Below are 230,686 nucleotides of genomic sequence, written 5' to 3' on the forward strand. Positions count from 1 at the left end.
TCCTGATACGGGTTCATCGAGCAGAAGGATAATGGGTTGATGGATAATGGTACGGGCAAGGCTAAGGCGTTGTTTCATGCCCCTGGAAAGGGTGGCAATGGGGCTATTTCTTTTGTTTTCGAGGTTAACGGTTTCTAATACTTCTTGTAGTCTTTGTTTTCTGAGGGGTTTTGATAGTTTGTAAAGTCTGGCGAAGTAATCGAGGTAGTCAATGACGTTAAGGTCATCATAAAGGGGATAGTCGTCGGGAAGGTAGCCTAGGTACTGTTTTAGGTGGGGGTTGGTATTATCTCGCAAAAGGCGATCGCCATTTAGATATATTTCCCCCTTGGTAGGCTCTTCGGCGGTGGCTAACATACGGATGAGGCTAGTTTTTCCGGCCCCATTGGGGCCAATTAAACCATAAACTTCCCCTTGTTTAATTTGTAAATCTACTTCATTAACGGCGATGTTTTTGTCATAGATTTTGGTTAATCCGTAAGTGGCGATCGCAATTTGTTCTTGATTATCGTTAATTAACATTGTTATAAAAGGGGAATGGGCAATAGTAATAATATTTCAAACATCGAATGTTGATTATTATTTGATAATATTTCATACCATCATTAAGAAGCAATGCCAAATAATCAAAATGAATTGATGCTCAATTTTCCATTGCTAGTTGTTCATCTTCTATGGTTAATTGATCTAACATGGTTAATTGATCTAATTCCTGCCAAATGGTTTGTAAAAGGCGATCGCACCCTGCCCCAGTCACTGCCGAAATCAAGAAAATTTGATCATTCGTAACGGCCCGAAACTGCTCTATCAAATACTGTTGGGTTTCCTCATCAATAGAATCAATCTTATTAAGAGCCAAAATCTGGACACGCTCAGGCAAACCACGGCCATAAGCATTCAACTCCTCCTGAATAATTTTATAATCTTCGAGAGGATCTTCTGCATTAACATCCACTAAATGTAATAGTAACCTGGTGCGCTCGATGTGCCGTAAAAAATCATGCCCTAAACCAATACCATCCGAAGCCCCTTCAATTAACCCCGGAATATCTGCAAAAACTGTTCCATCCCCCGTCGGCTTTCTTACCACCCCCAAATTAGGTACAAGGGTAGTAAAAGGATAATCAGCAATTTTTGGTTTAGCAGAAGACACCGCCGAAATAAAAGTCGATTTTCCTGCATTGGGTAAGCCAATAATACCCACCTCTGCTAACAGTTTCAACTCTAAACGAACTTGTTTTATTTCCCCCTCCAAACCAGGTAAAGCATACTCAGGGGCGCGGTTACTGTTACTCAAAAAATGTTGATTTCCTAAACCTCCCTTACCCCCTTTTGCCACCACAAAAGTCTCATTTTCCTTCACCAAATCATAAATTAACTGCTCCGTCTCTATGTCATAAACCATCGTGCCACAGGGTACCTCTAAAATGCGATCCTTACCCCCTGCCCCCGTACGATTGTTCGGGCCTCCTCTCTTACCATCTTCCGCCTTAAATTGACGAGCGTAGCGAAAATCCAAAAGGGTTTGTAAATTAGTAACAGCCTTCAAAATTACCGAGCCTCCTCTACCTCCATTACCCCCCGAAGGCCCTCCCGCAGGGACATATTTTTCTCGACGGAAAGCAACTAAGCCATCTCCGCCATTTCCAGCTATTACTTCTATTTCTACCTGATCTATAAATTGCATCGATTTTTATTAGTGGATAACGAATATTGGCACTTCCCAAGGGCAATTTTCATATATACCCTTTTTACTTCTTCTTATGAACTTGTAGAGCCATCATTATTTTACCTTATTTTGTTTCAGTTCCCAGAATATTTGATCAGTTAGAGCAGGAAATGGTGAAAAAAATTAACAATCTACAATACAATTAATGATACATCCTTAAACCTTTAATTTTAAGTATTTTTTTAATGTAACTCAGCTTGTTTTGAGTGGATTATCATTAACTAAAATTATTTAAAAAATTTGAAAAATATAAATTACTTTTTTGTTAAAATTATTTAAGATCTAATTTATAATATTCTTTAAAAAAAAGAGGATATTATATCTCTGATTAAAATAAAACTTGTTGCTAAAGTTAAACACCTTATGGGTGTAAAAGTCTTAGGTGAGACTTTCATTTTGGTGGTAAAAAGGGTTATAGTTTTTGATGTTATTTAAAACAATATTTTTATATTTACAACGTTTATGACAGAACATATTTTATTAGTAGATGATGAGCCTGGTATTAGGGAGTCTTTACAAGCATATTTAGGAGATAATGAAGACTGGCAAGTAGATGTTGCTAGTAATGCCAGAGAAGCATGGACAATGTTACAAAACGAAGTTCCTGACATTATCATCTCAGATATTATGATGCCCGAAGTTAATGGACTGCAATTTTTGGCTCAACTAAAAGAGGATATTCGTTTCCAGAGTATTCCTGTAGTATTTTTGACAGCCAAAGGGATGACAACCGATCGCATCGAGGGATATACTGCTGGTTGTGATGCTTATTTACCTAAACCTTTTGATCCTGATGAGCTAGAAGCTATTATTAAAAATTTACTGGAAAAAAGTAAGGTTAGACAGGAAAGTAACCCCCAAAGCACTCAGTTGGATGAGTTGGTAAAAGATGTTAAGGACATTAAAGATAAATTAGACAATCCTAATAAGTTGAATGTAACAGAGTCTCCTATCAAAATTGATTTAACCCCTCGAGAACAAAGTGTATTAGACTTAGTGGCAAAGGGTTTGATGAATAAGGAGATAGCCAAGACGCTACAAACTAGCGTTAGAAATGTGGAAAAATACGTTAGTCGTCTATTTAGTAAAACAGGTACTAACAGTCGCACAGAATTGGTACGTTTTGCCCTCACCCATGGTTTGACGGATTAGTTTATCGAATCATAAACTAGCCCACCCTCATGATTCCATTTTTTTAGGCACAGCCTACATATTTCTTTGTCTAAGGCGATAATCACAAAATAGTAATGTACCTCCAGACACACAGAGGGGTACAACAACTAAGTTTAGGAGGGGAATACTAATAAGACTCAAACAAATTAGACCAAATCCTGCACTACTGGGAAAACGGGCAAATACAAACTGTATTTTGTGTCTAAATTTTAGTCTTCTTCTTTCGAGGGGGGCATCAAAAAAATCTAGGCAGATTATTAAAATGGTTAGGGATAATCCTCCGATACCTGAGATTAAATTACCAAAGGCGGGGATAAAGTTGAGTAAAAATAAGGGAATAGTTCCTAAGATAATTAGGATGATTTTTTTTAGCTCAAATAACAAGGCTCTCAATATATCTTGGAAGATATTAACTTCTACTAATTCAAGATTTCCTAGTTTGATTATTTCTATGTGTTCGGATAGTTTTCCATACCATGGAGAGCCTAAAACACTACCAAATTGAACGATAATAAAACCAACTATTACAAATAATAGAACAGTTAATACAGTCCTAATTATTACAACAAAAATTGAAGTTATGGGCAATAAAAACCCAAGGGCTTCAGGTAGTCTATTAAAATAGCTAAGGGCGATCGCACTTATATCATTCTCCAGAATGTCAAAAAATAATAAACTAGGCTGTAATAAAAGAAGATAAACACCTATCCCAACTACTATATTAATAAAAATAGGAACTACTAAATACTGCAACAATTTTTTATTTTTAATAATTAATTGTAAGGCTTTAAAAGGATATAATAAGCCATCAATAAATCCAAAACCAGTAAAAATATTTCTAAACATATCAAAAAATAATGGTGATATATAGCGTATCAAATATCAGCATAATGTCAACTACAAAAATAGCTAACTCTTACATAAATTAATTTAATCACCTATAATTTAACTTACCAATAATTTTTCCTAAGTAGTATTGATAAAACAAAAGTGATGTTAATAATAATCTATTCAAAATAAACACTACACTATAACTTTTCAAACATAAAAATTCTAACATAACCCCTAAAAACTACCACCTTCCCAAAGCTATGCGCCTGTCTCGTCTTGTAACCATTGTTATCGGCTTAAGTATAATTTTCGGCTTAATGCTGTGGTTAGTTAGTGCGTTATCTCGATTGTATAGCGAAATTTCTTGGACAAGTCCACTACTCGCAAATTTTTTAGTCTTTGTCCTAATTTTATTATTAATATTTTTCATTGGTATCTTCCTTTATTATTTTGGCATTATTCCCAACGATAAAACCAGTCAAACCTCCAGAGGAAAAGGAAAAAGAAGGCGCCCCTTACCTGCCCTTCCAGCCCAAAAAAACGAGATTGCCTCAGAAACTATTAGGGCAGTAAAAAAACAAGTTGCCCAGATTCAAGATGAAGTCAGCCAAAAAGCCTTATTAGAAAAATCGCAACAAATTGAGGCAGACTTTACCACAGGAAAATTAAAAGTAGCCGTATTTGGCACGGGTAGTGCGGGAAAAACATCCCTTGTAAATGCTTTAATCGGGGAAATGGTGGGGGAAATTCAAGCCAGTATTGGCACTACCACCGAAGGAGTAACCCATTCTCTCAAGTTGCCTTCTGCTAACCGAGAAATATTGATTACTGATACCCCCGGTATTTTGGAAATGGGCGCCCCGGGAGAAATTCGAGAGCAATTGGCGAGGCAATTAGCCACGGAGGCGGATTTGTTACTGTTTGTTTGTGACAACGATTTGAGGGCCTCGGAGTTTAAACCTTTGGAGGCTTTGGCAACCATCGGCAAAAGGTCGTTATTAGTTTTCAATAAAATTGATTTATATTCAGAAGAAGAACAAGGAATTATTTTAAGTAGTCTTCAGCAGAGGGTGGCAAGGTTTATTCCTAGTAATGATGTTATCCAAGCCTGCGCTAATCCTCAGCCTGTGCAATTTTCGGCGGATGAAATGATTCAGCCTGATGTGGAGGTGGATAATGTGATTAAACGGTTGGCGGCTATCTGTCGGGCGGAGGGGGATGATTTGTTGGCGGATAATATTTTGTTGCAGTCGCAAAGGTTGGGGGAGGAGGCAAGAAAGTTGATTGCCCAGCAACGTAGCCGAGAAGCGGATAAGATTATCACTCGTTATCAGTGGATTGGGGCGGGGGTGGTGGCTTGTACTCCTGTGCCTGTGGTGGATATGTTGGCAGCAGCGGCGGTAAATGCTCAGATGGTGGTAGAAATAGGACAGGTTTATGGTTGTGAAATTAATAGCGATCGCGGCCGAGATTTAGCGGTATCCTTAGGTAAAACTTTGGTTAGTTTGGGGGTGGTAAAGGGCGCTGTGGAGTTGGTGGCAAGGGCTTTGCAGTTAACCCTTGCGACTTATGTGGTGGGAAAAGCTATTCAGGGGGTGAGTGCGGCTTATCTGACTCGTATTGCTGGTAAGAGTTTTGTAGAATATTTTAGCCATGATCAAGATTGGGGTGACGGTGGTATTACAGAAGTAGTGCAAAGACAGTTTAAACTTAGTCGCAAGGACGAATTTATTAAGGCTTTTGTCCAAGATGCGATCGCACGAGTAATTGAGCCGATTAAGGATACCTTAGAGGAAAGTTTTGATAATAATGATTATCCTGAGCAAAGTAATGATGTTTATTTTGATGATGATGGCTGGGGAAATGGCAATCTTAAAAAGGATGATTGGTGGTAGAAATAATTGATAATTGATAATTGATAATAAAAATTAAATGTTTCAGCTTACTAAAGTCTTTAATTTATTAATCTTATTTCTCTTTAATTCTAACTCTGAAACCTTAGTTATTTATCCAGTTTGCAAAGTATTTTAAATTGTTTATGTGTTCCTGATTTAAGCTATTTTTATTAATTAAAAACCAGTAAGAAGTAAGCAAAGGATAGGTAAAATTGTCAGAATTACTATAATTTATATTTTCTTTACTTAAACGGTTAGTATTACCAATAAAATGAGAGACATTCGGAGTAATAAAGTTACCAAAATCATTTTCTAATTTAGCAATATTTAGTTCATTTTCCCTTGCAATGGGACATTCTACATAGCTAATTGCCCCATCTATTTGTTTTAGGGTAGAAACTATAGCCTCACTGCCCCTTGCACTTATTCCCATTTCCCATGGAATAGTTTTTGTTTCTCCTATGTTTTGTTTCCATTCATCGCTAATGGAACTTAAATATTTACTAAAATATAAATTTGTCCCGCTATTATTGCCATGAAAAATCACTTTTATTTTTTTGCTTTCCGTTGCTCCTAATTCTTGCCAATCGGTTATTTTACCAGTAAAAATATTAGCTAATTGTTCTTTTGTTAGTTGTAAATTATCGATTTGTTGATGATTATAAATAAGGGCGATCGCACTTAATCCCATAGGAAATGATAAAATATTATTATCAAATAATTTCAACTCTTGTTCATTAAAACTAATATCAGTAATAGCAAAATCAATAGAGCCTTTTTTTAATTTATCAAGAAGAATATCACTACTATAAATAGAATCATATTTTATATGCAAATCAGGATTTATCTGTTTGTATTCACCAAACCACTGATTCATAAGAGTATCTGAAAAGTTTTCCCCCATGCCATAAATCTGTGTCGATTGTAATTGAGAATAAAAACCCTGAGACTGACTACCCAGAAAACTGCCACAAAAACCTGTTAAAGCACCCATAAAACTTCTGCGTCCTAATCTAAAATTATTCATCTAAATAAAATCTAATTATTTTTCAATTTATTGTGGCGTATAGCTTTTTTGTAGCCATAGACTAGGTACATATTAGAAGAAGATGAGATAATATAAATTAAGAAATAGTTAAAAGCAGTTTAATTTTTTATTAACTTTATTTTTTAGTTAGCAAACTCTATATTCATTTTATAAAAATATATTTTACTCCTCGAACAAAATTTAATTAATAATTATCAAAAAAATAAAAATATGGATTATTTAAATATATTAGAATCTGCTGTCACAAGCAAAAATAAAAAGCCAAATGGTGAATTAGTGTATGAGGCATTATTAAGTGCTGAAAAAGAAAATCGGAAAGAAAGTATTAAATATAATTTTGAACAACTCTGGGGAGAATGGCGCCTAACTTTCATAACAGGGACAAAAAGCAGTCAAAAAAAGATGGGAGGATTACTAGGAAAAGGCTTTTATCTTCCTCCATTAGCAAAAATAACCATATCCTACAATGCTGACTCAGATAACCCAAAATCTTTACAAGGTAGGGTGGCAAATAAAGTAAATGTTGGTTTAGTTACTTTTATTATTTCTGGCCCTATTAAATATGTAGAAAAAAGAAATATTATGGCTTTTGATTTTAATCATTTATCCATGTCTATTTTAGGAAATAAATTGTATGAACAAGATGTAAGAGGTGGAGTAAAAAGTGAACATGAATTTTATATAAATAGTATTAGTAAACAAGCCTTTTTTAGCTATTTTTTAGTAACAGAAAATTTTATTGCTGCCAGAGGTAGGGGGGGAGGTTTAGCTTTGTGGAAAAAGGAGAGGTAATCATTAAACCATAGGGCAACAACCTTAAACGGTGGTCAAAAATCTTAAAAAGTCTTAATAAATGTTATAATTTGCGACTGGGTAGTTACATAAATTCTAAGTATAATGAGCAAAAAGCGTATTTTATCAGGGGTACAACCTACAGGAAATTTACACATCGGTAATTATTTAGGGGCAATTCGTAACTGGGTAGAGATGCAACCCCAGTATGACAACTTTTTTTGTGTAGTAGATCTTCATGCTATCACTGTACCCCATGATCCGAAGGTTTTAGCCCAAGATACTTACAACATTGCTGCGTTGTATTTAGCCTGTGGTATTGATTTAAGTTACTCTACTATTTTTGTCCAATCCCATGTAACTGCCCATAGTGAGTTGGCATGGTTACTCAATTGTGTTACTCCTCTAAATTGGTTGGAGAGGATGATTCAGTTTAAAGAAAAAGCCATTAAACAGGGAGAAAACGTTAGTGTTGGTTTACTGGACTATCCTATTCTGATGGCGGCGGATATTTTGTTGTATGATGCTGATCAAGTACCTGTGGGAGAAGATCAAAAACAGCATTTAGAGTTAACCCGTGACATTGCCATTCGTTTTAATGATCGTTATGGCACAGAAGAATCTCCTGTGTTAAAAGTGCCAGAGCCTTTGATTCGTAAGGAGGGGGCGAGGGTAATGAGTTTGGCGGATGGTACGAAAAAGATGTCGAAGTCTGATCCTTCTGAGTTGAGTCGTATTAGTCTTTTGGATTCTCCTGATGTGATCAAGAAAAAGATTAAAAAGTGTAAAACTGATCCTACCATGGGCTTGGCTTTTGATCCCGATCGCCCTGAGTGTAATAATTTACTTGGTTTATATACGATTTTTTCTGGAAAAACAAAAGAAGAAGTAGCCCTTGAGTGTGCAGACATGGGTTGGGGTAAGTTTAAACCGTTGTTGACTGAGGCAACCATTGAGGCTTTGTCTCCTATCCAGACTAAGTATGCGGAAATTGTGGCGGAAAAGGGTTATCTGGACTCTGTGTTGAGGGATGGTAAGGAAAGGGCTGATGAGGTGGCAGGTGCTACTCTCAAAAGGGTTAAAGAGTCTCTTGGTTTTTTGATTGGTTAATTGATATTTTTGACCTTTTGCCATATAAACTTTATCTTATTTCTATAAATTTGATCCCCCCTAGCCCCCCTTAATAAGGGGGGGAAATTATTTAAAATTTTCTATAAATAATTTAGAAATTAGATCTTCAAAAAAAATAACTCTCTAAATTTCCTCAAAATTAGTAAATTTTTAATTGTTGAATATACCATCACTTTTTGCACTTTACATATTTTTAAATATTATGAAAAACTTATTTATCTTCATTATTAAAAGTTTATAAAAATGGGAAATAATTTGTCAAAATTACAAAAGGCGATCGCCCTTAAACAATTTTTAATTACCGCAGAAATTACTCCTCCGAAGGGTGGTAATCCAGAACGTATGTTGGAGGTGGCAAAGGTACTTAAAAATCGAGTCCATGGGGTAAATATTACCGATGGTAGTAGGGCTGTATTAAGGATGTCATCGGTGGCTGCGTCAGCGTTACTACTAAGGGAAAGTATTGAGCCTATTTGTCAGGTGACAGGGCGCGATCGCAATTCTATCGGTTTACAAGCCGACTTGATGGGGGCTTATGGTTTAGGAATTAGAAATATTTTAGCCCTAACTGGTGACCCCATTAAAGCAGGAGATCATCCCCAAGCCAAAGCAGTTTTTGAGTTGGAATCTATCCGTTTACTAAACTTAATTGACAAATTAAATCAAGGTTTTGATATTAATAATAAAGCCTTATCTGATGGTAAATTAGAACTATTTGCAGGGGCAGCCGTTGATCCTCAGTCTAAAAGTTGGTCTGGTTTACAAAGACGTTTTGAAAAGAAAATAGAAGCAGGGGCACAGTTTTTTCAAAGTCAATTAATTACTGATTTTGAAAAGCTAGATAAATTTATGACCCAAATTGCCATTAAGGGCGATCGCCCTATTTTAGCAGGAATATTCCTCTTAAAAAGTGCTAAAAACGCTTTATTTATTAATAAATATGTTCCTGGGGTAGAAATTCCAGAGCATATCATTAAACGCTTAGAAAAAGCCCAAAATCCTCTCCAAGAAGGAATAAAAATTGCTGCTGAACAAGTAAAAATGGCTCAAGATATATGTCAAGGAGTTCATTTAATGGCGGTTAAAAAAGAAGAATTAATTCCCGAAATTTTAGATTTAGCAGGAATAAAACCCTTACAATAAACCGAATATTTATTGATAAAAACTAGAACAAAAATTAACCCACCACATCAGGAAAAGAAAAAGCAGGGCTATGGGGAGTATTCTTCAACGCCACCATCAAAGCATCATGGATTTTTCCATTAGTAGCGAGGATACGCCCTGTTTCAATGTCAAACTCTGAGCCATCATAGGCGGTAATATACCCTCCCGCTTCTCTCACGATAACAACTCCAGCGAGTAAATCCCAAGGACTTAAACCCCTTTCCCAATAACCGTCTAATCTTCCCCCTGCCATCTCACACAAATCGAGGGAAGCACTTCCAGCCCTTCTTACCCCTTGGGTTAGGTGGGTGAGATAACAAAATTCGGCGTAATTATTATCGTCAGTTTCTCGTCTATCGTAGGCGAAACCTGTCACCAGTAAACTATCTTTTAATTCTTCGGTGTTGGATACCCTGATAGGGTTACCGTTGAGGGTTGCTCCTAATCCTTTTCCAGCGCACCATAATTCTTCTTTCATAGGGTTATAAACCACACCAACCGAGGGGATGCCGTCAATATTTAGACCGATGGAAACAGCCGCTTGAGGGTAGCCATGGGCATAGTTGGTAGTGCCGTCTAGGGGGTCAATTACCCATTGATATTTATGGTTTTGATTGCCACTTTTACCTGATTCTTCGGCAAAAATAGCGTGATTGGGGCAGTGTCTTTGTATGACTTTTATTACTTGCGCTTCGGATTCTTTATCTACTTGGGTAACTAGATCACCTGATCTACCTTTTTGGGCGATCGCCAATTGTTTCCCCCAATAGTGACTGAGTACAGCACCCCCAGCCCTTGCGGCTAATAGGGCAATATCGAGATAAATAGAAATAGATTCTTTAGCAGTCATTTTGTTAATTGATAATGGACAATTGAGAATTGATAATAAAACAAAGATTTAAAGATTATTATTTTTGCCTTAATCAGTTGATACTATATTCTCTTTTCACATAGTCTAATAAACCTTCACAGGAATCAAGTAACAAATCAATCACATAATCAAAACCCGATTCTCCACCATAATAGGGATCTGGTACTTCTGTATCAGTATGATGGGAAGCAAAATCACACATTAACTTAATTTTGTCTCTATATTTTCCCTTCAAATCCAAAGATAAAATATCATGATAATTAGCCTTATCCATAGCTAAAATTAAATCAAAATATTCTAGGTCAAAATCTTCAATTTGTCTTGCTTTTCCCACTAATTTAATGTTTCTTTTTTTCCCTGCCTCCCTCATTCTGCTATCAGGAGGAGAGCCAATATGATAACGGGAAGTTCCAGCCGAATCACAGGTTATTTTATCTTGTAAACCCTCTTTTTCTATCAAATGAATCATAATATTTTCCGCTGAGGGCGATCGGCAAATATTACCTAAACATACAAATAATAACTTAACCATCACAAAAAAATATAACCTAATTAAACAAAAAAAATCAAGGGCTGAAGATGTTCCAGCCCCTCAAATAACTCTTACCTACATTCCAGGAAGTCCAAAACTACCAGTTAACTCTTCCATTCTCTCACGCATAGTCTCAGTGGATTTTTGATAGGCATCTTTATAAGCAGCGGTAACACTTGCAGATAAAGCCTCTGAACCATTAGCCAAAGCTTCATCCTTAATTTCTACCTTCAAAGGCTCTTGATTTCCGCTCATGGTGACAATAACTAAACCATCTTCGCTTTGTCCCTGAATTTCCATGGTTTCTAGTTCTTGTTGAAGCTGTTTTGCTCCCTCTTGCACTTGTTGGGCTTTTTTGAAGGCTTCCGCAAGTTCCTTCATTTTACCTAAGCCTAGTCCAAATCCTTTTCCTTGTGCCATATTTATATACTCTTTTTACATTAACAATAGAATAACAAACAAATTTTAACACTACCTTACCCCTGTTCGATGCTTATATTGTCTTTTAGGATAGGAAATTGAGAAAACAATAGAGAATAAATAATTGCAATTAAGGTAATAAAACATCAATAAATTATCAATTATTTACCCTTTTTTTACAAACTAAATATGTTGTTAAACAAAAAACAGACGGCAAATATAAACAGCACTAAAAATGCCAACCACATCAGCGATTAACCCTGCAAAGAGGGCATGGCGTACTCTCTTGATGCCCACGGAGCCAAAATACACTGCTAAGATGTAAAAAGTTGTTTCAGTAGAGCCATACATGGTGGCGGCAATTTTACTGATGAGGGACTCTGGCCCGTAGGTTTCTACTAAGTCACTGAGTAACCCAAATGAGCCTCCCCCAGAAAGAGGGCGCATGATAGCGAGGAGCAGATTTTCGGGGGGAAAACCTAGCATGGACAACACGGGGGATAGAATATTAAGCATGATGTCTAATGCTCCACTAGCCCTAAACATTCCGATGGCAACGAGAATGGCTACGAGGTAGGGAATGATTTGAATGGCAATGGTGAAACCATCTTTTGCGCCTTCGGTGAATACTTCATAAACTTTGACTTTTTTAAACACGAGGGCATAAAAGGGAATGCCCATTAAAAGAAGGGGAATAATATATTTAGCGCTGGTGTTAAATATGTCGGCAATGGATTCAATCATTATTTTGGTGTTATTAAATTGGCTTTAATTTAGGTTATTGTCAACAATAGGCTTAAGCCCATTGCCCATTATCTAGTTTTCAAAGTGTTGAGAAATTTTATCTCCAATTCAGATTAATTACTCATGGAAGTCTGATTCTTCTATTTCTTTTTTAGGTTCAGGAATGGCAAACTGAGGTAATTTTGAAAGGAATTTGACGGCGGTGACTCCTGCAATGGTGGAGCAGGATGTGGCGAGAATGGTGGGAATGAATAAGCTACTAGATTCAACTCCCATGAGGGCTACTACGGTGGCGGGGAGAATTAATTGCACACTGGAGGTGTTGATAGTCAAAAAGGTACACATGGCATTGGTGGCAGTTTCGGGATGGGGATTAAGTTTTTCTAGTTCTTGCATAGCTTTTAAACCCAAGGGGGTGGCAGCATTGCCTAAACCCAACATATTAGCGGACATATTCAGTACCATGGCACTCATGGCGGGATGATCTGGGGGAACTTCTGGAAATAGCCAAACGGTGATAGGACGGACGATACGGGCGATCGCACTTATTAACCCAGCCTCCTCCGCAATCTTCATAATTCCTAACCAAAGAGCCATGATACCGATTAAACCAATGGCTAGGGTAACAGCGGCTTCAGCACTACTGATGGCAGCTTCGGTGACAGCATCAATATTGCCATTGATTGTACCAACAATAACTGAAATCCCTATCAATGCAAACCAGACATAATTAAGCATAATAATTTATTTGAGCAGAAAAATTAACATTCATTTTGACACAGCATCACAAAGAAATATTAATTTTGACAACAAAAAATGTAAAGTAATATCAAGATTTATTACTACACGTCCCCTAAAATTAAAGTCTGATCATAATCTATAGACTATTGTAATTTTTAGCAAATGAGGTCATCAGTATATGCCATATACCACCGAAGACGGCGGCAGAATTAATAATTTTGCCCATGAACCCAAAGTTTACAAAGCTCAAGCTCCCACAGAAACCGAAAAAAGAAATAATATCATCTTAATTATCTTTTCTACCATCCTTGTGGCTGGGGGAATTGCGATCGCCTTTTACGCATCCACCAACCCTCCCATATCTTAAAAAAAATAAAAGTCTCCGTTGCTCCAGAAAAGCAGAAACAGAACCATAGACGATAAGATGAAATAAGACCGTAATAATTCTTTACCATCATTAACAAAACTATGTTTTTATTTGGACTCGGAGACAAAAAACTAAGCCTACCCAAACCAGAAGAAGCCCTCAAAGGTAGAGACAAAAAAATGCCCCTACCCTCCAAACATTTCGTTAACGGCAACTCCTTCAAAACCGAATATCCAGCCAACATGGAAAAAGCCGTATTTGGCATGGGTTGTTTTTGGGGCGCTGAAAGAAAATTTTGGCAACTAGAAACAGGAATTTATCTCACCGCCGTAGGCTACGCCGCAGGTTATACCCCCAACCCCACCTATGAAGAAGTATGTAGCGGTTTAACAGGTCATAACGAAGTCGTATTAGTAGTTTATGACCCTCAGATTATCAGTTACGAAACCCTTTTAAAAGTATTTTGGGAAAACCATAACCCCACCCAAGGAATGCGCCAAGGTAACGACAGAGGCACTCAATATCGCTCAGGGATTTACACTTATTCTGCCCAACAAAAAGAATTAGCCCAAAAATCCAAACAACTTTATCAACAAGAATTAAATAAAGCAGGATTAGAAGAAATTACCACCGAAATCCTTGACGCACCAGAATTTTACTTCGCTGAAGGCTACCATCAACAATACCTCGCCAAAAATCCCAACGGTTATTGTGGTTTAGGCGGTACTAAAGTTTCTTTTCCCGAAATTTCTTCCGTCAAAAACTAAAAATATCAACAAATGTGAACCTTCCATAAGAAGGAGATATTTTTAAGTTAACCTGATAATAAACAGTTCTTTTTCTTTAAATTAACTTTGAGGTCGTATGTCTGATCTAAACCGTGGCATCATGAAATTTGAAGGCGCTGACAAACCTATTATTGTGGGTATTTCCGCTTTTGTTATTCTCGGTGCTATTACCGCATTAATTATCTGGGCGTTAAATTCTGCCTATGCCGTAATCTAATTACTATCAATGGTCGTCCCCTCAGTCTTATGGGGGGATAACTTGCTTAGTGGATAATTCTCCATTGCCCACACCCATCACAATAAAATTTCAGTAAAATCTAAATAATTAGTGATTAAAAAAGAACAAAAGTGAGTTTTTTTAAACCTAGTGAAATAGTTTGTTTAGATAATCAAAACAGGTCATTATATTGTGAAATTATTGATGTTATAACGCAACAAAATAAATGCTGGGTTCGGCCTCTGATGTTGGTTAACTTCATACAACAAGATGAATATGAAAAGGCGGTAAAAAATATTGATGATTTGCGCTACACTTCAGATTTATTATGGAGTACAAACTGTTTCCGACCTGTTTTTGATACCGAATATATAACCTTTTGTGGTCAATTGCCTGAATTTGAATTTGATGATAAAAAAATATTAACCGCAAAAAAAACCCTAAGACATTTCATTCAAGATCTTTGGTTATTTAATGGTAACTGATGTTACGCAAAAATATAATTAATTTAAGATGGTAAAAACGTTGGATGTTCATATTGTGTTTGTACACGTGCTGGGCAGGGAGCTAGGAGTTGGGCTAGGAGCTAGGAGTTGCGCAAGGGGCTAGGAGTTGGGCAAGGGGCTTAAGCCCCTTGTTAAAATTTACAGATAAAACTTAACTCATAAATGAGTATGTAACGTCAGATAGTAAATAAAATATCATATTTAAGCTATAGGAAGACCAAATAATTTTCCACTTATTTACGCAAGAAAACGAAAAAAAAATTATCTTTAAATCCCATAAAAACAGTTAATCAAAGATAACTTAGAATTACCACACAAAAAAGAATAACTTTTTATTATCCCCCATCTCTTCAGTCAGTGGCGTAACTTGTTTATATAACGTAACGCTATGATATAATCAACTATAATATTTCAAAACCTTGAAAACTAGATATAGATGTAAAGTAATGGTCTCGCCAAGGCTAAAAACTAATGTCTAGGATCATCTAAAATCAAGACTATGAATAATGTTGCTACTAGCTTAGTCCGCAACAAAATTTTAACTCAACTACCTAAAAAAGAAAATAAAATTAGGTTACAACACAGAAACTGTATATATATAGATAAATTATGAAAGATCTCGCTCGATATAGAAATATTGGGATTTTTGCCCACGTTGACGCTGGAAAAACAACCACTACAGAAAGAATCCTAAAATTAACTGGTAAAATTCATAAACTTGGCGAAGTACATGACGGTGCCGCTACTACCGACTTTATGGAACAAGAGCAGGAGCGAGGAATTACCATTCAATCCGCCGCTACAAGCTGTTTTTGGAAAGATCATCAATTCAATATTATTGATACCCCCGGACACGTTGACTTCACCATCGAAGTATATCGTTCTTTAAAAGTTCTTGATGGTGGTATTGGGGTATTTTGTGCGTCTGGTGGGGTTGAACCTCAATCTGAAACCAACTGGCGTTATGCTAACGATTCTAAGGTTGCTCGTGTAATTTACGTTAACAAATTAGATCGTACTGGTGCTGATTTTTACAGCGTTGTTAAACAAGTAAAAGAAATTTTAGCTGCTACTCCTTTGGTAATGGTATTACCTATCGGTCTTGAAACCGAATTTAAAGGAGTTGTGGATTTATTAACCCGTAAGGCTTGGGTTTGGGATGACTCTGGAGATCCTTTAAACTACACCATCGAAGAAGTTCCTGCGGACATGGTGGACGATGTAGAAATTTACCGTGAGCAGTTAATCGAAACTGCGGTAGAACAGGATGAAGTGTTGATGGAAAAATACCTCGAAGGAGAGGAAATTTCTGTTGATGATATTAAGCGTTGTATCCGTAAAGGTACTCGTGATTTGGCTTTCTTCCCTACCTATTGCGGTTCTTCTTTCAAAAATAAAGGGGTTCAGCTAGTTTTAGATGCGGTAGTTGACTATTTACCTGCCCCTGATGAAGTTAATCCTCAGCCTATTGTGGATTTAGAAGGTAACGAAACTGGAACGTTTGCTAAAGTTGACCCTGAAGAGCCTTTCAGAGCTTTGGCATTTAAGATTATGGACGATCGCTACGGCGCCCTAACCTTTACCCGGGTTTACTCTGGTAAGTTAGAAAAAGGTATGACCGTATTAAACACCGCCACTGGTAAAACTGAGCGTGTGGGTAGAATCGTAGAAATGCACGCCAATGATCGTATTGAGGTGGACTCTGCCCAAGCAGGAGACATTGTGGCTATTGTAGGGATGAAAAACATCCAAACTGGTCACACCATCTGTGATCCTAATCACCCTGCTACCCTTGAGCCTATGGTCTTCCCTGAGCCTGTAATCTCCATTGCTATCAAACCTACCCAAAAAGGTGGTAACGAGAAAATGGGTATGGCTCTTAGTAAAATGGTTCAAGAAGATCCTTCTTTCTATGTGGAAACTGACCAAGAAAGCGGTGAAACCATCATTAAAGGAATGGGTGAGTTACACCTTGATATTAAGGTGGACATCCTCAAACGTACCCACGGTGTGGAAGTAGAAGTTGGTAAACCTCAGGTTGCTTATCGTGAGTCTATCACCAAGGTAATTAATGACAGTTATACCCACAAGAAACAGTCTGGTGGTTCTGGACAGTTTGGACGTATTGACTACACCATCGAGCCTGGTGAAACTGGTAGTGGATTCTTGTTTGAGTCTAAGGTTACTGGTGGTAATGTTCCCCGTGAATTTTGGCCTGCGGTTAATAAAGGTTTTGAATCTAGTATTGATAAAGGTGTGTTGGCTGGTTATCCCTGTGTAGATCTCAAGGTGACTTTGACTGATGGTGCTTTCCACCCTGTGGATTCTAGTGCGATCGCCTTTGAAATTGCTGCCAGAGCAGGTTATCGTCAATCCATTCCTAAAGCAGGGCCTCAAATTCTTGAGCCTATTATGAATGTAGATGTATTTACCCCTGAAGATCACATCGGAGACGTAATTGGTGACATTAACCGTCGTCGTGGCATGATCAAATCCCAAAACACTACCCCCATGGGTGTCAGAATCAAAGCTGAAGCTCCTTTGAGTGAAATGTTTGGTTATATCGGTGATTTACGTACCATGACTTCTGGACGTGGTCAATTCTCTATGGAATTCTCTCATTATGCTCCTTGTCCTAGAAATATTGCTGAGGATGTAATTAAGGAAGCTAAAGAGCGCGAATTAGCACTGGCTAAATAATCAAAATCATTAATCATTAAATAGGTTTTGTGGGTGGGCATTGCCCACCTTTTTTTATGGGGAAAAATGCTACGCAAAAAAAAGCCCCCCACCCAGTAGGTGAGAGGTTTAAAGTGAGGGCAAACAAATAGATGGAGAAGAGATTATAATCCCATGGTGTTGTTTTTTATCTGCGCCAAGATACCTTGGGTAAGATTTGTTCTAAATTAGCTCTATCTTTGTACTTAGTCGCAAAGTTAAGTAAAGAATCGAGCAAGGAGTCAGAGAGATAGTGAGGTTGTAAACCTAGATCTAATAATTTGGTGTTTTTAGCGTTGAAGTAATGTTCTTCTAATTCAACTCTAGGGTTATCAATCTTGTTAACTTTCACTTTTAAGCCGATGGTTTGTCCGGCTTTTTGAACCATGGTAGCCAAGTCATTGATACTAAATCTTTCGGTAAATTGGTTAAATACTCTGAATTTTCCAGCTTCCGCAGGGTTGGCGATCGCCAACTCCATACATCGTACAGTATCACGAATATCCAATAAAGCTCTGGTTTGCTGTCCGCTACCATATACCGTCAAAGGATGTCCTAAAGCGGCCTGAATACAAAAACGGTTGAGAGCAGTACCAAATACGCCATCATAGTCAAGACGGTTAACCAACATCTCATCCATGCCAGTTTCCTCAGTCAAGACACCATAAACAATACCTTGGTTTAAATCTGTGGCACGAATACCCCATACTTTACAAGCAAAGTGGATATTATGGCTATCATGTACCTTACTCAAGTGATAGAAGCTACCAGGCTGTTTAGGATAAGGTAATACATCCTTACGACCATTATGTTCAATTTCGATATAACCTTCTTCAATATCAATATTAGGAGTACCATATTCGCCCATAGTACCCAATTTAACTAAGTGAGTATCAGGAAACTCCTCTTTGAGAGCATAGAGAATATTAAGAGTACCTACCACGTTATTGACCTGGGTAAATACAGCGTGTTCTCTATCAATCATAGAATAGGGTGCGCTGCGTTGTTCCCCAAAATGCACCACAGACTCAGGCTCAAATTTACGAAAAGCCTTGATTAAGAAATCGTAGTTAGTAATATCACCGATAAATAACTCAATTTTTTTACCAGTTAACTCATACCATCGCTGAATACGCTTCTGAATAGGAGCGATGGGGGTTAGGGTTTGTGAGCCTAATTTATCATCCCAGTGACGACGGGCTAAACTGTCGAGAATTGCTACTTCATATCCTTTGTTGGAGAGGTGCAGGGCTGTTGCCCATCCACAGTAACCATCTCCACCTATTACTAATGCTTTCATCTTACTATTTGTATTTTAATATCAATATTTAGGTTAATTTACCAATTATTGGTACTCAAAAGATCATTAAATATGATTTTTTTGCTTAAAATCCAATTTATCACTAAATTTTCGTTTCTATAGAGTCTATGTGTTGAAGAATACAATAAAATCATGGCTAAGTACTTACTAGATCGATCATTGATGGTTAGGGGTTAACTAGATTTTGCTCCAAAAGTCCAAAACTTAGCTATGGGTTATGAGGGCGATCGCACATAACTAAAATCTTTCGAAGTCTGACAATTTGGGGTTTGAGTAGCAACTGATACTGCTGATGAACTTAACAAAAAGCAGGTTGAAGAAAAAAATCACTAGTCTAGCTAACCTGGAGCTAACTTAGCAAAGGAAGAAACACGAGTTTGAGATAAAGGCACTCCCTCAAACCACGCGAACAGACGAAACACGTTCATTGCCGTTGCTGTAAAGATGTGTTGTAAATGCACTTTCTCCAAACCAACATAACGACAGTTCCGTAACCCTAAGGCACGTACGCCCTGAGAAATTGTCCCCTCTACTCCCGCACGGCGGTTATACTGCTTCGACCATTTTTTAGTCTGTTGCTGTTGGCGTCTTTTGAGAATTGCTAAATACTCTTGCTGCGGACGGATAGTTAGCTCTCTGGGTTCAGTCCGAGAACGGGTACATAAGTGACGGAACTGACACTCTCGACAAGCTTGGCGAGGAAATTTAATCCCGATGACCGTATTATCCCATTGGTCTTGATGAACCGTCCATTTCTTGGTACTTTTAACCCCCTGAGGACACGTGGCTTGTTGAGTTTTCCAGTTGATTTTAAATCGACTCAGATCATAGGCATCAGGCTCTTTTGACTGCCAACTTACGTTTTCTCGGACTGGACCCACTAGGTCAAGCCCATATTGTTGTTTGCTCTCAACCAACAGAGTTCCATCCACATAACCCGTATCTACCAAATGTTCTTTGGGTAATAATTCCTTTTGCGCTAAGGATTGATGAATTGATTCAATTTGGTCGACATCAGCCAAATGTGCCTCCGTGGTTTTTACGTTGGTAATCAGATGCACTTGATTCTTTTCACAGGTTTCGCTCAGATGAACTTTGTAACCGAGCCAAGTTGTATGACGCTTTTTGCTATAACGAGCCTCTGGGTCGTAGGGAGAATTTGAGCGCATCCCAGCGGGAGGTAGATCTTGGTGAGAACGCCAATGAAGTTGACCATTATTGACCCAATATTGATGAACCCAAGTCATTCGCAAAGTTTCGACAGCGGGAACCTCCCGCAACCATCGGGGTGAATCTGGATGGTCATAGAGCTCTTCGAGAATTTTCAGGCCATCACGTCCAATGGTTTCAGCCATAAGATTACGAGCTTCTGTCCCTTTTGGCAGTCGAGAATCTTCGACGGGTTTACTGTAGCGCTCAAACCAATCGTCTTCAATGACTGAAGATAACCAATCTGGAGCCACAACAGCTAAAGCGTTTAAGGCAGCTCTGAGGGTTTCTCCTACGCATTCAAGTCGATTCAGATTCCGAATTGACGCTAATATATGGGTCGAATCAGTTCGAGCTTGACCTCGGGCTTTGATCAGATTGAGCTGTTGACAACGTTCTAAAAGCTTATCTAAAACCAGTTTTTCTTTTCCTCCCTTCAGGAGTCGAGAACGAAATAAGCTCAAAACTGAAGCATCAAAACCTGAATCGCTCAATTCTAATCCTAGAGCGTATTTCCAGTCGATGCGAGCAGCCACAGCCGCTACGGCTCCTCGGTCGGATAAGTCAGACATGTACTGCATGACACAGACAAGAACTAACCGCCAAGGACGCAGAGCAGGTTGACCTTCTGTGGCATAGAGTTCAGCAAAATCCAAGTCATTGTAAAATATTCCGAGTTCATCTCTCAAGGTCATGTAGGGATTACCTTGGGGAAAGGCTTGGTGAGCAACTTCTCGGGTCAGAGGTGGTATGGGTTGGATGGACTGAGGATGCAGACTCATAATGATTCACTACTCCCAGAATTAATTTTGTTATCTTAATATCATAAATCTAGATCTAATAAAGGCAGATCGTTATCTCGCTTTCTAGATCTCTACGTCTAAAAAATATCTGCCTTTTGTTAAGTTTATCAGCAGTATCAGTTGCTACTCAAACCCTTTCTCATTTCTCTTTGAGCTAGGTTATATATCAATAAGCTCAAGGACATTAACCATAATATCCCTTCCAACCTCTCCACCTTTTTTACATAAAAACTCTCGGTAAAAAATAAGGGATTCTTTAAAAATCTAAATCCTCTTTCTACTTTTTGTTGTTGTTTATATTCCCATAGTATTTCCCATGGTTTTAATCTTTCTTCCTCCATTACATTGGTTGCTAAGATAAATCTTCCTGCTTGATTTTTCTTTTTTCTATTTCTTCTTCCTTCTCTCTTACCACTACACTTACTTCATATTTTCCTTTCTCTTGCTTTCTAATGTCTTCTATCTCTAACTCATAATATTTAAACCTTTTATTCTTTTTCTTTATTTCTCGTTCACATTCTTTGTTATCGCACCACAATTTTCTAGATATTTTCTTTTTCTCTTTTTCTACTTCCTCTTTTTCTAGGGGAATTGCTTTTTTTATTTTTTTTAGATCGCTTTCTTTTCTTTTTTTATTTTCTACTACTAACCATCTCTGGTTTATTCCCCCATAGTTTTCCTTGATTACTTTCCATTCATAACCTCTTTCTTTCAATTCTTGTTCTTGCTCATTTTCTATCTCTGTCCATAATATTTCTTCGTTTTCTACTAATTCTCTCCCTTTTTTTACTGTTAATGGCACTCTTGTTATCCATTTCATTTCCCCTAGTAATTGGATATTCTCTTGACTATATAAGGCACTATCACATACTGTTATACTCTCTGTTTCTATACTTTTCTTATACTCTTTTACTATCTTGACAAATTCTTTTTTATCACTTTGATTTCCCTGTCCTGATTTCATCCATAATGGTATTTCTCCGTCCCCTGATACTATTAAATTTAATACACATTGTTTTAAATCTGGACGATTATCTCTTGAATACCCATGACATATTTTGATGGTTTTTCTATTTTCTTCTTCCTCATTTTCATATTTACCATCCACATGAAATGATGTGGAGTCTAAGTGGTGATAATTACTTTTTATTTGATATTTTTTTATTACTTCTATGACTATTTCTATGAACAAATTACTTAGTCCATATTCGTATAGTTCATCTAAACTTCTCCCTAATTTGTCATCATTTAAGTATTCTTTTTTTACTTCTTTTCCTAGTAATTTTTCTATTGCTTTGTCGTTAAAAAACTCTGAAAATAGGTACAATGGCTGAGACACAAAACCCAAGGCATTGAGAATCATTGCCTTGACTACTAATCCTTTACTAATTTTTTCTGTAGCATAGGATGGTAGTTTTTGGTTTACAATCTCTACAATGCCTACCTCGTCTACTATTCCAGCTATTATACCTAAATGATCAATATTTTCTATTTCAATGTTTATTGATTCATACATTTTCCTAGACTTATCATTACTCTATTAAAACTAATTTACTCTATTCCACTTCATCTTTTTTATCACTTTTTTTGTAGTATTCTTGCTTTTTCTTGAACTATGCGGAAGGTCGGTTTACGGTTTTGTGAAGCCAAAAACAGGAGAAACATATGGTATTTAATACCGAGAGTAAATACACAATGGTTAAATTTAGTCTATGAAGCATTTGCCAAGGATGCTCTGGTGGACAACAAAAAAATCTTGTTGGTAGAAGATAATGCTGGTTGGCATCGGAGTAAATCATCAAAAGTGCCCCAAGGAATTGAAATAGAGTATTTACCACCATATTCTCCAGAACTACAACCAGCCGAAAGATTATGGAGTTTAGTAGATGAACCTTTAGTTAACCAATATTTTGAAAGTATAGAAGAAATCGAAGACATTCTGATCCAACGCTGTAATTTTCTTCGGCAAGAAATGCAGGAAGAAATTAGAAAGTTAACTAACTATCACTGGCTTAATTTTTCTTTCTAAATAAGTACACTATCTAAACAGGATTTGGTATAATGCGGGGGTAGAGAGTAGAGGATTCTGTGGTTATAAACTCACCAATGGTATAATACCAAATCCTAAACTAAAAGTAAACTAATAACTACTATCAACCCCAGTGATTTCGAGTGAATAGACATACTATCTAAACAGGATTTGGTATAAAAAGACATTTAGCAGTAGACAGTCTTGGCTTTCCCTTTTTCACTTATTGTACAAAGGCAAGTATTTCCGATGATCGAGGATTAATCATGATGTTGAGTGAGAACATAGATTATTTTCGTGCCAAACCCATGAATGTTCATAAAATTACAATCCTCGTGGATTCGGGTTATCATCCTGATTTTATCATGAGGGAATTAGAAAAAGTTTATCCACAAATTGGAAAGAAAATTCGTATCGAAAAATCAAGCAAAATCTCTTCTGAACAAAAAAATCAGAAGGAAAAAAGGATTTGTGGTAGTCAAAGCAAGATGGATCATTGAAAGATAATGGTGTTTGGATGGAAAGATGTAAAAATTTGGTCAAAAACTTTGAAAGAACCTTATTCAACTCCACCCAAAAAGTCAACTTATGTTTTATTCGATTACTTTTAAAAAGACTCACTGCTTCCTGAGATACCAAATGGGTTCTATAGGGGGGGATTCAAAATTACTTGATATTAATGATGAGCAAAAAAAAGCCCCTCTCCTATGGAGAGGGGGTGGGGTGAGGGTAAATTAAACTTCTTTTAATACTTCTGCCGCCGCGTTGATAGTGGCTTCAATGTCTTCTTCCGTGTGAGCCAAAGAAGTGAAACCAGCTTCAAATTGAGAAGGAGCTAAATAAACACCTTTTTCGAGCATTCCTCGGTGGAAACGTCCAAATTTAGCTGTATCTGCCTTTTTAGCATCATTATAATTATGCACAGGAGTATCGGAAAAGAACATTCCAAACATACCGCTGATATTACCACCATTTACCTGATGTCCTGCTTTACGGGCGACATCTAACAAACCAGTAATTAATTGATGGGTAATTTTTTCTAAATACTCATAAGTACCAGGTTTTTGTAATAATTCGAGGGTTTTAATCCCTGCCATCATTGCCAAAGGATTACCAGATAAAGTTCCAGCCTGATACATAGGGCCTGCGGGGGCTACCATGGACATGATTTCTTTTTTACCACCATAGGCACCCACGGGTAAACCACCGCCGATGACTTTACCAAGGGTAGTTAAATCAGGGGTAACGCCAAATTTTTCTTGTACTCCACCATAGGCAATACGGAAACCAGTCATTACTTCATCGAAGACCAAAAGAGCATCATTTTCTTCGGTTATTACTCTCAACCCTTCGAGGAATCCAGCATCAGGAGGTACAAATCCAGCATTACCTACCACCGCCTCAAGGATTACCCCAGCAATTTCTCCTTTGTTGTCTTCAAATAGTTTTTTAACGGCTTCTAGGTCATTATAGGGGGCTGTGAGGGTGTCGGAAGTAACACTTTTGGGAACTCCCGGAGAATCAGGCAAACCAAGGGTAGCAACCCCTGAACCTGCTTGAACTAGGAACATATCTCCATGACCATGATAACAGCCTTCAAATTTAATAATTTTGTTTCTCTTGGTATAAGCGCGCATCAAGCGTAATACGGATAAACAGGCTTCAGTACCAGAGTTTACAAACCTCACCATTTCAATGCTGGGTACGGCTTCAATGACCATTTCAGCGAGGACGTTTTCGAGCAAACAAGGGGCGCCAAAACTGGTGCCTTTTTCTAATACTTCTTTGAGGGCACTCAATACTTCGGGATGGGCATGACCACAAATGGCAGGGCCCCAACTGCCGACATAATCAATATATTTATTATTATCTACGTCCCAAATATAAGCTCCGTTTACTCTATCGAATACAATGGGTTGTCCACCCACGGATTTAAATGCTCTTACTGGGGAGTTTACACCCCCTGGCATCAGTTTTTGAGCTTGAGCAAAGATTTCTTCTGATTTTGTGGTTATAAATGATGTTGTGGTAACCAATGTTATCTCCTGGGCTTTTCTGTTTTAATTTTTTATAATCAATCTATTTTACCGAAATATTGGCTTCTAAGTTGTGGATCTGGCTTTACCATGGGTTATGAGTTATATTTTCATCTTTTAATTTTTCGTTGAGTTTATCGTAAATACCAGTAAATTGTAAGGAGTGTAGTTTGGCATAATATCCTTTTTTGGCTATTAACTCTTGATGGTTGCCAACTTCTTTAATGGTGCCTTTTTCGAGGGCTACAATTTGATCGGCATCATGGATGGTGGACAGTCGATGGGCAATAACAAGGGTAGTTCTATTTTTGGATAATCTATTCAGGGCATCTTGAACTATTTTTTCGGATACAGTGTCGAGCGCACTGGTGGCCTCGTCTAGGAGTAGGATTTGTGGATCTCTTAATAAGGCTCGGGCGATCGCAATTCTTTGTTTTTGTCCCCCTGAAAGTAGTACGCCGCGATCGCCTATTTCCGTTTCCAATTGCTCGGATAAATCCATCACAAAATCATAGGCATTAGCCTGTTTTAAGGCATTAAGCAAATCTTCCTCACTCACATTATCCATACCATAACAGACGTTGTAACGCACCGTGTTATTGAACAGGAAAGTATCCTGACTCACAATGGCCATTTTATCCCTAACACTTTTAAGATTGTATTCCCGATAATCTATACCATCAATCAAAATCTCACCCTGAGAAGGATCATAAAATCTTACAAATAAATCCCCCAAAGTTGATTTTCCAGAACCAGAAGAACCCACTAAAGCCGTCACCTTACCTTGAGGAATTATTAAATTAATATCCTTCAAAACTAGGGTATCATGACCTGGATAATGGAAACTGAGATTCTTAAGTTCAAAACCCTTTTGCAAAGAAGAAAATTCTATATCTCCTTCGGGTAAAAATGGCTTATCAGACTTATCCAAAAAAGCATGGATAACTTCCACACTACTCGATTGATTCGCAAAAGCATTTCTCTTATTATCAATTTGAGCAACCAAAGGCACAGCCCTAAATAGTAATATTAAATAAGTTAAAAGAAGAGGAACTAAAGTGCTAGCATCTTCCTGAAAAATTAATTTTCCGATGATAACAATCCCCAAAATAATACATATACCTCCAATTTCATTAAGAGGTTGAATAAAAACGCTGTTATATTCTACTTTCAGAGCAGCTTCTTCTCGCTCATGGATTAAATCAACTAAATTTTGATACTCATTATCCTCTTGACTAACCGATTTGACTAATCTAATGCCTCCCAAAGTTTCTACTAATTTTTGGGTATATGTCCTTGAAATTCTTCTTTGTTCACGACCTAACGCCTGCGACCTCTTCACAAAAACTTGATTACTACGACTCAAAAGAAATAGCAAAAAGCCAGTGATTAAGGTCAATTGCCAAGAAAGAGTCATTAGTATGGCACTAAAAGTTAGTAAGTTAAAAGAAATACTTAACATTCCAATGGCCGTATTAATAGACGATGCTGTTCTACTGCATTCGGTCTCTAAATAACTCATTAAAGTACCCGTTTTTGTCCGTTGAAAAAAATCTAAATCCACAGACATGACAATTTTGAATAAATCATCTCGAATACTATTTGCCAATCTTTTAGTGAGCCATGAGCTAGACAAACTATTTAACATATTATTAACATTTTTCAAGATAATGATAAAGACAATAGTTGCTAACATTAATGCTATTTTTAAATTACCTGAAAAACTGTCAAAAATAGAAAATGGTTTACTAAGAATAGGGGGGAAACTACTAATATCTAATAAGCTAGGATCAAGAATAGCAAGAACTATGGGCATAATTAAAGTTATGCCTATACTATTAAATAAAGCTCCAGAAAAACCGAAAAAAAGACTTAGTAGAATCCACCAGCGAAAACGGAGGGCATATTCCAGTAATAATTTATTTTGATTCATTTTTATAATTAATATACTGTGGATTTACAAAGAAAATATTATTATTTTATCGGTAAAGAAGTAATGATTTTATCGAGCATGAACATCATTTGTTCTAGGCTATAGTACCGAAAATAACGCTCCCTTGCTCTCAATCCCATTTCTATAGCTGTATCATAATCATTAAAAATGGTTTTGAGTCCTTGAGCTAAATCTTCAGGAGATTGAGGCTCAACTAGATAACCTGTCTCTTGAAGTACTTCGGGAATATCACCTACCCTTGTCGCTAAAATTGGTTTTGCCATGGCCATAGCATCAGTGAGCTTTAGGGGAAATTGGGCTATGGTTTCGGGGGTTTGTCTTTGGGGAATTACCATTACGTCCGCACAGGATATAATTTCAGGCATTTGCTCAAAGGGTTGGGGTTCCATGGAAATAATCCATTTTGACCATTTTTGTTGCAAATATTGATCGTAATCGTCATAGGGGCTACCCCCAACTATTACTAATCTGAGATCTTCCCACTGTAATATATCCATGGCTTCGAGTAGGTCTTCTAATCCTTTATAGGGACGAGGGGCACCAGGAAACATTAAGACTCGATATTTTTCTAGTCCATATTTTGTTTTACAGGTCAGGGGGTCAAATTTAGCAGGATTAAAAAGTTCTAGGTCTTTTCCTTGGGGTATATATGTTCCACCGAATCTTTTTTGTAAAAATGTATTGTGGGTGGTGACGGCATCGGCATAGGAGATGAATTTTTCGAGCCAACGAAGGTAAAGAGGATGATCTGGATACCTCAACGCTCCATCTTCTTTGATTATTTCTTTGATAAATTTGATCGGTTTAAAACCAAATCTCCAATTATCCCCCCCATGCCAACTCATTTCCCAGTCATCTATGTCTAAGATAAGAGGACGACCAGAAGTTAGTTTTTTGATAATAGCTAAACCATAGCTGGTGGTTTTAGGTTTTATGGCGTAGAGAATATCTCCATCAATTTGATTTAGTAATTCTTTACTGGCACTAATTATTCCTGAATGATATTCACAGGGTACATAGACGATGGGAATGTCGGTGGAAAATTTAGGTGTTTGTGATCCAAATCCTAAGCCAAATATTTTTACTTGGTATCCTATTCTTTGTAGGGCTTTACCCAAAAGAAAGGGGCGTACGGCACCACCCCAGCGGCCTGAGCCACTGGTGGACAAATCACTAACTATTATGGATATTTTTAGGGGATGTTTGTTGGTATTCAAAACAATCTTAGTAGTGGGTTAATGAGTTCACGAGTATAATGGCAAGTTAAGTTTTATTTCGTAATGTTATTTTATCTATAGATTTTAGTCAATTTTTTATTATGAATATTATTAGAATTCCCGTTTTATCGGACAATTATATCTTTGTTTTACACGATCGCACTTTAAATCAAGCAGCAGTGGTAGATCCAGCGGAGGCTCAACCCGTTTTAGACTGTTTGGAGAGCTTAGGAGCCGAGTTAGTGGCTATTTTTAACACTCACCATCACCTAGACCATGTGGGAGGTAACAAAGAGTTATTAGAGGCATTTCCCGATGCCGTTGTTTATGGTGGAGAGCAAGATAGGGGTAGGATTCCTCGTCAAAAGTTTTTCCTTAAGGAAGGAGATACGGTGGAATTTGCTGGTGAAAAAGGAAAAGTGTTTTTTGTCCCTGGTCACACCAAAGCCCACATTGCCTACTATTTTGCCCCTACCGATGAAAATGAGGTAGGAGAGCTATTTTGTGGAGATACCCTCTTTGCTGGGGGCTGTGGACGTTTGTTTGAGGGTACTCCTGCCCAGATGGTTAATTCCTTAAGCAAGTTTCGTGCTTTGCCCGACAACACAAGGGTATGGTGCGCCCATGAATACACCTTGAGTAACTTAAAATTTGCTATTACAGTGGATGGTAACAATTTAGACCTTATGAATCGTTATCAAGAGGTTACAATGGCACGGGAAAATGATCAGCCCACTATTCCTACCCTTATTGGTTTAGAAAAAAAGACTAATCCTTTTATGCGTTGGGATAGTGATCAGATGAAATCTGCCATGGGTTTTGAGGAACCAAGTCGGGTATTCGGTCGTTTACGGGGTATGAAAGATAATTTTTAGGAAATTACTACTCATTTTGTGGTCTAATTGCCTATTATTTAAGAGGTTATCTTTTACTATGTGATTAATTTTTATTGATCATATTCGTTAACCAAAATAAAAATACATCGTTGGGTCCTTTGGCTAAGTTATTTTTTACATTTTTTGTGGGGAGTTTTAATGTCTGTAAGTAAAGTAAATTATCGTCCCAAGAAAGGGGGACCTAAAAAAGTACAACCCCCCAAGAAGGGGTCTGGGGTGAATTGGCTTTTAATGGGATTTGGTTTAAGTGCGATCGCCTCTTTGTCCACCGCCATAGGTGCTTTACTCGCCCTTTCTTTTACTCAAACTCCCCTCAATCAAGTTCGCCTAAGTCCGGACGAAGAAGCGGTTTTTAATCAAGAAGAAACTTTAAGTTACAGTAGCTTGAATGTTCCTGAACTGCGCAGACCCATTAACATCCTTGTATTAGGCATTAAATCTTTAAGTACCGACATCCCCGACTATCCAGAAACCAATTTAGGTTATCATCCCCTTGTCAACTCCTTCCAAGGGAGATCGGATAGCATGATGTTACTAAGACTAGATCCCCGAAAAAATGAGGTGGTTGTGTTATCCATTCCCCGTGACACCAGAACCAGTGTGGAGGGCGTTGGCATAACCAAAATCAACGATGCCAATGCCTATGGAGGAGCATCCCTCGCTACCGAATCCGTTAGTAATCTTCTTAACGGTGTGGAAATTGACCGTTATGTGCGCATCAATGTCCAAGGAGTTGAAAAACTCATCGATGCCCTTGGGGGGGTAGATTTCTATGTTCCCAAAGACATGAAATATACGGATCATAGTCAGCGCCTTTATATTGACCTTCAGGAAGGACAACAACAGTTAGATGGTCAAAAAGCATTACAACTTTTACGATTCCGTTACGATGCCCTTGGGGATGTGGGTAGGGTACAACGACAACAAGCTCTGATCAGAGCCTTAACAGAACAGGCTTTAAGTCCTAAAACAGTCTTACGTATTCCTGAAATTTTAGGTATTGTTCGCTCCCATATCGACACTAACCTAGGTACAAATGAATTAATTGCCATGGCAGCTTTCATGGGGCAGAAAAGCAGATCCGATTTTCAGATGGTGATGTTGCCAGGAGATTTTAACCAGCCAGAAGAAGGACAGCCCAGTTATTGGTTACCTAGTCAAAGGGGTATTACAAGGGTTGCTCAGGACATTTTTGGAGTTCAACCTGATTATTTTTATGCCAATGACAATAGTGATAGTATAGAAGCGCGCCGCGAGGCTGATCCCTACGGGATCGCCCCTAGCCGTGTGAGAGTTGCCATACAAACCCGTGATAGTGACAAAGAAATTGCCCAAAGTGTTGCGAATCAGCTAATAGAATCAGGTTACAACCGAGTTTTCATCAGCACTATTCCCTACAATGAGCCTACTACCAAAACCAGGATTGTCGCCCAAGGGGGAGATCCTTCCATAGCGGCAAGAGTAAGAGTAGCATTGGGTTTAGGGGAAGTATTAGTAGAAAGCACAGGGATTTTAGGTACCGATGTCACCATTCAGGTAGGTAGAGACTGGACTATGGACAATGAGCCATCGACCATTGATAATTAATAAAAAAACTTTCTTCTTTTAACCTAGAAAATGAAGAAGGTTACATATAAATCATCAATTATTCATGCGTATTTACGGTAACAGAGAAATTAAGACTCTTTCGGGGCAAGATACCCGCCCCACTACCTCCAAGGTGAGGGAAGCCATTTTTAATATTTGGCAAAACAAAATTTATGGCTCTCGATGGCTCGATTTGTGTGCAGGAAATGGCACCATGGGAGCCGAAGCCCTTTGTCGTGGTGCAAGTAAAGCCGTTGCGATCGAAAAATCTCCCCGTGCCTGTCAAATTATCAGAGACAACTGGCAAAAAATAGCCAAAGAAAATCAAGAAATTATAGTTTTAAAAGGAGATCTTTTAAAAAGATTAAAAAGTTTACAAGGACATGAGTTTGACCTTATTTACCTCGATCCTCCCTATCATTTAAACCTTTATAATCCTACTTTAAAAGCTATTTTTGATTATAATTTATTATCTTCTCAAGGAGAAATAGCCACAGAATTTGACCCAAAAAAATCTCCTGCAATGATTACCGACGGATGGCAACTATTACAGGAGAAATCTTATGGTAACACGGATGTTAATTTCTATGGAAAATTGTCTTAATTTACAAAGTGAAATAACAAAAATTCGCTATCTTCTTGGTTACTCTTAATAGTTAGTAAATCTTCTTCTTTAATGGCAACTCCATCACCAGCATTAATGGTCTGATTATTTAGTTCTAATTCCCCTTTTACCAGTTGAATCCAGGCATAATCATTATTAGCCAAAGAATGAGCTATTTTTTCATTTTCTCCTAGAATAGCAGACCAAACATTGACATTTTGATGAATTTTTAAAGAATTATTTTTCCCTTCTGGAGAAACTAATAAACATAATTTTCCTTTCTTTTCCTCCTCAGAAAAAATTTTTTGTTCATAACTAGGCTCTAAATTTTTTTGAGCAGGTACAATCCAAATTTGTAATAAATGGACTTCCTTTTGACTAGAGTGATTAAATTCACTATGACGAATACCCGTCCCGGCACTCATCCTTTGTACTTCTCCCCTCGAGATAGTTTCACCGTTACCGATACTGTCTTTATGCTCTAGTTCTCCCTCAATGACATAGGTAACAATTTCCATGTCTTGGTGTCCATGGGTGCCAAAACCTTTTCCAGGGGCAATTTTATCCTCATTAATAACCAAAAGATCACCAAATCCCATATATTTAGGATCATAATAACTTCCGAAAGAAAAAGTATGTTTTGTGTTTAACCAGTCAAACTTAACGTGTCCTCTTTCAGCGGATGGGCGTATTGTAATCATTATTTTTTGTCCTAAAGTTAATCTGATTTATTTTGAATAAATATCTCCGTTAGCAATTGTTAATAATTGATAAAAGAGTAATCCTGAGTTATGTTAATAATAAAAAATATGGCATGACTCCATACTTTTAAAGATTCCACAAATGGAATGGGAATAGAAGTATGAATACTACTCAGGATAAAATCAAGTATAGCACTAGCAAAGTTACAAGTATTGTTCGTTAATTCCCACTCAAATACTGTAGATAACCACAATAATTATTGTTGAATATTACGCTAACTTTAGACAAAATAACAGATAAATATAAGTTAATAACAATTTATTGGTGCTCTGAAATTATTTGATAAATAGGAATGAAATTTTCCCACGGTAATAAAATTGGTTGCTTATTAAAAATTAACTGCCCATGATAGGTTTTTTTGTCAATGGCAACCCCAATAGGCTGAGAATCAAGAGTTACATGAAATTTGCAATATGTTTCGTAAATTTCTTTGGCGGCTCTTAACATAGTAGGGTCTAATATTTGAGGAATACTATTTAAAACTTTCTGGGAGAGATGATTTTTGTTAATGACTGGCATAGTTTTTAAAAATATATATATAAATAGTTGGGACGCTAGCACTAAAATATATTCTACTTATATCTGAGGTAAAGAGATCTTTTTATATTATCAGTATTAAATTTTTATTAGTGATATTAAACTCATGGTGAAATAGCTTATAAAAATGCTCGAAAACATTACTTGAGAAACATTGTAAGTGTTCTGTCTAAAAATTTTTGCGATCTATATTTATCTGACTTCTTAGCTTTTATTTGGAAGAAGTCTATTATCCCTTTGTCCATGGCATCCTACTTATGACGTAGATAATCATAAAGTCTTACATATTGTTTTCCAGGATTATTCCATGAGTAGTCATATTCCATACCTTGTTTTTGGAGTAGTTCAAAGTCTTTGGGGTAATGGTGCCACAGGGAAATTGCTCTTTCTAATCCCGACTCTAGGGCGTTATGGTCATTTTCATAAAATACAAATCCATTGCGTTTATCTGGGCTATGGTGCTGGTCATAATCTTTATCAAAGACTGTATCCATTAAACCCCCAACTCCTCTAACTACGGGGACTGTACCATATTTTAGACCAATCATCTGGGTTAGTCCACAGGGTTCGTAAACACTAGGCACAACGATAATATCAGACCCCGCATAGATAAGATGGGCTAATTCTTCGTTAAATCCTAGTTCTAAATGACAGTCTGGGTTGTCGTTGAGAAAACCTTTTTCGTGGGTAAACCAATTATTAATACTCGGTTCGGTGGCTGATCCTAGCAAAACAAATTGGGCGTTATTATGGATAGAGTGGTAAATACTATGGTGAACTAGGTCAACCCCTTTTTGACCGTCTAAACGACCCACAAAAGCAACGATGGGCTTATGTTCATCCCTCAGTAGTAGTCTTTCTCGAAGGGCTTTCCTATTTTTAGCTTTTCCTTCAAATATATCGATGGTGTATTTGTGGGGAATGAGGGTATCTATTTCAGGATTCCAGATATTGTAGTCAATGCCGTTGAGGATGCCATCAAATTTGTAGTGATGTAGTTCTAGGGTATGCCCTAAGCCATAGCTGACATCGCTGTATCTGGCTTCCCAAGCGTGGTGAGGGGATACGGTGTTGATGTGGTTAGAATAGACTATGCCCCCTTTCATCAGGTTGAGGGCAAAGGGGTTAAAGTTGTCCCTGAGGCGATCGTAATCATAATAATATTTTTCGTTATTTAAACCTGTGGCTTCGAGAATTTCTGTTCCTGTGATGCCTTGGTGTTTAAAGTTATGGACGGTAAAACATACTCTTTGATTTGCCATACCATGCCATTTATACATTTCGTACAACATGACTGGTACTAATGCTGTTTGCCAATCATGGCAGTGGATAATGTCGGGGCGTTTGTTGCTGATAAATAAAAATTCTAAAGCTGCTTTACTAAAAAAGGCAAAGCGCATGGTGTCGTCGTTACAGCCGTAATAACAACTTCGATCAAAGAATTGATCTTGGGAATGGGGTTTGATGAAAAAACAAAGGCGCCCATGAACCCATCCACAATATACGGAACAATGAACGGTGCCATCGTACCAAGGTACATATAAATCTTTGTAGGCATCATGGAGTCCCCAGATATGATCATAACGCATACAATCATACATAGGCAGGATAATTTCTACGGTGTTACCTCTGTTTTCTACTTCTCGGCTTAAACCATAGATAACGTCTCCTAACCCTCCTGCTTTGATGACAGGTGCGCACTCTGAAGCAATATGAACAATATACATAGAGAGCTTTTTCCCCTTAGTTTTTGCTATTTTCCGTTTAAATTTCTTAAGTTATATCAAATCTTCGGGTTTTTGTAAATCTGCTTAAAGGGCGATCGCATTTTAGGTTCAGGGAATAAGGTCATAATATGCTTTGGTTTTTAATAATCAAAGAAATGTAGTGTATTTGACAAAAAACCATAGGATAAGAGTGTTAGAAAATAACAGGAAAATTGTATAAGCTATAGATTAAGCTATATAAGTAAATAATTTTGAAGAGGAGTTATTAAGTTGAAAAAAATTGAAGCTATTATTCGCCCATTTAAGCTAGATGAGGTCAAAATTGCCCTTGTTAATGCTGGTATTGTTGGCATGACGGTTTCGGAAGTTCGTGGTTTTGGTCGTCAAAAGGGACAAACTGAACGTTATCGTGGTTCTGAGTACACTGTAGAGTTTTTACAGAAGCTCAAAATTGAGATTGTTGTGGATGATGATCAAGTTGATATGGTGGTGGAGAAGGTTGTTCAGGCATCTCGTACTGGAGAAATCGGAGATGGTAAAATCTTTATCTCTCCTGTGGATCAAACCATTCGTATTAGAACTGGGGAGAAAAATTTAGAGGCGATCTAAGTTTACAGTTATTTCTCATGGTGGGCAATGCCCACCTCTTTTTTTTGTTTAACGGAGTTTTATCTGACTCAGTATGTAGTCAAGGCGAGATGGTTTATTTATGTATAAATATCCTAGGAGAGTTTCAAACCCTGTGGCTTGTTGATATATTCCGGGGGCAAGTTTGCGGGGAGATTTTTTGACGGAGTTTCTTCCTCTTTTTACCCATATTCTTTCTTCTTCATCTAGTAATGGGTAAATACTTTGTAGGTGTTTTGCTTGACTTTCCGCTCTTACTTGGTGGACAACTTTGTGGTGATGGTCTGCTATTTTTAGGCAGGGTACTAGGTAATGAGTCCTGACGTGGAGTTCATAGATAGCGTCACCGATGTAGGCAAGGGATATGGGGGAAATTTGTTTGAGAGATGATTGAGGTATTGTTGCAAGAGGGGTTTTTTCTCTCACATTGACTACCTCATGGTCATCATTTTCTCTCAAGGAGGACTTAGGTGGCGATCCCAAAGGGATCTGCCTTGCAGGGCGCAAATCAATGTCGTTCTGGGTCACAATAACACCGTTATTTTTTTGATTATGATATGTCCGCTAAGGCTTCATCGAGAGAGTTTCTTAGATTAAGGAATTTTTCTAATCGCACCATCTTAACGGTTTGAGTAACCCTCGGATTAGTAACAATTTGCATTTTTCCTTTGATGGGTTCGATCGCCTTTACGATACGAACTAATGCACCTAAACCAGAACTATCAATGAAATCGATTTGAGATAAATCGAGAATAATTTGACTAGCTCCTTCTTTTACATAACTCAGGATAACTTTCTGAAATGTGGGTTCAGAAAAGGCATCTAACTGACCTAGTAGGTGGAAAATCTGGCAATTTTTTTTGACTTCACGAGTCCCTCTAAGGCTCACTGTCAAGTTGAGTTGTTCGGAAATAGCTACCTCCTTGCTTTTTATGTAGCTCAAGATATTGATAGTTATAGATTATATAACTAAATATCTAGTTAATCACATTTTTACTCCTTAACTCTCATCTTTTTGGTCATTTTCTCAGTTTTCTCTGGGAAATTTTTTTTAATCTCGCTAAGATGCAAGTATGTTCTGGAGTTTTGTTTGTAAAGTGAAGGTAAAATGAATGGGTTAATTATTTTTTGGTTTTTGTGGGGGATGCTACATTAGTAGTTATGGTAGTTAACTTTTCTTTGGTTACTTTTCGTGACAGACTGACTTTTTTTTCTAGTTTGCTGATATTCTTTTTAGGGTTTTCATGGCAAGGAGTGAAGGCTTTACCGCCCCCAGAGGAGATTCCAGAGGAGGTATTGCGCACGGAAATTATTGTGGAAGGGCGATCGCCTTTAGATAATCAACCCCTTTCGGCTCAGGAATACGCCCAATTGCAACAGTCTTTAAGGGAATCAAAATATTCTCCTGCTCTCAGTGAAGATGTAAGGCACACTGTTTTTTTATTACAATTGCTAAAAATGTTTAGAACTTTTAATCCTTTATAAAAGAAGTATCTTTTTTGCGGAATTATTAAACAGCAATGTCACAATATAATATGATCTATAAAAATATAAGTCTTCCATAATACTTCAATAAAGGGAAAATTTGACCGAAGAAATTAGACACACTATTTTTGAAAATTATACATGATAATTATATAAAAACTGGGAGAATTATTTTCTCAAAAAATATAGAAAAAGAAATATATTTGATGTTTTTCTAATAATTTGTTTTTCAAACAATGATTTAGGTCTGCCATATCTAGTTATAGTCAGTAAAATATTAATACAATTAACTGTTCATTATTAATTATTCATTAGTTTGTCATGGATAACCTATCAGATAAAGATATATCCCTTGAATCAGAAGCTACCGCAGGAGAATATAAATCTAATAATTTTTCCGTGGGTATTATCTCTTTAATCATTGGGATAATTTTCACGATAGGGGGGGGATTAGCTTTTTATTTTACCCGTCCTTGTGCCGTGGGGGAATGTTCTTTAATTCCTGAAGCTCAAGAAAGTGTTGATAATTCCTTGCTCAGTATCAATGAGGATATGAGTAAGATTGAGTTGGAGGAATTACAGCTAAATTTGATTGCTGTCAATTTAAGGTTAGGTAATATTCCATCATGGTCAAAAAGTTATGATCAAGCCCAAACTTTAATTATTGAAAATCAACTTATAATTGATGATTTAGAGACAATTTTACAGTCTTTACAGTTAAGAGAAAATGCTCAAAATATGAGTGCAGAATTACCTTTATCTATGGATGAATGGACAAGGGTGGAAAATTTTTGGATAGAGGCGATCGCCCTTATTGAATCTATTAATAATCCATTTTTAACACCATGGATAGAGAATAAATTAGAAGAATATAATGATAATTTAATAGTAGCAAAAGATAGTTTTGAGCAGGAACAAATGGGGGAGCAATTACTATCAGAAGTAAAACAAATTGCTCAACAAAATGACGAATTAAATGATAATATATCTTCCCTAGAAGAACTAAAAATCGTTGAAAGTAATTGGCAAAGGGCGATCGAAAAAGTAAGAGAAATTCCCCTGCTCACCACCGCCGAAACAGAAAAAGAAAACCTCCTCGAAGAATATAACCAATATTTAACCCAAATAAGAGCCACCATTAGACAAGAAGAAATCGCCAATAATCTTTATGGACAAATACAAAATAAAATTATCCAAGCCCAAAACGCCCAAACCAACAACCAATGGACAAACGCTGTTAACCATTGGCAAGAAATTAATAACCTGATTTCCCAATTTCCAGAGGACACATTAAAACAACCACAACTCGAAAGCCTAAAACAAAGCGCCCCTGAAAATTTATCCCAAGCCCAAGAAGAATTGAAACAGGCCATAAATAGAAATAATGCCAGAGAAGAATTGGCAAAAATATGTGAGGGTAGTGGCAAAATTTGTGACTACTCAGTAGAAACCAACCGCATCAAAGTTACTTTAACCAGTGATTATCTCAGAAACATCGCCAGAATTACGGAACAATCAACCAATGGAGTAAACAACGAAACGGATGTTTTAATTAATCATATTAATCAAGTAGAAAAAAACTATCGTTATCTTAGTTCTAAATATGAAATGCCCTTGGAGGTTTATAACCCACAACAAAAGCTCATAGTTAGATATGATTAAAGAATAAGAAAACTGAACAAAATAACATTATTACAATTCATGTTTTGTAGTGGATGATGCTATAATTACTTGCCTTAAAGCATAGAATATTTAAGTTATTTGAGAAATAAAAATAGAATGTTCAGACTTCAGACAACAAAAAAGAAAATAAAAAGAATTGCGCAAAAAATAAATTTCTCTCCCAGTTGGCAAGGATGTATAGTATTAAGTGTATTTTTATTGCTTTCCTGTGTTACCTCCGTTTCCGCCCAAGAAACCCTTGCAGAATTAACAGATGCCAGTAAAGAGTTAAAAGTAGGTTTAGATACCTTTTGGGTTGTATTCGCTTCAATTTTAGTAATTTTTATGAATGCCGGTTTTGCCATGTTGGAAACTGGTTTATGTCGGCGAAAAAATGCCGTAAATATGCTCTCTAAAAACTTGATTGTATTTGCTATTTCCACCATTGCTTATTGGGCTGTGGGCTTTGCCCTCATGTTTGGGGATGGTACAGACTTTTTTGGTTTTAGTGGATTTTTTCTGTCTGGGGCGGACAATAGCCCTGCCATTAGTGGGGATTACATAGGGGTTTATAGCTCTTTGGGTTCGGTAAATATTCCTTTAGCAGCCAAGTTTTTGTTTCAAGTGGCCTTTGCTGGAACCGCTGCCACCATTGTTTCTGGGGCGGTAGCCGAAAGAATTAAGTTTATTGATTTTATTTTATTCAGTGTGTTTTTAGTGGCGATCGCCTATCCCCTTGTAGGAAACTGGATTTGGGGAGGTGGATGGTTATCTAAACTAGGATTCCAAGACTTTGCTGGTTCTACGGTCGTCCACTCTGTGGGGGGATGGGGAGCCTTAACGGGTTCAATTTTATTGGGAGCGAGAAAAGGAAAATACAAACCATCGGGCGGAATTATGCCACTACCAGGTCATAATTTAAGTTTGGCAACCCTAGGTTGTTTCATCCTCTGGATTGGTTGGTTTGGTTTTAATGCCGGTTCAACCCTAGAACTATCCCAAGATATTAGTTATATCGCCCTTACCACCAATCTTGCCGCAGCCTCTGGAGCTATTTCTGCCACCATTATCAGTTGGGTATTAGCAGGAAAACCAGACTTATCTCTCATCATTAATGGAGTTTTATCTGGACTAGTAGCCATCACTGCAGGTTGTGCTTTTGTCAGTTATGGTGACGCTATCATTATCGGTATCATTGGCGGAGCGTTGGTTGTAGTATTTGTTTATTACTTAGATAGCATTAAAATTGACGACCCCGTGGGGGCAGTTTCTGTTCACCTAGTTAATGGTATTTGGGGTACTATTGCGGTGGGTTTGTTTGCCAGTCCTATTGTTTCAGGAGACCCTAATATCAAAGGTTTATTTACCACTGGTAGCATATCTCTATTAGGGGTTCAACTATTGGGAGTCCTTGCGGTGGGAGCGTTTATGGTGATATATAGTTTTATTATTTGGTCTATCCTCAAGGCTTTATTAGGGTTGAGAGTGTCTGAAGAAGAAGAATATTTTGGTTTGGATATTGGAGAGCATGGTATGGAAGCCTACAATGGTTTTTCGGAAGATGTTAATGAGATTTAAATGATTTTTTTACCTTTCTTTTGATGAAGGGTTCTTTTCGTGGGGGCAAATCAATTTTGCCCTTCCTGACAATTCTTACTTGGGGTAGAAATAGAAAAGTATATCTAGGGGATGGTGAAAAATTCTTTAGGTTTGGGTTAGGCTTCAGGTGTTTAGTGGCGATTCACAATTTTTATATTTTAAGGCTAATACCAAAGTATTTATTTTGAATCAATCACTCTTTACCTGAGTTACCGTTATTGGTAAAAGGTCTGTTTTGCAGGGTTATGATTTATTCAGCTCACCTTATCTAGTCTTCATTGCCTTGGGGATATTGAACTAAATTAAACCAAAAATTTTCAATTAATTCTACTTGTTGTTTAAAATCTTTCATACTAATAGGCTTAGTTAAATAACAATTTGCCTGTCCTTGATAGCAATCTAAAATATCTCTTTCATCATCAGATGTGCTGAGAATAATTATAGGAATAGTTTTCAAATTATCATCGGCTTTCACTTCTGCTAAAACTTCTTTTCCGTTTTTCCTTGGTAAATTGAGATCTAACAAAATTAAGTTTGGTCGTGGTACATCTTCGTAACCCTCTTCTTTCCGTAAAAATGCGATCGCCTCTATGCCATCCTTAACCACATAAAGATTATTGGGCGTCTTAGCCATGGATAACATCTTTCTCATCAAAATAACATCCGTGTGAGAATCTTCCACCAATAAAATATTAATTGCTTCGTCAAATAATTTCATGGATTATATAATTGTCCTAACTTGAGATAAGATTTTTGGGCATAGTAAAATAAAAAGTAGATCCTTTATCCAATTCAGATTTTACCCATATTTTACCACCATGACGAGAAATTATTTTTTGACATAAAGCTAAACCAATTCCAGTACCTTCATATTCATCCTGACAATGTAATCTTTGGAAGATGGTAAAAATCTTTTCTTGATACTCTAAACTAATACCAATACCATTGTCTTTTATGTAAAATAACCAATTACTCTCTTGATTTTCAACTCCTATTTTAATTTCTATTTGTTCATTATTATTAAACTTAAGAGCGTTACTAATTAAATTTAACCATAGGTGTATTAATTGAACTCGATCACCCTTAATTTCTGGCAATGTTTGCACATCTAATTTTATGTTAATATCTTGATAGGATGGAATTACTAAATCGATACTTTCTTGAACTATTTCGTTAACATCTACTGTAGTAAATTGTCTGCGTTGTTGACTAACTTTTGATAACCTTAAAAGGTCTTTAATTAAAATCTTCATTTTCTGAGATGATGAAGCAATGTAGGTCAAATATTCCCTTGCCGTCTCCTCAAATTGAGCAGAATATTCCTCTATTAAAATTTCTGCAAAACTGGTAATAGTTCTTAAAGGCTCTTGCAAATCATGGGATGCCACATAGGCAAATTGTTCTAATTCTTCATTAGAGCGTTTTAAATCTCGATTGGAGGTAATGAGTTTCGCTTCTATTTTTTTACGCTCTTTAATCTCATTTTCTAGTTGGATATTGATTTTATTTAATTTCTCTGGACTAGGAAGGGCAAGGGCAAGGGGGATGACAGAAGATAGTTCAAAGGCAGTAAGTAAAGATATTATGGCGCAGAAAATTTTGATAATTCCCGATAACCAGTACAAAGGATACCAAAGAGTAACAATAGCCACTAGATGGGTAATACCGCAACTAACAATAAACAAACTAAATAAGATAAATATTCTTGAAAAGGGTACATCTTCTCGTTTTTGAACAAAATAAAGTAGGGTAATAGGTATAGAAAAATAGGCGATCGCAATGAGAAGATCTGCCATAACATGAAAAGAGACTAATTCTGGTTGCCACAAATAACAGTGTCCATGGGGGACATAACCATTACCAGAAAATATTTTTTCCATAAGACTTTGCATAGTAATAAATAGTTAAGGAGTGGTCATAGTCTATTTTCGTTAGATGATCTAGGGAGAGGAATATAATATCGTCATTTAATAGTACAAGAATCGAAATAAATAAAATAGCTCTAAAGATACAAAATATAAATCAGTATTTGTAACTATAAAAAAAGAGTTTTTTAAAATTTTATTAAAGTTTTGTTAACAGGTTTTGGTCACTAAACCTTAGTTTTACTAAACTATAGCGAAAATAATTATTAATTTGCTTGGGCAAAAATACGTAATAACCTTATCAGTACATTTATGGAGTAATATCGCAAATTTTTATAAAAAAAAACCTCACCACTAAGTGAGGTAAAAAATCAAAATATAAAAATAATGGTTAGGGAGCGCTGAATTAGTAAAGAGAGAAAAGGCAGAAGGAAGTGAATTATTATTAATAAATTTTGATCATCCCATTGTGCCAAAACTCTACTTTTTCAGCATCTCCTCCTTATTTGCTCTCTAAATCAGTAACAGCGCCCAGACTGCTAGAAGATACTAATTTGGCATATTTCCCAAGGATACCTCTACGGTAACGAGGTTCGGGGGGTTGCCAATGCTGACGGCGATTATTTAATTCTTCTTCAGGGACGTTTATTTGTAATAGTTTTTGTTTGGCATCGATGGTGATGCTGTCTCCTTCCTTGACGAGGGCAATGTTTCCACCCACCGCAGCTTCTGGGGCAACGTGTCCCACGACTAAACCATAAGTACCACCAGAAAAGCGTCCATCGGTGATTAAGCCTACTTTGTCGCCTAATCCAGCACCGATAATGGCGGAGGTGGGAGCTAACATTTCTCGCATACCAGGGCCGCCCACGGGGCCTTCATTACGAACAATTATTACATCTCCGGCAACGATTTTTCCTGCGAGGATGGCATCAAGACATTCTTCTTCCGATTCAAATACCCTAGCAGGGCCAGTGATAACGGGGTTTTTTACACCGCTAATTTTGGCCACAGAGCCTTCATAGGCAAGGTTTCCTTTGAGAATAGCGAGGTGTCCTTCTTTATACAAAGGATTTTCCCATGGACGAATTACGTCTTGGTTGGTGGGGGGAGTGTCGGGAATGTCTGCTAAAACTTCGGCAATGGTTTGTCCGCTGATGGTGAGGGCATCCCCATGGAGTAGGCCATTAGCTAGTAGCATTTTCATTACTTGAGGGATTCCCCCTGCTTTGTGTAAATCCACAGTGACATAACGTCCTGATGGTTTTAAGTCACAAATGACGGGTACTTTTTGACGGATGGCTTCAAAGTCATCGAGGGTTAATTCTACGCCAATGGTATTGGCGATCGCCAATAAATGTAGTACAGAATTAGTAGATCCCCCCACCGCCATAATAACGGCGATCGCATTTTCAAAAGCCTTACGGGTGAGTAAATCCTTCGGTAAAATTTGTTTACGGATAGCATTAACCAAAGCCTCCCCAGACTTTCTAGTGCTTTCCACCTTCTCATAATCTTCCGCCGCCATGGTAGAAGAATAAGGCAAACTCATGCCCATGGCCTCAAAAGCAGAAGACATAGTATTAGCCGTAAACATACCACCACAAGAGCCAGCACCTGGACAAGCATTTTTTTCGACTGCTGTCAACTGGGCTTCATCTATTTTTCCAGCGCTATACTGTCCTACCGCCTCAAAAGCACTCACAACGGTTAAATCTTCCCCATTGAGACGACCAGGTTTAATAGTACCACCATAGACAAAAATAGCAGGAATATTCATTCTTGCCATGGCAATCATCGCCCCCGGCATATTTTTATCACAACCACCGATGGCAATTACCCCATCCAGACTTTGTCCTTTGCATACCGTCTCGATAGAATCCGCAATCACATCCCTCGACACAAGAGAATATTTCATCCCCTCAGTACCCATAGAAATACCATCACTAATGGTAATGGTACCAAACATCTGAGGCATTCCTCCCGCCTCCTTGATACTCTTTTGAGCCTCTATGGCAAGATCATTTAAACCCATATTACAAGGGGTAATAGTGCTATAACCATTAGCAACCCCCACAATAGGCTTAGTAAAATCATTATCACCAAATCCTACCGCCCTGAGCATCGCTCTATTAGGCGCCCTTTGTACTCCCTTCGTAATTGATTGACTTTTAAGATTCTCTGTCATTATCTCTAAAAATGTTAGATTGAATACTATTATTTTCTCATGTTCTGAAATACAGTCGCTATTTTAGCGGCAATATCTTTTAAGACTCTACTTTTGTCTGTCTTAACCGTTGATGAACTTTAGCCAAATACCACATATAATCATCAATTTCACATTTTATCGCTTCGTTGATATGAAAACGGGATTTTTCTATGTTACTAGCAATAGTTTTACCCACTTCAAGCATAGGAATTTCTCCCCGATAGGCTTCATAAAACAACCCTAGGTATAGATGGGTATAAAGATTATCCCGCAAGGTATTTGTTTTTTCTGAGAGTAACAAGTTTTCGGGGGAATAATGACCAGCAAACACCTGATATATTTTTCTCATCACGGGACGAGGATCATATTTTACTGGTAAAAGACATTGTTGGGCTTCTTTTATTCCTTCTAATTGGGCAATACAAAGAAAATGCCAAATAGTTTCTTCCACATCCTGAGAGTTAACGCTTAAGTCTATTTCAAACTGTCTTGCCCCTTGGGCATATTTTCCTAAATAATAATAAGATAAACCCCTTTGCCAGAGATAGGGGGTTAGTTGAGGGTTTAATTCTTCGGCCTTGTTGTAGTCTCTGAGAGATTCCACCATCCTACCTAGTTTAAAGTAGGTCATACCACGGTGAATATAATTACGAGCATCGAAGGGGTAAATACGTAATTTTTTATTCTGGCGAATTAATTCCTTTTCTAATTCATAGTTGTTATTCATTCAAGTACCTATTTTATAAGGCTTTAGCTTTATCTTTTTTTACTTTTTAAGGGGTAAATATTTACTATAAAAAACACTTTTGACGATCGCACTCTACTTTTTTGAAAAGAGTTAAAAAGAAGGTAAAAAATACAATCTAACCGTTAAAGAGTCTTTTTTAACAATTTAATTAATGATACCGATAAAAATATTGAGAAGATTTACATAAATCAGTATATCATTATAAGCAAAATTATTAATATCAACTAGTGTAGTGTTGAGGAGAGCGAAAAAGTGAATACCATAGATCTAAACGGCAAACCATTTCATTTTATCGGCGTTGGTGGTATCGGTATGTCTGCCCTCGCCCATGTGTTGGCAAAAAGAGGTATTCCGATTTCAGGCTCAGATCTCAAATCTACTCATATTACTGAGCGTTTACAGTCCATGGGAGCAAAGGTTTTCTTCACCCAAGAAGCCAGTAACTTAGATAAACTGTATCATCTTCATGGAGCAAAAGTACACAAAAATCTTCAGGTAGTATGTTCTACTGCAATAAATGAGAATAATTCAGAATATCAAGGGGTAATAGAAAAAGGTTATCCTGTGTTTCATCGCTCTGATTTATTAGCCGCCCTCATCAAAGATTATCAGAGCATTGCGGTGGCTGGAACCCATGGAAAAACTACCACCAGCAGTATGATTGGTTATATGTTACTCAAGTGTAAATTAGATCCTACGGTCATTGTGGGCGGTGAAGTAAGTGCTTGGGGAGGTAATGCCAGGTTAGGGGATAGTGATTTATTGGTGGCGGAAGCTGATGAGTCTGATGGCTCTTTGGTGAAACATTCTCCCGCCATGGGTATTATTACTAATATTGAATTGGATCATCCTGATCATTACAAAGATTTAAGTCAGTTAGTAGATATTTTTAATCAATTTAGTTCTCAGTCAGATATTACCATCGCTTGTATTGATTGTCCTGTGGTGAAGGAGAATATTGAAGCTGACATTACTTATAGTATTAACCCAGACTCTGGCGCAAATTATATCGCCACTAATATTGTTCATAAGCCCGAAGGTTCTCAGGCTCAAGTATGGGAAAATGGGGAATTATTAGGGGATGTATCTTTGTTATTATCGGGAAATCACAATATTAGTAATGCCCTAAGTGCGATCGCCATTGGACGTAAACTAGGAGTTGATTTTGCTACCATTGCCGAAGCCCTATCCAGTTTTGACGGGGCAAAAAGACGCTTTGAATATAGGGGGAAATTTCAGGGGGCTACCCTCATCGATGACTATGCCCACCACCCTAGCGAAATCCGTTGTACCCTTGAGGCGGCGCGTACCCGACTACCTCAATATGATGCCAGTCGTGTGGTGGCTATTTTTCAGCCCCATCGGTATAGTCGCACCGAGACATTTTTAGATGAGTTTGCCCAATGTTTTAAGTCTGCAGATGTAGTCATCTTGACAGATGTTTACAGTGCGGGAGAGAAAAATGAAACAGGCATTACTGGACAGACACTGGCACAAACCATGGAAAAATACCATAATAAGGTGTTGTATCATCCCGAATTGTCCTCTTTGAAAGATTTTCTGACAGATTTTCTTCAACCCCAAGATTTAACCCTATTCCTAGGGGCAGGAAACCTTAACCAAGTAATACCTCAACTCTTACCCGTTGAGGAAGAATCATTATTGGTGGCCTAACTCTTCCCTTGCCCTTATGGGGCTTTTATCTTCTCCTTTTTTGTAATTTAGCTTAATAATTGTTGTGTAAAATGGCGATCGCACTTAATCAACCCATCTCCGACTCCCTTACCAATCCCATCACCCTCCCTCATACAGACTGTGTGATTCATCAAAAAGTTCACCTTGCCCCCTATACATCCTATCGAGTGGGGGGAAAAGCTCAATGGTATGCCGAACCCAAGGTATGGCAAGACATTCAAGAAGTGTTTCATTGGGTTGACAAACAGCAAATTCCTTTTACCTGCCTTGGTAAAGGTTCAAATTTACTCATTTGTGATGGTGGTATAGAAGGATTAGTCCTCAACACCCGTCACCTCAATCAATACACCGTGGATGAAACCAACCAAACCATTACCGTAGGGGCTGGTTATTCTCTGCCCAAACTAGCTTGGCAAGTAGCCAAAAAAGGCTGGGAAGGACTAGAGTGGGCGGTGGGTATTCCAGGCACCCTTGGGGGCGCTGTGGTTATGAATGCCGGGGCGCATAAGGGCTGTATAGCTGATGTTTTGGTAAAGGCGATCGTTGCTTACTCTGATGGTACTATCAAAGAATTATCAGGCAAAGAATTACAATATTCCTATCGCACCTCCAGACTACAAAAAGAGTCTGCCCTTGTTTTGAGTGCCACCCTCAAATTAAGTGCTACTTCCACCAGAGAAAGTGTCATGGAAATCACAGGTAACAATTTTAAGCACCGTAAACAAACTCAACCCTACGACAAGCCCAGTTGTGGTAGTGTTTTTCGTAATCCTCAACCCCAAGCGGCGGGATGGTTAATTGAACAAATTGGCTTAAAAGGCTACCAAATTGGAGGGGCGCAAGTGGCCCATCGCCATGCTAATTTTATTCTTAATGCAGGAAATGCCACGGCAGGGGATATTTATAATTTAATTAGCCATGTCCAAGAGCAAGTTCAAAATAGCTGGTCAATTTTGCTTCATCCTGAAGTTAGAATGTTAGGGGAATTTTAGTTGATTTTTCAGCGCACCCTAAATATTAATAGTCTTTTTTTCCTTACTAGCTTTTTCTAATAAAGAATCAGCGAAGGCGAGGGCTTCGGTGGCAGAATGTCCTCCTGTAAGTTCGGCTAATTCATCACGACGGGCATTTTGTTCGTGAAGGGGGGTAATTTTAACGATAGTGCGAATATCTTTGACATCTTTATCCCCTTTGGTGAGGTGTTTTGATACCCTAAAATGATTGTCTGCCATGGCAGCGACGAGGGGTTGATGGGTGACACAGATTACTTGATGTTGTAGGCTTAATTTATGTAGTTTATGGGCGATCGCCTGTGCTACTTTTCCTGATACCCCTGCATCAATTTCATCGAAAATAAGGGTTTTGGGATCAACTTGAGTACCCGAAAAACAAGACTTGAGAGCCAAAAGAAAACGACTCATTTCCCCTCCTGATGCAGTCATGGCTAGGGGTTGTAAATCTTCCCCTGGGTTGGGGCTAAAATAATATTCTATTTGATCACAGCCTGTTATGGTGGGTTTGGTGGGGGTTAAACGACACTCGAATTGTACTTTTTCCATGCCCAAAGGTTTTAACTCTGAGGTGAGTTGTTTTTCTAGTTTAGAAGCTGCTGCGGTGCGCAATGCGGTTAATTTTTGGCACAAATCGAGGGTTTTGGTGTTGATTTGCTCATATTCTGCCTCTAACTCCTCAATGGAGCGCTCATTGCTTTCTAGTTGTACTAATTCTTCTTTTAATCCTTGGTGATATTTAATCACTTCTCCCAAACTAGGGCCATATTTGCGACAAATACGCTTAAGAGTCCTAATTCTTTCCTCTACCTCCTCCAATCTATCGGGATCTCCTTCTAACGAAGAACCATAGCTATGGATTTGATGTCCAGCTTCCACGATTTGATTGAGCGCCCCTTGTACCATTTCCAAAATACTGGTTAACTCTTTATCGTAGTTAGCCATATCAATTAATACGGCTTCGGCTTTGCCCAGAATATCAGCGGTGGCATTTTCTTCAGTTTCACTCTGATATAAAAGGTTATAGGCTTGGTAACTTAACTGTTGTAATTCTACCACGTGGGTAAGGCGATCGCTCTCTATTTCCAATTGTTCCAACTCATCGGCATCCCGTAGGTGAATACTATTCAACTCCTTAATCTGATGCTTTAGTAAGTCTAACCTTTGCAGTCGTTGTTGTTCCGATTGACGACGGGCGATGAGGGCTTGATGGGCGTTATCCATCTCCACAAAGGCTTCTGTTACCAGTTTTCTTTGAGATAATAGCTTTTTACCCCCATAGGCATCTAATAAATCTCTTTGGGTGGCTGTGGCAAATAATTCCCCCGTTTCCCCTTGCACCGTAATTTCTAAGAGGCGATCGCGCAAAGCTGTGATAACCTGTTTATTAACTATTACTCCATTGACTCGGCTACGGGAGCGAAAATTACCTTTTTTAAACGTCAAATCCCGACTACATATCACCGTGCCATCATGGAAAGAATCTAACTCTTGCTCATCCAACCATGCTTCTAAATTAGAATTGCTGTGAAAAGTCGCTTCTACTATGGCTTTTGTTTCCCCATTGCGAATCATGCGATTACTTGCCTTGCCCCCCAACACCACATCAATGGCATCTAAAATAATCGATTTTCCTGCACCAGTTTCCCCCGTCAAAACACTTAATCCTTGTCCTAACTCTAAATCTAAATGATCAACTAAGGCAAAATTATCAATACGAATGGAAATTAACATTAAATTAGATCTACTATTCTATATACATCATAAGGGCGATCGGCAATTTCATGATTTTACTCTCACCACCAAGAAAATTCCATATCCAGTTGACGAAACATCGCCCGTATAAGATGATCAAGGAATATTGCAACAAAAATTAACAATGACCAAAAAGTATAACGTATATGGCATGGGTAACGCTCTGGTGGACATGGAGTTTGAAGTCACCCCAGAATTACTCAGCCAACTAAAAATCGATAAAGGTGTTATGACCTTAATGGACGAAACCCAACAAAAACACATAATAGAACAACTACCACCCCCTTGTAAACAAGCCTGTGGAGGTTCGGCGGCTAATACCTTAGTTGCCATCAGTCAACTAGGGGCAAAAGGTTTCTACTCTTGCAAAGTAGCCCATGACGATAGCGGTGCATTCTATCTCCAAGACTTACTAGATTGTGGTTTAGATACCAACCTTCGTCAAGATAACCGCCCAGAAGGCATTACAGGGAAATGTCTTGTATTAGTAACCCCCGATGCCGATCGCACCATGAACACATTTTTGGGCATTACAGGGGATTTAAGCCAGAATGAATTAAACAAAGAAGCCATCAAAGATTCCCAATATCTCTACATCGAAGGATATTTAGTATCATCCCCCACCGCATTACAAAGCGCCATAGAAGCAAAAAAAATAGCCCAAGAAGCAGGGGTAAAAGTAGCCTTTTCTATCTCCGATGCCAACATGGTTAATTTTTTCCGTGAAGGGGTTGACAAAGTTATCGGGGAAGGAGTTGATTTACTTTTCGCCAACCAAGATGAAGCGTTTAAAATGGCTAATACTGAAGATTTAACCGTAGCCGTTGATTACTTCAAAACCATCGCCAAAACCTTCGCCATTACCCTCGGCAAAAAAGGCTCATTAATATTTGACGGAGAAAAACTCATGGAAATTCCTGCCAATCCCGTCACCGCTGTAGATACCGTAGGCGCGGGGGATATGTATGCAGGGTGTATTCTCTATGGCATCACCAATGGCTTGGACTGGCAAACGGCAGGCAAACTCGCTTCCCTCGCCTCCGCCAAATTAGTCACCAGTTTTGGCCCTAGATTAGCTAATGAGGAATTACAAGCAATTTTAGAAGAAGTTAGAAAATAATTACAATTTTATCTTAAATATCTTTTAACAAGGGGTTTAAACCCCTTGCCTCTATTTTGACGTTAAACCATCACAGTTTTTGACAAATCCACCTGAGATAAATTTGCCCATCTTAAATCAGCATTATTTAGGGTTGCATTGTCTAAATTAGCACTGACTAAATAAGCCTTAGTTAAATGGGTATTAATCAATTGAGCATGACTAAGATTTGTTTTATAAAGATAAGCCCCCATAAGTTCGGTTTCATAAAGATTTGCATAGCTTAGATTCGACTCATTTAGAGTACAACCAATCATATTTGCCTCACTTAAATTGGCTCTATTTAAATTTGCTTGGATTATATAAGATTCTCTTAAATTAGCTAGTCTTAAATTAACTCCAATTAGATTACATTGACTTAAAACTGTTCCTCTCAAATCGGCAAAACGAAGACTACTACCAATAAGATTGGCATTACTTAAATTACAATTGCTTAAGTTTACTTTCTCCAGATTCATGTTACTCAGGTTTACTCCTGAAAGATCAATTTTTTGATTATTTTCTGGGTTTAATTGTCTTAATTGATTCCATTTATCTATGTCTCTTTTTAAAAGTTTCCAGTTAACTTCTTTACTCATACTAAAAGTAATAATTGATGGTGGATAATTAATAGTTAAAAATTACTTGACAGTTTATTTAGGGTCAATATTTTTGTACTCTTTAAGTAAGTGGGCATAATTAAATCGATTTAGGCAAGGGGTTTAAACCCCTTGTTCATAAGAGTCTTAATAAAATAAGAGCTATAATTAATTTCGCCAACCTACTTAAACACAATAACCTATCTATTATTCTTCGATGCCCTTCAAACTTCCTCTACCCCCAATAGACTCAATGGCAGTAAGGGCAGCCGCAGCGCCTGCTTTTATATCTCTTTCTGCCCCCCCTAGATAGAGTCTGCCAAAACTACCCACTGCTTGGACATTTAAAATATTAATTAAGGCCGCTTTTTCTGCTTCGTTGGCCGCAAGGGCTGCATAAGCCGCTGGTTGCACTTCTAATACATATAGGGTTTCTCCCGCCAAAAGCATTTGCCCCCTACGGTTACGGTTAATAATTTGTGCCTGATAAGGATCAATATTACGAATAATTTGACTAGAGACAACTTTAGGTTTAAGAGAGTCTTCCCTTTTTACCCCCAAAGCATCTAAAATTGCTCTACCAGCGGCTTTGGTTTCCCCTTGATTGGTGGCATGGATTTCTAATAAACCATATAATCTTTCTACAAATTGAACTCCGGGGCGCACGACAGCTGACTTGAGGGCAACATCAGTAATGCGGTTAATTTCGATGCCGGGGGATATTTCAATCCACAAAGAAGCGTCTCCTGGTAGGGGTAAAAATCCGAGGGCTACTGTGCCAATATACGCAGCGTGTTGGGGTTGTAATCGATCTAAATATACATAACTACGTAATTCGACGCCCATTTTTTCCTTCTACTTCTGTGCAAGTCAACAGTGATAAATTATACAGGAGTTTGAGACTCTCTGGGTAAATGGTTGGGGTTGCCTGTGGAGATGGGTAAGTTTGATTTTTTTTTGATTAATTGTTCATGATAAGCAAATTGTGGATGAACTATTTTGTTACTCTCATGGGGTAGTTGATATATGATGTACTAACTTGTGTAGATAGTTTGAAAGGCTACATCAAAAAGGCAGTTAATCTGTAAAACAAACCCTAAGGTATTTATCGGCAAACATGATCTCTAATTCTAACTCTGGTCAAAAATTTTACCCCACCATCAGACCTCTCGTTGCTACTTCTCTTGATGGTATGGCTTTTAAAAATGATAGTCTATATGCGATCGATTCTCGCAATGGTTATCTATTACATATCAATCCAGAAACCAGTGTTTCTAAAATTATCAATAGTAATTACTGGCGAGATTTTATTGGGGCAAGAGGCTTATGTATTACCGATACAGAAATATGGTTTGTGACTCAAAGCAGTGTTTATTATACTCTCATTGAATGGGAGGAGGGGGAGTTAAAGATTATTTCTGCCCCTAAATATTTTTTTAGTCTTTCTTATCCTTGTAATGGCATTGCCCTACAGGAAAAAACTATTTATATCACCTGCCAAAAAACTGGCACTATCGGGGTTTATAGTAAGGATGATGGTACGGAGATTACTAGGTTTTATGCTCCTGGCATCGGTGATGAAAATATTACTATCTATGATGAGGAAATATGGTTGTGTGATAATCTTGAGCAGACGGTTTATTGTCTTGATAGGGCGACGGGAAAGACTAAATACACGATTCTGACTCCGTTTGAGTATCCTAGTGGGCTGAGTTTTTATGAGGATAAAGAAACGGGGGAAAAGGTTTTATATATCGCTTATACTGATCAAGAACCTTATATCAGAGATAATCCAAACGCTGAACCTAATCACGAACTATTATATCGCGATCGCACTTTTATTCATCCTTTATATTTTAAATATGACCCAGAAAATAAGTGTACCCTTTCTAATGGGTTTCTCATTGAAATGAGTTATCTGGAGGAAGTTTCTCCTTTGGATGAAATCAAGTTAAAGGATTTGGAGTGGCGCATTGCTTTACCCACAGAAAGCCCCCGTCAAAAAATACAAAGCATTGAAGCGGTAGGATTACCCTACACGGAGGAGGATTATGATGGGCAAAGGGTAGCTTTATTCAAGTTTCCTGAGTTTAATTCTAATGAGCGTTATGTTTTTGGTTGGCGTGCGGTGTTAGAAGTTTGGAGTATCAAACATCAAATTACCCCCAAGGATTGCGAAAGTTTACCCCCCCTCACCCCTGAATTTGAAACAAAGTATTTGATTGATGATGATGATTTGTCCATGAATACGGAGATTATTTTGAGGGCATCGGAGGAGGCTAGGGGTAGCGAAACTAATCCCCTCAGAAAAATGTATAGTATCCGTAATTACGTTTACGATCGCCTTTCCTATGGTATAAAACCTCATATTGATACCCCTGATATTGTCTTAAAACGGGGGGTAGGCTCCTGCGGTGAGTATTTAGGCTTACTCCTTGCCCTTGCCCGTCTTAATGGCATCGCTTCTCGTACGGTAGGGCGTTATAAATGTCCTATGAAGGTACTACATTTTAATATTCCCCTCGTACCCGATTTTAACCATGTGTGGATGGAGTTTTATTTGCCCAATATCGGTTGGTTGCCCATGGAGTCAAACCCCGATGATTTGGATGATGGGGGCCCTTATCCCACCAGATTTTTTATGGGTTTATCATGGTATCACGTGGAAATGGCGAAGGATATGCCCTTTGAGACTCTCATCAGTGAAGGTTTACCTGTAAGCAAGGAAAAGACTTCCATTGGGCAGTTGGCTATTAACCATGTTTCCTTTACTATTCTCCACGAGTTACAGCCCTAACCCTGATTATAGTTGATGATGGTGTGGGCGATCGCCCTCGAAGCCCCCGCCGAGCCAATTCTTTCCAAACCATTTTCCCGACAATCAATCAAATACTGCTCATCCTCAACAATTTCCATTATTTCCCTTGCCCCCTGACTAAACATCAAATCCAAATCTTGAAACTCAGTCACCGTGCGCACATTGGGGCCTAAATAACGCATTTGAGCCTCCGCAAAACGATAGGTAAATTGAGGCCCTGCCCCAACAATTTGTACCACAGGCTTTCCCAAGCCAACCCCTTGCTCTACAGCCGTTCCAGCCATTCCTAATACCACATCACTTTTTATTAAAATCTCGGCAAAAGTATTATAAAATAACTCAATTACTATATTTTTATCCTTAATCTTCTTTGTTAAAATTAACTTTTCTGGCTTTTTTCGCAGAGAAATATAATCATTTTTTTCTACCTTTTTCAACTCATTAGAAAAATAAAAGCTCCAACCCAAATTCTTAGCAATCACTGCCACATCATTGTGAAGAATATCATTAACTAAAGCCCCGCAAAAACGCCATGATTCGGAAGATAAATAAACCAACCTTTCACAAACTTGAATTTGTAACTCAAGATTATTAACCGCTTCAGGAACTCTACTACCTGGTAAAAGAGCCACCATAAAAGCATTGTAACTATCGTCTAAAGGATTACCTAGATAGTCAAAACTTAACCTATCAGAATCATATTTTAGAGCGTCCATGATGGGGTAGCCATGGCAACTAACTCTTTTAATACCTTGTTTTTTAAAATCCTTCGCCGTGAAATTATCCTTAGTAAATACCCCTAAACACAAAGAAGAATTTAACAAAAAACGACTAAATAAAGGTAAACCCAACTTACCTTTGTCACTATAATAACTCGTATATGCCACTAAGAAAATATAAAATTGTTTTCTTAATAAAAAACAAAATAATAAAGGTAAAATATCACCTATGCCAACAAAAATATCATACTGATTCTTAATCTTAAATAATGTTACTATTTGACGAAAAGTAAGACCTAATAATCCTGCCCATAAATCTTTAATAAAATTTAAAATATTAAGATAGAACATTCCTCCCGAAGGCATAGTTAAGGTAGGTGCTACCACTTTAAAACCTTTATTAATATAGCTTTTTCCCTGACCCACCACAGGAAAAGCATCCACCGTCAAACTAGGCTCAATATTTTTTATTGCTTCCGCAATTAAACTACCATTTAAATCTTCTCCATGACCATTACTAATCAATAAAATCTTTTTCATAAATCACAATTTAGGGCAACTTCTTCTCAAAACCAATTATCAAAAATAACTAACTAATAATCACTAAATTATCTCTGTGAATGACCGTTTCTGCCCCCTCGTAACCAAGAATTTTGTTAATATTCTGAGATTTTTTCCCTTTAATTAACTGCAACTCGTGGCTAGTATAATTAACAATACCCCGTGCTATTTTTAAATCATTCAAAGAATATAAATCTACTGCATCAGTACTATTAAAATCTCCCTCCACCCTGACAATTCCCGCCGACAACAATGATTTTCCTTGCTCACAAATAGCCTTAAGCGCCCCATCATCAAGATATATTTTACCTGTGGAGAGTAAACCATTGGCAATCCAACGCTTACGGGCATTTTCTGGCCTTGGTTGCGGTTCAAAACGAGTACCGATCGCCCTTCCTGCTAAAATATCAATGATATTAGTAGGATGTTTACCATTGGTAATTACGGTGGTTACCCCTGCCCGCGTAGCAATACGCGCTGCGGTGATTTTTGTCATCATCCCCCCTGTACCCCAACTTGTACCACTACCCCCCACACTAATATCTAAATTAGATAACTCATCACTAGCGACCAAATCAATGGGAGTAGCAGAAGGTACTAAACGAGGGTCAGCAGAATATAGTTTATCAACATCGGTCAACAAAAACAACCAATCAGCGCCCACCAAACTAGCCACCAAAGCCGAGAGGGTGTCATTATCCCCAAACTTTAACTCATCGGTTGCCACGGTATCATTTTCATTTACAACGGGAATAACTCCTAAATCTAACAAAGCCTGAAAGGTGTTATTTGCATTTACATAACTACTTCTTTCCTTCAAGTCGTGGCGAGTAAGAAGAATTTGGGCGATGGGTTGTCCTAAATTGTTAAATAAATCATCATAGATACGGATTAGGCGCCCTTGCCCTACCGCTGCAATAGCTTGTTTTTGGTTCAAATTTTGAGGACGTTTGCTAATGCCTAACCTAGCACAACCAACTCCCACCGCCCCAGATGACACCAAAATAACTTGATATCCTTGTTGTCTTAAATTTGTCAGAGTTTCTACGAGGGTGGCAATGGTGGATAGGGCAAGGCTTCCTGTGTCGGGAACTGTTAAGCTAGAAGTACCTATTTTAATAACTATAATTTGACTCATTAATAACCGAAGTGGGGTGCTATGGTGAAGATTAAGTAACTACATCATAATCCTACACGAATTATTGTCTATCTTCTTATTTATTAGCTCTGTGGTCTGAAAAGTAGCTAAAAAGAATATTAAACTCTTGATTTACCTTAAAGAACCCATTTGGTATCTCAGGAAGCAGTGAGTCTTTTTAAAAGTAATCGAATAAAACATAAGTTGACTTTTTGGGTGGAGTTGAATAAGGTTCTTTCAAAGTTTTTGACCAAATTTTTACATCTTTCCATCCAAGCACCATTATCTTTCAATGATCCATCTTGCTTTGACTACCACAAATCCTTTTTTTCCTTCTGATTTTTTTTTTGTTCAGAAGAGATTTTGCTTGATTTTTCGATACGAATTTTCTTTCCCATTTGTGGATAAACTTTTTTTAATTCCCTCATGATAAAATCAGGATGATAACACGAATCCACGAGGATTGTAATTTTATGAACATTCATGGATTTGGCGCGAAAATAATCTATGTTCTCGCTCAACATCATGATTAATCCTCGATCATCGGAAATACTTGCCTTTGTACAATAAGTGAAAAAGGGAAAGCCAAGACTGTCTACTGCTAAATGTCTTTTTATACCATTAGTGAGTTTATAACCACAGAATCCTCTACTCTCTACCCCCGCATTACAAGTATTTTTCACTGCTTGAGAATCGATGATAATTAATCGAGTCCAAAAAGTTAACTAACACTCAAAAACCATTCCCCACCCTAATTTCGAGGACGGTAAAACAAACCTAATCCATTGTGTACTCGAGCGGCGGTAACAGGAGAACGATCAATTATTTCTCCTCCCAGATAAATTTGGGTAGAACTACCACCATCAAGGTTGAGGGCGTCTTTTGCCCCTAACTGGAGCAGAATTTGAGCAAATTCTTGTAAGCTAGGCCCCGGGCCACCGATTCTTTGATGGGCTGCCACAAACATAATGTTGCCTTGGTTATCAATGGCTACTCCGCTACGGGATGCCCTCTGTTGATTAAAGGCGTTTGTAAAGCCCTCTGCTTCGCCGTTAAGGACGATTTGACGGTTATTTATTAAGACGGGCCCTGCCCCTAGCATATGGGGGAAATTTGCCATGGTGGGGGGGGTTGTGCTGCTGGTAATTTGTAGTTGTTGCCCTTGATTAAAGTTGCTGACAAGTTGGGGGGAGTTGCGCACTACGATTAAATAGCCATTGGCGGGGATGGTAATGGGATTTGCCCCTGCTTGGGCGATGTTTACTTTGTCCCTGATACGATCGCCCTCTACCACTATAATAGTCTCATTGTTACTCAGGCTAGTGTAGCTGTTGCCCCAACTACGGGTATAACGGGATACCCCTGTTTGCACATAGCCACTGTTTATATAGTCGGACACAAGGCGATCGCCCGTACTATTTATAATGGTTTCCTGGAGACGAAGACGACTGATTTGAAAATTTCCTGCATCATTCCAAGCCAATACTCCCCGATTGAGAATGGGCGCACTTTGCCAATTTTGGTTGTTTCTAATAGCCCCCAGAGGTAATTGATTATTACGGTTAAAAAAGCCCCCGTTAATAGCGGCGATCGCCCCTTGCCCTTGTGCCATAGTTCTTAGGGGGGCTGTGCCAATCATGGTACTATTATTGGTGACGATGGGACGTAAACTAAGCTCTGACCTTTGTAAATTAGCTTTTAACATAGACACAAAGAAAGTCTCCCCATTACTCAATCTTACGTATGTATCCTGCCAACTAAGATCATTAGACCAAGAAATATTTTTTTGTACCTTCGCAGTAGGGCTTAATTCCGCAAAAAGTATATTCGGCGCCGAAGAATTCACCTTCAGATTATGCCCCGCAGGAATATTGATATGCACAAGGGTGGCATTATTATTCGTTTCCACCCGAAATAAAGCACCGGAAACAGGATTTTGTGCCCCCCTGACTCTATCCCCCTCATCCTCTAACGCACCGGTATTATTATAAGGATTAATGGAGCTATCATCACTTTCTCCCGAAACCCCAAAAGTTGGTTGCCCTTCAATGATAATTACCCCTTCATCCCTTGCCTGACTGACACGGAAAAAAGTAGGTCTTTCTAACTCAATTACCACCCTTTTTTGTTGACTTTGATTAATATCATATACTCGATTTACTCGACTATTGGGGGTATTAATAATTAAAGTATCTTCCTGTCTTTCTATTACAATATCAGTATTTTCTAATAGTTTTCTTGTATCTAAATAACGATAAGGATTTACAAAACGAGCGGGTAAATTATGATAGGAATTAAACCATTGAATAGGTTGCTCATTGGGATTGTTACTATTTAATAATTCTACTCCTAGGGTATTTTGTAAGGCAATATCACTAATACCAATATAGGTTTGATTTCCTTCTCGCCATTCTATCCACGGCAAATTTATCTCTCGTTGGTTGATAATAGTTTTAGTTCCTTGCTGTACAAATCCTTGGGAATTATTTTGAGCAAAAACTGGTTGTCCGATTCCTTTATTAAAACTGAAATTAAAACCGTTTAATAAAAGTGAACAAATGAAGGAAATAATAATTAAGTTGAGCCAAAAAAACTTCTTTTTTTTCATATATTTTCAATAAAGATATTTAAATAAACCTATAACAAGGGGCTTAAGCCCCTTGCCCAGAATTGTGGATTCTTGCCCAAACTTGTGCATCCTTATCCAAACTTGTGGATCAATAAAGAATTAATCAGTTTTACGACTGTTCGCAACTTCACAAAAAAACTTACAATATTGTTGATGTCCTTGGGGAAAAACCATATTTAATTTTAAAGGTTCTTCTTTATCTAAAATATCCCCTGGCCCTTCTAAAACAATAGTTTTTTCACCATCTTTACCTAGTTTTATAGGTTTTCTATTTTTGATTTCTCCTCCCGAACTATCGATATAAACCACAGCATTATCTATATTAAATTTATCACCAATATTTTGAATTAATTGTAAGAAGTTGCGATCGCTTCCTCCCCTACGGACGATTGTTTTGCCATTTTGTTCCATCACCGTACTATTAACAGTATCACCTACACCTACGATAAAAGGCATCTTTTTGGGGTCAAAATTATTCACTACTAAACTTAATAATTCTTCCTGAGTATGGGGAGCTTTTCTCACATTAAAATCTTCTCCTAAAGGATATTCTCCTGTGTGTAAATAATAGTAATAATTAAGTAAAAATAAAACCCCTGCTTCCTTAATTCCCCCTCTCACCATAAATTGAAAATCCGTAGTACCCGAATCAGTTTCCGTGGCAGGACGTAATATTTCCAAACCATCATCATCTCTCCCTAAATTAGGGGCATAATGGACAAAAAAGGAATTTTCTAAACCATCTTTTTCTGCTTGATTTAGTAATTCATCCATTAATAGTTTGACTTGATCTTGTAATTTTATATAAATATCACTATGGGAGCTTAATTTTTCATAAAAGGTATTAATATTAACTGTGGGAGAAACAAAGTTATCAAGAATTACTGCATCAATGATATTATTGATTTCTTTTGGGCTTAGAAAGTTACATTCTTTTATGCAAAAATCAGTTAATTTTTCCCTAACAATGTGAGGAACACTAGCTAAAAAGTTTAGTTCTTTATCACTTATCCCAGGGTGTTCTACATTACCAAAACAGTCTTGCCATTGCACTCCTCCCCCTGCCAAACCAGGTAAATAATAGCCTTTTTCTTTGACTTCTTGAGCAGAAGAAGCTGATTTTTCAACAATGTTATTTACTCCCCTTTTCCCAATATGTTCGCCGTTAGTAAGTACAAAAAAATGATCCTTCATTTTCTTTACTGACTGCACATAATCCCATTTTATAATTCTATTTAATGGATCTTTTACTAAGCCCATACACACCCCATCTAAGTCTTGAATAATCAAGCTATTAGGAGTGTTAATTAGTTTTTCTTTTAATAAGTTATGCTCTAAAGATAAATGTAAATTTTTAATGTTAGTCATTATTCTCTTTATAAAGATTAATTACCCTAACATATTAACAGTATATAAGATTTTAGCAAAATTTATAAGTATTTAAAACTACTATTATTTATTAATAATTTATTTGTTTTTTATATATTCGTAATAGTTTTCAACTAAAGTGCGATCGGCATTTTGTAGTAAAATTTCGTCATAATTACCATCTGCGGGATAAGATGCGTTGCCTATGCTAAAACTTATTTGTATTTCTTCCTCTTGTACTAAAAATGGTTGTTGGGCAATTTGTAATATTTCATATTTAATTTTGTCCAAATATTCCACAGTATTTTGAGCTAAAAGAAAAGCAAATTCATCATCACGCCAATGGTATAGTATATCTTGAGCGGAGATTAGTTTTTTGAATTTTTTAGATACTTTCTTTAAAATTAGTTCTGCTACTTCATAGTTGTAGTTGTAACCAATTTCTTTCCATTCATTGATTTTTACTAATACTAAGGCAATATTACCTTCTTCGTTACTATGATAGTTCGCTAAGACAGAAAATAAATGTTCTTTAAACAGTTTATAATTAGGAAGATTAGTAATTAAATCATGATAGCTTCGATAACGTAATAATTCTTCTAGTTTTCTTTCTTCTGCTATGTCTAAAATAGATATACAAATCAAATTTCTTTCTCCTTGAGAAACAGCCCTTACTTTTACTTGAACAGGTAAAAACTCATTCTCTTTTTGCTTAATCGCAGAGTGTCTTAAAACACTTTCATATTTATCACTGATTAATAGTTTAATATCATCTTCTAAAATCTCTTTGTCAATGGTAAAAATATTTTCAAGACTAAGTTTGATAATGTCTTCTTTTTTTTCGTAATCAAGCATTTTAATAAAAGATTGATTACAGTCTATTATTTTGGAGGTATGAATATCAATAAATATAATTCCTTCAATTAATTCAGCAATGCTATCGGTACAATAGTTATTTTCTGTTTCGATATGCTTTAGTTCTTGATAATCACTATCTTCCGAGTTTTCAGTTAACATGTCACTATGGAAAATCTCTTTTTCAGTGGTGATGAAAGAGGTTACATTTTGGGGATTTTCTTTATGAATGACACTTAAAAATTCCTTAGAATCGATGTTTAGAATATCATATTTCCCTTTTATCTCTATGCCCCCTAAAATGATAATATCTCCAGGGGATAATTTGTATATGTCAACCTTTTTTGTATTAACAAATAGTCCATTTCTACTTTTATTACCCTTAAAATCACCATCTAAAATCCAAAAAGCTATATCAAATTTATCCTCTTTTTCATCTTGATAAATAACTTTAATAATACTGCCATGATGACGAGAGGTTACTCGGTGGTTAATAATAATAGAATTACTAGAACTTCTACCCAAGGAATGGATATTTTTTTCTAATAAAAATGTCTTTTTCCCTGTGCTTAATTCAAGGGATAGTATATGTTTTAAGGAGGTATTATTAACCATTTAACATTTGCAATTTTTAAGATTTTGATTCAAAGATAACATAAGTTTTGATAATAAACAATTTTAGTTTTGATGTTACAGACTGAGTCCATCAAAATATTTTGTGGATGATTACAGTCATAGCCCACAATTATTGTTTTCTTATAATGAAGCCCCACCTAAATAAAAATGATGGGGATTGTTGGACTTAGGAGTTATCGATAATAATTTCTGTTTTTTTGAAATTAGATTGAATGGCATCAGTAATTATATGAGATAAAAAGCCCATAGGTCCTGCAAATAAGCATAATATTAGAGAGTGAATAGTCCAAATATTTTTCTCTTGCCCTTGCCAATAAATATGTCTGCCGAGGAATAAGTCGAGGACAAGGAAATGAGTCCACGCAGCAAAGGTTACGATAGGATTACTAAATACTTGGGCTAATTCTGGTAATTGAGGATTGGATAAGGTTTGGGCTGATTCTGCGTCTAGGCTAGTCACAAATAGGTAGATATAGAGCAAAATCAGGGGAATAAATATCAGGTAAGATTTCATTATCTTTTGGGTAATTGACCATTTGGGCAGGGCAATCATTAATATCCAAAAGGGTAAGACAAAAAGATTCGAGAGGTTAAATAGTAGATTTAAATCCATTGTTAGTTTTACAGACGACATTTTTCTATTATATGTCCGAATAACTAACTGTAGTTTAGACTAAATGTAGAGAGGAATAAGAAAGGGAAACACATAAAAGGAAAATAGAGAGAAAATATAAATAAGCAAAAATAAAATCTCCTGTGTATCAACTAATATAGCAGACCAGAAAGTTTTCGTCATGATACCTATGAAATGTTAGTCAAAGGTGAGGTTATAACGTTTTTGAGCTAATCTTTGTTAGCTTACTTATTCTCTTTGAATGTTTTCTTAGTTTAAACTACAGTTATTAACAACAATATTTTTTGAATTAATTTAAAATATAATATGTAACAACAACATAAATTAATCATCCGAGGTTGAAGTTAATACTGTTTTAGTTTTCTTTTCTTCACTCCCTTCTAACTCATAGGATATATTACCCAACAACATTTGTCTTTGATAAATATTATAATTTATCCAACGCCAAGGAGTGGTAATTAAAGAGCGAAATAATAGATAAATAGTCTTCCATTCAGAAGCAGTATTTAAACTTGTCCATGGGTTATTATCAAGACAATATATTTTAGTAATTAATTGACAATAACGCTCAATATTTGTGGTATCAAAAACTATATTTAACTTATTATTATTTATTCCTTCAATAACTTCTAATACTTCACCCTTAAGATATAAATTTTGACCAATTATTTCTACGTTTTCAGACTTGACAGGTAACTGATTTTGACTAACTAATACTTTAAACTCATGATTAATACTTTTGAGAGAAGAATAGTCCAACTCCACGAGCGCCCCTACATCGGAAATTTGAGTAATTATACCTTGATAAATATGCTCATCAATTACAACCCTAATTTCTTCAAAAATGTTAAACCATTCATAATTATTGGGCTTTGGTATATCCAACATTGCCCAGAGAGAAAGGGAAATAATCATCAAATTGTAAATATTCCAAAAAAGAATTAAACTTATTCCCCCCACAGAATTTAATTCCCCCAAAGAATCTGTTTGAATCAAGCCGATAATGCTAATTAAATTAACCACATTAACTGCCAAAACGAAACATAAAGGAGAAGCTAAATTCCAATTAAAATAATAGCGATCGCACTTAGTTCCCTTTGGTGTAACCTTAAATATAGAACCAAAAGGAGTAATCAAAGTTTGGATTACCTCCCAAGCCACAGGAAAAGTAGTAACAATATTATAAACCTCCGAAATCATCGCCGAACGACTACGAAAATTTAACCATGCAAAAGTGCCAACCTGCACACAATAATAAGGCACTACAAAATAAACAATTTCTTGCAAACTAGCCTCAATGGGCAAAATACCAGCGGTATAAGCCAAAGGCAAAAAGAAAATTGCAATCCGTAAAGGGCTAGTAAACCATTGAATAATACCCTCAAAATGGGCTAACCTCTGCCAAAAACTTAACCCCTTGATAGTTAAAGGATTTTCAGCAATAAACAAAGATTGAATTGTGCCTCTAGCCCATCTCTGCCTTTGTCTAATATGCCCAAAAATGTTTTCCGCCGATAATCCTGCACTCAAACTCTCATTGAGATATGCCACCTCATACCCCTGCGCCGATAACTTAACCCCCGTGTGATAGTCTTCACTGAGAGAATTTTGACAAAAACCCCCAATCTCTAATAAGTGCGATCGTCTCACTAAAAAAGAACTACCATAACATAAAGCACTCTGCCAACTATCCCTAATTACTTGATAATGACGGGAAAAAATTTCTACATCAGGAGGGAAATTCTTTTCTAAACCTAAATTACGAGTAACAGGATCGGGAGAATAAAAACTCTGATAGGTTTGTAGTAGGGCTAATTTTTGTTTTTGAAAAAAGCCTACCGTGCGAGTTAAAAAATTTTGCTGAGGAATAAAATCAGCATCAAACACCGTAATCAATTCTCCATCGGTATGTTTTAAAGCATTATTTAAATTACCAGCCTTAGCATAAAAATTATCAGGACGAGTAATATAATTACATCCTAATTCGTAAGCTAATTGAGCAATTTCTTTTCTCTCTCCATCATCTAATAAATATACTTTTTTTCTTTGATAGTTTATTCCTTGACAAGCAACAATGGTTTTTTTGATAATATCGTAGGGTTCATTATAAGTAGGAATAAAAACATCTACTGTCGGCTGATAACTTCCATCAATAACCGTTTGACTTAATCTATCAGCCTCTCTGTTTCTAAACTTTAGCCCCAACATGAGTAGATTTTGTAATAGAGGACTAAAAATAAAAAATAATTCAATGCCTAATAAAACTATACTAAACAGTCCTGTAGTCTTATCACTAAAATTTAGACTAGCTAAACTACGCCACAAAATATAACGCACCATTAAAAAACTAAAAATAGTAATAGTTATCAAACGAGTCAATTTATTTTGCCTAGGGAATAATTTATTAACTAAAATACAAAAGATAATAGATAAAATTGCAGGAATATATAAGTAATAATAGGACTCAAAATCAGGTACTTGTAACCACCGAGGAGGATTATTTTGAATCATCGCAATACCCTCAAAAACATTATTCACAGCTTGGTTTCCTGCTAACCATGTCATTGCAAAAATTACAGAGAGGGTAATAAAACTCAAAATAACAATAGTGGCAGGATAAATTCGAGAATTTTTTAACATCTTTTTCTATATATGTTCAAAATAGTTACGTTGTGATTTTTCTATTTCAATGTGAAGGAGTTATCCATATACCATGAGAAAAATTTAATCATCATCACAAATACGAATCACCCACCTATTTAGATTCGGTTTACCTCGTAAAAGGTTTAATTATTTTTAACTTTTTTCTGTTGCTTACTTTTTTTAACTTATGTCTTGAGAGAGGATAGTTTTGTTCTACGTTAACTTATGTTACGAAAAATTGTTTGATTGTATGGGTAATTATCACGGATGAAGAGATAAGGTGATAAAACGTACTAAAGTTTAATTGTTCAATCCTGATCTGATGTACAATTAGATTTTAATGGCATTATTGTAAAGAAATATTAAGCACTATGAGCGCAAAAGTAGAAATTTATACTTGGAGTACCTGTCCTTTTTGTATTCGTGCTAAGGGATTATTAGAGCAAAAAAATGTCGATTTTATTGAATATTGTATAGATGGCGATCGCACCGCAAGACAAAAAATGTCTGAAAGAGCCAATGGAAGAACAAGTGTTCCTCAAATTTTTATAGATGATGAACATATAGGGGGTTGCGATGATATTTATGCCTTAGAAAGAGCAGGAAAATTAGAGGGTTTATTAAATAGTTAAGCAGGTTGGCGAAATTAATTATAGCTCTTATTTTATGAAGACTTTTATGAACAAGGGGTTTAACTTGAGTTTAGACTAAATCTAATTTTAAACGCTGAAACCCTTATATGACGTATATTTTATATTTTTTACATTAAACGGATAAGAATAGTCAAAATTCTTGCTATATAAGGATCATAGCTTCTTACAGTTCAAATTAGTCTAAAGTACAGGTTTAAACCCCTTGCCTAAATCGATTTAATTATGCCTACTTACTTAAATAAACCATATTTTAAAAATAAGTTAACTATCAAAACACTAACTGACGTTACGCACTCATTTATAAGTTAAGTTTTATCTGTAAGTTTTAACAAGGGGCTTAAGCCCCTTGCCCAACTCCTAGCCCCTTACCCAACTCCTAGCCCCCTACCCAACTCCTAGCCCTCTACCCAGCACGTGTACAAACACAATATGAACATCCAACGTTTTTACCATCTTAAACTAATTATATTTTTGCGTAACATCAGTTACTAATAACTATCATTTATCAACTAATTAATTACCAGCACAATAACTCATGAAATTTGCATTTATAATCGATCCAATTTCAAAATTAGATCCTACCCATGATAGTAGTGTAGCTATGATGGAATCAGCACAAATTCTCGGTCATGAAATTTGGATTACTTATGTACCTCAATTGAGTATTGTGCATGGTAAAGCTTATGGGCATTTACAACTAGTTACCCTTCAGCCCGTTGAATTGGTGGATAATCATTGGATAAGTTCGGATAATTGGTATAGTCTCCAAGAATCACAATTTTTACCTCTAGAATCTTTTGATGGAGTCTTCATGCGTAAAGATCCTCCTGTAACTATCAGTTATCTTTATGCTACCTACATATTAGACCTCATTAACCCCTCCACCACAAAAGTTATTAACACTCCTCAAGGCATCCGTTGTGCTAACGAAAAGATATATGCCCTCAATTTCCCTTCCGTAATACCCGATACCATCGTTACTCAAAGTAAGTCCGTAATAGCCGATTTTCTCGAAGAAAAAGGGGAAGCTGTCATCAAACCCCTGGGCGGTAAAGCAGGAGAAGGTATCTTATTTTTGCAAAAGGGCGATCGCAATTTTAACTCCCTTATCGAAATTAGCACAAAACAGGGACAAGAACCTGTGATGGTACAACAATATCTCCCCGCTGCCAAGGAAGGAGATAAAAGGATAATTTTAGTAAATGGTAAACCCCTTGGGGCAGTGAATCGCATTCCCACAGGCAAGGAATTTCGAGGAAATATGGCCGTGGGAGGTAGAGTTGCCAAAACGGAAATTACAGCCCAAGACTTGAAAATTTGTGACACCGTCGCCCCCAAATTAATTGCCGATGGTTTAACTTTTGTGGGTATTGATGTGATTGGGGGTTATTTAACAGAAGTAAACGTAACTAGCCCCACAGGTATCCGAGAAATTGATCGTCTCAATGGGGTAAGTTTAGGTAAGGAAACCATTAATTCTTTGTTTGGATAACTAATAAAATCTACTAATTGAAAACAATCGAAGGATTATGGCGTTGCACGGGTTATGGTATGAAATATTATTAAATTACAACAAATATCCTATATTACTACCATTGCCCATTCCCCGCCTAAAGTAAAAATCATATCTAAATTCAGCAATAACAGAATTATTTACTCAAGCCCTAATTCCTAAAGTAGTAAAATTCTCAAACCGAGGAAAATAAGGATAATACCACCAATCATTTCCGCTTGTTTGTCAAAGAGATGTCCGAATTTGCCCCCTAAAATCACCCCAGCAAAAGAGAGAGAAAAGGTAATAATCCCCACGGCAATTAAAAGATTAACAATGCCCGATTCAACCAAGGAAAAACTTAAGCCCACTGCCAAAGAATCAACGCTAGTGGCGATCGCCAAGCCAAACAAACTATAAAGATTACGGGGGTTTTTATCCAATTTTTCCTCCCCATCTTCCATGGCTTCCATGATCATTTTTATACCGATAAAACCAAGTAAAATAAAAGCAATCCAATCATCAAAACTAGGAAGAAAATCACGAAATATTAAACCAAAAAACCAGCCAATAATGGGCATTAAAACCTGGAAACTGCCAAAAAAAGTCGCTATTAATAAAGCATCTTTAAATTGAACTTTTTTGATAGTTAGGCCACTACATACAGACACAGCAAAAGCATCCATTGCTAGGCCAAAAGAGGTTAATAAAATAGTAACTAAATTCACGATTAATAATAAGAATAAAAATAAATAACCATTCATATTGTAATGCTTTTTCTCCATTACCAGCTTTTGAAATTCTGTTTTAAAATAGAAAATATATTTTGATAAAATTATGAAAAAAAGATGAGAGAAAGATGAAACTAATTGACACTCTAAAAATGGCTACCACCACCCTAATGGCCAACAAAATGCGTAGTAGTCTCACTATGCTTGGTATCGTCATTGGTAACGCTTCTGTTATTGGCATGATTGGCATTGGACAAGGGGCGCAACAATTAGCCTCCGAACAATTTGAATCTTTAGGGGCTAACGTTTTATTTGTCATTCCGGGTAACAGACAAAGTCGGCGTACCACCTTTGAAACTCCTAATACTCTTGTACTAAGTGATGCAGAGGCGATCGCATCTCAGGTGCCTAGTGTGGAAAATGTATCACCCCAAATCAATGGTCGTTTTCTTGTCACCGCAGGAAGTAGAAATAATAATGTTTTAGTCACGGGTGTCACCCCCGAATTTTTACCTGTGCGTACTTTCGTGGTGGAAAAAGGACGCTTTTTTGATGATACCGAAGTAAGTCGCAGTGTCAGAGTAGCAGTCATTGGACCGGAAATTGCCACTCAGTTTTTTCCCAACCAAAATCCCATCGGGCAGACCGTCAAAGTGAGAAACGTTAATTTTGAGGTAATCGGTGTAATGGAGGCAAAAGGCTCGTTTCTAGGCACTAATCAGGATGAAACTGTGTATATACCCCTAACCACCATGGCAAATCAATTGGTGGGGCGTACATCTCAATTTGGGACGCAGGTAAACGTCATTAACGTGTCTGCAAAGGATTCTAACAGCATTGAAGCCGCTAGATTTCAAATCGAAAATTTACTCCGACTCCGTCATAAAATTGTGGGGGAAGATGATTTTGTGGTAGAAACCCAAAAGGATGTTTTAAGCATCGTTGATACTGTTACAGGGGGTTTAACCATCATGTTGGCGGCCATTTCGGCTATCTCCCTTTTGGTGGGGGGCATCGGGGTAATGAATATTATGCTCGTTTCTGTCACCGAAAGGACTCAGGAAATCGGACTTCGTAAGGCCATTGGGGCAACGGAAGAAAATATCCTCTTACAATTTCTCATCGAAGCGGTGATTATTTCTGCGGCGGGGGGTGTGGTTGGTACAGCCATTGGGGTGGGTGGTTTAACCTTGGTGGGTTTACTTTCTCCTTTACCCACTACGGCTTCTCCTGTGGCGGTTGCCCTTGCGGTAAGCGTTTCTGGGGGCATAGGGCTATTTTTTGGCGTCGTACCCGCCAGACAGGCGGCAAAATTAGATCCCATTGTGGCGTTACGCAGTGCTTAAATAATTGAAAATTGACAATGGATAATGGATAATTACAGGGATTGATATTATCGGCTCTATGTTATAAAACAAGAGTTGATTATGGATTATTTATTAGAACAAAATAAAAATGACGGCAATAAAGGTAGGACTCTTATTTGGTGGACGTTCTGGAGAACATCAGGTTTCCATTAAATCGGCACGGGCGATCGCAAAAGCCCTAGAAACAGGAGAGAATAAGGAAAAATATCAGGTAATTCCCTTTTATATCAATCAAAATGGAGTATGGTTAGAGCCTGAAAAATCAGCGCAAATCTTAGCATCAGGCATCGCTGACGACACCGATTATCAAGGCTCAAAATGGCAATTTCCAGCCCCATGTCAAGAAATACAAGTGTGGTTTCCCATCCTACATGGACCTAACGGAGAAGATGGCACAGTACAAGGATTATTAACCCTGATGGATGTACCCTTTGTGGGAAGTGGTGTTTTGGGTTCGGCTTTGGGTATGGATAAGATTGCCATGAAAAATGCCTTTGCCCAAGCCCAACTGCCTCAAGTTGCCTATGTTGCCGTTACCAGAGATGAAGTTTTGTCTGGCCCCTGTGTGTTTCCGAAAATGTGCGATCGCATAGATGAAACCCTTGGCTATCCCTGCTTTGTAAAACCTGCTAACCTAGGCTCATCTGTGGGTATTGCCAAAGCCAACACCCGTCAAGAATTAGAAGAAGCCCTCGACATGGCAGCCCAATATGATACCCGTATCATCGTTGAAGCGGGAGTAAAAGCCAGAGAAGTAGAGTGCGCTGTATTGGGCAACGCCCAAGCCAAAGCCTCCGTGGTGGGCGAAATTACCTATGATGCCGATTTTTATGACTACGAAACTAAATATACCGACGGTAAAGCCCAGTTAATCATCCCCTCCCAACTACCTCAAAATATCGTTAACCAAATTCAAGAAATGTCCCTCAACGCATTCCATGCCCTCAATTGTCAAGGGTTATCAAGGGTGGACTTTTTCTATGTGGAAGAAACAGGGGAAGTGTTAATCAACGAAATCAATACCCTACCCGGATTTACTGCCCTCAGTATGTATCCTCAATTGTGGGAAGCATCAGGGGTGAAATTTGCTGATTTGGTGGACAAATTAATTGATTTTGCCCTCAATCCATAGTCAAACGAAATGTTAAGGATTACTTCGATTTTTTTGTCCCCCCTTGCAAGGGCAGGGGGATTTTCTACACAATCGATTAATAACACTTGATCTAAATTATGGTTTACCAAACATTAATATTATGCTGAAATCATAAAATAACAAGCATTTTAACCTAACACCTAATCCCTAAAACTTAAACAACGGTAGTTGATACCATAGCTGCCACCAATGGCTCAGGTTTTACAACGAAAGGCAGACGATGAATATCAGACTTTGGTTGACAGGCAATTTGGGCACAGTGGCGTAATTCCTCAAGGGTAATTTTATCTAAACCCAAATCCTCAAGGGTGCAAGGTAAACCAAGGGTTTGATAAAACTTGATTAACTGTTGCCTTGAAGTAGCCGCCAATTTATTATTATCTAGCATTTCCTCCAGTCTCAGTTGCACGAGGATGCCGTAAGATACCTTTGCCCCGTGGAGGTTGTGATGACTATGGGGTAAATGGGTAAGGGCATTATGCACCGCATGGGCAGCCACCGTGCGACAATTTGCACCCCCCAAACCACCGCTTACCCCTGCTAGTAATACCGTGGCATCTACCACCTCTTTCCAATCTTCGCTGAGGGGATGGGAAATAGCACTTTCTGCCTTTTGAAATAAAATATCCCTTAACACCCTAGCCTGTTGTACCGCTGCAATGGTCAATGTAGCGCTCGAATTGCCACTACTAATAGAAGCCTCGTACCACTTGGCGATCGCATCTCCAATCCCTGCTATGAGAGTGTGAGGGGGGGCAGAGGCAATCAAACCATAATCCAAAATCAACAAATCAGGACAACTTCTCAAACTCACATCGTACAAAAAAGCCCCCTCCTGAGAATAAATATTACTCAAAGCAGTCCACCCCGCACAAGTCGCCCCAGAAGTGGGAATAGTAACCACAGGCAACCCAGCCTTAAAAGCCACTAACTTAGCCATATCCAAAGCCTTACCACCTCCAACACCGATGACAAAATCTGCCTCATGGGATTTTACCAACCCCTCCAACCTTGTCAAAGAAACCTCGCAACAATCAGGGGCATAACTTCCACTACCAGCCGTTAAACCATACTCCTCAAAAATAGGCGCCAAATAACCATCAATTACCCTCAAAGTATTATCACCACCCACCACCATAGGGCGTTTACCCAGTTGAGCAATTTCACCCCCAGCATTTTTTAAACAATTATCCCCCTTCACTATCCTAGCGGGGGCAATCTGTAAACTAAAAACTTCCGTCGCCTTACTCACTACCGATTTTGTTTTACTCATAGATAAACTTAAATCTAAAAACTTCAAATTGAATAACTTAAACCATTACCCCTAATCATTATTAGCCAGTAACTGATAACTCAGAGGCTCGCAAAAACCATCAATACCCTGCCTAAGTGCATAAATAATAACAGGAGTAACCAACAAAGGAGGACAAATTTTACGCTCTAATAAATATTTTACGGCAGGTTCAATGTAATTGTCCTGTAAATCTTGCCTCAAATCTTGATGACAAATAGCAACTCGACATCTTTTTGCCATACCCTCAAGCCAGTCTATTCTATCAGGACTTTGCCCAATAGACAGAGCGATATTAGTAGCAGAATCTACCAAATCACCCTCACAATCCTCAATAATTTCTAAAGCCCTCAGAGCAATCTCACAATCTTCTAATTGCTCTCGATAATAACTAATTTCTTCCCTACTTAGTTCCATTTATTCCTGCACCAATGTAATTACCACTGTTAAAATTATAGCTGCACCTTATCAATATTATTTTTCAAGGAGATAAAAAATACTTTGTCAATGAACAAAAAAAATGGTATCTTATATATTTATTATGGGTGCGTAGCTCAGGGGATAGAGCACCAGATTCCGGTTCTGGGTGTCGGGGGTTCGAATCCCTCCGTACTCGTTGTTTTAACTATTTCATAGCCATAGTCATAGACTTTTGAGCGGTCATAATTTTGTTAATATTTTTTCCCTGCAGATTTAGCTATTTAGTTTGTTTATGGGTTAAAAAAATAAATGATTTTCTGTGATTTAGAAAAAGTTCTATACTATGAATCATGAAGGAACAATCCTTTTAAAATAAAAACCTACTGACGTTTGCCATGTCTTCTAACCAAGAATCATCCGCTCGCTACAAAAGTAGATTACTTAATTTTTTCAATCGTCAGTACTTAAAAATTAATTCATCTTTGGGCATATCGGTAAGGCAATTTACTCAAACCGTCAACACAGGAATCGCCACAATTCTTTATCCTCTTTATGTACTATTAAAAAATACAAAGAAAATAGGTAATATCTTTACAGGTACTTCAGAAAATACTCCTAAAAAACAACTAAATAAAACTTCCGAACAAGTATCCTCAGACTATATCTTAGAACAAGTATCAGAGCAAATAATTGATATTCCTGAAATACCCAAACTAAAGAGAAAATCAGTCAAAGGTTTAGCCAGTTTAATTGATAATCATAATATCGTTATCGCTAAACCTAAAAATCAAATAAAAATAGTTTTTCCTCCTCGTCATCAAGAAGAGATTAAAACGATAATTGATACCGTTATTACTGAATATAAAACGGAGAAAGGATTACTAACTACAGAAAACTCCAATGATAAAAAGCAACTTAAACCTTCCTTTAATTTAATTAATCCCTTTAAACTTTTTTCTCGAAATCGTAAAATAAGCCAAGATTTAGAACAACTAAAAAAATCTGATTTAATCTCAACTCAGCCCCCAGAAGAAACATCATTAAATAGTCAAAATATTGAGCCAGATTCTAATAAAGTTATTCTTTTTATTGATAAACTATTTTTCAAAATTGAGAAGGGAGCTTTAACAGTATTAAAAAAAGAAGAGAGTATAGTTAAATCTCAAGAAAATAATTCGCAGTCATTGGATAATGTTAATAAACAGGAAAAAACTTATTTTGTAGCATTAATAGAGGCTGTAATTAATTACTTTTTTAGTTCAAAAGATATAGATAATAAAGATATTGAGAATGATAAATCTGGTAATTATACTTTAAAAGAAAGACATCATCTATCAAAAACTAATAAAGAAATTACCCAACAAATTCAGGGAATAGTTACTCAAAGCCAAGAAATTTTACCAGTAATACAAGCTAAAACAGAAAAGCTGATGGTTAAAGGTTTAAATCAGGCTTCTGTGATAAAAAGTAAATTTGATAATGTAATTACCCATGATGATAATCCCCTTAATATTCAAGCCTTGATATGGGCTGCGATCGATTATTTTTTCAATATTAAACTTGATAAAGATAAACCCCTAACCTTCTCTCAAAGCACAAAGGAATTATTTCTAATTGATGGACAAGTCAGCGATCCTTGGTTATCGTGGGAAGACTTGTATGTAGAGAAAAACCCTCTTCAGTTTCAAGATAACCAAGACAAAAATATTGACCATAAAAGCGTTGTCCATACTCCTCTAAAAAAAAATTTGTCCGTATCAAAAAAAAAGGTAGATACTCACAAAGATTTGATAGCCAAAGTAACATCAGAAAGTAAAACTATTACCTTGGTAGATGAACAAAAATCTAATGATGTACAAAAACATCCCTCCGAAGGTGAAATAGAAGCCAAGGTTATTACCATGGGTTATGAAAAACACTTTTTAGAAATTATCCTCGAAAAATTAGATGTTTTAATATTAACGATGGAAAACTTTATTTTAAATATAGTTAATTTTTTTAAATCATTAATCCAAAGATTTTTTTAAAAAACTAATTCTTACTAACAATTTGTGGATTAGCTTAGTGAAATTAACGATAAGTTTAGTTATAAGAATAGTCCCACCTTAAAAAAAATACTTGGTATTTTCTTTTAAATTTATTTAATGATTTTCACTTATTACCATAGTCTAAATAAAATAGTTTTATCTTTCTTATTAGATTATATATTATATAAGTATTCTTGAAAATATTTTAGGTTTAAATAAAGCCCGATCGCCCTTTATTTAAAGATAGAAATAATGGTATAATTTAGAGTGATAATAAGGAGATAAAATAAAAATGGAAGTATTATTTAGAGAAATTAACCCTTTTGATTTATGGGTATGGATCGAGTTTGAAACAGTACCGAAAGAAATGGAAAGACAATATATTGAAGAGTTATTTAATTCTTGGTTTTTTCTCGGTAAATTAGGAGGATATAATGCGGAAAACTTACAAGTTCAAGAGGTAGGAATTGACATCAGTTATATGAACTATGACACTGATTATGCAGAAAATTCGATGATGTCTTTGATGCACAATATGGGGGAATTTGAGTTTCTGGGTAACTGGGGTAGATGTTGGTTAGATCTTGGCACCAGTGACCTAGTTTCCATTGATATTTTAATCAATTCCTTGAGAGAACTTTCCAAGGATTATGTAACCATTAATCAGTTAATTATCGGCGGCGAAAATTCCGATTGGCCTGTGGAAACTAACCCCGAAGATAAGTTTATGGAAGAGTAACTTTTAGGACCCGAATTTTTCGTTCCATTTTTTTATTAACCAACTAGAAAAAGCACCCAAAAATAAAATTCCGATGGCTGGGTTGAATACGGGTTGCCATAGTTTGTACCAAATCTCCCAACCCAGTGTAATACCCATGGATTTACCCACAAGGGCGATCGCAAACCAACCAAAACTGATGATGACTAAAAAAACATCAGCCATCAAAAAACGATCCAACCAAATCAAAAACTTTTCTCGCATTAATCAAAAAAACCGATAGAGTTAACAAAAATCAATAATAGAGTTTGAAAAACTAAGTATAAGTCAAATTCAGTTATAATTAACAACAAGTTGATCTCTATCATAAAGGCAAGAGTGTCACAAAGTATAGTTAATTTTCTACTATGCTTATGTTTTTGCTGTTTTCGAGGGTAAAAAAAGAGAAATCCCACTCATAGCAATACAACCAAAAACCATCATATTGATTAAAGAATGTCTAAAGTTATTGTAATAGTCAATGCCCAAGTCGAGCAGGGAAAAATATCTCCCTCAGCGCCCATCGCCCAAAAAATGGCAACGGCATTAATCAAGGGAATAATCACCACCGCCCCTGATACCGAAGTAAAAATTATGGGAGCGGCAGATTTATGGTCAAAATCGATTACTTTAGCCAATCCAAGTTCAGAATTAATTTATTGTCCCCTAACCATTAAACTACCAGAATGGTTTAACTTCAAAGCCTACAACGTTTATAAAGCCTGTTACGAGGTTGACAAAAGACGAAAATGGGTCGAACAAAACTTTAACTATCGTACCAGTACGGATCATCTTTGGTTAGGAGATTTATGGCTACCTATTATATGTACCGCCAAAGGATTAGTATATGGAGAAGTTATCGGCGAAGGAGGAATTCCCAACTCCTACGAACAACCCTACGACTTAAAAGATAGCTTACGGCAACCTCTCTATGGTCTTGCCCACGACTTATTAGAATCTATCAACGCTACCCCCGCAGTGTATCTCATGCAGTTTCGTATGGTAGATGAAACCATTATTTTCGATCGCCTTTGGCCCTTTCCTGCTACCCCTGCCATCGCCTCTATCAAAGTACAACAACCAGATTTATACACCTGCCATTGGCATTGCCTAAGCAACCAGCCCTTTACAGATATAAAAATTCCCCCATCTCCAGAACTAATTCTCAGCTAAATTCTATCATGGGGGACTATTTAATTTTGGCTAAAAGCCATTAGACGAAAGGGGTTTAAACCCCTTATTAAATTGAGTGAAATGGAAACTAACGACCCAAAACTTGGATAGTAACAGGCCCTACTCCTCTACCCTTCAAGCCGATAGCCTGAGCAGCACCCGCAGCCAAATCAATGACACGACCACCAGTAAAAGGTCCACGGTCATTAATTCTAACCACCACAGAGCGACCGTTGTTCACATTAGTAACTCTTACTTTAGTACCAAAAGGCAAAGTACGGTGAGCCGCAGTCAAAGCATTTTGGTTAAACCTTTCCCCATTAGCCGTTCTACGACCATGGAAACCAGGTCCATACCAAGAAGCAATACCCCGAATTACTCTACCAGTAGAACTCTTTACCGCAGTGGTACTTGCCAATTGTGTTTCTGGCTGATTAATAATAGTACTGATAGGCTCTGCATTTCCCAACAATCTGCGTAGGCGATTAGCCGCTTGTAAAGCATCTACTTGCGCATTGGCTGTCGAATCTGGCAAAATATTGTTATCATTGATAGCAACGAGATCTTGCTCATCGTATTGAATAAGATATTCCGCTTTTTGGTCATCCCAACGTACAGCAATTTTATTGGCATCAGCCTGTTGTTGATGAAGTTGGTCAAGGCGAGAGGCTAAATCCTTCGCTCTAGTGCTAGTTTCTACTTCATTTTCGCCTACGAAGGTAAGTAGGGGAATATTTTGGAAGTGTAAAGTGGCGGCCTGTTTCGATTGCCAGTTATGGGAATAAATTCTGCTAGTTAAAAATTCTTCTGCGACATTGTCTAGTTGTACAGCAACAGGATTGTGTGCCTGAGAAGTACCTGCTGTATTTTGATCCGAGAAATTCGCTGTATTAGCTCTTACATTAGGGGCGATGGTTAAACCCGATACTCCTAAAATAATGGTGATGGCTGACTTAACAGCGTTGTTCCAAGTGTTTGTAAGCATAGTTTTTTCTTTATTGAATGAGATCAAAACCCCGAATACGGGTTTATTCTGTTTCTTACTCCTAGATAATGGAATGTTTACATTCGTTAATAAATTTTGACTCTACCTAAGTTAACACGTCATTTTTGCTTGGGGGGTAATAAATACTTATTCAAAAAAGATAAAACTTCAGTATTCCTTATTTGGGTTGAAAACCCAAGAGTAACCCACTATATTAGTAGGTTTATTTACTTTTTTTTTCGGTGTTTTAGTTAAAGAAAACTAATCAATGGGGTGATAATTTATAGTTTTTTATCGTTGATGGAATCTAAAAATAGAGTCAAAGTAAAAAATAAAGACGAGAAAACCCCTTGAAGGTTAGCCACAATCAGAAAAATTGCCAGATTACGCCCAGATTTACTGCAAAATATCTAATTATTCCCCAATCACTTTTTAAAACTGATTCCATCAAAACCATAAAAAATCCAGTTAATAATGGTATGATTTCCCCTAGTAAAGTGATAGTAATTTGATCACAAAACGAGATAAGAATAAATGATCATATTAGCTAACATGATTACTGTCATAATTTATTGTTATTTAAAAACCTAGAAAATATGGATTATAAACAGGCTGGAGTTGATATTGAAGCAGGAAGAGAATTTGTTAATAAAATTGGTTCAGCGGTAGAAAGCACTTATCGTCAGGGCGTTTTAGGAGGTTTAGGTGGTTTTGGTGGTTGTTTTGAAATTCCTTCTGGCTACAAACAACCTGTTTTAATTTCCGGCACCGATGGAGTAGGTACAAAGTTAAAAATAGCCCATCAACTAAATCGTCATGACACCGTGGGTATAGATTTAGTTGCCATGTGTGTCAATGATATTTTGACATCAGGCGCCGAGCCATTATTTTTCCTTGATTATTTAGCCACAGGTAAATTAAATCCCAGTCAATTAGAAGAAGTGGTAGTAGGCATTGCCCAAGGATGTAAAGAAAGTGGTTGTGCCTTACTCGGTGGAGAAACCGCAGAGATGCCAGGTTTTTATCAGGTAGGGGAATATGATTTGGCTGGTTTTTGTGTGGGAATTGTGGAAAAAGCATCTATTTTAGACGGAAAAGATGTACAAATAGGAGATCAGGCGATCGCCCTTAGCAGCAGCGGCATTCATAGTAACGGCTTCTCCCTAGTACGCAAAATCATCGAAATAAGCGGACTAAACTGGGAAGACAAGCCAGAAGAATTAAGAGGATTAAGCCTCGGAGAAACCTGCCTTACCCCCACCCGCATCTATGTAAAACCAATCCTCAAAGCCCTTGAAAACAACCTCGGCATCAAAGCCATGGCACACATCACAGGAGGAGGCATCCCCGAAAACTTACCCCGTTGCCTCCCCGACAACCTCTCCATCGAAGTAAATCTCAATAGTTGGGAAACTCCCCCCATTTTTCAATGGTTAGCCAAAACAGGCAAAGTTAATCAACAAGATATGCTTGATACTTTTAACATGGGAGTAGGCTTTGTAGTGATTGTGCCACCCCACAAGGTAAAAGAAACCCTTGCATTTTTTGAAGCCGAAAATATTTCCTCCTACCATATCGGCAAAGTTATCGAAGGAAAAAAAGACATCCAATTTGTTTGTTAAACCATTTAAAGGTATCAGGTATGATCGAGGCAAGGGGTTTAAACCCCTTGTTAAAAATTTAGCTTTTCTCCCCGTAGGGTGGGCAACGCCCACCAAAAAACGAAATTATATATTATTTATAAGCCTTAACGCATTCTTGCACTAAAGGAGCAACTTGATCAACATCCTTCCAACCTAAAATTTTGGTTTCCTTTTTCTCTAAATTTTTATAAGAGCGGAAAAACTCAGCAATTTCTTCAAGACGATGGGGGGCAATATCCTTTAAAGACTTAACATGATCATAGCGAGGATCTTCGGCAGGAACACAAAGAATTTTCTCATCTCTATCTCCCCCGTCAATCATTTCCAACATTGCCACAGGGCGCGCCGCAATGACACAACCAGCAAAAGTAGGCTCATCCATCATTACCATACCATCCAAAGGATCACCATCATCGGCCAAAGTATTGGGTACAAAACCATAATCGTAGGGATATTTAACAGAGGAAAATAATACTCTATCTAAAATAAAAGCATTCATATCCTTGTCAAACTCATACTTATTTTTGCTTCCCCCAGGGATTTCCACTAAAACATTGATTAAACCAGCCTTGGGTTGTGCGGGAATACGAGACAAATCCATGTAAAAATTCTCCTTCATAAAACTTATTCATACGCCTATTTATTTAATCACAGATCCGACTCATGGAGTTTTTTTAACAAGCAAAAAAGAATAAAACAACAAAAATGTTGCTAAAGTACCTTAGAATAGATCCACAGAAGAAAATATATAAAAATTAGTAACGCTCACCAGTATTAAATAACTTATTATGACTGAAACCATATTATCTGTTCGTAACCTCAGCACCTCCGTAGATGGCACCCCTATTCTGAAGGGAGTAAATTTAGAAATAAAAGCAGGGGAAGTACACGCTATTATGGGGCGAAATGGCTCTGGAAAAAGTACCCTTTCCAAAGTTTTAACGGGGCATCCTGAATATGAAGTAACAGGGGGAGAAGTAATCTATAAAGGGGAAAACTTATTAGATAAAGAGCCTGATGAGAGGGCTTTGGCTGGTATTTTCTTGGCTTTTCAATATCCTTTAGAAATCCCTGGGGTAAGTAATTTAGACTTTTTGAGGGTGGCTTATAATGCCCGTTGTAAATTTTTAGGTTTAGAAGAAATCGACGCTTTTGATTTTGAAGATTTAATTGAGGAAAAATTGGGCATTGTCAAAATGGATTCTGCTTTCCTTAGTCGCAGCTTAAATGAGGGTTTTTCTGGGGGAGAGAAAAAGCGTAATGAAATCTTACAAATGGCTTTATTAGAACCTACTTTGGGCATTTTAGATGAAATTGATTCTGGATTAGATATTGATGCTTTACGCATTGTTTCTGAGGGGGTAAATCAGTTACAAAAACCTGATAATGCTTTCTTATTAATTACCCATTATCAAAGATTGTTGGACTATATTAAGCCTGATTTTATTCATGTAATGTCCCAAGGAAAAATTGTCTTAAGTGGTGATAAGAGTTTGGCTCTTGAGTTGGAAGAAAGGGGTTATGATTTCTTGGAAGATGAGCAATTAGTAGAGGTTTAATTTATTAATTCACCAAGAATATTACGTCAATGAAATTTATTTTGATGACGAGGTATCAAAACTTGGTGATAAGGGGAAAAATTCTCTGGCAAGGGGAAAATTTTTTTGCAAGGGGAAGATTTCTCTGGCAAGGGGCTTAAGCCCCTTGTTAAAGGAAGTGTGTTTTTAAGTGTTAGGTTTATTATTTTTTGTTGTAAATTTTATAATATATTTTTATGTCTGATTCAGTGGCTACTTTAAATCCTAATAACTTTCAAGTCAATAATGATGCTTATTTAGGTGGTTTATTACAGGTAGGAGAAAGTAACAAAACTAATTTTGATGGTCATTTAGGCAGTTTTATTGAACAGGTAAGACAAAAATCTGCTAATGAGGTGGTGAAGTCAAATATTCCTACGAGTAAGGATGAAGCATGGCGTTTTACTGATTTAACTGCTTTACAAAATATAGATTTTCATGCCCCTACTAAACAAAATTTATCTGAGGTTATTTTAGATGGTTTTAAGTTAGAGGAAGCCCCTAATTCTAGGCTAGTTTTTGTCAACGGTTTTTATGATGCAAAGTTATCTGATGTATCAGCATTACCTGATGGAATATATGTGGGTAATTTAGCTAATTTAGATGAGGATAAAAAAGAAAATGTTAGTAGTTTTTTAACTAAAAATCAACCTGAAAATGAGGTTTTTTCTGCTCTAAATACGGCAGGAATTAATGATGCTTTTGTGGTATGGGTAGATAAAAATATAGAAGTTGATACTCCCATTCATTTACTGCACATTGTCGCAAAGGAGGATTTACCCATTCTGGTGCAACCTCGTATTTTGATAGTGGGAGAGGTTAATTCTCGTTTTAATGTAGTGGAATATTATGGGGCAACGGCTTTTGGTTGTTCCGATTCTGTCCGTGGGCAGTATTATTTTACTAATACGGCGACAGAGATTCATTTACAGGAAAATGCTTCTTTAACTCACTCTCGTATTCAACGGGAATCGGGGGATGGTTTTCATATTGGCTTAAGTGCGATCGCCCAGCACCGTAACAGTAGTTATACTATAAATGAAATCAGTTTAGGTGGAAAATTGTACCGTCACAACCTAGACATTCTCCAAAAAGGTGAACAAACCCACACTAACCTCCATGGTTTATCCATGGTACAAGGAAAACAGATTGCTGATACCCATAGCCATGTGAGCTTAAATCATCCCTATGGTACCGTAAATCAACTTCATAAATACATCTTAGATGACTCTGGACACGGTATTTTTAACGGCAGGGTAAATGTGCCAAAACTAGCCCAAGAAACCAATGCTACCCAGTTAAATCGCAATTTATTGTTATCTCCCAAAGCAAGAATTAACACCAAACCAGAGTTACAGATTACTGCGGATAACGTGAAATGCGCCCATGGGGCAACCGTCAGTCAATTAGAAGCAGACGAAATTTTTTATCTTCGCAGCCGTGGTTTAAATGAAAATGATGCCCGTCATCTTTTACTTGATGCTTTTGCCGCTGAGATTATCGATAAAATTCCTTATAAATCCCTCATTCAACGGTTAACTCAGTGTGTCGCCTGTCGCACCATTGATTAACAATACTCTCACCCTCAACCCCTCTCCCAAAGGCGAGGGGCATAATTTTTTAAAGTTGGGTTTATTACCCCACAAAAGCAGATGATGAGCTATTAGTCATTATCACTACTAATTAATTTATTATTTTATTACCATTGCCCATTCCCTGTTCCCCATTCCCTAAAATATTGCTATAACATAGTTAAAAATCTTTTATTGTTAAGTGAGGGGTAAAGTTTGATGAAATTACGTCAATTATTGTCCAATTTAGAACAAATTAACTCTATTCCTGAGCATCCTGCTTTGGATTTTGAAGTTAAAGGAATTGTGACTAACTCTCAGTTGGTGTCATCAGGGGATGTCTTTATCGGGATGCCAGGCACAAGGGTTGATGGAGGAGAATTTTGGCAAAGTGCTTTGGCACAAGGGGCGATCGCCTCTATAATAAGTAAACAAGCCTATGATAGACACCCCCCCACAAAATCTGATTGCGTCATCGTAGCCAACGATATGAATGATGTTTGTGCGCAAATAGCCAGTAAGTTTTATGGTTATCCTAGCCAAAAAATAACCATGGTAGGGGTTACAGGCACCAATGGGAAAACTACCACCACTCATTTAATCGAATTTTTCTTACAACAAGCCCATAAAAAAACCGCCCTCTTTGGCACCCTTTACGCCCGTTGGCAAGACTATCAAAAAACCGCCAGTCATACTACCCCCTTCGCCATAGATTTACAAGGACAGTTATCAGAAGCCCTAAACGCTGGAAACCAATATGCCATAATGGAAGTAAGCTCCCATGCCCTCGCCCAAAAAAGAATAAAAGGGTGTCATTTTGATGTGGCTGTATTTACCAATTTAACCCAAGATCACCTCGATTATCACAAAGATATGGAGGATTATTTTCAAGCCAAAGCCCTTCTATTCAACAAAGAATATCTCCAAGGTAAAGCCATTATTAACTATGATGACCCCTATGGACAAAGATTGATCAAATCGGTGGAAAATGTCTGGAGTTATAGTGTTACCAATACGGAAGCGGATTTGTACACCAGCGATTTAGTATATCAAGCCAATGGAGTGGAAGGAATTTTGCACACCCCCCAAGGGCAAATTAAATTTTCTTCTCCCCTTGTTGGGCAGTTTAACCTAGCAAATCTTTTGGCAGGGGTGGGGGCAGTATTGCAACTGGGTATTGATTTAGATACCATTGCCCAAGGTTTACCACAGTTTAAAGGGGTGCCGGGGCGCATGGAAAGGGTGGAGGCGAAACCTAATCAGGATGTTACTGTTATTGTGGATTATGCCCATACCCCCGATAGTTTGGAAAATTTACTCAAAGCATCCCGTCCTTTTATTAAGGGTAAAATGATATGTGTGTTTGGTTGTGGGGGCGATCGCGATCGCACCAAACGCCCTATAATGGGTAAAATAGCGGCGGATTTAGCCGATGTGGTGGTGGTAACTTCCGATAACCCTCGCACAGAAAACCCCACTCAAATCCTTGAAGATATTTTGACGGGTATTCCTAATCATATCAAACCTATTGTACAGGGCGATCGCTCCTTAGCTATTCAAACCGCCATCAAAACCGCCCAAGCAGGTGACGGAGTCTTAATTGCAGGAAAAGGCCATGAAGACTATCAAATTTTAGGCACCGAAAAAATTCATTTTGATGACAGAGAAGAAGCCCAAAAAGCCCTCATAAATAATTGAGAATTAATAATTGATAATGGAGAATTAAATCTGAGTTTAATTATTCCATTAAAGTTTCCCTTTCTCCCCTCAAAAGGGGAGATGCCGAAGGCAGAGAGGTAGGGCATTTAGAGACAAAGCAACAATTTTTTTTGACAGTCCATCACTCAAACCAAATTTTAACAAAGGGTTTCAACCCCTTACCCCTCAACTGAATTTAACATCATAATGAAAAATAATAGTCCTGGTAGTGAAGCCATTGCCATGTTAATTGACTTAGCCCAAAAAGGGGAAATTAATCCTTGGGATGTAAAAGTCATAGAAATAATAGATCGTTTTTTAGCAGAATTAAACTTAAAAGAAAGTCATACCATAGATATTTTAGACCAAGACTTATCCCACTCAGGGCAAGTAATGTTATGGGCATCAATGCTCGTTTTATTAAAAGCAGATACCCTCGAAAAACTAGGTCAAAAAGAAATAGAAAATGAAGATATTTATATAGAAGAAGATCTTGAAAATACTATCAGAAAAAGACATCTACAATCAAACTTAGAACAACAAATAAAAAGAAGAACCTCAGCCCTTCCTCCTCGCAAAAGAAGAGTTACATTATCAGAATTTATTACTCAACTGCAAGACATTGAAAAAGAGTTAAAGAAAGCTAGTAACCTTCATGGACTAAATTTAAATAAAAAAAGAAAATATACCAAGAAACAGGCTTTAAAAACTATTACTGAGTTAGCCCATGACGAAAACTTAACTCAACTAGCCCAAGATTTAAACATATTTTTAACTAAAAATTTATCTCGTATATCTGAAACCCGAGAGCAAATAAAACTAGAACAATTAGTAACCTCTTGGAGTCAATATCAAGAAACTCCTAAAAAAGATAAAGTAGGAGTATTTTGGGCATTATTACTACTATCATCCCAGTCAAAAGTAGAACTATCTCAAGAAGAATTTTATCAAGACATTGATATACAAATTTTAATAGATAATGAATAAATTATTGAGTTTATAATTCATAGAAAAATAAATATTTTATAATAACATAAATATTACAAACTCAAGAAGTAAAAAAATAAAAGTGAATAAATACTTTTTTATTAATAACTAAATCTTAATTAAGTAGGTTGGCGAAATTAATTATAGCTCTTATTTTATTAAGACTCTTATGAACAAGGGGTTTAAACCCCTTGCCTAAATCGATTTAATTATGCCTACTTACTTAGCGTAAATTCACCAATAATTTTAAATATTTCGGTACATTGGTATATACATAAATTAAAATATTACACGCACCGTTACTTTCTATTTTTGTGTCTTCCCGAGAAAAACATCAAATATTTATCAAAAAAAATATCCTCACAGTAAAATAAAACCTAGAAAATACTATAAATTGGTAATAGTAGCAACAAAAATATGCCCATGGGGAGTGATATTCACGATGTATCCATCAGACAGTGATTTAATTTTTGGCGAAGATAAGGGTAAAAGTATAGAACAAACAAAAAAATCTCTTCAACTATTATTATTTGTTGATAATCGTCATAGTTCGCAGAAAAATATTCTAGAAATAAAAACTTATCTTCAAAGTCTAACCCGTGATTATCAATTTCAGTTAGAAGTATTAGAAATTAGTAAATATCCCCATCTGGTAGAACATTTTAAACTGGTTGCTACTCCATCCCTCGTGAAAGTTAATCCAGCCCCCCAACAAACCCTTGCAGGAAGTGATTTAACTGCTCAGTTGCAGAAATGGTGGGATAAGTGGCAACACTCTTTGACTCAAAATTTCGATACAGAAACAGGTGCAAAAGATTCTATTTTAGAAACTTGTTTACCTTCTTCTGAGTTGATTCGTTTGAGTGATGATATTTTTCAGCTGAGGCAAGAAGTGGAAAATTTGCAACAACAATTGGATTTTAAAGATCAAATGTTGGCGATGTTGGTACATGATTTACGTAATCCTTTAACTGCTGCATCTATTGCGGTAGAAACCATTGAATTGGCTATGAATGAAGTTGATCAAGAGAAGTTATTTCAGCTACAAAAGAAACTTTGTAAACAGGCTAAAAAGCAGTTTAAAGTGATGAATAAAATGATTACTGATTTATTAGAAACATCGAAAAAGACCAATCATCAACTCAATATTATACCTATTAAAGTTAATTTACCTAGTTTATGTAATGATTTACTTAATAGCTTTAGTGAAAAAATTAAGATTAAAAATCAATATTTGGTCAAAGATATTCCCCAAGATTTACCTGCAGTATATGCTGATCCAGAATTGATTTATCAAGTGTTGGTTAATTTGATTGAAAATGCTATTAAATATACTCCCAATCAAGGAAAAATTACCGTTGCTATTCTTCATAAAACTACTCAAAAAATAGAAGTTAGTGTCATTGATACAGGTTCGGGTATCCCCCCAGAAAAAAAAGAGCTTATTTTTGATGGTCATTTTCGTTTAGAAAGGGATATAAAACAAGAAGGGTATGGTATTGGATTGGCTCTTTGTCGTCAGGTAATTAATGCTCATTACGGTCAAATTTGGGTTGATGATAATGGAAATCAGGGCAGCTGTTTTCGCTTTACCCTACCTGTGTATCTTTAATTATTTGTTATTATAGAAGTATAGCAATTAATAAAGATCAAGTTAGTAGAAATACTTTTTATAGTCTTTGATAAATAAGAGTTATAAACTAATCATCCTATTATTTAACTATTAAGGCAATCATTAATTTATATTAATTTGATTAATTATAAATGCTTAATTTTAATGTTGAGTCTTATTTATCTTTAAAAGCTAGTTTATTACTTTTTATGACTAGATAGATAAAACTAATTGCTTTGTAAAATCCTTGTAATATTAATAGATATATTAGGAAAATAAAGATAAAATACCATATATAGATAGGGGGAAAAATTTATGAAAAATTTATTAACTGTTGTGGCAGTACCCTGTGCGATCGCCCTTAGTGTTATGGTAAGCCCTGAAGCGATCGCCCAAAATGCTGACCATGTAAAACAACTGATAGAAACAAACCAATGTATGGGCTGTGACTTAAGGAATGCAGACTTACAAGAAACTCATCTTATCGGTGCAGACTTGAGAAACGCAGACTTAAGAGGAGCAAATCTACGTTACGCCAACCTAGAAGGCGCAGACTTAGACGGTGCAAACCTTGCTTATGCTGACCTTCATCGGGCATTTTTAACCAATGCAACCATGAACTATGCAAACCTAAACAATGCGAACCTAGCCTATGCTACTCTGTTTGATACTCATGTTGATAATGCCTTTATACACAACCTCAACATTGAAGAAGCAACCATTTACAATACAAATATCGGTGTAGGCGGACAATATCCTGATTAAAAAACTATGATTAAAATTTACCTAAAGCAGAGCCTCTTTCATTAGTGAAAAGGGGCTGTTTTTTTTGTTACTTTATTAATTGGATAGGGTAAGCTATAAAGCAATATTAATGCAAAATAACAATTAAACAACTTAACCCAACGACGATATTTTTCCCAACAACTAAAATAAATAAATGAAAGCAATTATGGTTGTGGGTACCACATCCCACGCAGGAAAATCGACCCTTGTGGCTGCGCTATGTCGTCTTTTTTGGCGTAAAGGATGGTTAGTAACTCCATTTAAAGGAGAAAATATGGCGTCCGATGGCTACCTCACCAGCAGTGGGGGAGAAATCGGCTATCCTCAAGCCTTTCAAGCATGGGCGGCTAAAACAACTCCCAGGGTAGAGATGAATCCTGTACTCCTAAAACCCCATGGAGAAATGACATCCCAAGTGCTTTTTCAAGGTCATTTGGTAGGAGTAGCCCATGCCCAAGAATATTATCAAAAATACTTTGAGCAAGGTTGGGAAATTATCAAAGAGTCTTTATCAACCCTCGGACAAGAATTTAATCTTGTTATTTGTGAAGGGGTAGGTAGCCCCGCAGAAATTAACCTGAAACATCAGGATTTAGCTAACATGAAGATTGCAACCCATCTTAATGCCGATACTGTTTTGGTGGCAGACATAGAAAGAGGGGGAGTTTTTGCCCACATAGTAGGAACTTTAGCACTCCTCGAACCCCAAGAAAGAGCTTTAGTTAAAGGAATTGTGATTAATAAGTTTCGGGGAGATAAGTCTATCCTCAATTCTGGCATTGAATGGCTAGAGGAATATACGGGCATACCAATTTTGGGGGTAGTGCCTTGGTTTGATACGGAGTCTCTTTCTCAAGACTCTTTCCAATTATTAAAACGCACCCATGGTAAAGGTCATCACTATTTACACATAAAAATTATCAAGTTACCGAAAATTTACAATTTTACTGATTTTGATCCCCTCGAAGCAGAAGATCATGTTTTAATAGAGTACATAGAACCCCATGAGGACATAGGGTTTCCCGATGCGGTAATAATTCCAGGTACTCAAGCCACCATTGCTGATTTGATGGTATTAGAAAAAACGGGAATGAAACAAAGAATTCTGGAATATGAAAAAACAGGAGGCACAGTATTTGGCATTTGTGGTGGTTATCAAATGCTAGGACATCGAATTTTAGATCCTGAAAATTTTGAGAGTATTTCTCCCGAAACAGAAGGTATTGACTTGTTACCCATTGAAACTACCCTCAAACCTGAAAAAATTACCCGTCAACGGGAAATATCAGCCAATTATCCTCAAGGTGGTTTTCCTGTGGATGGTTATGAAATTCATCAGGGTTATACAGAGTTGGTTACTCCTTTGGTGAAAAAACGTAAAATCAAATGTATGTCTTTATTTGATGATCCTAGTTTAGGGCTGGTTAATGAAAGTTTGTCGGTGTGGGGTTGTTATCTCCATGGTATTTTTGATAATGGTGCCTGGAGGCGCTCGTGGTTAAATCATCTGCGCCATAAGCGAGGTTTACCATCTTTGCCCACGGGAATATCTAATTATCGTCAGCATAGGGAGGAGTTAATTGATACGTTGGCGGATTATATGGAGAAGTATTTAGATTTGAGTAGTTTTTATTAATTATCCATATCCATGCTGGGCTAAAAAATCTAGGGTGATGTCTGCTTGTATGGGTTGTTTTCCAAGACGATGACTAATTAGTCTGTCAACATATTTACCGAGAATGTCGCTTTCTAGGTTTACCCAATCACCTATTTTTAATTGAGCGAGGTTTGTATCAGCATAGGTAACTGGTATTACTGCCACTTTAAAGCAACTACCATCGCTATCACACTCGGCAATGGTAAGGCTGATACCGTTAACCGCAATACTAGCTTTTGACACGATATAGGGGGCGAGATATTTTTCCCACTCAACTTTAAGGGTGGGGGGGCTAGAAAAGGTCATTTCCCACGCTTGTTGGGTTTGCTTTGATTCTGTTAGGCAGCCAATACCGTCCACATGACCACTAACAAAATGCCCTCCGATTTTACTGCCCACTCTCAAGGAGGTTTCTAGGTTTACGGGGCTTTGATTTTGGGTACTTCTGGCTAGGGTTGTCCTTTGGAGGGTTTCGGGGGAGGCGGTGGCAACAAAGCCATCTTTAGTAATTTTTTCGACGGTGAGACAAACTCCGTCCACGGCTATACTGTCTCCTAATTCTAAGTCGTGGGTGATTTTTTTGCTATGGTTTTGGTTAATGGCGATCGCATATAAATCATTACCTAAAGATTTAACTTTCCCTGTACCTTGTATTAATCCTGTAAACACTCTTAAATTAGTTTATGCGAAATAGCTGGTTATTTTCCCTAACTGTATCACAAAAAAAGAAGGGCAAATCTTACCACTTGGCGTACTGCGGAGCAGATCCCTGCGGGATCGCCCCTCTAACTAAATTAAAACTAAGTTTTTTGATTATCAGACTTAAACCGAGTCACCAGAAAATCTCTTTTCTTGAGATGCTTTGTTTTCCTACCAGAAACCCGTTTGCGCCACATCCTAAAACTAGAACTTTTCATTTCCTTTCTCATCAAAGCAATCACCTGCTTTTCCGACAAACCAAACTGTAACTCAATGGCATCAAAAGTAGTTCTATCCTCCCATGCCATCTCCACCACCCTATCAATGTCCTCCTGACTAAGTTTTGGTAATTTCATCACAACTCCTTAACTAACTTGTAGCTCATCAAGGGTAGCCAAAACCTCCTGACTGTGAATCACAGGACGCACCCCCAAAAACTTGGCAACCAAAACCCCTTCAGGATTTATAATATAAGTATGGCGTAAAGAACGACCAGTTAACCAAGAGCCATAGGCCTTACTAACCTTACCATCGGTATCCGCCAACAAAGGAAACTTTAAACCCTCAGAATCACAAAAATCCTCGTGGGATTGCACATCATCCACGCTAATACCCACAATTTGAGTATTTCTTTTCTCATATTCGGCTAAATCTCGTTGAAATCTTTGCGCCTCAAGGGTACAACCGGGGGTAAAGTCTTGGGGATAAAAATAAACCACTACCCACTTACCCCGAAAATCATTTAAAGAAACCTCTATATCTTCACCATTGCTAGGGAGAGAGAATTCTGGGGCGGGCTCATTTAAAGTGGGTTGGATTCCTCCCAAAGCTAGAGCAGGACTAGAAAACCCCAACCATAAACACACCGAAAAAATTAAAGCAACAATTACATTGCTCTTCAAAATGGATTTCCACATGATCAAAAATAAACTTAAAATATAATGACAAGGAATAGACTCCTTCAACACCATCGATCATAACTTGAAAAGGAAATCTCGAGGACACAAAACAAATCTATGACTGATATATTCACTTATTTTTTTATTACCATTGGTATATTTTTCTGGTTTTGGGGTACATCATCCTTACTATCATCAAGGACAGTATTATATAAAATCCACAATCTCACGGTTTCTGATAGTTTAGGCTCAATTTTAATTATTGTAGGATTACTATTTCAGATTCCCCGAGAATTTCCCTTGCTCATTCTCGCTATTATCTCTATCGCCATCTGGAATACAATGTTGAGTTACGTTTATGCCTATTGTTCTACCGCCGAAGAAGAACAAACAACAATTACCGTGGAAAACGAATCAACGACATAAAAAAAAGGGCAAGGAATAAACCTTTGCCCCTGAAGAAACCCTTTTTACCAACTAGATTTAACAACCCCAGGCAATAAACCTTTGTGAGCCCATTCTCTGAGAACATTACGAGATAAACCAAAGTCACTGTAATAGCCTCTAGGTCTTCCAGTAACCCAACAACGGTTGCGTTGACGTACGGGGGAACTGTTGAGGGGTAATTGTTGTAATTGACGCTGAAGTTCTAATTTTTCTAAGGGATCTTGAGCTTGTTTGAATTGCTCTTTTAGTTCAGCCCTTTTGTCAGCATATTTTGCAATTAGTTTTGCACGTTTTGCTTCCCGTGCAATCATAGATTTTTTAGCCATTTAAATTATTTTTTCGTATAAACACAGCAAATTATATCATAACCGATTTTACCGTCCTCTGTCAGTGGCAGGGGTGATTCATTGTAAAATTGCTTCATTAGGGCGGGAACAGAGAATAGTTTGTCATGGAAAAGAATATTAAGCATGGAGGAATTATTGGTGGGCAATGCCCACCCTACTTTGGTTCTTTACAGTCTAGCGACTCCTGCTTCACGGGCGGCTTGTTGGACGGCGGCGGCGACGGTGGGAACGATACGTTCGTCAAACACGGAAGGAATGATGTGTTCTTTATCTAATACCGTAGGGGGTACTAAAGAGGCGATCGCCTTTGCGGCCTGTAAATACATCTCAGTGGTGAGGGTTTTGGCACGACAATCTAAGGCACCACGGAAAAGCCCAGGGAATGCCAACACGTTGTTAATCTGGTTAGGATAATCACTTCTGCCAGTGGCAATTACCGCCGCATCATCTTGGATTAATTCGGGTTGAATTTCGGGAATGGGGTTAGCCATGGCGAACACAATGGGGTCTTTTGCCATACTACGAATCATATCCCTAGTAACCACTTTGGGCGCACTTACCCCAATAAATACATCGGCACCCACGAGGGCATCTTTGAGATTTCCTTTTTGTTCCACTGCCAATGACTGTTTTTCAGGGGTCAAATTTTCCCTATCTTTACTGATAATACCCTTCGAGTCACAAAGGATGATGCCATGACATTCTGCTTTTTGCAGTAAACGGGCGATGGCAATTCCTGCTGCCCCTGCACCGTTAATAACTACTTTTATATCACTGATTTCCTTCTTAACCAATTTGAGGGCGTTAATGAGCGCCGCAATGCTGACAATGGCGGTACCATGTTGATCATCATGGAAGATGGGAAAATCTAACTCCTCCTGTAATCTTCTTTCAATTTCAAAACAACGGGGTGCGGCGATGTCTTCGAGGTTTACTCCCCCAAATACGGGCATCATATTTTTAACGGTTTGGATGATTTCTTCCACATCTTGGGTGTTGAGACACACAGGAAAAGCATCGATGTTGGCAAATTCTTTAAATAGCATGGCTTTCCCTTCCATCACTGGCAGAGCCGCCTCGGGACCCAAGTTTCCTAACCCCAAAACTGCCGAACCATCGGTAACAATGGCAATGGAGTTGCTTTTAATGGTCAAAGAGAAAACATTTTCAGGGTTATCGGCGATCGCCCGACAAATGCGCCCTACACCAGGAGTATAAGCCATGGCTAAGTCGGAGGAGGAGGAAATATGGATGCGGTTTTGAATATGGATTTTACCGCCCCGATGGATGTCGAAGGTGCGATCGCTAATATGTAATACTTTTATTTCAGGGATACTTTTAATCGCTTGAACAATTCTCTCAGCGTGTTCGGTACTTGAAGCGTCAATGTGTAATTCTCTCTTGGTAATCTTCAAACTACGCTCAATTAATAATACTTCTCCCAAACTACCACCCACATCTGCGATTGCTTGGGTAACTTTTGCTAAAGTACCAGCCCTGTTTAATAATTCTAACTTGACCGTCAAACTAAAACTAGGGTTAGGGGTTAATTCTGCCATTCCTTTTTAATACCAATAATTATAATAGTCTTTAGAATTGTAGCTCACAGAAATTTTTTAGGAAAGCCATAATCATAAGAGAAGGTAAGGAAATCAAAATATAATCAATGCCCTACTCCGTGAGTTTTACCCATATTTACCGCACTTATTGAAGAATCAATAACCAAAAAGCAATCCCAAGGCTAAGACTAGATAAGTGTTGAGGTAATAAAAGTTTGAAGGATTGACGGGCTATTTTTTGACTTAAAATAACGGTTAATAGTACCCCAAAAATAATAGTTATTCCTTGTAAAAATGCAATCACCGCGGGATGGGCTACCCAAATGGGTAAACCACTGCCATCTAAGCCAAAAGTAGTGGCAACAAGAGGTAACACCTGCCCTGCTTCTCCTAAGCCCATTTGTAAATAGTAAGCTAAACTGACGGTTAAAACTAAAGGTAAGTAACCGTAAGCAAGTTCGATAAAACTACGGGATTGGATTTGATTTAGTTTACAAACTAAACGAATTATACCGTGAGCCATTAAAGGAATTATAACTGGAATGGTGACAAGGGCGATCGCACTTAAACCGTGAATCCAAAAATTATCCAAATCCAAACCTAAATTAAAATAATCATTAATTTGCGGAGTCAGATGTAAAAACACCGCATTGAGGAGCAAAAACAACAACGCCACCTCATAACTGCGGGGTTGATGAGTCGTCCACAACTCCACCGCAGGAGGACGTAAATTGAAAGTAACCGAACGATGGGGACAAGCCTTTAAACAAGTCATACACAAGACACAGTCTCGGTTATCCTGCATTTGGGCAGGGTGAGAATATAAAGGACATCCATTGGTTTCTTGCCCCTCTCCTTTCTCTGGGCCCCCCTTATAACATTGATAAGTATTACATTCCGCCGAACAAGTACCCTGCTGCGCTCGTAATTCCGTCATCGCCAACTTAGCAAACATCCCATTCATACCACCAATAGGGCAAAGATAACGACACCAAAAACGCCTTTCAAATATGGCCGAGCAAATCATCGCTCCCGCCGTGATTAATAATAATAAATAAGAGGAAAGATAAGCCGTATTAGGCAAATCCCAAAGTTCTTCCCATAATAAAATTAGAGCAAACCCACTAAATAAAAACCAACCGCCCCATTTTTCCGCCGTTTTTCTTGGCCATTTTTTTAGTTCATAATTGGGGAATAAAATTTGGGTCAATTTCTGGGCAACTTCCCCATAAATCATGAATGGACATACAGAACACCACAAACGACCTACAAAAGGAAAAGAAAGTAAAATCAAAGGCCACCACCAAGCCCAAAATAAATTGAGAGCAAAGTTTTGATCCCTGGTTTGAGGCCCTACAAATAAAATGATTACTACTAAAGCAAAAACTGTTAAAGTAAAGCCATAATTGATTCGATCTGGCCACCATGGGCTACGCAAAAAATTACGAAAACGAGGATAAGCGGTTAAAAGATTAAAACGAAACTGTCGTTTTTTACCTTGAGACGGCCAGATAATTTCTTCGGTTAGTTCATTTGTTCCTGATATTTGCACGATCGCCCTTTCAACCAAATTTTGCAACTCTCGTAAATTGTTAGGAAAATCGTAACTTTGTAAACGTTGTAAGGCTTCGGGACTAATTTGAGGTTTATTAATTTTTTTGTTGCGGGAAACTAAACTGATATAGTAGTTAACTTGATCCTCGATGTCGCTTTTTCTTACCCTCAAAGGGGGTACTTTTATGTTATGGGTAATCAGTTTTTTAATTTCAGGAATAACCTTTTCAGCAATGATAATCAAACGGGCTGAACATTCTTTTTTGTTATTAGCTATATTCTCCCCTCGACTAATAGGGGTATAGGTTTTAGTATCCAATAATTTGACAATGGAAGGTAATAATTCTGAGGGTAAATCTTGAATATTATTAAAAATTAAAGTGCCTTTCTCTACCGCCTCAATTAACCCTGGTTTACCCCCTGCCCGTCCAAAAATTTCGGCGCCACTAGCCTGAAGTTTAGCACAATCTACCTTAATAACAGGCTCACGGCGATCGCCCGAACCATAGTGAATTAGGGCGGCTAAGTTATCTTTTTCTAATCCTTGCTCTCCAAAAATCAACACCGATTCATGATCTTTCGATGCAGTCTTCACATTCTGCCGTAATCTGACTGCATAACGGCTTTTGCCGATAATTCCCCTTTTTGCTTTGTTTACCAAGTAGGGGCGCAATGCCTCTCTTCTTTCTTGCTCAAAATCTAATTGGGAAGAAAGGTTGGCAATTTCTTGGGCTAGTTGTTGAGAAAAGGCTTGACTAATTTCGGGATATTGTTTGATCAACTGGGTAAATTTTTCCGCAGGAATTGCCCATAATTTAGCCTCTGTGATGGTGGTAATGGTATTTTGGGCAGATTGTTCCAAAATCAACTCTCGCAGGTTTATCAAGCTCCCAGTGAGTAAACAGGAGGTTTGTTTTGTGCCTTTTATTTCTACCTGCCCTTGTTGGAGGATATATACATTTTTGATGGGTTGACTGGCTTCGATGATGGTTTCATTTTTTGCCCAAGAAGTTAAAGTAAGGTTAGGGGCGATCGCCTTTAACACCTCATCAGGTAAAATATTCATAGCAGTGCGCTCTTGTAACCATGTCATCAACTCAGCGGTTTCCATACCATTACCCACAATCTATTAAACTATTTTTATTCTAGGACTAATTGGGGTTTTATTAGGTTTTGGCAAGAAGGAGAGACGAGGGAATAAAAGTTTCAGCGTTACTGATTTTAGATATAATTTTTCATGGAGACGACCAATGAACAATAGTGATAATATGTTAGTCTCTCAATTTTTAGCATAATTCCAGTACCTTGATTAAGGAACACTAAAGTTTCATTATCAATTCTCAATTATTCTTTTTTGGATAACCATACCTCAACATCAAAGGTAAACATAATCCCGTCACCTTGCAATAATTCCACTTCTATAAATCTGTCTTCCACTGCTCATCCGAGTTTAAAGCGTCATGTATTTAATCGTCGCAAAATTAGTGACAGAATTCGAGATGAGTTTGGTTTGTATCCACTACCTCGATAAGTTCAATCATCGTTATATGCTATGGTATCAGGTAGGTTTAAGCAATTATTCTTATAAATTTTCTATTCATTTTTGTTATTGATTATGTCCAAAGTACAAACGATCGCCCTTAACACCAAAGAAAAAGCAGAAAAGTTAAATATCAAAAAATATGACATTTACGGCTCTACCATCGAACAAACCAGCGTACAAGTGTTTCAGGGTGAGCCAAAACAAGTAAAAGCCTCTCAAAAATCCAGTGTCATCGTGCGAGTTTGGAATGATGATAATCAAATTGGGGTGACATCCACCACGGATGTGGATGCTAAAGGCATTGAAGCCGCCCTCAAAACCGCCTATGAAGCCAGTCATTTTGGCGTAAAGGAAAACATCCCTGACTTTAGTAGCGAAGCAAAATCTCCCCTTCCCGAAGTTAAAGTAGAATTAGGAGAGCAAACCCCTCCTGCTGAGTTGATCGGGAAACTATTAAAAGTAGAAGATGATTTATTAAACGCCCACAGTGCGATCGCCTCTGTACCCTATAATGGAATCTCAGAACAAGAAATAGAGAGATTTTACCTCAACAGCGAAGGAGCATTAAGAGAAGAAAATCGGACTTATGCCACCATTTACCTATATGCCACCACCGAACAAGAAGGCAGAAAACCCCGTAGCGGAGGAGCATTCAAAATCGCCCCTAGCCTACCCAAACTAGACATTGACGGCTGTTTCCAAGAAACCGTCACCAAAACCATCAGCCACCTAGACTATCAACCCATCAAATCAGGAAAATACACCATAGTTTTTTCTCCCGAAGCCTTCCTCAGTTTATTAGGTGCATTTAGCAACCTTTACAATGCCCAAAGCATCCTCGATAAACAAAGCCTTTCCACCCCCGAATCCCTCGGCGAAAAAATAGCATCCCCCCTTCTATCCGTATCCGATAACGCCCTTCACCCCGCCAACATCAGCGGAGAAACCTTTGACGGCGAAGGCACCCCCACCCAAAATCTTCCCCTTATCGTTGAAGGAGTATTAACCAACTTCCTCCACAGTAGCGTTACCGCCAAGAGAATGAATGCCCAACCCACAGGCAACGCCAACATCGGAGCAAAAGTAAGTATTAGTCCCAACTTTTTCCACGTCTTCCGAGGGCAACAACCCACCCAAAAATATAACCTTGATGAAGCCGAAAACGTAATCTTAATTGATGATGTTCAAGCCCTCCATGCAGGGGTAAACTCATTACAAGGCTCATTCTCCCTCCCCTTTGACGGTTGGTTAATTAACAAAGGAGAAAAAACTAGCATTGAGGCCGCCACCGTAGCAGGAGACTTTCTTGATTTATTAAAATCTATTATCTTTGTGGAAGAAGAAGCGGAAACAACCCCCAGTGGTGTATGCCCTCGGATTTGGGTTGATAGTCTTTCCATCACAGGACAATAAATTCTCAGTTTTTAATCTTTAACATCCAAAAAGGCTCTCATTTTCTCAGATTGAGAGCTAACTTTTTTTTGTGAATACTTCCCCATAGTGTCCTCATCTCCCTAGTAGCAAACCATCAACAGAATATTTTCATACAATAACCAAATCAAGAATTTTCCTATCCTTTAAAGACCTCATGCCACCAACTTACAAGCATTTCAGCCCATGGAAAAAAGATTTATTAAAATCCTTGACAAAACTTTACTTGGTGTAGTACTATATTTACAGAGTGATAAATTCACTTGATTATTGTACCTCGAAAACATCATAAAGAAATCATAAAAGATGACTACCACTTTACAACAACAACAGTCTTCCGCATGGGAGCAGTTTTGTCAGTGGATCACCTCTACCAATAACCGCCTCTATGTAGGTTGGTTCGGTGTGTTAATGATCCCTTGTTTACTAACTGCAACCACTTGTTTCCTAATCGCTTTCGTAGCTGCCCCCCCTGTGGACATCGACGGAATCCGTGAGCCTGTAGCAGGTTCTTTATTATACGGAAACAACATCATCTCTGGTGCCGTAGTACCTAGCTCCAACGCTATCGGTCTACACTTCTACCCTATTTGGGAAGCAGCATCTTTAGATGAGTGGTTGTACAATGGTGGCCCTTACCAATTAGTAGTATTCCATTTCTTAATCGGAATCTTCTGCTACATGGGTCGTCAGTGGGAATTATCCTACCGTCTAGGAATGCGTCCTTGGATCTGTGTTGCATACTCTGCACCTGTATCCGCTGCTACTGCAGTATTCTTAGTATATCCTATCGGTCAAGGATCTTTCTCTGATGGTATGCCTTTGGGAATCTCTGGAACCTTTAACTTCATGTTCGTGTTCCAAGCAGAGCATAACATCTTAATGCACCCCTTCCACATGTTAGGTGTAGCTGGTGTATTTGGTGGATCTTTATTCTCCGCAATGCACGGTTCTCTCGTAACCTCTTCTTTGGTACGTGAAACCACCGAAACCGAGTCTTTAAACTACGGTTACAAATTCGGTCAAGAAGAAGAAACCTACAACATCGTAGCTGCTCACGGATACTTTGGTCGTTTGATCTTCCAATATGCATCCTTCAACAACAGCCGCGCGTTACACTTCCTCTTAGGTGCATGGCCTGTAATTGGTATTTGGTTCACCGCAATGGGTGTATCTACCATGGCATTCAACTTAAATGGTTTCAACTTCAACCAGTCTATCTTAGATAGCCAAGGTCACGTAATTGGAACTTGGGCAGACGTATTAAACCGTGCCAACATCGGTATCGAAGTAATGCACGAACGTAATGCTCACAACTTCCCCTTAGACTTAGCCTCTGCTGAAGCAGTATCTGCTCCTGTAATCAACGGTTAATATCTAACGGAAGTTAGTTTAACAACTAAATAATAACTAAAAAGCACTCTCCTTTATTGGAGGGTGCTTTTTGCGTAGGTGTTAAAAATTAGATTGACAAAGACTCAAGGAAAGAACTACGTCAATTTAGTCCTTTCCCAACAAAAAGCTAAAAATCTAGTATTTCCAGAATCTTAAAAAGAAGGAGGAGACTCGGGTACAGGAGGTAAAGGCACAGGGGAAGAAGGCATATTTTCACCTTCGCCACCGCCATTATTATTTGGTAGGATATTATTACTGTCAGGGTTGAGATAAGGATTTATCCCTGGGGTCGGAGTTTGATTTTCCGTGGGAATTTGGGAGTTACCCGCCAGAGTAGCTAAAGCCACGCGATCGCCCCCTACCTCTTTCAACATATCCAAAACTTCCACCACCTGACTGTAACGCACCTCTTCAGAGGCGTGAAGCACCATCAATCCAGAAGGATTAATCGTATTATAATTTTTTATGGCACTATAAAGTTGAACTTGGCTTACTGGTTGTTTTTCCAAATAAAGCTGCCCTTGATTATCAAGGGCTACCACCAACATCTCCCGCATCTGTGCTGTGCCAGTAGTTGCCCTTGGTAAATTCAAATTAATCGCCTGTTGCCGAGAAAAGCCCACCGCCGCCAAAATGAAAAACGTCAAAATACAAAAAATGACATCAATCATCGGCACAATCTCAATTCTAACCTCCTGCTGAGTATTCATATCACCCCATAACTTGAGAGGGCGAGGGGCATATTTTTGAGAAGAATTACTCTTGTTTCTCTTTGGTACGGGTATCTGTGTCATAAATATATAGACTAAAATAAAAACTTTATTTTTGATTAAGCGAATTCAAATATCAGTGTCTAGCTACCCATAGATTAGCAATTATCAACACTGATAAAATAAACGATCCACTTTAAATTAATTACTCACTAAATTATAAACCATCAAAATTTAATTCTTGTGAACCTCAACTTCTACTCATCCACATTCCATTTTTGACGATAAATCAACTCCAAATCACTTCCAGCCTTCCGAAAAATTCTGACCTGATTAGCCCAAAAAGCCTGAAAAAGACGATAAAAAACCACTGCAATAATCGCCACTACTAAACCCACCGCCGTAGAAATCAAAGACTCACCAATACCAAGAGTTACCCCCGTAGTCGAAGCTGTACCTAAATCACTAAGGGAAATAGAACCCAAAGAGCGAATTAAACCCAATACCGTACCCAATAAACCCAACAGAGGAGATAAAGCAATTACCCCTTCGAGAATTTTATCCCCCTTACGCATTTGAGAAAGCTCATCATCGGCTCCAGTTTCAAGGGCAAGATGGAATACTTCAGGATCTGGATTATCCAACTGTAAAGGAGTATTAAGATATTTTCCTAAAGGATGATTGCGATAACGAGAAGCAATCTCTCCAGCCTTCCCCCAGTTTGTTGTCGCCGCATCCATAATCGAATTTAAAATTTGTTCCTCCTTCACCAGAACCTTTGACCAAAACCAAATGCGCTCGACAATAGTTCCTAGAGCGAGAATCGATAAGAATAACAAAGGCCAAATGGAAAATCCACCCTTTTCTATTAGTTCTGCTAGTGTCACCGTTAATATAGTTCCTTTTTTAACAATTAAGATACATCACTAAATTATTAATGATTTATTATCGATTATCAATGATCACACAGAATTTTAAAAAATGGGGAAATTTTAACCACATCAAAAGAAATTTCTCAAAAATTTTGAATCAAAAACTCTCTTACTTCTATTTCTTGGTTTTACCATTACCCATACCAACGAACACTTTTATTCTGCATCAACCCTTCCCCGTCTTCTTCCCAATAAAAATCTAATAAATAATAAAGTTTAATTATTTCTGCCGATGTAATCTCCGCATTCTGTATCTTGTTCAAAAAACTTTCCATAAACTCAACAATTAAAGATAACTCTTCTTTAGGAATATTCTCATCAAATTTAGTCAATGTTTTTCTCGCATCAGAAATAATATCTTCTCTCTCACTAGATAAAGGAGTTGACTTTCTGAGAGGATCTCGCTCAACTGCCGCAAATCCCTGAATTACAGCCTGATGTATTTCCTTTTTATATTTAATAATTGCTCTTCTTTTTTGTTTTTGAATTCCCTCTGTGGAAGAAGCATATAAGCTAGGCAAACGATTAAGAGCAAAAGTTGCCACTTCAATAGGATTTATATAATCTCTTAGGTTAGGATTAATTGTTTTATTGTGAACTAATTGATATTCTATTTCTTCATCAACCAATATTTCCATTACATTTTTATAAGTTTTTTTTTCGTTTGTCATGGTTTGAGTCAGTTATTTTAATCTTGGAATCCTTTAGATTTCTTGGATTTGATAGATAGAACTTAGTTTATTTTTGAATAAACAATAAATTAATATCAGAACCGAGCAACATATTTCAGGAAATGTGATTCGCTTTAGTCCACTAATAAATTATACTTCAAACTCATCGTAAATAGAGGGCTGAAACTCTTTTATGACCTTTGGACAGAGTAGCTATTTTTCTAAGTAAGTGGGCATAATTAAATCGATTTAGGCAAGGGGTTTAAACCCCTTGTTCATAAGAGTCTTAATAAAATAAGAGCCATAATTAATTTCACCAACCTACTCAATATTCAAGACTTTTGCAATTGTTATTTTATTTGATAATGGTTATCATTTTAATAATTAAAGATTTATGAACAAAATACCATGACATTCACTGAATCCTCGATGATGAAAGCAACGGTGAAAGAAAAACAACTACCTTCTCTTGCTACGGAGTCTAAGCCTCAAGTAACGCAGGAAGAAATGATTCAAGCGGTGAGAACGTTACTGATAGGTTTGGGGGAAAATCCAGAACGGGAAGGATTGAAAGATACTCCAAAAAGAGTGGTTAAAGCTCTTAAGTTTCTTACCTCGGGTTATGATCAATCCTTAGATGAATTACTTAATGGGGCAGTATTTCATGAGAAATCCAATGAAATGGTTTTGGTCAGAGATATTGATTTGTTTAGCTCTTGTGAACACCATATTTTGCCAATTCTTGGACGAGCGCACGTTGCTTATATTCCTAATGGTAAGGTTATTGGATTATCAAAAATTGCTCGAATTTGTGAAATGTATGCTAGAAGATTACAGGTACAAGAACGTTTGACATCTCAAATTGCTGATGCGTTACAGGGTTTATTGCAACCCCAAGGGGTGGCTGTAGTCGTGGAAGCGAGTCATATGTGTATGGTTATGCGTGGGGTACAGAAACCAGGCTCTTGGACTTCTACCAGCGCTTTGAGAGGTGTTTTTTCGGAGGATGCAAAAACCCGCCAAGAGTTTATGAATTTGATTCAGCATCGCCCTACTTTTAATAATTGAGATTAATCATTAGAATATTACTAAATTTTTTGTAAAATCCCAAAAAGGTGGTAATAAATCTGATCAACGGACAAAGCAAGGGGTTAAAACCCCTTGATCAACAACTTATAATAGGTTGTTATAAATAATATTTTTATTTTTTTATGGACAATTTAATGTTACCTAAGAGAGGAATGCCCGTTACTATTATTACGGGGTTTTTGGGGAGTGGAAAAACAACTCTTTTAAATCATATTTTGAGCAATAACCATAACTTAAAAGTTGCGGTTTTAGTTAATGAGTTTGGGGATATTGATATTGACAGTCAATTGTTGGTATCGGTAGAAGAAAATATGCTTAGTTTAAGCAATGGATGTATTTGTTGCACTATTAATGATGATTTATTGGATACTGTTTATCAGGTATTAGAAAGTGAGCAAAAAGTTGATTATTTAATTGTGGAAACAACGGGAGTTGCTGATCCTTTACCTATTATTTTAACTTTTTTAAGTCCTGAATTAAGGGATTTAGTTCGTCTTGATTCTGTGCTAACTTTAATCGATGCGGAGAATTTTACTCCATCACATTTTGAGAGTGATGCCGCACTTCAACAAATTATTTATGGTGATATTATATTACTAAATAAAATTGATTTAGTGACAGAAGAAAAGGTTAAGGAATTAGAAACCAGTATTTCTACTATTAAGCAAGGGGCTAGTATTTTACGTTGTGAAAATGCAAAGATACCTTTACCTCTTATATTAGATATACAACGAAGTAATGTTAATAATTATCCCCAAAATGAGCTAGAATCATCTCATGATCATCACCATGAACACGACCACCATCATGATCACTCCCATCATTTAGAGATAGATGGTTTTGTATCGGTTTCTTTTGAGTGCGATCGCCCTTTCAACGTAGATAAATTCCAAAACTTTATCACAGATAATATCATGGCGAAAGTATATCGAGCCAAAGGAATTTTATGGTTTGCAGAAAGTGAATTAAAACATATTTTCCAACTCAGTGGGAAACGCTATGATTTGAACACAGAAGAATGGCAAACGCCCCAGAAAAATCAGTTAGTGATGATAGGCAAAGACATATCAGCAGATAACTTAAGGGCAAAACTACAAGAGTGTATCTATCGTTAATTAAATAAAATAAATGGGTTTAAATCAGTACCTTTGACTCACATTTCATAGGTACCATGACGAAAATTTTCTGGTCTGCTATATTAGTTCATAGAGAGAAGATTTTATTTTTGCTTATTTATATTTTCTCTCTATTTTTCTTTTATGTGTTTCCCTTTCTCATTTCTCTCTAGATTTAGTCTAGACTAGAGAATTAGGGTGGGCATTACCCACCAAAATATCTTTTATCAACTCACTTTTGTTTGAATATCCTGTAATATCTATTTTTTAAATATTAAAAACAAATATTTGCAGTTATTTAGTAATCTATTTTATGTTCATTTTAAAGGGTAGAATTGTGTAAATACGGTTAGGTTTATTAATAATATCTACTAACTCTAATTCTGAATTTAAGTTCCAAATTGTATTCGTAAGGGCTACCTTATCAAGATTACTTGCTTTGAAGTTTGCTCCTCCTAATGCCGTTAATAGTTCGCTTTCCCAATTTCGTCTTTGAGGAAATTCTTGGATTTTATATTGTTCATTAAGTTCTAAAACAGTGTTAAGATACTCGATCGCACTGTCTAACCCACCAATTTCGTCCACCAAACCAATTTCTTGGGCAATACTGCCTAACCAAACTCTACCTTGGGCAATTTCATCTACTTCGGAGGTAGATAAACTTCTGGATTGGGCTACCTTTTCGAGGAAGAGAGTATAAATCTGGTCAACGTTACTTTGATATATGTTAATCTCTTGCTCTGTTTTGGTCTTAAAAGTGTTGCCAATATCGGCGAGTTCGTTGGTTTTGATGACATCGGCATTGATACCAATATTGTCGGCAATGTCTTCGAGGTTAAACAGTAAACCAAAAACCCCTATGGAGCCTGTGATGGTGCTTTCGTTGGCAAATATCTTTTCCCCTGCGGTGGCTATCCAATAACCCCCAGAGGCGGCCACATCCCCCATGGAGATAACGATGGGTTTTTCTTGGGCGGTGAGTTCTAATTCTCTGGCGATGAGTTCAGATGCGATCGCACTTCCCCCTGGACTATTAATCCTTACTACTACCCCCTTTATATTATCATCGTCTCTAATTTTTTCGATTTCTTGTGCCATGCGATCGCCCCCTACTTCCCCCACTCTACCCATACCATCAACGATGTTACCGTCAATATGAAGAATAGCAATGGTATATTTTACATTTTGAGTATTATTTCTATTGGTAATTGCCACATATTCTCCAATATCAATAGTAGGAACAGAATCACTGTTTTCATTATTAGAAATAATCTTTAAATTATCATTAACTTCATCAGGATAACCAAGGGTATCAACTAATTCTAATTCTTGAGCTTCCTCTGCTTTTAATAAACCTATATTATCAGCAATATTATTAATACTACTAGGAGTTAAAGTTGGAGATTCAGTTATTTTATCAGTGTATATATCCCATAAATTAGTCAGTAATTCTTCCGTCTGTAACTGACTTTCTGGACTAAAATCATTTCTAGTAAAAGGCTCTACCGCTGATTTATATTGACCTACCCGAATTACCTGTACTCCGATACCATATTTTTCCAGAGCATCTGCGAAAAATAATTGGGCAGAACTTAAACCATTCATTTCCACCGTACCCAAAGGATTAAGATAAATTTCATCGGCAAGGGATGTTAAGAAATAATCTTTTTCACCTAACGAAACATTATAAGAAATGATTTTTTTGCCACTATTTTTAAAGTTTTCTAAAGCAGTTCTAATCTCCGTTAAACTACCATATCCTGTGTTAATATTCCCTTTACTACCATCCAAAAATAGTGCCGTAATGCGTTCATCTTCCGCGGCCCGATTAATAGCCGTGGTGATTTGTCTTAGGGAGAGAATATCGGGGCTTTCTTCTCCTAAAACCACCGTTAAAGGGCGATCGCCTGTACTGTCAGTAATTTGACTATTAAGGTTAAAAACCAATACCGATTGATTATCTACTTGGGGGGTGTTACTATTCATCAACACAGCCATGAAAAAGAAAAATAAACCCCCCGCACTGAGAGCAAAAAAGAAAAATAAACCGGCTAAACTACCGATAAAACTAGCGAAAGTTTGTTGTAAAAATTTTTTCATGGTACTATTTCAATTTTATCCCGTTGTTTAAGGGCGAATCATTCAATATATCTAATATAGGAGAATAATTGATAATTGATAATTAGGGATGAGCAAAAAGTGTCATCATCAGGGCAGGGAATAGGCAATGGGCAAAGGTTATCCCCATAAGCAAAGAATGGACTAATAGCAACTATGGTAAGCTATTGTTTGATCGTATTAGTATTTTTATAGTAAATTAATGACAGGTTTAGCTTTATTAAGCGTCTCAGATAAAACAGGTATTGTAGAGTTAGCACAAACATTAGTTAACGAATTTGGCTTTGACATCGTCAGTAGTGGCGGTACAGCCAAAACCCTACAATCCGCAGGAATTAAAGTAACCAAAGTAAGTGACTACACAGGCTCACCCGAAATTTTGGGCGGTAGGGTAAAAACCTTACACCCTCGTATCCATGGGGGTATCCTTGCCCGTGATACCGAAGAAGATTTGGCAGATTTAAAAGCCAACGACATTAGGGCTTTTGATGCAGTGGTAGTGAACTTATATCCCTTTGAACAAACCATTGCTGATCCTAATTGTACCTTAGCAGAGGCGATCGAAAAAATCGATATTGGTGGCCCTGCCATGGTGAGGGCGACGGCAAAAAATTATCACCATGTGGCGGTATTAACTAACCCTGCCATGTATAATCAATATATCGAAGAATTAAGAGCCAATGGCGGTAAAACTACCCTCGAATTTCGTCAAGCTCGTTCGGCGGAAGCCTTTGCCATGACAGCAAGTTATGATCAGGCCATTTGTCGTTATTTCGGTGAAGTTGCCCCAGATACCCAGGGTTACTATGGCATCGGTGGACAAAAAATTGCTACTTTGCGTTATGGAGAAAACCCCCATCAACAGGCGAGTTGGTATCAAAGCGGTAGTCAACAAACTGGTTGGGTAGGGGCGCAACAGTTACAAGGTAAGGAGTTAAGTTATAACAATTTGGTGGATTTAGAGGCCACTAGAAGAATAATAGCGGAATTTCCTAACGATGAACCAGCGGCGGTGATTGTCAAGCATACTAACCCCTGTGGGGTGGCTGTGGGTTCTAGTGTGATAGATGCTTATAATAAGGCTTATCAGGCGGATTCTATGTCGGCTTTTGGGGGTATTGTCGCCCTAAATCGCCCCATTGATGCCCCTACGGCGACGGCTATGAGTAAGATTTTCCTAGAGTGTATCGTGGCGCCTGATTGCACTGAGGAAGCACAACAAATCTTAGCCAAAAAGCCTAATTTAAGGGTGTTGATTCTCTCGGATTTATATGCTGGTAGTCAGGATAATATAAAGGCGATCGCCGGGGGCTTTTTAGTGCAAGATAATGATATACAAATGGAAAGCCCTGCCCAATGGGAAATTGTCACCGAGAAAAAACCCACCGAAGAACAATTAAAAGAGTTATTCTTTGCTTGGAAAATTGTTAAACACGTAAAATCAAATGCGATCGCCATTAGCAAAAATCGCACTACTCTTGGTATCGGTGCAGGGCAAATGAATCGGGTAGGCTCGGTGAAAATCGCCCTAGAAGAAGCAGGAAATCAAGCCCAAGGGGCTTATTTAGCCAGTGATGCTTTTTTTCCCTTTGATGATTCCGTCCGCACTGCCGCTGCTGCAGGTATCACAGCGATAATTCAACCAGGAGGCTCAATCAAGGATAAAGACTCTATCAAAGCAGCCGATGAGTTGGGCTTGGTGATGGTATTTACTGGGGTAAGGCATTTCTTACACTAACAAGATTAAAATTGAGTTAGGCAATGGGCTTAAGCCCATTGTGAATAAAAAAAAATAGCCCATTGTGAATAAAATAAAAGATAGACCATTGTTAATAAAAGAAAAGGTAGCCCGTGGTTATACTATAAGTATCCGAAGATAAAATTATGGGTGTCATCTGGTGAAAAGTAGTAATTATCGAATGTTAAGCCTTGCAGGGGAAGGGCAATTTGGTAAAGTGTATAGTGCGATTCATCGACAAACAGGGGAATTATTTGCCCTAAAACAGTTAGATTCCCAAAAGTTTTCTACAAAAAAGTTTTTACGAGAAACTAGAATTTTATTAAGTTTAGACCATCAAAATATTATTCGTTGTCAGGGTTTAGAGCATAGCAAAAAGCATCGTTTCTTGGTGACGGAATATTGTGATAGTGGAACCTTAAGAGATTTTATTGATAGTTCTATTTCCTTAAATATTGAACAAAAATTAAAGATAATTATTGATATTTTATCAGGTTTATCTAGTGTTCATTTAAAAGGAATTATCCACCGAGATTTAAAGCCCGAAAATATTTTATTAACAGTTTCTCCTAATGGTTGGGTTGCCAAAATATCAGATTTTGGAGTAGCAAAAATTGAATCAGAAGACAAGGGTAATGATACTAACAGTTTAGGTGATACTGGTTCCCCTGCCTATATGGCTCCTGAGCAATTTTATGGTAAATATTCCTATAGTTCAGATATTTACGGCATGGGGATAGTTTTATACGAGTTGTTGACAGGAAAACGTCCTTTTTCGGGTAGCCCAAAGGATATTATGATAGGGCATCTCAACCATTTACCTGATATTCCTTCTGATTTACCTCCTTTGTTACAAGACACTCTAAAAATGGCTTTGGCGAAGTTACCTCAGCATCGTTTTCGCACTGCCAAGGAAATGAAAGCCCAAATTTTACGATGTTTGTTGGCATTGGAGACGGTTACTACGGAGAAGAATCCTTTTTTTGATGGCTATGTCAAGGATGTTTCTGGTAATTTTGATTCGGATACTATTGATATTTTAGATGATTATTTTCCTCTATTTGTGATCAATAAATCTTGTTTTTATTTTGCCAATAGGAATACACTTTTAGTAAAACAATATCAAATAATAGATGATAAGTTAACAATAGAATCTAGTAATACTTATCAAATTGATGGTACTATTTTTGATCTAAAACCTTTTGATAATGGTTGTTTTATTATTACAAAAGATATTAATAATATTCGTTGTTATAGTATCAATCTATTCTCTGATGAAATTACTTTTATTTATTCCTTTTGTGCTGATAATTTTCTAAGTGCGATCGCCCCTAATGGTAATTGGTTAACCTTAGCAATCAATGATAAACTAGACAAAAATTTTCAACTAATAAAATTAGATGATTTAACTTGTTTGATGCCCGAAATAGAAGATTTTTTCCCCAAAGAAATTATTATCCTTGATCAAGGGCATGGATTAGTAAGTTTTGAACAAAAAGAAATTAATAAAAACTATTCATTTTGGAAATTTTTTACCAGGAAAGGAGATTGGTATAATAACTATTGCCTCGATTTACCACTAGAAAATATCAAAGTTAATCAAAAAAATAAAAATTACTTTTTAGCCAGAGAAAAGTTTACTGATTATGTGGTTCTGATTAACCTTAAGCCTTTTCAAGTAAAAAGAATCCCCTTAAAATTTTCTCCTGAATTTATCTTATCTTTTGATAAATATTTTATCTGTGCTAACTCTTTAGGAAAAGTATTATGTTTAGATTTGAAAGGAAATTTAGTTAATAGTTTTGATTTGGAAAAAACAATTATTAAACTAAATAATCTAAATAATCAAATGCTTGTAGCCTCTGTATTAGTAAATGATAAATGTCATATTATTTCTCTGAAAAATTTTATCCCATTTTCTAAAAACTAAAATGATTAATTAGGTTGGTAAAATTAACTATAGCTCTTATTTTATTAAAACTCTTATAAGGGGCTAAGTCTTTTGTTATTTCTTATCTAAATTGATTTAATTATGGCTAGTTATATTGAATCCATAATATATTTCTTTTTAACAAGAGGTTTAAACCCCTTGCCTCTAAATCAAATCGAATAGCATTAGTTTTTGCAATTAGTATTACTTAATTTTTTATGAGATACTAAATTATCAAACATTTTTAGATAAATATCATTATTATTTTCTCAAAGGACAAATTTTGATACAGTAATAAATAAAACCATTTAATAAATAATATATGAATATAAAGCGATCGCTCTTAGCTATAATTACAGTTGTATCCTTACTCAGCGTATTTTTTGCCCTTGGGCAAAGTTTAGCAGAACCCCAAGTACAATCGCAGCTAGAATTATATCAAACTAATCTCATTCTCAACGTTGCCGAATTAGAAGCATCAGACAACGAAAACCTAAACCAACTTGCCCCCAGCTTAGTAGGAAATAATCCCTATCAAGTAGCAGAAAAACAATATCAAAACGTACTAGATGCCGCCCTTAAACAAGCGGAAGAAAAAGAAGAAGAATTTATCGCCTTATCAGAAAGCCCTAGGCAACAAATTAAACAAAGTTTTAATAAAAATCAAGAATTAATCGAGCAATTAAAAATAAAATTAGGACTTATTAACGCCTCTCAAAATAAAGTAGAAGAAGCCTCTCAATATTGGCAACAAATACCGAATAATTCAGTGGCATCAACCCTCAATAATCTTTGGCAATCTCAAGGTAACATAGAAGCAAATTCGGAAACCATTATCAGAGAAAACTTAGATGATTGGTTTGCCTTAACTGCCTTAGAAAAATATTATCAAGTTGACAATAATCAAGATAAATTATTAGAAGTAAAATCACAACAACAAACCTTAGCAGAAAAAGCCACTGTTAGATTAGTTATCCTTAGTATTATTCCTTTTTTTGGAGGAGTTATTGGCACAGGTTTAATCGTCTTTTTACTAATTCAATGGTTACTGAAAAAAGAATCATCCATTATTGCTGTTAATGGTAATTTATCATGGGAATTAAAATGGGATTGGGAAACTATTTTACAAGTATTAATCATTGGTTTTTTCTTCGTTTCTCAAATACTATTACCAATTTTGTTTAGTGCTAGTGGTTTTAATCCTGTGGGTTTAAGCATTAGAGGCAAGGCTTTATATGTATTAGTTAGTTACTTTTTGATGGCAGGTAGCGGTTTATTGGTGTTGTATTTATCCGTAAAGCCCTTTTTTCCTCTGCCTGAAGGTTGGTTTAAATTGACCAATAAAAATTGGCTTTGGTGGGGTTTAGGGGGTTATTTAACTGCCATTCCCCTCGTGTTTTTGGTATCTTTCCTTAACCAACAAATTTGGGATGGGCAGGGGGGTAGTAATCCTTTATTGATGTTGGCGTTGGAATCCCAAGATAAAGTAGCCTTGTTTATTTTCTTTGTGACTGCTTCGGTAGCCGCCCCCATTTTTGAAGAGATTGTATTTCGTGGCTTTTTGTTACCCTCTCTTACCCGTTATATGCCAGTATGGGGGGCTATTATACTTAGTGGGGTTATCTTTGCGATCGCCCATCTTAGCTTATCAGAAATCTTACCCTTAGCAACCCTAGGAATTTTATTAGGGTTTGTCTATAGTCGCTCTCGCAGTTTACTATCCTCTATCATGGTACATAGTTTATGGAATAGTGGCACCCTATTTAGTTTATTTTTATTAGGTAGTAAAATAAATTAATTTTGTGAATAAAAACCCTATTCACCACAGAAGAAGAAGATATCGGAAATACTTGCCTTTGTACAATAAGTGAAAATGGGAAAGCCAAGACTGTCTACTGCTAAATGTCTTTTTATACCATTGGTGAGTTTATAACCACAGAATCCTCTACTCTCTACCCCCGCATTACAAGTATTTTTCACTGCTTGAGAATCGATGATAATTAATCGAGTCCAAGTGGATTTTTTTACTTTTTCTCTTAATTGCTTGTGAAGTTCACACATCACTGTTTCAAAGACACCTTCTTTTTTCCAGTTTTTATAATGCCAATAAACGGTAGAATAAGGAGGTAAATCCTTTGGTAAATCAGACCAATTACAGCCATTTTTGAGTTGATAAAAGATACCATCCCAAATTTGTCTTTTAGACCACTTTGGTGGACAAGTTCTTTTTTTCTTTGGTAATAGAGGTTTAATTATTTCCCATTCTTGATCACTTAGACTGCTAGAGTAAGCCATTATTCCATTTATCAATTTGTTCCTCTCAATATTCTACTAGATACCAAATGGGTTTTATACGGTATTAAACCAATGATTATTGCTGTAATTGTTCAAGCCCTGTGGAAGTTGGGTAAAAAAGCTGTAAAGAATAACTTGACAGGATTAGGGGCGATCGCAGCAGTGATTGGTTATTTTATCGGTTGGGATGAAATAATCATTTTGCTAGGAGTAGGATTAGGAGTAATGATCATTCAACTGCGAGGAAAAGTGATAGGAGGTTGGTTTTCCTTATCCCCTCTGGTCGCTCAAACTGTGGTGGGTGATAATATTACTTCTCCTTCCCCTCTTAATGTTTTTTTGTTTTTCCTTAAAGTCGGTTGTTTTTTATATGGTAGTGGTTATGTATTATTGGCGTTTTTGGAAAGAACATTAGTTGAGCAAAATCAATGGTTAACCTCTCAGGAATTGTTAGATGCGATCGCCATTGGACAATTTACCCCTGGCCCAATTTTGACCACCGCCACTTTTATCGGTTATCTTTTAGCTGGTAATTTAGGAGCCATTACTGCGACTTTTGGTCTTTTTCTACCTAGTTTTATCCTTGTCTTAATCATTAATCCTTGGGTGGACAAATTAAGAAAATCTCCTGTCACCAGCGCCCTTCTCGATGGCATCAATGCTGCCTCCGTTGGTTTAATGGTAGGTGTGGCTTTTATTTTAGCCAGAGAAGCATTAATTGATCCTATTACCGTTGTGATGGGGATAGGGGCGCTGATTCTCATTTTACGTTATCAAATAAATTCTATCTGGTTAATAGTTGGGGGAGGAATGCTAGGTTTAGTATTATCAACTATTTCATAGTTTTGAATGAAAATTATAGTTTTTGCATGCAATACGGCTTAAGTATAATATACTCAACCTTGACGATTAATAATGTTTAATAAAACGAATGTGTCAACTCTTAGGCATGAATTGCAACGTACCAACGGACATTTGTTTTTCTTTTGAAGGCTTTTGTGCAAGAGGTGGAAAAACCGATGAACATATTGATGGTTGGGGTATTGCCTTTTTTGAGCATTTGGGTTGTCGTGTTTTTTTAGATGACAATCCTTCAATCAAATCCCCCATCGCGCAATTAGTTAAACACTATCCCATTAAATCTAAAAATGTTATTGCACATATCCGCAAAGCAACCTACGGCAAAGTAGGACTAGAAAATTGTCATCCTTTTCAGCGGGAATTGTGGGGAAACTACTGGGTTTTTGCCCATAATGGTGATTTGCACAATTTTGAGCCTCCATTGCATGGAAGTTATCAACCCGTTGGCACTACAGACAGCGAAAAGGCTTTTTGCTATATTTTAGAAACTCTCCGGCACAGTTTTCCCCAAGAAAAACCTTTGTTAAATGAACTTTACCCTGTATTAAAATCTATTACTAAAACTATTTCAGAGTATGGTATTTTTAACTATTTGCTTTCTAATGGAGAATATCTTTTTACTCATTCCACAACCAATTTATATTATTTTATTCGTCAAGCCCCTTTTGCTACCGCCCATCTCATAGATGAAGATATTACCGTAGATTTTCGCTCCGTGACTGATGATTCTGACCGAGTTGCTGTCATTGCTACCATGCCATTAACGGATAATGAACAATGGGTAAAAGTCCCCACAGGTCAATTATTAGTATTTAAAAATGGCGATGTAATCAATTTTAGTCCATAAAAAAACTTCCCAGAATATCCTCTATAGTATTAGTCTAGCTTTCATGGCGCCAATAATGATCAGCATAACGAAATGCTAAATCTAACAAATAACTGATCGCACCGATGACAAAAATATTGTTTTTTTCATTGCAGCCTAAACTTTGTTTATTAAGTATTTGTGTTCTAATACCAAATCCTAAACTAAAAGTAAACTAATAAATACTATCAACCCCAGTGATTTCGAGTAAATAGACATACTATCTAAACAGGATTTGGTATAATGCAAGATCTCAGTACAATCTTTTCTTTTCCCTTTGTCTTCCGTCATGAATGTATCACAACACATCTTGATAACAAAGGCAATTGTATTCTATAATCCTTAACCTAGTCTTAACCTTTAATGGAGATGATTAACTATGGAATGGACAGATTTTACTGTCAGAATAACTGTTGCATTTTTACTCGGCTCTGTTTTAGGATTTGAACGTCAATGGCGACAACGAATGGCAGGATTACGAACCAGCACCTTAGTCGCTACAGGCTCAGCTCTTTTTGTTACTCTTTCTCAACTAACTCCTAATGATGCAAGTCCTACCCGTATAGCGGCGCAGGTAGTCTCTGGTATTGGATTTTTGGCTGGAGGCGTTATCCTAAAAGAAGGTTTAACGGTTAAAGGATTAAACACCGCTGCAACCATTTGGTGTTCGGCAGCAATAGGATCTTTAGCTGGTGGTGGTTTTCTTTATCAAGCATTTTTTGGAGCAGTAGCCGTGTTACTTTCTAATACGATTTTAAGACCCATCGCCCATCGTATTAACAAGCAATCTTTGCAAGGCACAGAAATACAATTAGCCTATCAATTTTCCTTAGTTTGTCAACGAAAACAAGAAATTCATGTGAGAGCATTGTTATTACAATCTCTTACTTCTAGCAATATTACCTTGCGTTCCTTGCAAAGAGATGATTTTAACGAGACTTCCGATAAAGTAAAAGTAGAAGCAGAAATGTTAACTCAAATTAGAAATGACCAACTTTTAGAACAAATCGCTAGTAGATTAAGTTTACAAAGAGGAGTTGTTTCTGTTAGTTGGCGACTTCTTGAAGAAGAATTTTGTGAATAAAAATAAAAAATGCAGGACGTTTGTTACAGCCTTGATTTTTAATTTCGGCGCACCCTATTTACTTATCATGGCGCCAATAATGATCAGCATAACGAAATGCTAAATCTAACAAATAACCGATCGCACCGATAATCAAAATAACGGCTAATAATTCGGAGTAAGAAAGGCGATCGCGCGTATCAAGAATATAATAACCTAACCCAGCTCGAACTCCCAGCATTTCAGCAGGTACTAAAACAATCCAGATAATACCGATAGCTAGACGCAATCCCGTAAATAAATGAGAGAGGATAGCTGGAAAAATAATTTTTGTCAAAGTTTCCCAACGATTGGCACATAAACTACGAGATAACAACAACCAACGTTTATCTACCGAAGCCACCCCAGCCGAAGTATTGAGCATTAAAGGCCAAACAGCAGCCACCGTCAAGAGAAAATAAACAGGAAAATCACCAATTCCAAAAATCATTACGGCTACGGGCATCCAGGATAAAGGAGAAATCATCCGTAAAAATTGGAATAATACCGAGGTTGCCTTATCTAATAATTTGGAAACCCCCACTAGAATACCCAAAGGAATACCGATAACCGATGCCAAAATCAAACCCACAAAAACCCTGCGTAAACTATCCACGATATGGGGGAAAATCTTACCCGATGTAAATAACTTGATAACAGTGATAAAAGTAGCTTCTGGGGAAAAATCACGGAGAATTTGGTCACCATGAAATAAAGGAGAGGTAAAAAGCCACCATATCCCCACAGTGATGATGAATCCCCATAAAGAGATTGGTACTTTTCTGATTAAGGCAATTAATGGATTAAAACCTGATTTTGGTCTTATTTGTGCTGTCATTTTCTATTTTCACTATCTGTAAGATTTACTAATTTATTCGTAAGCTAATACCCATTTAACTTACATTTTTATAATTTTGAAAAGCTGTTAGGCTCTCAATTATTCCCTATGGAATCTTTACAAGCCATAAAATAGCAATTTAAATCACACATCACATCATCTCTAAATGTATTTTAATTTATTTTGACAACAAATAGAGTTTAATTGCAGTATAATTTAAAAAACTCTTTTATGTGAAATGTAGAGAATAATGGAACAACGTACATTTTTCAATCAATCCCTTTCATGGAACCCAACAACATGGCTAGGGAATAAGCTGATTCGTCTTGTAGTTATATTTTTTGGTGCTTTTTTAAGTATTTTTTGGTTATCCCTATCGCCCATTGGTGCGAATACATCTGCAAATATTCAATTTGTTTCGCCAAGTTGGGTAGAGGAAAATGCTGACTGGAAAGTCTTAGACGTGCGAATTAATCCCTTGCAGTATATTGAGGGACATATCCCCAATGCCGTAAACGTTGCCGATAATATTTTTAGAGGACCTGATGGTTTTTTACCTGTTCAATATTGGGATTCTGAAAAAATTGTGGATCTTTTTGCTAAGGCGGGAATTAGCAATGATGATAAAGTTATAGTTTATTCAGATGACGTTAATATTTTAGGTGCTACCATGGTGGCCTATCTATCAGAACGTTCAGGAGTTGAAGATATTGCCGTTGTCGATGGCGGTTATAAAGGTTATGTAAATGACAATAAAACTGTTACCAAAGAATTTCTCAGTTATGAACTGGGCAGATTTTCACTCAGAGATAATACTTCTGTTAGGGTAGATTTAAACGAATTGCAAACTTTAATAGGTAAACAGGGAGTTGTAATCATCGATCCCCGACCAGCAGATCTTTTTGAAGGAAAAATTAATCTTTGGGTTAGAAACGGTCATATTCCGGGGGCAAAAAATATTCCTTGGCAAACTTTTACCGAAGCAAATAATGCTGATGAGACATTAAAAAATCCTCATAAATTGAAGTCTCTGGATGATATTAAAGAGATTTTGGCAAGTCGCAATATTCAACCCACGGATAATATCATTGTTTCTTGCAGCACAGGAAGAGAAGCAACTTTGCAATATGTTGTTTTAAAACATTTACTAGGTTATCCTAATGTCAGAATTTATGAAGGTTCATGGACTGAGTATAGTTCAACAAATCTTCCGATAGAAACTGGCCCAGAAAAAACCATTTAGGTATTAAACATCTGCAAAAATTTGTGTAGGGGCTTAAGATTGTAAGCCCCTACAGTTTTTTTAAAGTCCGAAAATTTAACCTTAGATTCTAAAAATACTTTTAAACACTAAAGTTTTCTTGCCTAGTCAAAGATTCAGGAATACCAAAGACTTGAGCCCCTCCAGCTTCAACGATCGCCCTTTTGACAAAAGTATCATCAACTAAATCTGTCGCTACAAATTTCGGATCTAAATCTTGTAAAAAGTTTGTCTCCCCTTCTACTTGAGTCTCTTTTAACAGAGTAATTAGATTTTCTGTGTAAGAAGGAAAAGGGTAGGGTTGAAAATCAATGCGCTGACTTTCCCAATTTAGATGTTTGACAGCTCCTTTCTGAGCATAAAATTGGGGATCAAATCCCGTTAAAACTTTTTGTAATACGGCTTCGGGATGAGGGGTATATTTTCCATTTTCTGTGGATAAAATTTGAGCAACTTCTCCTCGATTTTGACGCATCCATGACTGACTTTTAACGATCGCACTTACCACTCCTTGAGTCCACTCAGGACGATTATTAATGTCATCCTCTTGGAGAAATACCACACAACAAGCATGGTTTTGCCACACATCCCCAGTCAGACGCAACAGTTTACCCGTGTTGTTTGTCTCGGAAGCAGCGTTAAAAGGTTCTGCCACAATATTATACCCCGCAATGCTTTTATTCGCCAAAGCTGATACCATTTCAGGAGGAGGCATAACCACCAGCCCCACCTCATCATCCTGAAGGGTAACATTCCCCGATGTGGTGATAACCTTTAAACCGCCTTGTTTAAGCATTTGTTGTAAAACAAGATTATGGATAGAATACCAGAAAGGAACAGCAATAGTTTTCCCTCCTAGGTCTTGTACCGTGTTAATTTCAGGTAATACCAAATCCTAAACTAAAAGTAAACTAATAACTACTATCAACCCCAGTGATTTCGAGTAAATAGACATACTATCTAAACAGGATTTGGTATAATACCGTTAAAGCTGAGCCGTCCGTGTGATTCCACGCCACAATTTTCCCTGGAAAATTTCTGCCGTAGCGTAGCCAAACAGTAATAGGACTCAATAAATGTACTACATTAATTTGTTTTGCTAAAAATGCTTCCACAATAGCCGCCCAAGAGCGAAATAAAACAGGTTCTTAGGTGGTCAATCCCTGAGCTTCGTACTCCCCCCTTGCATGGGCTATTAAAAGAGGGGATGCGTCTAAAATGGGTAAATAACCTATTTTTACGGGTTGGTTCAACTCCGCTCCTGTAGTATTAGTAGTATTACTAGAAGTTGATTGAGGATTGGTACAGCCATTCATGGCAAGACTTAATCCTGCTGAAGCGGTAAAAAGAGAAGATAGCTTGAGAAAGTCTCGGCGGTTTATGCCACAGCAGTTACAAATTTGATGGATCATATTATTAACAATTTCTTTATGTTAGTCGGCAGATTAGAAATGACAATGGTTATAGTTATTAGTAGGAGTCGCCCATCACCTGGGCAAGGGTTTCCATAATTTCTGATCGCACTTCAATTAAGTTATGAATCTGATTAATTCTTGGTTGAGGACTATTAATAATCCATTCTCGATAAAGTCTGCCGGGGTGACGACTCATGAGCAAAATGCGATCGCCCAATAGTAAGGCTTCATCAATATCGTGGGTGACAATCAGCGCAGTACATTCCTCCTGAGCAATGATATTGAGTAAAAGTTGTTGCATTTCCAAGCGGGTAATCGCATCTAGGGCGCTGAAAGGCTCATCCATAAGTAATAGTTGAGGAGAACGAGCAATGGTACGGGCGATCGCCACTCTTTGAGCCATTCCTCCCGATAATTGATGGGGATAAGAGCGATGAAAGTTATCTAAACCTACCTCTGTGAGAACATGATTTACCCTTTGATTTAACTGTGTGGCAGAAAGAGAAGCCATAGATTGAAGTTTTAAACCCCATTCCACATTCTGCCTTACTGTTAACCATGGAAGTAGAGATGCTTGTTGAAACATCAAACCAATTTTAGGACTAGGTTGGAGAATTTTTTCCCCATGAAGATAAATGGCACCTCGATCAGGTTTTTGTAAACCTGCCACTGTATTTAACAAAGAGGATTTACCACAACCGCTCGCCCCTAACAAACAAATAATCTCCCGTTGTTTAATCTCTATATTGATGTCAGCAAAAACCGTCATTGAGCCACCACGACTATGATATTGTTTGCTCAGATTATCAATTTCGAGGACAATACTATCTCTGACATGGGTAGAGGAAGGAAAAAAATCCGTTTGAGTATTCATGATTGATTTATTTTTGATAAATGTTGCCCCTAAATTCCCGAATATTGAAGACTTTTTGTCAGCAAAGAAAGAGGGCTAGGGGGTGAAATCGTGCAGAATTTTTTTTAGATGTTTTAAGGCAGGAGTAACGATAGCAACAAAATAAGACTCCCGTAAACGTCTATCCAAATCACTACCCTGCAAGTAACCCCTCGCACCAGCATATAAAATGGCGGATTGGGATGAGCGTAGAGCTAATTCTGAGGCTTGAATACGGCATTTGACCACCTTCTTAAAAAAATCAATGTCATCAGGAGTCTTTTGATAATTCAATTTGTTCGCAAGAGCATAACTTTTTAAACGCAGTAGCTCTAAATCTTCTTCGATAAATTCCACAGTGTCATCAAGAAAACCATTAACATGACCATATCTGACATTAGATTTTTTCATGGCATTGACACTGGCCTGTGTCACCCCTAAACCCATACCTACTTGGGCTAGTACAAATCCTGCTTTAATCTCTTGAATGTAATCAGCACAAGGGGAAGCGAGGATATATTGATCAGGTACAAACACTTCTCGAAATTGACAACTGAAAGTTTGGCTACCCTCTAGGGCGATAAAATGAGCGGTGGATTTGAGATTTAAACCGGGAAAATCATCAGAAACGATCGCCATTAGATAGTCATTGGTATCAACAATTTTGGCTACAATGGCAAAATAATGACCTTGTCCTAAATTCGATACCCAAGGCAATAAACCATCGATGATATAACCACCCTCACAGGGTTTTGCTGTCAGGGCAATTTTTTCTATATCGGCAAAATGCTTCATAGGATTAGATAAACCTGTACCAGCCAATACTTGTCCAGTGGCAATCTGGGGTAATATCTTTTGTCTGAGGTAGTTATTCTTGCTTTTTTGTATGTACCAAACACAGGCAATGTGACACCAAGTCATAAACCCTGTACATAAACAGGTTTGGGAAACAGCTTCAATGACTTGTAAGGCACTTTTAAATCCTTTGCCATTACCACCAAAAGCGGCAGTTACGCTCTGCTCAAAACCTCCTATTTCTCCTAATTGATGGAGGAATTCACGGGGATAATAACCCTCTCTATCGATTTTGTTTACTTGGGGAGATAAACTAAGGGCGATCGCATTTTTTACATCCCTAGAAAAATCAACATTTTTCCTTTCCAGTGGATATCCTACGGTAAATTGCATACAATTAAATTATTATTAACATTTTGTTTCCCCTCAATACCTCCGAGTGGAGGTACTTTAGGGTTTTTTTGACCTCTCCAACAAATATTTTTTATTCGCTGTTCATAAAGATTTACATCCTTACTTTTGCTAAAAATTATTGGAGAAGCCCACTACATTAAGAACAAAAGAACAAGTAATGAAAAATATATTTCACAATTTTAGTGACTTTTTTGCTTCAGTTAGTTTCCTCCTTGGTTTAAGGCAACGTCAATATTGACAGGAAGACGAAGGGTATTGGCTACGGGAGACCAGTTGTTGGAGTGATTAATTAAATCTTGCAACTCTTCTCTACTAGCATCTCCTTCCATATCTACTTTGACGCGAATATCAGTAAAACCCAGTCTTTTTTCTGACAAATCACCAATTCCCCACACCCCAGTAATATTAATGTCTCCTTCCAAGTTCAATTCCAACTTGTTTAGATTAATACCTCTGGTAATGGCGTTGGCATGGATACCCACAGATAGGCATGAACCTAAGGCTGCCAGTATCGCTTCCGAGGGATTAGGTGCAGTGTCTTCTCCCAAAAGGGTGGGAGGTTCGTCAATTACGTGAGCAGGTAAATCTCTCACATAATTTAAGTTACGGAACTTCCTTTCTAACACTGTCTTTGCCTTTACAGTGGCGATCGCCTCAGGATTTCCTTGGGCTTTCTTTGCCAACTGCTCCAATCCCTCTTTATTGATGGGGGTGATTGCTTGGTTTAATGTTTGAGACATAAACTTGCCGACTAATTATAATCGATGTGTATTTCAATTATATCTCATTTCTTTTAAAAAACAAGTGCAATTTATTTCCTTTGTCTTATTTGTCTTATGATCATCAAAAATTCATCTCAACCTCTGAGGAAGTAACTGACCGCAAATCAAGGATGGGGCAATATTTAAAGTAAAATTAAAAGATGAAGTACTTTGTGCAGAATTATTTTTGCCTCAACAGAAAATAATCTCCCCTGAAACAAAGCCGCTGATTGACAAGCTCCTGCTCGAAAAGCTCTCTTTAGCTGGTATTGCTCGAGTCTGTGATGTTTCTGAGCTTTGGCTACAAAACTATGTCAATCAGAAACATGACGCTATACCCCAGCACGTGCATATTTCCTCAAAAAAAAGGGCGATTAACAATTCAATGCGATGAGATGTGGTCTTTTGTGGGAAATAAACAGCAAAAATGTTGGATTTGGTTAGCTTTGGATGTCGATACCCGTGAGATTGTGGGACTTTATGTCGGAAAGGGTTCTTGACAAATACAAAGTAAATTAGAGGTAAAACAAAGAGTTAAAGTCTTCAGGGCAAACGCATACTCAAAATTTATGAGAAAGTAATATGGTATATATCATAGAGGGAATTAATTGCCGTGAATTCTCAAACTTGTCAGAAATCATACCTGTGGAAATATTTTGAAAATATTGAAGACCCGCGAACCACTTATTTGATTGAACATAAATTAGTTGATATGGTGGCATTAACAATTCTAGCAGTCATTTGTGGTGCCGACTCTTGGGTAGAAATTGAAGAATATGGAAAAAGTAAACTATCTTGGCTAAAAACGTTTCTCGAACTTCCCAATGGTATTCCTTCTCATGATACGATTTCTAAATTATTTGCTCGTCTATGTCCAAAGCAATTACAATCAGCTTTCTTGGATTGGATTAATCATATTGCTCAAGTGACACAAGGAGAGATAATAGCCATCGATGGTAAAACATTACGACAGTCTTATGATTCGAGTCAAAATCAAAGTGCCATTCACATGGTAAGTGCTTGGGCTAGCAATAATAACTTGGTTTTGGGACAGTTAAAAGTAGAAGATAAATCCAATGAAATTACGGCAATTCCGAAATTATTGGCAGTTTTAGAACTCAATGGTTGTATTGTGACCATTGATGCAATGGGGTGTCAAAAGGACATAGCTAAAAGGATTATAAAAAAAGGGGGAGACTATATTCTGAGCCTCAAAGGCAATCAAGGTAATTTATTTGAGGATGTAAAACAATTATCTGATTGGGCATGGAAAAATAATTATCAAGAAATCCTTGGCGGAAAAATATGAAACCATAGAAAAGAATCATGGTCGAATTGAAAAACGTCGTTACTGGTTGATGAATTCGGTGGCAGATTTTATCGATAGTGAAAAATGGGTGGGGTTAAAAACTATCGGAATAGTGGAATCAGAAAGAAAAATTTTAGGGCAAAAAGCCACATTGGAAAGAAGTTACTACTTAACGAGTTTAGATCATGGAGTAGAAACTTTCGCCCGAGGAATAAGAAGTCATTGGGGAATAGAGAATGAATTACATTGGTGTTTAGATGTGGGGTTTAGGGAGGATGAAAGTAGAATCAGAAAAGGAAACAGTAGTGAAAATATGGCAGTAATCAGACATATCGCCTTAAATTTGTTAAATCAGGAAAAAAGTTGTTCTCGAGGTAAAAAGGCAGGATGGGACAATGATTATTTACTTAAGATTTTGTCTGGTTGAGTATGCGTTTGCCCTGCTGTCCTGACTTCATCCATAATGGTATTTCTCCGTCCCCTGATACTATTAAATTTAATACACATTGTTTTAAATCTGGACGATTATCTCTTGAATACCCATGACATATTTTGATGGTTTTTCTATTTTCTTCTTCCTCATTTTCATATTTACCATCCACATGAAATGATGTGGAGTCTAATCGGATAGGATGCTAGTTTTTGGTTTACAATCTCTACAATGCCTACCTCGTCTACTATTCCAGCTATTATACCTAAATGATCAATATTTTCTATTTCAATGTTTATTGATTCATACATTTTTCTAGACTTATCATTACTTTATTAAAACTAATTTACTCTATTCCACTTCATCTTTTTTATCATTTCTTTTGTAGTATTCTTGCTTTTTCTTGAACTATGCGGAAGGTGGGAAGTAATGTAAAGTTATAATAAATAGTAGCAAATTAATCAAAAGATAGGAATAATAATTATGGCTCTTAGCGTAGGCACAAAAGCCCCTGACTTTACCACCAAAGATGATCAAGGAAATACCGTCTCCCTAAAGGATTTTGCCGGAAAAATCGTGGTAATGTACTTCTATCCTAAAGATGATACCCCTGGTTGTACCAAACAAGCCCAAAGTTTCCGTGACAACTACGAAGAATATCAAAACAAAGACATGGTAGTTTTGGGTGTGAGTGTGGATGATGAAGCATCCCACAAAGCCTTTAAGGAAAAATATGGCTTACCTTTCCAACTTTTAGTAGATAGCGATAAAGCTATTACCAAAGCCTATGACGTTGATGGCGGTGGTTATGCCAAACGTGTTACCTACATTATCAACGGTGAAGGTGTTATCACCCATGTAGATAGCAGTGTACAAACCAGCACCCATGCCCAAGATGTTTTAAAAACCATTGGTTAATATCCTCGGTATAGAGACACTATAACGATCTTTAATGGGCAATAATAGGCGGTGGGAGATGGCTTAGATGACTGGTATCAGCTTTTAATTCCCATTGCCATTTATCGTCAATATACCTAAGTTTACTTAGGCTACACAGGGGAATAGTGATGGGTTGATATTCATTTTCTAATAAAGCCTTAATCATCCCTTGGATAGCAACACTATGCCCTACTATTAAGGGGTTATGGTAGTTCGTTAATATTTTAGTGGTTTGAGCGGTGCGTTGATATATTTCCTCTAAAGTTTCAGGATATGGAGGGTATATCTGAGGTTGATAATCCAAGTTAATTACATCGAGGTATTTTTTTTCGAGGTTGTCAGGATATTGAGTAAGGGGTTTTGTTTCCATCCAATCGTTGTTGTGCCATTCTCCTAGCCCTGATTCAATTTTAATCGGTAAATTAAGGGCGATCGCAATGGGGTAAGCAGTTTCTATGGCTCGTAAAAAAGGAGAACAAAAAATATGTTTAATAGGCTCCTTTTCTAATCTTTTAGCCACTGCTTTAGCTTGAATTATGCCATCTTCTGATAACGGAGGATCATATTTCTTTTCAGCATAATTAAACCATTCAGGATAAACAAAATCATGTCTATTACCATGTCTCACAATCCACATATATTTTTAGGTGTCAGGTTGCAGGTTGAATGTCTCTCAACTACAATCATCACTCAAAGGAAATATCATCATTCTTCATTGTAGATTATCAATGTTTTTTCTTGCTTCCAAGATTACTTCACTCAGGGGAATTTGTAACTTTTTAGCTATTAAAACACAATCATCATATTCAGGTTGAATATTAACAACTTCCGAACCATATTGAGCAACTTTTACCCTAATATCACCATATTTTGTATTAACAGTTTTCATGTGACGACTCAAAACAGAGCGAGATTGTATCTGCTTTCTAATACCTAAAGTAGAAGTTTCTCTAAAAATAAACCTTTCACAAATACCTACTTTATCCAAATCACAAATTACCGTTAATAACACCCCGGGGCGGTTTTTCTTCATGGCTACAGATTGAGTAAAAACATCCCTAGCCCCCAATTGCAATAACTCATCCATCACATAACCAAAAATTTGGGGTGATAAATCATCAATTTGGGTTTCTAATACCGCCACAGTTTCCTCGTCAATGGCTTCTTCCTTTTCCCCCACCCACAGACGGAGAATATTAGGCATGGTTAAATCTTGATTTCCTGCCCCCAAACCAATTTTATGTAAATTCATGGTGGGGGGTTGACCAAATTTTTGAGCCAAAGTAGTGACAATGGCGGCACCTGTGGGAGTAACTAATTCTTTATCGATACCGTTACTATACAAAGGCACTTTTCCCATCTGACACAATTCTAACACCGCTGGTACAGGGACAGATAAACGCCCGTGGGCTGCTTTGATAGTGCCTCCCCCTGTGGGTAATGGGGAACATTCCAAGGTGTTAATATCAAGGTAATCTAAGCCGATACAAGTGCCAATAATGTCGATGAGGGCATCCGTTGCCCCTACTTCATGGAAGTGAACTTTTTCGGGAGGAATGCCGTGAACTTTTCCCTCTGCGATCGCCAGTTGCCTAAAAATTGCTAAACTATTATTAGTAACAGTTTCAGCTAAATTAGCTTGAGTAATAATTTTCTCAATCTCAGGTAAATGCCTATGGTGATGGTGATGACTATGTTTTAGACTCACATCAACTTTTGTTGCCCTTTGCCCCTGTTTTTGTACATCTTCCTCTGTTAAGGTATATTCGTCGTCCAAATCAAGACTTTTTAACCTATCAATGAGATACTTAAGGGGCATTCCTGCATCCACTAAAGCACCAAGAAACATATCTCCTGCAATTCCTGTGGGGCATTGTACATAAGCAATTTTAGACATTTTACCAACCTTTTTTAATAATTATTTTTAGTAAAGATTAATTACACATTCTATGGCTACTATATATCAATTAAACTCTGAAAATCCCCAAGGGCGATCAATTGACCAAATTACCGACGCTCTCAAACAAGGCGCTATTATGCTTTATCCCACAGATACAGTATATGCTATTGGTTGCGATTTAAATGTTAAATCAGCCGTGCAAAAAGTAAGACAAATCAAACAGTTATCCAGTGATAAACCCCTTACTTTTTTATGTTCTTCTTTATCTCATATTTCTGAATATGCGGTAGTAAGTGATGAGGCATATCGTATCATGAAAAGACTTATTCCAGGACCTTATACTTTTATTTTACCTACTACTAAACTAGTGCCAAAATTGGTGATGTCTCCTAAGCGTAAAACCACAGGAATTAGAGTACCAGATAATAATATTTGTCATAGTTTATTAGAGTCTTTAGATAATCCAATTATTTCGACTTCTGCCCATTTACCTGACGAAGATGGAGAATATCCTTCCTATAATTGGGAAAAAGCTAGGTTATTTGATCATTTAGAAAAGTTAGTTGATATTATTATAGATAATGATGATGATCCTAGTTTAAAAGTTTCTACTATTCTTGATTTAAGTACCTCGGAACCAACGGTAATTAGAAAGGGTTTGGGATGGGAAACTTTAGACAATTTATTTAGTTTTTCTAGTTGATCATATTAGCTTTAAATTGTTAAAAAAATAATATATTTTATGGCTAAACAAAGAAAAAAATCTGATTTGCCCACAAAAATTTGCCCCGTGTGTGGTTTATCTTTTACGTGGCGTAAAAAATGGGAAAAATCTTGGGATGAGGTGAAATATTGTTCGGAAAGATGCCGAAGGCACAAAAATTCTTGATTGATATTTCACTTGTAAAACAACAAAGTAGGTGGGTAACACCCCTGTTATGGTCCTGTTATTTTTTATAATCAAATAACTACAAAAGTATAGGAGTAGAAAGTGAAGCCAGATTATAGAACTATTTTAATTAATCCTAATTATGCTAATTACGGTTGTCTTTTGTTGTTATTGATAATGACGGTGATTGTGGCGATTGTGGGCTGGGATTGGGTTATTAATGGGGTGTTAATTTTCCTTGCTTTTTTGATTATTGCCCCTATTGTTGGGGCGGTGGCTTTTCGTTGGTGGCTAAAAACCAATGTGATGGAGGATAGTTGCCCTGTGTGTGATTATACTTTTGCCGGATTTAATAATAAGCAGTGTCGTTGCCCTAGTTGTGGTGAGACTTTGATTGCTAATCATGGACATTTTGAAAGGGTGACTCCTGAAGGTACTATTGATGTAAATGCGGTGGATGTTTCGGTCAAAAAAATAGATGATTTGCCGAATAATTAATGGTTTGGTGAGTGGATAACTTGACTCTAAATGATTTAGGTTTGCTTAATTTTTGAATAAGTATCTTTTCATCGCCGACAATGAATTAAAATAGCATAAATAGTTTTAATAATTAATTTTGGTATTTTTTTATGTATATGACCCCTAAGAGTGGTATTTTACTGCTGGTTTCTTGTGTAAGTGCGATCGCCGTTGTAGGCTGTATTTTTGAATTAACTTCGGGTAATCCAGAATTAGGACAAAATGTCACCAGTTTAATATTAGGTTTTAGCATTCCTTTAAGTATTGTGGCTTTTGTTTTTGCCGTTAAGGATGCCCGCGCAAATTCTCAGTAACAATTAACTATTGCCCATGGTCTATTTCCCCTTCTGGTAATAAATCGGGGCGTTTTTTGCGAGTCGCCTCCAATTGTTGTTGATGGCGCCAATGGGCGATCGCACCGTGGTTTCCAGAACGTAATACCTCTGGCACTTCCCAACCCCGAAACACAGGGGGACGAGTATAGTGAGGATAATCCAATAAACCATCCTCAAAACTATCCTGCTCCAAAGAAGCCTTTTTGCCCACCGTACCGGGTAAAAGACGTATCACCCCATCCATAAGAGTAAGAGCAGGAATTTCCCCCCCCGTCAACACAAAATCTCCCAAAGAAACCTCTCTAGTTACCAAGTGTTGTACCCGCTCATCAATACCCTCATAATGACCACAAATGAGGATTAACTGTCGATAATTAGTAGATAAATCCTTAAACAAATTTTGATCCATTCTTTGCCCTTGGGGAGTTAACATAATCACCTCCCGAGGAGCCATATTAGGCACAGACTCCACCGCCGCAAAAATCGGCTCAGGCTTCAAAACCATCCCCACTCCCCCCCCATAGGGTACATCATCCACCGTACGATGTTTATCCGTAGTAAAGTCCCGAGGATTGATCAAATTAACCGTCGCAATTTGCTTTTTTAAAGCCCTACCCAATAAACTCGCATGGAGTGCAGAGGTAAAAAAATCGGGAAAAAGGGTAATAACGTTTATTTCCACTGTTGATATTATTTGATAAAGTGAGCTTTGAGCATATAAATAACGAGTTTTTGCTCAAACTGTTAATTATTGGATATGTTACAAATTTAACCATAAAATAGTGTAGGAGATCATAAGATAAACGTTTTTGGGAGCCGAAAGTGTCTATCTGTTGGCGTAATTTTAGAAAAAGAATCAAGTAGGAATTAACATGAAGCAATATCAAAGAAGTTCAGTGCTAGTAATTGGAGGTGCCGAGGACAAAGTACATGGACGAGAAATATTACAAACCTTTTGGCGTTGTGCAGGGGGCGCGGATGCCATCATCGCCATTATACCCTCCGCTTCGCGAGAACCTACTATTATTGGCGATCGCTATCTAACCATTTTCCGTGATATGGGAGTAAAAGACTTAAAAGTGTTGGACGTGCGCGATCGCATCCAGGGAGAAGATAAATATTATCAAGAATATGTAGAACAATGTACCGCCGTATTTATGACAGGGGGCGACCAACTTAGACTGTGCGGTTTACTCTCCGATACCCCCCTTATGGAAAGGATTCGCCAAAGGGTAAAACTAGGAGAAATCACCCTCGGAGGCACCAGTGCAGGGGCAGCCGTCATGGGACATCATATGATTGCCGGGGGTAGTAGTGGAGAATCCCCCAACCGTGCCTTGGTAGATATGGCCATGGGCTTAGGTTTTATTCCCGAAATCATAGTCGATCAACACTTCCACAACCGTAACCGTATGGCAAGATTACTCAGCGCCCTTTCCAACCATCCCGAAAGAATTGGTATCGGCATTGACGAAGACACCTGCGCCCTATTTAGCGCCGACAATCACTTAGAAGTAGTCGGCAAAGGAACTGTTACCATCATCGATGCCCAAGCCATGAGTTACACCAATCAGGGGAAAGTCAGCGCCGAATCACCCCTTGCCCTTCATAACCTAAGAATTCATATACTGTGCCATGGCGATCGTTACAATCGAAAAACCCATCAACCCACCGCCGCCAGTGACGATTAATATTATATTTAATGAATAAAATATTAATTATCCCCAAAAAATAAAAGAATGTTCACCCTGAACAGTAAAAAGTCAAGCAAAAACGAGACACTTAAAAATGGCTCTCAAACCCAGTAGCGTCTAAAATCAGAAACAGCATGAAAATCCTCAAAACACAAACCTTAAGGGGTCCAAATTATTGGAGCATTCGCAGACAAAAGCTCATCCAGATGCGTCTCGACTTAGAAAACATAGCCGAAAAACCATCCAATGAAATCCCCGGCTTTTATGAAGGATTAGTGGAAACCCTCCCTAGTTTGATCGAACACTTTTGTTCCCGAGATCATCGTGGAGGCTTCCTCGAACGAGTTAAAGAAGGTACCTATATGGGGCATATCATCGAACACATTGCCCTCGAATTACAAGAATTAGCAGGGATGCCTGTCGGTTTTGGACGCACCAGAGAAACCAGCACCCCCGGAGTTTATAACGTAGTCTTTGAATATGTCTATGAAGAAGCTGGTCGTTATGCGGGTAGAGCCGCCGTCCGACTTTGTAACGCCATCATCGAAAATGGCAGTTATCCCCCCCAAGAGTTAGCCCAAGATATAGCTGATTTAAATGATTTAAGGGCAACCTCCGCCCTTGGTCCTTCTACCGAAACCATTATCAAAGAAGCCGAAACCCGTTCTATTCCTTGGATGATGTTGAGCGCCCGTTCCATGGTACAACTAGGATATGGAGTTAATCAAAGACGCATTCAAGCCACCCTCACCGAAAATTCTAATATTTTAGGGGTAGAACTTGCCTGTGATAAAGAAGGCACAAAAACCATCCTCCGAGATGCAGGAATTCCCGTGCCTAGGGGTACAGTAATTTACTATTTAGACGAACTAGCCGATGCCGTCCATGATGTAGGGGGTTATCCCATCGTTATCAAACCCCTTGATGGCAACCATGGTAGGGGAATCACCATTGATATAAATAGCCGTGAAGATGCTGAAGATGCCTATGATTTAGCAGCGGCAGCCTCCAAAACCCGCTCGGTAATTGTCGAAAAATACTACCAAGGTAACGATCACCGTGTTCTGGTTATCAATGGCAAATTAATTGCTGTGTCCGAAAGGGTTCCAGCCCATGTCATGGGGGATGGACAGTCCACCATTGAAGAATTGATCGAACAGACTAACCTAGATCCTAATCGAGGAGATGGTCACGACAATATCCTAACCCGTATTAGTGTCGATCGCACCTCCCTCAGTGTTCTCAAAAGACAGGGTTTTGAAATGGATACTGTTTTAAAACAAGGGGAAAGAGCCTACCTCAGAGCCACTGCCAACCTCAGTACAGGAGGCATAGCTATTGATCGCACCGATGACATTCACCCCAAAAATATTTGGATAGCTGAACGTGCAGCCAAAATTATCGGCTTGGACATTGCAGGTATAGACATAGTTACCCCCGACATTACCAAACCCCTTGACGAAGTAGATGGCGTAATTGTCGAAATTAATGCGGCTCCCGGATTTAGAATGCACGTAGCCCCCTCCCAAGGCTTACCTCGCAACGTGGCTGGCCCTGTGCTAGAAATGCTCTATCCCAATAATCACTCCAGCAGAATACCCATTCTGGCGGTCACAGGTACCAATGGTAAAACCACCACCACCCGACTACTGGCTCATCTTTATCGACAAACAGGAAAAGTTGTGGGCTACACCAGCACCGATGGTATTTACTTAGGGGATTATATGGTGGAAAGAGGTGATAATACTGGTCCCTTGAGTGCGGGAGTAATTTTGAAAGATCCCACCGTGGAAGTAGCAGTTTTAGAATGCGCTAGGGGGGGAATGCTCCGCTCTGGTTTAGCTTTTGATAGCTGTGATGTGGGAGTAGTTTTGAATGTGGCAGCGGATCACCTCGGCTTGGGGGATATTGACACCATCGAGCAGATGGCCAAAGTAAAAGGAATCATTGCTGAAACCGTTAACCCCGATGGTTATGCGGTATTGAATGCCGATGATCCTCTTGTGGCAGAAATGGCAAAAAATGTTAAGGGTAAAGTAGCCTATTTTTCCATGGATCAACATAACCCCATCATTGTGGATCATCTCCGTCGGGATGGTATAGCCGCTATCTATGAAAACGGTTATCTATCTATTTTTGAAGGGGAATGGACTCTGCGCATCGAAAAGGCAGAAAATATCCCTGTGACCATGAAGGGCATGGCACCGTTTATGATTGCCAATGCTTTGGCAGCTAGTTTGGCAGCCTTTGTCAATGGGGTGGATATTGAGTTGATTCGCCAAGGAGTACGTACTTTCAACCCAGGGGCGGCTCAAACCCCCGGCAGGATGAATTTATTTGAATTAAAAGATCATTCTGTGTTGGTGGACTATGCCCACAATCCCGCTGGTTATGAGGCTGTAGGGGCTTTTGTTAAAAATTGGCAGGGCGATCGCCTCGGGGTCATTGGCGGTCCTGGAGACAGACGGGACGAGGATTTGATGTTACTCGGTAAAATCGCCGCCCAAACCTTTGACCATATCATTGTCAAGGAAGATAATGACAAACGGGGTCGGGAAAATGGAGAAGTTGCCGATTTAATAGTTAAAGGTATCCTCAGCGAAAATCCTGAAGCTAGTTATAACGTCATCATTGACGAAATGGAAGCCCTCGAAACAGGTTTGGATAAAGTAAAAGCCGATGGTTTGGTGGTCATTTTCCCTGAAAGTGTTCCCCGTGCGATCGAATTTATCGAGAAACTGAAAGAGGAAAGTTAAGGTAATAAATAATGGACAATTCACCTTCATTTAAGGGGTAGTTGTTCATTGTTAATCCTTTCATTCAAACAAAAATTAGTAGGGTGATAAATACACACCCCACCATTAATATTTACCCTGCTAGGAATTTTATAACTTAATTATCAGCGCCCTCGATGGGTGCAAAACCTTGTCTTTGGATATTTTCAGTGACTACCCGAGGTTCTAAAAATTGAAGTAAATAATCAGGGCCTCCAGCCTTTGAGCCTACCCCCGAAAGTTTAAAACCGCCGAAGGGTTGACGGGCAACGATCGCCCCTGTAATCCCCCTGTTAATATAAAGATTACCCACCTCAAACTCTTTATAAGCCCTGTCAATGTGGGCAGGAGTACGGGAATATAAACCCCCCGTCAGGGCGTAATCAGTGCCATTAGCAATGTTGAGAGCATGATCAAAATTATCCGCCCTTATCACCGCCAACACAGGCCCAAAAATTTCCTCCTGAGCAATTACCGCATCCTCTGTAATATCAGTGAAAACAGTGGGAGGGACAAAATAACCATGGTCAGGGGCTTCTACCTGTATCGCCAAAGTACCTTGCTCTTTTCCCTTCTCGATATATTCCAAAATACGAGCTTGGGCAGAAGCATCAACCACAGGCCCTATCTTCGTACTAGGGTTTTTAGCATCCCCCACATTAAGGGATTTTACCGCCTCTACCAAACGCTCCACAAAAGCATCATAGACAGTATTTAACACAATTACCCGACTACACGCCGAACACTTTTGCCCACTAAAACCAAAAGCCGACTGAACAACTCCCGCCACCCCTTGATCTAAATCGGCGCTTTCATCGATGATAATGGCATTTTTGCCCCCCATCTCAGCGATAACTTTTTTGAGGTGTTTTTGCTTCGGTTGCAATATGGCGGCATCGGCATAAATTTTACAACCCACTTCCCTTGAACCCGTAAAAGCGATTAAATGTATGTCAGGATGTTTTACTAAATAATCTCCTACCACCGAACCTTTACCCGGGATATATTGAAATACTCCCTTGGGAATCCCTGCCTCGATCAAAATCTCCGCAATTTTTGCCCCAATTACTGTACTAGTAGCCGCAGGTTTGAGTAAGGCACAGTTACCCGCTGCCAACGCCGCCACCGTCATGCCCGTAGCAATAGCAAAAGGGAAATTCCAAGGGGAAATAATCAGGGCGATGCCTTTGGGTTGATAAAAATAACGGTCATTTTCCCCTGCCACATCATAGTTATAACCTTGCTCTAATCGTTCCATTTCCGAGGCATAGTAGCGGCAAAAATCGATTGCCTCTGACACTTCAGGATCACCTTCTTTAACGATTTTACCCACCTCAAAACACATCCAAGCGGTTAATTCATGGCGTTTTTGTTCCATAATATCAGCGGCTTTGCGTAGAATCTCCGCTCTTTCCGTGGCGCTGGTTTTGCTCCAAGTTTTAAAGGCTTCCTTGGCACTCTTCATGGCTTCATCGGCTTGGGAAACGGACATTAGGCCAATTTTACCGACAATTTGGGAGGGATTGCAGGGGTTAACGGAATCTATATATTCCTCGGTTTCCGCATATTTCCCGTCGATAAGGGGCAGGTAGGTTTTACCCAGTTGGTTGTTAACCACCGTGAGGGCTTGTCTGGCTTTTACAAGGTTGCTTTCTCTACCGTAGTCGGTGTCGGGGGCAGGGTTAAAGCCCCCCTTATTAAGGGGGGTTGGGGGGATCTCTTTTTCCCCTTCTATAGGGGAAACTTCCTCTTTTGCTTCAAGATGATGGGCAGGGGGTGCGATTAATTCATCGATGGGTTTTTCCTCTGAATTTTGGCGTAAAAAGGAGCTATTGGCGGTATTTTCGAGCAGACGGCGAATGAGGTAAGCCATACCGGGTAATAATTTTCCGTAGGGGGCATATACCCTGACTCGATAACCTTTTTTTACGATAGCTTTGGCGAGATTTTCTCCCATGCCGTAGAGTATCTGGCATTCAAATCTGCGCTTAGGAATTTTTAGAGTTTCAGCAATGGCGATCGCATTTGCTTGGGTTCTAACATTGTGAGAGGCGATCGCACTATACACATATTGATGATTTTCGAGGAGAATACGAATAAGATTCTCGTAGTTAACATCCGTTTCTGGTTTTTGGTTAAATACGGGTTGTTGCCAATGATTTTGCTGAGATTTGATGGTTTCTTGATCCCAATAAGCCCCTTTTACTAACCTGATAGTGATGGGATTACCTCGTTTTTTTGCCCACTCAATCCAGCCTTTTAAATCTGCTTCTGAATCCCGTAAATAACCCTGAATTGTCACCCCAATATCAGTACGAGATCGAAATTCCTCCTCCATCAACAATTCTTGTAAGATAGATATGGTAACGTCCTTATAGGCATATTGTTCCATATCAAAGTGTACCGCTGCACCTTTTTCCTTGGCGTGTCTGAGAAGGGTACGAATGCGATCGCACACCCTAACTTTACTACCTTCTGGGTCAATAGGATCAAACTGAGAATAAAAGGCCGTCAACTTAACTGATACCTGCACCTTTGCCAAATCTTCCCCATCCGCAGTGTCAATTTCAGGAATGGTTGACCATTTTTGAGCCTGATTGCTTAACTGGGTAATCAACTCAAGATAACTCTGTAAATATGATTCTGCTTCAGTTTCGGTTATTACCGCTTCCCCTAACAAATCGATGGTAAAGCCCATTTTTTCCTTACGCATCTTTTCTACCGCCCGAATTACCTCCTTAATGGTTTCCCCCGAAATATACTTATAAGCAAGGGTTTCCACCGCCTTGGTAATAGTTGCCGAGGCAATTTGGGCAGGAGGTGAATTAGGATCACTAAAATTAAGAATGCCCTTAAGAGCATCAGGTAATTCTACCTCTTCTGTGGTTAAATACTGTTGAAAATGTCGAGCAACTTCTGGCTTACTTTGTAATGCAGGTAACGCATCAATGAAGCGAAATAACTGAACCCTTAAACCAGGGTTACTCATGGTCCATCCCATTAATTTATCGTCAAATTGTACCTGCTCTTTTAACTTACTAAAGATGTTTCCTTTTTGTCTCGTGGCTTGGATCAAATCCCTTGCAATGGTTTGTGTCGTTTCTTCGTAAGATGAGATCTGACTGTTTATAGCTACCATAAAACTCCCCTAATAAATATAATAAAATAACTCTAATTTTTCTTGGCAACTTAAAGTTTGCTATGCTAATATCGCATAATAATATTTTGTTTCACATTATAATATTATCACTAAAATTATTAGATTGAGTATTTTGTTACCGTTTAATGTAATCCCTTTTTCAAAATAATTAAGTATTTATCCTTACTAAGATAAAAAAAGGTTATTCGTATTAATAAAAATAAAAAATAAATCATGAAAAAAAAGCAATTATTTATTTGTGTCTTATTAGAAATATTGGGAGTCTCTATCGTTGCGATCGCCCTTTTAAACATAAAAATTAACTATGCACAGCGAAAGTATATTAACCAAGCCGATACATTTTTTAACAACTTTAATGCAGAAAATTCTAATAATAACCATATAGTTTTAGATTCTTATTTACAACAAATTGGACTAGGCAAAGTGAATAAAAGTAATGATATTGGGGAAAATAGTCCTTCCCCTGAAATAGAGACAACTTTAGTATCATTAAATGTTTTTTTTGAAAAACAAAGACAAATTAATAGTAATTATATAGAACCAATTCCAGAAGAATTACAATTGTTTTTAAGAGGAAAAGAACAAGAAATTATTGATCTACGGGACTATATTTTAAGTATTGACTCTCTCCATTGGGAATATAATCTTAATAATAATTTTAGAGATCCGTTAAGCTATGAAATTCCTTACTTTATTAATATAGTAGCAGCTCAAAAAATTTTAATGTTATATAGTTTGTCAGAGTATTTTCAAGGAAACAAAGAAGAAGTTAACAAAACATTAGAGGCTTCTTTTCACTTAAACAAATTCATTCAATCTCAACCCTATTTAATAGCTCAACTAGTAGCTTTAATTAATACGCAAGACCAAATAAGATTGTTAAGACAAACATTACCATTAACTGTTTATTGGAGAGAAAACTTAAACAACTATTACTATGATTATTCCCAAGGAATATTTAATGCACTTAAAATAGAAGCATATTTTATAGGTAGTCCTTTTATATTTTCTGAAAATTTGAGTAATAAACCCATTGCTAAATTCATTCAAAAACCCTATTTTCAATTTATGAGTCAAGATTTAGGTAATCGTCTGTTAAAAAGATTTTCTAATCTTGAAAACAAAAGTATTTGCCCGTTAGATATCGCTTCAGGAGAATCGCTTTCTGATAACATTCCATGGTGGAATTATTTAGGACAAATAGCAACACCTAACTTTGGGGAACAATGGTTAAGGGCAAATTTATTAATGTTAGATTGGGAGTTGACAAAAAATATATTAGAAGTAGAAGATATTCGACAAAAAGAAGGAAATTTTCCCAATAATTTAAACAGCTTAAATTCTACTGTGTGTGAGGGTAAAAATTGGGATTATAGACTTGCTAATAATCAAGCTTTTCTCAATTTTGAACAAAATTATCCAGAAGATAGTTTGATACTTAATAGTAATACGGTTTTTTTACCTTTAAATTTTACCTTGAAGTAAAAATTCATATGCCTTTATACTTGACTTGTATTAATTGATGGACAACGGGCAAAAGATCAGAAAGAATAAACAAGAACATATATACGAGTATAAAAATGAAAATTGCGATCTTATCCCAAGATAGTAACCTTTATTCCACCAGAAGATTAAGGGAGGCAGCAGAAAAAAGAGGACATCAAGTTAGGGTGGTAAATTTCCTCCGTTGTTATATGAATATTACTTCTCATAACCCTTCCGTGGTTTATGGGGGGAAAACTTTGGAAAATTTTGATGCGATTATTCCTCGCATTGGGGCTTCTAAAACTTTTTATGGTTTGTCGGTAGTCAGACAGTTTGAAGTGATGGGGGTTTTTAGTGCTAATGAGTCTCAGGCAATTTCTCGCTCTAGGGATAAGTTGCGCTGTGTACAAATTTTGGCGAGGGAGGGTATTGGTTTACCTGTCACGGGGTTTGCCCATGATACGGAAGATATTGATGGATTAATTGAGACTGTGGGCGGTGCGCCATTGGTGATTAAGTTATTGGAAGGTACTCAGGGCATTGGGGTAGTTTTGGCGGAAACTAATCAGGCTGCAAAGTCGGTAATTCAAGCATTTCGAGGTTTGAACGCCAATATTTTGGTGCAGGAGTTTATCAAGGAAGCAAAGGGCGCTGATATTCGTTGCTTTGTGGTTGGTAATAAGGTGGTGGCAGCTATGAAAAGACAGGGGCCAGAGGGAGATTTCCGTTCTAATTTACATCGGGGAGGTAAGGCGGAAAAAATTAAGCTGACTCCTGAGGAAAGAAGCACGGCGATTCGCTCGGCAAAGGCTATGGGTTTAAGGGTTGCAGGGGTGGATTTGTTGCGTTCAAATCATGGCCCTGTGGTGATGGAGGTTAATTCTTCTCCTGGGTTAGAGGGTATTGAGAAGGCGACGGGGGTTGATGTGGCAGATAAAATTATTGATTTTATTGAGAAAAATGTGGATATAAAAACGCGCGATCGCATTCAGGTGTAAGTTAATGGAGAATAGATAATTGATAATAAAACTTTTATGACCCTATCTCTGTATCCCCCATGCCTTGTTATTCTATTATTTGTACCGTTGAACATATATCAATAAAATGAAAGTAAAAGCTGCGATCGCCCTTAATGCCAAAGAACCTTTAGTAATTGACACCGTGGAGTTAGAAGGCCCCAAGGCAGGGGAAGTACTGGTGGAAATCAAAGCCACGGGGGTATGCCATACCGATGCTTATACTCTCTCTGGCATGGATCCTGAAGGCTTATTCCCCACCATTCTCGGTCATGAAGGGGCGGGGGTTGTGGTAGAAGTGGGAGAGGGTGTCAAGAGCCTTAAACCAGGGGATCACGTCATTCCTTTATATGTGCCAGAATGTCGTCAATGTGATTATTGTCTCAGTTTCAAAACTAACCTTTGTCAAGCCATTCGCATTACCCAAGGACAAGGTTTGATGCCTGACGGTACAAGCCGATTTTCGTTAAATGGCAAAAAGTTACACCACTATATGGGTACTTCCACCTTTGCTAACTATACCGTAGTACCCGAAATTTCCCTCGCCAAAATTCGCCCTGATGCTCCCTTCGAGAAAGTCTGTTATATCGGTTGTGGGGTGACTACGGGAGTAGGGGCGGTGATTAATACCGCCAAGGTTGAACCTGGCTCTAACGTGGTAGTATTCGGCTTAGGAGGTATTGGTTTAAACGTCATCCAAGCCTGTCGTATGGTGGGGGCGAATATGATTGTGGGAGTTGATATAAATCCCGAAAAAAGGGCGATCGCCGAAAAATTTGGCATGACACACTTTGTTAACCCCAAAGAAGTAGAAGGGGATTTAGTACCCTACCTCATAGATTTAACCAAAGGAGGGGCGGACTATAGTTTTGAGTGCATCGGTAACACAAAAGTAATGCGTCAAGCCCTTGAATGTTGTCATAAAGGTTGGGGAGTATCTGTGGTGATAGGTGTAGCAGGGGCAGGGCAAGAAATCAGCACTCGCCCATTTCAACTGGTGACAGGGAGAGTGTGGAAAGGTTCGGCTTTTGGTGGTGCTAGAGGACGTACGGATGTACCTAAAATCGTTGATTGGTACATGGAAGGAAAAATTAACATCGATGATTTAATTACCCATGTGATGCCCATAGAGGAAATTAATAAAGCCTTTGACTTGATGCACCAAGGGGAATCTATCCGCAGTGTGGTTACTTTTTAGTTTTTGTTGAAAGTGCAGGGGAAATCTCTGCACTCAAATTTATAACGAAAGCATTACTCCATTGAGAAAATTACCCTGAAAACTAGATTAAAATGAGTATATCAAGCTAAATTTAGTCATCCTAACCATAACAAATTTTCATCATGGCAAAAATTACCCTAGAAGTTCCAGACGAACTATCAGAACAATTATTACGAATAGGAGATCGACTTCCTGACCTTTTAGCACTAAGTTTACAACAGCCATTGCTTCCGACCAAGATTTATCACGATATTCTCGATTTCCTGACAAGTAAACCGACACCAGAACAAATTATCGCTTTCCGTCCTACCGCACAAATGCAGGAGCGTCTCAACACGCTATTGATAAAGAGTGAAACTGGTGAACTTACTGGCACAGAAAAACAAGAACTTGATGAATATGAACGCATTGAACACTTAATTATTATGCTCAAAGCAGGAAGTCTTCCTTATTTAGAACGTTGATTTATGAGTACCACTTATATTCCTACCCCATTACGTCGTTTGGTTGAACAAAGAGCTAAATATCAATGTGAATATTGTTTACTTCCTGCTAATTTATCTTTTTTTTCCCATGAAATTGATCACATTATTGCAGAAAAACATGGAGGCAGAACAGAGGCCAATAATTTAGCTCATGCTTGTTGGCGTTGTAACCGATACAAAGGAACGGATTTAGGCTCATTTGACCCAAAAACAGGGGATTTTTGTTTTCTTTTTAATCCTCGTACTCAGAAATGGGCTGAACATTTTCAAGTCAATGATTTTCTGATATTGGGATTGACACCGATCGCACGAACGACGGTAAAATTACTTCAATGGAATAATAATGAACGCATAGCAGAAAGAAAGAGATTACAACAAATTTAGCCTTCTTCTCTTGACCAATTTTTTTCACGTGATAGGATGAGCGAGTATTTATTTCCATCACTATCAAAGACATTACATTGATTTTTTTTACAACAGATTGATCACACAGAAAAATAAACCGCCAAAAAAAATATGGAATAAACTGGAAGGTTAAGGGTTAAAAGCCCACAAACCATCATCGAAGGAGTTTAACCATGGCATTATACGCCGACTTACATCGTCATTTAGGGGGTTCAGTGGTACCCCGCATTCTCTGGCGTTATTTCCAACGTCATAACCCAGATTTGGCTCAAAAGTATCCTCAATATAAAGAATTTGAAAATTTTTACACGAGAGAAAGAAACACCCTTGAGGAATATTTAGAATTACATACCCTTGTGGAGAGTGTCCAAAATATTGATACTCTCCCTTATTTTATTTATCGTCTCATTCGTGGGGCTTATATTTTTGAAAATTTAGCCTATTTAGAAATTCGTTACACTCCCTATTTACGCACTAACCCTACATTGCCTGAAACCGAAAGAATAGAGCAAATGAGAGCCATTGTGGAGGTGGTGGATAAGGCATCGAAGGTGAATGAATATCCTATCGTCACCAGCCAAATTTTGTGTATGCACACTAGGTTATCCTATGAGATAAATAGGGCTATTGTGGATTTAGCCGCTGATAATAAACATCAAATATGTGCCATCGATGTGGCTGGGGGAGATAAACTATATGGAGAAAAAATGGATGAGTTTGTCAAACTATATAAATACGCCCGTAGTAGGGGCATAAAAACCACTGGACATTTATATGAAACGCCCCACGGTTGTTATCCCGAATTATTACCATATCTTATGCGTATTGGTCATGGTATTCAAATTCCCCTTCAATATCCTGAACTATTACCAGAGGTAGCTTCCCTTAATCAATGTTTAGAAGTATGTCCGACTACCTATGTTAAAACAGGAACCCTTGATGAGTTAAAGCAATTAAAAACAGTTTTTGATCGTTGTTTTGAGGCGGGGGTTGACATTGCCATTTGTACTGATAATGCGGGATTGCATAATGTGCGTCTTCCTTTTGAGTACGAAAATCTTTTAACCCTAGATATAATCGATTTTAAACAACTCCAAGCCTGTCAGGATGCGTCCTTTCGTCATGCCTTTGCATGGCCCTATACTCAACCCCCTAGTGCTTTACTGGTGGGGCTAATGGGCGATCGCACTACCCCTGTAGCAAAAAAAGAAAAAACCCTCCTGAGGTAGTCAATCAAAAAATAAAACACCAAAAATCAGGAACTCAGGTGATCAAAACGTAGTCAAATGAGATAACTTTGAATAGAGAAAAAATTACTAAATTTGACAAATTTTAAATCAATTATGCTTAAATCCTCACTACCCATAAAACTTGCTACCCTTGCTTTAACCTCCATTTTAGGTTTGATTCCCATGGATTTCGCTAAAGCTGGAATTTTTGAAGAGATGGAAGTTGACCAACAAAACTTTATCGCCGTAGCTCAACCTTTTGGCGAAGATAACAGATTAAATTTGATTGTGGTTGAGCAAATTCCGGGGCAAAATACTTGCTGGAGTGAAAATGGTTCTAATCCTACCAACGTAGATTTATTATTAATCAACTTTGACTTTAGCGGACATTGTCGCCGTGCCACCGATGCCAATGGTTATTCTATTCGCTATGAAGGGCAAGATTTAGGGCTAGACTATCTTTTAACTTTTGTCAAAAGAGAAGGGCAATTACATCTAATTGGTTTCAATATGCGCGAAAATAAACGCATTAATGTTGGTACTGTAGGAGAATACAACGATCAAGCCATGCGCGTTAACCTCAATCCAGGTTGGCAATTTTCCAGAAGAAGTTATCAAGGTAATGCTTTAGGTCACGTTTATTTCAGTTATACTGCCCCCGAAGAAACCGTAGAGCAAAATATGACCGAACCTGAGCCTGAAATGAACCAAACTCCCACCGAAGGACAAATTAGAGACATTGTCGCTCCCTCCGAGGAAAACCAATCCATCAGAAATACATATTCTCAACCCCAAGCCCAATTAAATCCATCTTCTCGCTTCTCTATGCAGTCTCGCTTTAGTAGATAGAAATTTAGAAGTGTTTTCTTTGTAATATTTAATTGTCAATTACCCTTTCTTTAGCTATTGTTTGATCAGTATCTTGTTGATGTATCCTGATTGAGCAATAGCTTTTTCATTTAATATTAAACCACACTAGAAATGCTAAAAAAAATTTTGTCTTTCGGTTTCTCTTTTTCAATTCTTTCGGCCCTGACTCCCCATGTATGGGCTGGAAACGTTATGGAACAAATTAAGGAAACAGGGGTAATTAGAGCGGGTTATCGTCCTGATACCGTCCCCTTTGCCTTTGTGGATGATGACGGAAAACCCATAGGATACGCCATCGAATTATTGGAGTTGATTAAGGAAGAAACCGAAGCTAGATTAGGTAAACCCATCGAGTTAGAGTTAATCGAAATTACCCCTAGTAATAGATTTGAACAAATAACAGAGGGAATTATCGACATCGAATGTGGTTCGACTACTATCACTTGGGAAAGAAACAAATATGTAGATTTTTCTGCTAGTTATTTTGCTAGCGGTACTCAAATGATTGTTAATCGGGGTAGTCAGTGGGCTAATGCGGAATCCCTCGCAGGTGCTAAAATTGCGGTAATTCCTAATACTACCAATGAAACGGCCATTCGTAATTTTGCCCCTGATGCAGAGTTTATCTTTGTTGATAGCGAGGAGGAAGGATGGCAAATGGTTCAGGATGATGAGGTGGTAGGTTTTGCTGGGGATGGCATTTTGTTACAAGCACTCAAGGGGGAAGTTTCTGATTCTGCTGATTATGAAATTGTGCCTGAGTTTCCTTATATGATTGAATCCTATGCTTGTACTTTACCTTTAAATGAGTCTGAGTGGCGCAATGTTGTTAATTATAGTTTGGTGCAATATATGCAAGGGGTTGTGGTGGGTGTACCCGAATCTCAGGCTTTATATTCCCGTTGGTTTGGGGTGAATGGGGTTACACCTTACCCCATTGAAACCATGGCAGACTATTTTCAAGGTATCGTCAATGGTTATCAGTGGATTCCTATTGAGGGAAGGTATTAAGGAATTAATGAATTAAGAATCTGATGTTACGCAAAAATATAATTAGTTTAAGATGGTAAAAACGTTGGATGTTCATATTGTGTTTGTACACGTGCTGGTTAGGGGGCTAGGAGTTGGGCAAGGGGCTTAAGCCCCTTGTTAAAACTTAACTTATAAATGAGTGCGTAACGTCAGTTAAGAATGAAGGATTAATATTTGTTGCAAGTTATTTTACTTATTCTTAGTAATATTGTATCAATAGATAGCTAAGTAGGTAGGCATTATTAAATCGATTTAGGCAAGGGGTTGAAACCCCTTGTTCATAAGAGTCTTAATAAAATAAGAGCTATAGTTAATTTCGCCAACCTACTTAAGGGGTGTTTAGCCTCTTCTTAATGGAAATTTTAGTTAGATAAAGTTGATCATTGATTTTGTAGATCTATTTATTAAAATACAAATATCAGTAAATATATAATGAATAATCAATTATTTTATGGGGATAATTTAGAGGTTTTAAGAAGACATATTAAAGATGAGTCGGTAGATTTATGTTATATTGATCCCCCTTTTAATTCTAAGCGCAATTATAATCAAATTTATAATAATATAGGAAAAGAAGATCGCGCCCAAGCTCAGGCTTTTATTGATACTTGGACATGGGATGATTTGGCTAATATTGGTTTGGCGGAAATTAAGGAAAATTATTATGGTAAATTTACAGCGCAAGTTATTGCTTTAATTTCTGGTTTGGAAGTGGTTTTGGGTAAGGGAAGTTTGTTTGCTTATCTGGTTAATATGACTCTACGTATCACGGAAATTCATCGAGTTTTAAAACCTACAGGCAGTTTTTATCTTCATTGTGATCCCTCTGCTAGTCATTATTTAAAGTTAGTTTTAGATGCTATTTTTTGCTCTCAAGGGGGTGATTTTTTAAATGAAATTATTTGGAAAAGAACAACATCTCATAGTGACGCAAAAAAAAAATTTGGTAAAAATAGTGATACTATTCTTTTTTATGCCAAAAATGCTAACAACTATACTTGGAATCCTCAATACGGAAATTTATCAGATAAGAGAGTTAAAAATTATAATTATCAAGATGATGATGGTAGATTATGGGCTAGTGGAGATTTAACAGCAAAAGGATTAAGCGGAGGAGGATATGATTATGAATACAAAGGAATTATAGGTTTTTGGCGTTGTCCATTAGAAACGATGAAACAATTAGATGCTGAAAATAGATTATATTTCACTTCAAGAGGAGGTATTAGAATCAAGCGTTATTTAGATGAAAATAAAGGGCAATTAATACAACAAATTTTCGATGATATTCCCCCTATTTCTTCACAAGCCAAAGAAAGATTAGGTTATCCCACTCAAAAACCAGAAGCATTGCTACAAAGAATAATCAAAGCCAGTAGCAATGAAGGAGACATAATATTAGATGCTTTTTGTGGATGTGGTACAACCATCGCCGTAGCCGAGAGACTCAATCGCCCATGGATAGGCATTGACATCACTTATCAAAGTGTTAGTTTAATGTTAAAGCGCCTTGAGGATAGCTTCGGAAAGGGGGTTTTAGATAAGATTACCCTGAATGGCATTCCCAAAGATATGGAGTCAGCCACGGCTTTAGCACTGAAAAAAGACGATCGCACCAGAAAAGAATTTGAAAAATGGGCGGTTTTAACCTACACCAATAACCGTGCAACTATTAATGATAAAAAAGGAGCTGATAAGGGTATTGATGGCATCGCATTTTTTGATGGGGGAGAAGATAAACCAGAAAAAATTATTATTCAAGTAAAGTCGGGTAATGTAAAATCGGGCGATATTCGAGATTTACAAGGAACAATGAGTTTAAATGAAGCTAGTTTAGGAATATTTATTACTCTTAAAAAACCCACAAAAGCGATGATTACAACAGCAAAAGAAGCGGGAATTTATCAAAGTAAATTCATGAATAAGCCTGTGGATAAAATTAGTATTGTAACTATAAAAGAAATTATTGAAGAACAAAAACGTCTTGACATCAGATTAGTGTTAGAGGTTTTGAAGTCTGCTGAAAAACAAAAAGAAACTCTTGATAATCAAGTCAAGATTAATTTTGATAATTAAAAAAATATTGTGTGTGCGGATTACCCTAATACTTTACACTTGTCAAGGGATTGTTATTGATTGTTACATAAGTTAATATAGAAGATGTAGTCAAGCAAAGGAGCTTGAAAAAAATGGCAATTTTAACTTTATTATTAATGGCGATCATGATATGGTACTGTGCGATCGCACTTTTAACTGTATCCTCAACTAACGGGGAAGGTTTAAAAGGATTGGTGCAATCATGGCAACCTCAAGACACGGATTATACCTTAGTGCCTATCCCCGTAGAAACAAGAAACAGAGCAAATTTTAACCAACGTAGGTAAAAATTTAAGGTGCGCTGGATATTACAGCCTTAGAGTGATGGGAAGATAAAAGTTTTATTATCAATTATCCATTCTCAATTATGCCTCTGGATGACGTACAAAAGGTAATGAAACCACTTCCCCTTCCACCTCATTCACCATCACTTTTAAGCCCTCTCCCCCCGCTTTAGTGCGAATATAACCGAGGGCAAATATTCCTTCTGGGGTGTCGCAATGGCTGGTAATAGTACCAACTTTCTCTCCGTTTAGGTTTATCAACTTATTTTCGCTCAAATTTACAGGGGAAGCGAATTTGATACCCCATAATCTTTGTTTTACTCCCTTATAGGTATTTAACCTAGCAATGGTTTCTTGCCCAATATAACAACCTTTATCAAAAGAGATGGCATCCCATAACCCAGCTTCAAGGGGATTATAGTCGGTGGTTAATTCATGGTTAGGTTTAGGTTTACCCTGCATAATTCTTAGTTTTTCATAGGCTTCATTGCCAATGGGGCTAACTTTTTTTTGGCTAAGTTTTTCCCATACCGTAGGGGCGTTGTCTTGGGGAATGATGAGGGTATAGCCTTTTATTTTTAAACTACTACTATTTACTAAGGTTAACTCAGTGTCGTCAATGTTAATATCATGATGGCTAAATTCGGGGCCATGGAGTTGAGATTCTGTCGCCCATTCTGCCAAAATTTCGGGGCTTTTTTCTCCTATGAGGGTAAAAATTGCATATTTTCCTGTCAAGTCTTCTAATTCGACTTTGTCGAAGGGAAAAATATATCTATCCATCCACTGCATCAATGGTTGATTTTGTTGAGGAGATGTTAATATTGATAATTCTTTTTCTTTTACTATAACGGTTACTAAATCGATGGTTCTTCCTGTCGAATTGACGAAAACACTTATTGCCCCTTCTCCATTTTTGAGAGATTGAATCTTATTTGTGGTTTGATTATGAATAAATGAAAATCTATCTTCTCCTGATACTTTTATTAAACCACCACAAGTGCGATCGCACAGTGCCACTCCGTGTTCGCACAGTGCCACTTCTTGAAATGCTTGATTAACTATCGTGGAATCATTATTAAAAGTTGAGGGAGTAGAGTCCGATTCAGAAAAAATTGCTCCCTGAGCCTTTTGTAAATCTTGTAAACTTGTCATAGTGTATCATAAAGAATTAATCTACAGCCATTATAACAATAATGAGCTATCAAGAATATCTAAAAATAATAAAAAGTCAGCTTTTATAACTTAGAAAAAACAACCTTATTATTAGCTATTATATATAATAATTATGATTACAATAAAAAACTTAATAATACCAATAATTTATTATTAAATACTTGAAATTACTTGATAGGTAGGTTGGCAAAATTAAATATAGCTCTTATTTGATTAAGACTCTTATGAACAAGGGGTTTAAACCTCTTGCCTAAATCGATTTAATTATGCCTACTTACTTAATCAACGATGATTCACAAAAAAAGTAATACTAAAAACCATGATAACTGAACTTATGAAATCCAAATTATATTTCTAATAACATAGATAATCAAATACTATTTTTTATTTGTAAGAATATATTACATCACTCAAAACTGCTTGAATAAAACTAACTTGAAACATATACTATTTATTCTTCCTTATCTTAGCCTAGGGGGTACTGAAAAACAGGCTTTTAGCTTAATAGAAAAATTAATTGATAAACATGAAATTTCTTTATTAGCTCCCGAAGGAGAAGGTAAACTAACCTTTATGACACTTCCCATCAAACAAAAAGAATTTACCCGTTGGGATTATAATTTTTTCAAAGGATTTTGGGAACTCTTTAGAGCAGTAAAGCAACTGAATAATCAAAAAAAAATTGACCTTATTCATATTCATGGAGCCCATGAATTAATGATTCCCATTCGCCTAATTTTAGGCAAAATTCCCATGGTTTTTACTGTTCATGGTTATCATGGTTATAATGCAAATATTAGTTATCGATTAAGTTGTTTGCTAAGTAATATTTTAGCTAATAATGTGATAAGTGTTTGTGAAGCGGAGTTTAATATTTTGAAAGAATTAGGGTTAAATGAGAAGAAGTTAAATTTAATTTATAATGGTGTAAATAAACCAGTTTTAAACTCAGAAATATCCCTCACCTATATTGATAAATTTTCTTTGAATCCAGAAAAAGAAATAATAATTGGTACGGCGGCGCGTCTTAATGAAGTAAAAGGATTAACTTATTTATTACAAGGATTTGCCATAGTAAATAAACATTTATTATCAAACAATGATGGATTAAATAACAACTTAAAATTAGTCATTGCAGGTACAGGAAAATTAGAAACTGCTTTAAAAAAACAAGCAAAAGAGTTAAAAATTGCTCATCGAGTGGTTTTCGCTGGTTATATTAATGATTTGCCCAATTTGATGTCCTTATTTGATGTATTTGTATTACCATCTTTGCAGGAAGCGGCTAGTTTAGCTTGTATAGAAGCCATGTCTTTAGCAAAACCCATTATTGGCACTTCTGTGGGCGGTATTCCTGAGCAGGTGTATGATAATGTTAATGGTTTTATTGTTGAGCCTCGAAATCCTCAGCAGATTGCGGATAGTTTAATTAAATTAATTGAAAATCCTTCCCTGCGAGAAAAGTTTGCTAAAAATAGTTACTTACGTTATCGGGAATATTTTGACAGTGAGGTGATGGTTCAAAAAACTGTGGAGTTGTACGAAAAAACTATTAATTTATGATTATTTTGTTGACATAATATTCAAATTATTGCATATGAGGCGATCGCCCTTACTAACATACGATAGAGGTACATTAATATTACATCCCCCCCCAAAAGGAAAAGCATGGATAGACTTTGCCACTTGGGATGATAGGGTTGAGAAATTTCGTATTCCAGCCCATCAATATCGCTCATTGATAGAAAGCCTTGAAGAAAACCAAATTAACTTCATTGATGATGCCAAAGAATTTAGCACCCTTGACATCGAAGCCAATCTCACCCTAACCCCTTACGCCCATCAACAAGAAGCCCTTGAAGCATGGAAAAAAGCCCAAAGACAAGGGGTTGTCGTCTTGCCCACCGCCGCAGGGAAAACATACTTGGCACAAATGGCGATCGCCTGTACTCCTCGTACTACCCTGATATTAGTACCCACCCTCGACTTGATGCACCAATGGTATGCCCAGATGGAAAACGCCTTTCCTAACATTGAAGTAGGCTTACTGGGGGGAGGAAGCCATGACAGTAGCCCTATTTTAATCGCCACCTATCACAGCGCCGCCATCCATGCCAAACACCTCGGCAACCAATACGCCCTGCAAATATTTGACGAATGCCACCATTTACCCACCGACTTTTTTAAAGTAATCGCCGAAGAATCTATTGCCCCCTACCGCCTTGGTTTAACCGCCACCCCCGAAAGAGGAGACGGAAGCCATAGTAAATTAGATACCCTTATCGGAAAAGTAATCTATCGCAAAACCCCCGAAGAATTATCAAAAATTGCCCTGTGTGAATACGAAATTATCCCCATCAAAGTTACTCTCACCCCCGAAGAAAGAAAACAATATCAAGAAGCTATCCAAACTCGCAACGACTTTCTAAGAGAATCCCATATCTATCTTTCCAGCCTTGAAGGGTGGCAACAATTTGTGATGGCTAGTGCCAAATCTGCCCAAGGGAGAAGGGCGATGATAGCCCACCGACAGGCAAAGGAAATCGCTTCAGGCACCAATGGTAAACTGAAAGTATTAACGGAGTTAATTAGTGAGCATTATCCCGATAGAATGCTAATATTTACCAACGATAACGCCACGGTTTATCGCATTTCCCAACAATTTTTAATCCCTGCCATCACCCATCAAACTCCCGTAAAAGAGCGCCACAAAATCTTAACAAAATACAAAGAAGGAGACTATCGAATTATTGTAGCTTCCCATGTACTTAATGAAGGGGTTGATGTGCCTGATGCCAAGATTGCCATAATTTTATCAGGTACAGGATCAACTAGGGAATATATTCAACGATTAGGGCGTATTTTGCGCAAAGCCAATCAGCAAGAAAAGTTAGCGAAGTTATACGAAGTGGTGGCAGAAAACACCAGCGAGGAAAAAACCTCTAATCGCCGTCAAGAAAAAATGAAAAAACCAAACAAGCAAGGGGAAGTGATACCCCTATCCTATGGCAAAACTAAAAATAAGACTCATTTTAAGGCAGCGGAAAAAAAAGATAATCCCATGGATGATAAATAACTGTACTTTAGACTAATTTGAACTGTAAGAAGCTATGATCCTTATACAGCAAGAATTTTGACTATTCTTATCCGTTTAATGTAAAAAATATAAAACATACGTCATATAAGGGTTTCAGCGTTTAAAATTAGATTTAGTCTAAACTCAAGAAATAAGGCTATGCCATAAAGCCTAACGTAGAGTCAGAGGACGAATGTTATTACGATACTCCCCTTGATTTAAACCCATACCTTGATTCGCACTATTACTGGGAATTTGTTGATTGAGGGCGACAACTCTTTCTCCTGCACCAGGGTGAGTACTTAGAATATTTGCCCTTCCGCCCCTATCAAGTTTTTGCATAAAATCAGGCATTGCCCTTGGGGCATAACCAGTTTCAGTAATTATTCTTAAACCGAGGGTATCGGCTTCTAATTCATCTTGACGACTATTGGGTAAACTGACGGCGGCGGCAACTCCTAGTTGTACAATTTGGGCATTACCTAATCCTGCGGCACTTAATAATCCTTGGGTTACGGCTTGTTGACGAATTTGTTTTTGAGAGTGTTTGGCTACCACATGGCCGATTTCATGGCCGATTACACTAGCCAATTCTGCTTCGTTGGAGGCGGTGCGTATTAACCCTGTATTGATATAAACAAAACCCCCCATGGTGGCAAAGGCGTTAATTTGGTCATTATCTACCACAGTAAAAGTATAGGGCAAGTTGGGGCGATCGCTCCTTTTAACTAATTGTTGTCCAATGTCATTTACGTAGCGATTAACGTTTTGATTTCGATATACCTTTACTCTGCCACTATTTATTAACTGTTGACGCATCTGTCGCCCATATTCTACTTCTTGGGTATCGGAAATATTACTGATTTGGATGACTTGAATACCCCGCAAAAATAACTCTCCCCAAGGGAGGGCATAACTAACGGTAACGTTATTAAAAATAACGGTGAGGGCAACGGTGATAGATAGTATTATGTGGAAAAAACGACGTTTCATGACTTTGTGGAGAAAGAAAATTATGATATGCTTTCGACTCAGCAAACTAAGCCTATGGTTTTAGACGGCACATACTTCTGATTTGTTTCATCTTGTGGTAAAGAACTTTTTAGAAGTAATAAGAGCGATAATGGGTTTTATTATATGATAGCAGTCTTAATTCTTATGATCGATCGCACTTTAGAAGCAGAAGTAATGGACAGTGAAGAGGAAGCCCTTGAGTATGATTCCATGGATTTTACCGAAGTTAACCGAGATTTCGCCCAGTTAGCGGCGAATGTAGCCCCACAGCATAGTTTTGTTTTGGATTTAGGCACGGGGACAGCCAGAATACCCATAATATTTTCACAAATGCGCCCCGACTGTCAAATAAGGGCGATCGACTTAGCCCCTTCCATGTTAAAAATAGCCAAAAAAAATATTGATATAGCTAACAAAAATCAACAAATAAAACTAGAATTAGCAGATAGTAAAAAACTAAATTATCCAGACCAAACCTTCGATGTAGTCATGTCCAATAGTTTAGTCCACCACATACCAAATCCCCTTGATTTATTCCAAGAAATTAACCGAGTAATCAAACCAAAAGGAAAAGTAATTATCCGAGACTTGTTACGCCCTGCATCCTCCCAAGAAGTTGTGGACATAGTTGCCCAAGCTAACCTCGACTATAGCCCCAGACAAAAACAGCTGTTTGAAGACTCCCTCCATGCAGCCCTGACCATCCCAGAAATCAAAACCATTATCCATGAGCTACAATGGCAAAAAGTCAACATTTATCAATCATCCCCTAGACATTGGACATTAGAAAAACCCTAGGGAACTTTCATGAAAAATAATCGTCCATAAATCACCATTCAAAACTGCCTAAAGATTATAATATTCATCATCCCTATAAATGGATTTATATAAATTTTGCCCAATCAAATAACGGTTATTTTGTAGTCATAAAAAAATATATTCAACCTTGAGGAAATCTAACTATGTGGAATAAATATACTAAAATTTTCGGCTCTCTCGCAATATTAATATTTCTTGCTTACCCCACCTACGATGTGATGAGAGATTTTGCCAATGAAAGGGATGGTCGTATGCAATCAACCAGTTATGAGTTTTCTCGCTACCTGAGAGACAGAGGAATTATATAGGTAAATAAGGTGCTAGGGGTTAACAATTGTTGTTTGTTACCCTAATTATCCATTATCCATGACCAATAAACCTGCTAAAATTAAGCCTTGTATGTAGATGAGTGCAAGGAAAAAAGAACGTGAAAGTATTAGTAGTGGGTAATGGTGGAAGAGAACACGCTTTGGCATGGAAATTGTTACAATCTCCTCAAGTAAAACAAGTTTTTTGCTCTCCTGGTAATGGAGGCACTGCCACCCTAGCCAATTGTCTTAATGTAGAAATTGCCGTGGATGATTTTGCTTCCATGGTGGATTTAATCAAAAAAGAAGCCATCGATTTGGTGGTAGTAGGGCCAGAATTACCTCTATCTTTGGGCATTACCGACTATCTGAGAGAACATAATATTAACGTTTTTGGGCCCGATAAGGCGGGGGCAACCATCGAGGCGAGTAAGTCTTGGGCTAAGGATTTGATGGTTAGTGCCAATGTACCTACGGCAAAATCGGCTACTTTTACCAATGCAGAGGAAGCGAAGGAATATATTACCCAAGAGGGTGCGCCCATTGTGGTAAAGGCTGATGGGTTGGCGGCAGGAAAAGGGGTGGTGGTAGCTATGACCCTAAATGAGGCGTTAGGGGCTGTTGATGAACTTTTTGCCCAAAAGTTCTCTACGGTGGTAGTAGAAGAGTTCTTGACGGGGCAGGAGGTGTCTGTTTTGGCTCTCACTGATGGGGTGACAATTCGTCCTTTGATAGCTGCCCAAGATCATAAACAGGTGGGGGAAGGTGATACGGGGGCAAACACTGGTGGTATGGGGGCTTATGCTCCTACTCCCTTGGTGAATGCCCAAATGAGCGATCGCATTTACACAGAAATTTTACAACCTACCCTCAAGGCATTACAGGATAAGGGCATTGACTATCGGGGGGTATTGTATGCAGGGTTGATGATTACCCCAGAGGGTGAACCCAAAACCCTTGAGTTTAACTGTCGTTTTGGAGATCCTGAAACTCAGGCGGTGTTACCCATGCTCAAAACTCCTTTATTTGATGTGCTTTTGGCTTGTGCCAAGCAAAATTTGGCTTCTTTACCTCCTTTTGAGTGGCACGAAGGTAGTGCTGTGTGTGTGGTGGGGGCATCAGCTGGTTATCCGGGGAGTTATGAAAAAGAGAAGGAAATTTCTGGGGTAATGGAAGCACAAAGCACGGGGGCGACGGTATTTCATGCAGGTACAAAGTTAATGGATAATCGCCTTATAACCGATGGGGGTAGGGTATTAGGGGTAACTGCCATTGCCGATGATTTTCAAGGGGCGATCGCCTCTGCTTACCATGCCATGGATAAAATCTCTTTTGAGGGTATTTATTTTCGCCGTGACATTGGACATCGGATTATGAATAATTAAAAGTAAAAAAATATCCTATAACAAGGGGCTTAAGCCCCTTGCCCTAAAATTTGCAATGCTTAAGCCCCTTGCCCTGAAATTTGTGGTGTGTATTTTGCAATTATTTAGACTAGTTATAGCAATTATCATGGTTACGGGGTACAAAATGATCCCCCTAAATCCCCCTTAATAAGGGGGACTTGAAAATCATAAATGTATCTCATAATTATAAAAAACGCTATATAGCAATTACTTTGCTAATGAAAGACTAAATGTTCCCCTTAAATTGCAATTAACGAGGGGACTTAAAAATAATAAATATACTTCTGATTAATGAGTAATGGAGGAAGAAAAAATTAATATTACAGTTAATGGTGAAACTCACCAGTTTGAAACTAATCTGCTTTTACTGCAACTTTTGGAGATCTTAAAATTTAATCCTCGTTTAATTGCCTTAGAATATAACGGGGAAATTCTCCATCGTCAATACTGGGATTCTACCATGGTACAAGATGGCGATCGCCTTGAGGTGGTAACTATTGTGGGAGGCGGTTAATTTTTTGCATTAGTTGGTAAATGCGATCGCCCATTTCCTCCCATTTTCCTGCCCTCACCAAATCCGTGGGAAATAAGTCCCCAGAAAGCCCAACGGCGATCGCCCCTGCATCAAGGAAAGCAATAGTTTCAGCCATGGTTACTCCCCCCGTGGGAATCAAGGGAAACTGATTCATGGGGCCTTGCAAACTTTTGATATAGTCCACCCCTCCCAACGCTTTTACGGGGAAAACCTTAACCGCCCTTGCCCCTCCATCGAAGGCGTTTATAATCTCGGTAGGGGAAAGAGTACCAGGGTTAAAAGGGATATGATGGTAATGGGCAAAGGTGAGTAAATCTTGGTCAAAATGAGGACTAAAAGCAAATTGGGCTTGGGCTTCTATGGCATTTTTTAACTGTGCCATGGTCAAAATTGTACCTACTCCCACATAACAATCAGGCAGTATTTGGCGTAGGTGATAGACTAATCTTTCTGGCTGATAACTATTCCAAGTAACCTCGATTAATTTAATACCTCCCTGCGAAGCAATGTAAGCCATTTTTTCCCCTATTTCTTGACTGGAAGCCCTGATAACAGCAATGAGACGATATTGTTTGAGAAGGGATAACCAACAGTCGAGCATTAATTTTTTAGTGGTTAGAATTGATTATTATTCGACAATCATTAATAATGAGTAAGAAAAATGCAAATATTTTGCACAAAAGAGCATTATTCACCAAGGTAAAACAGCAGTTTATTATTTAATTGCCGTCACTCTTTAACACATCATCAATCAACAAGGAAGGGATAGCGTGAAAATACTGGTACTAGCATGGGAATTTCCGCCGAGAATAGTAGGGGGCATTGCTCGTCATGTAGCAGAATTATATCCTGAAATTGTTCAATTAAATCATGATATACATTTAATTACCGTCGAATTTGGTAGCGCTCCAGCCTATGAAAAGGTAGAAGGACTCAAAATTTACCGTGTGCCTGTCGCCCCCCATGATAATTTTTTTAAGTGGGTAAAAAACATGAATCGCAGTATGCAAAGTCACGCCCAAAAATTAATTAATAATATGGGTACCTTTGATTTAATCCATGCCCATGATTGGTTAGTGGCAGAAAGTGCGATCGCCCTTAAACATCAATATAAAATACCCTTAGTAGCCACCATCCACGCCACCGAATACGGCCGACACAACGGCATCCACAACCAAACCCAAGCCCACGTATTTTATCACGAAGCCAATCTCATATACAACGCATGGCGAGTCATCGTCTGTAGTAACTATATGCGCCAAGAAATCCATCAAGTCTTCCATTGCCCTTGGGATAAAATCGACATAGTTTATAACGGCATCAGAGCCGAAAAAAAGCAACATCCCCCATACTTCGATAAAATGGAGTTTCGCCGAAAATATGCGGCCGATGACGAAAAAATAATTTACTATGTCGGCAGAATGACCTATGAAAAAGGAATTCAAGTATTATTAAATGCCGCCCCCCAGATTTTACGAGCCACAGGGGGAAAAGCAAAATTTGTTATCATTGGCGGAGGTGATACCCACGCCATGAAAGTTCAAGCAGGAAGACTAGGCATATGGGATCGATGTTATTTTACAGGATTTATGTCAGAAGAAGATCTCAACAAATTTCAAACCATCGCCGACTGTGCCGTTTTCCCCAGTTTATACGAACCCTTTGGCATCGTTGCCCTCGAAAGTTTTGCCTCAAAAGTGCCTGTAGTGGTTTCCAACGCAGGAGGATTACCCGAAGTAGTACAACACAACAAAACAGGCATTACCACCTATGCCAACGACTATAACTCCCTTGCTTGGGGAGTTTTACAAGTATTACAAAACCCAGACTATGCCCAAATATTAGTCAAAAACGCCTATCAAGACTTAAAAGATAGATTTAGGTGGGGCGACTTAGCCAAGCAAACAGAAGCAGTATATACCCATATTTTAAAAGAGCGTCGCCAAATTACTTGGGAGTAAATTAAGCAGGTGACTAGTGGCAGGTTAGAGTGAGACTTATTTTGACAGCTAAACTCTTAACAAGGGGCTTAAGCCCCTTGCCTGAATGGTAGGTAATCCCTTGCCTGACAACCGATAGCTGATACCTAACTGTTTACGGCAACCATGGATATTCATCAAAATTCGGTGGACGTTTTTCCAAAAACGCCTGTTTACCCTCAGCGCCCTCCTCCGTCAGATAATAAAGCAACGTCGCATTTCCAGCCAACTCCTGCAACCCCGCTTGTCCATCACAATCCGCATTAAAAGCCGACTTGAGACAACGAATGGCAATGGGGCTTTTCGCCAAAATTTCCCTAGCCCAATCAATCCCCTCCGCCTCTAATTGCTCGGTAGGTACAACTTTATTCACCAAACCCATATCAAGGGCCTCTTGGGCATTATATTGACGACAGAGAAACCAAATTTCACGGGCTTTTTTCTGCCCCACAACCCTAGCCAGATAACTAGCCCCAAAACCACCATCAAAACTACCCACCTTCGGCCCAGTTTGCCCAAAAATAGCATTATCCGCCGCAATGGACAAATCACAGATAAGATGTAAAACATGACCACCCCCAATGGCATAACCTGCCACCAAAGCAATCACCACCTTGGGAATAGTACGGATTAACCGTTGTAAATCTAACACATTCAAGCGAGGCACACCATCATTACCCACATATCCTGCCTTACCCCGCACACTTTGATCGCCCCCAGAGCAAAAAGCATATTTACCATCCGTATGAGGTCCAGCGCCCGTTAATAATATCACCCCTACTTTTTGGTCTTCCCTTGCATCACAAAAAGCATCATATAATTCAAATACCGTTTGCGGACGAAAAGCATTACGTTTGTGGGGTCGATTAATAACTATTTTAGCGATTCCCCCATGCTTAAAATATAAAATATCGTGATATTCCTTGACCTTTTCCCAATTAAAATTCATTACTTTTAAATACTAATAGAACTCGGTTTATTATAACTAGCAATTATCCGCCGACAGCCCGACTCAGGTTGCGCCCATTGATTGATATATTCATTAGGATTACCCCAACATAAACCCAAATACACTTCATCTTTTCCTGTGTCAAGTTCCGCCCACTCCGCTTCTTGATACAATTCTTCTAACTGCTCAGGAGTGAGGGCATTTTCCCTATCCTCTGATAAATAATATTTCATATCCTCCGTTACTTCTTTCCAAAAATCTAGTACCGAAGACTTCGCCCCCACCAAAAAATCCTTATCTCCTTCGATCGCAATTAACTGATTATATACTTCTGGAAAACTAAAACTTTTTCCCTTAAAAGTAATCTTTCGTTTGATTAAACCAGAAACATTATTCTTTTCTTGATACTCATGAATTTGGCGACGAAAATCCCTAAAAATAAATACTCGCCCCGTTTTATCCATATCAAGAGCCTTAGAAACAACGGGATTATCTAGCTTTTCAGAGGTATTAAAAATCAATCTTTTGCCACTCCAAGTGGCCTTCAATTCCATTTCTAAAAAATCAATTAATTCTTTAGTGCTGTAAGTCATCGGGTTAATTAGTCTAATTAACTGGAGGTAAAATTGTGTTTAGGAGAATAAATTAACCATATCACCTTTAGTGAAATCTGTTAAAGATAACAATGTGATACCAGATTCTGGGGTGACACTGGCTCTAATGTCTGGGGTATTATAACCCCACGAGGCTAAAAATAATCTTATTCCTGCCAAGTCTGGTTGTTGACGTACTCCCTCTAATGCTTCCAGTCTATCCTCAATAAAGCAAATATCCGTGGGTTTAACTTTTTCTTGGTCTAAAATTACCCTTATACTATCGTATTTTTTTCGTTTTTGTTCCTTGCCCCAGAAGGTTATTTTATCTGTATCAATGTTTTGACTTGCTAATATTTTCTTAGCAAAAATTCCTTCTTTGGTGGTAATGATAAATATTTTATAGTTTTTATAAATAATTGCTTTTATTGCTTCTACAATGTCATCATAAAAATTGTGTAACCCTAACCATTGCTCAATATTATTATTAATTTGATTTTGTCGAACTAAGTCTAATTCCTTGGCTATTTTTTCTTTAGTTATATTATCTTTTTTTAGAATATTTTTAACAATATTCTGCCAATTACTAAATAAAAATTGTTTATTCTTTTCCATTTCAATAGCTCGAAAAATTAACGGCATTTCCCACCCAGTTTCGATGGTAGGACGCAAATAGTTAAAAATCTCTCTGCTATGGTCTAAATTATTTACAGGATTTTTCCAAATGCTTTCATAAGTCAGTCTACTGCTGTGAAAATATTCTGCCATGCCATCACAAATGACACCATCAAAATCTAGTGCTAAGATTTTATTCATAAGATATTTTAGTTTTTATTTTTTTATTGTAAATTACCATGAATCAGGAAATACATGAGTCTATAGTTAATTCTTTAACCAAAGAAACTTTAACAGATTTGAAAAAACAAATTACCAGAATTGATAACTATTTGATGGTTATTTTTTCCTTAGTAGTAATTTTATTAATTATTTCAGGCTATTTAAATCATAATCAGGTACTAAAAATTATTTTTCAGTCCATAGAAATGAGTTTATTATTTGCTTTGTTAATTGTCTGTGTTGTGGGGTTATTTCAATATAGGTATCAATATTTTATTTTTAGTGATTTACCGCAAGATACTCAAAGTGTCATAGTAAATGAACAAGATGTCATTAAATATTGGCAAGAAGAGTTATGGAAGTTACACAGAGTTTATCAAAGAAAAAACAGTTGTCTTAATAGTGCCTATATCTTAATGATTATCTCAACTATATTTTTAACCATCAACATATTTTTGAGTTAGTTTAATTGTTTGTGATGGTACTATTGCTCGAAAAAAAGTAAAGATAGATAAAACTTCATGGCAACTTGATAGGGTTACAAACGATACCATGTTCCCTTCTCTTTTTCTTTTAAAATGAAGGATAGAACAAGGTCACAAAAAACATGAAAATAAAGCAATTTCTTTTTTTTACTTACTAACAATTATGGAAGAATAACATTAGTATCACAACTCAAGTATATTTACTTACATATATTTCCCAGTACATAAACACCGCTAATAAAGTTATAATAAAGATACTATATGACAAAACAAAACATATAGACCATAACAAGATTCAAGCAACACCTAGTTGTAATAATCATTATTTAAATTATTAAAAAAAACTAATCACATATCCTGATTTCGATAATTAAATACAAAACTAAATAATTATTAACTTTTCTTTTCAACTACTATTAATACTAAGCCAAGCGGAGTAATAAATGCTATGTCCCACAAACCACCCGAATCATCCTTAAAATCCCTATTATGGCTATGGCAAAAAAAACTAGGTCAACACAACCAAGAAGCGGGAAACACCCTCATTATTGCCATTTCCTTGGGGGTATTACTCATTGGAGCCACTAGCACGATGATTTTTACATCTAGCAGGAATAGAACCAACGTTGCTTCTGATGAAATGTCCGTGAGGGCGCAGGAGGTGGCTGAGTTGGGAATTACAAGAACCCATGATTTTGTTGCAAAAAATAATCGCTTAGCAGAATATCCCAGAGCTTTGGAAGATGTCAACTCACTATTAGGGGATGATTCTCTATGGACTCAAGACTGGTCAAACATCAGTACATCAACAGTCGTCGAAGGGGTATATTCAAACACTTCATCATCAAATCAAACCTGCACGAATGTTGTTAATGCTTCTAGTACCTCAACAGCCAGTATTTCTGATCAGATTGATTCTTTTCAAAGTGGTCAAGCGGTAAGTCCAAATAATTTACGTCAAGGCGGTTTCGAGCTACTGGGATATGTGATAAGGGATACGGGTGATGAGGTTGTCGCAAGTTATCAAAATTTACAAGACGCTAGGCAAGGAAAAAACCCCGGAGAGACTTATGCTTTTGGGGAAATGATTGTTAAAAGTTCCGTTAACCCCAATGCTAACTCGGTGGCTAATTTATTTGTCGGTAGTGACTCAAGTAGATCACAGAGCCAAATGAAAGTGCGTTTTCCTCTTATACAATCCGATCCAAGGTCAATTGAACTTCCCGGAGTTTGGATTAGCGATCAAAGTATTTTATCTCCCACCAATAGCCAAATTGATGCCACCCTACTCGCTCCAAATTGTGACAATATTGGCTTAAATATTATTCCAGGGAATAATGTAATCCTTTCTAAGGCAACTTTTCCTCCTCTGCCCCCTGAACCAGAAGCAAGCAATCCGAGATATTATCAGTTAGGTGATAGCTCAGGTAATTTGACTAGTAGTATAATTTTACCTCGCAGTACTGACCGACCTATGCGTACTGAAACAGTTAGTCAGAATGGTACTGATTACGAAATTCAAGTATATGAATATAAAGTAAATAGCATTGACTATAACGGAGGAAGTACTCTCAAAATTATTCCAGGAAGAAAAGTCATTTTGCACTTACACGGTAATATTTCTTTGGGTGGTAGTCAGACGATTGAAAATACTTGTACCAACGGGACTGGATATACTTGCAACACAACCACAAAGGTTGTCACCTATACTTCTTCGGGTGATACGAGTCTGTATCGAAATTCTAACCTAGTAATATTAGGGCGTAAACAAAGAAATGCTAGCGTTGACCCTGTTACAGAACCTAATATCTGTTTGAGTGGTGGTGCTCAAATTTTTGGCTTTGTTTTTGCCCCTGATTATGCTGTGGGTGCATCTGGAACAGGTGGTGGAAATGGTTTTATTGGAGCAGTATGGGCGAGATTATTCAATCCTCCCAGTACATGTGGTTCAAATACAGGTCAAGTCGTGGCAATTCAAGAGATTGATGATTGGGATATGTTAGGAATGGGTGAAGACTTTGTTCCAGGTAATTTACCCCCAAGAATTGGATCCGTTTCACAATGGCAAAGGGAGGGAGTTAATTAAGATGATGAAATACAATGCTGTACCAATTCAATTACATTTTTTATCAAGGTTAAAGATTAAAAATAAACACTCAGGCTTTACCCTAATAGAAGTCCTCGTCACTATCCTTGTAGTTACAGGATTCGTTCTCGGCTCACTCCAAGCAGTGGTACTCGCTACCTTTTTCCGAGTCCAGGCCCAAGATAAAAACGAAGCCCTGAACTGGGTTCAGCAGGACTTAGAATTAATTCGTTATCAGGCTTTTAGTTTAGATATAGATCCCGACAATCCTGAATCTAGTCTAACTTTATCAAGAAATGATGCTTGTACCAACTCAACCTATGGAACAAGACTAGAAGATTTTATTGATGGTAATTACCCCGAAAATCCTGCTAATCCGATAAGTGTCAATGGCAAAAATTATCGAGTTTTCCGAACATACACGCCTTCTGGGAACACATTAGTTATAAACCATGTAATAGCTTACGCTCCTGCCAGTAGTGGTTTTGATGCTCATCCTCGTTATAATTCTAGTGCAAGTTATAGCACTGCTCCAGATGAAGATAACCCTAATCGTGTAACAACCCTATCAACGGAGGTAATACCAAATGCTGCACTTAGTTGCGACTAAACTTAAACTAAAAAATAAAGATTCTCAAAAAGGCTTCACCCTAATAGAAATCATCGCCATTTTAGTAATTATTGGCATCGGCAGCGCACTGGCAACCCCCAGTCTAATCAATTCTCAGCGCCAAGATCGGGTAACTCAAACTTTTAGACGAGTAACTTCGGCTCTTAAGGAAGCCCAAATTAATGCAAATAGACTGAGTACAGATTGTGAAGTGACCATTAATGCAACTTCTGTTAGTGCCAGTCCTGCAGGTTGTTTGTCAGAAACTATTACTTATGATTCATCAATTATTAATGTTTCGTCAACTCTGGGAAGTTTACCTGAAACCGTTACTTTTGATTTTCGAGGAGGAACTAGCAATTTCCAAACTATAAGAATTTTTCGCCAAGATTATAGTAGTCCACCCAGCCCCATTCGAGGTACAGGAAAATGTATTGTAATTTCTAATAATTTAGGAATGATTCGCACAGGAAATATGAATCCTGTTAATGGGAGAGCGAGTGATTGTAATAATCCTGAAAATGCCCGTTATGATGACAGCAACCCTTAATTAACTTTTCTCAGTGTTGGCAGGTTTAATCACCCCCGCCTTCATGAGAGGGGAACACAAATAAACTTCTGTGCAGTTGTTATGTAGGCAAAAAAAAGTTTACATATATCCCTACCGCCCTATTATCAAGAATTTAAAGACTCAGGTAAATGAACTGTCATATATCTTGATGAATTAAACTCAAATACCACTGATAGTATTGGAGTAGAAATTATGAAACTAATCATCGCTCCACAATCTCAGGCAAAAACTCAAGTAGAAAAACTGTTTTCCATAGCCCAAAAAGCGGACAACTCAACCACAAAAAACCAAGATGTTATAGAACTATTAGAGAAAATATTAACCTACAAATTTAGTAATTATTCTAGGGAGGAATTGGCAAGAATGTTTACCCTATCAGACTTCAAAAAAACTCGCTTTTATCAAGAAACCTACGCTGAAGGCAAAATTGATGCAAAAATATCTAGTATTCCTAACCTGTTAAAACTAGGTTTAACCGCCGAACAAATAGCCCAAGCCCTCGAATTAGATATTGAATTGGTTAAAAAAGTGGCTGAAAATGAACAAAATTAATCAAAGTCCTCCTGTCTTGAGTGGTTTGACCCCCCATAACCCCCCGCAAATTCGGGGAGAGCTCCATTAAAACAAAATTTTAAATTTAAAACCATGAAAAACCATAAACTTTTATTCAAACTGTTACAACAACCAAATAATCAGGGAATAACCCTCACAGAATTATTAGTGGCGTTGGTTATTAGTGGTATTGTTTTAACCGCCACTACCAGTGGTTTTATTAATATCTTAAGAGCGAATCAAAATGTCAATTCCAAAAGTGATCAACTTACTTCTTTATCAAGAACTCTAGTTTATATACAAGAGGATATTAAACAAGCCATCTCGGTCGAAGCTGTAACAGAAACAGATGATTCTAAGTGTGACAGTACAGATGTTGATTCTGTGAACTGTTTAAAATTAACTTATCCTACCGCCGATAATGATGATGGTAGCGGTGGGGTTATTCCTAGTTGTGATGTACCAGATGCAATTATCTACTACGGTTATCAAGATATCAGCAGTTCAGACTCTATTTGGTTCAAACCAGGAATTTTACGAAGAAAAACGTTTACCAAAGTCCGTGATGATAAAAATACTTCCGATAGAAGTGATGATACTTGTAGTGTAGCTGAAAGTAATTGGATTACTGTTGCTGATGGTTTAATTAGTGTAAAGGAAAATGATCCTACCTCCGATTTTCCTGCCCCTAATGGCACGATCGCATCTGATGACTTTTGCAGTCAAAATGATACCAACTGGACAGGAAGTGACGCAATTTATGGGGCTGATAGTTCAGGGTTTGGAGGTTTTCGCTTTTGTTTAGAAGAAAATGACCCTAAAAATCGCCTAGTAAGAATTTTCTTGTATGGAAATATAATTAATGGCGATCCTATCCAAGTTGATGTTATCACCTTCGCCCGTGCGGGACAGAATTAGGGACTGAAAGTTTAGTTTTTTTAATAATTGCTATCTTATTAGGTAAGCACTATTCAATTTGTTATACATTCACTATTTATTAGTTATGAACGAGCAAACATTTACCTTAGAAGTGAAAGAAGGAAAATTAATTATTTCCAATGAAATTCAAGATTATTTAAATAAATGTTCTGAAAATGTCCAAGTTCTTTTGACAGTTAAATCAGAGTCGAATAAAGTAGCATATAAGTGGAATAAATGGTTTGATCAATTAGAAACTTCCCAATCTTTAAAAAGCCCCACTAATATTGAAAATGACTATAAAACATCATTAATAGATAAATATAAAAAACAAGGTTTAGAACTATGATAATTTGCGATACAGCACCTTTATTTTGTCTGGTTGATCCATCTCAACCCCGTCATTTAGCTGTAAAAAATTTTATTAAAAATAATCCTTCTACTTTAATGACTACTTGGTCTTGTTTTACGGAAGCTATGTATCTAAGTCTGCAAAGAGGAGGGTGGGTAATGCAAAACAAATTAAGTAACTTATTATTAGAACAATTGCTATTTTTACAACCTATTGAAGTGTTTGATTATTTTCGTTTATTTCAATTAATGGACAAATATAAAGATCGTCCAATGGATTTAGCCGATGCTACTTTAGTTGTTGTTGCAGAAAAATTAAATTTACATTCTATATTAACTTTTGATTCAGATTTTTTCTTTTATTTAATCAATGATAAAAACACGTTTAATGTTATTAATTTAATGTAATTTTACTGAAAAAAAAATTTATCCCCTCGAAATCTAAGCAAAGTCGAAGGGAAAGTTAATTGACAGCTATACAATAATCTTTTTTATTTCAAACTATCGTTTTTCAGAGCAAAGATTTTCTCGATAATATCCTCCACAACTTTATCGGGAGTGGATGCGCCTGAAGTAACCCCCACAGTGATTTTACCTTCGGGAAGCCAATGGTGCTTAATTTCTAAGTCTTGTTTGAGGGGTTTATGCTCAATATTGTTGTCATCATCGATACGATTGGCACTATCGATATGATAGGAAGGAATATTGTAATCGATCGCAATTTCCTGTAGATGAGTCGTATTAGAGGAGTTGAAACCACCTATTACCACCATTAAATCGAGCTTTTCTTTGACTAAATCCAACATGGCATCCTGCCTTTCTTGGGTAGCATCACAGATGGTATTAAAACTCATAAAATGATCATTTAATTCTGCAGGGCCATATTTTTTGAGCATGGTTTGTTGAAATAAACGCCCAATTTCTTCGGTTTCAGTTTTTAACATGGTGGTTTGGTTAGCAATACCTACCCTTTCCAAATCCTTATCAGGATCAAATCCTTGAGAATAGGCATTTGCAAACATACTTAAAAATTCTTCCCTATTACCACCATTAAGGATATAGTCACTAACATAATTAGCTTGATCCATGTTTAATACTACCAAATAAGTATCAGCAAAAGAGCTAGTGGCGATCGTTTCCTCGTGGTTATACTTACCATGGATGATAGAAGTATAACTACGTTTTTTGTGCTTTTCCACCGAATTCCATACCTTCGATACCCAAGGGCAGGTGGTATCTACGATGGTGCAACCCTTATCATTTAAAAATTCCATTTCCTGCACACTAGCACCAAAGGCAGGTAAGATTACCACTTCTCCACGGTTAACCAAAGAAAAATCTTTTTCCCCATCAATGACGGGAATAAAACCCACATTCATCTCTCGCAGACGCTCATTTACCGAAGGATTATGGATAATTTCATTAGTAATCCAAATTTTCTCCGTGGGGAAATGGGTACGAGTTTCATAGGCCATTGCCACTGCCCTTTCTACACCCCAACAAAAACCAAAGGCTTCGGCTAAACGAATGGTAACGTTTCCTTTGGTAATTTGATAATTATTTTCTCTGATGGTTTTGATTAAACTGCTTTCATATTCACTATTCAAAACTCCTGCGACTTCTTCTTGATGCCCAAAGCCTTTACGATGATAGTTTTCTGATTTTTGGAGATTGCGCTTAAAAGTTTTAGTATCCATGGGCAGGTTAATTTTTATACTGATTTTTAATTTCAATTTTAACCTGACTGGGGTTTGCTCGTGAATTATTAGTTGCTAAGGGCGCTTGTACAAATATCTAACAACAGTTACCCCAAGCCACCCCAACAAGGCATATAGAACCCATTTGGTATCTAGTAGAATATTGAGAGGAACAAATTGATAAATGGAATAATGGCTTACTCTAGCAGTCTAAGTGATCAAGAATGGGAAATAATTAAACATCTATTACCAAAGAAAAAAAGAACTTGTCCACCAAAGTGGTCTAAAAGACAAATTTGGGATGGTATCTTTTATCAACTCAAAAATGGCTGTAATGGGTCTGATTTACCAAAGGATTTACCTCCTTATTCTACCGTTTATTGGCATTATAAAAACTGGAAAAAAGAAGGTGTCTTTGAAACAGTGATGTGTGAACTTCACAAGCAATTAAGAGAAAAAGTAAAAAAAAATCCACTTGAACTATGCGGAAGGTCGGTTACTTAATAATTCCTTTCTGGTTTACCCCACCAATTCAGGATAACCAGCTTCTATCAAAGCCTTATTTCTAATACGGCAAGAGTCACATACTCCGCAAGGTTTTTCACCTCCTTGATAACATGACCATGTTTTTTCGATAGGCACGTTAAGGGCGATCGCCCTTTGTACTATTTCTACTTTGGATAAGGTTACAAGGGGAGCTATTAATTGAGGTGCTTTTCCTTCTATTCCCACCTTAGAAGAAAGATTGGCAAGATTTTGGAAAGCGCTTAGATATTCGGGGCGACAGTCGGGATAACCAGAATAATCCACGGCATTAATGCCCAAATAAATGGCTTGAGCTCCCTTGGCTTCGGCCAGGGAAAGGGCGATCGCAATAAACACCGTATTACGCCCTGGGACATAGGTAGAGGGGATTTCGTCCGCTTTTACCCCATCTTCAGGAATATTCATACTAGCGTCCGTCAGAGATGACCCCCCCCACATAGAAAGGTTAACATCGATGATGTGATGTTCTTTGATACCCAAGGATTTAGCCACATTGCCCGAGGCTTCCAACTCCTTAAAATGTTTTTGTCCATAACGAAATGATAGGGCAATTACTTCATAACCTTCCTTAAGGGCGATCGCACCGCTAGTGGCAGAATCTAAACCTCCTGATAATAAAACAATAGCTTTTTTAGTCATAAAAGATGCAACATAAACTTATTAATTAGTTTACCCAAACCACCGCAAAAAAAATTTCCCCCCCCGAAAACTCAGAAGAGGAAACAAATTACAAATAGGAGTAAGATATTAGAACAAGATTAACCTTCAGTGCTAGAAGAAACCTCGCTAGTCATAGAACTTGTGAAACCGCCAGAAAGAATATCCGCTTCCTTCACAAATCCACTGTAAGCCTCCATACCATGTTCACTAATATCAAGACCTTTAATTTCATCCTCTTCATGAACTCTAATACCCACAGTAGCTTTTAGGGCGTACCAGAAAATAGTACTAGCTAAAACGGTAAAACCACCGATAGTAAGAATACCGATAAGTTGAGTAACAATGCTTTCTTCCCCAGTACCAAAGATACCCACAGCCAATGTTCCCCAAATACCACAAGCTAAGTGAACAGAAGTAGCACCCACAGGGTCATCAATTTTTAGAACTTTGTCAAAAAAGGCCACAGAAAATACCACAAGAATACCGGCGATCGCACCGATGATTACCGCACTAAGATAACCAACCGTAGCACAACCAGCAGTAATACCCACCAAACCAGCAAGAATACCATTGATAATCATGGATAAATCTGGCTTACCATCCTTAATCCAAGAAGTCGCAGTGGCAGTAATACCACCAGCAGCCGCAGCCAAATTGGTAGTCAAAGCAATATAAGGAACATTCGCAGTAGCCGCCAACTCAGAACCGGGGTTAAAACCAAACCAGCCAATCCAAAGAATCAAGCAGCCCAAAGTAGCAATACTCATATTATGACCGGGAATCGCATTCACTCGACCATCAGAAGAATACTTGCCCTGACGAGGACCAAGAATAGCCGCCCCCATTAATGCAGCCCAACCACCCACAGAGTGAACAATGGTAGAACCAGCAAAATCAGAAAAACCCATTTCCGCTAACCAACCACCATTCCAAGTCCAATGACCAGTGATAGGATAAGAAATACCCACCAACAAAACACTGAAGATTAAGAAAGCATCAAACTTGATTCTTTCAGCTACCGCACCAGATACAATAGTCGCAGCCGTGGCAGCAAAAGCTACTTGGAACAAAAAGTTAATAGCCGCAGGAACTGCCGCAGGATAATTATCATCCCCATAAGGCGTTCCATCACCATTGAAAAAGAAACCTTGAGTACCAATGAAACCATTACCATCTCCATACATAAAGCCGTAACCAATCGCCCAATAAACGATAGTAGCAACCGCAAAAACAATTAAGTTTTTGGCAAGAATGTTAACAGCGTTTTTCTGACGACAAAAACCAGTTTCTAACATTCCGAAACCGGCATTCATGAAAATAACCAAAATGGAACAAACAAGTAAGAAAATAGTATCTAAAATGACCTTAACTTCTTCTAAAGTTTCAGGACCATCCAAACCTTGAGCTTGACTTGCAGTATTCCACACAACCACAATTAGCGCACTTAAGGGAATACACGCAAACCAATAAGAAGGCAACTTACTACGTAACCATCCGATAGAATTTAGTATAAAACTATCTTGATCGTATGACCCAGACATTTTTTTCTTTGCTCTCTTTGACATTATCACCATAGTTTAATGAAAGTTTATCTAATTTTTTGCCTACTTAAGAAGAAGACTTAATGATTTAATTCAATGACTAATAGATATTCATATGTTTACCATCATTGTTTCTGTATCAAAAAATACAATATCCTTAATATCTAGGGAAAATAGACTAAAAACCACAAAAACTTATCTTAACTGAGAAAATATATTACTCTCTTTTTCTATCCATCTCCCTACAAAAAAACATTAAAATTTTTAATATTTATCTCCTCAAAATAATCTAAAACGAATAAAGACATATTATCAAACTTACTTCTGTCAAGGTAAAAAAAATAAAATATGTACCATTAAATATATTTATGAGTAAGTAGGCATAGTTAAATCGATTTAGGCAAGGGGTTTAAACCCCTTGTTTATAAGAGTCTTAATAAAATAAGAGCTATAATTAACTGCGCCAACCTACTCATTGGCAACAAATAATAAGTATTTTTAATAAATAGCTGACGTTACGCACTCATTTATAAGTCAAGTTTTATCTGTAAATTTTAACAAGGGGCTTAAGCTCCTTGCACAACTCCTAGCCCCTTACCCAGCACGTATACAAACACAATATGAACATCCAACGTTTTTACCATCCTAAACTAATTATATTTTTGCATAACATCAGTAAATAATTCTTTTACTTAAAAATAACTTGATATTTATTACTACAATATATCTCCCTTCATGCTCCCAAAGAATTTTAATGCTCTCCCAAACTTTTCTTTTACATGATTTTAAAATACAAACAGTTATCTTTACACCAAAAATATATAAAAAACAGAACTACTCCCATGGGATCAGTAAGAATACTGAATTATTACAAAGCAAATTCAAATAATTATTTAGTTAAATTAATAAATGTAAAAAACAAATTATATTCATAGCCTTCTATAAATAAAAATGTTATAAAAGTAATTATTAATACAAATAAAAAATATAATTTCAGTCATAAATAGAAAGTAATACAAGTCAAAAGCAAAAGAAAAATGTTCCTCAAACTAGGAGTCAAGTAGATGGTGGCAATGACGATAAATGCAGATATACAAGCCAAATATAACTGGGGAGAAAGAGACTTCCCCAAACTACAACTAAGAAGAATTGACCTAAGAAATGCAGATTTAAAAGGAGCTAATTTTAGAGGCTCTGACTTTAGCTATGCAGACCTGAGAGGAGCAGATTTAAGTAGAGCCGACTTACGAGACTGTTACTTTAACGAAGCCAACTTAACAGGTACAAAATTAAAAGGAGCTAACTTACAAGGAGCATACTTTATCAAAGCCTATCTAATTAAAGCAGATCTGAGTAAAGCAAACATAAAAGAGGCCTATCTAACAGGTAGCTTTGTGACCAAAGCAAGTTTTGTCAAAGCCGACTTGTGCGGTGCATTCCTCAATGGGACTCATATCGGAGGAGCAGACTTTAGAGGGGCTGTCTATGACAACTCTACCAGATTTGACAAAGGCTTTGACCCTGAAAGTTTAAAAATGTCCGTGGTATCTTCCTTTGAAGGGACTGTAGCTCACAAAATTACCATTGCCGACGTAGTTACTAACTTTGAAGAAATAGCCAAAATTACCAGTCGTTATCTTGGGGGAATGATTACCTCCAAAAACTTTGAACAATCAAGACCAGATGTAGAGTGGCTAGAACAATTCTCCATGGATAAAAATTGTAAAGTAACTTTTACTGGCTCCCTTAACCATCAAGCAACTACCATACAACTTAAATGGTTAGAAAAATGGAATAGCTCTTTTGTGGGAAAATGTTCCCTTATTGTTCAGGATTTACCCAACATAATTGAAGAAAAAAGTTTAACTATTCAATCCTTACTAAAAAAATAATTATAGTTAACAACTTTATCTTTCTTAAACAAACATCACAAAAATCTAATTATTGTATAGAAATGTGTAAAAACCACCTAGTAATAAACAAACATAGTTACACTGTATTTAGGTTGGTTTTGAGATAGTTTTAAAATTGTACAAAACAAACATTTAGAGTAATAAAGGACAATAATATCTATGACTTTTACACCTACAAAACCTAATCGCATTGTTGAAAAAATTTCCAAAAATCTCTGGAAAAATCAATATCCAAAAAAACACGATCACTACACCATCGAAGACTTTTTCCACTTTGATGCCGTTAACGGAGATATTACCGATTGGAACGAATCTCGTAATGTTTTAGTAACCGAAGATTTTATCGTTGGTTTAATCGAAGGTTTAGAAGAAGAAGTAGGACCCGCATCTAGTGTTGTTATGTACAACATCGGTAAGGCTTGGGGTATCCGTGATGCTGATTTCTTCTGCAATTGGTTTCAAAAAGAATATGAATATCCCAAAGATGTTCATGACATGAACTTACTTTATGTTTTGGAAGCCTGGTGGTGGCCTTTTACTACCCAAGGTTGGGGTAACTGGGATGTGGATTTAAGTGAGCAAAAAAACGGTTTTATGTTCGTTAACATCTTTGATTCGGCGGTAGCCCGTACCCTCGGAGATGTGGGTAAACCCGTATGTCACATCTATGCTGGATTGATGGCTGGATTCTTTAGCCGTTTTATTAATAAACAATTGAACTGTATCGAGATTCAGTGTTATTCCATGGGTGAAACCTATTGTAAGTTTTTGCTAGGAAAACAAGATCGCATTGATGCTGCTACCTTCTGGCATAACGAAGGGGCTGGGGCAAAAGATATTCAGAAAAAATTAGTTAATGGCGAATACCTCAAGTAATTAACTTTTGAAATAAACCCTTCACATATCAAACCATTCAAACTTATAGGAAAATTACATGAGCTTAACACCAACATTTTCTGACAGCAGTGTTGAGCAATTCTTCTCCAACGCCAATTGGCGTGGTATTAAGAGAAATCAACCCTCATCTGTAACCACAACCCAAGAGATAATTAATGCAGATGACTTTATTCCGAACCTTAATTTAAGAGTAGAAGAATTTTTCACTCACCATAACTGGAAGGGCATCAAAAAAATGATTCCCTATACTTCCCACCTCAACACTAACAATGATGATTCATCGACTATTACCAACCTTTCTTTACAAATGAAAGTAGGAGATTTTTTCCAAAGATTCCCTTGGGCAGGAGAGCAAATACAAGAGACTAAGACAAGTATTGCCCAAGAGCCAATTATAGAGAAAAAACAAAACAACCCGACTTCTACCTTCTCGGAATTAAAAATGAATGATTTATCTGATCTATTTTAACTAAGGATAAAACTATGTACCCAGAATTACAACAACTGATCCACGAAGCAGAGTACAACTATTTACAGAGCGATGATTTAGAAACTTTTTCTAATTGCATCAACAATCTTCAAAATAAAATGGCAATCTATCGCCTTCTTAGGGATCAAGAAATTGAGATTTTCCAAACTGTAGCAGATAAATTGGTAGCCAAATTTTCTGATAGTCAAGAAAAAGCCTTGGAAACTTCTTTGCAACATTGGCTATTGATTACTAGATATAGCGCCATGGCAATGTTACTTAATAACCCTGAATTTTTGGAACGTCGTCTTTTGGAATGGCTAACCGACGTTGTCGAAGCTAGAGAGTCTCAATCTATTGACTCCGCTGTTCATTCCCTGTTAGTTGCACAATTAAAAAATTTCCTTAATGCTTCTCAGATGAATGATTTAGAGCCATTCTTAAATCAAGCTAAGGAATATCTGGTCAAAGATACCGTCAGGGCTTAAAACAATACTTTTTAGATATGGGAGATAAATTAATGATTTCTATTGCAGATTTAGTCGAAAAAAAACCGTTAAAAGGTAATTACTTTTCCCCTGATGCCTATGTACAAGGTGACTTTGAATTAGGGTTATTGGAAACCCGCCAAGGTTCTCGTTTAATTGCGCTGCCAGAGGTACTCTTACAGGGTATTTATGACGGTTTGGAGGAGGAAATTGGACAGGCTTCTAGTGTAGTTCTCCATAACTGTGGTCGTTGGTGGGGCAAAAGTTTTTACCGTCGCTTTATCAGTGAAGTGAGCGAATATTATGAACGTCCCCTTTCTCAGATGGAGATGGCGGAGTTTATTAGTTGCCTCAAACAGTGCTGGAAAACCCATGGTTGGGGGGTAGCAGAATTTGATTTTGATTATTATCCCCAAGGTTTTATTGTGGTGAAAACTGTTAATTCTCCTTTTGCGGCAGCAGCCCCTAAAGATAAACATTTTTCTTGTCAACCCGAAGCGGGAATTTTAAGCTCTTTCTTTAGTCAGTTGACGGGGCAAGATTTGGGTTGTGTCCAAACTAGCTGTGAGTCTATGGGGGCTGAGGCTAATTATTTTGTCATTGGTTTGGCAGAAAGAATCAAACTAACGGAAGGATGGTTAGAGGAAGGACATGATCATCCTACGATTATGGAACGGCTTTCTCGTAGTGAGATGACCAGTTTATAATCTTTTTGCAAAAATAAGTAGTTGAGTTTTTAGAGGTTTATTTAGAGTAGTGGCAAAAACAATCAAGTTAGATCCCATCGGTACGGAAACGGCAATTCAAACTAATGATAATGTGTTATCTGGTTTGCTAAAAAATGATTTGGATGTGATGCAAGAATGTGGAGGACGGGGAATGTGTTCCACTTGTCACGTTTACATTAAGGAGGGTATGGATAGTTTGTCGCCCCTCAATCGTCGGGAAAAAAGAACTCTGGAGGTGATTACCACTTGTAAGACAAATTCTCGTCTTGCTTGTCAAGCTAGGGTTATCGGCGAAGGGGTGGTGGTTGAGTTACCTTCGGGGATGTATTTGAGCCAAATTGATGATGTGGATGCTTTGATTGGCAGACGCGCTCAGAAAAATATCCTTCACCCTATTTCTGGCAAAATCTTGGTGGAGGAGGGTAAGTTGATTACTCGTTCGATGATTTCTCAACTACAAAATACTAAGGGTGAGGTTGATCAGTATCTTGCCCAAACTGAAGATGTTATTTAGATTACAAAAAAAGGAGTTGCTACTATGTTAAAACAATTTGCGGATTTGACTCTTGAGGCTGATGGACGTTATGCACAGGATTATGAGTTGAGATTTTTGGACAATTATTTTGAGACCAAAGATTTACGCATGAGTGCTTATATGAAAATTAGGGATGGGGCGGATGAGATTATGGAGGCGGTAAAGGTTGGTAAGCAAAAACGTAATCCTGAGTTTAAGGATTATTATGTAACTTGTAAGCGTGATATGGTTGATTTGTTGCGTTATTCGGCGGCGGCTTTGTTGTTTGATGATATGGAGCGTTTACGCACTAATATGTTGCTTTGGTTTCAAACTATTTCTAAGGCTTATAAGTTTGAGGATGATAATGTTGATACTTATGATCTACTTCTTAAGGTGATTAGTGAGTTTTTGACTCCTGAGGAGGCTAAGTTGGCTATTCCTGTTTTTGAGCTTAATTGTGCGGTTTTGGTTTAATTTATTTTTTATTTGAAATAAGGTTTTTAAGATTATGGATAAGCAAGTTGATATGCTCGGTTATGTGGGTTTGGGTGTTACAGCTTTAGGGGCGATCGCCTCTGCGGTTACTGGTCAAGTTTTACCTTTATCTGTGGCTTCTACCATTGGGGTTGGTTGTAATGTTTTTAGCCGTAAGCAGTCTGAGGAAAGATTGATTGATGCTTTTAATGTTCAGCAGGAAAAAATAGAGTCTTTGTACACCAAAGTAGATGCTAACCATGGAGAGTTGAAGGAGTCTATGGTGATGAGTAAGGCTGATTTTGGTAATCAGGTGGAGGATTTGAAATTAACTCTCAATGAGCGTCTCACTAATATTAAGGATAGTTTAGACCAAAATGTTAGTAGTTTGAATGGGGAAACGAAGGAGATAAAAGAGATTGTTAGTAATTTACGACAGGTAGAAATTTTATCCCAAGAGTTACGGGTTAAGCCTGACTCGGCTAGTTTCTTCTATGAAAGGGGTAATAGTCATAGTAAATTGGGTAATATCTCAGGGGCGATCGCCGATTATACTGAAGCTATCAAAAAAGATGGTGATTATGCCGAAGCCTATCACAAGAGAGGTATTTTATACTTAGATTCTGGAGCGAAGCAAAAAGCGGTGGATGATTTACGCAAGGCATCTTTGTTATATTTTGAAAAAGGTGAAATCGACAGTTATCACCAAGCCAGAGAAATGAGTAAAAATGTCCATGAAATAGGTTCCCATGGTAATGGTAGCAATGGCAAAATGTTGATTGGTACAAAATTATTTTCTTAATTATTTAAGAATTATTCTCTTTCCTACCCCTCCTTTATTAGAGGGGATTTTTTATGACAGAAAAAGTTTAGAGAATGTGTAGATCTCTGTACTTTAGACTAATTTGAACTGTAAGAAGCTATGATCCTTATACAGCAAGAATTTTGACTATTCTTATCCGTTTAATGTAAAAAATATAAAACATACGTCATATAAGGGTTTCAGCGTTTAAAATTAGATTTAGTCTAAACTCAAGAGATCTTGTTTTTCGGCAAAAAAAGTAATATCAAAAGCCACTTCCTAAATTTTCATAACTCGTAACCCTGAGACATTGACCATTATCGTTATAAACCATCAAACGAGCTCTGGCTTCACTTCGAGAGATAAAATTAATGTAACGAATCGCATTCACATCACTACTTTTTCCCGTAACATCACAAAGAATTGATGGCTCACCATTTCGCATTCCCCGGTCAATCCATGAACATTCTCCCGGTGCAAGGGCTTGTTGCACTAAAAAAGCTTTTACATTAGGAGAAGCATTAGCAAAATCGGCACTACTGCGATCAATATTAGGATTACCGGGGGCAAATCTAGCACGAACAGAGGCATATACATATTGTCTTCCCCTTTCCGTTACGGTATTCAAATCCCCCGTCATTACTAGCCAGGCACCTCCACCCCGACAAATTAATTCATAGCTTTGAGGTTGGGCATGGGATAAAGTAATGTGGACAGGAGCAGTAATTACACTTAAAAGAAGAGTAAGACTAAACTTTTGCAAATAGTTTTGGAACATGGTGTTTTTTTGTAAAAATGGTTTGATAGGTAACTAATTAACTCTCATGCAGCGGTTACTTGTGTCGTTGTGTACAAGGTATCTGGCAACCCCAGCACCACGATAGTTTAAATTTTCAATAATTGTTGTTATGGGTGTTATGTTAAAAGCAGCAACATTGCTGTAACAAATTGTAGTGGGTTCGTTACTATTCATCGCTCTGTCTTCCCATCCACATTCCCCTGGAGCTAGAGAAGAGTTTGGATTGTTGCTGTTGACAGCGGTTCGCCCCTGTTTCAGTCCTTGAATTTCTCCACTTCCATCAGCCATTGTTCTAATGGAAATACGTCCCCCAGACCGACAAATAAGAGGATATTTTTGTTGAGCCAGAGTGGGGGTACTGACTAGAAATATTGAAAATAGGCTACTGATAAAAATGGTCGTTGCAAATTTAGACATGGCATTGATTCAATAATTAAAAATTATTTACTTTAATTTCATTTTTAGAGGTATTATAATCTAAATTTTTAAGTAAATAACAAGTGTGTTTTAAAATTATTGTTTTATAAACAAAAGTATATAAATAAACCTTAAATTACTATTTATGCTTAAAAGTTTATTGATATTAAGTAATAGTTACTTAAACATTCGTTTTATTGATTTATTCCAGCTTGATTATTTTTAATATGTTAGATATTTATTCAGTTAATACTAATAAGTTTTTGTCTGATTTACCTTATTTCAAATCTCTTTTATCACCAGATGAATTAGATAAAATCCAACGTTTTAAGAATAAGTTACAGGGCGATCGCACTTGTATTGGTAGGGCAAAATTAAGAATTATTTTAAGTAGTTATCTCAATATAAATCCAGATAAAATTGTCTTTAATTATAATAAAAAAGGAAAACCATTTTTAAGAGATTATCCTAACCTACATTTTAATTTATCTCATACTGATCATTGGATAGTGTATGGAATTTCTAATCAATTAATAGGGGTAGATATAGAAAATATTAGTAAACAAGTAAAATTTAAACAACTTGCTAAACGTTTTTTTTGCCCCAGTGAATTCCAGTTAATAGAGCAAGTAAATCAAGAAAATAAAGCAAAACTATTTTATACCCTTTGGACGGCGAAGGAAGCCTATTTAAAAGCCACTGGAGAGGGATTGTCTGGGGGATTGGATGCTATTGAATTAAGTTATAATTTTCTAAGTGAAGATATAGAAATTATTTCTGAGAATACTAGAACAGAATGGCAGATAAAAAACCTAAAAATTGATAATAATTATTTAGTTTCTGTGGCGGTAAAAAGTAAAAATAAATTACCTAATAAGTTAATCTTAAAGGAGGTTAAAAAATAGAGTTTGCGCCCTTAAATATCTTAACCCCTCTGCCTTCGGCATCTCCCCTTACAAGGGGAGAAGGAAAGGTTTATTAACTATTGGTTGCTTGAAGTCTAGCTCTAGCTTTTTTGTAGTTAGAATTAGCTTTGATTTGTGCTTGGCGATCGCTACCAGAATTTGCAGATTTTAACTCATTTTCAGCAGTTTCCAAGTCACTTTTAGCAGTTTCCTTGTCGATGGATTCTCCTAACTCAGCACCATTAACAAGAATTTTGACCTCGTTATTTTCCACCTCAGCAAACCCACCCATTACGGCGATAGATTTCCAATCTTTCTCGGTGCGCACTCTCAAAACCCCGATGTCAAGGTTAGTGAGAAGAGGAGCATGATTCGTTAAAATACCTAACTGTCCGCTACCACTAGGCAAGATTACCTCTTGAGCATCCTGATCCCAAACAGTCTTATCTGGGGTAATTACTCTTACTGTTAAAGTCATAATTGAAACTAAAAATTTAATACTTATAATTTTATTTTTCTCGAAAAAAGGAAAGACAAAATTAATATTTTCCTGTCTTTCCTTCCATTATCACTACAGATAATTAATCCGTGAGTGCTTTGTTAATTGTCCTTAACCTTTGAGCTTTTCACCCTTGGTGATCGCCTCGTCAATGTTACCAACCAAGTAGAAAGCCTGTTCAGGTAAATAATCTAACTCACCAGAAAGGATTCTTTGGAAACCTTTGATAGTATCTTCGAGGGAAACATATTTACCAGGGCTACCAGTGAACACTTCAGCAACGAAGAAAGGTTGAGACAAGAAACGCTCAATTTTACGGGCGCGGTTAACCACTAAACGATCTTCTTCAGATAATTCATCCAAACCAAGAATCGCAATAATATCTTGTAACTCTTTATAACGTTGTAAAGTAGATTGCACCGCACGGGCAGTGTTGTAATGCTCATCGCCAACAATGCTAGGCTGTAACATGGTACTGGTAGAACCTAAAGGATCCACCGCAGGATAAATACCTTTAGAAGCTAAAGCACGGGATAATACAGTAGTACCATCCAAGTGAGCAAAGGTAGTAGCAGGGGCGGGGTCAGTCAAGTCATCCGCAGGTACATATACCGCTTGGATAGAGGTGATAGAACCGTCTTTGGTGGAGGTAATACGTTCTTGTAAGTCTCCCACATCAGTACCCAAGGTGGGCTGATAACCTACCGCAGAGGGCATTCTACCAAGAAGTGCAGATACTTCAGAACCTGCTTGTACAAAACGGAAAATGTTGTCGATGAACAACAATACGTCTTGCTTGTTAACGTCACGGAAGTGTTCTGCCATGGTCAGAGCAGATAAACCCACACGCATTCTAGCTCCGGGGGGTTCGTTCATCTGACCGTAAACAAGAGCAATTTTAGAGTTTTCGGGATTTTCAGAATCAATTACGTTAGATTCGATCATTTCGTTGTAAAGGTCATTACCTTCCCGAGTGCGCTCGCCCACACCACCAAACACAGATACGCCACCGTGTTGGATAGCGATGTTGTTGATCAATTCCATCATAATAACGGTTTTACCAACTCCAGCACCACCGAACAAGCCGATTTTACCGCCTTGACGATAGGGAGTTAATAAGTCAACAACTTTAATACCAGTTTCAAATACAGTGGGGGTGGTATCTAATTCGGTGAAAGCAGGAGCTTTACGGTGAATAGGAGAAGTTTCAGTGGTGTTAACAGGACCTTTGTTGTCAACGGTTTCACCTAAAACGTTAAAAATACGTCCTAGGGTAGCTTTACCCACAGGTACACTAATAGGTTTACCCAAATCAACTACTTCCATACCTCTTACCAAACCATCGGTAGTAGTCATGGAAACTGCACGAACTTGGTTATCACCTAAAAGTTGTTGTACTTCACAGGTTACCGCAACGGTTTGTCCTGCTTCGTTAGTTCCTTCAATACGGAGCGCATTATAAATACGGGGAAGATTGCCGCTAGGAAATTCAGCATCAACCACCGGCCCAATTACTTGGGTGATTTTACCGACGTTAGTTTTTTCTTTTGTTGCAACCATGCTGATTTTTAGTTTTATTTACTTTCGTAAACTTTAATTTATAATAAAATTTGACACTTTTAAGATTATCATGGTGTGGCATCAATCTTCTACTAATTCCACCTCATTATGGACTTATTTTTGAGTAAGTTAGTTGATTAATAATTGATGGTGACCACTGATGGGCAGTTTCTTGTCAAAACTTATTATACCCTCACCCCGAACCCCTCTCCCCCAGGAGAAGGAAACTTTTATATTAAATCATTCTCTGTTCTCCATTCTCAAAAAAAACCGTGTTAAGTAGTCTAAAAAACCCCCTAATAAAAGAAATACGCAAGTTACAACGCCCATCGGAAAGACATCGACAAAATCTTTGTTTACTGGAAGGGACAAATTTATTGGAGGTTGCCTCTCAGGTGCAATACCCCCTTGATACTTTACTATTTACCCCTATATGGCAAAACAAAAATTACCTTCTGGCTCAAAGTTTACAGACTCAAGCCCAAAGGGTGGAAATTGTTAGTGATGAGGTGATGAAATCTGTGGCTACTACGGTAACTCCTGATGGAGTTTTGGCGACTGCCCCTCGTCATCATCGCCAAAGTAAGGATCCTGAAAATATCAAGTTGGGCATGGTGGTAGAACGGTTACAAGATCCGGGCAATTTAGGCACTATAATTCGTACTAGCGTGGCCATGGGTGTGGATATGTTGTGGTTGAGTGGGGATAGTGTGGATTTGGATAATCCCAAGGTGATGAGGGCTTCGGTGGGGGAGTGGTTTCGCATCAATGCGAGGGCGGAGGATGATTTAATAATTCTTGTGGAAGGTTACAAAAATAAGGGTTATCAAGTGATTGCTACTTCTTTGGAAGGGGATAAGACTCCTTGGGAGGTTGATTTTTCTTTGCCGACAATTTTGTTGATGGGGAATGAGTCCCAGGGGTTGTCTTCTGATTTAACTTCTTTGGCAACGGATAAGGTTAAAATTCCTCTGCTTAACGGCGTGGAATCTCTCAATGTGGCGATCGCCACTAGCCTTTTTTTGGCAGAATATCAAAGACAACAAAGAAAAAGTTATGCGGATTAATATGATGTTTTAAAATAATGACTGACGTTACGCACTCATTTATAAGTTAAGTTTTAACAAGGGGCTTAAGCCCCTTGCCCAACTCCTAGCCCCCTAACCAGCACGTGTACAAACACAATATGAACATCCAACATTTTTACCATCTTAAACTGATTATATTTTTGCGTAACATCAGATAATAAAACCATTGCCCATTCCACTCTAAGCAATACTGCCCCGTTTACGGGCTTCTTTATAAGAAACGCCCACATTTCGCACCCCATATCTTAACATTTGGTCTTCAATGAGGGAAAAGAATTGAGTGCGATCGCCCCCTTTTATCACCGCCAAATTATGGGCTTCAGCGAGGGCAACGGGATAACCAAAACCTTTGTCGATTTGGGTAAGGGTAATACTCAGGGCTTGATTGAGCAACTCTGAATCCTCGGCTATCCATTGAGGAAATTCCACCCTAGCCACCTCTACACCGCCATGAAGGTAGCAAAAATGGGTTTTTTGACTTTCGGGGTAACAATCCAAGATACGGGAATTACTGCGGAAAATAGCGCTTCTTTGGCGGGGTTGCAAAATCTTATTCCATAGGCTGGTATCCCTTAAGGGTTCTACTTTTTGGCAAGGATTTTTTTCATTATCCAAGGAGCAAAAATTATTACAATTAGGTGCTTCATAGGGACAAGCCATGAGACGTAAAAAACTAATGACCTCAATGCTACGGGATGCACTGATATAACCCACTAGGGGGATTTTACTTTGCCGTAATTGTTCCCAAGATTCGATGACGGGGTTGAGAATTTCTTCCCTTGCCTCGGTGGGTAAATTATCCAAAAACCAGTAAACCAATGAGCCATCTGTCATGGCTAAATTAGGAATATTAAAATGGGCGCCAGGAGGGTTTACCCATGTACAAGCCATCTCGGTTAATACTTGTACTTCTTGCATGGTGCGAAGGTATCCCATCCATTCTTCGGTGCGAATGCCCCATTTTCTGGAGCCGTAGAGGTCTTCGGTTTTATAATAAATTTCGGGAATACTATCTAATAGGGGATGAAAGTTTTGCCCATAGTGGAGCATTATTCTGCCGATGTTAATGAGATAGCAATAAATTATTTCGTGGTGGGAGGGGGCAATTTGGGAGCCATCACTGGAAAAAACGCTGTGGCTAGGGGGAGCGTCTGGTATATCAATAGCGGTATCTAAGGATTCTACGGGGGTGCCAGGGGAAAATATCATGCGATCGCCCCATACTTCCTGTGCTTTAATTAACTCATCCTGATGTTTATTTGCCTCAGAAAAAAGTCCTTGAGCCATTTCCAATCTTTTTAAACTAGCTTGGGCATCTTTTTGCATCTGTTGCCCTATTTGGGGCATTTGTCTGGCTAATTTGGCTATGTCAAGCATGGGAAAAATAATTGATAATTGACAATGGATATTAATTGAGTCGTTATTTTATTTAGTCCTAATTAAAAAAGATTGCACCCAAAATGATTAAACCAAATGCGAGACGATACCAGACAAAAATCCAAGTTTTCTGTTTTTGTAAAAAGCGAATTAACCAAGCAATGGCAAGATAAGAAAAAATGGCGGAAGAAATAGTGCCGACAACTAAGGGCATAATGGATTCGTTGGTCAAATTTAGGGCTAAAACATCTTTTAATTCCACTAAACCAGCAATGGTAATGGCTGGAATACCTAGTAAAAAAGAAAATCTAGCCGCCGTCGAGCGTTCTAAATTTATAAACAATCCAGCGGTAATAGTCGAACCTGAGCGAGATACACCCGGTATTAGGGCTAAGGTTTCTGCTAACCCCATCAAGATACCATCTTTGATAGATAAGTCATCAAAAGTTCTTTTGGGGTGACAAAATTTTTCAGCCATGGCAAGGAGGATAGACATAATTATAGACGCAAGGGCGATCGCACTCAAACCCCTAATGGCAGAGCCATCAAAATCATCCACAAAAGCCTTAATAGCTAAACCTACCACACAGATAGGAATAGTACCGACGATGATACCAGTACCAATTTTAAATTCATGGGTATCATAATTTTTGGTACGCCATGCCTTAATCATGCCTATGGTTAAATTTTTTAAATCCTGCCAAAAATACCAAATGACCGCCAAAATACTACCTAGTTGGATGATAGCAGTAAAAGCAACCCCTGGATCCCCCCATCCCAAAGCCATTGGCACAACTTTTAAGTGAGCAGAGCTACTGATGGGCAAAAATTCCGTTGCCCCCTGCACAAACCCCAAAAAAACCGCCTGAATAAAGTTTAATGATGGGGTATTTGTCTCAACCACCGAATTTTGAGCCACACTAGCCCCCTGACTTAATACCACTAGCATTAAGCCACCTAAAACACCAGAAACCCAAGTAAAAATCGATGATTGAGACTTTGTAAACATTTAGTAATTAATGATTAAGTTATGGAAGAAAAAACAAAGCAAAGTCAAACGAAAAAGTCATGGTCAGTTTATATCAAAACCTCTTTTGTTATTTTAAAACTTCATTAACTTCTTGGGCTGAAGCTAAATCACCCCTTTGTTGATAAATTTCTTCTGCTTTCTTGAGCATGGCTTCGGCTTCTTCATTTCTACTTCTTTCTTTGAGAAGCATTCCTAAGCGATGATAACCATAAGGATTTTGGGGGGCAACTTCGATAAATTGACGATAAGCCACAATGGCCATAATGTTATTACCTTGTTTTTCCAACACCCTAGCTATACTACCATGGGCAACCACAGAATTAGGATCGACACTAGAGGCTCTTCTATAACCACTTAAAGCCATTTCCCAGTCTTCATTTTGTTCGTATAACATTGCCATTTTCAAGATGACATTGGCATCACTGAGGTTACTGACGTGTAAACTTTCTAATTTGTTCAAACCTTCAGCGGCATCGCCCTGTTGAAAATAAGCTGTGGCTAATTTTACTTGTAAATCTGTATTATGAGGAAATTTACTGATGGCTTCGGTTAAAAGTGCGATCGCACTTTCATACTTCCCCTGTTGATACAGAGAAGTTGCCATGACATCATAGGCAGTTTCATCCGTGGCATTCAAAGAAACAATTTGTTGATAATGTCTTTCCACCGCCTGATGTTGTCCATTTCTTAGGGAAATTACCCCCAATGCCAAATGATATTCCGCATTTTGAGGCTCTAATTCCACCGCCCTAGTGTAAGCCCTCATGGCTTCATCATCATCACCACTTCTGGCAAGGGTATAACCCAAAGCACCATAAAAACGAGCATTATCAGGCTCTAGGGAAACCGCCTGACGATAGGCTTGGGCAGAAGAGGAATAATCCCCATTACTAGCATATAAAAAGCCCATTCCTGAAAAAATACGGGCATTAGTTTCATCAATACTAGAGGCTTGACGATAAGCATTGAGCGCGTTGTTTAAATCTCCGCTATCAATATACTCCTTACCTTGGGTTAGTAGTTCGTAAAGTTGTTCTTTTTGTTGAAAAGTAAGCTGTTTACTTGTCTTCTGTTGTGCCTCTACGGAAGACATTAAACCAAATAATCCCGTACTACCAATTACAAGGGAAAGGGTTAATTGACTCAGAAATTTTCTGTTCACTGTTTATAAATCTCCATTTTGACTTAATGAATCTTAATATTAGCAAACCAAAAAGTCAAATGGGGAAGATTAATAAATTATCCACTATTAACACCAAAAACCTAACACCTAACCTCCACAACTGTTATCCATTATCAGTTACATAATTTTTTGCTTCCTCTGCCACTGCGTCGGACTTGTCGTTTGTTAATTTTTGTAAAGCTCCTTGAGCTTTTTCACCCCCCAGTCTGCCGAGGGCTTGGGCGAGACGGTGGCGTATTTGCCAATCATCATTATCCACAAAGGGTAACAGTAAATCAATAGCCCGATGATCCCCTAACTCTCCTAATGCACTGATAGAAGCTGTTTGAAGCAAAGCATTATCAGAATTTAGAGCTTTTTCTAGGAGTAGAAATCCTCTACTATCCCCCAATTCTCCGAGGGCTGCCACAATACTAAATTGAATTAACCAGTCATCGGTGCTGTTATATACTTTTTCCAAGTCTGGATAAGCCTCTGTCATTTTTAGCCCCGCAATGGCATCCGCTGCCGCAGCCCGAACGTCGGACTCAGGATCATTATATAATCGATCTAACAATACTTCTTTACTCTTGGCTAAATCCGCTCCTCCAAGGGTGTCGAGTTGTGATACAGCGGCATATCTTACCCTCACATTATCATCGGCAATCACGGGGATAATCAATTCAAAGGCATCATCGGGGGATAGGTTTCTTAATTCGTTAATGCCCCGAATGCGATCGCCAAAATCCTCTGAATAAAGGAGTTTTTTTACTGATTCTGGTGTGCTGGTCATATACTTTTTTGTTATGGTTGATAAATTTTAAATTGATAATCAATATTAGAATTAATTTACACTTTTTTTAAGTTTCCAAAAAACTTCCATCATGTAATTTTTCTAATACATAAAATTTGCGTGAAACTTGCTCTAAAAAAATATTGTGAATAAACACTGATAAATTTAGTAAAATTAACTCAATGTTATATTCTGCTTTTGTTTTAAAATTATTTGTTAAATTTAAATAATATCTGAAAATAAGTTTTAATAAATAGAAAAACTGTTAGAAAAACAGGGATAATGAATTATTAATGATCCAAAGCCATAGCTTGAATAATATCCCCTTGGGTAACAATGCCCACCACATTACCATTGCCATCAACCACAGGTAAACGACTTATTTTTTTCTCATGGAAAATTTGAGCCGCTTTTTTTACAGTGTCATCAACCTTAACAGTAATCGGCTTGTTAGTCATTACTTCTCCCACACTTTGCCCCAAAGCTTTGTGTACATCTTTTTCATAACGATTAGGATTTTGTAGGTAAATAACACTATCCAAAATCATAATATATGGCGGTGGCTCAACCCCAGTCTCCTGCCACATTAAATCACTTTCGGAAATCACTCCCACCAGTTTATTATCCTTGTCAACCACTGGCAAACCACTTAATTTTTTTTCAGCCAAAATCGTAATGGCTTCGTTGAGGGGAGTATCAGGATTGACGGTGATGGGTGAGGGAGTCATTATATCAGCAACAGTTTTATTCATTTTTTTATATGAAAAATATCTTATGTCCTTAAATTTTACCAAAATCAAGGACTTGATAATTCAAAACTGTTAAATAATTAACAAATCAGATATTTAGCCATTGCCCATTCCCCATGCCCCACGTTTTATTGACTGATGTTACGCAAAAATATAATTAGTTTGAGGTTGTAAAAACGTTGGATGTTCACGCTATGTTCGTACACGTGTTGGGCAAGGGGCTTAAGCCCCTTGTTAAAATTTACAGATAAAACCTAACTTATAAATGAGTACGTAACGTTAGTTCTTAAAATGCTTGACTACCTTTAAACTCAGCTTTTTGAGCATTGGCAGATTCTCCGCAGGTGCGAGGGGTGGGAAAGATTTTTTCGGGGTTGGCTAATCCTTTGGGATTGAAAGCACTTCTGACGTATTGCATGGTTTCTAAGTCTGGCTCACTGAACATATCTGCCATGTAACATTTTTTATCGCTACCGATGCCATGCTCTCCTGATATGCTACCACCTACTTTTACACAAAGTTTAAGAATTTCTCCCCCTAATTCTTCTACTTTTTCAAAACTTCCTTCTTCGGCTTGGTTATATAAAATAAGAGGATGTAAATTTCCGTCTCCTGCATGGAAAACATTGGCGATACGGTAGCCGTATTGTTCCCCTAAGACACTTATTTCGCTTAATACCGAGGCTAATTGCGATCGCGGCACAACTCCATCTTGTACAAAGTAATTAGGGCTAATTTTGCCCATGGCGGCGAAGGCGGCTTTTCTGCCTTTCCATAATTTTAGACGGGTGGGAGCATCTTCGGCGGAGGTAATATTTCTCGCACCGCACTGTAAACAAATTTCTCCTACTTTTTCCTTGTAGTTTTTTACTTCTACTTCTAAACCGTCTAACTCCACTAACAAAATGGCTTGGGCATCCCGGGGATAACATTGAGTAGCCACAATATCTTCCACGGCATTGATGCTAAAATTGTCCATCATTTCCATTCCTGCAGGGATAATTCCTGAGCGGATAATTTCGGCGACGGCTTTTCCTGCTTCTTCAATGCTATTAAAATCTGCTAAAACTACGGAGATAGAATCAGGAGTTTTAAGGATTTTTAGGGTGATTTCTGTGGCAATACCCAAAGTACCTTCTGAGCCAACAAATAAGCCTGTGAGGTCATATCCAGGGGTTTCTGGGACTTTTCCGCCGATTTTGACGATGTCCCCTTCTGGGGTGACGATGGTTAAGCCCAAGACATGATTAGTCGTTGTGCCATATTTGAGACAGTGGACACCCCCTGAGTTTTCGGCAACATTGCCTCCAATAGAACAAATGATCTGGCTAGAGGGGTCAGGAGCATAATAAAACCCTGCACCCGTGACGGTTTGAGTTACCCAATTATTGATGATGCCAGGCTGGACGACAATTCTTTGGTTTTCGTAGTCGATGTCTAATACTTTTGCCATACGGGCGGTAACGATTAAAACGCAGTCTTCGACGGGCAATGCTCCCCCTGATAATCCTGTCCCTGCACCCCTTGCTATCCATGGGATGTCGTTCTCATGGCAGATACGGGCGATCGCACTTACCTCCTCCGTTGTCCTTGGTAAAGTAACAAGGGCAGGGCGTTGCCGATATTGAGGCAAACCATCACACTCATAGGTGAGTAATTCTTCTTTGCGTTTAATTACCCCTTTTTTCCCTAAAACTGCTTCTAACTGCTTAATTATCGGTTGCCATTTATTGCGGGTAACACTGAAAACCATTAATCTAATGACTTAATTATTATTTCCCCATTGTATCTCAACCAATGAACCAAGGAAATAAATTAGATTACTTTATCTATATGGTCAATCGAACCAGTATTTTATGTGCTATGACTCGTCAAATTAAGATTTCCTTACATCGTGAGGAGAATTACGTAAGAGTACTTAATAAAAGATGACTTTATCTTTATAATATACTTAAGTATGTTGATTGCAGAAGATTCCCAAAACAGTTTTTAGGGAATTTTTTAAAACAAAGGATAACGTTTGATATGAAATTATTTAAAACATTGCTTTTGCAATATCTCTAATACTTTTTATCCTAATCGGAATAGATAACAGAGAATTAGTTATCCCCGAATTTTTTCTTCATAGAAGCTAAGCCTAATCCGCCCAAAAATAAAATGCCCATTACTGAAGACGGTTCAGGAATTTCTAACACTTGATCAAAATTGATGTTGCTAATGCCAATATTGCCACTATTTCCAAACTGTATTCTCAAGATACCGTTGTGAGTTATGTTAGGTAAAAGAGTCAGCTTTGCGTTCTCAGTAATGTTAACAAATGCGTCTGACGAATTAGTTACACCATTACTCGTCCATAAAATATTATAGTTTTCATCAAAAACTGCCAGTCGTTGATTGTCTCCAGGTTCATTAAGATAAGTAGATAAATCAAAGCTATTTAGAAGAACGCTTACACCAGTTTCAGGGATGAATGAAATTTCCCCGATCACATCACCTCCAGCTGCATAGGCTACCTTGTTTAAACCTGAATAATCATCTCCTGACGCACTTTCATAATAACTAAGTCCATTGGTTCCACTATAGTTACTCGTACCAAAATTACTTAGTGATAATGTTCTGTATTGGACTGTTATTTTGTCAGTAAAATTATTCCCTTGTTCATAATTAAAAAATCCATCTTTAATTGAGTCGATATTGTCTCCATATCCTTGAGGAATAGATTGTTCATTAGCCAGATTATCGATATTAAACGTCAACACCGAAGCAGAGCTTTTTTGGCTGGGAAGAAAAGTTAACAGGGATGCTGTTAAAGCTGATATTAATACGATTTGTTTCTTCATCTCATTACATTAGTTGTTGTTTACGATTTGATTGTAGTTATTTTTTGATATTAATATACATTCCATATAATTTTTAGTTTACTAAATGATAAAGTTCTATGTAAACAAAATCACGGTATAGTAACTTGGAATAATTTGGTAAATGTATTCTTAAAAATCAGGTATTGTGACATCATACTGTCAGTAATTACACGTAAGTATGACAGCTTTTAATGTTATCAAAATCAATACTTTTCAGCGGAGTGAAATGGGGAAAAATAACTGCCATAAAACAGATGTTTGTTACCCTAAAATAATTATATACGGATTAACTCAAATTGGTTAACAAAAAGAAACGATCGCCTTTATCACGACACAGTACAATTACCGTAGCAAGAGTTTAGAGAAAGACTATCTTCCAATAAATTCTTGATATTCTCGTTAAAAAAAATTAAACATATGTTTAGTAGAGTCCTGTTCATTAGCGCAACTCTTTTAGGTAGCATTACACTAGGAGTGTCAGCCCAAGACTACGATTCTGATCCGACTTATGGCTCGGCCAGACTCTCTGGAGGATTTTTACCAGATCCGCACACCATAACTGTACAAGCTGGAGGAAGCATTGATGCTAGTGAGTCCATCGGAGGCTCATGCGTTGGAAACATTTCTCAGGCTCCAGATTATCGTATCAATTTTACCCCTGGTTCACAACCTCTGATTATCTCAGTAGATTCAGCATACGATACAACCCTAGTCATTAATAATCCAGATGGTGAATGGTTTTGTGATGATGATAGTGGCAACTCTCGAAGTCATAACCCTTCCATACGCTTTAATAATCCAGAATCGGGTCAATATGATATATGGATAGGCACGTATAATTCAGATTTAACCCCAAATGCCGTACTACAAATATCAGAACTAACCAGTAGATAAGGAGTGCAGTAAATTTTTAGGTATTAGGTTTAAGTGTTCAATATCTTATCAAAAAAAACATTACACCATTAACAAAACGAAACGATCGCCCTTAGAGCCAAAGAGTATAATAGTAGTAAGGAGGACTAGCTACCAATAGACAAAAGCTAGATCGCAACATATGGTAATGACCACAGACAAAACCGCCTCCAACCCTACACAAAAATATCCCATCTGGGAAGAATTTGAGAGCGGAAAATGGCAACAAGAAGTTAATGTCAGAGATTTTATACAAAGAAATTATACCCCCTACGCCGACGACGAATCTTTCCTCAGCGATGCCACCCCCACCACCCATAACCTGTGGACGGAGGTTAAATTGTTGATGAAACAAGAAAGAGAAAAAGGAGTATTGGATGCCGAAACCAAAATTCCCTCCAGTATCAACGCCTACGGTGCAGGATACATCAACAAAGACTTAGAAAAAATAGTCGGCTTACAAACCGATAAACCCCTTAAACGTGCCATCATGCCCAATGGTGGTATTAGGGTAGTGGAAAAATCCCTCGAGGCTTATGGATACAGCATAGATCCCTTAATCCATGATATATTCAACAAATATCGTAAAACCCATAACGATGGGGTTTTCTCCGCCTACACCACTGAGATGAGAAAAGCCCGTAAATCAGGTATTATCACAGGTTTACCTGATGCCTATGGTAGAGGCAGAATTATCGGGGATTATCGACGAGTGGCATTGTATGGCGTGGACTTCCTCATGGAAGACAAACAAAATCAACTCCTCTCTCTCGAAATGGACTTGATGGACGAAGACACCATCCGCCTACGGGAAGAAATTACCGAGCAAATCAAAGCCCTCCATGAATTACAAGAGATGGTAAGTAGTTACGGTTTTGACATCAGTAACCCCGCCACTAACGCTACCGAAGCGGTGCAATGGCTCTATTTTGGCTATTTAGCCGCTGTTAAAGAACAAAATGGGGCTGCCATGTCCTTGGGGCGCACTGCCAACTTCCTCGACATTTATATTCAAAGGGATTTAGACAAGGGATTGATTACCGAAACTGAAGCCCAAGAATTGCTTGATCAATTTGTGATCAAATTGCGCATGGTCAGGTTTCTACGAGCTCCTGAGTATAACCAATTATTCGCCGCAGATCCAGTGTGGGTAACGGAAGTTATCGGTGGTATGGGTTTAGACGGGCGCCCCTTGGTGACAAAAACCAGTTTCCGTTTCCTCCATACCCTTTATAACTTAGGCCCTGCCCCTGAGCCGAATTTAACTATTTTATGGTCTGAAAAACTGCCCCTAGCCTTTAAACGCTATTGTGCTAAGGTTTCCATTGATACGAGTTCTATTCAATATGAAAACGATGATTTGATGCGCCCTGAGTATGGAGATGATTATGGCATCGCCTGTTGTGTGTCGGCTATGCGTATCGGTAAACAGATGCAGTTTTTCGGTGCGAGGGTAAACCTTGCCAAAGCCTTATTATATGCCATCAATGGTGGTAAGGATGAAAATACTGCCATGCAGGTTGCCCCTGCCTATGCGCCTATCACTTCGGAATATCTCGATTATGATGAGGTATCAGCAAAATTTGACCTGCTCATCGACTGGTTAGCTAAGTTATATGTTAATACTTTGAATGTCATTCATTATATGCACGACAAGTATTCTTACGAACGTATTGAAATGGCACTCCATGATCGAGATGTTTATCGCACCATGGCCTGTGGTATTGCTGGTTTGTCGGTGGTGGGTGATGCTTTTTCGGCTATGAAATATAGCAGGGTGAAAGTTATCCGAAATGAGGTTGGTTTGGCGGTAGATTACGAGGTGGAGGGTGATTATCCTAAATTTGGTAATAATGATGATCGAGTGGATACCATCACCGCTAATATTATGACGGCGTTTATGAATAAGATACGCAAAAATAAAACTTATCGTAATGCCATTCCTACTCAGTCGGTGTTAACTATCACTTCTAATGTGGTATATGGTAAAAAAACTGGTAGCACTCCCGATGGCAGAAAAGCGGGTGAACCTTTTGCCCCTGGTGCCAACCCCATGCACGGCAGGGATACTAACGGTGCGATCGCATCTATGGCTTCTGTGGCAAAATTACCCTACGAAGATGCGCAAGATGGGATTTCTTATACCTTCTCCATTGTACCCGAGGCGCTGGGTAAAACAGCGGATATGAGGATTAGTAACCTCGCTGGAATGCTAGATGGTTATTTCCACGATACAGGACACCATATCAACATTAACGTCCTTAACCGAGAAACTCTCCTTGATGCCATGGATCATCCTGAACAGTATCCTCAGCTTACCATCAGGGTATCAGGTTATGCGGTGAACTTTATTAAACTTACCCGTGAGCAACAGCTAGACGTTATTAACCGTACTTTCCACGCTCAGTTATAGTGCTAATTTCGTTCTTTTGTTTCCTCTCCTTTTGGGGGGGAATTTTTTTTGTAAGCATCAAATCGGCTTTAAACGAGAATCTCAATTGGGTAATATTCCCCATACATTATTGCCGATAAAGGGTGGTTTACCCCTTATGTAAAGGAACCTCGATCTGGGAATATAAAGAAAAGATAAAGACAAAGGGAATTGAGGGGAAAACCATGGAATATATCTATTTTATTGATAACGCTAGTTTAGTAATTAGGCTAATTAACTTTTTGATAAAAACGCCCTTATTTGGGGAATCAGAACTAACTGTGGTGAATCAGATTAATGGTTGGGTAATTCGTCTCAAGGTACCCTATTTCTTAACTCAATTACAATATGGTAATTTGAGGGCTTTTCTTGAAGAAATAGGATATATTTATCATCCCAAAGTCAAAATGAACTTGGTATTTTGTAGCCTAGATATGGGAGAAAGCCCTGTGAAAGTAATGGTTGATTACCAAGTGGCGATCGTTTCCTATGGTATTCCCAACACCGCCGAAATAGAAGCATTTCGCCTACAGTTTTCTCAAGGTTTAGGCTACTGCCCAAAAACCTTGGCATAACCCACTAAATCCCTTTCCTGCCCACGAGGAGAAGCACATTAAAAAGTTTTATTAAGAATTAATTTTATTTGGAACGAAAACTTTAAAATTTCGTCAGTGACAGAAAACACAATATATAAAAAAATGACACAAAATGTAATTTTACAAGGAAGTTTTAGCTCTACGGATTTCCTTCGTAGCTTTAACCGATTCTCTGACTTTGTCAATTTTCGTCGTCCTAGCGGGCGCCCTGTGGATGAGTTTGAGTTCAGCTTAACGGGTAACGCAAGTCCTACCCTAACGGTTTCATCTCCGAGTTTAACCAACTCCGCGGACTTTAAGTTAATCTTGGTGAACACTAACACTAATCAAGTGGTTAGCTCTGTCACTTCTGCGGGGGGCAATGCCACCATCAGTGGTACACCTCTAAATGGAGGAACCAACTATCGCTTACAGGTAGTTGGACGGGGTGCGGCAGGGGCTTTGCCTAATCTATTTGGGTTTACTCCTACCCCTAACTATACCCTCCAAGGGACCTTACCTCAAGTTGGAGTGCCACAGTTTCAAACTTTTCAAGCCAAAAATAGTGACTTTACTACTATTTCCTCTGGATTAAATAGTGTTGGTACTACCAAAATTTTGGAAAGTACTGACACTCTTTTTGTGGCGAGACAAAGTAGTAATGCTGGTAATGAAAAAATAGTTGGTTTTACCGATGGCGAAGCTGGAGACATTGCTGGAAGCGGTAATGGTCGAGTGGGTTTTGCTGATGAATATCGTTTTTCTTTTGATAATCCGGGTAGTGCCTCCGATGTGGTTGTTACTATTACTGGTGTTGGGGGAAATGCCCTAGGGAACAATAACAGTGGCCCTTATGTTGCCATACTAAATGATAGTACTGGAGAGATTTTGGGGCAGACTGCTTATACTGCTTTTGGCTTCGGTAATGATTTTGTTGCTGATAATGATAGTACCCTTATTACTATCCCTGCGGCGACAGTTAACACCCTGATTACTAATGGGGATGACTTACGGTTAAAAGTAGCTGGTTTTGAAGTGGAGGGGGGAGCAGAAATTGGTAATGTTGATCCCAGTCGTACCCTTGCTTATAATGTCAATGTTTTTTCCTCTGGACGTAATCTTTCTTTGGAAGAAAGGACTCCTAGCGCTGGGGGAGGAGAAAATTTTCTTACCCTTGATAGCAGTAACGCAGAAATTGCCTATGTAGCTTATTATGGCAGGCCAGCTGACCCTTCAGGACGTACTTTTTGGTCTAATGTATTGGGTAACAGTGGTATTAGTTATTCTCCTCGTAGTGGCGATGTTTTAGCCAATTTTCCTGAGTCTGCCAGAAATGCCTACAATCAATTTGTTAATGATTTTGGTAACTCCACGGAGTCGGGGCAGTTGTTTGGTGGTTTAAATACCGTTGCTCGTATTAACCAAATTTACCAACAAAACTTTAATCGTTCTGCGGATTCTGAGGGCTTAAATTTCTGGCTCAATGCCATTAATAATGGGGATGTTTCTTTACCAGCCGCAGCTTTGGAAATTGCTTTGGGTGCCACCAGTGGAGATTTAACTATCATACAAAACAAGATCGATAGTTCAAACCTATTCACTAATAGCTTGGTAAATCAGGGGGTTACGTCTCGTTATAGTGGTGCTGATGCGGTCACAGTGGGGCGTAATTTCCTTGATTCTGTTGGTTTATCGGTAGCTACCCAAGGACAGGTTAATACTTCTATTAATAGTCTTCCTGTGGTGTAATCGGATCTCCTTGCCCCTTAAGTTTAAGCGTTAGGAGATCTCTCCCTGCTGCCCCTGATAAGGGGGGAGTAAGATAAGGCTTTTAAAATAATGAGGGAGTAAAAGTTTTGATTTATTCCTTAAACTGTATTTTACGCTCACAAGAGAACGAAATATGGTAAGTCCCCCTTAGTAAGGGGGATTTAGGGGGATCAAACCTGATGCTATTATGCCCACCCTTGCCCCTCAAGTTTCAGCGTTAGAGATCCCCCCCCTGCCCCCCTTGATAAGGGGGGAGTAAGATAATACTTTTAAAATAATGAGGGAGTAAAAGTTTTGATTTATTCCTTAAACTGTATTTTACGCTCACAAGAGAACTAAATATGGCAAGTCCCCCTTAATAAGGTGGATTTAGGGAGATCGAAGGGAACGAAACCTCAGTCTTTAACGTCTTGTCCTAGGGTATTATACTTTGGCTTTATGATTTTACTTTTACGGATAGGGATCCAGTTCTTTTTAATGTAGGGAATAATCGTAAAAATCAAAAAAGTAGATTTTTTTGGAAAAAGTGTTTCATTTTCCGTTATTATCGCTATAATCTTAATCGTAACAGAACATCTCTTTGTATAAGAGTGTGTGAGGAGTTAAACTAAAATACTTAAAAATAAAGTAATAAAAAGCCTTTCTATCTTACTCGTAAAAAAGTCAAGATATGAAGATAAAATGTACTTCTAAATTATATTAAATATTTTAATTTAGGGCATTATAATAAGTTTTAACTCCATTCTGAGGAAATATTGACAAGTTTTAAAATGCTATGGTAGTATTAATCAGAATAATTTTATTGACCAAAAATACAAAAACATCACCTTCTTTCAGGATAAAAAAATATGAGTACATTTAACTTTACTGGAGTTTTCAACAGTAACGATTTTTTCTATAATCCAGGACTTGCACCTACATCTACTAGCGTTTTCGATGAGTTTGAATTCACCGTAGGTGATGAAGACATAACTAACTTGAACTTTACCTTTGCCGCTTCTGCTCCTAGTGCTTTAAGTAGTGCAAACATCACTATTTTTAATGCTAAAACTGGTGAATTTGTTACTGGTTCGACTGGAAATGCTGGAAGCAACGGTGGTTTAGTTTTCAACACCGCTACAGCATTTGATGCAGAGGAAACCTATAGAGTCAAGTTTACGGCTTTTCCTGCAGGACCTATTGCTTTAAATCCTGGTGCATTTGACTTTGATGCAAGTAACTATCAATATAGTTTAACTGTTTCACCTGCAGCTGTTCCAGGGAATGGAATAATTGCCAGTGTTAATCAATTTAATACAGGATTATCCCCAGTTAGTAATGGCACTGGTACTGACTCTGTAAACATTGTTGGTTCTTTCACACCAACTGATAGTTTCAAAACTAGCAATGTTCTTAATCCTTTAGACACTCTTTTAGTTGATCAGTATCGCTTAGATTTGTCTGGATCATTGGATACTGGTGAAAATTTAGACCTTACCGCCAATGGAGCTAACTTAAGATTGTTCAATGCAACAACTGGAGAACTAATTACCAGTGGATTGAACGCTATTCAAATAACCAACGCAAACTTTGGAAATCTTGATTTAGATGATGGTTTTGTACTTCAAGTAATTGATTCTACGGCTAATCAAAATGATGCTAACAATATACCTACTATTAAATCCTATGATTTAGGTATTGATGGTGAAGGTTTAAACATCGCTTTACGTGAGTTCACTGACTCTAGACAACCTTCTTTGGCAGATCCTGAGTTTGGCGGACCTTTAACCTTGAATGCTGATAATGCACAACTTCTTTATGTTGCGTATTATGGAAGACCTGCGGATCCTAGTGGTTTGAACTTCTGGGAAGATGCTATTGCAGCTCAAAACTTTAGTTACACCCCTAACACAGGAGATGTACTAACTGGTGCAGATTTAGACTTCTACAACAGCTTCACCACTGATTTTGGTACTTCCACCGAAGCAACCAGTCTATTTGCTAACTTCACGACCCTAGGTGTTGTAGAGCAAATTTATCAACAAGCTTTTGACAGACCTTCTGACACCGCAGGAAGAAACTTCTGGACTGAACAAATCAATTTAGGTAATGTAAGCGCTAGTACTGCTGCCATTGAAATTGCTTTGGGTGCTACTGGTACTGATAGAATTACTCTTAATAACAAGATTTCTTCTGCTGACCTAGTTACCACTGGTTTAGGTTCCAATCCTGATTCTTTAAGTAATTACACAACTGAAGCTGGTCGTAACTTCCTTGATCCCATTGCAGCTAGCGTAGCTACTCAGGCTCAAGTCAACGTATTCTTAGCTGGTTTAGCATAATTTATTTGCGAAACATTTTTTTATTTCCCTCCGACATCGGGGGGTTTTTTTTGTCAATTTAGATCTTATTATTCATAATCAATTAACCAAAATTGCCATCGCTCCGATACAAAAAACAAGGCTTTTTTATTTTATCTTTGTTAGTTTTCATAGAGAAGAAAGGGTATCATGAGATAAATAAATCAATATAATAAATAGGGGATAAATAGTATGTTAGAGCGTATTGATTTTGGTGCGAGGGTAGCGGAATTTGACCGTATTGTAAGCTCTTTTGGGGCAAATAACGGTATGATGAACGGTCTGGACAACTCCTTTACCGATGAGGGATTTAGTGAGTTTGTAAATAATAATTCCATTATTCTTAATGAGATGAATAATGGGGAGATGGCATTAGAACCCATTACCCTAGTGGTAGATGTTTTCGAGGATCAAAATGATGGTAATGCGAGTAATGGTTTGTCTTTACGAGATGCAATCATTATTGCCCATAGAGATCCTGCTAGACAATATATCATTCAACTGGCAGCAGGAACTTATAATTTGACCATTGAGGGTAGAGAAGATTTTCGTTTCCAAGAGCAAGTTGGTTCTCCTGCTGAGACAGAGGGAGTAGAAGGAGATGACGGGCAGGAGGAAGAACAAGAAGAAACTGTTGATGAAAATCAAGAGGAAACTGTCGATGAGGGAGAAAATGGCGGCGGTGATAGTGGTGGAGAAAATCAGGATGATACTGATAATGGTAATGGTGATAATGGTAATGGTGAGGAGGAAGCAGCCCCTGATAGTGTTTTAGGATTATTTGATAATACAGTCCTCAGAACTGGTGATTTAGATATTAATACCCGTGTAACCATTGTGGGGGAAGATCCTAGTAATACAATTATTGATGCTAGTGCTTTGGGCGATCGCATTTTTGATGTTAAAGATGGAGGATTATTAACTATTGAAAACGTTACTCTTCAAAATGGTTTGACTCAAGGAACGTTTGCCGAAGGTGGCCCCGTGGAACAAAGTTTAGAGCCCGATTCTTTTTCGGGAGGAGCCATTCGGATTTTACAAAATGGTTTATTAATCGTTAATAATAGTGTTATTAAAAATAATTTATCTGGATGGGATGGAGTCACTTCCCCTGCAAATGTGAACGGCGGTGCGATCGCCAATCTCCTCGGCACAGTACAAATTAACAACTCCATCATCAGAAATAACCAATCAGAAGTTAATGGAGGAGGTATTTTTAATAATGGGGCGATGACAATTAATAATAGTGCCATTATTGGTAACGAGGCCAATGTTAGAACCTTTTACGTTGACCAAGTAGAAGGGGGTGGAGGCATCTGGCACAGCGGAGGAAGCCTTACAATTCTCAATACTACCATTGCCCAAAACAGAGCCCTACTCGCAGGTTTCAAAGCCGTAAATCCGACTAATCCTAACAATGATGCTTTTGCTGGGGGCGGTGCAATCTTAATTGATTTAGTAAATGAAGGTGGCCCGGGAGAAGTAATAATAGTCAATTCTACCATCGTTGATAATGATGCCGAATTAGGTTCTGGTATTTTGTCTAACGGTGACTTAGAGGGGATTCTGATCAGAAATAGTATTGTTGCCAGAAATACAGGCAGTCCCGATATTGAAGGATTTTTTGGCGTAAATAGTAGCTCTAACCTTGTAGGCAATGGTAACGGCTTAATCGTTAATGGAGTTAATGGCAACATCGCAGGGGGTATCAATAATCCTGTTGATCCTCTTTTGGGTACTTTTGATGGAGCAGGTTTTTACCCTTTATTGGAAGGTAGTCCAGCTATTAATACAGGAAATAACACTTTCATTGAGCAAGTGTCTATCTTTGAAGAAGTATTAAGGGATCAAAGAGGATTAACCCGAATTGTTAATGGTAATGTGGACATTGGTAGTTTTGAGTTTGGGGCGGATAATGTTGAACCAGAAAATATTGCTCCTCCCCTAGAAAATGCGAATACTATCGTTCCTGTTAATACTAACAATGGCATTGGTCAGGCATTTTTCTCTTTCTTTAATTTCTAAAAAAACTTAGTTAGCCCATGGTGGGCAATGCCCACCCTATAAATTTTGTAATATTTGTTTCAATTTAAAGTTGACGACTTTATGAAAAAATATCGAGGGGGTTAGAAATAACTTTTAAACCCAATTCCTGCCAATAGTTAATAATTTCTTGGGGAGATTGTACTTGATTAAGATGTAAAGGGATTTGATCAGTAATAATTCTCGGTTGAGGTCCTCTCATAATAGCATTAAGATCATGAGAATCTAAGTTATACAGGAAAACAGGTTTTTCTTGATAATTTAGAATACTATGGGCGAGTTTCTCATAATTGATAGAAAGGATGTTATTAATATTGATAATGATTTTTTCGGTATTTTGATCATTATTGAGGGTTGAAAGTAACATCTCCCAATCAACTTCCTGAAAGGTACAATTTCCGAGGTTAATAACTGTAGATATTCCTTGATCATTTTCTTGATAGAGCAAAGCTAGTTCAAAACTTATTTTGCTATCCCCATAGTTAATAATCCCAATATTGCCAGAAGGGTATAACTGAGGATTTAGCACCCCATAACTGGCTTTATCGGTCATTAATATTCCTGCCCCGTTGGTGCCCAAAAGCTGTACTTGTTTTTGTTGGGCTTTTTGTTTTAACTTGAATAAGTCAAGGGGGGGAATTCCTCCAGCATTGATAATAATTTGCTTGATACCAGCGTCTATGGCTTCGAGGGCGGCATCTAACACAAGGAAGGGATGATTGAAAATAATACTGGTCTTGATCCCCCCAAGGTGTTCTACAGCTTCGCTGACAAGGTCAAATAGGGGTATATCATGGTATGAATCGCCAATATAGTCTGATGGCACTCCCACTAACTGATTAGTATTTTTCCATTGGGTAGCCTTGACATAGGATAGGGCTTCAGGTTCGTTGATACCCTGTAATAATATTTTTGGCTCGAAATTCCATACCATAATTTATTGTTTCTCGTTTTTAAGCTAGTGCTATTAGGGATTATACCGTGCTAATTATATCATTATATTATGGGTGCAATTACCGTTGTGTCTTAGGTAGGTCCGATAAGGGGAGGTCTGCCACTTTGCTCTCTGCGAGATCGCTTTTAAAGCATTTAAACTATGTATGATAAACTGGGTATAGGAATTTTATATGAGTCATGGGAATATGATCCGGAGTTAGCCCCCCTCAACAAGGGGCGAAATCAATTTTAAATTTTAATAAATGATTTAGGACTGCCATATCTTGTTACCTACCTAATATCAACAAAATCTCTTATTCTATTAGTATAAAAGTGAAACATCCTGAACTGGATAAAATAATAAATAAAACAAAAAAAAAGTTATCTGAATGCTATAAAAAAGACCTACATAGTATTATTCTTTATGGCTCTCAAGCGAGAGGAGATGCAAAAATATATTCAGATATAGATATTTTAATAGTTCTTAAAAGCACTTTTAACTATCTTCAAGAGCTAAATAAAACCAGTACTTTTATTGCTGACTTATCACTGGAATACGATACTGTTATTTCTCGGGCGTTTATCTCTCAGAAATCTTTTTTGAATGATAAAACTCCTTTTCTAATTAATATAAAAAGAGAAGGAATACCCCTATGAATAAAGACCAAAAATTGCTACTAGAAAAAGCAGAACGTAGTTTAAAAGGCTCTAAACTGCTTCTTGAAAATGGTTTACCAGAATTGGCGGTATCTCGTGCTTACTATGCAATGTTTTATATTGCAGAAGGTTTTATTTTGGAACAGGAATTGAGTTTTTCAAGTCATGCGGGAGTAATTAGTGCTTTTGCAAAAAAAGATCAAGAATTAAGAAAATTTCACCGAGCTTTAATTAATGCTCAAGATTTAAGAACTCGTAGTGATTATGATTTAGACTCTGGCATTGATGATAGTGATGCTCAATTTCAAATAGAAATTGCTCAAGAATTTATTTCTTTTTTCAAGGTTTATTTTTAGTCAAATAGTTTATCGCTATGATAGTGAGAAAAAACCCCTCAATTATGAGAGAGGAGTTTGGGTGGGGTAATTTTTGTGGTTTAAGCTAACACTGTGAGAGATTGTAACACTTCTCTTCTTGCCCATTGATCCGCTTCAATTATATCATCTAGGGAAGGTTGAGCTTTATTCTGGGGCGAAAAGCGATCGCACACAGTCTCAATCAAACGGGGAATATCAAGGAAAGCAATTTTTTCTTCGAGGAAAAGAGCCACCGCCTGTTCATTTGCCGCATTTAACACCGCAGGTAAACAACCCCCCGCCCTACCGGCGGAATAAGCTAACTGCATACAAGGATATTTGTGATGATCAGGTTCACGGAAAGTAAGACTACCTACTTTTACTAAGTCCAAAGACTCCCAATTAGTATAAAGGCGATCGGGATAAGAAAGCGCATAAAGTAAAGGTAAACGCATATCAGCCCATCCCAACTGAGCTAAAACCGACGTATCCTGTAACTCAATCATCGAATGAATAATACTCTGAGGATGAATGACAATATCAATATCATCATAGTCCAGACCAAAAAGATAATGAGCCTCAATCACCTCTAACCCTTTATTCATAAGAGTCGCAGAATCAATAGTAATTTTTTGACCCATAGACCAATTAGGATGTTTAAGCGCATCCTTAACCGTTACTGAAGCCAACTTTTCCACTGGCAAATCACGAAAAGAACCCCCAGAAGCCGTTAAGATAATCTTTTTTAAACCCTTGTCAGGTACACCCTGCAAACATTGAAAAATTGCGGAATGTTCCGAATCCGCAGGAAACAACTTCACCCCGTACTCTTCAATCAGGGGTAACACCACAGGTCCCCCAGCAATCAACGTTTCCTTATTCGCAAGGGCAATGTCTTTTCCAGCCTTGATAGCTGCGATGGTGGGCAACAGTCCAGCACACCCCACAATACCAGTGACCACACTTTGCGCACTTCCATACCTTGCCACCTCACAGATACCATCACTCCCCCCCAATAATATCGGCTGATAATCAAGATTGCTTAACAATTCCTTTAAGGAAGATAAATTGTCCTCATCTCGAATGGCAACAATTTCCGGTCTAAATTCCTTAATTTGTTGGGCAAGGAGTGTTAAATTACTACCAGCTGCCAATCCAATTACCCGAAACTGTTGAGGATTTTCCCTAACAATATCTAAGGTTTGAGTACCGATAGATCCTGTTGATCCTAATATAGAAATTGATTTCATAGCTTAGTGTGTCATGGTGATGATCAATATCTTATTACACATTGGCTTTTCACGGGATAGTCTTTTTCTAATCTTCTTTACATATCTATTTCCTTTTTTGCTCTGGATGAAAATATATACATAATCTCCACAACCACTTCGTTACAAAGACTTAAGGCTAATGACGAGTATGCTATTGTCACGAAACGTAACGATAATTTAACTTTTTTTTCAGAAAAGTCCTTGACAAAACTTTACATATTAGTTAATATATAAATGTGAGGTAAACAACTTCACACAGAGTACCTAGAAAAATATATAACGCAATCATAACAATATGACTACCACTTTACAACAACAACAGTCTTCCGCATGGGAGCAGTTTTGTCAGTGGATCACCTCTACCAATAACCGCCTCTATGTAGGTTGGTTCGGTGTGTTAATGATCCCTTGTTTACTAACTGCAACCACTTGTTTCCTAATAGCATTCGTAGCTGCTCCCCCTGTGGACATCGACGGAATCCGTGAGCCTGTAGCAGGTTCTTTATTATACGGAAACAACATCATCTCTGGTGCCGTAGTACCTAGCTCCAACGCTATCGGTCTACACTTCTACCCCATTTGGGAAGCGGCATCTTTGGATGAGTGGTTGTACAATGGTGGCCCTTACCAATTAGTAGTATTCCATTTCTTAATCGGAATCTTCTGTTACATGGGTCGTCAGTGGGAACTATCCTACCGTCTAGGAATGCGTCCTTGGATTTGTGTTGCATACTCTGCACCTGTATCCGCTGCCACTGCAGTATTCTTAGTATATCCTATCGGTCAAGGATCTTTCTCTGATGGTATGCCTTTGGGAATCTCTGGAACCTTCAACTTCATGTTCGTGTTCCAAGCAGAGCATAACATCTTAATGCACCCCTTCCACATGTTAGGTGTAGCTGGTGTATTTGGTGGATCTTTATTCTCCGCAATGCACGGTTCTCTCGTAACCTCTTCTTTGGTACGTGAAACCACCGAAACCGAGTCTTTAAACTACGGTTATAAATTCGGTCAAGAAGAAGAAACCTACAACATCGTAGCTGCTCACGGATACTTTGGTCGTTTAATCTTCCAATATGCATCCTTCAACAACAGCCGCGCGTTACACTTCCTCTTAGGTGCATGGCCTGTAATTGGTATTTGGTTCACCGCAATGGGTGTATCTACCATGGCATTCAACTTAAATGGTTTCAACTTCAACCAGTCTATCTTAGATAGCCAAGGTCACGTAATTGGAACTTGGGCAGACGTATTAAACCGTGCCAACATCGGTATCGAAGTAATGCACGAACGTAATGCTCACAACTTCCCCTTAGACTTAGCCTCTGCTGAAGCAGTATCTGCTCCTGTAATCAACGGTTAATATCTAACGGAAGCTAGTTTAACAACTAAACAATAACTAAAAAGCACTCTCCTTTATGGGGGGTGCTTTTTGCGTAGGTGTTAAAATGCCCAAGGGTCAGGGGCGATTTTAAGGTTATTAGAAAGGAATAGTATCTAAATTTGTGTCATCGTTGCCATAGCTTTCTTGTAAATCTTCAGTGCTATGATCCTCCTCAAGAATGGCTCCGTGATCATCATAATTATTATTGCCCTCAATCGTGACAACATTATCATGGGAAGAAGGAGCATTACTTCCTACGGGGTGAATTTGAGAGATAGTTAACTCGGCAATTTTTTCTTTATATCCTTGTCTTTCTACTAAATCCATTTTTAGGCGCCCAGCTAGGACTACTTCATCGCCTTCTTTATATTTTTGCTCAATGTCGGTGGCTAAATTTCCCCAAGCAATTACTTTAAGGGTTGATGGGGGATTATTGGGAGAGATACTTTCAAACTCGACCATCATTTCACTGATAGCTAGTTGACTTTCTTGAGTGTATCGTAGTTGGGGGCTACGAATTATTTTTGCCATTAAAACGCAACTATTCATGGTTTTGAGTTAGTAATTCAGTACTTAGTTACTATTATCGCTCATTTATTGAAAATCTCAACACTGTTTGTTATTTTCTCTAGGGGATTATTTTTAAACGAAAAAACTATCCCCATGCCCCACCCCCTATTTATATTTACAATTCTCTAACATCGGCAACTTTACCATGAACAGCGGCAGCAACTACCATGGCAGGACTCATTAACAAAGTTCTCCCTTGGGCTGACCCTTGACGACCTTTAAAGTTACGATTGGAAGAAGATGCACTAATTTGATCTCCTTGTAGTTTGTCGGGATTCATGGCTAAACACATAGAGCAACCCGGTTCGCGCCATTCAAAACCTGCTTCTACAAAAATTTTGTCTAATCCTTCGGCTTCGGCTACTTTTTTAACCCTTTCAGAACCAGGAACCACAAAGGCTTTAACGTTTTCGGCGACATGATGACCTTGAGCAAACTTGGCAGCTTCCCTTAAATCAGTTATTCTGCCATTGGTGCAACTGCCAATAAAGCATACATCGATGGGAGTACCTTTAATGGGTTGCCCCGGTTGTAATTGCATGTATTCAAAGGCTTGAACAGCAATTTCCCTATCATTTTCGGAGAGGTTGTTGAGGTTGGGCATAGACTCATTAATACCTATGCCTTGGCTGGGGGTGATACCCCATGTGACGGTGGGTTCAATTTCGGAGGCATCAAAGGTAACTACATCATCATATTGGGCATCGTCATCACTACGGAGACTTTGCCACCATTGCACTGCTTTTTCCCATTGTTCTCCTTTGGGGGCAAAATCACGATCTTTGAGATAGTCAAAGGTGATTTGATCTGGGTTGACATAACCGCAACGGGCGCCCCCTTCAATGGACATATTACAGACGGTCATTCTTTCTTCCATGCTCATCTGCTCAAACGTTGTTCCTGCGTATTCGTAGGCATAGCCTACACCACCATTTACCCCTAGTTTACGGATGATATGAAGGATGACATCTTTGGCGTAAACTCCTTGGGGTAGGGTGCCATTGATTTCGATTTTTTTTACTTTTAGTTTGGTGAGGGAGAGGGTTTGGGATGCTAATACGTCTCTGACTTGGGATGTACCAATACCAAAGGCGATCGCACCGAAAGCTCCATGGGTGGAGGTATGGGAATCACCACAGGCGATGGTCATGCCAGGTTGGGTTAAACCTTGCTCGGGGGCGATAACATGGACGATGCCTTGATTTCCTGAGTTGGTGTTATAAAATCTGATGCCGTTTTCCTTGGTATTGTTTTCCAAGGCTTGGATCATTTCTTCGGCGAGGGTATCAGCAAAGGGGCGCGCTTGGCTTTCGGTGGGTACAATGTGATCTACTGTGGCGACGGTGCGATCGGGAAATAATACTTTTAAACCCCTTTCTCTCAACATTGCAAAGGCTTGGGGGCTGGTTACTTCATGAATTAAATGTAAACCAATAAATAATTGGGTTTGTCCAGAGGGTAATGTACCAACGGTGTGCAAATCCCAAACTTTATCGAATAGTGTTCCTTTACTCATAATAATTATTTTTACGAACTGCTCTTAATATATCTATTATCCTTGACAAGCGATATTTTACGCAACGGAAGTAATTGAGAATGAATAATTGATAATAAAATTAATCTCCCCATCTCCCCTACCCCTCATACTAAATCCGAGAAATAGAATATACTATTAATAATAAAAATAATGTTAGATAGAATCAATGGCAAGAAAAGTATATTTAGCAGATTATTTGAGTAGAGAAGAATTAAAAGAAAAATATTTTTCCAATAAAGATAATGTGGAATCAAGACGATGGCACTTATTGTGGAAAATATCTTGTGGATGGAGCGTAAAAAATAGTGCCTTAGCAGTAGGAATAAGTTATATTTACGCCAAACAAATAATTAAAAAGTATAACAATCAGGGAGAACAAGGAATATTAAATGGTCGTAAAACAAGAAAAAAATATAATGTTGGAAAAAAAAGCCTATTAACAGACCAGCAATTGCAAAAATTAAAGTCAGAATTAGAATCGAAACCAGAAGATGGGGGACTTTGGACAGGGCCAAAAGTGGCTCGTTGGATAGAAAAAGAAACAGGAAGAGAAAAAGTGTGGAATCAAAGGGGGTGGGACTATCTAAAAAAGTGCAGGTACTCTTGGCAGAGTCCGAGACCAAAACATAGAAAAGGAGATATCCAGGAACAACAAGAATTTAAGCACAATTTTAGAGAGAAAGTAAAAGCTTTTGAAGCCAAGCATAGTGGAGAAGAAGTAGATGTGTGGTTTTTTGATGAACATAGAATCGGATTAAAGCCGATTGTAAAGAAAGTATGGGGAAAAATAGGAGAAAGACCAACTGCAATAGTCAATCATCGTTATGAGTGGTTATATATTTACGGTTTTGTCAAGCCAAAAACGGGAGAAACATTATGGTATTTGATACCGAGAGTAAGTACACAATGGTTAAATTTAGTCTATGAAGCATTTGCCAAGGATGCTCTGGTGGACAATAAAAAAGTCTTGTTGGTAGAAGATAATGCTGGTTGGCATCGGAGTAAATCATCAAAAGTGCCCCAAGGAATTGAAATAGAATATTTACCACCATATTCTCCAGAACTACAACCAGCCGAAAGATTATGGAGTTTAGTAGATGAACCTTTAGTTAACCAATATTTTGAAAGTATAGAAGAAATCGAAGAAATTCTTGTTCAACGCTGTAATTTTCTCAGAAAAGAAATGCAAGAAGAAATTAGAAAGTTAACTAACTATCACTGGCTCAATGTTTCCTTCTAAATAAGTATACTATCTAAGCAGGATTTGGTATCATTTCCCAATTTCTGATAAACTAATTAAGTCTCAATTGGTTGGTATATGGAAAGTCCTAGCGATAAAATTATTGTTCCTTTAGATGTTCCCGATGCACAAAGTGCGATCGCCCTTATTCGTAGTTTGCCTGAGGTAAATTTTTGGAAAGTTGGCTTAGAGTTGTTTGTTGCTACGGGGGGCGAAGTATTACAATTCCTCAAGGATGAAGGTAAAAAAATATTTCTCGATCTCAAATTCCATGACATTCCCAACACCGTCAAAAACGCCACCAAATCCGTTTTAAAATATGATGTGGATTTACTCACCATTCACGCCACCGCAGGACGAGAGGCCCTCAAATCAGCGAAGAAGATTGTTTTGAAAGGGGGGCAGGGTCACCCAAAACTTCTCGCAATTACCGTTCTGACGAGCATTAGTAGTCGTCAACTCGCCTTTGACCTCAAAGTTCCTATTGAACTGCCCGAATACGCCTTAAATAACGCTTTGCTTGCCAAAGAATCAGGCATGGATGGGGCGGTATGTTCCCCCCAAGAGGCCGCAAAATTAAAAGAAGTATGCGGAGATGATTTTATTCTCGTATGCCCTGGGGTGCGTCCTGCATGGGCGGTAAAAGGGGATCAAGAGCGTGTAATGACCCCTGCAAGGGCGATCGCCTCTGGAGCCGATTATTTAGTCATTGGGCGCCCCATTACCCAAGCCGAAAACCCTTCCCAAGCATGGGCAAAAATTATCGAGGAAATAGAACAAAAATAAAGGGTAGAAGACATACCATGCTACCTCCGTACGAGTAATTAATTAATTGCCTGAGAGATGATTAATTGTTGCACCTTGGCGATCGCACGATTTAACTCATAATTGCGCTGTAAAGGATTCTCATTAAAAGCCTTTTGCTCTTGGATAATCATTTCCACATCCTGAACAATTAACCCCTGTAATAAACCCTTAGCCGCATTAAAAAGACTATCTTTTATAAACCGTCTAAACCACACAGGCAACTTATGTAAACGCCAAAAAGACTCCAAAGAAGTAAAATGAACTAAATACGCCTTCGTAGTAGTTTCATTCACAGGACAAAAAAGACAATAGATTCTAAAATCGGGCCCCAAACTAGAACTCCAATGGGGATAAACATAACTAACCCTCAAAGGTTCGGGGTGTAACTTCCGTAAAGAAGGAAAAAACAACTGAGAAATAGACCAAATTTTGTCAATGCGGTAATAACTTTGGGCATCATATAACACATCCACCCTCGTATCACTGACATCAATTGTATTGAGAGTAGCCGAAGCCCACGCCTGATAATTATCATGGAGATGTCCATGGTGCATATCCATCAAATTCTCAATTAAATAAGAATAATGCCCCGGACAGTCAACCTCCGCCACACTGCCAATATAATTCAAATGCTCCCACTCAGGTAAACCCATCGGACTAACTGCATTACTATCCCCATCCCCCGGGAATAACCAAATAAAACCATCTAACTCCTGCACAGGATAACGCTTAATCTTGCAACTAGGCAACTTTTGCTTTTCTTCGAGGTAAGGCACAAAAGAGCAACTTCCCTCTTGATTAAACTGCCATCCATGGTAAGCACATTCAATATTATCATTGACCACCTTACCAGCACTCAATTTTACCTGACGATGGGGACAACGATCTTCCAAAGCATTAATCTTTCCTTGGCCATCTCGGAAAAGGACAATTTCATGATGCCAAAGGGTGACACTCACAGGGTTATGGGTAACTTCCACATCTCTGGCTACCACATACCAATGATCTAAATTAATTCCGCAAGTGCGCACATTAGGCTTATATTCTAACTGTCCCATAACCTTAGTAACTCAGTAATAACCCTAAATATAATATATTACAAAACCAAAAATCGACAAACTAAGAAAAAATAGTCTAACTCTCACCATGGATAGTTAAACCTGTAACGGTTGTAATTTTTCGCTATCTATAATCCAATTTTTCAAAATAGGATTAACTACCTCTGGGGCTTCATCTTGGGGGCAATGCCCTAAACCTTCCAGGGGAATAAACTGTTTTACCGTAGAAAAATTCGCCCATTCCTTTGCCATTTCAATGGGTTCCCATGGATCTTCAGTACCCCATAAAATGATAGCAGGGCAAGGTAAAATGGGTAATAGTTCCTCGGCTAATGGCCCCCCTGAATAGCCTGTAAAAGCAAGAAATACTGCCGCCGCCCCCACGTCTTGAGAGGGTTGATAAATTAGCTCAATTAAATCATCGGTAATGGCATCACTACGGCGATAGGCTTGGGATAAAATTCGGCGAATTACTTTGGGTTTGGCGATTTGTTGAAAGAAAAAGTTACCAATAGCTCTATTTTTTAATACTTTTTGCATGGCTGTAGCCCCTACATTACGCACCCAAGGGAGGGATTCTCTTTTGCTTTCGTGCAGTAGTCTGAGGGAACAATTTAGGGCGGCAATGCCTAACACTAATTCGGGAAAATCCACGGCGGTTTGCATGATTACCACACAACCGATGGAGTTACCGACTAAATAAACGGGGCTACCGACGATTTCTTTGCAAAAGTCTGCTACCTGTTGCGCCCATGTGTCGAAAGTGTAGCTAATATCGTCATCGGGTTCTGGTTTTGCGGATGCCCCAAAGCCTATTAAATCTAGTGCATAGCAATTAAAGTCTTCCCCTAAGACGGGGATATTTTTGCGCCAATGACCGCAATTTGCTCCAAAGCCATGGACGAATACCACCGCAGGGGCTTCTTTTTTGCCATAGGATTGGTAGCCGATGTTATAACCCCGCCATTGCCATGTTTGATAGTTCAACATTATTGATACTTCAATTTTATTTATTCCTTTACCCTCTATTGTAAAGTAATGTTAAGCAGTTAAGGAGTAATTAATATTAAGTTCGGATTATGTCGGGTAAGTAGATTGTATCTTTGCACTTGCCCCACTGCACAAATCAGGAAAAACCTTGAAACTATTGCCCATTACCCATTGCCTATTCTCCGCCTTCACGATTCCACCTTTCATCAAGCCCTAATTTTCATTGCCCATTTCTACTAAATGTTTTTGGGCTTTTTCGGTGGCGATTCTACCTCGGTGGGTACGGTTGATAAAGCCGATTTGTAATAAATAGGGTTCGTACACTTCTTCGATGGTTTTGGCGTCTTCTCCTGTGGCAGAGGCGATCGCATCTAGGCCCACGGGGCCACCGTTAAACTGTTCGATGATGGTTGATAATACCAGTCTATCTGTCCAATCTAGCCCGAGGCGATCGACGTTATGGAGGTCAAGGGCTTCACTGGCAAGGGTTTGATCTACTTTTTTCCTTCCTTTTACCTGAGCAAAATCCCGTACCCTCCGCAAAAGACGATTGGTAATACGGGGTGTACCCCTAGAGCGACGGGCGATTTCTTGCGCCCCTTGTTCATCCACTTTAACATCAAATATTTGAGCAGACCTTTTAACAATTTCCGTCAATTCGTCTAGCTGATAAAATTGTAACCTTTGAATTAACCCAAAACGATCGCGCAGGGGGGATGTTAACGAGCCGATTTTGGTGGTAGCACCGATGAGGGTAAAGGGTTTTAGGGGAATACTGCGAATTTTGGCGGATTGCCCTTTGCCGATGGTGACATCCAACCTTTTGTCTTCCATGGCAGGATAGAGTAATTCTTCGGTTACTCGATTGAGGCGATGAATTTCATCGATAAATAAAATATCCCCTGGTTGTAAAGATATTAATAGCCCGATAATGTCCCGGGGGCGCTCGAGGGCGGGGGCTGCGGTAATTTTACAGCTAACTCCCATTTCCGATGCCAAAATGAGGGACATGGTGGTTTTACCCAGTCCGGGGGGCCCATATAATAGGATATGATCTAAAGGATCTTGCCGTTGTTTCGCCGCTGCGATCGCAATGTTTAACACTCCCTTTAAATCCTTTTGCCCAATATAATCAGCCAATTTTTGGGGTCTAATCTTATCCTCATTTTGTTCCCCATCCTCAGCAATTTCTTGGGGCAATAAAATCTCAGTATCTTCAGGGGAAGGAGCTTTAAATTTACTTTTACGCTGGAGGGGTAAACGCTCTTTCTTATGCTCAGATGATGATCTTTTTATGGCCATGATGGAGAATGATGAATGGATAATTATAGGGTAGTTTTTTTCTCGCCAAGACGCAAAGTTAATATTTAGCGATTAAAGTCCGAATAGGGGGATGCACTGCCCACCAAATCAATTATTAACATACTAATGTCTCAATGCGATTCCATAACCACCATTATCCATTATCAATTCTCAATCATCCATTATTCACATACCAATCAATAGTATTTTTAAGCCCCTGACGTAATTCCATATTAGCAGTGAAGCCAAAAGTATCCTTTGCTTTGGTGGTATCCAAACATCTACGGGGTTGCCCATTGGGTTTGTCAGTTTGCCATTCCAACTCACCATCAAAACCCATCAAATCACAGATTAACTCGATTAAATCCTTGATGGAAATTTCAAAATTAGTACCTAAATTAATAGGCTCATGGGAATTATATAATTGAGTTGCCATGACAATGCCTCTCCCCGCATCATTGGAATATAAAAATTCACGGGTAGGGCTACCGTCACCCCATACAGGGATTACTTTTTCTCCTTTTTCTAAGGCTTCATGGACTTTTTTAATTAGGGCTGGTATGACATGGGAACTTTCGGGGTTAAAGTTATCCTCGGGGCCATAAAGGTTAACCGGTAATAGATAGATGCCATTGAAGCCGTATTGTTGACGGTAGGATTCTAGTTGCACTAAGAGGGCTTTTTTAGCGATGCCGTAGGGGGCATTGGTTTCCTCAGGATAACCATTCCATAAGTCTTCTTCTTTGAAGGGTACGGGGGTAAACTTAGGGTAGGCGCAGATGGTGCCAACGCAGGTAAATTTTTCTACCCCTGCTTGATAAGAAGCGTGAATCAGTTGTGTTCCCATCATGAGGTTATCGTAAAATAATTCCGCTGGTTTGGCTTGGTTTAAACCGATACCCCCTACATGGGCGGCGAGGTGAATTACGATGTCCTGATTTTCTACAGCTTTTTGGCAGTTTTCCCAGATGGTGAGGTCACAATCTTTGGAGCGAGGAATGGTGATATGATCCATATTAGCCCCTGCTTTTAGTAGTTCGGCTACTACCTGTTTTCCGAGAAATCCGGAGCCTCCGGTTACTAATATTTTTTTGTTGGTTAATTCGATCATGGGGAGTTAATTGATAGTTGATAATGGATAATTGATAATTGACATCAATAAAATTTAATTAACGTTGTGCAAAACGCCATGACGGATATAGGCTTGATCTTTTACTGGCTCTCCTGTTTGGGTTTTTAAACCGAAGGCTTCTAAGTCAGCGTCAACCATAAGGCCGACTAATTCAGGGAAGGTAACGGAGGGTTTCCAGCCTAGTTTTTCTTTTGATTTTGTAGGATCTCCGATTAATAAGTCAACTTCGGCGGGGCGTAAATACCGTTCATCAAAGCGTACATAGTCTTCCCAGTTGAGGTTAACGTAGGTGAAGGCTAGTTCTAAAAATTCTTTGACGGAGTGGGTTTCTCCTGTGGCGATGACGTAATCATCGGGTTTTTCTTGTTGTAACATTGACCACATGGCAACTACATAGTCTTTGGCATAGCCCCAATCTCTTTTGGAGTCTAGGTTGCCGAGGAATAATTCTTTTTGTTGCCCTGCTACGATGCGGGCGATCGCCCTTGTAATTTTACGAGTTACAAAGGTTTCTCCACGGCGGGGGCTTTCATGGTTAAAAAGAATACCGTTACAGGCAAACATGTTATAGGATTCCCGATGGTTAACGGTTTGCCAATGGGCGTAAACTTTGGCACAGGCGTAGGGGCTACGGGGATAAAAGGGAGTGGTTTCTTTTTGGGGAACTTCTACCACTTTACCAAACATTTCTGATGACCCTGCTTGATAATATTTTACTTGGGTATCATGATAATTTTGATAGTCTCGGATGGCTTCTAAAAGTCGGAGAGTACCCATGGCGACGGTATCCACGGTAAATTCGGGAGCATCAAAGCTCACCCTTACATGGGATTGCGCCCCAAGGTTATAAACTTCGTGGGGTTGTACTTCTTCTAAAATCCGTCGGAGGGTTGTACCATCGGTTAAGTCTCCGTAGTGGAGGAATAGTCGAGCATCGGGCTGATGGGGATCTTGATAAATATGATCGATTCTGTCAGTATTAAATGTGGAGGTACGGCGGATAATGCCATGGACTTCGTAGCCTTTGCCTAAAAGTAATTCGGCTAAATAGGAGCCATCCTGCCCTGTTATTCCTGTAATTAGTGCCTTGGTGCGGTTTTCCATCTTGTTTTATATCAATAGTTAATTATCAAGCAATGGACGGTGAACAATTGACAATGGATAATGGACAATTAAATCTATCTTCAATGTGTCTTGTTTAGCCTTGTTATCTTTTGTTCACGCTCCATTTATCGTTATCGTTGAAGCATCATCATTCTATGACGATTTATCTAAAAAATGCTATATTTCTGCAATTCTACATGGTAAATTTGAATTTCTCAATCTTTAGGTAATTTATATTGAGATACAATTTTTTTCGCATAGTTAGGCACATGGGCTTCTAATTTTTCAGGATAGTTACGCTTGACGTATAAATAATTACGGGTGAAGTGGGAATCAATGGAAAATCTGGCATATTCCAAGCCTTGGGGGCCTACTTTTTCGATTACTACCCCCATTAATTTTGCTGCCCACATGGGTAATGTAACCCCTTTATCATAGGCTGGAATGCTGTTTTGGACGGCCTGAGTGCGATCGCCCTTAGACATTACAGGTTGCGTTTTAAGTTGGTCTTGTACTAAATCTAACATCTCTTTCCCTGTATCGTTTCTCACCACAATCCATTGCCAACCAAAGGGCGAACCCATATAGCCCACCACCAAATCTGCCAAGGAGTTGACGTAATCGAAACAAGTCATACAAGAAGGGGCAAACACATCCTTTAATTTATTAGTTTTTAAACCAAAGAAAGGTACTTTTTCCACCCGTCCATCTTCATGTTTAAAATGTACCCGAAAATCCTGCATAAACTCGTAAGCCACTACGGTATCAGGAGAGTCGCTGGTGGTGTCTAAAAATTTCTGTAATCCCTCACGGGTAACGTTATCAACGCAGGGAGTACCTAAAACATATAATTTTTCTAAGCCCAATTTATCTTCTACTTCTCGCAGGGCTTGAATTTGACAACCTACCCCAATCACTAATAGGCGTTTCATGCCCGATTGTTCGATTTGTTCTAATACCGACAGGTTAGGAGAGAGAGTCGGTTTATTTACCCTTGCCCCCAAGATTTCCTCTGTAGTGGTGGCAATTATGGGTTTAGGTTGAAAACGATCTGTTTCGCTGTTTTGCACACATACAACCCCTTCCACTAGCCCTTGAGTTAACATTTCACAGGCGATCGCACTTACAATTCCCGTCCATTGCGCCCCTTCGATGGGTTCTTTTTTCTGGGCGGTAATCATCTCCTGATGTACCCCAAAATAAACATCATTCTCATTATCCAAATCACGAGGGCGCCCATGGGCTTGGGTTTCCAACTCCGCAATCTGTTGATGAATAAAAGCACAGGCTTCCTTTACATAATGGATATAGTAGGTATCGCACAACCCACACTCGCTACACAATTCTTTGGCAGGGCGACGACTACCTGGCTTGAGGGCTTTGGCTTTTTTATGGCTTGTAGTTGCAGACATTTAATTTCTTAAATTTAGTTATCTTATAGCTTTTCTTTTTATTTTAACCAACCAAGGGCAAAGCAAGAAATGATAATGGATAAATGATAATGGATAAATGATAATGGATAATGGATAATGGATAATTGATAGTTGATAATTAAGAAAAAAGATAACAACGAGAAGGGAAGAAATAGTATTTATTATTAATTATTAACACTTATAATTTATAGCGTTTTTTATAATTATGAGATACATTTATTATTCTCAAGTACCCCGAATTTGTGGGGGATTTAGGGGTATCATCTTGTACTCCGTAACCATGATAATTGCTACATTATATGATGGGTAGTTATAAACTAAATAATTCATGGAAATTTGAATTTTTCATTCTTAATAAAAATATCTGTTGTATTTTTTGCCAGTTCATCCATTGTTGCCGTTGATTATTTATTATTAAACTTTCTAAATTAGGTAGTTTTTTGCTCCAGTTTTTACCAATTACTTTTTTTATTTTGCCCATTAAAACTGTGTTATCCTGAATATTACCTAAGATTTCTTGTGCTTGTACTACCAACTGCAAAAAATCATCATATGATTGTCCATAACAGTTCGTTAATAGTTCCATTTGATAACGAGTTTTTTTCGCTTCTTTTCGTAAATCATGGATAATTTCTTCATGGTATAGTAGTAAAATATCTACTTCTTCAAGGCTATAGCTTTCTTTGACTATAATTTGATTTTCTTCATCTATTTGAGTACCAACTAACCATCCTGATTGTAATAATAAATGGCTTACTTGAGGTGAAATCAGATGATTGGCAACGCTTTCTATTGGTAAGGAAGCAACTAAATTAAACTGAGGTTTTTTTAACCATTGTTTTAAGGAAACTTTTATTGCTTTATATTCTTTCCCTTTTAATGTTTTGATAATGTTCTTTTGACAGGTTTTATTATTATCCTCTAGTTTTTCGATAAATTCTTGACAAATTTCTTTTTCAGAGTCACTGAGAAAATCGTAATAGTATTTACGTAAATTTTCTTTTAAAACATCATTATCTCTTTTTTTTCCTAAAATTTGAGCTATTTTACCTATGCTTTTTTCTTCCACTATCTTAGGTAAATTTAAGGCAGAAGCAAAGCCAATTAACACACTTCTTAATTTTCTTAATCCTACCCTCATTTGATGTACATATTCTGGATCTTCATCCTCTAAAACTCCCTTTTCATTTTTAATTATTTTTTTTGTGCTAAGGGCGATCGCACTGTAGGCATAATCAGCAAAATTTTGAGGATTTTTAGTATTAATATCCATAAATAATAACTCCTTTTTATTAGCTTATTTTTGAACCTGAATTACCTGTAAACTTCCCCCACCATAAAACTTTTTAGTAATCACCCTAAACCCTTGATTAGTTAACATTTGTGGCAAATCAGTTTTAATTAATTGCCATGCCGTTTCGGTTTCAAATAACCACATAAAAATACTTAATCCGGGGATAAATAAAGGATTATGGGGTTGATGTAAATCGATAAAAGTAAAAATTCCATTAGGTTTTAACACTCGATAAACCTCCGCAAAAATTTCTTTTAATTCTTCGGTCTTCATTTCATGTAAAGCTACGCTAGTATGAACAATATCAAATTCATCCGCACTAAAAGGCATTTTCTGGGCAAAACCTTCCACATATCCTGCTTGGGGTACATTTTTTTTAGCTTCCTCTAGGGCAAAAGGAGATATATCTAACCCCGTCACTTCGTGGGAATGTTGCACCAAAAATTTAGTAGTCTGCCCCTTTCCACAACACAAGTCTAGTATTTTTGTATTTTCTTCTATGGTAATATTTTCAAGTGCTAAATTACGAAATCTTTTCTCTCCTCCCACGGGTAAAGCGGCTAAACGAGAGATAGTATCATACAGCCATTGATATTTATAACTGAGGGGACGTAAAAATGTTGCCATGATAATTTAATTGATAATGGATAATTGATAATTAAGTTTATTTATAGTTTGTCTATCTACTTATTAAAATAAAAGATTAGATTATCTAAGTAGCTTGAATTTTTCTTCCTAAATCCTCTAATTTATGAAGTTGCTTAATGATGGAATATTATTGAATTATATTTAAAATACTGTTGCTATTGCCCACCTAAACTAAATTTAGTAATGCCCAATTTATAATTTACTGGATACTTGTCGTAAAACATCGGGAATAATAATATCTTCAGAAAATTCTAAAATAGTCTCACTATAGCCAAGATAACCTGAATTAGTGAAAAATAATAACATCCTCGAAAGGGCAAACCATACTTCCTGCTCAAATTCCCAATCAGCGGAAGGGGGGGAATAACCGCTAATGGATTTTAATGCCCAGAAGTAATTATTTCTCACAATAGAAGCATTTTTTTTATATTCAGGAAGATCTTTTTTATTGATATAAAGAATATTATCTTGAAGATAACTTTGCATAGTTAATTTTTTTTGTGATCAGTTTTTCTTAGAACAATAAACATTGAATAGTTATTGCTAATACAATATATATGGTAAAATAAATTATTAATAAATAGGGTAAATTTATTTTAAATAATGAGTTTAGATTTTCGTAATATAAACACTGTTTGGAGTTCTTTAATAGTTGATACTTTCGCTAAATTAGGATTAGAAAATGCTGTCATATGCCCCGGTTCTCGTTCTACTCCTTTAACCATTGCCTTTGCTCAACATCCTACCATAAAAACAATTCCTGTTTTGGATGAGCGTTCGGCAAGTTTTTTTGCCCTTGGTATTGCCAAAAGTAGCCGTAAACCCACGGTATTAGTTTGTACTTCTGGCACGGCAGGAGCTAATTTTTTTCCTGCGGTAATTGAAGCTAAATATAGTCATATTCCTTTAATTATCTTAACAGGTGATCGCCCCCCAGAACTAAGAGAATGTCACGCTGGGCAAACTATTAATCAAGTAAATTTGTATGGTAATTATCCCCGATGGCAAACAGAATTATCATTACCGTCAATGGATTTAGAAAGGCTTTTTTATCTACGACAAAACATTATTCATGGATGGGAAAAAACTATCTATCCTATGAGGGGAGTTGTCCATTTTAATGTTCCTTTTCGTGAACCTTTAGCACCTATTAAACAACTAAATTATACCGAAGCTGAAAAAGAAGTAATTGAGCATAAAGTTTTACTTAAAAATATAAATCGTCCCTCTTTCACCATTAACTATAGTGGAGATTATGAAGCAATTTTCTCTCAATGGCAAAAGTATCAAAAAGGAATAATTATTGCGGGGGTAGATTGCCCTGATAACTCTGTATTGTACACCAGTGCGATCGCACTTTTATCCCAAAAATTAAATTTTCCCGTATTATCAGAAGCCCTATCCCCTATCAGAAACTACTCTCACCATAATAAAAACCTAATTTCTACCTACGACACTATTTTAAGAAATCAAGAATATCGAGACATATTAAAACCAGAAATAGTGATCTTAATAGGAGAATATCCTACCAGTAAAGAATTAAGAAAATGGCTAACAGAAAACAAAACATTAACCTATATTATTACCCCCACTGACGACAACTTAGATGCCATTCATAGCAACAGTCAGCCCATAAGAATTAGTATTATTGCGTTAGTTAAAAATCTTGAACAAACCTTAACTAATGTTGAAGATAAAATAAATCAAAACTACCTCAGTCAATGGTTAAAAATTGACCAAAAAATTAAACAAAACCTTACCACTATCATGAATAACCATGAAGAATTATTTGAAGGTAAAATATCATGGCTGTTATCTAAAAACTTACCTCCCCAAATACCTATTTTCATCGCCAACAGTATGTCCGTGAGACATGCCGAATATTTTTGGCAAACTAACCAAGCCGAAAGAGATGTTTACTTTAGTCGTGGCGCCAACGGTATCGATGGCACTTTATCCACCGCCCTAGGCATTGCCCAAGAAAAAAAACAAGCGGTATTATTAACAGGTGACTTGGCATTGTTACATGATACTAACGGATTTTTAATGAGCAAAAACTTATCTGGAAGTTTAACCATTATCTTAGTGAATAATGATGGAGGAGGGATTTTTGAAATGTTACCCATTGCCGAATTTGAAAACATTTTTGAAGAATATTTTGCTACCCCCCAACAAATTAATTTTGAAAATTTAAGTAAAACCTATGGTGTAAAATATAAACTAATCGAAAACTGGACACAACTAATAAATAGTATTCAAAATTTACCTTCTCAAGGAATTACCTTATTAGAAATTAAAACCAATCGTAAATATGATTCATGGTGGTTGAACAATAATTTATCACAACTTAGTCAAAGTTAGAAGATTTTTTGAAATTAATGACACAAAATAATGCTCTTTGGATAGAAGGAAATAGTCGCTGTGGCAAAACCACAGCATTGGTTAGTCAATTGACACAATGGATAAAAAAAGAAAGTGAACAACAATCTACACCCTTACTAAAACCACCTCTTATTTTAGCTTTTAATAGAGACAAAAGAATTAATTTACAGGAGTTAATTTTTAATCATACTGAAACACTAAATTGTACCATTGAGATAAAAACCCCTTCAGCTTTTATGATGAATGAAGTGGAGTTATTTTTTCCTTTAATCGCAAAACAGTTAAATATAAAAAGTTTATTTCCCATTCGTTTATATCCTGAAACCGAGCAAGAATTAGCATCTCAATTATGGCGTGAAGATATAACCCTCGAAATACTATCTTTATTTGGCAATGAGTCTATTTTTGTCCGTCGTTTACTTGATTTATTACAACTAGCTGGAATGGCGGGAATTCCTCCAGAGGATATTTCTAATTATTTGGAAAAAGGAGAAATATTTTTACTAGATAATATGAAAGGTGACTTATGGCAAACCATTGATAAACTCTTATTACAATGGCGTTTATGGTGTTTAGATAATGGTTTATTAAGCTATGGAATTATTTATGAACTTTATTGGCGTTATCTATTGCCTAATTTGGAATATCAAAAGAGTTTATTAAATAGATATGGTGCTGTTTTTGCTGATGATTTAGACAATTTTCCTGCTACCATGGGAGACTTATTTGAGTTTTTTCTCTCCCATAATTATAGATGTGCTTTTACTTATAACAATAAAGGAAAAGTACGTTTAGGATTAAATGCAGATCCAGATTATTTAAAAACTATTGCCCAAGATTGTAAGCAGGAATTTTTAACCGTATTCCCTATTGATAATGGGTTGAAGAAACTAGAATTTTCTGTCAAACTCTTAATGGAAGAAAATACTCCCGATGGAGATAATTATGAAAATGTTTTTTCTATAAAAACTAGGGTAAGGGCGCAATTAATTCAGGAAGTAGCAGATTTTATCATTGATAATATTCAACAAGGAAAAATTAACCCCGCAGATGTTGCCATTATTGCCCCCGGGTTAGATGAGGTTGCCCGTTTTAATTTTCTTCATTTTTTCCAAGAAAATAACATCCCTGTAGAGCCTTTACAGGAGAAACGCCCCCTTATCGCCTCCCCCCTGGTGCGATCGCATTTAACCCTCCTAGGATTGATTTTCGGAGGCAATGGGAGACTAATTGAAAGGGATATGATAGCGGAGATGTTAACAGTATTATCCCCCAAATCTACCACGGAATGGGGCTTACAACCTGATATTGATCCCATTAGGGCTGGACTATTAGCCGATTACTGCTATCACATTGACATAGAATCACCCCTTCTCTTATCCATCGATAATTTTACATCAGGAGAGCGTCTTGGTTACAAAACCTTTATCGCCTACAACAAAATTAGAGATTGGGTTAATCAACTCAAACAAGAAACCAAAGACAAAAAATTATCTCCCCTCGCCGTCATCGATAAAATCAATCAACAATATTTCCATGACATTAAATCTCTTACCTACACCCAGATAAACAACCTACGAGAATTTAAACAAACCGCTTCCCACTTCTGGGCAATTCAAAACCGATTAGGCAAAGAAAAACAAACCATTCAATGTTTGACAGAATTTATCATTCTCCTACGCAAAGGCACCATTACCGCCAACCCTTATCCTATTAACCCTTTATTGCAAGAGAAAAAACAAAAAGGAATTACCCTCGCTACCATCTATCAATATCGTACTTCTAACCAAAGTCATCCTTGGCAATTCTGGCTTGACATAAGTTCAAACCTTTGGAGTAAAGGGGGGGCCGCTGAATTGTTCGCTTCTCCTCTTTTTCTGAGGGGATGGGATAAAAAACCCCTAACTATCGAGCATCAAGAAGGGCAAGAAAAGGAAAGAATTGATCGAGTTATTCATGATTTATTATCCCGTGCCACTGATAAAATATTTTTATGTCACAGTGATTTAGATGTAAATGGTAATGAGCAAATGGGTATTCTTTTAGGTTTAACTTATCTTGCTGCACCAATCCATCATAAATTATAATTTTCTCTTACAAAAGTGAAAGTTAATAAAGATACAAAACAATCAAACATTGACCATAAAGCAAAGAAATAAATAGTAATATTCAAACAGTATTACTTAAATGATTCAACGATGAGTTATCTTTAAAAAGCAATTATAAGGATAAGATATAAAAAGTAAAACAGTTTTTAATAATTATGCCATTAATCAAAGTTCAATCATCCATAAGTAACATCGAAGAAAACCAAATACAAAAATTATTGACTACTTTATCAGCTAAACTGGCAAAACATTTAAGTAAACCAGAATCTTACGTAATGACAGCTTTTGAACAAAATATAAATATGACTTTTGGAGGAACATTTGAGCCTGTTTGTTATGTAGAAATAAAGAGTGTTGGTACTATGTCGCCTAATCAAACTAAAGCAATGAGTCAAGATTTTTGTAATGAAATCAATCAGCAATTAGACATTAGTTTAAACCGTATTTATATTGAATTTGCTGATGCTAAAGGCTCAATGTGGGGTTGGAATGGCTCTACTTTTTAGATAAATATTCCATAATTAGGATTGAAAGCAAGGGATTAAAACCCCTTGTCACATGATAGTAACACATATTTGATAGGTTATCTATCGCAATTTTTTTAAAATTTTATTTACTATAGCATTTTTTAGAATTATGAGATACATTTATTATTCTCAAGTCCCCCGAATTTACGGGGGATTTAGGGGGATCATTTTGTAACCCGTAATCATAATAATTGCTATATATTTTTCCTTGCATAACTTTTCTTTAAAGTCTATTTATTATTATTAATCAATGAAATATAGAAGGTTTGGCAAAACTAACTTAAATATATCAGTTTTTTCTTTAGGGTTAATGCGTTGTTGCTACTCCGAAAAACAATTATTTGAAACAGTTAGTAAAGCCATAGCATTAGGAATAAATCACTTTGAAACGGCAAGGGCTTATGGTAAAAGTGAACAATATTTTGGAAACTTTTTAAAGACTTCTAACATTAGTCGTCAAGATATTCTTGTTACCACCAAGTTAACCCCATCAGATTGCCAAAATATAGATAAGTCTTCCATAGATGAATCTCTTAATAATTTACAAACAAACTATATTGACTGTTTAGCTATCCACGGCATTAATACAGAAAAGCACTATCAACAATTACTAGAGTCTGATAGTTATATCAACAGGTTATTAGATGCTAAAAAACAAGGCAAAATAAAATATTTAGGCTTCTCTACCCATGGAAGTTTAGACATAATAACAAAAACTATCCAAACAGGTTTATTCGACTTTGTTAACCTTCATTACTATTATTTCTTTCAACGAAACTATCCCATTATTGAATTAGCAAAAAAGAAAGACTTAGGCATCTTTATTATTTCCCCCGCAGATAAAGGAGGGATGTTGTATCAACCACCCCAAAAACTGAAAGATTTATGTGAACCCTTTACTCCCCTAGAGTTAAACTATCGATTTTTGCTAGATAACCCAGCTATTACAACCCTTAGCCTTGGGGCTGCTAACCCACAAGAGTTATTCACTCCCCTAGAAGTTGCCGACAAGGATTATCCTTTAACCGATGAGGAGAAAAGAAGTTTTAATAATATAGAACAAAATTTACAGCGCACCTTAACCACTCAAAAGTGTTCCCAATGTTATCAGTGTTTACCCTGTCCTGAGAATATCAACATCCCAGAAGTATTACGTCTCAGAAATTTGGGTGTTGGTTTGGATATGACAGATTTTGCTAGTTATCGTTACCAAATGTTTGAAAATGCAGGTCATTGGTTTTGGGGTAACAAGGGTGATAAATGTACCGATTGTGGGGATTGTTTACCTAGATGCCCCGAAAATTTATCTATTCCTGATTTACTGCGGGATACTCACTCTTGCTTTAAGGGTAGCCAAGGGCGCCGATTATGGGAATAATCTTTTATCATAAAAAAATCTTTGTTTGTTGATAATTATGCACCCGCTTCATGGTATGCTTATATCATAATGGGAATCTTTGTGACTAAATATAAACTTAAAGATTTCTATTATATTAAATATATTGTAATAATCTCACACCCAGAACCAAAAGTCAATAATAAAAAATGATTGTTTAAAACTTTGTTACAAAAGGAGAAAATAGTTTTAGTTGTCAACTTGGTTCATGTATTGAATGACTAAATCCGCTATTTTTTTACGAGCGCCCTTACTTTTAGTGACAGAGGACAACTCTTTTTTTATGTCCTCTAGTTTTTGAGGATTTTTGTAATAATCTAAGATAAGATCACCTATGTTATCTACTTTTAAATGACCAATTAATTCAGGAACAATTTCTTTTTTTGCCCAAATATTAGGCCAAGCATATAACCTCTTATTTTTAATAGTATATTTAATGATGAGCCAGTTAATTAACTTTGCAAAGTTGTTTCCTAACCAAGGTAAATTCATCAAGATACCTAAAATACCATCCCAAGATTTCATCGCATCTAATTGATAAGTGGGAATTAAAACTATCATAGGAACTCCCAAGGAGGTTAACTGTGCTGTATTTGCTCCCACGGTGGTAATACAAATATCAAAGTTTTTTATCTCTTCATAACAAGGAAAATTAGTAATTAATTCTATAGTTAAATTATCCGATATTTGTAATGATTTATCATCCACTAATTTTATGGTTAAATCAGTAAAAGTATTAACAAATTCATTTTTATTTTTATCTCCATAACTAGCCAATATTTGTGGAGAAATGGTGGGAGCAACAGGAATACTAAATTTTATATCAGGATTTTTATTATACACATAATGGGCGATCGCACTGAAAAAAGGAACACCTTGAGTTAGTTTACTAGATTTAGAACCGGGTAATAAACCAACATGAAATTGTGACGAAGTGTTATTAATTCCATGATCGGGCACATCCGCCATCAAATCTCCCACCACCGTCACCTTATGATGAAAACGAGGGGGCATCTTATCCCTTACCGATGAATTCATGACAGCAAAATGATCAATCTGACTAGCCCAACGGGCATCCCATTCCGCATAAACAATGCTTTTATAACCCAATCTTTTGGAAGCTACCACCGTAAAAAATTGATCACCACCCAAAAACAACACCAAGCCATTTTTACACCAATCCCAATTATCTACCGTCCTACCAAATAGTAAAAAATTGAAAAAATGAGCCGCTGACTGTACCCGATGAATGCCATCACAACGAAGGGCAACATCAGCTTCATTCCCCGTACTATTCGGACAGGGTGATAAAATAACAGACACTCTAACATCCTTAAACCCCTCACCGAGAAGACGTTGGATTTTTTCCACCACAGGTATAACCCAAGTGGCAATTTCCCCTGGGCCGTTGGATAGGATAAGGATGTCAAAATGTGCCATAGGAAGTAGTTAGAAATATATTTTCATTATTCATTTACCCCTTAACCGTTTCCATGGTACGAGGATACAATTTCATTAAATTGCGTACTTCTTCCGCATGATATGAGCTACGGGTGAGGGGGGTTGAAACCACCTGTAAAAAACCTATTTCCTCTCCATAAACACGCCAACTATCAAACATTTCAGGAGTAACAAATTCCTTTACCTGTAGATGATGGGAAGAAGGTTGCAAATACTGCCCAATGGTCAAAATATCACAATCAACGGCTCGTAAATCCTGCATTACTTGCTTAACTTCCTCGTCACTTTCTCCCAAGCCAACCATAATTCCAGACTTGGTATAAACACTTGGGTTTAACTTTCTAGTTTGGGCAAGGAGTTCGAGCGATCGCCCATATTCTCCTTGGGGGCGCACCTTACGATATAATCGGGGTATCGTCTCCGTATTGTGGTTCAAAACCTCTGGGTTAGCGCTTAAAATCTTTGCCAAAGCATCCCAATCACCGCACAAATCAGGAATTAAAACTTCAATGGTAGTATTAGGAGATAACTTACGGGTTTCCTCAATACAAGTCACAAATTGACTAGCCCCCCCATCAGGCAAATCATCACGATTCACAGAAGTAATTACCACATGGTTAAGTTTGAGACGTTTAACCGCTTCTGCCAACCTTAAAGGCTCAGTGGAATCTAACTCCTTGGGTACTTTTTCAAAATCAATGTCGCAATAAGGACAAGCACGGGTACAAGCTGGCCCCATAATCAAAAAAGTGGCAGTACCAGCATTGAAACACTCGCCGATGTTGGGGCAGGATGCTTCCTCACACACAGTATTTAAACTTAAATCCCTGAGAATATCTTTTACGCTACCAACTCTTTGTATTTGAGGAGCTTTTACCCTCAGCCATTCTGGTTTTACAGTCACGGTATTTTATGCTATGTCTTAACTATTGTTTGCTAACCCTGATCCTACTCTCCATTTCACAAAGTAAAATCAAAGCTCCTGTTTACAATTATATCTCGCTATTTGAGCAATATTCCAGAGGTTTATGTAACCAATGTTAGAGTAATGAATGATTATGGATTTTATGGTGTTTTTCTATTAAACTGTTTTAGTAAATACCTTTATTAATTATTCTTGGATATTTATTCGCTCTGAGCAAATAATTAATTAATACTATGGCTTGTCATCAAAACACTTTAAAAATTAAAACCAGTGGTAAATGTTTACATAATATCACCCGTGATGTTGCTTCCGTGGTGGGGGAGTCGGGCATCAAAATGGGATTATGTACTGTGTTTATCATGCACACCAGTGCTAGTTTAATTATCCAAGAAAATGCTGACCCTGATGTGTTGACGGATTTGAGCAATTTTTTTGATAAACTTGTCCCCGAAAGTGCCACGGACTATTATCACAGTGCAGAAGGGCCGGATGATATGCCCTCCCACATTCGCTCGGTTTTAACCAATACTTCCCTGACTATTCCTGTTAATAATGGTCATCTTTTGTTGGGAACATGGCAAGGTATCTACGTTTGGGAACATAGGATGCGATCGCACTTACGCCAAATCGTAGTCCACATCAACAATTAACCCATTTGAGATTGTAGATAGTTGGGTAAACCAACGTTATCAATTAACCATAACTGTTGTTCTAACCAGTGCGCATGATCTTGCTCGGTATCATCCAACATCTGACGGAGTAAATCTCTGGTGACGTAATCTTGTTCATTTTCACAAAGGGCGATCGCACTTTTAAGATTACCGATGACTTCATACTCCAACTCAAGGTCTTTTTTGAGCATATCAGGGACGGTTTTACCCACATTCAAATCAGCTTGATCACCCAAATTGATAGAACCTTCTAAAAATAAGATACGCTTAATTATCATGTCTGCGTGTTGGGTTTCGTCCTGCATTTCATGATCAATGCGTTCATAAAGTTTATTTAAGCCCCAATCTTGGTACATACGAGAATGGGTGAAATATTGATCCCTTGCGGACAACTCGCTACGAAGTAACTTTTGTAACTCTTTAATAACTTTTTTACTACCTTTCATTGTTTCCTCTTTATTATCTTTATAAAACTATCTACGAATAGGACAATTAAATCCTTCCATTACCTACATCATAGACTGTAAGAAATTCTGTAAACCCGACTCTTGAATTAACCACTGTTGAGACTCAATCCAATCAATTTGCTCTTCTGTTTCTTCTAATAAATCTCGGAATAAATCTCTAGTTACGTAGTCCTGTTGATTTTCGCTAAGGGCGATCGCACCCCGTAAACTTTCCGCCATATCGCTAGTAAGGGTTAAATCATTAGCCAAAATTTCAGGTACATCCTCCCCAATCAAAAGACTACCCAAATCTTGTAAATTAGGTAAACCTTCCAAAAAGAAAATACGCTCAATAATTTTGTCAGCCTGTTTCATCAACTTGATTGAGTAACTATACTCATATCCATTTAAACGATCTAAACCCCAATTTTTGCACATTCTAGCATGTAAAAAAAACTGGTTAATCGCAGTCAATTTAATCTTTAAGACTGTATTAAGTTGAGCCTTAACATCTTGATTTCCCTGCATACTTTTACCTCTCTGTTACCATTTCATCATATACCATTCTCAATAAAAAAGCAAGGTTAAAACTTTAGATGTATATAGCCTCTCTCAATTAATTTCACTTATTGATAATAGTTATTGACAATGATTCCATGACAAAATACTTAGATTTAATCCATAAAAGTCAATGGTGATAAACGAAATAAACAAACATAAAAAAAATATTAAAAATATTATTGCTAAAAATTTAATTTAACCAAAAACAATTTATCCTATTTTGACCCTAAAAATAATTTCATCAGGGATAACCAACAAAGTCCTAAAACAGAAAAAAAATGACAACAATAAAACCTAGTTAGCCCTAATTGTTTAAAACCAGTTCACGAGCTTTTTTTTGTTGCGAACATTGAGACATAGAGCAGATATAGGAAAACGACCATGGAAAGATATGAACTTAACGAATCCTTGAAAACTGGAGTAAAAATCATTGACACTTATCATAAAGAGCGAATTAATGCCATCAATGATTTAGCCGATGCCATATTTTTAGATACCGTCAAAAAGTATCAAATTAAGTACCGAGAAAATCCTGAAAAACAAAGTGCGATCGCCCTTAAAATCCATCAAGAATTAGCCCATTGGCTAGTAAGACATATCAAAGGTATCGAGGTAAAACGAGGAGCCGAAACGATCGCCGCAGGAGCTTAAACCATAGAAAAGAAAGCAGAAAAATAATTGATCCCCCATAACTACCAAAAAGGGATCAACAAAAAAATAGATGAAATCAGAAAATAAAAACAATAAAACTAAAAAATAACACAAAAGAGGGAATAATTTTTAGTGATAAAAATGTTCAAAGTCGCTTAATATTGCTAGTAACAGTAAAAAATTAAACTGTTAAACTGTACAAAAAAAATAGTGATTGACAAATTATGGCTCTTGGCTATCTTGCCTTAGTGCTACACGCACACTTACCCTTTGTCCGCCATCCAGAAAGTGACTACGTCCTAGAAGAAGAGTGGTTGTATGAAGCAATCACCGAAACTTATATACCACTGTTACAAGTATTTAACGGACTAAAAAGAGATGGCGTTGACTTTAAAATGACCATGAGCATGACACCCCCTCTTGTGTCCATGCTACGGGATAAACTCCTCCAAGAAAGATATGACGAACATCTTACTCAGTTAGAAAAATTAGTTCAAAAAGAAATAGACCACAATAAAGATAATGGTCATATCAAATATCTTGCCGAATACTATGCCCAAGAATTTAGTGAAACCCGCAAAGTATGGGAACACTACAAAGGAGACTTAGTTAGTGCCTTTAAAGGATTTCAAGACAGTAATAACTTAGAAATTATTACCTGTGGTGCTACCCACGGATATTTGCCCCTCATGAAAATGTACCCCCAAGCGGTGTGGGCGCAGATAGAAGTAGCCTGTGAACATTACGAAGAAAACTTTGGTATTCGTCCTAGGGGGATTTGGTTGCCCGAATGTGCCTACTTTGAAGGCTTAGAAAGAATGTTGGCGGATGCTGGTTTACGGTACTTCCTTACCGATGGTCATGGTTTGCTCTATGCCCGTCCTCGTCCTCGTTTTGGCACTTATGCTCCCATTTTTACCGAAACAGGGGTTGCAGTATTTGGAAGGGATCATGAGTCTTCTCAGCAGGTATGGTCATCGGAAGTTGGTTATCCTGGAGATCCAGTTTATCGAGAGTTTTACAAAGATATTGGTTGGGAAGCTGATTACGACTATATCAAGCCCTACATCATGCCCAATGGACAACGGAAAAATGTGGGGATAAAGTACCACAAAATTACCAGTCGTCAAGCAGGTTTATCGGACAAAGCGCTTTATGATCCTTATTGGGCCAATGAAAAAGCCGCCGAACACGCTGGAAACTTTTTGTATAACAGAATGCAACAGGTTCAGCACCTAGCGGGAATTATGCAAAGGGAACCCATTGTGGTGTCTCCCTATGATGCGGAGTTGTATGGGCATTGGTGGTATGAGGGCCCAAAATTTATTGATTACCTTTTCCGCAAGGCATGGTTTGACCAAGATACTTTGTATATGATTCATCTTGCAGATTATCTAAAAGGACATCCAAATCAACAGGTGGCGATTCCTTCTCAATCTAGTTGGGGTTATAAGGGTTTCCATGAATATTGGTTAAATCATACCAATGCTTGGATTTATCCTCACCTTCACAAAGGGGCGGAAAAAATGATTAATTTGGCAACTAAAGAGCCGAAGGATGAGTTGGAATGGCGCGCCCTAAACCAAGCAGCGAGGGAGTTGTTGTTGGCTCAATCCTCTGACTGGGCATTCATCATGCGTACTGGTACCATGGTACCTTACGCCGAAAGACGGACAAAAAGCCATTTATTGCGGTTGAAGAAGTTGGAGGAGGATATTTGGAGCGGAGAAATTGATTCTGGTTGGTTGCAAAAGGTAGAGGCCATTGATAATATTTTTCCTAGTATTAATTATCGTGTTTATCGTCCTATGTAGTTGTTGTTTTGTGGTGGGCGATGCCCACCCGATATGATTAAAGTTTGATGAAAAAAAGTATTAAGGTTGGTGACATTGCGATCGCCCTTGAGCGCAAAAAAATCAAAAATATGTATCTCAAAGTGCGCCCTCCCGAAGGAGAGATATTAATCTGCGCCCCAGAAACCATGACACTGGAAACCATAAGAATGTTTGCCCTTAAAAAGTTGCCATGGATCAAAAAACAACAAAAAGCCATACAATCTCGCACAAGAGAAGCACCCCGTCACTATATCGATGAGGAAACCCATTATCTTTGGGGAGAGGGTTATTTACTGAAAATTATGGAATCGAATAATGCACCTAGGGTAACTCTCGGTCATAAAACTATTTTATTACAAATACCTCCTGAGTGCGATCGCGAAGTGGCGCAGCGCGATCGCCTTACAAAACAAGTTATTATGGCTCAATGGTATCGAGAGCAATTAAAACAAGCTATTCCCCCCCTCATCGAAAAATGGCAACCCATCATGGGAGTAAAAGTAAACAGGTTTTTTGTCCAGCAAATGAAGACAAAATGGGGGAGTTGTAATGTTACCCATGGCAATATTCGCCTTAATACTGAACTAGCAAAGAGACCAAAAATATGCCTAGAGTATGTCGTTGTCCATGAAATGACGCACCTACTAGAAGCCAATCATGGTAAAAAATTTGTCGCCCTCATAGATACTTTTTTGCCCCCATGGCGAGAATACCAAGAAATGCTCAATAGTTTACCTCCTAATAGAGATAATTAAGCTTTATTGCATTCTGTCGATGGTACGATATTGGATAGCTTCGGCAAGATGATAACTTTGTAAATCGCTATCTCCTGCCAAGTCAGCGATGGTGCGTGATACTTTCAAAATACGATCCATTGCCCGTGCCGAAAGTCCTAATTTTCGGATGGCATTTTCCAACAGGTTACGGCAGGTTTCATCTAATGCACAGTATTCCCGTAGATGCTTTGACTGCATTTGAGCATTACTGCTTATTTTATAACCTTTGAAGCGTTCCTGTGCGATCGCCCTTGCTTTATTTACCCTCTCCCTCACCGACTCCGAATTTTCCCCTTGGGGCTGACTGGTCATTTCTTCGGGCTTGAGACGACTAACCACCACCTGTAAATCTATCCTATCCAACAAAGGGCCCGACAACTTCGCCCAATATTGCTCCCTTTGACGAGGCGAACAACTACAGGGCTGAATAGAATCCCCATAATAACCGCAAGGGCAAGGATTGGTACTCGCCACCAAGGTAAACTGGGCAGGAAACTCCACCGACTGACGGGCGCGGGAAATAGTTACAAAACCATCTTCTAGGGGTTGCCGTAAAAATTCTAATACATTCCTCTTAAACTCCGTCAACTCATCCAAAAATAACACCCCGTGATGAGACAAAGAAATTTCCCCCGGTTTAGGATAACTACCACCCCCCACCAAGGATGCCCCACTAGCCGAATGGTGAGGACTGCGAAAAGGGCGCGATCGCACCAAAGAACCACTATTTTTTAACAACCCAGCCACCGAATAAACCTGAGAAACTTCCAACGCCTCCCCAAAACTTAGGGGCGGTAAGATGCTCGGTAAACGCCTTGCTAACATAGTTTTTCCCGACCCTGGAGGCCCCACAAAAATCAAATTATGGCCCCCCGCCGCCGCAATTTCCAAAGCTCTACGGGCATGGTTTTGCCCCTTCACATCCTTCAAATTATCCATCAAAGCAAAAAGAGGCTCAAAATCTTCCCCCATATTTACCCTTGTGGCACTAAATTTCTCAGGCTCTTGCAAAAACTGGGCAACCTCATCCAAATTATTTAAACCATACACCTCCAAACCTTCCACCACCGCTGCTTCCTGAGCATTTGCTTTGGGTAAAACGATCCCCTTAAAGCCCAACTTCACTGCCACCGCTGCCATGGGTAATACCCCCGCTATGGGGCGTAAACTACCATCCAAAGACATCTCCCCCAAAAAAAGATAATCTCCCAACAAAAGAGGATCAATTTGTTCAGAGGCCGCTAAAATACCAATGCTGATAGGTAAATCAAAACTAGGACCTTCCTTTCTCAAATCAGCAGGGGTAAGATTAATCGTCACCTTGCGCATAGGAAACGCAAACCCAGAATTTTTGATGGCTGCCTTCACCCTCTCCCTCGACTCCTGCACCGCCGCATCAGGTAAGCCCACCACCGTAATTTTAGGTAATCCCCCCGCCACATCAACTTCAACCCCTACCTTGATAGCATCTACCCCCACCACCGTAGCGCTCCATACCCTCGCTAACATATCAAGTATTTCTCCTAGATTATCTTCACCATATTTTAGTTACTTTTAGGATGAAAAATAAAGATTCTATTGATAAAACTTTAAATAAGGAACAATGAACATTAAATTGTGGTAACATTTTCACACACAATTAGTGAATAAAGAACCATTGATAATGTTGAGTAAAAAAATAGCTTTGTTTAATAATAGTAAGAATTTTTATTAAATTACAATATACATTTAGGGTTTTAAATGTTCTCAGAATTTTTAATTTTCCACTCCTCACCTTAATTAAAATAATATATAAATAAAGTAATTTTCAAAAGTTTTATACTTGATTAATAAATGTGTTGGTATAAGTATTGTGTATAATTTATAATTAATTTATAATTAATTTTATGCTACCATTAATTAGTTATTTTTTAATATAAAAATAATTATCACAGTACCTTTAAAATAGATAATCTGGAAATTAATGATCTCCATAAAAAATTAAAATTATGTTTAATAAAAGAAAAATAGTTTACTTTTTTACCTTTATTCTTACTTGCTTATCAATTCTTTTTTTTAGTAATCAATGGAGTAATAATAATCTCATTGCCATGGATGATATTGACCATAGGATAGATTGGTCACAAGAAATAATCAAAATAGATGAAGATTGTAAAGAAGACTATCAGAATTTTTTTCGTACTAACTTTACCGATGAAACTGTACAAATTGAGCAAGTAGCTACCCAATTAAAAACCCTAAAACAAGAAACAGGAAAAAATGCTGCGGCTATCTGGGTATGGTCATATCCTGAAGCCTTAGAATTAGCCATTATTACCGCCGAAAATAAACCAGTGGGGAAAAGATTTTCAGATGTTAATGCCTTAGAGATCGATACTGTAATTGATCAATATACTAACTATATTACAAAACCATTCTCATCTCAACAATCCTCAACTTCAAGCGCTTCTGCTCAAAAATTGTACGAATGGATAATAAAACCCCTCGAAACCCAGTTACAACAAGAAAATATCGATACCCTAATTATTTGTGTAGGGCCTAGATTAAGAAGTATTCCTTTTGCGGCTTTTTCCGATGGTACTAATTTTTTAGTGGAAAAATATAGCATCTCCATGGTGCCTTCTTTCGCCCTAACCAACCTTGATATAAGTCGCAAAAATCAAGATGAAATCCAAATTTTGGCCATGGGAATGTCTAATTTTGAATTTCTTAGTCCCTTACCTGGAGTAACCCTTGAAATTAATAACATTGTTCCAGCGCCTTGGGATGGGGTAAAAATGACCGAAAATCTATTTACCCTCGAAAATTTGAGAACTCAAAGAGAGCAAAACCCTTATGAAATAATTCATTTA

215 protein-coding genes, 1 tRNA gene and 3 pseudogenes (2 of these 219 cut by a window edge) are annotated in these 230,686 nt (G+C 37.7%); 115 read left to right on the forward strand and 104 right to left on the reverse strand.

Annotated elements, in window-relative coordinates; all coding sequences use genetic code 11:
* Positions 1–522 carry the 5' portion of an ABC transporter ATP-binding protein gene (locus tag A5482_RS02005; protein WP_069790123.1) on the reverse strand. The gene continues 444 nt to the left of window position 1, outside the view, so only the first 522 of its 966 coding nucleotides appear in the window; the start codon lies at positions 520–522; the stop codon falls past the left edge of the window.
* A 121-nt stretch (positions 523–643) separates the two neighbouring features.
* Positions 644–1,687 (reverse strand): GTPase ObgE, encoded by a 1,044-nt coding sequence (gene obgE / locus A5482_RS02010; RefSeq protein ID WP_069790124.1) that lies wholly within the window; start codon positions 1,685–1,687, stop codon positions 644–646.
* Between the two features lie 504 nt (positions 1,688–2,191).
* On the opposite strand from obgE, the gene A5482_RS02015 reads away from it, so the two are divergent.
* On the forward strand, positions 2,192–2,881 hold the full coding sequence (locus tag A5482_RS02015; protein ID WP_069790125.1) for a response regulator transcription factor: 690 nt from the start codon (positions 2,192–2,194) through the stop codon (positions 2,879–2,881).
* Positions 2,882–2,935: 54 nt separating this feature from the next.
* Here A5482_RS02015 and A5482_RS02020 read toward each other — a convergent pair whose 3' ends face one another.
* Positions 2,936–3,748: an EI24 domain-containing protein gene (locus tag A5482_RS02020; protein WP_069790126.1), complete on the reverse strand. Its 813-nt coding sequence runs from the start codon at positions 3,746–3,748 to the stop codon at positions 2,936–2,938.
* Between the two features lie 245 nt (positions 3,749–3,993).
* On the opposite strand from A5482_RS02020, the gene A5482_RS02025 reads away from it, so the two are divergent.
* The gene (locus A5482_RS02025; RefSeq protein ID WP_069790127.1) at positions 3,994–5,628 is read left to right on the forward strand and encodes a YcjF family protein; all 1,635 of its coding nucleotides are present in this window, start codon (positions 3,994–3,996) and stop codon (positions 5,626–5,628) included.
* Between the two features lie 103 nt (positions 5,629–5,731).
* On the opposite strand, the gene A5482_RS02030 is transcribed toward A5482_RS02025, so the two are convergent.
* The gene (locus A5482_RS02030; RefSeq protein ID WP_069790128.1) at positions 5,732–6,655 is read right to left on the reverse strand and encodes a substrate-binding domain-containing protein; all 924 of its coding nucleotides are present in this window, start codon (positions 6,653–6,655) and stop codon (positions 5,732–5,734) included.
* A gap of 231 nt (positions 6,656–6,886) precedes the next feature.
* On the opposite strand from A5482_RS02030, the gene A5482_RS02035 reads away from it, so the two are divergent.
* The 3 genes from A5482_RS02035 to A5482_RS02045 all read left to right on the forward strand — a co-directional run bounded on the left by A5482_RS02035 (position 6,887) and on the right by A5482_RS02045 (position 9,742).
* Positions 6,887–7,468 (forward strand): hypothetical protein, encoded by a 582-nt coding sequence (locus A5482_RS02035; protein WP_069790129.1) that lies wholly within the window; start codon positions 6,887–6,889, stop codon positions 7,466–7,468.
* Between the two features lie 105 nt (positions 7,469–7,573).
* Entirely contained in the window at positions 7,574–8,578 is a 1,005-nt protein-coding gene (trpS, locus tag A5482_RS02040; RefSeq protein WP_069790130.1) for a tryptophan--tRNA ligase, read from the forward strand.
* 264 nt (positions 8,579–8,842) lie between these two features.
* A complete protein-coding gene (locus A5482_RS02045; RefSeq protein WP_069790131.1) occupies positions 8,843–9,742 on the forward strand; it encodes a methylenetetrahydrofolate reductase in 900 nt (299 codons plus the stop codon).
* A gap of 34 nt (positions 9,743–9,776) precedes the next feature.
* Here A5482_RS02045 and A5482_RS02050 read toward each other — a convergent pair whose 3' ends face one another.
* From A5482_RS02050 to A5482_RS02070, 5 genes are all read right to left on the reverse strand, one after another.
* Complete coding sequence (locus A5482_RS02050) at positions 9,777–10,613, reverse strand: inositol monophosphatase family protein (RefSeq protein ID WP_069790132.1); 837 nt, start codon at positions 10,611–10,613, stop codon at positions 9,777–9,779.
* A gap of 73 nt (positions 10,614–10,686) precedes the next feature.
* Entirely contained in the window at positions 10,687–11,166 is a 480-nt protein-coding gene (locus A5482_RS02055; RefSeq protein ID WP_069790133.1) for a low molecular weight protein-tyrosine-phosphatase, read from the reverse strand.
* Between the two features lie 75 nt (positions 11,167–11,241).
* A complete protein-coding gene (locus tag A5482_RS02060) occupies positions 11,242–11,586 on the reverse strand; it encodes a YbaB/EbfC family nucleoid-associated protein (protein ID WP_069790134.1) in 345 nt (114 codons plus the stop codon).
* A 195-nt stretch (positions 11,587–11,781) separates the two neighbouring features.
* Positions 11,782–12,330: a spore maturation protein gene (locus A5482_RS02065; RefSeq protein WP_069790135.1), complete on the reverse strand. Its 549-nt coding sequence runs from the start codon at positions 12,328–12,330 to the stop codon at positions 11,782–11,784.
* 117 nt (positions 12,331–12,447) lie between these two features.
* The gene (locus A5482_RS02070; protein WP_069790136.1) at positions 12,448–13,068 is read right to left on the reverse strand and encodes a nucleoside recognition domain-containing protein; all 621 of its coding nucleotides are present in this window, start codon (positions 13,066–13,068) and stop codon (positions 12,448–12,450) included.
* A 181-nt stretch (positions 13,069–13,249) separates the two neighbouring features.
* Here A5482_RS02070 and psb34 point away from each other — a divergent pair, with 181 nt between their 5' ends.
* The 5 genes from psb34 to fusA all read left to right on the forward strand — a co-directional run bounded on the left by psb34 (position 13,250) and on the right by fusA (position 17,649).
* Positions 13,250–13,438, forward strand: a complete 189-nt coding sequence (gene psb34 / locus A5482_RS02075) for a photosystem II assembly protein Psb34 (protein ID WP_069790137.1) — start codon at positions 13,250–13,252, stop codon at positions 13,436–13,438.
* Between the two features lie 101 nt (positions 13,439–13,539).
* Positions 13,540–14,205, forward strand: coding sequence for a peptide-methionine (S)-S-oxide reductase MsrA (msrA, locus tag A5482_RS02080; RefSeq protein ID WP_069790138.1), 666 nt, complete (start codon positions 13,540–13,542; stop codon positions 14,203–14,205).
* 97 nt (positions 14,206–14,302) lie between these two features.
* The gene (locus A5482_RS02085; RefSeq protein ID WP_201150043.1) at positions 14,303–14,443 is read left to right on the forward strand and encodes a hypothetical protein; all 141 of its coding nucleotides are present in this window, start codon (positions 14,303–14,305) and stop codon (positions 14,441–14,443) included.
* A gap of 245 nt (positions 14,444–14,688) precedes the next feature.
* On the forward strand, positions 14,689–14,928 hold the full coding sequence (locus tag A5482_RS02090; protein ID WP_242411906.1) for a hypothetical protein: 240 nt from the start codon (positions 14,689–14,691) through the stop codon (positions 14,926–14,928).
* Between the two features lie 627 nt (positions 14,929–15,555).
* On the forward strand, positions 15,556–17,649 hold the full coding sequence (gene fusA / locus A5482_RS02095; RefSeq protein WP_069790140.1) for an elongation factor G: 2,094 nt from the start codon (positions 15,556–15,558) through the stop codon (positions 17,647–17,649).
* Positions 17,650–17,815: 166 nt separating this feature from the next.
* Here the strand turns inward: fusA and A5482_RS02100 are convergent, their stop codons facing one another.
* From A5482_RS02100 to A5482_RS02115, 4 genes are all read right to left on the reverse strand, one after another.
* On the reverse strand, positions 17,816–18,967 hold the full coding sequence (locus A5482_RS02100) for an NAD-dependent epimerase/dehydratase family protein (protein ID WP_069790141.1): 1,152 nt from the start codon (positions 18,965–18,967) through the stop codon (positions 17,816–17,818).
* 359 nt (positions 18,968–19,326) lie between these two features.
* The gene (locus tag A5482_RS02105) at positions 19,327–20,979 is read right to left on the reverse strand and encodes an IS1182 family transposase (protein ID WP_069791842.1); all 1,653 of its coding nucleotides are present in this window, start codon (positions 20,977–20,979) and stop codon (positions 19,327–19,329) included.
* Positions 20,980–21,116: 137 nt separating this feature from the next.
* Positions 21,117–21,341 carry a hypothetical protein gene (locus tag A5482_RS02110; RefSeq protein WP_446684793.1) on the reverse strand — a complete coding sequence of 75 codons (225 nt, stop codon included), beginning with the start codon at positions 21,339–21,341 and terminating at the stop codon, positions 21,117–21,119.
* Positions 21,342–21,352: 11 nt separating this feature from the next.
* Positions 21,353–22,516, reverse strand: coding sequence for an IS1634 family transposase (locus tag A5482_RS02115; RefSeq protein ID WP_446684794.1), 1,164 nt, complete (start codon positions 22,514–22,516; stop codon positions 21,353–21,355).
* 99 nt (positions 22,517–22,615) lie between these two features.
* Between A5482_RS02115 and A5482_RS02120 the strand changes: the two genes are divergently transcribed.
* Both A5482_RS02120 and A5482_RS02125 read left to right on the forward strand, forming a co-directional pair.
* Positions 22,616–23,029 (forward strand): transposase, encoded by a 414-nt coding sequence (locus tag A5482_RS02120; RefSeq protein WP_446684795.1) that lies wholly within the window; start codon positions 22,616–22,618, stop codon positions 23,027–23,029.
* 176 nt (positions 23,030–23,205) lie between these two features.
* On the forward strand, positions 23,206–23,529 hold the full coding sequence (locus A5482_RS02125; RefSeq protein WP_446684833.1) for a hypothetical protein: 324 nt from the start codon (positions 23,206–23,208) through the stop codon (positions 23,527–23,529).
* A 234-nt stretch (positions 23,530–23,763) separates the two neighbouring features.
* Here A5482_RS02125 and hemL read toward each other — a convergent pair whose 3' ends face one another.
* From hemL to A5482_RS02140, 3 genes are all read right to left on the reverse strand, one after another.
* Complete coding sequence (gene hemL / locus A5482_RS02130; RefSeq protein ID WP_201150025.1) at positions 23,764–25,065, reverse strand: glutamate-1-semialdehyde 2,1-aminomutase; 1,302 nt, start codon at positions 25,063–25,065, stop codon at positions 23,764–23,766.
* Positions 25,066–25,150: 85 nt separating this feature from the next.
* Positions 25,151–26,998 carry an ABC transporter ATP-binding protein gene (locus tag A5482_RS02135; protein WP_069789594.1) on the reverse strand — a complete coding sequence of 616 codons (1,848 nt, stop codon included), beginning with the start codon at positions 26,996–26,998 and terminating at the stop codon, positions 25,151–25,153.
* 41 nt (positions 26,999–27,039) lie between these two features.
* Positions 27,040–28,236 (reverse strand): glycosyltransferase family 4 protein, encoded by a 1,197-nt coding sequence (locus A5482_RS02140; RefSeq protein ID WP_242411882.1) that lies wholly within the window; start codon positions 28,234–28,236, stop codon positions 27,040–27,042.
* A gap of 101 nt (positions 28,237–28,337) precedes the next feature.
* On the opposite strand from A5482_RS02140, the gene gloB reads away from it, so the two are divergent.
* From gloB to rsmD, 3 genes are all read left to right on the forward strand, one after another.
* The gene (gene gloB, locus A5482_RS02145; RefSeq protein ID WP_069789596.1) at positions 28,338–29,111 is read left to right on the forward strand and encodes a hydroxyacylglutathione hydrolase; all 774 of its coding nucleotides are present in this window, start codon (positions 28,338–28,340) and stop codon (positions 29,109–29,111) included.
* A 159-nt stretch (positions 29,112–29,270) separates the two neighbouring features.
* On the forward strand, positions 29,271–30,719 hold the full coding sequence (locus A5482_RS02150; protein WP_069789597.1) for an LCP family protein: 1,449 nt from the start codon (positions 29,271–29,273) through the stop codon (positions 30,717–30,719).
* Between the two features lie 64 nt (positions 30,720–30,783).
* Positions 30,784–31,323 (forward strand): 16S rRNA (guanine(966)-N(2))-methyltransferase RsmD, encoded by a 540-nt coding sequence (gene rsmD, locus A5482_RS02155; protein WP_069789598.1) that lies wholly within the window; start codon positions 30,784–30,786, stop codon positions 31,321–31,323.
* Here rsmD and A5482_RS02160 read toward each other — a convergent pair.
* The 3 genes from A5482_RS02160 to glgA form a co-directional block, all read right to left on the reverse strand.
* Positions 31,320–32,024, reverse strand: coding sequence for a pirin family protein (locus A5482_RS02160; protein ID WP_069789599.1), 705 nt, complete (start codon positions 32,022–32,024; stop codon positions 31,320–31,322). The two genes, rsmD and A5482_RS02160, sit on opposite strands and share 4 nt — an antisense overlap.
* 319 nt (positions 32,025–32,343) lie before the next feature.
* On the reverse strand, positions 32,344–32,604 hold the full coding sequence (locus A5482_RS02165) for a hypothetical protein (RefSeq protein ID WP_069789600.1): 261 nt from the start codon (positions 32,602–32,604) through the stop codon (positions 32,344–32,346).
* 269 nt (positions 32,605–32,873) lie between these two features.
* Complete coding sequence (gene glgA, locus A5482_RS02170; protein ID WP_069789601.1) at positions 32,874–34,349, reverse strand: glycogen synthase GlgA; 1,476 nt, start codon at positions 34,347–34,349, stop codon at positions 32,874–32,876.
* A gap of 270 nt (positions 34,350–34,619) precedes the next feature.
* On the opposite strand from glgA, the gene A5482_RS02175 reads away from it, so the two are divergent.
* Positions 34,620–34,958, forward strand: coding sequence for a P-II family nitrogen regulator (locus A5482_RS02175; protein WP_069789602.1), 339 nt, complete (start codon positions 34,620–34,622; stop codon positions 34,956–34,958).
* A gap of 48 nt (positions 34,959–35,006) precedes the next feature.
* On the opposite strand, the gene A5482_RS02180 is transcribed toward A5482_RS02175, so the two are convergent.
* Positions 35,007–35,504, reverse strand: coding sequence for a Mini-ribonuclease 3 (locus A5482_RS02180; protein WP_083260363.1), 498 nt, complete (start codon positions 35,502–35,504; stop codon positions 35,007–35,009).
* A 22-nt stretch (positions 35,505–35,526) separates the two neighbouring features.
* On the reverse strand, positions 35,527–35,865 hold the full coding sequence (locus A5482_RS02185; RefSeq protein ID WP_069789603.1) for an STAS domain-containing protein: 339 nt from the start codon (positions 35,863–35,865) through the stop codon (positions 35,527–35,529).
* Positions 35,866–36,137: 272 nt separating this feature from the next.
* Between A5482_RS02185 and A5482_RS02190 the strand changes: the two genes are divergently transcribed.
* From A5482_RS02190 to A5482_RS02200, 3 genes are all read left to right on the forward strand, one after another.
* Positions 36,138–36,461, forward strand: coding sequence for a hypothetical protein (locus A5482_RS02190; RefSeq protein WP_083260365.1), 324 nt, complete (start codon positions 36,138–36,140; stop codon positions 36,459–36,461).
* A 321-nt stretch (positions 36,462–36,782) separates the two neighbouring features.
* Positions 36,783–38,123, forward strand: coding sequence for a hypothetical protein (locus A5482_RS02195; RefSeq protein WP_069789604.1), 1,341 nt, complete (start codon positions 36,783–36,785; stop codon positions 38,121–38,123).
* Positions 38,124–38,270: 147 nt separating this feature from the next.
* A complete protein-coding gene (locus tag A5482_RS02200; protein WP_369816702.1) occupies positions 38,271–39,701 on the forward strand; it encodes an ammonium transporter in 1,431 nt (476 codons plus the stop codon).
* A 289-nt stretch (positions 39,702–39,990) separates the two neighbouring features.
* Here the strand turns inward: A5482_RS02200 and A5482_RS02205 are convergent, their stop codons facing one another.
* From A5482_RS02205 to A5482_RS02220, 4 genes are all read right to left on the reverse strand, one after another.
* Positions 39,991–40,440: a response regulator gene (locus A5482_RS02205; RefSeq protein ID WP_069789606.1), complete on the reverse strand. Its 450-nt coding sequence runs from the start codon at positions 40,438–40,440 to the stop codon at positions 39,991–39,993.
* 16 nt (positions 40,441–40,456) lie between these two features.
* Positions 40,457–41,602 (reverse strand): sensor histidine kinase, encoded by a 1,146-nt coding sequence (locus A5482_RS02210; RefSeq protein ID WP_161486819.1) that lies wholly within the window; start codon positions 41,600–41,602, stop codon positions 40,457–40,459.
* A gap of 487 nt (positions 41,603–42,089) precedes the next feature.
* Positions 42,090–43,775, reverse strand: a complete 1,686-nt coding sequence (gene ilvD, locus A5482_RS02215; protein ID WP_069789608.1) for a dihydroxy-acid dehydratase — start codon at positions 43,773–43,775, stop codon at positions 42,090–42,092.
* A 79-nt stretch (positions 43,776–43,854) separates the two neighbouring features.
* The gene (locus A5482_RS02220; RefSeq protein ID WP_069789609.1) at positions 43,855–44,523 is read right to left on the reverse strand and encodes a tetratricopeptide repeat protein; all 669 of its coding nucleotides are present in this window, start codon (positions 44,521–44,523) and stop codon (positions 43,855–43,857) included.
* A gap of 273 nt (positions 44,524–44,796) precedes the next feature.
* Here A5482_RS02220 and murC point away from each other — a divergent pair, with 273 nt between their 5' ends.
* Both murC and murB read left to right on the forward strand, forming a co-directional pair.
* Positions 44,797–46,218 (forward strand): UDP-N-acetylmuramate--L-alanine ligase, encoded by a 1,422-nt coding sequence (gene murC / locus A5482_RS02225; RefSeq protein ID WP_071891671.1) that lies wholly within the window; start codon positions 44,797–44,799, stop codon positions 46,216–46,218.
* A gap of 71 nt (positions 46,219–46,289) precedes the next feature.
* Positions 46,290–47,231 (forward strand): UDP-N-acetylmuramate dehydrogenase, encoded by a 942-nt coding sequence (gene murB / locus A5482_RS02230; RefSeq protein ID WP_069789610.1) that lies wholly within the window; start codon positions 46,290–46,292, stop codon positions 47,229–47,231.
* Positions 47,232–47,249: 18 nt separating this feature from the next.
* On the opposite strand, the gene recN is transcribed toward murB, so the two are convergent.
* Positions 47,250–48,983, reverse strand: a complete 1,734-nt coding sequence (recN, locus tag A5482_RS02235; protein ID WP_069789611.1) for a DNA repair protein RecN — start codon at positions 48,981–48,983, stop codon at positions 47,250–47,252.
* 145 nt (positions 48,984–49,128) lie between these two features.
* Here recN and A5482_RS02240 point away from each other — a divergent pair, with 145 nt between their 5' ends.
* The gene (locus tag A5482_RS02240) at positions 49,129–50,124 is read left to right on the forward strand and encodes an adenosine kinase (protein ID WP_069789612.1); all 996 of its coding nucleotides are present in this window, start codon (positions 49,129–49,131) and stop codon (positions 50,122–50,124) included.
* 62 nt (positions 50,125–50,186) lie between these two features.
* Here the strand turns inward: A5482_RS02240 and A5482_RS02245 are convergent, their stop codons facing one another.
* Both A5482_RS02245 and A5482_RS02250 read right to left on the reverse strand, forming a co-directional pair.
* On the reverse strand, positions 50,187–50,741 hold the full coding sequence (locus A5482_RS02245) for a pentapeptide repeat-containing protein (protein WP_069789613.1): 555 nt from the start codon (positions 50,739–50,741) through the stop codon (positions 50,187–50,189).
* Between the two features lie 207 nt (positions 50,742–50,948).
* Positions 50,949–51,587, reverse strand: coding sequence for a hypothetical protein (locus A5482_RS02250; protein WP_446684796.1), 639 nt, complete (start codon positions 51,585–51,587; stop codon positions 50,949–50,951).
* 271 nt (positions 51,588–51,858) lie between these two features.
* Here A5482_RS02250 and A5482_RS02255 point away from each other — a divergent pair, with 271 nt between their 5' ends.
* On the forward strand, positions 51,859–53,538 hold the full coding sequence (locus A5482_RS02255; protein ID WP_446684797.1) for a transglutaminase domain-containing protein: 1,680 nt from the start codon (positions 51,859–51,861) through the stop codon (positions 53,536–53,538).
* Here the strand turns inward: A5482_RS02255 and A5482_RS02260 are convergent.
* The 8 genes from A5482_RS02260 to A5482_RS02295 form a co-directional block, all read right to left on the reverse strand.
* Positions 53,535–54,818 carry a lipid-A-disaccharide synthase-related protein gene (locus A5482_RS02260; RefSeq protein WP_069789614.1) on the reverse strand — a complete coding sequence of 428 codons (1,284 nt, stop codon included), beginning with the start codon at positions 54,816–54,818 and terminating at the stop codon, positions 53,535–53,537. The two genes, A5482_RS02255 and A5482_RS02260, sit on opposite strands and share 4 nt — an antisense overlap.
* 49 nt (positions 54,819–54,867) lie before the next feature.
* On the reverse strand, positions 54,868–55,977 hold the full coding sequence (gene proB, locus A5482_RS02265) for a glutamate 5-kinase (RefSeq protein ID WP_069789615.1): 1,110 nt from the start codon (positions 55,975–55,977) through the stop codon (positions 54,868–54,870).
* A gap of 311 nt (positions 55,978–56,288) precedes the next feature.
* Positions 56,289–56,681: a transposase gene (locus A5482_RS02270; RefSeq protein ID WP_446684834.1), complete on the reverse strand. Its 393-nt coding sequence runs from the start codon at positions 56,679–56,681 to the stop codon at positions 56,289–56,291.
* A gap of 47 nt (positions 56,682–56,728) precedes the next feature.
* Positions 56,729–58,585, reverse strand: coding sequence for a phosphodiester glycosidase family protein (locus tag A5482_RS02275; protein ID WP_242411883.1), 1,857 nt, complete (start codon positions 58,583–58,585; stop codon positions 56,729–56,731).
* A 120-nt stretch (positions 58,586–58,705) separates the two neighbouring features.
* Entirely contained in the window at positions 58,706–59,974 is a 1,269-nt protein-coding gene (gene stpA, locus A5482_RS02280; protein ID WP_069789616.1) for a glucosylglycerol 3-phosphatase, read from the reverse strand.
* A 99-nt stretch (positions 59,975–60,073) separates the two neighbouring features.
* Positions 60,074–61,444 (reverse strand): diguanylate cyclase domain-containing protein, encoded by a 1,371-nt coding sequence (locus A5482_RS02285; protein ID WP_069789617.1) that lies wholly within the window; start codon positions 61,442–61,444, stop codon positions 60,074–60,076.
* A 187-nt stretch (positions 61,445–61,631) separates the two neighbouring features.
* Positions 61,632–62,078, reverse strand: a complete 447-nt coding sequence (locus tag A5482_RS02290) for an ABA4-like family protein (RefSeq protein WP_069789618.1) — start codon at positions 62,076–62,078, stop codon at positions 61,632–61,634.
* 345 nt (positions 62,079–62,423) lie between these two features.
* The gene (locus tag A5482_RS02295; RefSeq protein ID WP_069789619.1) at positions 62,424–64,739 is read right to left on the reverse strand and encodes a glycosyltransferase family 2 protein; all 2,316 of its coding nucleotides are present in this window, start codon (positions 64,737–64,739) and stop codon (positions 62,424–62,426) included.
* 374 nt (positions 64,740–65,113) lie between these two features.
* Here A5482_RS02295 and grxC point away from each other — a divergent pair, with 374 nt between their 5' ends.
* Together grxC and gshB are read left to right on the forward strand one after the other, a co-directional pair.
* Positions 65,114–65,374, forward strand: a complete 261-nt coding sequence (gene grxC / locus A5482_RS02300; RefSeq protein WP_069789620.1) for a glutaredoxin 3 — start codon at positions 65,114–65,116, stop codon at positions 65,372–65,374.
* A gap of 556 nt (positions 65,375–65,930) precedes the next feature.
* Positions 65,931–66,887, forward strand: a complete 957-nt coding sequence (gshB, locus tag A5482_RS02305; protein ID WP_069789621.1) for a glutathione synthase — start codon at positions 65,931–65,933, stop codon at positions 66,885–66,887.
* 179 nt (positions 66,888–67,066) lie between these two features.
* Here gshB and A5482_RS02310 read toward each other — a convergent pair whose 3' ends face one another.
* The gene (locus A5482_RS02310; RefSeq protein WP_069789648.1) at positions 67,067–67,615 is read right to left on the reverse strand and encodes a manganese efflux pump MntP; all 549 of its coding nucleotides are present in this window, start codon (positions 67,613–67,615) and stop codon (positions 67,067–67,069) included.
* Positions 67,616–67,746: 131 nt separating this feature from the next.
* Here A5482_RS02310 and A5482_RS02315 point away from each other — a divergent pair, with 131 nt between their 5' ends.
* Positions 67,747–68,964, forward strand: coding sequence for an ABC transporter permease (locus tag A5482_RS02315; protein WP_069789622.1), 1,218 nt, complete (start codon positions 67,747–67,749; stop codon positions 68,962–68,964).
* Positions 68,965–69,073: 109 nt separating this feature from the next.
* On the forward strand, positions 69,074–70,117 hold the full coding sequence (locus A5482_RS02320; protein WP_069789623.1) for a D-alanine--D-alanine ligase family protein: 1,044 nt from the start codon (positions 69,074–69,076) through the stop codon (positions 70,115–70,117).
* A 175-nt stretch (positions 70,118–70,292) separates the two neighbouring features.
* On the opposite strand, the gene A5482_RS02325 is transcribed toward A5482_RS02320, so the two are convergent.
* Together A5482_RS02325 and A5482_RS02330 are read right to left on the reverse strand one after the other, a co-directional pair.
* On the reverse strand, positions 70,293–71,411 hold the full coding sequence (locus A5482_RS02325; protein ID WP_446684798.1) for an iron-containing alcohol dehydrogenase: 1,119 nt from the start codon (positions 71,409–71,411) through the stop codon (positions 70,293–70,295).
* 51 nt (positions 71,412–71,462) lie between these two features.
* Positions 71,463–71,846: a hypothetical protein gene (locus A5482_RS02330; protein WP_069789624.1), complete on the reverse strand. Its 384-nt coding sequence runs from the start codon at positions 71,844–71,846 to the stop codon at positions 71,463–71,465.
* Positions 71,847–71,972: 126 nt separating this feature from the next.
* Between A5482_RS02330 and A5482_RS02335 the strand changes: the two genes are divergently transcribed.
* The 3 genes from A5482_RS02335 (at position 71,973) to A5482_RS02345 (ending at position 74,615) form a co-directional block, all read left to right on the forward strand.
* Positions 71,973–72,045: transfer RNA gene (locus A5482_RS02335), tRNA-Arg, on the forward strand.
* Positions 72,046–72,244: 199 nt separating this feature from the next.
* Entirely contained in the window at positions 72,245–73,876 is a 1,632-nt protein-coding gene (locus A5482_RS02340; protein ID WP_069789625.1) for a hypothetical protein, read from the forward strand.
* 292 nt (positions 73,877–74,168) lie between these two features.
* A complete protein-coding gene (locus tag A5482_RS02345) occupies positions 74,169–74,615 on the forward strand; it encodes a DUF3531 family protein (protein ID WP_069789626.1) in 447 nt (148 codons plus the stop codon).
* Positions 74,616–74,618: 3 nt separating this feature from the next.
* On the opposite strand, the gene A5482_RS02350 is transcribed toward A5482_RS02345, so the two are convergent.
* A complete protein-coding gene (locus tag A5482_RS02350; RefSeq protein ID WP_069789627.1) occupies positions 74,619–74,858 on the reverse strand; it encodes a hypothetical protein in 240 nt (79 codons plus the stop codon).
* 231 nt (positions 74,859–75,089) lie between these two features.
* Here A5482_RS02350 and A5482_RS02355 point away from each other — a divergent pair, with 231 nt between their 5' ends.
* Entirely contained in the window at positions 75,090–75,806 is a 717-nt protein-coding gene (locus A5482_RS02355; RefSeq protein ID WP_069789628.1) for a hypothetical protein, read from the forward strand.
* Between the two features lie 88 nt (positions 75,807–75,894).
* Here A5482_RS02355 and A5482_RS02360 read toward each other — a convergent pair whose 3' ends face one another.
* A complete protein-coding gene (locus A5482_RS02360; RefSeq protein WP_069789629.1) occupies positions 75,895–76,791 on the reverse strand; it encodes a septal ring lytic transglycosylase RlpA family protein in 897 nt (298 codons plus the stop codon).
* Between the two features lie 596 nt (positions 76,792–77,387).
* Here A5482_RS02360 and purM point away from each other — a divergent pair.
* Positions 77,388–78,413, forward strand: a complete 1,026-nt coding sequence (gene purM / locus A5482_RS02365) for a phosphoribosylformylglycinamidine cyclo-ligase (RefSeq protein WP_069789630.1) — start codon at positions 77,388–77,390, stop codon at positions 78,411–78,413.
* Positions 78,414–78,525: 112 nt separating this feature from the next.
* On the opposite strand, the gene A5482_RS02370 is transcribed toward purM, so the two are convergent.
* Positions 78,526–79,035 carry an inorganic diphosphatase gene (locus A5482_RS02370; protein WP_069789649.1) on the reverse strand — a complete coding sequence of 170 codons (510 nt, stop codon included), beginning with the start codon at positions 79,033–79,035 and terminating at the stop codon, positions 78,526–78,528.
* A gap of 187 nt (positions 79,036–79,222) precedes the next feature.
* On the opposite strand from A5482_RS02370, the gene sufC reads away from it, so the two are divergent.
* From sufC to cobQ, 7 genes are all read left to right on the forward strand, one after another.
* The gene (gene sufC / locus A5482_RS02375; RefSeq protein WP_069789631.1) at positions 79,223–79,993 is read left to right on the forward strand and encodes a Fe-S cluster assembly ATPase SufC; all 771 of its coding nucleotides are present in this window, start codon (positions 79,223–79,225) and stop codon (positions 79,991–79,993) included.
* A gap of 215 nt (positions 79,994–80,208) precedes the next feature.
* Positions 80,209–81,582, forward strand: a complete 1,374-nt coding sequence (sufD, locus tag A5482_RS02380) for a Fe-S cluster assembly protein SufD (RefSeq protein WP_069789632.1) — start codon at positions 80,209–80,211, stop codon at positions 81,580–81,582.
* Between the two features lie 219 nt (positions 81,583–81,801).
* Complete coding sequence (locus A5482_RS02385; protein ID WP_069789633.1) at positions 81,802–83,280, forward strand: UDP-N-acetylmuramoyl-L-alanyl-D-glutamate--2,6-diaminopimelate ligase; 1,479 nt, start codon at positions 81,802–81,804, stop codon at positions 83,278–83,280.
* A gap of 207 nt (positions 83,281–83,487) precedes the next feature.
* Positions 83,488–84,267, forward strand: a complete 780-nt coding sequence (locus tag A5482_RS02390) for a segregation/condensation protein A (protein WP_069789634.1) — start codon at positions 83,488–83,490, stop codon at positions 84,265–84,267.
* Positions 84,268–84,709: 442 nt separating this feature from the next.
* A complete protein-coding gene (locus A5482_RS02395) occupies positions 84,710–85,879 on the forward strand; it encodes a histidine kinase (RefSeq protein ID WP_083260364.1) in 1,170 nt (389 codons plus the stop codon).
* A gap of 315 nt (positions 85,880–86,194) precedes the next feature.
* Positions 86,195–86,644 carry a pentapeptide repeat-containing protein gene (locus A5482_RS02400; RefSeq protein WP_069789635.1) on the forward strand — a complete coding sequence of 150 codons (450 nt, stop codon included), beginning with the start codon at positions 86,195–86,197 and terminating at the stop codon, positions 86,642–86,644.
* 175 nt (positions 86,645–86,819) lie between these two features.
* Positions 86,820–88,301 carry a cobyric acid synthase CobQ gene (gene cobQ, locus A5482_RS02405; RefSeq protein ID WP_069789636.1) on the forward strand — a complete coding sequence of 494 codons (1,482 nt, stop codon included), beginning with the start codon at positions 86,820–86,822 and terminating at the stop codon, positions 88,299–88,301.
* On the opposite strand, the gene ribE is transcribed toward cobQ, so the two are convergent.
* The 3 genes from ribE to A5482_RS02420 all read right to left on the reverse strand — a co-directional run bounded on the left by ribE (position 88,302) and on the right by A5482_RS02420 (position 89,938).
* Positions 88,302–88,991: a riboflavin synthase gene (gene ribE / locus A5482_RS02410; protein WP_069789637.1), complete on the reverse strand. Its 690-nt coding sequence runs from the start codon at positions 88,989–88,991 to the stop codon at positions 88,302–88,304.
* 131 nt (positions 88,992–89,122) lie between these two features.
* Positions 89,123–89,377 (reverse strand): TIGR03643 family protein, encoded by a 255-nt coding sequence (locus A5482_RS02415; protein ID WP_069789638.1) that lies wholly within the window; start codon positions 89,375–89,377, stop codon positions 89,123–89,125.
* A gap of 9 nt (positions 89,378–89,386) precedes the next feature.
* Positions 89,387–89,938, reverse strand: coding sequence for a peroxiredoxin (locus A5482_RS02420; protein ID WP_069789651.1), 552 nt, complete (start codon positions 89,936–89,938; stop codon positions 89,387–89,389).
* A 99-nt stretch (positions 89,939–90,037) separates the two neighbouring features.
* Between A5482_RS02420 and A5482_RS02425 the strand changes: the two genes are divergently transcribed.
* Positions 90,038–90,346: a monovalent cation/H(+) antiporter subunit G gene (locus A5482_RS02425; protein WP_069789639.1), complete on the forward strand. Its 309-nt coding sequence runs from the start codon at positions 90,038–90,040 to the stop codon at positions 90,344–90,346.
* Positions 90,347–90,390: 44 nt separating this feature from the next.
* Here A5482_RS02425 and rpsN read toward each other — a convergent pair whose 3' ends face one another.
* From rpsN to A5482_RS02440, 3 genes are all read right to left on the reverse strand, one after another.
* A complete protein-coding gene (gene rpsN / locus A5482_RS02430; RefSeq protein WP_069789640.1) occupies positions 90,391–90,693 on the reverse strand; it encodes a 30S ribosomal protein S14 in 303 nt (100 codons plus the stop codon).
* A gap of 188 nt (positions 90,694–90,881) precedes the next feature.
* The gene (locus A5482_RS02435) at positions 90,882–92,273 is read right to left on the reverse strand and encodes an NAD-dependent malic enzyme (protein ID WP_069789641.1); all 1,392 of its coding nucleotides are present in this window, start codon (positions 92,271–92,273) and stop codon (positions 90,882–90,884) included.
* A gap of 145 nt (positions 92,274–92,418) precedes the next feature.
* A complete protein-coding gene (locus A5482_RS02440) occupies positions 92,419–94,938 on the reverse strand; it encodes a sigma 54-interacting transcriptional regulator (RefSeq protein WP_069789642.1) in 2,520 nt (839 codons plus the stop codon).
* Positions 94,939–95,442: 504 nt separating this feature from the next.
* Between A5482_RS02440 and A5482_RS02445 the strand changes: the two genes are divergently transcribed.
* Together A5482_RS02445 and psbA (A5482_RS02450) are read left to right on the forward strand one after the other, a co-directional pair.
* Complete coding sequence (locus A5482_RS02445; protein WP_069789643.1) at positions 95,443–96,783, forward strand: TldD/PmbA family protein; 1,341 nt, start codon at positions 95,443–95,445, stop codon at positions 96,781–96,783.
* Positions 96,784–97,107: 324 nt separating this feature from the next.
* Positions 97,108–98,175 (forward strand): photosystem II q(b) protein, encoded by a 1,068-nt coding sequence (gene psbA, locus A5482_RS02450; protein WP_069792042.1) that lies wholly within the window; start codon positions 97,108–97,110, stop codon positions 98,173–98,175.
* A gap of 173 nt (positions 98,176–98,348) precedes the next feature.
* Here the strand turns inward: psbA (A5482_RS02450) and A5482_RS02455 are convergent, their stop codons facing one another.
* From A5482_RS02455 to A5482_RS02465, 3 genes are all read right to left on the reverse strand, one after another.
* The gene (locus tag A5482_RS02455; protein ID WP_069792041.1) at positions 98,349–98,990 is read right to left on the reverse strand and encodes an ExbD/TolR family protein; all 642 of its coding nucleotides are present in this window, start codon (positions 98,988–98,990) and stop codon (positions 98,349–98,351) included.
* A gap of 173 nt (positions 98,991–99,163) precedes the next feature.
* On the reverse strand, positions 99,164–99,793 hold the full coding sequence (locus tag A5482_RS02460) for a MotA/TolQ/ExbB proton channel family protein (RefSeq protein WP_069792040.1): 630 nt from the start codon (positions 99,791–99,793) through the stop codon (positions 99,164–99,166).
* Positions 99,794–99,972: 179 nt separating this feature from the next.
* Positions 99,973–100,509, reverse strand: coding sequence for a late competence development ComFB family protein (locus tag A5482_RS02465; RefSeq protein ID WP_069792039.1), 537 nt, complete (start codon positions 100,507–100,509; stop codon positions 99,973–99,975).
* A 408-nt stretch (positions 100,510–100,917) separates the two neighbouring features.
* On the opposite strand from A5482_RS02465, the gene folE reads away from it, so the two are divergent.
* Positions 100,918–101,577 carry a GTP cyclohydrolase I FolE gene (gene folE / locus A5482_RS02470; protein ID WP_069792038.1) on the forward strand — a complete coding sequence of 220 codons (660 nt, stop codon included), beginning with the start codon at positions 100,918–100,920 and terminating at the stop codon, positions 101,575–101,577.
* Between the two features lie 143 nt (positions 101,578–101,720).
* Positions 101,721–102,713 carry a CobW family GTP-binding protein gene (locus A5482_RS02475; protein WP_069792037.1) on the forward strand — a complete coding sequence of 331 codons (993 nt, stop codon included), beginning with the start codon at positions 101,721–101,723 and terminating at the stop codon, positions 102,711–102,713.
* A 306-nt stretch (positions 102,714–103,019) separates the two neighbouring features.
* On the opposite strand, the gene sppA is transcribed toward A5482_RS02475, so the two are convergent.
* Positions 103,020–104,813 carry a signal peptide peptidase SppA gene (gene sppA / locus A5482_RS02480; RefSeq protein WP_069792036.1) on the reverse strand — a complete coding sequence of 598 codons (1,794 nt, stop codon included), beginning with the start codon at positions 104,811–104,813 and terminating at the stop codon, positions 103,020–103,022.
* A 220-nt stretch (positions 104,814–105,033) separates the two neighbouring features.
* On the opposite strand from sppA, the gene purH reads away from it, so the two are divergent.
* From purH to A5482_RS02495, 3 genes are all read left to right on the forward strand, one after another.
* Entirely contained in the window at positions 105,034–106,569 is a 1,536-nt protein-coding gene (gene purH, locus A5482_RS02485; RefSeq protein ID WP_069792035.1) for a bifunctional phosphoribosylaminoimidazolecarboxamide formyltransferase/IMP cyclohydrolase, read from the forward strand.
* A gap of 160 nt (positions 106,570–106,729) precedes the next feature.
* Positions 106,730–108,499: a serine/threonine-protein kinase gene (locus tag A5482_RS02490; RefSeq protein ID WP_141712730.1), complete on the forward strand. Its 1,770-nt coding sequence runs from the start codon at positions 106,730–106,732 to the stop codon at positions 108,497–108,499.
* Positions 108,500–108,821: 322 nt separating this feature from the next.
* Positions 108,822–110,297: a CPBP family intramembrane glutamic endopeptidase gene (locus tag A5482_RS02495; protein WP_069792033.1), complete on the forward strand. Its 1,476-nt coding sequence runs from the start codon at positions 108,822–108,824 to the stop codon at positions 110,295–110,297.
* Between the two features lie 17 nt (positions 110,298–110,314).
* Here the strand turns inward: A5482_RS02495 and A5482_RS02500 are convergent, their stop codons facing one another.
* On the reverse strand, positions 110,315–110,794 hold the full coding sequence (locus tag A5482_RS02500) for an IS5 family transposase (protein ID WP_446684799.1): 480 nt from the start codon (positions 110,792–110,794) through the stop codon (positions 110,315–110,317).
* Positions 110,795–110,824: 30 nt separating this feature from the next.
* On the opposite strand from A5482_RS02500, the gene chrA reads away from it, so the two are divergent.
* The 3 genes from chrA (at position 110,825) to A5482_RS02515 (ending at position 113,604) form a co-directional block, all read left to right on the forward strand.
* Positions 110,825–111,637 carry a chromate efflux transporter gene (gene chrA / locus A5482_RS02505; protein ID WP_255365559.1) on the forward strand — a complete coding sequence of 271 codons (813 nt, stop codon included), beginning with the start codon at positions 110,825–110,827 and terminating at the stop codon, positions 111,635–111,637.
* 88 nt (positions 111,638–111,725) lie between these two features.
* Positions 111,726–112,502 (forward strand): class II glutamine amidotransferase, encoded by a 777-nt coding sequence (locus A5482_RS02510; protein ID WP_069791564.1) that lies wholly within the window; start codon positions 111,726–111,728, stop codon positions 112,500–112,502.
* Positions 112,503–112,899: 397 nt separating this feature from the next.
* Complete coding sequence (locus A5482_RS02515) at positions 112,900–113,604, forward strand: MgtC/SapB family protein (protein ID WP_069791563.1); 705 nt, start codon at positions 112,900–112,902, stop codon at positions 113,602–113,604.
* Between the two features lie 58 nt (positions 113,605–113,662).
* Here the strand turns inward: A5482_RS02515 and A5482_RS02520 are convergent, their stop codons facing one another.
* Positions 113,663–114,460, reverse strand: coding sequence for an ABC transporter permease (locus A5482_RS02520; RefSeq protein ID WP_141712707.1), 798 nt, complete (start codon positions 114,458–114,460; stop codon positions 113,663–113,665).
* Positions 114,461–114,710: 250 nt separating this feature from the next.
* Here A5482_RS02520 and A5482_RS02525 point away from each other — a divergent pair, with 250 nt between their 5' ends.
* On the forward strand, positions 114,711–115,703 hold the full coding sequence (locus A5482_RS02525) for a sulfurtransferase (RefSeq protein ID WP_069791562.1): 993 nt from the start codon (positions 114,711–114,713) through the stop codon (positions 115,701–115,703).
* Between the two features lie 100 nt (positions 115,704–115,803).
* Here the strand turns inward: A5482_RS02525 and A5482_RS02530 are convergent, their stop codons facing one another.
* The 6 genes from A5482_RS02530 to A5482_RS02555 form a co-directional block, all read right to left on the reverse strand.
* Positions 115,804–116,613 (reverse strand): ABC transporter substrate-binding protein, encoded by an 810-nt coding sequence (locus A5482_RS02530; RefSeq protein WP_446684800.1) that lies wholly within the window; start codon positions 116,611–116,613, stop codon positions 115,804–115,806.
* Between the two features lie 64 nt (positions 116,614–116,677).
* The gene (locus tag A5482_RS02535; RefSeq protein ID WP_242412007.1) at positions 116,678–116,836 is read right to left on the reverse strand and encodes a hypothetical protein; all 159 of its coding nucleotides are present in this window, start codon (positions 116,834–116,836) and stop codon (positions 116,678–116,680) included.
* 33 nt (positions 116,837–116,869) lie between these two features.
* On the reverse strand, positions 116,870–117,133 hold the full coding sequence (locus tag A5482_RS02540) for a twin-arginine translocation signal domain-containing protein (RefSeq protein WP_242412006.1): 264 nt from the start codon (positions 117,131–117,133) through the stop codon (positions 116,870–116,872).
* Positions 117,134–117,191: 58 nt separating this feature from the next.
* Positions 117,192–118,010, reverse strand: coding sequence for an ABC transporter ATP-binding protein (locus A5482_RS02545; protein WP_069791561.1), 819 nt, complete (start codon positions 118,008–118,010; stop codon positions 117,192–117,194).
* A 75-nt stretch (positions 118,011–118,085) separates the two neighbouring features.
* Positions 118,086–119,216 carry an acyl-CoA dehydrogenase family protein gene (locus A5482_RS02550; protein WP_069791560.1) on the reverse strand — a complete coding sequence of 377 codons (1,131 nt, stop codon included), beginning with the start codon at positions 119,214–119,216 and terminating at the stop codon, positions 118,086–118,088.
* A gap of 221 nt (positions 119,217–119,437) precedes the next feature.
* Entirely contained in the window at positions 119,438–119,977 is a 540-nt protein-coding gene (locus A5482_RS02555) for an OsmC family protein (protein ID WP_069791559.1), read from the reverse strand.
* Positions 119,978–120,641: 664 nt separating this feature from the next.
* On the opposite strand from A5482_RS02555, the pseudogene A5482_RS02560 reads away from it, so the two are divergent.
* Positions 120,642–121,734, forward strand: a pseudogene (locus A5482_RS02560) (ISAs1 family transposase).
* Between the two features lie 19 nt (positions 121,735–121,753).
* On the opposite strand, the pseudogene A5482_RS02565 reads toward A5482_RS02560, so the two are convergent.
* Positions 121,754–122,048: pseudogene (locus A5482_RS02565) on the reverse strand (DUF4277 domain-containing protein); the annotation flags it as partial.
* A 172-nt stretch (positions 122,049–122,220) separates the two neighbouring features.
* Here A5482_RS02565 and A5482_RS02570 point away from each other — a divergent pair.
* Complete coding sequence (locus A5482_RS02570) at positions 122,221–122,655, forward strand: peroxiredoxin (protein ID WP_069790481.1); 435 nt, start codon at positions 122,221–122,223, stop codon at positions 122,653–122,655.
* 31 nt (positions 122,656–122,686) lie between these two features.
* Here the strand turns inward: A5482_RS02570 and A5482_RS02575 are convergent, their stop codons facing one another.
* Together A5482_RS02575 and larC are read right to left on the reverse strand one after the other, a co-directional pair.
* Entirely contained in the window at positions 122,687–123,313 is a 627-nt protein-coding gene (locus A5482_RS02575; protein ID WP_069790480.1) for a histidine phosphatase family protein, read from the reverse strand.
* Positions 123,314–123,388: 75 nt separating this feature from the next.
* On the reverse strand, positions 123,389–124,573 hold the full coding sequence (larC, locus tag A5482_RS02580; protein ID WP_069790479.1) for a nickel pincer cofactor biosynthesis protein LarC: 1,185 nt from the start codon (positions 124,571–124,573) through the stop codon (positions 123,389–123,391).
* A 52-nt stretch (positions 124,574–124,625) separates the two neighbouring features.
* Between larC and A5482_RS02585 the strand changes: the two genes are divergently transcribed.
* From A5482_RS02585 to A5482_RS02600, 4 genes are all read left to right on the forward strand, one after another.
* Positions 124,626–125,279, forward strand: coding sequence for an L-threonylcarbamoyladenylate synthase (locus tag A5482_RS02585; RefSeq protein ID WP_069790478.1), 654 nt, complete (start codon positions 124,626–124,628; stop codon positions 125,277–125,279).
* A gap of 39 nt (positions 125,280–125,318) precedes the next feature.
* The gene (locus A5482_RS02590) at positions 125,319–125,465 is read left to right on the forward strand and encodes a DUF2256 domain-containing protein (protein WP_071891693.1); all 147 of its coding nucleotides are present in this window, start codon (positions 125,319–125,321) and stop codon (positions 125,463–125,465) included.
* Positions 125,466–125,567: 102 nt separating this feature from the next.
* Entirely contained in the window at positions 125,568–125,963 is a 396-nt protein-coding gene (locus tag A5482_RS02595) for a hypothetical protein (protein ID WP_069790477.1), read from the forward strand.
* Positions 125,964–126,100: 137 nt separating this feature from the next.
* Complete coding sequence (locus A5482_RS02600) at positions 126,101–126,298, forward strand: hypothetical protein (protein WP_069790476.1); 198 nt, start codon at positions 126,101–126,103, stop codon at positions 126,296–126,298.
* A gap of 7 nt (positions 126,299–126,305) precedes the next feature.
* On the opposite strand, the gene trmD is transcribed toward A5482_RS02600, so the two are convergent.
* Positions 126,306–127,001, reverse strand: coding sequence for a tRNA (guanosine(37)-N1)-methyltransferase TrmD (gene trmD / locus A5482_RS02605; RefSeq protein WP_069790475.1), 696 nt, complete (start codon positions 126,999–127,001; stop codon positions 126,306–126,308).
* A 190-nt stretch (positions 127,002–127,191) separates the two neighbouring features.
* Here trmD and A5482_RS02610 point away from each other — a divergent pair, with 190 nt between their 5' ends.
* Entirely contained in the window at positions 127,192–128,010 is an 819-nt protein-coding gene (locus A5482_RS02610) for a cyanophycinase (protein ID WP_069790474.1), read from the forward strand.
* 137 nt (positions 128,011–128,147) lie between these two features.
* A complete protein-coding gene (gene cphA, locus A5482_RS02615; protein ID WP_069790473.1) occupies positions 128,148–130,769 on the forward strand; it encodes a cyanophycin synthetase in 2,622 nt (873 codons plus the stop codon).
* Between the two features lie 136 nt (positions 130,770–130,905).
* Here the strand turns inward: cphA and pruA are convergent, their stop codons facing one another.
* A complete protein-coding gene (pruA, locus tag A5482_RS02620; RefSeq protein WP_069790472.1) occupies positions 130,906–133,926 on the reverse strand; it encodes an L-glutamate gamma-semialdehyde dehydrogenase in 3,021 nt (1,006 codons plus the stop codon).
* 234 nt (positions 133,927–134,160) lie between these two features.
* Between pruA and A5482_RS02625 the strand changes: the two genes are divergently transcribed.
* The 10 genes from A5482_RS02625 to A5482_RS02670 all read left to right on the forward strand — a co-directional run bounded on the left by A5482_RS02625 (position 134,161) and on the right by A5482_RS02670 (position 144,072).
* Positions 134,161–135,432, forward strand: coding sequence for a hypothetical protein (locus tag A5482_RS02625; protein ID WP_069790471.1), 1,272 nt, complete (start codon positions 134,161–134,163; stop codon positions 135,430–135,432).
* Positions 135,433–135,527: 95 nt separating this feature from the next.
* A complete protein-coding gene (gene rimK / locus A5482_RS02630; protein ID WP_069790470.1) occupies positions 135,528–136,430 on the forward strand; it encodes a 30S ribosomal protein S6--L-glutamate ligase in 903 nt (300 codons plus the stop codon).
* Positions 136,431–136,536: 106 nt separating this feature from the next.
* Complete coding sequence (locus tag A5482_RS02635; RefSeq protein WP_069790469.1) at positions 136,537–137,646, forward strand: S-(hydroxymethyl)glutathione dehydrogenase/class III alcohol dehydrogenase; 1,110 nt, start codon at positions 136,537–136,539, stop codon at positions 137,644–137,646.
* Between the two features lie 143 nt (positions 137,647–137,789).
* A complete protein-coding gene (locus A5482_RS02640; RefSeq protein WP_446682505.1) occupies positions 137,790–138,131 on the forward strand; it encodes a hypothetical protein in 342 nt (113 codons plus the stop codon).
* A 3-nt stretch (positions 138,132–138,134) separates the two neighbouring features.
* Positions 138,135–138,536: an HNH endonuclease gene (locus tag A5482_RS02645; RefSeq protein WP_069790467.1), complete on the forward strand. Its 402-nt coding sequence runs from the start codon at positions 138,135–138,137 to the stop codon at positions 138,534–138,536.
* A gap of 194 nt (positions 138,537–138,730) precedes the next feature.
* A complete protein-coding gene (locus A5482_RS02650) occupies positions 138,731–139,786 on the forward strand; it encodes an adenosine deaminase (protein ID WP_069790466.1) in 1,056 nt (351 codons plus the stop codon).
* 114 nt (positions 139,787–139,900) lie between these two features.
* On the forward strand, positions 139,901–140,635 hold the full coding sequence (locus A5482_RS02655) for a DUF3747 domain-containing protein (RefSeq protein ID WP_069790465.1): 735 nt from the start codon (positions 139,901–139,903) through the stop codon (positions 140,633–140,635).
* A gap of 132 nt (positions 140,636–140,767) precedes the next feature.
* Positions 140,768–141,667, forward strand: a complete 900-nt coding sequence (locus A5482_RS02660; protein ID WP_069790464.1) for an amino acid ABC transporter substrate-binding protein — start codon at positions 140,768–140,770, stop codon at positions 141,665–141,667.
* A gap of 453 nt (positions 141,668–142,120) precedes the next feature.
* Positions 142,121–143,764 carry a DNA methyltransferase gene (locus A5482_RS02665; RefSeq protein WP_069790463.1) on the forward strand — a complete coding sequence of 548 codons (1,644 nt, stop codon included), beginning with the start codon at positions 142,121–142,123 and terminating at the stop codon, positions 143,762–143,764.
* A gap of 113 nt (positions 143,765–143,877) precedes the next feature.
* Positions 143,878–144,072 carry a hypothetical protein gene (locus A5482_RS02670; protein WP_069790462.1) on the forward strand — a complete coding sequence of 65 codons (195 nt, stop codon included), beginning with the start codon at positions 143,878–143,880 and terminating at the stop codon, positions 144,070–144,072.
* A gap of 78 nt (positions 144,073–144,150) precedes the next feature.
* Here the strand turns inward: A5482_RS02670 and ygfZ are convergent, their stop codons facing one another.
* Positions 144,151–145,224 carry a CAF17-like 4Fe-4S cluster assembly/insertion protein YgfZ gene (gene ygfZ / locus A5482_RS02675; protein ID WP_069790461.1) on the reverse strand — a complete coding sequence of 358 codons (1,074 nt, stop codon included), beginning with the start codon at positions 145,222–145,224 and terminating at the stop codon, positions 144,151–144,153.
* A 441-nt stretch (positions 145,225–145,665) separates the two neighbouring features.
* Between ygfZ and A5482_RS02680 the strand changes: the two genes are divergently transcribed.
* Positions 145,666–146,808 (forward strand): glycosyltransferase family 4 protein, encoded by a 1,143-nt coding sequence (locus A5482_RS02680; RefSeq protein ID WP_242411926.1) that lies wholly within the window; start codon positions 145,666–145,668, stop codon positions 146,806–146,808.
* Positions 146,809–146,842: 34 nt separating this feature from the next.
* On the forward strand, positions 146,843–148,321 hold the full coding sequence (locus A5482_RS02685; protein ID WP_069790459.1) for a DEAD/DEAH box helicase: 1,479 nt from the start codon (positions 146,843–146,845) through the stop codon (positions 148,319–148,321).
* 171 nt (positions 148,322–148,492) lie between these two features.
* On the opposite strand, the gene A5482_RS02690 is transcribed toward A5482_RS02685, so the two are convergent.
* On the reverse strand, positions 148,493–149,314 hold the full coding sequence (locus A5482_RS02690) for a M48 family metallopeptidase (RefSeq protein WP_083260411.1): 822 nt from the start codon (positions 149,312–149,314) through the stop codon (positions 148,493–148,495).
* Between the two features lie 168 nt (positions 149,315–149,482).
* Here A5482_RS02690 and A5482_RS02695 point away from each other — a divergent pair, with 168 nt between their 5' ends.
* The 4 genes from A5482_RS02695 (at position 149,483) to thiS (ending at position 152,382) form a co-directional block, all read left to right on the forward strand.
* On the forward strand, positions 149,483–150,133 hold the full coding sequence (locus tag A5482_RS02695; RefSeq protein WP_069790484.1) for a class I SAM-dependent methyltransferase: 651 nt from the start codon (positions 149,483–149,485) through the stop codon (positions 150,131–150,133).
* Positions 150,134–150,297: 164 nt separating this feature from the next.
* Complete coding sequence (locus tag A5482_RS02700) at positions 150,298–150,462, forward strand: hypothetical protein (RefSeq protein ID WP_161486828.1); 165 nt, start codon at positions 150,298–150,300, stop codon at positions 150,460–150,462.
* A gap of 119 nt (positions 150,463–150,581) precedes the next feature.
* The gene (purD, locus tag A5482_RS02705; RefSeq protein ID WP_069790458.1) at positions 150,582–151,847 is read left to right on the forward strand and encodes a phosphoribosylamine--glycine ligase; all 1,266 of its coding nucleotides are present in this window, start codon (positions 150,582–150,584) and stop codon (positions 151,845–151,847) included.
* Positions 151,848–152,166: 319 nt separating this feature from the next.
* Positions 152,167–152,382, forward strand: coding sequence for a sulfur carrier protein ThiS (thiS, locus tag A5482_RS02710; protein ID WP_069790457.1), 216 nt, complete (start codon positions 152,167–152,169; stop codon positions 152,380–152,382).
* Here the strand turns inward: thiS and A5482_RS02715 are convergent.
* Positions 152,363–153,004: a bifunctional 4-hydroxy-2-oxoglutarate aldolase/2-dehydro-3-deoxy-phosphogluconate aldolase gene (locus A5482_RS02715; RefSeq protein WP_069790456.1), complete on the reverse strand. Its 642-nt coding sequence runs from the start codon at positions 153,002–153,004 to the stop codon at positions 152,363–152,365. The genes thiS and A5482_RS02715 overlap by 20 nt on opposite strands.
* A 169-nt stretch (positions 153,005–153,173) precedes the next feature.
* On the opposite strand from A5482_RS02715, the gene A5482_RS02720 reads away from it, so the two are divergent.
* The gene (locus A5482_RS02720; protein ID WP_069790455.1) at positions 153,174–154,364 is read left to right on the forward strand and encodes a glycosyltransferase family 4 protein; all 1,191 of its coding nucleotides are present in this window, start codon (positions 153,174–153,176) and stop codon (positions 154,362–154,364) included.
* 133 nt (positions 154,365–154,497) lie between these two features.
* On the opposite strand, the gene menB is transcribed toward A5482_RS02720, so the two are convergent.
* Genes menB through A5482_RS02735 form a run of 3 tightly spaced genes read right to left on the reverse strand, consistent with a single transcriptional unit; the run spans position 154,498 to position 156,740 of the window.
* Entirely contained in the window at positions 154,498–155,331 is an 834-nt protein-coding gene (menB, locus tag A5482_RS02725; protein WP_069790454.1) for a 1,4-dihydroxy-2-naphthoyl-CoA synthase, read from the reverse strand.
* A 5-nt stretch (positions 155,332–155,336) separates the two neighbouring features.
* Positions 155,337–155,924, reverse strand: a complete 588-nt coding sequence (locus A5482_RS02730; protein WP_069790453.1) for a hypothetical protein — start codon at positions 155,922–155,924, stop codon at positions 155,337–155,339.
* 39 nt (positions 155,925–155,963) lie between these two features.
* Positions 155,964–156,740, reverse strand: coding sequence for an HAD family hydrolase (locus A5482_RS02735; protein ID WP_069790452.1), 777 nt, complete (start codon positions 156,738–156,740; stop codon positions 155,964–155,966).
* 38 nt (positions 156,741–156,778) lie between these two features.
* Here A5482_RS02735 and A5482_RS02740 point away from each other — a divergent pair, with 38 nt between their 5' ends.
* The 8 genes from A5482_RS02740 to A5482_RS02775 all read left to right on the forward strand — a co-directional run bounded on the left by A5482_RS02740 (position 156,779) and on the right by A5482_RS02775 (position 162,742).
* Positions 156,779–157,225 (forward strand): hypothetical protein, encoded by a 447-nt coding sequence (locus A5482_RS02740; RefSeq protein ID WP_069790451.1) that lies wholly within the window; start codon positions 156,779–156,781, stop codon positions 157,223–157,225.
* A 469-nt stretch (positions 157,226–157,694) separates the two neighbouring features.
* Positions 157,695–159,332, forward strand: a complete 1,638-nt coding sequence (locus A5482_RS02745) for a hypothetical protein (protein ID WP_069790450.1) — start codon at positions 157,695–157,697, stop codon at positions 159,330–159,332.
* A 1-nt stretch (position 159,333) separates the two neighbouring features.
* Complete coding sequence (locus A5482_RS02750; RefSeq protein WP_069790449.1) at positions 159,334–159,942, forward strand: type IV pilus modification PilV family protein; 609 nt, start codon at positions 159,334–159,336, stop codon at positions 159,940–159,942.
* On the forward strand, positions 159,920–160,492 hold the full coding sequence (locus tag A5482_RS02755) for a prepilin-type N-terminal cleavage/methylation domain-containing protein (protein ID WP_069790448.1): 573 nt from the start codon (positions 159,920–159,922) through the stop codon (positions 160,490–160,492). The genes A5482_RS02750 and A5482_RS02755 overlap by 23 nt, the downstream gene beginning before the upstream one ends.
* Before the next feature lie 159 nt (positions 160,493–160,651).
* Positions 160,652–161,065 (forward strand): DUF2887 domain-containing protein, encoded by a 414-nt coding sequence (locus A5482_RS02760; protein WP_083260410.1) that lies wholly within the window; start codon positions 160,652–160,654, stop codon positions 161,063–161,065.
* A 93-nt stretch (positions 161,066–161,158) separates the two neighbouring features.
* Positions 161,159–161,983, forward strand: coding sequence for a PulJ/GspJ family protein (locus A5482_RS02765; RefSeq protein ID WP_069790446.1), 825 nt, complete (start codon positions 161,159–161,161; stop codon positions 161,981–161,983).
* 85 nt (positions 161,984–162,068) lie between these two features.
* Entirely contained in the window at positions 162,069–162,332 is a 264-nt protein-coding gene (locus A5482_RS02770; RefSeq protein ID WP_069790445.1) for a hypothetical protein, read from the forward strand.
* Positions 162,329–162,742: a type II toxin-antitoxin system VapC family toxin gene (locus A5482_RS02775; RefSeq protein WP_069790444.1), complete on the forward strand. Its 414-nt coding sequence runs from the start codon at positions 162,329–162,331 to the stop codon at positions 162,740–162,742. Before A5482_RS02770 ends, A5482_RS02775 begins: the two co-directional genes overlap by 4 nt.
* A gap of 83 nt (positions 162,743–162,825) precedes the next feature.
* On the opposite strand, the gene A5482_RS02780 is transcribed toward A5482_RS02775, so the two are convergent.
* A complete protein-coding gene (locus tag A5482_RS02780) occupies positions 162,826–164,031 on the reverse strand; it encodes a 4-hydroxy-3-methylbut-2-enyl diphosphate reductase (protein WP_069790483.1) in 1,206 nt (401 codons plus the stop codon).
* A 192-nt stretch (positions 164,032–164,223) separates the two neighbouring features.
* On the opposite strand from A5482_RS02780, the gene A5482_RS02785 reads away from it, so the two are divergent.
* Positions 164,224–164,535 (forward strand): transposase, encoded by a 312-nt coding sequence (locus tag A5482_RS02785; RefSeq protein WP_069792074.1) that lies wholly within the window; start codon positions 164,224–164,226, stop codon positions 164,533–164,535.
* A 15-nt stretch (positions 164,536–164,550) separates the two neighbouring features.
* Here the strand turns inward: A5482_RS02785 and queC are convergent.
* Together queC and A5482_RS02795 are read right to left on the reverse strand one after the other, a co-directional pair.
* A pseudogene (queC, locus tag A5482_RS02790) lies at positions 164,551–165,219 on the reverse strand (7-cyano-7-deazaguanine synthase QueC); the annotation flags it as partial.
* Between the two features lie 116 nt (positions 165,220–165,335).
* A complete protein-coding gene (locus A5482_RS02795; RefSeq protein ID WP_069792072.1) occupies positions 165,336–166,778 on the reverse strand; it encodes an ammonium transporter in 1,443 nt (480 codons plus the stop codon).
* 1,073 nt (positions 166,779–167,851) lie between these two features.
* Between A5482_RS02795 and A5482_RS02800 the strand changes: the two genes are divergently transcribed.
* The 8 genes from A5482_RS02800 (at position 167,852) to A5482_RS02835 (ending at position 173,066) form a co-directional block, all read left to right on the forward strand.
* On the forward strand, positions 167,852–168,670 hold the full coding sequence (locus tag A5482_RS02800) for a pentapeptide repeat-containing protein (protein ID WP_446684801.1): 819 nt from the start codon (positions 167,852–167,854) through the stop codon (positions 168,668–168,670).
* A 180-nt stretch (positions 168,671–168,850) separates the two neighbouring features.
* Positions 168,851–169,567 carry a V4R domain-containing protein gene (locus A5482_RS02805; protein ID WP_069792070.1) on the forward strand — a complete coding sequence of 239 codons (717 nt, stop codon included), beginning with the start codon at positions 168,851–168,853 and terminating at the stop codon, positions 169,565–169,567.
* Between the two features lie 58 nt (positions 169,568–169,625).
* On the forward strand, positions 169,626–170,057 hold the full coding sequence (locus tag A5482_RS02810) for a hypothetical protein (RefSeq protein WP_069792069.1): 432 nt from the start codon (positions 169,626–169,628) through the stop codon (positions 170,055–170,057).
* Between the two features lie 14 nt (positions 170,058–170,071).
* Positions 170,072–170,545 carry a phycobilisome protein gene (locus tag A5482_RS02815; protein ID WP_069792068.1) on the forward strand — a complete coding sequence of 158 codons (474 nt, stop codon included), beginning with the start codon at positions 170,072–170,074 and terminating at the stop codon, positions 170,543–170,545.
* 32 nt (positions 170,546–170,577) lie between these two features.
* Entirely contained in the window at positions 170,578–171,252 is a 675-nt protein-coding gene (locus A5482_RS02820) for a V4R domain-containing protein (RefSeq protein WP_069792126.1), read from the forward strand.
* Positions 171,253–171,301: 49 nt separating this feature from the next.
* Positions 171,302–171,787 (forward strand): 2Fe-2S iron-sulfur cluster-binding protein, encoded by a 486-nt coding sequence (locus tag A5482_RS02825; RefSeq protein WP_069792067.1) that lies wholly within the window; start codon positions 171,302–171,304, stop codon positions 171,785–171,787.
* Positions 171,788–171,811: 24 nt separating this feature from the next.
* Positions 171,812–172,264, forward strand: coding sequence for a hypothetical protein (locus tag A5482_RS02830; RefSeq protein ID WP_069792066.1), 453 nt, complete (start codon positions 171,812–171,814; stop codon positions 172,262–172,264).
* Positions 172,265–172,298: 34 nt separating this feature from the next.
* A complete protein-coding gene (locus A5482_RS02835; protein ID WP_069792065.1) occupies positions 172,299–173,066 on the forward strand; it encodes a tetratricopeptide repeat protein in 768 nt (255 codons plus the stop codon).
* A 265-nt stretch (positions 173,067–173,331) separates the two neighbouring features.
* On the opposite strand, the gene A5482_RS02840 is transcribed toward A5482_RS02835, so the two are convergent.
* Positions 173,332–173,844, reverse strand: a complete 513-nt coding sequence (locus A5482_RS02840) for a hypothetical protein (RefSeq protein ID WP_069792064.1) — start codon at positions 173,842–173,844, stop codon at positions 173,332–173,334.
* Between the two features lie 33 nt (positions 173,845–173,877).
* Positions 173,878–174,282, reverse strand: coding sequence for a hypothetical protein (locus A5482_RS02845; protein ID WP_069792063.1), 405 nt, complete (start codon positions 174,280–174,282; stop codon positions 173,878–173,880).
* Between the two features lie 227 nt (positions 174,283–174,509).
* Between A5482_RS02845 and A5482_RS02850 the strand changes: the two genes are divergently transcribed.
* Positions 174,510–175,187, forward strand: a complete 678-nt coding sequence (locus A5482_RS02850; RefSeq protein ID WP_069792062.1) for a 4'-phosphopantetheinyl transferase family protein — start codon at positions 174,510–174,512, stop codon at positions 175,185–175,187.
* Positions 175,188–175,260: 73 nt separating this feature from the next.
* Here the strand turns inward: A5482_RS02850 and atpC are convergent, their stop codons facing one another.
* Positions 175,261–175,665 carry an ATP synthase F1 subunit epsilon gene (gene atpC, locus A5482_RS02855; protein ID WP_069792061.1) on the reverse strand — a complete coding sequence of 135 codons (405 nt, stop codon included), beginning with the start codon at positions 175,663–175,665 and terminating at the stop codon, positions 175,261–175,263.
* 132 nt (positions 175,666–175,797) lie between these two features.
* The gene (gene atpD, locus A5482_RS02860) at positions 175,798–177,246 is read right to left on the reverse strand and encodes a F0F1 ATP synthase subunit beta (RefSeq protein ID WP_069792060.1); all 1,449 of its coding nucleotides are present in this window, start codon (positions 177,244–177,246) and stop codon (positions 175,798–175,800) included.
* A gap of 272 nt (positions 177,247–177,518) precedes the next feature.
* On the opposite strand from atpD, the gene A5482_RS02865 reads away from it, so the two are divergent.
* Positions 177,519–178,313 (forward strand): TrmH family RNA methyltransferase, encoded by a 795-nt coding sequence (locus A5482_RS02865; protein WP_069792059.1) that lies wholly within the window; start codon positions 177,519–177,521, stop codon positions 178,311–178,313.
* 65 nt (positions 178,314–178,378) lie between these two features.
* Here the strand turns inward: A5482_RS02865 and A5482_RS02870 are convergent, their stop codons facing one another.
* The 8 genes from A5482_RS02870 to A5482_RS02905 all read right to left on the reverse strand — a co-directional run bounded on the left by A5482_RS02870 (position 178,379) and on the right by A5482_RS02905 (position 186,285).
* Complete coding sequence (locus A5482_RS02870; protein WP_255365566.1) at positions 178,379–178,501, reverse strand: hypothetical protein; 123 nt, start codon at positions 178,499–178,501, stop codon at positions 178,379–178,381.
* A 13-nt stretch (positions 178,502–178,514) separates the two neighbouring features.
* Positions 178,515–179,711 (reverse strand): DNA double-strand break repair nuclease NurA, encoded by a 1,197-nt coding sequence (locus tag A5482_RS02875; RefSeq protein WP_069792058.1) that lies wholly within the window; start codon positions 179,709–179,711, stop codon positions 178,515–178,517.
* Positions 179,712–179,769: 58 nt separating this feature from the next.
* A complete protein-coding gene (locus A5482_RS02880; RefSeq protein WP_069792057.1) occupies positions 179,770–180,720 on the reverse strand; it encodes an undecaprenyl-diphosphate phosphatase in 951 nt (316 codons plus the stop codon).
* A gap of 88 nt (positions 180,721–180,808) precedes the next feature.
* Positions 180,809–181,903 carry a tetratricopeptide repeat protein gene (locus A5482_RS02885; RefSeq protein ID WP_069792056.1) on the reverse strand — a complete coding sequence of 365 codons (1,095 nt, stop codon included), beginning with the start codon at positions 181,901–181,903 and terminating at the stop codon, positions 180,809–180,811.
* A 124-nt stretch (positions 181,904–182,027) separates the two neighbouring features.
* Positions 182,028–182,696, reverse strand: a complete 669-nt coding sequence (nblB, locus tag A5482_RS02890) for a phycobilisome degradation protein NblB (RefSeq protein ID WP_069792055.1) — start codon at positions 182,694–182,696, stop codon at positions 182,028–182,030.
* Between the two features lie 290 nt (positions 182,697–182,986).
* Positions 182,987–183,448, reverse strand: coding sequence for a CBS domain-containing protein (locus A5482_RS02895; protein ID WP_069792054.1), 462 nt, complete (start codon positions 183,446–183,448; stop codon positions 182,987–182,989).
* A gap of 283 nt (positions 183,449–183,731) precedes the next feature.
* Positions 183,732–185,198 carry a glycolate oxidase subunit GlcD gene (gene glcD / locus A5482_RS02900; RefSeq protein ID WP_069792053.1) on the reverse strand — a complete coding sequence of 489 codons (1,467 nt, stop codon included), beginning with the start codon at positions 185,196–185,198 and terminating at the stop codon, positions 183,732–183,734.
* Between the two features lie 346 nt (positions 185,199–185,544).
* The gene (locus A5482_RS02905) at positions 185,545–186,285 is read right to left on the reverse strand and encodes a PEP-CTERM sorting domain-containing protein (protein WP_069792052.1); all 741 of its coding nucleotides are present in this window, start codon (positions 186,283–186,285) and stop codon (positions 185,545–185,547) included.
* A gap of 438 nt (positions 186,286–186,723) precedes the next feature.
* Here A5482_RS02905 and A5482_RS02910 point away from each other — a divergent pair, with 438 nt between their 5' ends.
* The 6 genes from A5482_RS02910 (at position 186,724) to A5482_RS02935 (ending at position 196,358) form a co-directional block, all read left to right on the forward strand.
* Positions 186,724–187,200, forward strand: coding sequence for a peptidase S1 (locus A5482_RS02910; RefSeq protein WP_069792051.1), 477 nt, complete (start codon positions 186,724–186,726; stop codon positions 187,198–187,200).
* A 160-nt stretch (positions 187,201–187,360) separates the two neighbouring features.
* Positions 187,361–189,631, forward strand: coding sequence for a formate C-acetyltransferase (gene pflB, locus A5482_RS02915; RefSeq protein ID WP_069792050.1), 2,271 nt, complete (start codon positions 187,361–187,363; stop codon positions 189,629–189,631).
* A 203-nt stretch (positions 189,632–189,834) separates the two neighbouring features.
* On the forward strand, positions 189,835–190,224 hold the full coding sequence (locus A5482_RS02920) for a hypothetical protein (RefSeq protein ID WP_069792125.1): 390 nt from the start codon (positions 189,835–189,837) through the stop codon (positions 190,222–190,224).
* A 123-nt stretch (positions 190,225–190,347) separates the two neighbouring features.
* Positions 190,348–191,973: a DUF4214 domain-containing protein gene (locus A5482_RS02925; protein ID WP_069792049.1), complete on the forward strand. Its 1,626-nt coding sequence runs from the start codon at positions 190,348–190,350 to the stop codon at positions 191,971–191,973.
* An 869-nt stretch (positions 191,974–192,842) separates the two neighbouring features.
* Positions 192,843–194,315: a DUF4214 domain-containing protein gene (locus tag A5482_RS02930; protein ID WP_069792048.1), complete on the forward strand. Its 1,473-nt coding sequence runs from the start codon at positions 192,843–192,845 to the stop codon at positions 194,313–194,315.
* Between the two features lie 210 nt (positions 194,316–194,525).
* Positions 194,526–196,358, forward strand: a complete 1,833-nt coding sequence (locus tag A5482_RS02935; RefSeq protein WP_069792047.1) for a choice-of-anchor Q domain-containing protein — start codon at positions 194,526–194,528, stop codon at positions 196,356–196,358.
* Between the two features lie 79 nt (positions 196,359–196,437).
* Here A5482_RS02935 and A5482_RS02940 read toward each other — a convergent pair whose 3' ends face one another.
* Positions 196,438–197,310 carry a hypothetical protein gene (locus A5482_RS02940; protein WP_069792046.1) on the reverse strand — a complete coding sequence of 291 codons (873 nt, stop codon included), beginning with the start codon at positions 197,308–197,310 and terminating at the stop codon, positions 196,438–196,440.
* 335 nt (positions 197,311–197,645) lie between these two features.
* On the opposite strand from A5482_RS02940, the gene A5482_RS02945 reads away from it, so the two are divergent.
* Positions 197,646–197,969 carry a nucleotidyltransferase domain-containing protein gene (locus tag A5482_RS02945; RefSeq protein ID WP_069792045.1) on the forward strand — a complete coding sequence of 108 codons (324 nt, stop codon included), beginning with the start codon at positions 197,646–197,648 and terminating at the stop codon, positions 197,967–197,969.
* On the forward strand, positions 197,966–198,325 hold the full coding sequence (locus tag A5482_RS02950; RefSeq protein ID WP_069792044.1) for a HEPN domain-containing protein: 360 nt from the start codon (positions 197,966–197,968) through the stop codon (positions 198,323–198,325). The genes A5482_RS02945 and A5482_RS02950 overlap by 4 nt, the downstream gene beginning before the upstream one ends.
* 80 nt (positions 198,326–198,405) lie before the next feature.
* Here the strand turns inward: A5482_RS02950 and dxr are convergent, their stop codons facing one another.
* Positions 198,406–199,575 (reverse strand): 1-deoxy-D-xylulose-5-phosphate reductoisomerase, encoded by a 1,170-nt coding sequence (gene dxr / locus A5482_RS02955; RefSeq protein ID WP_069792043.1) that lies wholly within the window; start codon positions 199,573–199,575, stop codon positions 198,406–198,408.
* A 316-nt stretch (positions 199,576–199,891) separates the two neighbouring features.
* Between dxr and psbA (A5482_RS02960) the strand changes: the two genes are divergently transcribed.
* Positions 199,892–200,959: a photosystem II q(b) protein gene (psbA, locus tag A5482_RS02960; protein ID WP_069792042.1), complete on the forward strand. Its 1,068-nt coding sequence runs from the start codon at positions 199,892–199,894 to the stop codon at positions 200,957–200,959.
* Between the two features lie 117 nt (positions 200,960–201,076).
* On the opposite strand, the gene A5482_RS02965 is transcribed toward psbA (A5482_RS02960), so the two are convergent.
* Both A5482_RS02965 and leuC read right to left on the reverse strand, forming a co-directional pair.
* Entirely contained in the window at positions 201,077–201,529 is a 453-nt protein-coding gene (locus A5482_RS02965; protein ID WP_069791835.1) for a single-stranded DNA-binding protein, read from the reverse strand.
* 136 nt (positions 201,530–201,665) lie between these two features.
* Positions 201,666–203,066, reverse strand: a complete 1,401-nt coding sequence (leuC, locus tag A5482_RS02970) for a 3-isopropylmalate dehydratase large subunit (RefSeq protein ID WP_069791836.1) — start codon at positions 203,064–203,066, stop codon at positions 201,666–201,668.
* Between the two features lie 187 nt (positions 203,067–203,253).
* On the opposite strand from leuC, the gene A5482_RS02975 reads away from it, so the two are divergent.
* Both A5482_RS02975 and pyrF read left to right on the forward strand, forming a co-directional pair.
* Positions 203,254–204,327 carry an IS630 family transposase gene (locus tag A5482_RS02975; RefSeq protein WP_069791421.1) on the forward strand — a complete coding sequence of 358 codons (1,074 nt, stop codon included), beginning with the start codon at positions 203,254–203,256 and terminating at the stop codon, positions 204,325–204,327.
* A 78-nt stretch (positions 204,328–204,405) separates the two neighbouring features.
* Positions 204,406–205,113, forward strand: a complete 708-nt coding sequence (pyrF, locus tag A5482_RS02980; RefSeq protein ID WP_069791422.1) for an orotidine-5'-phosphate decarboxylase — start codon at positions 204,406–204,408, stop codon at positions 205,111–205,113.
* 38 nt (positions 205,114–205,151) lie between these two features.
* Here the strand turns inward: pyrF and A5482_RS02985 are convergent, their stop codons facing one another.
* The 9 genes from A5482_RS02985 to A5482_RS03025 form a co-directional block, all read right to left on the reverse strand.
* The gene (locus tag A5482_RS02985) at positions 205,152–206,192 is read right to left on the reverse strand and encodes an aromatic ring-hydroxylating dioxygenase subunit alpha (RefSeq protein ID WP_069791423.1); all 1,041 of its coding nucleotides are present in this window, start codon (positions 206,190–206,192) and stop codon (positions 205,152–205,154) included.
* 96 nt (positions 206,193–206,288) lie between these two features.
* Entirely contained in the window at positions 206,289–207,182 is an 894-nt protein-coding gene (locus A5482_RS02990; RefSeq protein WP_069791424.1) for an alpha/beta fold hydrolase, read from the reverse strand.
* A 213-nt stretch (positions 207,183–207,395) separates the two neighbouring features.
* Positions 207,396–208,484 (reverse strand): Holliday junction branch migration DNA helicase RuvB, encoded by a 1,089-nt coding sequence (gene ruvB / locus A5482_RS02995; protein ID WP_069791425.1) that lies wholly within the window; start codon positions 208,482–208,484, stop codon positions 207,396–207,398.
* Between the two features lie 175 nt (positions 208,485–208,659).
* Positions 208,660–209,595, reverse strand: coding sequence for a GDP-L-fucose synthase family protein (locus tag A5482_RS03000; RefSeq protein WP_069791426.1), 936 nt, complete (start codon positions 209,593–209,595; stop codon positions 208,660–208,662).
* 54 nt (positions 209,596–209,649) lie between these two features.
* Positions 209,650–210,720 carry a GDP-mannose 4,6-dehydratase gene (gmd, locus tag A5482_RS03005; protein WP_069791427.1) on the reverse strand — a complete coding sequence of 357 codons (1,071 nt, stop codon included), beginning with the start codon at positions 210,718–210,720 and terminating at the stop codon, positions 209,650–209,652.
* 215 nt (positions 210,721–210,935) lie between these two features.
* Positions 210,936–212,132, reverse strand: a complete 1,197-nt coding sequence (locus A5482_RS03010; protein WP_069791428.1) for a Coenzyme F420 hydrogenase/dehydrogenase, beta subunit C-terminal domain — start codon at positions 212,130–212,132, stop codon at positions 210,936–210,938.
* 331 nt (positions 212,133–212,463) lie between these two features.
* Positions 212,464–213,426, reverse strand: coding sequence for a CHAD domain-containing protein (locus tag A5482_RS03015; protein ID WP_069791429.1), 963 nt, complete (start codon positions 213,424–213,426; stop codon positions 212,464–212,466).
* 24 nt (positions 213,427–213,450) lie between these two features.
* Complete coding sequence (locus A5482_RS03020; RefSeq protein WP_069791430.1) at positions 213,451–214,074, reverse strand: class I SAM-dependent methyltransferase; 624 nt, start codon at positions 214,072–214,074, stop codon at positions 213,451–213,453.
* A 213-nt stretch (positions 214,075–214,287) separates the two neighbouring features.
* Complete coding sequence (locus A5482_RS03025) at positions 214,288–214,581, reverse strand: hypothetical protein (protein ID WP_069791431.1); 294 nt, start codon at positions 214,579–214,581, stop codon at positions 214,288–214,290.
* 117 nt (positions 214,582–214,698) lie between these two features.
* Between A5482_RS03025 and menD the strand changes: the two genes are divergently transcribed.
* The 4 genes from menD to A5482_RS03045 all read left to right on the forward strand — a co-directional run bounded on the left by menD (position 214,699) and on the right by A5482_RS03045 (position 220,490).
* The gene (gene menD, locus A5482_RS03030) at positions 214,699–216,456 is read left to right on the forward strand and encodes a 2-succinyl-5-enolpyruvyl-6-hydroxy-3-cyclohexene-1-carboxylic-acid synthase (protein WP_069791432.1); all 1,758 of its coding nucleotides are present in this window, start codon (positions 214,699–214,701) and stop codon (positions 216,454–216,456) included.
* A gap of 17 nt (positions 216,457–216,473) precedes the next feature.
* Positions 216,474–218,564 (forward strand): hypothetical protein, encoded by a 2,091-nt coding sequence (locus A5482_RS03035; protein WP_069791433.1) that lies wholly within the window; start codon positions 216,474–216,476, stop codon positions 218,562–218,564.
* Between the two features lie 176 nt (positions 218,565–218,740).
* Entirely contained in the window at positions 218,741–219,091 is a 351-nt protein-coding gene (locus A5482_RS03040) for a phenylpyruvate tautomerase MIF-related protein (RefSeq protein WP_069791434.1), read from the forward strand.
* A 271-nt stretch (positions 219,092–219,362) separates the two neighbouring features.
* Entirely contained in the window at positions 219,363–220,490 is a 1,128-nt protein-coding gene (locus A5482_RS03045; RefSeq protein ID WP_069791435.1) for an aldo/keto reductase, read from the forward strand.
* Positions 220,491–220,697: 207 nt separating this feature from the next.
* Here A5482_RS03045 and A5482_RS03050 read toward each other — a convergent pair whose 3' ends face one another.
* Positions 220,698–221,948: a lipid-A-disaccharide synthase gene (locus tag A5482_RS03050; protein WP_069791436.1), complete on the reverse strand. Its 1,251-nt coding sequence runs from the start codon at positions 221,946–221,948 to the stop codon at positions 220,698–220,700.
* A gap of 34 nt (positions 221,949–221,982) precedes the next feature.
* The gene (lipA, locus tag A5482_RS03055) at positions 221,983–222,873 is read right to left on the reverse strand and encodes a lipoyl synthase (protein WP_069791437.1); all 891 of its coding nucleotides are present in this window, start codon (positions 222,871–222,873) and stop codon (positions 221,983–221,985) included.
* Between the two features lie 254 nt (positions 222,874–223,127).
* Here lipA and A5482_RS03060 point away from each other — a divergent pair, with 254 nt between their 5' ends.
* A complete protein-coding gene (locus tag A5482_RS03060) occupies positions 223,128–223,544 on the forward strand; it encodes a secondary thiamine-phosphate synthase enzyme YjbQ (RefSeq protein WP_069791438.1) in 417 nt (138 codons plus the stop codon).
* On the opposite strand, the gene bfr (A5482_RS03065) is transcribed toward A5482_RS03060, so the two are convergent.
* Together bfr (A5482_RS03065) and bfr (A5482_RS03070) are read right to left on the reverse strand one after the other, a co-directional pair.
* The gene (bfr, locus tag A5482_RS03065) at positions 223,541–224,011 is read right to left on the reverse strand and encodes a bacterioferritin (protein ID WP_069791439.1); all 471 of its coding nucleotides are present in this window, start codon (positions 224,009–224,011) and stop codon (positions 223,541–223,543) included. The two genes, A5482_RS03060 and bfr (A5482_RS03065), sit on opposite strands and share 4 nt — an antisense overlap.
* A gap of 63 nt (positions 224,012–224,074) precedes the next feature.
* Positions 224,075–224,539: a bacterioferritin gene (gene bfr / locus A5482_RS03070; RefSeq protein WP_069791440.1), complete on the reverse strand. Its 465-nt coding sequence runs from the start codon at positions 224,537–224,539 to the stop codon at positions 224,075–224,077.
* Between the two features lie 414 nt (positions 224,540–224,953).
* Between bfr (A5482_RS03070) and A5482_RS03075 the strand changes: the two genes are divergently transcribed.
* The 3 genes from A5482_RS03075 (at position 224,954) to A5482_RS03085 (ending at position 227,813) form a co-directional block, all read left to right on the forward strand.
* Positions 224,954–225,223 (forward strand): hypothetical protein, encoded by a 270-nt coding sequence (locus A5482_RS03075; protein ID WP_069791441.1) that lies wholly within the window; start codon positions 224,954–224,956, stop codon positions 225,221–225,223.
* A 224-nt stretch (positions 225,224–225,447) separates the two neighbouring features.
* Positions 225,448–227,037, forward strand: coding sequence for a glycoside hydrolase family 57 protein (locus tag A5482_RS03080; protein WP_069791442.1), 1,590 nt, complete (start codon positions 225,448–225,450; stop codon positions 227,035–227,037).
* 47 nt (positions 227,038–227,084) lie between these two features.
* Positions 227,085–227,813, forward strand: a complete 729-nt coding sequence (locus A5482_RS03085) for a M48 family metallopeptidase (RefSeq protein ID WP_446684802.1) — start codon at positions 227,085–227,087, stop codon at positions 227,811–227,813.
* Positions 227,814–227,816: 3 nt separating this feature from the next.
* On the opposite strand, the gene A5482_RS03090 is transcribed toward A5482_RS03085, so the two are convergent.
* Positions 227,817–229,343 (reverse strand): YifB family Mg chelatase-like AAA ATPase, encoded by a 1,527-nt coding sequence (locus tag A5482_RS03090; RefSeq protein WP_069791443.1) that lies wholly within the window; start codon positions 229,341–229,343, stop codon positions 227,817–227,819.
* A 479-nt stretch (positions 229,344–229,822) separates the two neighbouring features.
* Between A5482_RS03090 and A5482_RS03095 the strand changes: the two genes are divergently transcribed.
* Positions 229,823–230,686, forward strand: the 5' portion of a protein-coding gene (locus A5482_RS03095) for a CHAT domain-containing protein (protein WP_083260469.1). Its footprint extends 501 nt past the window's final position; only the first 864 of its 1,365 coding nucleotides appear in the window; it begins with the start codon at positions 229,823–229,825; the stop codon falls past the right edge of the window.

It is taken from the genome of Cyanobacterium sp. IPPAS B-1200 (assembly GCF_001747005.2).
GTDB lineage: Bacteria > Cyanobacteriota > Cyanobacteriia > Cyanobacteriales > Cyanobacteriaceae > Cyanobacterium.

Bases quoted from the DNA above. Each gene is read 5' to 3' on its own strand.
- obgE (WP_069790124.1), bottom strand. From the start codon at position 1,687: ATGCAATTTATAGATCAGGTAGAAATAGAAGTAATAGCTGGAAATGGC.
- A5482_RS02015 (WP_069790125.1), top strand. From the start codon at position 2,192: ATGACAGAACATATTTTATTAGTAGATGATGAGCCTGGTATTAGGGAG.
- A5482_RS02020 (WP_069790126.1), bottom strand. From the start codon at position 3,748: ATGTTTAGAAATATTTTTACTGGTTTTGGATTTATTGATGGCTTATTA.
- A5482_RS02025 (WP_069790127.1), top strand. From the start codon at position 3,994: ATGCGCCTGTCTCGTCTTGTAACCATTGTTATCGGCTTAAGTATAATT.
- A5482_RS02030 (WP_069790128.1), bottom strand. From the start codon at position 6,655: ATGAATAATTTTAGATTAGGACGCAGAAGTTTTATGGGTGCTTTAACA.
- A5482_RS02035 (WP_069790129.1), top strand. From the start codon at position 6,887: ATGGATTATTTAAATATATTAGAATCTGCTGTCACAAGCAAAAATAAA.
- trpS (WP_069790130.1), top strand. From the start codon at position 7,574: ATGAGCAAAAAGCGTATTTTATCAGGGGTACAACCTACAGGAAATTTA.
- A5482_RS02045 (WP_069790131.1), top strand. From the start codon at position 8,843: ATGGGAAATAATTTGTCAAAATTACAAAAGGCGATCGCCCTTAAACAA.
- A5482_RS02050 (WP_069790132.1), bottom strand. From the start codon at position 10,613: ATGACTGCTAAAGAATCTATTTCTATTTATCTCGATATTGCCCTATTA.
- A5482_RS02055 (WP_069790133.1), bottom strand. From the start codon at position 11,166: ATGGTTAAGTTATTATTTGTATGTTTAGGTAATATTTGCCGATCGCCC.
- A5482_RS02060 (WP_069790134.1), bottom strand. From the start codon at position 11,586: ATGGCACAAGGAAAAGGATTTGGACTAGGCTTAGGTAAAATGAAGGAA.
- A5482_RS02065 (WP_069790135.1), bottom strand. From the start codon at position 12,330: ATGATTGAATCCATTGCCGACATATTTAACACCAGCGCTAAATATATT.
- A5482_RS02070 (WP_069790136.1), bottom strand. From the start codon at position 13,068: ATGCTTAATTATGTCTGGTTTGCATTGATAGGGATTTCAGTTATTGTT.
- psb34 (WP_069790137.1), top strand. From the start codon at position 13,250: ATGCCATATACCACCGAAGACGGCGGCAGAATTAATAATTTTGCCCAT.
- msrA (WP_069790138.1), top strand. From the start codon at position 13,540: ATGTTTTTATTTGGACTCGGAGACAAAAAACTAAGCCTACCCAAACCA.
- A5482_RS02085 (WP_201150043.1), top strand. From the start codon at position 14,303: ATGTCTGATCTAAACCGTGGCATCATGAAATTTGAAGGCGCTGACAAA.
- A5482_RS02090 (WP_242411906.1), top strand. From the start codon at position 14,689: ATGTTGGTTAACTTCATACAACAAGATGAATATGAAAAGGCGGTAAAA.
- A5482_RS02100 (WP_069790141.1), bottom strand. From the start codon at position 18,967: ATGAAAGCATTAGTAATAGGTGGAGATGGTTACTGTGGATGGGCAACA.
- A5482_RS02105 (WP_069791842.1), bottom strand. From the start codon at position 20,979: ATGAGTCTGCATCCTCAGTCCATCCAACCCATACCACCTCTGACCCGA.
- A5482_RS02110 (WP_446684793.1), bottom strand. From the start codon at position 21,341: ATGGAGGAAGAAAGATTAAAACCATGGGAAATACTATGGGAATATAAA.
- A5482_RS02115 (WP_446684794.1), bottom strand. From the start codon at position 22,516: ATGTATGAATCAATAAACATTGAAATAGAAAATATTGATCATTTAGGT.
- A5482_RS02120 (WP_446684795.1), top strand. From the start codon at position 22,616: ATGCGGAAGGTCGGTTTACGGTTTTGTGAAGCCAAAAACAGGAGAAAC.
- A5482_RS02135 (WP_069789594.1), bottom strand. From the start codon at position 26,998: ATGAATCAAAATAAATTATTACTGGAATATGCCCTCCGTTTTCGCTGG.
- gloB (WP_069789596.1), top strand. From the start codon at position 28,338: ATGAATATTATTAGAATTCCCGTTTTATCGGACAATTATATCTTTGTT.
- A5482_RS02150 (WP_069789597.1), top strand. From the start codon at position 29,271: ATGTCTGTAAGTAAAGTAAATTATCGTCCCAAGAAAGGGGGACCTAAA.
- rsmD (WP_069789598.1), top strand. From the start codon at position 30,784: ATGCGTATTTACGGTAACAGAGAAATTAAGACTCTTTCGGGGCAAGAT.
- A5482_RS02160 (WP_069789599.1), bottom strand. From the start codon at position 32,024: ATGATTACAATACGCCCATCCGCTGAAAGAGGACACGTTAAGTTTGAC.
- A5482_RS02165 (WP_069789600.1), bottom strand. From the start codon at position 32,604: ATGCCAGTCATTAACAAAAATCATCTCTCCCAGAAAGTTTTAAATAGT.
- glgA (WP_069789601.1), bottom strand. From the start codon at position 34,349: ATGTATATTGTTCATATTGCTTCAGAGTGCGCACCTGTCATCAAAGCA.
- A5482_RS02190 (WP_083260365.1), top strand. From the start codon at position 36,138: ATGGTAGTTAACTTTTCTTTGGTTACTTTTCGTGACAGACTGACTTTT.
- A5482_RS02195 (WP_069789604.1), top strand. From the start codon at position 36,783: ATGGATAACCTATCAGATAAAGATATATCCCTTGAATCAGAAGCTACC.
- A5482_RS02205 (WP_069789606.1), bottom strand. From the start codon at position 40,440: ATGAAATTATTTGACGAAGCAATTAATATTTTATTGGTGGAAGATTCT.
- A5482_RS02210 (WP_161486819.1), bottom strand. From the start codon at position 41,602: ATGGAAAAAATATTTTCTGGTAATGGTTATGTCCCCCATGGACACTGT.
- ilvD (WP_069789608.1), bottom strand. From the start codon at position 43,775: ATGACAGAGAATCTTAAAAGTCAATCAATTACGAAGGGAGTACAAAGG.
- A5482_RS02220 (WP_069789609.1), bottom strand. From the start codon at position 44,523: ATGAATAACAACTATGAATTAGAAAAGGAATTAATTCGCCAGAATAAA.
- murB (WP_069789610.1), top strand. From the start codon at position 46,290: ATGGCGATCGCACTTAATCAACCCATCTCCGACTCCCTTACCAATCCC.
- recN (WP_069789611.1), bottom strand. From the start codon at position 48,983: ATGTTAATTTCCATTCGTATTGATAATTTTGCCTTAGTTGATCATTTA.
- A5482_RS02240 (WP_069789612.1), top strand. From the start codon at position 49,129: ATGACCAAAAAGTATAACGTATATGGCATGGGTAACGCTCTGGTGGAC.
- A5482_RS02245 (WP_069789613.1), bottom strand. From the start codon at position 50,741: ATGAGTAAAGAAGTTAACTGGAAACTTTTAAAAAGAGACATAGATAAA.
- A5482_RS02250 (WP_446684796.1), bottom strand. From the start codon at position 51,587: ATGGGCGTCGAATTACGTAGTTATGTATATTTAGATCGATTACAACCC.
- A5482_RS02255 (WP_446684797.1), top strand. From the start codon at position 51,859: ATGATCTCTAATTCTAACTCTGGTCAAAAATTTTACCCCACCATCAGA.
- A5482_RS02260 (WP_069789614.1), bottom strand. From the start codon at position 54,818: ATGAAAAAGATTTTATTGATTAGTAATGGTCATGGAGAAGATTTAAAT.
- proB (WP_069789615.1), bottom strand. From the start codon at position 55,977: ATGAGTCAAATTATAGTTATTAAAATAGGTACTTCTAGCTTAACAGTT.
- A5482_RS02275 (WP_242411883.1), bottom strand. From the start codon at position 58,585: ATGAAAAAAAAGAAGTTTTTTTGGCTCAACTTAATTATTATTTCCTTC.
- stpA (WP_069789616.1), bottom strand. From the start codon at position 59,974: ATGACTAACATTAAAAATTTACATTTATCTTTAGAGCATAACTTATTA.
- A5482_RS02285 (WP_069789617.1), bottom strand. From the start codon at position 61,444: ATGGTTAATAATACCTCCTTAAAACATATACTATCCCTTGAATTAAGC.
- A5482_RS02290 (WP_069789618.1), bottom strand. From the start codon at position 62,078: ATGGATTTAAATCTACTATTTAACCTCTCGAATCTTTTTGTCTTACCC.
- A5482_RS02295 (WP_069789619.1), bottom strand. From the start codon at position 64,739: ATGTTAAAAAATTCTCGAATTTATCCTGCCACTATTGTTATTTTGAGT.
- grxC (WP_069789620.1), top strand. From the start codon at position 65,114: ATGAGCGCAAAAGTAGAAATTTATACTTGGAGTACCTGTCCTTTTTGT.
- gshB (WP_069789621.1), top strand. From the start codon at position 65,931: ATGAAATTTGCATTTATAATCGATCCAATTTCAAAATTAGATCCTACC.
- A5482_RS02315 (WP_069789622.1), top strand. From the start codon at position 67,747: ATGAAACTAATTGACACTCTAAAAATGGCTACCACCACCCTAATGGCC.
- A5482_RS02320 (WP_069789623.1), top strand. From the start codon at position 69,074: ATGACGGCAATAAAGGTAGGACTCTTATTTGGTGGACGTTCTGGAGAA.
- A5482_RS02325 (WP_446684798.1), bottom strand. From the start codon at position 71,411: ATGAGTAAAACAAAATCGGTAGTGAGTAAGGCGACGGAAGTTTTTAGT.
- A5482_RS02330 (WP_069789624.1), bottom strand. From the start codon at position 71,846: ATGGAACTAAGTAGGGAAGAAATTAGTTATTATCGAGAGCAATTAGAA.
- A5482_RS02340 (WP_069789625.1), top strand. From the start codon at position 72,245: ATGTCTTCTAACCAAGAATCATCCGCTCGCTACAAAAGTAGATTACTT.
- A5482_RS02345 (WP_069789626.1), top strand. From the start codon at position 74,169: ATGGAAGTATTATTTAGAGAAATTAACCCTTTTGATTTATGGGTATGG.
- A5482_RS02350 (WP_069789627.1), bottom strand. From the start codon at position 74,858: ATGCGAGAAAAGTTTTTGATTTGGTTGGATCGTTTTTTGATGGCTGAT.
- A5482_RS02355 (WP_069789628.1), top strand. From the start codon at position 75,090: ATGTCTAAAGTTATTGTAATAGTCAATGCCCAAGTCGAGCAGGGAAAA.
- A5482_RS02360 (WP_069789629.1), bottom strand. From the start codon at position 76,791: ATGCTTACAAACACTTGGAACAACGCTGTTAAGTCAGCCATCACCATT.
- purM (WP_069789630.1), top strand. From the start codon at position 77,388: ATGGATTATAAACAGGCTGGAGTTGATATTGAAGCAGGAAGAGAATTT.
- A5482_RS02370 (WP_069789649.1), bottom strand. From the start codon at position 79,035: ATGGATTTGTCTCGTATTCCCGCACAACCCAAGGCTGGTTTAATCAAT.
- sufC (WP_069789631.1), top strand. From the start codon at position 79,223: ATGACTGAAACCATATTATCTGTTCGTAACCTCAGCACCTCCGTAGAT.
- sufD (WP_069789632.1), top strand. From the start codon at position 80,209: ATGTCTGATTCAGTGGCTACTTTAAATCCTAATAACTTTCAAGTCAAT.
- A5482_RS02385 (WP_069789633.1), top strand. From the start codon at position 81,802: ATGAAATTACGTCAATTATTGTCCAATTTAGAACAAATTAACTCTATT.
- A5482_RS02390 (WP_069789634.1), top strand. From the start codon at position 83,488: ATGAAAAATAATAGTCCTGGTAGTGAAGCCATTGCCATGTTAATTGAC.
- A5482_RS02395 (WP_083260364.1), top strand. From the start codon at position 84,710: ATGTATCCATCAGACAGTGATTTAATTTTTGGCGAAGATAAGGGTAAA.
- A5482_RS02400 (WP_069789635.1), top strand. From the start codon at position 86,195: ATGAAAAATTTATTAACTGTTGTGGCAGTACCCTGTGCGATCGCCCTT.
- cobQ (WP_069789636.1), top strand. From the start codon at position 86,820: ATGAAAGCAATTATGGTTGTGGGTACCACATCCCACGCAGGAAAATCG.
- A5482_RS02415 (WP_069789638.1), bottom strand. From the start codon at position 89,377: ATGAAATTACCAAAACTTAGTCAGGAGGACATTGATAGGGTGGTGGAG.
- A5482_RS02420 (WP_069789651.1), bottom strand. From the start codon at position 89,938: ATGTGGAAATCCATTTTGAAGAGCAATGTAATTGTTGCTTTAATTTTT.
- A5482_RS02425 (WP_069789639.1), top strand. From the start codon at position 90,038: ATGACTGATATATTCACTTATTTTTTTATTACCATTGGTATATTTTTC.
- rpsN (WP_069789640.1), bottom strand. From the start codon at position 90,693: ATGGCTAAAAAATCTATGATTGCACGGGAAGCAAAACGTGCAAAACTA.
- A5482_RS02435 (WP_069789641.1), bottom strand. From the start codon at position 92,273: ATGGCAGAATTAACCCCTAACCCTAGTTTTAGTTTGACGGTCAAGTTA.
- A5482_RS02440 (WP_069789642.1), bottom strand. From the start codon at position 94,938: ATGGAAACCGCTGAGTTGATGACATGGTTACAAGAGCGCACTGCTATG.
- A5482_RS02445 (WP_069789643.1), top strand. From the start codon at position 95,443: ATGTCCAAAGTACAAACGATCGCCCTTAACACCAAAGAAAAAGCAGAA.
- psbA (WP_069792042.1), top strand. From the start codon at position 97,108: ATGACTACCACTTTACAACAACAACAGTCTTCCGCATGGGAGCAGTTT.
- A5482_RS02455 (WP_069792041.1), bottom strand. From the start codon at position 98,990: ATGACACAGATACCCGTACCAAAGAGAAACAAGAGTAATTCTTCTCAA.
- A5482_RS02465 (WP_069792039.1), bottom strand. From the start codon at position 100,509: ATGACAAACGAAAAAAAAACTTATAAAAATGTAATGGAAATATTGGTT.
- folE (WP_069792038.1), top strand. From the start codon at position 100,918: ATGACATTCACTGAATCCTCGATGATGAAAGCAACGGTGAAAGAAAAA.
- A5482_RS02475 (WP_069792037.1), top strand. From the start codon at position 101,721: ATGGACAATTTAATGTTACCTAAGAGAGGAATGCCCGTTACTATTATT.
- sppA (WP_069792036.1), bottom strand. From the start codon at position 104,813: ATGAAAAAATTTTTACAACAAACTTTCGCTAGTTTTATCGGTAGTTTA.
- purH (WP_069792035.1), top strand. From the start codon at position 105,034: ATGACAGGTTTAGCTTTATTAAGCGTCTCAGATAAAACAGGTATTGTA.
- A5482_RS02495 (WP_069792033.1), top strand. From the start codon at position 108,822: ATGAATATAAAGCGATCGCTCTTAGCTATAATTACAGTTGTATCCTTA.
- A5482_RS02500 (WP_446684799.1), bottom strand. From the start codon at position 110,794: ATGGCTTACTCTAGCAGTCTAAGTGATCAAGAATGGGAAATAATTAAA.
- A5482_RS02510 (WP_069791564.1), top strand. From the start codon at position 111,726: ATGTGTCAACTCTTAGGCATGAATTGCAACGTACCAACGGACATTTGT.
- A5482_RS02515 (WP_069791563.1), top strand. From the start codon at position 112,900: ATGGAATGGACAGATTTTACTGTCAGAATAACTGTTGCATTTTTACTC.
- A5482_RS02520 (WP_141712707.1), bottom strand. From the start codon at position 114,460: ATGACAGCACAAATAAGACCAAAATCAGGTTTTAATCCATTAATTGCC.
- A5482_RS02525 (WP_069791562.1), top strand. From the start codon at position 114,711: ATGGAACAACGTACATTTTTCAATCAATCCCTTTCATGGAACCCAACA.
- A5482_RS02540 (WP_242412006.1), bottom strand. From the start codon at position 117,133: ATGATCCATCAAATTTGTAACTGCTGTGGCATAAACCGCCGAGACTTT.
- A5482_RS02545 (WP_069791561.1), bottom strand. From the start codon at position 118,010: ATGAATACTCAAACGGATTTTTTTCCTTCCTCTACCCATGTCAGAGAT.
- A5482_RS02550 (WP_069791560.1), bottom strand. From the start codon at position 119,216: ATGCAATTTACCGTAGGATATCCACTGGAAAGGAAAAATGTTGATTTT.
- A5482_RS02555 (WP_069791559.1), bottom strand. From the start codon at position 119,977: ATGTCTCAAACATTAAACCAAGCAATCACCCCCATCAATAAAGAGGGA.
- A5482_RS02570 (WP_069790481.1), top strand. From the start codon at position 122,221: ATGGCTCTTAGCGTAGGCACAAAAGCCCCTGACTTTACCACCAAAGAT.
- A5482_RS02575 (WP_069790480.1), bottom strand. From the start codon at position 123,313: ATGTGGATTGTGAGACATGGTAATAGACATGATTTTGTTTATCCTGAA.
- larC (WP_069790479.1), bottom strand. From the start codon at position 124,573: ATGTCTAAAATTGCTTATGTACAATGCCCCACAGGAATTGCAGGAGAT.
- A5482_RS02585 (WP_069790478.1), top strand. From the start codon at position 124,626: ATGGCTACTATATATCAATTAAACTCTGAAAATCCCCAAGGGCGATCA.
- A5482_RS02590 (WP_071891693.1), top strand. From the start codon at position 125,319: ATGGCTAAACAAAGAAAAAAATCTGATTTGCCCACAAAAATTTGCCCC.
- A5482_RS02600 (WP_069790476.1), top strand. From the start codon at position 126,101: ATGACCCCTAAGAGTGGTATTTTACTGCTGGTTTCTTGTGTAAGTGCG.
- A5482_RS02610 (WP_069790474.1), top strand. From the start codon at position 127,192: ATGAAGCAATATCAAAGAAGTTCAGTGCTAGTAATTGGAGGTGCCGAG.
- cphA (WP_069790473.1), top strand. From the start codon at position 128,148: ATGAAAATCCTCAAAACACAAACCTTAAGGGGTCCAAATTATTGGAGC.
- pruA (WP_069790472.1), bottom strand. From the start codon at position 133,926: ATGGTAGCTATAAACAGTCAGATCTCATCTTACGAAGAAACGACACAA.
- A5482_RS02625 (WP_069790471.1), top strand. From the start codon at position 134,161: ATGAAAAAAAAGCAATTATTTATTTGTGTCTTATTAGAAATATTGGGA.
- rimK (WP_069790470.1), top strand. From the start codon at position 135,528: ATGAAAATTGCGATCTTATCCCAAGATAGTAACCTTTATTCCACCAGA.
- A5482_RS02635 (WP_069790469.1), top strand. From the start codon at position 136,537: ATGAAAGTAAAAGCTGCGATCGCCCTTAATGCCAAAGAACCTTTAGTA.
- A5482_RS02640 (WP_446682505.1), top strand. From the start codon at position 137,790: ATGGCAAAAATTACCCTAGAAGTTCCAGACGAACTATCAGAACAATTA.
- A5482_RS02645 (WP_069790467.1), top strand. From the start codon at position 138,135: ATGAGTACCACTTATATTCCTACCCCATTACGTCGTTTGGTTGAACAA.
- A5482_RS02650 (WP_069790466.1), top strand. From the start codon at position 138,731: ATGGCATTATACGCCGACTTACATCGTCATTTAGGGGGTTCAGTGGTA.
- A5482_RS02655 (WP_069790465.1), top strand. From the start codon at position 139,901: ATGCTTAAATCCTCACTACCCATAAAACTTGCTACCCTTGCTTTAACC.
- A5482_RS02660 (WP_069790464.1), top strand. From the start codon at position 140,768: ATGCTAAAAAAAATTTTGTCTTTCGGTTTCTCTTTTTCAATTCTTTCG.
- A5482_RS02665 (WP_069790463.1), top strand. From the start codon at position 142,121: ATGAATAATCAATTATTTTATGGGGATAATTTAGAGGTTTTAAGAAGA.
- A5482_RS02670 (WP_069790462.1), top strand. From the start codon at position 143,878: ATGGCAATTTTAACTTTATTATTAATGGCGATCATGATATGGTACTGT.
- ygfZ (WP_069790461.1), bottom strand. From the start codon at position 145,224: ATGACAAGTTTACAAGATTTACAAAAGGCTCAGGGAGCAATTTTTTCT.
- A5482_RS02685 (WP_069790459.1), top strand. From the start codon at position 146,843: ATGAGGCGATCGCCCTTACTAACATACGATAGAGGTACATTAATATTA.
- A5482_RS02690 (WP_083260411.1), bottom strand. From the start codon at position 149,314: ATGAAACGTCGTTTTTTCCACATAATACTATCTATCACCGTTGCCCTC.
- A5482_RS02700 (WP_161486828.1), top strand. From the start codon at position 150,298: ATGTGGAATAAATATACTAAAATTTTCGGCTCTCTCGCAATATTAATA.
- thiS (WP_069790457.1), top strand. From the start codon at position 152,167: ATGGAGGAAGAAAAAATTAATATTACAGTTAATGGTGAAACTCACCAG.
- A5482_RS02715 (WP_069790456.1), bottom strand. From the start codon at position 153,004: ATGCTCGACTGTTGGTTATCCCTTCTCAAACAATATCGTCTCATTGCT.
- menB (WP_069790454.1), bottom strand. From the start codon at position 155,331: ATGAATTTTAATTGGGAAAAGGTCAAGGAATATCACGATATTTTATAT.
- A5482_RS02730 (WP_069790453.1), bottom strand. From the start codon at position 155,924: ATGACTTACAGCACTAAAGAATTAATTGATTTTTTAGAAATGGAATTG.
- A5482_RS02735 (WP_069790452.1), bottom strand. From the start codon at position 156,740: ATGAATAAAATCTTAGCACTAGATTTTGATGGTGTCATTTGTGATGGC.
- A5482_RS02740 (WP_069790451.1), top strand. From the start codon at position 156,779: ATGAATCAGGAAATACATGAGTCTATAGTTAATTCTTTAACCAAAGAA.
- A5482_RS02745 (WP_069790450.1), top strand. From the start codon at position 157,695: ATGTCCCACAAACCACCCGAATCATCCTTAAAATCCCTATTATGGCTA.
- A5482_RS02750 (WP_069790449.1), top strand. From the start codon at position 159,334: ATGATGAAATACAATGCTGTACCAATTCAATTACATTTTTTATCAAGG.
- A5482_RS02755 (WP_069790448.1), top strand. From the start codon at position 159,920: ATGCTGCACTTAGTTGCGACTAAACTTAAACTAAAAAATAAAGATTCT.
- A5482_RS02765 (WP_069790446.1), top strand. From the start codon at position 161,159: ATGAAAAACCATAAACTTTTATTCAAACTGTTACAACAACCAAATAAT.
- A5482_RS02770 (WP_069790445.1), top strand. From the start codon at position 162,069: ATGAACGAGCAAACATTTACCTTAGAAGTGAAAGAAGGAAAATTAATT.
- A5482_RS02775 (WP_069790444.1), top strand. From the start codon at position 162,329: ATGATAATTTGCGATACAGCACCTTTATTTTGTCTGGTTGATCCATCT.
- A5482_RS02780 (WP_069790483.1), bottom strand. From the start codon at position 164,031: ATGGATACTAAAACTTTTAAGCGCAATCTCCAAAAATCAGAAAACTAT.
- A5482_RS02785 (WP_069792074.1), top strand. From the start codon at position 164,224: ATGGCTTACTCTAGCAGTCTAAGTGATCAAGAATGGGAAATAATTAAA.
- A5482_RS02795 (WP_069792072.1), bottom strand. From the start codon at position 166,778: ATGTCTGGGTCATACGATCAAGATAGTTTTATACTAAATTCTATCGGA.
- A5482_RS02800 (WP_446684801.1), top strand. From the start codon at position 167,852: ATGACGATAAATGCAGATATACAAGCCAAATATAACTGGGGAGAAAGA.
- A5482_RS02805 (WP_069792070.1), top strand. From the start codon at position 168,851: ATGACTTTTACACCTACAAAACCTAATCGCATTGTTGAAAAAATTTCC.
- A5482_RS02810 (WP_069792069.1), top strand. From the start codon at position 169,626: ATGAGCTTAACACCAACATTTTCTGACAGCAGTGTTGAGCAATTCTTC.
- A5482_RS02815 (WP_069792068.1), top strand. From the start codon at position 170,072: ATGTACCCAGAATTACAACAACTGATCCACGAAGCAGAGTACAACTAT.
- A5482_RS02820 (WP_069792126.1), top strand. From the start codon at position 170,578: ATGATTTCTATTGCAGATTTAGTCGAAAAAAAACCGTTAAAAGGTAAT.
- A5482_RS02830 (WP_069792066.1), top strand. From the start codon at position 171,812: ATGTTAAAACAATTTGCGGATTTGACTCTTGAGGCTGATGGACGTTAT.
- A5482_RS02835 (WP_069792065.1), top strand. From the start codon at position 172,299: ATGGATAAGCAAGTTGATATGCTCGGTTATGTGGGTTTGGGTGTTACA.
- A5482_RS02840 (WP_069792064.1), bottom strand. From the start codon at position 173,844: ATGTTCCAAAACTATTTGCAAAAGTTTAGTCTTACTCTTCTTTTAAGT.
- A5482_RS02845 (WP_069792063.1), bottom strand. From the start codon at position 174,282: ATGTCTAAATTTGCAACGACCATTTTTATCAGTAGCCTATTTTCAATA.
- A5482_RS02850 (WP_069792062.1), top strand. From the start codon at position 174,510: ATGTTAGATATTTATTCAGTTAATACTAATAAGTTTTTGTCTGATTTA.
- atpC (WP_069792061.1), bottom strand. From the start codon at position 175,665: ATGACTTTAACAGTAAGAGTAATTACCCCAGATAAGACTGTTTGGGAT.
- atpD (WP_069792060.1), bottom strand. From the start codon at position 177,246: ATGGTTGCAACAAAAGAAAAAACTAACGTCGGTAAAATCACCCAAGTA.
- A5482_RS02870 (WP_255365566.1), bottom strand. From the start codon at position 178,501: ATGGTTTTATTATCTGATGTTACGCAAAAATATAATCAGTTTAAGATG.
- A5482_RS02875 (WP_069792058.1), bottom strand. From the start codon at position 179,711: ATGCTTGACATAGCCAAATTAGCCAGACAAATGCCCCAAATAGGGCAA.
- A5482_RS02880 (WP_069792057.1), bottom strand. From the start codon at position 180,720: ATGTTTACAAAGTCTCAATCATCGATTTTTACTTGGGTTTCTGGTGTT.
- nblB (WP_069792055.1), bottom strand. From the start codon at position 182,696: ATGACCAGCACACCAGAATCAGTAAAAAAACTCCTTTATTCAGAGGAT.
- A5482_RS02895 (WP_069792054.1), bottom strand. From the start codon at position 183,448: ATGAATAAAACTGTTGCTGATATAATGACTCCCTCACCCATCACCGTC.
- glcD (WP_069792053.1), bottom strand. From the start codon at position 185,198: ATGGTTTTCAGTGTTACCCGCAATAAATGGCAACCGATAATTAAGCAG.
- A5482_RS02905 (WP_069792052.1), bottom strand. From the start codon at position 186,285: ATGAAGAAACAAATCGTATTAATATCAGCTTTAACAGCATCCCTGTTA.
- A5482_RS02910 (WP_069792051.1), top strand. From the start codon at position 186,724: ATGTTTAGTAGAGTCCTGTTCATTAGCGCAACTCTTTTAGGTAGCATT.
- pflB (WP_069792050.1), top strand. From the start codon at position 187,361: ATGGTAATGACCACAGACAAAACCGCCTCCAACCCTACACAAAAATAT.
- A5482_RS02920 (WP_069792125.1), top strand. From the start codon at position 189,835: ATGGAATATATCTATTTTATTGATAACGCTAGTTTAGTAATTAGGCTA.
- A5482_RS02925 (WP_069792049.1), top strand. From the start codon at position 190,348: ATGACACAAAATGTAATTTTACAAGGAAGTTTTAGCTCTACGGATTTC.
- A5482_RS02930 (WP_069792048.1), top strand. From the start codon at position 192,843: ATGAGTACATTTAACTTTACTGGAGTTTTCAACAGTAACGATTTTTTC.
- A5482_RS02935 (WP_069792047.1), top strand. From the start codon at position 194,526: ATGTTAGAGCGTATTGATTTTGGTGCGAGGGTAGCGGAATTTGACCGT.
- A5482_RS02940 (WP_069792046.1), bottom strand. From the start codon at position 197,310: ATGGTATGGAATTTCGAGCCAAAAATATTATTACAGGGTATCAACGAA.
- A5482_RS02950 (WP_069792044.1), top strand. From the start codon at position 197,966: ATGAATAAAGACCAAAAATTGCTACTAGAAAAAGCAGAACGTAGTTTA.
- dxr (WP_069792043.1), bottom strand. From the start codon at position 199,575: ATGAAATCAATTTCTATATTAGGATCAACAGGATCTATCGGTACTCAA.
- psbA (WP_069792042.1), top strand. From the start codon at position 199,892: ATGACTACCACTTTACAACAACAACAGTCTTCCGCATGGGAGCAGTTT.
- A5482_RS02965 (WP_069791835.1), bottom strand. From the start codon at position 201,529: ATGAATAGTTGCGTTTTAATGGCAAAAATAATTCGTAGCCCCCAACTA.
- leuC (WP_069791836.1), bottom strand. From the start codon at position 203,066: ATGAGTAAAGGAACACTATTCGATAAAGTTTGGGATTTGCACACCGTT.
- A5482_RS02975 (WP_069791421.1), top strand. From the start codon at position 203,254: ATGGCAAGAAAAGTATATTTAGCAGATTATTTGAGTAGAGAAGAATTA.
- pyrF (WP_069791422.1), top strand. From the start codon at position 204,406: ATGGAAAGTCCTAGCGATAAAATTATTGTTCCTTTAGATGTTCCCGAT.
- A5482_RS02985 (WP_069791423.1), bottom strand. From the start codon at position 206,192: ATGGGACAGTTAGAATATAAGCCTAATGTGCGCACTTGCGGAATTAAT.
- A5482_RS02990 (WP_069791424.1), bottom strand. From the start codon at position 207,182: ATGTTGAACTATCAAACATGGCAATGGCGGGGTTATAACATCGGCTAC.
- ruvB (WP_069791425.1), bottom strand. From the start codon at position 208,484: ATGGCCATAAAAAGATCATCATCTGAGCATAAGAAAGAGCGTTTACCC.
- A5482_RS03000 (WP_069791426.1), bottom strand. From the start codon at position 209,595: ATGATCGAATTAACCAACAAAAAAATATTAGTAACCGGAGGCTCCGGA.
- gmd (WP_069791427.1), bottom strand. From the start codon at position 210,720: ATGGAAAACCGCACCAAGGCACTAATTACAGGAATAACAGGGCAGGAT.
- A5482_RS03010 (WP_069791428.1), bottom strand. From the start codon at position 212,132: ATGTCTGCAACTACAAGCCATAAAAAAGCCAAAGCCCTCAAGCCAGGT.
- A5482_RS03015 (WP_069791429.1), bottom strand. From the start codon at position 213,426: ATGGATATTAATACTAAAAATCCTCAAAATTTTGCTGATTATGCCTAC.
- A5482_RS03020 (WP_069791430.1), bottom strand. From the start codon at position 214,074: ATGGCAACATTTTTACGTCCCCTCAGTTATAAATATCAATGGCTGTAT.
- A5482_RS03025 (WP_069791431.1), bottom strand. From the start codon at position 214,581: ATGCAAAGTTATCTTCAAGATAATATTCTTTATATCAATAAAAAAGAT.
- menD (WP_069791432.1), top strand. From the start codon at position 214,699: ATGAGTTTAGATTTTCGTAATATAAACACTGTTTGGAGTTCTTTAATA.
- A5482_RS03035 (WP_069791433.1), top strand. From the start codon at position 216,474: ATGACACAAAATAATGCTCTTTGGATAGAAGGAAATAGTCGCTGTGGC.
- A5482_RS03040 (WP_069791434.1), top strand. From the start codon at position 218,741: ATGCCATTAATCAAAGTTCAATCATCCATAAGTAACATCGAAGAAAAC.
- A5482_RS03045 (WP_069791435.1), top strand. From the start codon at position 219,363: ATGAAATATAGAAGGTTTGGCAAAACTAACTTAAATATATCAGTTTTT.
- A5482_RS03050 (WP_069791436.1), bottom strand. From the start codon at position 221,948: ATGGCACATTTTGACATCCTTATCCTATCCAACGGCCCAGGGGAAATT.
- A5482_RS03060 (WP_069791438.1), top strand. From the start codon at position 223,128: ATGGCTTGTCATCAAAACACTTTAAAAATTAAAACCAGTGGTAAATGT.
- bfr (WP_069791439.1), bottom strand. From the start codon at position 224,011: ATGAAAGGTAGTAAAAAAGTTATTAAAGAGTTACAAAAGTTACTTCGT.
- bfr (WP_069791440.1), bottom strand. From the start codon at position 224,539: ATGCAGGGAAATCAAGATGTTAAGGCTCAACTTAATACAGTCTTAAAG.
- A5482_RS03075 (WP_069791441.1), top strand. From the start codon at position 224,954: ATGGAAAGATATGAACTTAACGAATCCTTGAAAACTGGAGTAAAAATC.
- A5482_RS03080 (WP_069791442.1), top strand. From the start codon at position 225,448: ATGGCTCTTGGCTATCTTGCCTTAGTGCTACACGCACACTTACCCTTT.
- A5482_RS03085 (WP_446684802.1), top strand. From the start codon at position 227,085: ATGAAAAAAAGTATTAAGGTTGGTGACATTGCGATCGCCCTTGAGCGC.
- A5482_RS03090 (WP_069791443.1), bottom strand. From the start codon at position 229,343: ATGTTAGCGAGGGTATGGAGCGCTACGGTGGTGGGGGTAGATGCTATC.